Annotated in this window: 187 protein-coding genes and 13 pseudogenes (1 of these 200 cut by a window edge); 79 read left to right on the top strand and 121 right to left on the bottom strand. The window is 72.2% G+C overall.

The window, feature by feature from the left end; genetic code table 11:
- The 3 genes from ACZ8ZB_RS26830 to ngcE all read right to left on the bottom strand — a co-directional run.
- A protein-coding gene (locus ACZ8ZB_RS26830) for a carbohydrate ABC transporter permease (RefSeq protein WP_470740188.1) crosses the window boundary here: on the bottom strand, positions 1 to 668 show its 5' portion. The gene continues 280 nt to the left of window position 1, outside the view; 668 of the gene's 948 nt are visible here — the first part of the coding sequence; the start codon lies at positions 666 to 668; its stop codon lies beyond the left edge, outside the window.
- 15 nt (positions 669 to 683) lie between these two features.
- On the bottom strand, positions 684 to 1616 hold the full coding sequence (locus ACZ8ZB_RS26825; protein ID WP_470740187.1) for a carbohydrate ABC transporter permease: 933 nt from the start codon (positions 1614 to 1616) through the stop codon (positions 684 to 686).
- A 76-nt stretch (positions 1617 to 1692) separates the two neighbouring features.
- Positions 1693 to 3156, bottom strand: a complete 1464-nt coding sequence (ngcE, locus tag ACZ8ZB_RS26820; RefSeq protein WP_470740186.1) for an N-acetylglucosamine/diacetylchitobiose ABC transporter substrate-binding protein — start codon at positions 3154 to 3156, stop codon at positions 1693 to 1695.
- 374 nt (positions 3157 to 3530) lie between these two features.
- Here ngcE and ACZ8ZB_RS26815 point away from each other — a divergent pair, with 374 nt between their 5' ends.
- Both ACZ8ZB_RS26815 and ACZ8ZB_RS26810 read left to right on the top strand, forming a co-directional pair.
- On the top strand, positions 3531 to 7334 hold the full coding sequence (locus ACZ8ZB_RS26815; protein WP_470740185.1) for a GH92 family glycosyl hydrolase: 3804 nt from the start codon (positions 3531 to 3533) through the stop codon (positions 7332 to 7334).
- 154 nt (positions 7335 to 7488) lie between these two features.
- Positions 7489 to 9450 (top strand): alpha-glucuronidase, encoded by a 1962-nt coding sequence (locus tag ACZ8ZB_RS26810; RefSeq protein ID WP_470740184.1) that lies wholly within the window; start codon positions 7489 to 7491, stop codon positions 9448 to 9450.
- A gap of 159 nt (positions 9451 to 9609) precedes the next feature.
- Here ACZ8ZB_RS26810 and ACZ8ZB_RS26805 read toward each other — a convergent pair whose 3' ends face one another.
- From ACZ8ZB_RS26805 to ACZ8ZB_RS26785, 5 genes are read right to left on the bottom strand one after another with little or no spacing between them, the layout of a single operon-like run.
- Positions 9610 to 10293, bottom strand: a complete 684-nt coding sequence (locus ACZ8ZB_RS26805) for a hypothetical protein (protein WP_470740183.1) — start codon at positions 10291 to 10293, stop codon at positions 9610 to 9612.
- Entirely contained in the window at positions 10290 to 11807 is a 1518-nt protein-coding gene (locus ACZ8ZB_RS26800) for a GH39 family glycosyl hydrolase (protein WP_470740182.1), read from the bottom strand. Before ACZ8ZB_RS26800 ends, ACZ8ZB_RS26805 begins: the two co-directional genes overlap by 4 nt.
- On the bottom strand, positions 11804 to 13459 hold the full coding sequence (locus ACZ8ZB_RS26795) for an ABC transporter substrate-binding protein (RefSeq protein WP_470740181.1): 1656 nt from the start codon (positions 13457 to 13459) through the stop codon (positions 11804 to 11806). The genes ACZ8ZB_RS26800 and ACZ8ZB_RS26795 overlap by 4 nt, the downstream gene beginning before the upstream one ends.
- A 51-nt stretch (positions 13460 to 13510) precedes the next feature.
- The gene (locus ACZ8ZB_RS26790) at positions 13511 to 14392 is read right to left on the bottom strand and encodes a carbohydrate ABC transporter permease (protein WP_470740180.1); all 882 of its coding nucleotides are present in this window, start codon (positions 14390 to 14392) and stop codon (positions 13511 to 13513) included.
- On the bottom strand, positions 14386 to 15378 hold the full coding sequence (locus tag ACZ8ZB_RS26785) for an ABC transporter permease (protein WP_470740179.1): 993 nt from the start codon (positions 15376 to 15378) through the stop codon (positions 14386 to 14388). The genes ACZ8ZB_RS26790 and ACZ8ZB_RS26785 overlap by 7 nt, the downstream gene beginning before the upstream one ends.
- A gap of 265 nt (positions 15379 to 15643) precedes the next feature.
- On the opposite strand from ACZ8ZB_RS26785, the gene ACZ8ZB_RS26780 reads away from it, so the two are divergent.
- Positions 15644 to 16660, top strand: coding sequence for an acetylxylan esterase (locus ACZ8ZB_RS26780; RefSeq protein WP_470740178.1), 1017 nt, complete (start codon positions 15644 to 15646; stop codon positions 16658 to 16660).
- A 181-nt stretch (positions 16661 to 16841) separates the two neighbouring features.
- On the opposite strand, the pseudogene ACZ8ZB_RS26775 reads toward ACZ8ZB_RS26780, so the two are convergent.
- Positions 16842 to 17282: pseudogene (locus ACZ8ZB_RS26775) on the bottom strand (lytic polysaccharide monooxygenase); the annotation flags it as partial.
- A 272-nt stretch (positions 17283 to 17554) separates the two neighbouring features.
- Positions 17555 to 20278: an aconitate hydratase AcnA gene (gene acnA / locus ACZ8ZB_RS26770; RefSeq protein ID WP_470740177.1), complete on the bottom strand. Its 2724-nt coding sequence runs from the start codon at positions 20276 to 20278 to the stop codon at positions 17555 to 17557.
- A gap of 299 nt (positions 20279 to 20577) precedes the next feature.
- On the opposite strand from acnA, the gene ACZ8ZB_RS26765 reads away from it, so the two are divergent.
- The 5 genes and pseudogenes from ACZ8ZB_RS26765 (at position 20578) to ACZ8ZB_RS26745 (ending at position 24444) form a co-directional block, all read left to right on the top strand.
- Entirely contained in the window at positions 20578 to 20784 is a 207-nt protein-coding gene (locus tag ACZ8ZB_RS26765; protein ID WP_470740176.1) for a DUF4236 domain-containing protein, read from the top strand.
- A gap of 64 nt (positions 20785 to 20848) precedes the next feature.
- Positions 20849 to 22378 carry a UDP-N-acetylglucosamine 1-carboxyvinyltransferase gene (locus ACZ8ZB_RS26760; protein WP_470740175.1) on the top strand — a complete coding sequence of 510 codons (1530 nt, stop codon included), beginning with the start codon at positions 20849 to 20851 and terminating at the stop codon, positions 22376 to 22378.
- 275 nt (positions 22379 to 22653) lie between these two features.
- The gene (locus tag ACZ8ZB_RS26755) at positions 22654 to 22974 is read left to right on the top strand and encodes a hypothetical protein (RefSeq protein ID WP_470741586.1); all 321 of its coding nucleotides are present in this window, start codon (positions 22654 to 22656) and stop codon (positions 22972 to 22974) included.
- Positions 22971 to 23272: pseudogene (locus ACZ8ZB_RS26750) on the top strand (nucleotidyl transferase AbiEii/AbiGii toxin family protein); the annotation flags it as partial. The gene ACZ8ZB_RS26755 and the pseudogene ACZ8ZB_RS26750, both read left to right, overlap by 4 nt.
- 326 nt (positions 23273 to 23598) lie before the next feature.
- Positions 23599 to 24444 carry a hypothetical protein gene (locus ACZ8ZB_RS26745; RefSeq protein ID WP_470740174.1) on the top strand — a complete coding sequence of 282 codons (846 nt, stop codon included), beginning with the start codon at positions 23599 to 23601 and terminating at the stop codon, positions 24442 to 24444.
- A 1089-nt stretch (positions 24445 to 25533) separates the two neighbouring features.
- Here ACZ8ZB_RS26745 and ACZ8ZB_RS26740 read toward each other — a convergent pair.
- From ACZ8ZB_RS26740 to ACZ8ZB_RS26680, 13 genes are all read right to left on the bottom strand, one after another.
- Entirely contained in the window at positions 25534 to 25923 is a 390-nt protein-coding gene (locus ACZ8ZB_RS26740; RefSeq protein ID WP_470740173.1) for an AQJ64_40280 family protein, read from the bottom strand.
- Positions 25924 to 26496: 573 nt separating this feature from the next.
- On the bottom strand, positions 26497 to 27312 hold the full coding sequence (locus ACZ8ZB_RS26735; RefSeq protein ID WP_470740172.1) for a histidinol-phosphatase: 816 nt from the start codon (positions 27310 to 27312) through the stop codon (positions 26497 to 26499).
- A gap of 4 nt (positions 27313 to 27316) precedes the next feature.
- Positions 27317 to 28105: an SDR family NAD(P)-dependent oxidoreductase gene (locus ACZ8ZB_RS26730; RefSeq protein WP_470740171.1), complete on the bottom strand. Its 789-nt coding sequence runs from the start codon at positions 28103 to 28105 to the stop codon at positions 27317 to 27319.
- Complete coding sequence (locus ACZ8ZB_RS26725) at positions 28102 to 29103, bottom strand: hypothetical protein (RefSeq protein WP_470740170.1); 1002 nt, start codon at positions 29101 to 29103, stop codon at positions 28102 to 28104. Before ACZ8ZB_RS26725 ends, ACZ8ZB_RS26730 begins: the two co-directional genes overlap by 4 nt.
- The gene (locus ACZ8ZB_RS26720; protein WP_470740169.1) at positions 29100 to 30290 is read right to left on the bottom strand and encodes a methionine adenosyltransferase; all 1191 of its coding nucleotides are present in this window, start codon (positions 30288 to 30290) and stop codon (positions 29100 to 29102) included. Before ACZ8ZB_RS26720 ends, ACZ8ZB_RS26725 begins: the two co-directional genes overlap by 4 nt.
- Before the next feature lie 48 nt (positions 30291 to 30338).
- Positions 30339 to 31355, bottom strand: a complete 1017-nt coding sequence (locus tag ACZ8ZB_RS26715; protein WP_470740168.1) for an NAD-dependent epimerase/dehydratase family protein — start codon at positions 31353 to 31355, stop codon at positions 30339 to 30341.
- Complete coding sequence (locus tag ACZ8ZB_RS26710) at positions 31352 to 31798, bottom strand: type II toxin-antitoxin system RatA family toxin (RefSeq protein ID WP_390816150.1); 447 nt, start codon at positions 31796 to 31798, stop codon at positions 31352 to 31354. Before ACZ8ZB_RS26710 ends, ACZ8ZB_RS26715 begins: the two co-directional genes overlap by 4 nt.
- 67 nt (positions 31799 to 31865) lie before the next feature.
- Entirely contained in the window at positions 31866 to 33038 is a 1173-nt protein-coding gene (locus ACZ8ZB_RS26705; RefSeq protein WP_470740167.1) for an acyl-CoA dehydrogenase family protein, read from the bottom strand.
- Positions 33039 to 33227: 189 nt separating this feature from the next.
- Complete coding sequence (locus tag ACZ8ZB_RS26700; RefSeq protein WP_470740166.1) at positions 33228 to 33881, bottom strand: HAD family hydrolase; 654 nt, start codon at positions 33879 to 33881, stop codon at positions 33228 to 33230.
- A gap of 44 nt (positions 33882 to 33925) precedes the next feature.
- The gene (locus ACZ8ZB_RS26695) at positions 33926 to 34711 is read right to left on the bottom strand and encodes an ABC transporter permease (protein WP_470740165.1); all 786 of its coding nucleotides are present in this window, start codon (positions 34709 to 34711) and stop codon (positions 33926 to 33928) included.
- Positions 34704 to 35705 (bottom strand): ABC transporter ATP-binding protein, encoded by a 1002-nt coding sequence (locus tag ACZ8ZB_RS26690; RefSeq protein WP_470740164.1) that lies wholly within the window; start codon positions 35703 to 35705, stop codon positions 34704 to 34706. The genes ACZ8ZB_RS26695 and ACZ8ZB_RS26690 overlap by 8 nt, the downstream gene beginning before the upstream one ends.
- Complete coding sequence (locus tag ACZ8ZB_RS26685) at positions 35695 to 36255, bottom strand: hypothetical protein (protein WP_470740163.1); 561 nt, start codon at positions 36253 to 36255, stop codon at positions 35695 to 35697. The genes ACZ8ZB_RS26690 and ACZ8ZB_RS26685 overlap by 11 nt, the downstream gene beginning before the upstream one ends.
- Positions 36252 to 37292: a hypothetical protein gene (locus tag ACZ8ZB_RS26680; RefSeq protein WP_470740162.1), complete on the bottom strand. Its 1041-nt coding sequence runs from the start codon at positions 37290 to 37292 to the stop codon at positions 36252 to 36254. The genes ACZ8ZB_RS26685 and ACZ8ZB_RS26680 overlap by 4 nt, the downstream gene beginning before the upstream one ends.
- A 239-nt stretch (positions 37293 to 37531) precedes the next feature.
- On the opposite strand from ACZ8ZB_RS26680, the gene ACZ8ZB_RS26675 reads away from it, so the two are divergent.
- Positions 37532 to 38806, top strand: coding sequence for an aspartate aminotransferase family protein (locus ACZ8ZB_RS26675; RefSeq protein WP_470740161.1), 1275 nt, complete (start codon positions 37532 to 37534; stop codon positions 38804 to 38806).
- Positions 38807 to 38871: 65 nt separating this feature from the next.
- Positions 38872 to 39834: a class I SAM-dependent methyltransferase gene (locus ACZ8ZB_RS26670; RefSeq protein ID WP_470740160.1), complete on the top strand. Its 963-nt coding sequence runs from the start codon at positions 38872 to 38874 to the stop codon at positions 39832 to 39834.
- Between the two features lie 29 nt (positions 39835 to 39863).
- On the opposite strand, the gene ACZ8ZB_RS26665 is transcribed toward ACZ8ZB_RS26670, so the two are convergent.
- From ACZ8ZB_RS26665 to ACZ8ZB_RS26575, 19 genes are all read right to left on the bottom strand, one after another.
- Positions 39864 to 40565, bottom strand: a complete 702-nt coding sequence (locus ACZ8ZB_RS26665; protein ID WP_470740159.1) for a helix-turn-helix domain-containing protein — start codon at positions 40563 to 40565, stop codon at positions 39864 to 39866.
- 125 nt (positions 40566 to 40690) lie between these two features.
- Complete coding sequence (locus ACZ8ZB_RS26660) at positions 40691 to 41977, bottom strand: DegT/DnrJ/EryC1/StrS family aminotransferase (protein ID WP_470740158.1); 1287 nt, start codon at positions 41975 to 41977, stop codon at positions 40691 to 40693.
- Positions 41974 to 42501: a P-loop NTPase family protein gene (locus tag ACZ8ZB_RS26655; RefSeq protein WP_470740157.1), complete on the bottom strand. Its 528-nt coding sequence runs from the start codon at positions 42499 to 42501 to the stop codon at positions 41974 to 41976. Before ACZ8ZB_RS26655 ends, ACZ8ZB_RS26660 begins: the two co-directional genes overlap by 4 nt.
- Positions 42485 to 43468, bottom strand: coding sequence for a phosphoenolpyruvate carboxykinase (ATP) (locus ACZ8ZB_RS26650; RefSeq protein ID WP_470740156.1), 984 nt, complete (start codon positions 43466 to 43468; stop codon positions 42485 to 42487). The genes ACZ8ZB_RS26655 and ACZ8ZB_RS26650 overlap by 17 nt, the downstream gene beginning before the upstream one ends.
- The gene (locus ACZ8ZB_RS26645; RefSeq protein WP_470740155.1) at positions 43465 to 44499 is read right to left on the bottom strand and encodes a phosphotransferase enzyme family protein; all 1035 of its coding nucleotides are present in this window, start codon (positions 44497 to 44499) and stop codon (positions 43465 to 43467) included. The genes ACZ8ZB_RS26650 and ACZ8ZB_RS26645 overlap by 4 nt, the downstream gene beginning before the upstream one ends.
- The gene (locus tag ACZ8ZB_RS26640; RefSeq protein ID WP_470740154.1) at positions 44492 to 45604 is read right to left on the bottom strand and encodes an inositol-3-phosphate synthase; all 1113 of its coding nucleotides are present in this window, start codon (positions 45602 to 45604) and stop codon (positions 44492 to 44494) included. Before ACZ8ZB_RS26640 ends, ACZ8ZB_RS26645 begins: the two co-directional genes overlap by 8 nt.
- A 507-nt stretch (positions 45605 to 46111) precedes the next feature.
- Positions 46112 to 46894, bottom strand: coding sequence for an SDR family NAD(P)-dependent oxidoreductase (locus ACZ8ZB_RS26635; RefSeq protein WP_470740153.1), 783 nt, complete (start codon positions 46892 to 46894; stop codon positions 46112 to 46114).
- 24 nt (positions 46895 to 46918) lie between these two features.
- The gene (locus ACZ8ZB_RS26630; protein WP_470740152.1) at positions 46919 to 47401 is read right to left on the bottom strand and encodes an NUDIX hydrolase; all 483 of its coding nucleotides are present in this window, start codon (positions 47399 to 47401) and stop codon (positions 46919 to 46921) included.
- Positions 47398 to 48492 carry a hypothetical protein gene (locus tag ACZ8ZB_RS26625; protein WP_470740151.1) on the bottom strand — a complete coding sequence of 365 codons (1095 nt, stop codon included), beginning with the start codon at positions 48490 to 48492 and terminating at the stop codon, positions 47398 to 47400. Before ACZ8ZB_RS26625 ends, ACZ8ZB_RS26630 begins: the two co-directional genes overlap by 4 nt.
- A gap of 911 nt (positions 48493 to 49403) precedes the next feature.
- On the bottom strand, positions 49404 to 50582 hold the full coding sequence (locus tag ACZ8ZB_RS26620; protein ID WP_470740150.1) for a 3-hydroxybenzoate 6-monooxygenase: 1179 nt from the start codon (positions 50580 to 50582) through the stop codon (positions 49404 to 49406).
- The gene (locus tag ACZ8ZB_RS26615; protein ID WP_470740149.1) at positions 50579 to 50722 is read right to left on the bottom strand and encodes a hypothetical protein; all 144 of its coding nucleotides are present in this window, start codon (positions 50720 to 50722) and stop codon (positions 50579 to 50581) included. The genes ACZ8ZB_RS26620 and ACZ8ZB_RS26615 overlap by 4 nt, the downstream gene beginning before the upstream one ends.
- Before the next feature lie 41 nt (positions 50723 to 50763).
- The gene (locus ACZ8ZB_RS26610) at positions 50764 to 51540 is read right to left on the bottom strand and encodes a 2,3-dihydro-2,3-dihydroxybenzoate dehydrogenase (protein WP_470740148.1); all 777 of its coding nucleotides are present in this window, start codon (positions 51538 to 51540) and stop codon (positions 50764 to 50766) included.
- Between the two features lie 5 nt (positions 51541 to 51545).
- The gene (locus ACZ8ZB_RS26605; RefSeq protein ID WP_470740147.1) at positions 51546 to 52961 is read right to left on the bottom strand and encodes an FAD-dependent oxidoreductase; all 1416 of its coding nucleotides are present in this window, start codon (positions 52959 to 52961) and stop codon (positions 51546 to 51548) included.
- Positions 52961 to 54844 carry a squalene--hopene cyclase gene (gene shc / locus ACZ8ZB_RS26600; RefSeq protein WP_470740146.1) on the bottom strand — a complete coding sequence of 628 codons (1884 nt, stop codon included), beginning with the start codon at positions 54842 to 54844 and terminating at the stop codon, positions 52961 to 52963. The genes ACZ8ZB_RS26605 and shc overlap by 1 nt, the downstream gene beginning before the upstream one ends.
- A complete protein-coding gene (locus ACZ8ZB_RS26595; RefSeq protein WP_470740145.1) occupies positions 54841 to 55269 on the bottom strand; it encodes a DUF2834 domain-containing protein in 429 nt (142 codons plus the stop codon). Before ACZ8ZB_RS26595 ends, shc begins: the two co-directional genes overlap by 4 nt.
- Positions 55256 to 56794, bottom strand: a complete 1539-nt coding sequence (locus tag ACZ8ZB_RS26590) for a flavin-containing monooxygenase (protein WP_470740144.1) — start codon at positions 56792 to 56794, stop codon at positions 55256 to 55258. The genes ACZ8ZB_RS26595 and ACZ8ZB_RS26590 overlap by 14 nt, the downstream gene beginning before the upstream one ends.
- A complete protein-coding gene (locus tag ACZ8ZB_RS26585; RefSeq protein ID WP_470740143.1) occupies positions 56791 to 57684 on the bottom strand; it encodes a 1,4-dihydroxy-2-naphthoate polyprenyltransferase in 894 nt (297 codons plus the stop codon). The genes ACZ8ZB_RS26590 and ACZ8ZB_RS26585 overlap by 4 nt, the downstream gene beginning before the upstream one ends.
- Positions 57678 to 58388, bottom strand: coding sequence for a methyltransferase domain-containing protein (locus tag ACZ8ZB_RS26580; protein ID WP_470740142.1), 711 nt, complete (start codon positions 58386 to 58388; stop codon positions 57678 to 57680). Before ACZ8ZB_RS26580 ends, ACZ8ZB_RS26585 begins: the two co-directional genes overlap by 7 nt.
- A 12-nt stretch (positions 58389 to 58400) precedes the next feature.
- Positions 58401 to 59375, bottom strand: a complete 975-nt coding sequence (locus ACZ8ZB_RS26575) for a polyprenyl synthetase family protein (protein WP_470740141.1) — start codon at positions 59373 to 59375, stop codon at positions 58401 to 58403.
- 464 nt (positions 59376 to 59839) lie between these two features.
- On the opposite strand from ACZ8ZB_RS26575, the gene ACZ8ZB_RS26570 reads away from it, so the two are divergent.
- Complete coding sequence (locus tag ACZ8ZB_RS26570; protein WP_470740140.1) at positions 59840 to 61219, top strand: cytochrome P450; 1380 nt, start codon at positions 59840 to 59842, stop codon at positions 61217 to 61219.
- 39 nt (positions 61220 to 61258) lie between these two features.
- Here ACZ8ZB_RS26570 and ACZ8ZB_RS26565 read toward each other — a convergent pair.
- The 4 genes and pseudogenes from ACZ8ZB_RS26565 to ACZ8ZB_RS26550 all read right to left on the bottom strand — a co-directional run.
- A pseudogene (locus ACZ8ZB_RS26565) lies at positions 61259 to 61474 on the bottom strand (PfkB family carbohydrate kinase); the annotation flags it as partial.
- A 27-nt stretch (positions 61475 to 61501) separates the two neighbouring features.
- Positions 61502 to 61660: pseudogene (locus tag ACZ8ZB_RS26560) on the bottom strand (IS701 family transposase); the annotation flags it as partial.
- Between the two features lie 104 nt (positions 61661 to 61764).
- Positions 61765 to 62322: a transposase gene (locus ACZ8ZB_RS26555; protein WP_470740139.1), complete on the bottom strand. Its 558-nt coding sequence runs from the start codon at positions 62320 to 62322 to the stop codon at positions 61765 to 61767.
- A gap of 103 nt (positions 62323 to 62425) precedes the next feature.
- Positions 62426 to 62683: pseudogene (locus ACZ8ZB_RS26550) on the bottom strand (ATP-binding protein); the annotation flags it as partial.
- A gap of 155 nt (positions 62684 to 62838) precedes the next feature.
- On the opposite strand from ACZ8ZB_RS26550, the pseudogene ACZ8ZB_RS26545 reads away from it, so the two are divergent.
- From ACZ8ZB_RS26545 to ACZ8ZB_RS26535, 3 genes and pseudogenes are all read left to right on the top strand, one after another.
- A pseudogene (locus tag ACZ8ZB_RS26545) lies at positions 62839 to 63048 on the top strand (DUF475 domain-containing protein); the annotation flags it as partial.
- A gap of 137 nt (positions 63049 to 63185) precedes the next feature.
- Positions 63186 to 65108 (top strand): SMI1/KNR4 family protein, encoded by a 1923-nt coding sequence (locus ACZ8ZB_RS26540; RefSeq protein ID WP_470740138.1) that lies wholly within the window; start codon positions 63186 to 63188, stop codon positions 65106 to 65108.
- Between the two features lie 398 nt (positions 65109 to 65506).
- Positions 65507 to 67192 (top strand): PE-PGRS family protein, encoded by a 1686-nt coding sequence (locus tag ACZ8ZB_RS26535; protein WP_470740137.1) that lies wholly within the window; start codon positions 65507 to 65509, stop codon positions 67190 to 67192.
- A 344-nt stretch (positions 67193 to 67536) separates the two neighbouring features.
- On the opposite strand, the gene ACZ8ZB_RS26530 is transcribed toward ACZ8ZB_RS26535, so the two are convergent.
- On the bottom strand, positions 67537 to 68730 hold the full coding sequence (locus ACZ8ZB_RS26530; RefSeq protein WP_470740136.1) for a trypsin-like serine protease: 1194 nt from the start codon (positions 68728 to 68730) through the stop codon (positions 67537 to 67539).
- Between the two features lie 265 nt (positions 68731 to 68995).
- On the opposite strand from ACZ8ZB_RS26530, the gene ACZ8ZB_RS26525 reads away from it, so the two are divergent.
- Positions 68996 to 69208, top strand: coding sequence for an imine reductase family protein (locus ACZ8ZB_RS26525; RefSeq protein WP_470740135.1), 213 nt, complete (start codon positions 68996 to 68998; stop codon positions 69206 to 69208).
- Between the two features lie 348 nt (positions 69209 to 69556).
- Here the strand turns inward: ACZ8ZB_RS26525 and ACZ8ZB_RS26520 are convergent, their stop codons facing one another.
- On the bottom strand, positions 69557 to 69754 hold the full coding sequence (locus tag ACZ8ZB_RS26520; RefSeq protein WP_470740134.1) for a hypothetical protein: 198 nt from the start codon (positions 69752 to 69754) through the stop codon (positions 69557 to 69559).
- 266 nt (positions 69755 to 70020) lie between these two features.
- On the bottom strand, positions 70021 to 71196 hold the full coding sequence (locus ACZ8ZB_RS26515) for an FAD-dependent oxidoreductase (RefSeq protein ID WP_470740133.1): 1176 nt from the start codon (positions 71194 to 71196) through the stop codon (positions 70021 to 70023).
- A 92-nt stretch (positions 71197 to 71288) separates the two neighbouring features.
- Here ACZ8ZB_RS26515 and ACZ8ZB_RS26510 point away from each other — a divergent pair, with 92 nt between their 5' ends.
- From ACZ8ZB_RS26510 to ACZ8ZB_RS26500, 3 genes are all read left to right on the top strand, one after another.
- Entirely contained in the window at positions 71289 to 71927 is a 639-nt protein-coding gene (locus ACZ8ZB_RS26510; RefSeq protein WP_470740132.1) for a TetR/AcrR family transcriptional regulator, read from the top strand.
- 241 nt (positions 71928 to 72168) lie between these two features.
- A complete protein-coding gene (locus tag ACZ8ZB_RS26505) occupies positions 72169 to 72564 on the top strand; it encodes a MerR family transcriptional regulator (RefSeq protein ID WP_470740131.1) in 396 nt (131 codons plus the stop codon).
- Positions 72565 to 72670: 106 nt separating this feature from the next.
- Positions 72671 to 73594 (top strand): NADP-dependent oxidoreductase, encoded by a 924-nt coding sequence (locus ACZ8ZB_RS26500; RefSeq protein WP_470740130.1) that lies wholly within the window; start codon positions 72671 to 72673, stop codon positions 73592 to 73594.
- Positions 73595 to 73714: 120 nt separating this feature from the next.
- Here ACZ8ZB_RS26500 and ACZ8ZB_RS26495 read toward each other — a convergent pair whose 3' ends face one another.
- Together ACZ8ZB_RS26495 and ACZ8ZB_RS26490 are read right to left on the bottom strand one after the other, a co-directional pair.
- Positions 73715 to 74662, bottom strand: coding sequence for an alpha/beta hydrolase family protein (locus tag ACZ8ZB_RS26495; RefSeq protein ID WP_470740129.1), 948 nt, complete (start codon positions 74660 to 74662; stop codon positions 73715 to 73717).
- Positions 74663 to 74737: 75 nt separating this feature from the next.
- A complete protein-coding gene (locus ACZ8ZB_RS26490; RefSeq protein WP_470740128.1) occupies positions 74738 to 75478 on the bottom strand; it encodes a TetR/AcrR family transcriptional regulator in 741 nt (246 codons plus the stop codon).
- Positions 75479 to 76410: 932 nt separating this feature from the next.
- On the opposite strand from ACZ8ZB_RS26490, the gene ACZ8ZB_RS26485 reads away from it, so the two are divergent.
- Positions 76411 to 76971 carry a hypothetical protein gene (locus ACZ8ZB_RS26485; protein ID WP_470740127.1) on the top strand — a complete coding sequence of 187 codons (561 nt, stop codon included), beginning with the start codon at positions 76411 to 76413 and terminating at the stop codon, positions 76969 to 76971.
- Between the two features lie 197 nt (positions 76972 to 77168).
- Positions 77169 to 77624, top strand: coding sequence for a hypothetical protein (locus ACZ8ZB_RS26480; RefSeq protein ID WP_470740126.1), 456 nt, complete (start codon positions 77169 to 77171; stop codon positions 77622 to 77624).
- A 294-nt stretch (positions 77625 to 77918) separates the two neighbouring features.
- Here ACZ8ZB_RS26480 and ACZ8ZB_RS26475 read toward each other — a convergent pair whose 3' ends face one another.
- Complete coding sequence (locus ACZ8ZB_RS26475) at positions 77919 to 78188, bottom strand: hypothetical protein (RefSeq protein WP_470740125.1); 270 nt, start codon at positions 78186 to 78188, stop codon at positions 77919 to 77921.
- 139 nt (positions 78189 to 78327) lie between these two features.
- Between ACZ8ZB_RS26475 and ACZ8ZB_RS26470 the strand changes: the two genes are divergently transcribed.
- On the top strand, positions 78328 to 78894 hold the full coding sequence (locus ACZ8ZB_RS26470; protein WP_470740124.1) for a hypothetical protein: 567 nt from the start codon (positions 78328 to 78330) through the stop codon (positions 78892 to 78894).
- 223 nt (positions 78895 to 79117) lie between these two features.
- A complete protein-coding gene (locus ACZ8ZB_RS26465; protein WP_470740123.1) occupies positions 79118 to 80296 on the top strand; it encodes a Cmx/CmrA family chloramphenicol efflux MFS transporter in 1179 nt (392 codons plus the stop codon).
- A gap of 107 nt (positions 80297 to 80403) precedes the next feature.
- Here ACZ8ZB_RS26465 and ACZ8ZB_RS26460 read toward each other — a convergent pair whose 3' ends face one another.
- Positions 80404 to 81384, bottom strand: coding sequence for a hypothetical protein (locus ACZ8ZB_RS26460; protein WP_470741665.1), 981 nt, complete (start codon positions 81382 to 81384; stop codon positions 80404 to 80406).
- Positions 81381 to 82049 carry a hemerythrin domain-containing protein gene (locus tag ACZ8ZB_RS26455; protein ID WP_470740122.1) on the bottom strand — a complete coding sequence of 223 codons (669 nt, stop codon included), beginning with the start codon at positions 82047 to 82049 and terminating at the stop codon, positions 81381 to 81383. The genes ACZ8ZB_RS26460 and ACZ8ZB_RS26455 overlap by 4 nt, the downstream gene beginning before the upstream one ends.
- Before the next feature lie 128 nt (positions 82050 to 82177).
- Between ACZ8ZB_RS26455 and ACZ8ZB_RS26450 the strand changes: the two genes are divergently transcribed.
- The 3 genes and pseudogenes from ACZ8ZB_RS26450 to ACZ8ZB_RS26440 all read left to right on the top strand — a co-directional run bounded on the left by ACZ8ZB_RS26450 (position 82178) and on the right by ACZ8ZB_RS26440 (position 84173).
- Entirely contained in the window at positions 82178 to 82810 is a 633-nt protein-coding gene (locus ACZ8ZB_RS26450) for a TetR/AcrR family transcriptional regulator (RefSeq protein WP_470740121.1), read from the top strand.
- 56 nt (positions 82811 to 82866) lie between these two features.
- Positions 82867 to 83052: pseudogene (locus ACZ8ZB_RS26445) on the top strand (hypothetical protein); the annotation flags it as partial.
- Positions 83053 to 83177: 125 nt separating this feature from the next.
- A complete protein-coding gene (locus ACZ8ZB_RS26440) occupies positions 83178 to 84173 on the top strand; it encodes an RpnC/YadD family protein (RefSeq protein ID WP_470740120.1) in 996 nt (331 codons plus the stop codon).
- A 153-nt stretch (positions 84174 to 84326) separates the two neighbouring features.
- On the opposite strand, the gene ACZ8ZB_RS26435 is transcribed toward ACZ8ZB_RS26440, so the two are convergent.
- Both ACZ8ZB_RS26435 and ACZ8ZB_RS26430 read right to left on the bottom strand, forming a co-directional pair.
- The gene (locus tag ACZ8ZB_RS26435; RefSeq protein WP_470740119.1) at positions 84327 to 85400 is read right to left on the bottom strand and encodes a hypothetical protein; all 1074 of its coding nucleotides are present in this window, start codon (positions 85398 to 85400) and stop codon (positions 84327 to 84329) included.
- A gap of 285 nt (positions 85401 to 85685) precedes the next feature.
- Entirely contained in the window at positions 85686 to 86996 is a 1311-nt protein-coding gene (locus ACZ8ZB_RS26430) for a hypothetical protein (RefSeq protein WP_470740118.1), read from the bottom strand.
- Between the two features lie 290 nt (positions 86997 to 87286).
- On the opposite strand from ACZ8ZB_RS26430, the gene ACZ8ZB_RS26425 reads away from it, so the two are divergent.
- The 6 genes from ACZ8ZB_RS26425 to ACZ8ZB_RS26400 all read left to right on the top strand — a co-directional run bounded on the left by ACZ8ZB_RS26425 (position 87287) and on the right by ACZ8ZB_RS26400 (position 96519).
- Positions 87287 to 88609: a S1 family peptidase gene (locus ACZ8ZB_RS26425; protein WP_470740117.1), complete on the top strand. Its 1323-nt coding sequence runs from the start codon at positions 87287 to 87289 to the stop codon at positions 88607 to 88609.
- 46 nt (positions 88610 to 88655) lie between these two features.
- The gene (locus ACZ8ZB_RS26420; RefSeq protein WP_470740116.1) at positions 88656 to 90965 is read left to right on the top strand and encodes a tetratricopeptide repeat protein; all 2310 of its coding nucleotides are present in this window, start codon (positions 88656 to 88658) and stop codon (positions 90963 to 90965) included.
- Between the two features lie 64 nt (positions 90966 to 91029).
- Positions 91030 to 92421: a vWA domain-containing protein gene (locus ACZ8ZB_RS26415; protein ID WP_470740115.1), complete on the top strand. Its 1392-nt coding sequence runs from the start codon at positions 91030 to 91032 to the stop codon at positions 92419 to 92421.
- Positions 92418 to 93437: a hypothetical protein gene (locus tag ACZ8ZB_RS26410; RefSeq protein ID WP_470740114.1), complete on the top strand. Its 1020-nt coding sequence runs from the start codon at positions 92418 to 92420 to the stop codon at positions 93435 to 93437. Before ACZ8ZB_RS26415 ends, ACZ8ZB_RS26410 begins: the two co-directional genes overlap by 4 nt.
- A complete protein-coding gene (locus ACZ8ZB_RS26405) occupies positions 93434 to 94702 on the top strand; it encodes an ABC transporter substrate-binding protein (RefSeq protein ID WP_470740113.1) in 1269 nt (422 codons plus the stop codon). Before ACZ8ZB_RS26410 ends, ACZ8ZB_RS26405 begins: the two co-directional genes overlap by 4 nt.
- A gap of 128 nt (positions 94703 to 94830) precedes the next feature.
- The gene (locus ACZ8ZB_RS26400) at positions 94831 to 96519 is read left to right on the top strand and encodes a hypothetical protein (protein WP_470740112.1); all 1689 of its coding nucleotides are present in this window, start codon (positions 94831 to 94833) and stop codon (positions 96517 to 96519) included.
- A gap of 75 nt (positions 96520 to 96594) precedes the next feature.
- On the opposite strand, the gene ACZ8ZB_RS26395 is transcribed toward ACZ8ZB_RS26400, so the two are convergent.
- The 3 genes from ACZ8ZB_RS26395 to ACZ8ZB_RS26385 are packed head-to-tail and all read right to left on the bottom strand — an operon-like array spanning position 96595 to position 99252.
- Positions 96595 to 97851, bottom strand: a complete 1257-nt coding sequence (locus ACZ8ZB_RS26395; protein WP_470740111.1) for an NAD(P)/FAD-dependent oxidoreductase — start codon at positions 97849 to 97851, stop codon at positions 96595 to 96597.
- Entirely contained in the window at positions 97848 to 98261 is a 414-nt protein-coding gene (locus tag ACZ8ZB_RS26390; RefSeq protein ID WP_470740110.1) for a GtrA family protein, read from the bottom strand. Before ACZ8ZB_RS26390 ends, ACZ8ZB_RS26395 begins: the two co-directional genes overlap by 4 nt.
- Complete coding sequence (locus tag ACZ8ZB_RS26385) at positions 98248 to 99252, bottom strand: glycosyltransferase family 2 protein (protein WP_470740109.1); 1005 nt, start codon at positions 99250 to 99252, stop codon at positions 98248 to 98250. The genes ACZ8ZB_RS26390 and ACZ8ZB_RS26385 overlap by 14 nt, the downstream gene beginning before the upstream one ends.
- A 121-nt stretch (positions 99253 to 99373) precedes the next feature.
- On the opposite strand from ACZ8ZB_RS26385, the gene ACZ8ZB_RS26380 reads away from it, so the two are divergent.
- On the top strand, positions 99374 to 100501 hold the full coding sequence (locus tag ACZ8ZB_RS26380; RefSeq protein ID WP_470740108.1) for a hypothetical protein: 1128 nt from the start codon (positions 99374 to 99376) through the stop codon (positions 100499 to 100501).
- A 31-nt stretch (positions 100502 to 100532) separates the two neighbouring features.
- Positions 100533 to 100906 (top strand): annotated as a pseudogene (locus tag ACZ8ZB_RS26375) (SAM-dependent methyltransferase); the annotation flags it as partial.
- A gap of 45 nt (positions 100907 to 100951) precedes the next feature.
- Here ACZ8ZB_RS26375 and ACZ8ZB_RS26370 read toward each other — a convergent pair.
- The 7 genes from ACZ8ZB_RS26370 to ACZ8ZB_RS26340 all read right to left on the bottom strand — a co-directional run bounded on the left by ACZ8ZB_RS26370 (position 100952) and on the right by ACZ8ZB_RS26340 (position 113756).
- Positions 100952 to 101611, bottom strand: a complete 660-nt coding sequence (locus tag ACZ8ZB_RS26370; protein ID WP_470740107.1) for an ABC transporter ATP-binding protein — start codon at positions 101609 to 101611, stop codon at positions 100952 to 100954.
- Positions 101604 to 102581 carry an ABC transporter ATP-binding protein gene (locus ACZ8ZB_RS26365; RefSeq protein ID WP_470740106.1) on the bottom strand — a complete coding sequence of 326 codons (978 nt, stop codon included), beginning with the start codon at positions 102579 to 102581 and terminating at the stop codon, positions 101604 to 101606. The genes ACZ8ZB_RS26370 and ACZ8ZB_RS26365 overlap by 8 nt, the downstream gene beginning before the upstream one ends.
- Positions 102578 to 103510: an ABC transporter permease gene (locus ACZ8ZB_RS26360; RefSeq protein WP_470740105.1), complete on the bottom strand. Its 933-nt coding sequence runs from the start codon at positions 103508 to 103510 to the stop codon at positions 102578 to 102580. The genes ACZ8ZB_RS26365 and ACZ8ZB_RS26360 overlap by 4 nt, the downstream gene beginning before the upstream one ends.
- Before the next feature lie 5 nt (positions 103511 to 103515).
- On the bottom strand, positions 103516 to 104484 hold the full coding sequence (locus tag ACZ8ZB_RS26355) for an ABC transporter permease (RefSeq protein WP_470741585.1): 969 nt from the start codon (positions 104482 to 104484) through the stop codon (positions 103516 to 103518).
- Between the two features lie 20 nt (positions 104485 to 104504).
- On the bottom strand, positions 104505 to 106094 hold the full coding sequence (locus tag ACZ8ZB_RS26350) for an ABC transporter substrate-binding protein (RefSeq protein WP_470740104.1): 1590 nt from the start codon (positions 106092 to 106094) through the stop codon (positions 104505 to 104507).
- Positions 106095 to 106491: 397 nt separating this feature from the next.
- Positions 106492 to 111642, bottom strand: a complete 5151-nt coding sequence (locus ACZ8ZB_RS26345; protein WP_470740103.1) for a DNA repair ATPase — start codon at positions 111640 to 111642, stop codon at positions 106492 to 106494.
- 68 nt (positions 111643 to 111710) lie between these two features.
- A complete protein-coding gene (locus ACZ8ZB_RS26340) occupies positions 111711 to 113756 on the bottom strand; it encodes an SPFH domain-containing protein (protein ID WP_470740102.1) in 2046 nt (681 codons plus the stop codon).
- A 395-nt stretch (positions 113757 to 114151) separates the two neighbouring features.
- Here ACZ8ZB_RS26340 and ACZ8ZB_RS26335 point away from each other — a divergent pair, with 395 nt between their 5' ends.
- Entirely contained in the window at positions 114152 to 115210 is a 1059-nt protein-coding gene (locus ACZ8ZB_RS26335; RefSeq protein WP_470740101.1) for a PucR family transcriptional regulator, read from the top strand.
- Positions 115211 to 115225: 15 nt separating this feature from the next.
- On the opposite strand, the gene ACZ8ZB_RS26330 is transcribed toward ACZ8ZB_RS26335, so the two are convergent.
- A complete protein-coding gene (locus ACZ8ZB_RS26330) occupies positions 115226 to 115669 on the bottom strand; it encodes a DUF6299 family protein (RefSeq protein WP_470740100.1) in 444 nt (147 codons plus the stop codon).
- Positions 115670 to 115912: 243 nt separating this feature from the next.
- Between ACZ8ZB_RS26330 and ACZ8ZB_RS26325 the strand changes: the two are divergent.
- A pseudogene (locus tag ACZ8ZB_RS26325) lies at positions 115913 to 116106 on the top strand (DUF5999 family protein).
- 29 nt (positions 116107 to 116135) lie between these two features.
- On the opposite strand, the gene ACZ8ZB_RS26320 reads toward ACZ8ZB_RS26325, so the two are convergent.
- Positions 116136 to 116534, bottom strand: a complete 399-nt coding sequence (locus ACZ8ZB_RS26320) for a RidA family protein (RefSeq protein ID WP_470740099.1) — start codon at positions 116532 to 116534, stop codon at positions 116136 to 116138.
- Positions 116531 to 117670: an acyl-CoA dehydrogenase family protein gene (locus tag ACZ8ZB_RS26315; RefSeq protein ID WP_470740098.1), complete on the bottom strand. Its 1140-nt coding sequence runs from the start codon at positions 117668 to 117670 to the stop codon at positions 116531 to 116533. Before ACZ8ZB_RS26315 ends, ACZ8ZB_RS26320 begins: the two co-directional genes overlap by 4 nt.
- Before the next feature lie 117 nt (positions 117671 to 117787).
- On the opposite strand from ACZ8ZB_RS26315, the gene ACZ8ZB_RS26310 reads away from it, so the two are divergent.
- Together ACZ8ZB_RS26310 and ACZ8ZB_RS26305 are read left to right on the top strand one after the other, a co-directional pair.
- Complete coding sequence (locus ACZ8ZB_RS26310) at positions 117788 to 119398, top strand: AMP-binding protein (protein WP_470740097.1); 1611 nt, start codon at positions 117788 to 117790, stop codon at positions 119396 to 119398.
- Between the two features lie 35 nt (positions 119399 to 119433).
- Positions 119434 to 120255: a PaaX family transcriptional regulator gene (locus ACZ8ZB_RS26305; RefSeq protein WP_470740096.1), complete on the top strand. Its 822-nt coding sequence runs from the start codon at positions 119434 to 119436 to the stop codon at positions 120253 to 120255.
- 119 nt (positions 120256 to 120374) lie between these two features.
- Here ACZ8ZB_RS26305 and ACZ8ZB_RS26300 read toward each other — a convergent pair whose 3' ends face one another.
- Together ACZ8ZB_RS26300 and ACZ8ZB_RS26295 are read right to left on the bottom strand one after the other, a co-directional pair.
- Complete coding sequence (locus ACZ8ZB_RS26300; RefSeq protein WP_470740095.1) at positions 120375 to 122801, bottom strand: bifunctional salicylyl-CoA 5-hydroxylase/oxidoreductase; 2427 nt, start codon at positions 122799 to 122801, stop codon at positions 120375 to 120377.
- Positions 122802 to 122804: 3 nt separating this feature from the next.
- On the bottom strand, positions 122805 to 123632 hold the full coding sequence (locus tag ACZ8ZB_RS26295; RefSeq protein ID WP_470740094.1) for an enoyl-CoA hydratase family protein: 828 nt from the start codon (positions 123630 to 123632) through the stop codon (positions 122805 to 122807).
- A 268-nt stretch (positions 123633 to 123900) separates the two neighbouring features.
- Between ACZ8ZB_RS26295 and ACZ8ZB_RS26290 the strand changes: the two genes are divergently transcribed.
- Entirely contained in the window at positions 123901 to 124374 is a 474-nt protein-coding gene (locus ACZ8ZB_RS26290) for an ATP-binding protein (RefSeq protein ID WP_470740093.1), read from the top strand.
- Between the two features lie 15 nt (positions 124375 to 124389).
- Here the strand turns inward: ACZ8ZB_RS26290 and argF are convergent, their stop codons facing one another.
- The 9 genes from argF to ACZ8ZB_RS26245 form a co-directional block, all read right to left on the bottom strand.
- The gene (gene argF, locus ACZ8ZB_RS26285; RefSeq protein WP_470740092.1) at positions 124390 to 125397 is read right to left on the bottom strand and encodes an ornithine carbamoyltransferase; all 1008 of its coding nucleotides are present in this window, start codon (positions 125395 to 125397) and stop codon (positions 124390 to 124392) included.
- Between the two features lie 60 nt (positions 125398 to 125457).
- A complete protein-coding gene (locus ACZ8ZB_RS26280) occupies positions 125458 to 126693 on the bottom strand; it encodes an arginine deiminase (protein ID WP_470740091.1) in 1236 nt (411 codons plus the stop codon).
- A gap of 322 nt (positions 126694 to 127015) precedes the next feature.
- Positions 127016 to 129574, bottom strand: a complete 2559-nt coding sequence (locus ACZ8ZB_RS26275) for a polynucleotide kinase-phosphatase (protein ID WP_470740090.1) — start codon at positions 129572 to 129574, stop codon at positions 127016 to 127018.
- Complete coding sequence (locus ACZ8ZB_RS26270; RefSeq protein WP_470740089.1) at positions 129571 to 131034, bottom strand: 3' terminal RNA ribose 2'-O-methyltransferase Hen1; 1464 nt, start codon at positions 131032 to 131034, stop codon at positions 129571 to 129573. The genes ACZ8ZB_RS26275 and ACZ8ZB_RS26270 overlap by 4 nt, the downstream gene beginning before the upstream one ends.
- 163 nt (positions 131035 to 131197) lie before the next feature.
- Positions 131198 to 132121: an LLM class F420-dependent oxidoreductase gene (locus ACZ8ZB_RS26265; protein ID WP_470740088.1), complete on the bottom strand. Its 924-nt coding sequence runs from the start codon at positions 132119 to 132121 to the stop codon at positions 131198 to 131200.
- 224 nt (positions 132122 to 132345) lie between these two features.
- Positions 132346 to 132816 carry a DUF6099 family protein gene (locus tag ACZ8ZB_RS26260; RefSeq protein WP_470740087.1) on the bottom strand — a complete coding sequence of 157 codons (471 nt, stop codon included), beginning with the start codon at positions 132814 to 132816 and terminating at the stop codon, positions 132346 to 132348.
- 149 nt (positions 132817 to 132965) lie between these two features.
- Positions 132966 to 133340 carry a nucleotide pyrophosphohydrolase gene (locus ACZ8ZB_RS26255; protein ID WP_470740086.1) on the bottom strand — a complete coding sequence of 125 codons (375 nt, stop codon included), beginning with the start codon at positions 133338 to 133340 and terminating at the stop codon, positions 132966 to 132968.
- On the bottom strand, positions 133306 to 134523 hold the full coding sequence (locus ACZ8ZB_RS26250) for an ATP-binding protein (RefSeq protein ID WP_470740085.1): 1218 nt from the start codon (positions 134521 to 134523) through the stop codon (positions 133306 to 133308). The genes ACZ8ZB_RS26255 and ACZ8ZB_RS26250 overlap by 35 nt, the downstream gene beginning before the upstream one ends.
- 75 nt (positions 134524 to 134598) lie before the next feature.
- Positions 134599 to 134994, bottom strand: coding sequence for a cell division protein SepF (locus ACZ8ZB_RS26245; protein WP_470740084.1), 396 nt, complete (start codon positions 134992 to 134994; stop codon positions 134599 to 134601).
- Between the two features lie 272 nt (positions 134995 to 135266).
- On the opposite strand from ACZ8ZB_RS26245, the gene ACZ8ZB_RS26240 reads away from it, so the two are divergent.
- Positions 135267 to 135857 carry a YdeI/OmpD-associated family protein gene (locus tag ACZ8ZB_RS26240; RefSeq protein ID WP_470740083.1) on the top strand — a complete coding sequence of 197 codons (591 nt, stop codon included), beginning with the start codon at positions 135267 to 135269 and terminating at the stop codon, positions 135855 to 135857.
- A 21-nt stretch (positions 135858 to 135878) separates the two neighbouring features.
- On the opposite strand, the gene ACZ8ZB_RS26235 is transcribed toward ACZ8ZB_RS26240, so the two are convergent.
- The 4 genes from ACZ8ZB_RS26235 to ACZ8ZB_RS26220 all read right to left on the bottom strand — a co-directional run bounded on the left by ACZ8ZB_RS26235 (position 135879) and on the right by ACZ8ZB_RS26220 (position 140561).
- Positions 135879 to 137369 (bottom strand): glycoside hydrolase family 3 protein, encoded by a 1491-nt coding sequence (locus ACZ8ZB_RS26235; RefSeq protein WP_470740082.1) that lies wholly within the window; start codon positions 137367 to 137369, stop codon positions 135879 to 135881.
- A 9-nt stretch (positions 137370 to 137378) separates the two neighbouring features.
- Positions 137379 to 138212 (bottom strand): carbohydrate ABC transporter permease, encoded by an 834-nt coding sequence (locus tag ACZ8ZB_RS26230; RefSeq protein ID WP_470740081.1) that lies wholly within the window; start codon positions 138210 to 138212, stop codon positions 137379 to 137381.
- The gene (locus ACZ8ZB_RS26225; RefSeq protein ID WP_470740080.1) at positions 138209 to 139195 is read right to left on the bottom strand and encodes a carbohydrate ABC transporter permease; all 987 of its coding nucleotides are present in this window, start codon (positions 139193 to 139195) and stop codon (positions 138209 to 138211) included. Before ACZ8ZB_RS26225 ends, ACZ8ZB_RS26230 begins: the two co-directional genes overlap by 4 nt.
- An 88-nt stretch (positions 139196 to 139283) precedes the next feature.
- The gene (locus ACZ8ZB_RS26220) at positions 139284 to 140561 is read right to left on the bottom strand and encodes an extracellular solute-binding protein (protein WP_470740079.1); all 1278 of its coding nucleotides are present in this window, start codon (positions 140559 to 140561) and stop codon (positions 139284 to 139286) included.
- A gap of 371 nt (positions 140562 to 140932) precedes the next feature.
- Here ACZ8ZB_RS26220 and ACZ8ZB_RS26215 point away from each other — a divergent pair, with 371 nt between their 5' ends.
- The 6 genes and pseudogenes from ACZ8ZB_RS26215 (at position 140933) to ACZ8ZB_RS26190 (ending at position 147269) form a co-directional block, all read left to right on the top strand.
- A complete protein-coding gene (locus ACZ8ZB_RS26215) occupies positions 140933 to 141727 on the top strand; it encodes a GntR family transcriptional regulator (RefSeq protein ID WP_470740078.1) in 795 nt (264 codons plus the stop codon).
- Between the two features lie 286 nt (positions 141728 to 142013).
- The gene (locus tag ACZ8ZB_RS26210) at positions 142014 to 143039 is read left to right on the top strand and encodes a phytanoyl-CoA dioxygenase family protein (protein ID WP_470740077.1); all 1026 of its coding nucleotides are present in this window, start codon (positions 142014 to 142016) and stop codon (positions 143037 to 143039) included.
- Entirely contained in the window at positions 143036 to 144352 is a 1317-nt protein-coding gene (locus ACZ8ZB_RS26205; protein ID WP_470740076.1) for a DUF6271 family protein, read from the top strand. Before ACZ8ZB_RS26210 ends, ACZ8ZB_RS26205 begins: the two co-directional genes overlap by 4 nt.
- Positions 144310 to 145512: pseudogene (locus tag ACZ8ZB_RS26200) on the top strand (type III PLP-dependent enzyme); the annotation flags it as partial. The gene ACZ8ZB_RS26205 and the pseudogene ACZ8ZB_RS26200, both read left to right, overlap by 43 nt.
- Entirely contained in the window at positions 145507 to 146046 is a 540-nt protein-coding gene (locus ACZ8ZB_RS26195) for a GNAT family N-acetyltransferase (protein ID WP_470741584.1), read from the top strand. The pseudogene ACZ8ZB_RS26200 and the gene ACZ8ZB_RS26195, both read left to right, overlap by 6 nt.
- 5 nt (positions 146047 to 146051) lie before the next feature.
- Complete coding sequence (locus ACZ8ZB_RS26190; protein ID WP_470740075.1) at positions 146052 to 147269, top strand: MFS transporter; 1218 nt, start codon at positions 146052 to 146054, stop codon at positions 147267 to 147269.
- A gap of 396 nt (positions 147270 to 147665) precedes the next feature.
- Here the strand turns inward: ACZ8ZB_RS26190 and ACZ8ZB_RS26185 are convergent, their stop codons facing one another.
- Complete coding sequence (locus ACZ8ZB_RS26185; RefSeq protein WP_470740074.1) at positions 147666 to 148340, bottom strand: MerR family transcriptional regulator; 675 nt, start codon at positions 148338 to 148340, stop codon at positions 147666 to 147668.
- Positions 148341 to 148452: 112 nt separating this feature from the next.
- Here ACZ8ZB_RS26185 and ACZ8ZB_RS26180 point away from each other — a divergent pair, with 112 nt between their 5' ends.
- Positions 148453 to 149886, top strand: a complete 1434-nt coding sequence (locus ACZ8ZB_RS26180) for an MFS transporter (protein ID WP_470740073.1) — start codon at positions 148453 to 148455, stop codon at positions 149884 to 149886.
- A 56-nt stretch (positions 149887 to 149942) separates the two neighbouring features.
- Here the strand turns inward: ACZ8ZB_RS26180 and ACZ8ZB_RS26175 are convergent, their stop codons facing one another.
- The 7 genes from ACZ8ZB_RS26175 to ACZ8ZB_RS26145 all read right to left on the bottom strand — a co-directional run bounded on the left by ACZ8ZB_RS26175 (position 149943) and on the right by ACZ8ZB_RS26145 (position 156845).
- Complete coding sequence (locus ACZ8ZB_RS26175; RefSeq protein WP_470741583.1) at positions 149943 to 150257, bottom strand: SDR family oxidoreductase; 315 nt, start codon at positions 150255 to 150257, stop codon at positions 149943 to 149945.
- 65 nt (positions 150258 to 150322) lie between these two features.
- Positions 150323 to 151768 (bottom strand): Cys-Gln thioester bond-forming surface protein, encoded by a 1446-nt coding sequence (locus tag ACZ8ZB_RS26170; protein WP_470740072.1) that lies wholly within the window; start codon positions 151766 to 151768, stop codon positions 150323 to 150325.
- Positions 151769 to 152080: 312 nt separating this feature from the next.
- Positions 152081 to 152911, bottom strand: a complete 831-nt coding sequence (locus ACZ8ZB_RS26165; RefSeq protein WP_470740071.1) for an urease accessory protein UreD — start codon at positions 152909 to 152911, stop codon at positions 152081 to 152083.
- On the bottom strand, positions 152908 to 153603 hold the full coding sequence (ureG, locus tag ACZ8ZB_RS26160) for an urease accessory protein UreG (protein ID WP_470740070.1): 696 nt from the start codon (positions 153601 to 153603) through the stop codon (positions 152908 to 152910). The genes ACZ8ZB_RS26165 and ureG overlap by 4 nt, the downstream gene beginning before the upstream one ends.
- Positions 153604 to 153634: 31 nt before the next feature.
- Positions 153635 to 154309, bottom strand: a complete 675-nt coding sequence (locus ACZ8ZB_RS26155) for an urease accessory protein UreF (protein ID WP_470740069.1) — start codon at positions 154307 to 154309, stop codon at positions 153635 to 153637.
- A 48-nt stretch (positions 154310 to 154357) separates the two neighbouring features.
- Positions 154358 to 156205, bottom strand: a complete 1848-nt coding sequence (locus ACZ8ZB_RS26150) for an urease subunit alpha (protein ID WP_470740068.1) — start codon at positions 156203 to 156205, stop codon at positions 154358 to 154360.
- A complete protein-coding gene (locus ACZ8ZB_RS26145) occupies positions 156198 to 156845 on the bottom strand; it encodes an urease subunit gamma (protein WP_470740067.1) in 648 nt (215 codons plus the stop codon). Before ACZ8ZB_RS26145 ends, ACZ8ZB_RS26150 begins: the two co-directional genes overlap by 8 nt.
- Positions 156846 to 157078: 233 nt before the next feature.
- Here ACZ8ZB_RS26145 and ACZ8ZB_RS26140 point away from each other — a divergent pair, with 233 nt between their 5' ends.
- Positions 157079 to 157303: a DUF4241 domain-containing protein gene (locus ACZ8ZB_RS26140; protein WP_470740066.1), complete on the top strand. Its 225-nt coding sequence runs from the start codon at positions 157079 to 157081 to the stop codon at positions 157301 to 157303.
- Between the two features lie 297 nt (positions 157304 to 157600).
- Here ACZ8ZB_RS26140 and ACZ8ZB_RS26135 read toward each other — a convergent pair whose 3' ends face one another.
- From ACZ8ZB_RS26135 to ACZ8ZB_RS26115, 5 genes are all read right to left on the bottom strand, one after another.
- A complete protein-coding gene (locus ACZ8ZB_RS26135; RefSeq protein ID WP_470740065.1) occupies positions 157601 to 158527 on the bottom strand; it encodes a hypothetical protein in 927 nt (308 codons plus the stop codon).
- Between the two features lie 16 nt (positions 158528 to 158543).
- On the bottom strand, positions 158544 to 159662 hold the full coding sequence (locus ACZ8ZB_RS26130) for an AAA family ATPase (RefSeq protein ID WP_470740064.1): 1119 nt from the start codon (positions 159660 to 159662) through the stop codon (positions 158544 to 158546).
- Positions 159659 to 160825, bottom strand: coding sequence for a GmrSD restriction endonuclease domain-containing protein (locus ACZ8ZB_RS26125; RefSeq protein WP_470740063.1), 1167 nt, complete (start codon positions 160823 to 160825; stop codon positions 159659 to 159661). Before ACZ8ZB_RS26125 ends, ACZ8ZB_RS26130 begins: the two co-directional genes overlap by 4 nt.
- Positions 160826 to 161076: 251 nt before the next feature.
- Positions 161077 to 162288, bottom strand: coding sequence for an MFS transporter (locus ACZ8ZB_RS26120; RefSeq protein ID WP_470740062.1), 1212 nt, complete (start codon positions 162286 to 162288; stop codon positions 161077 to 161079).
- Between the two features lie 379 nt (positions 162289 to 162667).
- Positions 162668 to 163864, bottom strand: a complete 1197-nt coding sequence (locus ACZ8ZB_RS26115; RefSeq protein WP_470740061.1) for an MFS transporter — start codon at positions 163862 to 163864, stop codon at positions 162668 to 162670.
- A gap of 45 nt (positions 163865 to 163909) precedes the next feature.
- Here ACZ8ZB_RS26115 and ACZ8ZB_RS26110 point away from each other — a divergent pair, with 45 nt between their 5' ends.
- The 22 genes from ACZ8ZB_RS26110 (at position 163910) to ACZ8ZB_RS26005 (ending at position 192640) form a co-directional block, all read left to right on the top strand.
- Complete coding sequence (locus ACZ8ZB_RS26110; protein WP_470740060.1) at positions 163910 to 164656, top strand: AraC family transcriptional regulator; 747 nt, start codon at positions 163910 to 163912, stop codon at positions 164654 to 164656.
- A gap of 497 nt (positions 164657 to 165153) precedes the next feature.
- Positions 165154 to 166632, top strand: coding sequence for a sugar transferase (locus tag ACZ8ZB_RS26105; RefSeq protein ID WP_470740059.1), 1479 nt, complete (start codon positions 165154 to 165156; stop codon positions 166630 to 166632).
- Positions 166633 to 166705: 73 nt separating this feature from the next.
- Positions 166706 to 168031, top strand: a complete 1326-nt coding sequence (locus ACZ8ZB_RS26100; RefSeq protein ID WP_470740058.1) for a nucleotide sugar dehydrogenase — start codon at positions 166706 to 166708, stop codon at positions 168029 to 168031.
- A complete protein-coding gene (locus ACZ8ZB_RS26095) occupies positions 168021 to 169301 on the top strand; it encodes a glycosyltransferase family 4 protein (RefSeq protein WP_470740057.1) in 1281 nt (426 codons plus the stop codon). The genes ACZ8ZB_RS26100 and ACZ8ZB_RS26095 overlap by 11 nt, the downstream gene beginning before the upstream one ends.
- Entirely contained in the window at positions 169298 to 170653 is a 1356-nt protein-coding gene (locus ACZ8ZB_RS26090; protein WP_470740056.1) for a YveK family protein, read from the top strand. Before ACZ8ZB_RS26095 ends, ACZ8ZB_RS26090 begins: the two co-directional genes overlap by 4 nt.
- The gene (locus ACZ8ZB_RS26085; RefSeq protein ID WP_470740055.1) at positions 170650 to 172200 is read left to right on the top strand and encodes a Wzz/FepE/Etk N-terminal domain-containing protein; all 1551 of its coding nucleotides are present in this window, start codon (positions 170650 to 170652) and stop codon (positions 172198 to 172200) included. The genes ACZ8ZB_RS26090 and ACZ8ZB_RS26085 overlap by 4 nt, the downstream gene beginning before the upstream one ends.
- A gap of 3 nt (positions 172201 to 172203) precedes the next feature.
- A complete protein-coding gene (gene asnB / locus ACZ8ZB_RS26080) occupies positions 172204 to 174138 on the top strand; it encodes an asparagine synthase (glutamine-hydrolyzing) (RefSeq protein WP_470740054.1) in 1935 nt (644 codons plus the stop codon).
- Positions 174139 to 174156: 18 nt separating this feature from the next.
- On the top strand, positions 174157 to 176334 hold the full coding sequence (locus ACZ8ZB_RS26075) for a bi-domain-containing oxidoreductase (RefSeq protein ID WP_470740053.1): 2178 nt from the start codon (positions 174157 to 174159) through the stop codon (positions 176332 to 176334).
- Positions 176331 to 178304 (top strand): heparinase II/III family protein, encoded by a 1974-nt coding sequence (locus ACZ8ZB_RS26070; RefSeq protein ID WP_470740052.1) that lies wholly within the window; start codon positions 176331 to 176333, stop codon positions 178302 to 178304. The genes ACZ8ZB_RS26075 and ACZ8ZB_RS26070 overlap by 4 nt, the downstream gene beginning before the upstream one ends.
- Before the next feature lie 3 nt (positions 178305 to 178307).
- Positions 178308 to 179834 (top strand): right-handed parallel beta-helix repeat-containing protein, encoded by a 1527-nt coding sequence (locus ACZ8ZB_RS26065; RefSeq protein ID WP_470740051.1) that lies wholly within the window; start codon positions 178308 to 178310, stop codon positions 179832 to 179834.
- A 1-nt stretch (position 179835) separates the two neighbouring features.
- Positions 179836 to 181068, top strand: a complete 1233-nt coding sequence (locus ACZ8ZB_RS26060) for an O-antigen ligase domain-containing protein (RefSeq protein ID WP_470740050.1) — start codon at positions 179836 to 179838, stop codon at positions 181066 to 181068.
- A gap of 2 nt (positions 181069 to 181070) precedes the next feature.
- The gene (locus ACZ8ZB_RS26055) at positions 181071 to 182345 is read left to right on the top strand and encodes a glycosyltransferase (RefSeq protein ID WP_470740049.1); all 1275 of its coding nucleotides are present in this window, start codon (positions 181071 to 181073) and stop codon (positions 182343 to 182345) included.
- Positions 182342 to 183577 carry a methyltransferase domain-containing protein gene (locus ACZ8ZB_RS26050; protein ID WP_470740048.1) on the top strand — a complete coding sequence of 412 codons (1236 nt, stop codon included), beginning with the start codon at positions 182342 to 182344 and terminating at the stop codon, positions 183575 to 183577. Before ACZ8ZB_RS26055 ends, ACZ8ZB_RS26050 begins: the two co-directional genes overlap by 4 nt.
- Positions 183574 to 184374 (top strand): glycosyltransferase family protein, encoded by an 801-nt coding sequence (locus ACZ8ZB_RS26045; RefSeq protein WP_470740047.1) that lies wholly within the window; start codon positions 183574 to 183576, stop codon positions 184372 to 184374. The genes ACZ8ZB_RS26050 and ACZ8ZB_RS26045 overlap by 4 nt, the downstream gene beginning before the upstream one ends.
- The gene (locus ACZ8ZB_RS26040; protein ID WP_470740046.1) at positions 184371 to 185018 is read left to right on the top strand and encodes a PIG-L deacetylase family protein; all 648 of its coding nucleotides are present in this window, start codon (positions 184371 to 184373) and stop codon (positions 185016 to 185018) included. Before ACZ8ZB_RS26045 ends, ACZ8ZB_RS26040 begins: the two co-directional genes overlap by 4 nt.
- Positions 185019 to 185021: 3 nt before the next feature.
- The gene (locus ACZ8ZB_RS26035; RefSeq protein ID WP_470740045.1) at positions 185022 to 186047 is read left to right on the top strand and encodes an NAD-dependent epimerase/dehydratase family protein; all 1026 of its coding nucleotides are present in this window, start codon (positions 185022 to 185024) and stop codon (positions 186045 to 186047) included.
- On the top strand, positions 186035 to 187318 hold the full coding sequence (locus ACZ8ZB_RS26030) for a DUF4910 domain-containing protein (protein ID WP_470740044.1): 1284 nt from the start codon (positions 186035 to 186037) through the stop codon (positions 187316 to 187318). Before ACZ8ZB_RS26035 ends, ACZ8ZB_RS26030 begins: the two co-directional genes overlap by 13 nt.
- Before the next feature lie 5 nt (positions 187319 to 187323).
- Positions 187324 to 188610, top strand: coding sequence for a hypothetical protein (locus ACZ8ZB_RS26025; protein WP_470740043.1), 1287 nt, complete (start codon positions 187324 to 187326; stop codon positions 188608 to 188610).
- Positions 188607 to 189554: a glycosyltransferase family 2 protein gene (locus ACZ8ZB_RS26020; RefSeq protein ID WP_470740042.1), complete on the top strand. Its 948-nt coding sequence runs from the start codon at positions 188607 to 188609 to the stop codon at positions 189552 to 189554. The genes ACZ8ZB_RS26025 and ACZ8ZB_RS26020 overlap by 4 nt, the downstream gene beginning before the upstream one ends.
- A complete protein-coding gene (locus ACZ8ZB_RS26015) occupies positions 189551 to 190759 on the top strand; it encodes a polysaccharide pyruvyl transferase family protein (protein ID WP_470740041.1) in 1209 nt (402 codons plus the stop codon). Before ACZ8ZB_RS26020 ends, ACZ8ZB_RS26015 begins: the two co-directional genes overlap by 4 nt.
- The gene (gene rfbC, locus ACZ8ZB_RS26010) at positions 190756 to 191307 is read left to right on the top strand and encodes a dTDP-4-dehydrorhamnose 3,5-epimerase (protein WP_470740040.1); all 552 of its coding nucleotides are present in this window, start codon (positions 190756 to 190758) and stop codon (positions 191305 to 191307) included. The genes ACZ8ZB_RS26015 and rfbC overlap by 4 nt, the downstream gene beginning before the upstream one ends.
- 7 nt (positions 191308 to 191314) lie before the next feature.
- A complete protein-coding gene (locus tag ACZ8ZB_RS26005; protein ID WP_470740039.1) occupies positions 191315 to 192640 on the top strand; it encodes a glutamate-1-semialdehyde 2,1-aminomutase in 1326 nt (441 codons plus the stop codon).
- A 21-nt stretch (positions 192641 to 192661) separates the two neighbouring features.
- Here the strand turns inward: ACZ8ZB_RS26005 and ACZ8ZB_RS26000 are convergent, their stop codons facing one another.
- Positions 192662 to 193345 (bottom strand): phosphatase PAP2 family protein, encoded by a 684-nt coding sequence (locus ACZ8ZB_RS26000; protein ID WP_470740038.1) that lies wholly within the window; start codon positions 193343 to 193345, stop codon positions 192662 to 192664.
- 368 nt (positions 193346 to 193713) lie between these two features.
- On the opposite strand from ACZ8ZB_RS26000, the gene ACZ8ZB_RS25995 reads away from it, so the two are divergent.
- Positions 193714 to 193836 (top strand): hypothetical protein, encoded by a 123-nt coding sequence (locus tag ACZ8ZB_RS25995; RefSeq protein WP_470740037.1) that lies wholly within the window; start codon positions 193714 to 193716, stop codon positions 193834 to 193836.
- A complete protein-coding gene (locus ACZ8ZB_RS25990) occupies positions 193833 to 194024 on the top strand; it encodes a DUF397 domain-containing protein (protein WP_470740036.1) in 192 nt (63 codons plus the stop codon). The genes ACZ8ZB_RS25995 and ACZ8ZB_RS25990 overlap by 4 nt, the downstream gene beginning before the upstream one ends.
- Before the next feature lie 35 nt (positions 194025 to 194059).
- Here ACZ8ZB_RS25990 and ACZ8ZB_RS25985 read toward each other — a convergent pair whose 3' ends face one another.
- The gene (locus ACZ8ZB_RS25985) at positions 194060 to 194527 is read right to left on the bottom strand and encodes a HEAT repeat domain-containing protein (protein ID WP_470740035.1); all 468 of its coding nucleotides are present in this window, start codon (positions 194525 to 194527) and stop codon (positions 194060 to 194062) included.
- 14 nt (positions 194528 to 194541) lie between these two features.
- Here ACZ8ZB_RS25985 and ACZ8ZB_RS25980 point away from each other — a divergent pair, with 14 nt between their 5' ends.
- Positions 194542 to 195177 (top strand): SUKH-4 family immunity protein, encoded by a 636-nt coding sequence (locus ACZ8ZB_RS25980; RefSeq protein WP_470740034.1) that lies wholly within the window; start codon positions 194542 to 194544, stop codon positions 195175 to 195177.
- Positions 195178 to 195190: 13 nt separating this feature from the next.
- Here ACZ8ZB_RS25980 and ACZ8ZB_RS25975 read toward each other — a convergent pair whose 3' ends face one another.
- From ACZ8ZB_RS25975 to ACZ8ZB_RS25945, 7 genes are all read right to left on the bottom strand, one after another.
- Entirely contained in the window at positions 195191 to 195568 is a 378-nt protein-coding gene (locus ACZ8ZB_RS25975; RefSeq protein ID WP_470740033.1) for a hypothetical protein, read from the bottom strand.
- A 131-nt stretch (positions 195569 to 195699) separates the two neighbouring features.
- The gene (locus ACZ8ZB_RS25970) at positions 195700 to 196458 is read right to left on the bottom strand and encodes a hypothetical protein (RefSeq protein ID WP_470740032.1); all 759 of its coding nucleotides are present in this window, start codon (positions 196456 to 196458) and stop codon (positions 195700 to 195702) included.
- Between the two features lie 43 nt (positions 196459 to 196501).
- Positions 196502 to 196846, bottom strand: a complete 345-nt coding sequence (locus ACZ8ZB_RS25965; protein WP_470741582.1) for a barstar family protein — start codon at positions 196844 to 196846, stop codon at positions 196502 to 196504.
- Positions 196847 to 197076: 230 nt separating this feature from the next.
- Positions 197077 to 197784 carry a colicin immunity domain-containing protein gene (locus ACZ8ZB_RS25960; protein WP_470740031.1) on the bottom strand — a complete coding sequence of 236 codons (708 nt, stop codon included), beginning with the start codon at positions 197782 to 197784 and terminating at the stop codon, positions 197077 to 197079.
- A gap of 98 nt (positions 197785 to 197882) precedes the next feature.
- A complete protein-coding gene (locus ACZ8ZB_RS25955; RefSeq protein WP_470740030.1) occupies positions 197883 to 202559 on the bottom strand; it encodes a putative T7SS-secreted protein in 4677 nt (1558 codons plus the stop codon).
- A 2-nt stretch (positions 202560 to 202561) separates the two neighbouring features.
- Complete coding sequence (locus tag ACZ8ZB_RS25950; protein WP_470740029.1) at positions 202562 to 203236, bottom strand: hypothetical protein; 675 nt, start codon at positions 203234 to 203236, stop codon at positions 202562 to 202564.
- Positions 203226 to 203648: a hypothetical protein gene (locus ACZ8ZB_RS25945; RefSeq protein WP_470740028.1), complete on the bottom strand. Its 423-nt coding sequence runs from the start codon at positions 203646 to 203648 to the stop codon at positions 203226 to 203228. The genes ACZ8ZB_RS25950 and ACZ8ZB_RS25945 overlap by 11 nt, the downstream gene beginning before the upstream one ends.
- Before the next feature lie 232 nt (positions 203649 to 203880).
- Between ACZ8ZB_RS25945 and ACZ8ZB_RS25940 the strand changes: the two genes are divergently transcribed.
- Positions 203881 to 205500, top strand: coding sequence for a glycoside hydrolase family 43 protein (locus tag ACZ8ZB_RS25940; RefSeq protein ID WP_470740027.1), 1620 nt, complete (start codon positions 203881 to 203883; stop codon positions 205498 to 205500).
- Positions 205501 to 205547: 47 nt separating this feature from the next.
- Here ACZ8ZB_RS25940 and ACZ8ZB_RS25935 read toward each other — a convergent pair whose 3' ends face one another.
- Positions 205548 to 206780 carry an MFS transporter gene (locus ACZ8ZB_RS25935; protein WP_470740026.1) on the bottom strand — a complete coding sequence of 411 codons (1233 nt, stop codon included), beginning with the start codon at positions 206778 to 206780 and terminating at the stop codon, positions 205548 to 205550.
- 154 nt (positions 206781 to 206934) lie between these two features.
- Entirely contained in the window at positions 206935 to 208362 is a 1428-nt protein-coding gene (locus ACZ8ZB_RS25930) for a non-reducing end alpha-L-arabinofuranosidase family hydrolase (RefSeq protein WP_470740025.1), read from the bottom strand.
- A 795-nt stretch (positions 208363 to 209157) separates the two neighbouring features.
- Between ACZ8ZB_RS25930 and ACZ8ZB_RS25925 the strand changes: the two genes are divergently transcribed.
- On the top strand, positions 209158 to 211002 hold the full coding sequence (locus ACZ8ZB_RS25925) for a thiamine pyrophosphate-requiring protein (protein WP_470740024.1): 1845 nt from the start codon (positions 209158 to 209160) through the stop codon (positions 211000 to 211002).
- Positions 211003 to 211068: 66 nt separating this feature from the next.
- Here the strand turns inward: ACZ8ZB_RS25925 and ACZ8ZB_RS25920 are convergent, their stop codons facing one another.
- From ACZ8ZB_RS25920 to ACZ8ZB_RS25910, 3 genes are read right to left on the bottom strand one after another with little or no spacing between them, the layout of a single operon-like run.
- A complete protein-coding gene (locus ACZ8ZB_RS25920; protein ID WP_470740023.1) occupies positions 211069 to 211767 on the bottom strand; it encodes a hypothetical protein in 699 nt (232 codons plus the stop codon).
- 29 nt (positions 211768 to 211796) lie between these two features.
- The gene (locus ACZ8ZB_RS25915) at positions 211797 to 214154 is read right to left on the bottom strand and encodes a hypothetical protein (protein ID WP_470740022.1); all 2358 of its coding nucleotides are present in this window, start codon (positions 214152 to 214154) and stop codon (positions 211797 to 211799) included.
- 20 nt (positions 214155 to 214174) lie between these two features.
- Positions 214175 to 214603, bottom strand: coding sequence for a hypothetical protein (locus ACZ8ZB_RS25910; RefSeq protein ID WP_470741581.1), 429 nt, complete (start codon positions 214601 to 214603; stop codon positions 214175 to 214177).
- Positions 214604 to 214942: 339 nt separating this feature from the next.
- Between ACZ8ZB_RS25910 and ACZ8ZB_RS25905 the strand changes: the two genes are divergently transcribed.
- Together ACZ8ZB_RS25905 and ACZ8ZB_RS25900 are read left to right on the top strand one after the other, a co-directional pair.
- Positions 214943 to 215935 (top strand): ISAs1 family transposase, encoded by a 993-nt coding sequence (locus tag ACZ8ZB_RS25905; RefSeq protein WP_470740021.1) that lies wholly within the window; start codon positions 214943 to 214945, stop codon positions 215933 to 215935.
- Positions 215936 to 215974: 39 nt separating this feature from the next.
- Positions 215975 to 216100, top strand: coding sequence for a hypothetical protein (locus tag ACZ8ZB_RS25900; RefSeq protein WP_470740020.1), 126 nt, complete (start codon positions 215975 to 215977; stop codon positions 216098 to 216100).
- A 944-nt stretch (positions 216101 to 217044) separates the two neighbouring features.
- Here the strand turns inward: ACZ8ZB_RS25900 and ACZ8ZB_RS25895 are convergent.
- Both ACZ8ZB_RS25895 and ACZ8ZB_RS25890 read right to left on the bottom strand, forming a co-directional pair.
- A pseudogene (locus ACZ8ZB_RS25895) lies at positions 217045 to 217194 on the bottom strand (IS5/IS1182 family transposase); the annotation flags it as partial.
- Between the two features lie 19 nt (positions 217195 to 217213).
- Positions 217214 to 217657: a hypothetical protein gene (locus ACZ8ZB_RS25890; protein WP_470740019.1), complete on the bottom strand. Its 444-nt coding sequence runs from the start codon at positions 217655 to 217657 to the stop codon at positions 217214 to 217216.
- Between the two features lie 320 nt (positions 217658 to 217977).
- Between ACZ8ZB_RS25890 and ACZ8ZB_RS25885 the strand changes: the two are divergent.
- Positions 217978 to 218400 (top strand): annotated as a pseudogene (locus ACZ8ZB_RS25885) (transposase family protein); the annotation flags it as partial.
- Here ACZ8ZB_RS25885 and ACZ8ZB_RS25880 read toward each other — a convergent pair.
- On the bottom strand, positions 218381 to 218626 hold the full coding sequence (locus ACZ8ZB_RS25880) for a transposase family protein (RefSeq protein WP_470740018.1): 246 nt from the start codon (positions 218624 to 218626) through the stop codon (positions 218381 to 218383). The pseudogene ACZ8ZB_RS25885 and the gene ACZ8ZB_RS25880 overlap by 20 nt on opposite strands.
- 1102 nt (positions 218627 to 219728) lie before the next feature.
- Between ACZ8ZB_RS25880 and ACZ8ZB_RS25875 the strand changes: the two genes are divergently transcribed.
- Complete coding sequence (locus ACZ8ZB_RS25875) at positions 219729 to 221153, top strand: endo-1,4-beta-xylanase (RefSeq protein ID WP_470740017.1); 1425 nt, start codon at positions 219729 to 219731, stop codon at positions 221151 to 221153.
- A 250-nt stretch (positions 221154 to 221403) separates the two neighbouring features.
- Here ACZ8ZB_RS25875 and ACZ8ZB_RS25870 read toward each other — a convergent pair whose 3' ends face one another.
- On the bottom strand, positions 221404 to 223089 hold the full coding sequence (locus ACZ8ZB_RS25870; RefSeq protein WP_470740016.1) for a ribonuclease J: 1686 nt from the start codon (positions 223087 to 223089) through the stop codon (positions 221404 to 221406).
- 189 nt (positions 223090 to 223278) lie between these two features.
- On the opposite strand from ACZ8ZB_RS25870, the pseudogene ACZ8ZB_RS25865 reads away from it, so the two are divergent.
- Positions 223279 to 223465: pseudogene (locus ACZ8ZB_RS25865) on the top strand (hypothetical protein); the annotation flags it as partial.
- 134 nt (positions 223466 to 223599) lie between these two features.
- On the opposite strand, the gene ACZ8ZB_RS25860 reads toward ACZ8ZB_RS25865, so the two are convergent.
- The 6 genes from ACZ8ZB_RS25860 to ACZ8ZB_RS25835 all read right to left on the bottom strand — a co-directional run bounded on the left by ACZ8ZB_RS25860 (position 223600) and on the right by ACZ8ZB_RS25835 (position 229142).
- The gene (locus ACZ8ZB_RS25860) at positions 223600 to 223938 is read right to left on the bottom strand and encodes a helix-turn-helix domain-containing protein (RefSeq protein ID WP_470740015.1); all 339 of its coding nucleotides are present in this window, start codon (positions 223936 to 223938) and stop codon (positions 223600 to 223602) included.
- An 868-nt stretch (positions 223939 to 224806) separates the two neighbouring features.
- Entirely contained in the window at positions 224807 to 225115 is a 309-nt protein-coding gene (locus tag ACZ8ZB_RS25855; RefSeq protein ID WP_470740014.1) for an SCO5918 family protein, read from the bottom strand.
- Between the two features lie 33 nt (positions 225116 to 225148).
- A complete protein-coding gene (locus tag ACZ8ZB_RS25850; protein WP_470740013.1) occupies positions 225149 to 226351 on the bottom strand; it encodes an IS110 family RNA-guided transposase in 1203 nt (400 codons plus the stop codon).
- Between the two features lie 296 nt (positions 226352 to 226647).
- Positions 226648 to 227052: a CBS domain-containing protein gene (locus ACZ8ZB_RS25845; protein ID WP_470740012.1), complete on the bottom strand. Its 405-nt coding sequence runs from the start codon at positions 227050 to 227052 to the stop codon at positions 226648 to 226650.
- A 46-nt stretch (positions 227053 to 227098) separates the two neighbouring features.
- Positions 227099 to 228595, bottom strand: coding sequence for a DEAD/DEAH box helicase (locus ACZ8ZB_RS25840; protein ID WP_470740011.1), 1497 nt, complete (start codon positions 228593 to 228595; stop codon positions 227099 to 227101).
- Positions 228596 to 228938: 343 nt separating this feature from the next.
- A complete protein-coding gene (locus ACZ8ZB_RS25835; protein WP_470740010.1) occupies positions 228939 to 229142 on the bottom strand; it encodes a cold-shock protein in 204 nt (67 codons plus the stop codon).
- Positions 229143 to 229539: the final 397 nt, after the last annotated feature.

Below are 229539 nucleotides of genomic sequence, written 5' to 3'. Positions count from 1 at the left end.
ATGGGGAGCATCACCTGGAAGAAGGTCCGGGTGTGCGAGGCGCCGTCGAGGACCGCCGCCTCGAAGACCGCCGTGGGCAGGGTCCGGAAGAAGGCGTGCAGGAAGAACACCGTGAACGGCAGCGAGTAGGCGACGTACACCAGGGCCAGCCCGTGGTAGGTGTTCAGCATGTCCAGCCGCTTGACCATGAAGAACAGCGGCACCAGGGCCAGGAAGACGGGGAACATCGCGCCGGCGACGAAGAAGTAGTACAGCAGGCGGTTGCCCCGGAACTCGTAGCGGGCCAGCACGTAGGCGGCCATGGACCCGAGCAGCATGGTCAGCGGCACCGAGATCGCCAGCACGATGACCGTGCTGGCGAAGTAGTCGCCGATTCCCTTCTCCCAGGCGCGGGAGAAGACGCCCGGGTCCCAGTTCCGCGGCCAGCCGAAGGCGGAGCCGCCGATCTGCGCGTCGGTCCGGAAGGAGCTGAGCACCAGCCACAGCAGCGGCAGCACGATCAGCACCGCCCACAGGGCGAGGAAGCCGTGCGAGAAGACGTTCAGCACGACGCCTTCGCCGCGCCGGTCGCCGGGGCGGGGGGCGCCCTTGCGCACCGGCCGCGTGGACGGGGCGGGGCCCTGGGTGGGGCCCTGGGTGGGGGCGGTTTCCTCGGGAGGTGCGCTCATCGTCGTTGCTCCGCCTCAGAACTCGATGCGCTCGCGACGGGTGGCGCGCAGCATGACCACGGACACGATCAGGGTGAGGAGCAGCATGACCACGCCCATGGCGCAGGCGTAGCCGCTCCGGCCGTACACGAGGAAGTTCCGCATCATCACGGTCGCCATGACCTCGCTGGCGTGGTCGGGGCCGCCGCCGTAGCCCCGGCCGGAGGTCATGGTGGAGACCAGGATGAACATGTCCATCGCCACGATGCCGAGATAGACCCAGGCGGTCTGCACGGAGTCCCACAGCAGCGGCAGGGTGATGCGGAAGAAGGACTGGGCCCGGCCGGCTCCGTCGATGAGCGCGGCCTCGTAGACGTCCCGCGGAATGGACTGCATGGCGGCGGAGAAGAGCACCAGGTAGAAACCGACGCCGTGCCAGACGACCACCGCGATGAGAGCCCACAGCACGAAGTCCGGCTCGTTGAGCCATTCCACGGGTTTGTTCTCGTCGACGAGTCCCAGTTCGATCAGGACCCCGTTGAGCATGCCGCCGCCGTCACTGCGGTAGACCGCACCGAAGAGGACGGCGAGGATCGCCAGCGACAGGACCTGCGGGAAGAAGTAGACGACCCGGTAGTACGCGGATCCGGCGACTCCGGACACCCCTCCGGAACGTCCGCGTCCGCCCGCGTTCAGCATGAAGGCGAAGAACAGCGAGAGCAGAATGGTGATCACCGGGATGAACACCAGGAACAGGATGTTGTGCCAGATGGCCCCCATGAAGATGTCGTCCCGGAACAACGCCGTGTAGTTGTCCAGGCCGACGAAATCGAAGGTCTGCGACTGCCCCTTCCAGTCGGTCAGCGAATAACCGAAGGTCTGGACGTACGGCCAGATCACGAAGATCAGGTAGAGCGCCACGGGAAGGAAGAGGAATCCCGCGACGAACCGGTGCTGCCCTTTGCGCATGACGGTCCTGCCCCTGGGTGTGGCCGCTGCGGGCCGGGAGTCGTCCCGGCCCGGAACGCGGTCGGTCGAGCGAGAATCAGTCGCGGTGGTTCTTCTTCGCGTCCGGGTCCTTGGCCTGCTTGTCGACCGCGGTCTGGGCCCGCTTGAGCCACTCCCTGGGCTGGATGCGCTTGGTCATCAGCTCGTTGGAGGCGTTCTCGATGGCGGAGTTCATCTCGCTGTACCACTCGGTGTACAGGTAGCGGAAGGTGTTGTCGCCGGCCGCCTTGGAGGCCTCGACGGTGGACTGGGTGCCCGGCCGCAGCCGGACGTCCGGATCGACACCGTCCTTCAGGATGGTCAGCGAGTTCGCCTCCTTGGCGAACAGCGTCGACCACTCCCTGGAGAGCATCATCCGCATGAACTCCTTGGCCGCGGGGAGGTTCCTGGCCTTGGACGGGATGATGAACGGCTCGCCGGAGCCGGCCCGGATCGCCTCGAACGGCAGCGCGCTGTCCGGCAGCAGCGGCATCGGCAGGAACTTCATGTCGAAGTCCGCCGGTGTCGTCTTGAGCTGCTCGTTCTCGAGCCAGGAACCGCTGGTGATGAAGGCGGCCTTGTACTGGTTCCAGCGGGTCTGCGACTCGGTGTGGGTCAGGCCGTTCGTCCCGGGCATCAGACAGCCCTTCTCGACGACCTCGTAGACGGCCTCGACGGCCTCGGTCGCGGCGTCGGAGCCCACGAACGCCTTGGGGTCGAGGTTGTCGATCGCCTTCATGGCGTCCAGGCCGCCCTTCTTGGCGATCAGGTCCATGATGGCGACGTTGATGTAGTACGGGTACTTGCCCTGGTGGGCGAGGCCGCCGATGCCCTGGGCCTTGGCGTCCTCGCAGACGGCGAGGAAGTCGTCCCAGGTCCTGGGCGCCTCCCAGCCCTTCTCCCGGAAGAGCTTGCCGGAGTACCACAGGCCCCACACCGTGTAGATGTAGTTGAGGGCGACGACCTTGCCCTCCTGCATGCCGGCGTCGAGCGTGCCGGGGATCAGGGTGTCGCGGACCTTCGTGCCCGGGTCGTCGACGGACGGGGCGTCCAGCACTTCGGCGAGGTCGAGGAGCTGGCCGTTCTTGTGCAGCACGTCGATCGGGATCTGCTGATTGCCGGAATCGTCGACGATGTCCGGCGGGTTGCCGGCGTTGAAGCGGGGCTGGAGCTTGCCCGTGATCTCCTGGGTGCCGGTGTGGACGGAGGTGACGCCCCACTTCTTCTCGAACGCGGCCTCCCACGCCTTGGCGTAGTCGTCGCCGTAACCGCCCTTGAAGATGACGACGTCGAGTTTGCTGCCCTCCTTGACACCGAACGGGTTGGACTCGGACGCCTTTCCCTCGTTCTCGCCGGAATTGTCGTCTCCGCCCCCGCTGGCGCACGCGGACAGGAAGCTCATCGCCGGTACGGAAACCAGGCCGAGCGCGGCGGACCGCTTGATCAGCGCGCGGCGTCCCACGCCGGTGCCGTGGTTCTCGGTGAAACCGGAGCCGTCGTTCTCGGCGGAAGTGGATCCCATGCTCAAGTCCTCGCCTTCTCCAGGACTCAGGCGGTGAACCGGATCCTCCCCGGCACCGCGTTCGGGTCAAGCTGGGTCGTGCAGGAGGTGCGGCTGGTACTGGTCGGGTGCGGTGAAGACGCCCCGGAGTGCCGACAGGTATAGTCCACTTCACGCCGACGGAGCAAGATCGAAGGCAAAGTTCGCCTCCGGTCTTTTCCGAGTTGAGACCTCGCGGAAATATCGGCCTCCGGCGCGTTCCCCGACGGGGAAATCATCGCCGTCGGACTGGAATGCCACATTCAACACCCTTGACACCAGCGGTCGCTTGACGCCCTACTGGACCTTGCGCATCCGATTGACAACGTTGTCCAGCGCAGGGAGGGTCCGCACGCATGCACAGCAGGGTTCGGCACAGATGGGGGACGGCGGTCGTCGCGGCGACCGCCTTCGCTCTGGCCGCGGGTTCCCAGGGCGTCGCGGTGGCGCTGCCCCAGGCTCCGCCGAAGGCGGACCGTGAGTTCGCGTCGTCGTTCGAGTCCGGGGAGCCCGCCCCGGACTGGCTGAACACCGTCGACACCACGCGGGGCGGCGAGAAGCGCGCCTCGGGCGTGGACGGCGGTTACAGCTCCGGCATTCCGGGCAATGTCACCGACCACGTCACGGAGGTCCGCGCCAGCGCGGAGAACACCGGCGGCGGGGAGGTGAAGGAGAACCTCGTCGACGGCGAGCCGAGCAGCAAGTGGCTGGCCTTCGAGTCCACCGGCTGGGTGGAGTTCGACCTGAACGCCCCCGTGAAGGCGGTCCGTTACGCCCTCACCTCCGCCAACGACGCCGCCGAGCGCGACCCGAGGGACTGGACCCTCAAGGGCTCCACCGACGGCGAGGACTGGAAGACCCTCGACACCCGCTCGGGCGAGACGTTCGCGCAGCGCTTCCAGACCAAGCTCTACGACATCGACGCCTCCGCGGTCGCCGAGTACCGGCACTTCCGGCTGGAGATCACCAGGAACGGCGGCGGCGGCATCGTGCAGCTCGCCGACGTCCAGTTCTCCACCGGCGACGACGAGGCGCCCGTCCCGCAGGACATGCTCTCGCTGGTCGACCGCGGCCCCACCGGCTCGCCGACGGCCAAGGCGGGCGCCGGGTTCACCGGCAAGCGCGCCCTGCGGTACGCCGGCCGGCACACCGCCGACGGGCGGGCGTACTCGTACAACAAGGTGTTCGACGTCCACACGAGGGTCGAGCGGAACACCGAACTGTCGTACCGCGTCTTCCCCTCGATGGCGGACGGAGACCTCGACTACGACTCCACCAACGTCTCCGTCGACCTCGCCTTCACCGACGGCACCTACCTGAGCGACCTGCGCGCCACCGACCAGCACGGGTTCCCGCTCACCCCGCGGGGACAGGGCGCGTCGAAGATCCTCTACGTCAACCAGTGGAACAACGTGGTCTCCCGGATCGGCTCGGTGGCCGCCGGCAAGACCGTCGACCGGATCCTGGTCGCGTACGACTCCCCCAAGGGCGAGACCAAGTTCCGCGGCTGGCTGGACGACGTGGCGCTGAAGCCGGTCAAGCCCGAGCCGCCGAAGGCCCATCTCTCCGACTACGCGGTGACGACCCGGGGCACCAACTCCAGCGGCGGCTTCTCGCGCGGCAACAACTTCCCCGCGACGGCGGTGCCGCACGGGTTCAACTTCTGGACCCCGGTCACCAACGCCGGTTCGCTGAGCTGGCTGTACGACTACGCGCGGGGCAACAACGCGGACAACCTGCCGACGATCCAGGCGTTCAGCGCGAGCCACGAGCCGAGCCCGTGGATGGGCGACCGGCAGACCTTCCAGGTGATGCCGTCGGCCGCCTCCGGCACCCCGGACACCGGCCGTGAGGAGCGCGAGCTGGCGTTCCGGCACGAGAACGAGACCGCGCGGCCGTACTACTACGGCGTGCGGTTCGAGAACGGTCTGAAGGCCGAGCTGGCGCCGACCGACCACGCGGCGGCGATGCGCTTCACCTTCCCCGGCGACGACGCGAGCGTGCTGTTCGACAACGTCACCGACCAGGCCGGCTTGACCCTCGACGAGGAGAACGGCACCTTCACCGGCTACTCGGACGTCAAGTCCGGGCTGTCCACGGGCGCCACCCGGCTGTTCGTGTACGGCGAGTTCGACAAGGAGGTCGTCGAGGGCGACGCCGAGGGCGTCAAGGGATACCTGCGCTTCGACGCCGGCGAGGACCGCACGGTCACGCTGCGCCTGGCCACCTCCCTGATCGGCGTCGACCAGGCGAAGGACAACCTGCGCCAGGAGATCGGCAGGCGCACCTCCTTCGACGAGGTCAAGCGCGACGCCCAAAAGCAGTGGGACGGGATCCTCGGCAAGGTCGAGGTCGAGGGCGCCACGCCGGACCAGCTGACCACGCTGTACTCCAGCCTCTACCGGCTGTACCTGTACCCGAACTCGGGTCACGAGAAGGTGGACGGGAAGTACAGGTACGCCTCTCCCTTCTCCAAGATGGAGTCGGCCGACACCCCGACGCACACCGGCGCGAAGATCGTCGACGGCAAGGTGTACGTCAACAACGGCTTCTGGGACACCTACCGGACCACCTGGCCGGCGTACTCCTTCCTGACCCCGTCCAAGGCCGGTGAGCTGGTCGACGGTTTCGTGCAGCACTACAAGGACGGCGGCTGGACCTCACGCTGGTCCTCCCCCGGCTACGCCGACCTGATGACCGGCACCTCCTCGGACGTCGCGTTCGCCGACGCGTACGTCAAGGGCGTCGACTTCGACGCGGAGGCCGCGTACGACGCGGCGGTGAAGAACGCCACCGTCGTGCCCCCGTCGTCCGGTGTGGGCCGCAAGGGCATGGCGACCTCGCCGTTCCTCGGCTACACCGGCACCGAGACGCACGAGGGCCTGTCGTGGGCGCTGGAGGGCTTCCTCAACGACTACGGCATCGCGAGGATGGGCGAGGCCCTCCACGAGAAGACCGGCGAGAAGCGCTACCAGGAGGAGTCGGCGTACTTCCTCGACCGTGCGCAGGACTACGTCAACCTGTTCGACTCCGAGGCCGACTTCTTCCAGGGCAGGAACGCCGAGGGCGACTGGCGGGTCGAGTCCTCGACGTACGACCCGCGCGTGTGGGGCCACGACTACACCGAGACCAACGGCTGGGGCTACGCCTTCACCGCCCCGCAGGACAGCCGGGGCCTGGCCAACCTCTACGGCGGCCGGGACGGCCTCGCCGACAAGCTCGACGAGTACCTCTCCACCCCCGAGACGGCCTCCCCCGAGTTCAAGGGCTCCTACGGCGGCGTCATCCACGAGATGACCGAGGCGCGGGACGTCCGGATGGGCATGTACGGCCACTCCAACCAGGTCGCCCACCACGCCCTGTACATGTACGACGCGGCCGGGCAGCCCTGGAAGACCCAGGAGAACGTGCGCGAGGTGCTGTCCCGCCTCTACACCGGCAGCGAGATCGGCCAGGGCTACCACGGCGACGAGGACAACGGCGAGCAGTCGGCCTGGTACCTGTTCTCCTCGCTCGGCTTCTACCCGCTGGTGATGGGCAGCGGCGAGTACGCCATCGGCTCCCCGCTGTTCAAGAAGGTCACCGTGCACCTGGAGAACGGCCGCGAGCTGGTCGTCAAGGCGCCGAGGAACAGCGCGAAGAACGTCTACGTGCAGGGCCTGAAGGTCAACGGCAAGCGCTGGAACTCCACTTCGCTGCCGCACTCGGTGGTCTCCAGGGGCGGTGTCCTGGAGTTCGACATGGGCCCGCGTCCGTCGTCGTGGGGCACCGGCGAGAACGCGGCTCCCGTGTCGATCACGAAGGACGACGAGGTGCCCACGCCCCGCGAGGACGCGCTGGAGGGCGCCGGCGCCCTGTTCGACGACACGTCGGCGACCGGCGCCACGGTGACCACCGTGGAGCTGCCCGTCACCGGGGACACCGAGGCGGTGCAGTACACGCTGACCTCCTCGGACCGCGCCGAGGCGCCCACGGGCTGGGTGCTCCAGGGCTCGGCCGACGGGGAGAAGTGGACCGACCTGGACCGGCGGACGGGCGAGACCTTCCGCTGGGACCGGCAGACCCGCGCCTTCTCGGTCGAGAAGCCGAAGTCCTACGGCCACTACCGGCTGGTGCTGACCGGCGAGGCGACGCTGGCGGAGGTGGAACTGCTGGGCTGACAGCAGCCCGCCCGGCGGGTCCGGACCTCGTCCGGGCCCGCCTCTCCCGTGGATTACCCCAGGCCGTCGGGTATCTCTCCGGTCCCCGGCACACCAGAATGAGGGCGGCCCCCGGTGCTCCCCGGGCGGCGCTTCCAGGGCGGGGAGAGCACGGATGACGCACTCGGGCGACTTCGACGCGGCCTGGCTGCCGGCGGACGCGTTCCGGGCGGTCGGCAGCCGGTGTTCGCTGCTCCGCGCCGCCGACGCCGGGCCTCTGGTGGAGACGGTGCACGGCGAACTGGCCGACGCCTGCGAGCGGTTCGGCGGGCGGGTCGTGCGAGGCGGCGGCGAGGACGCCGAACTGGTGCTCGAACTGGCCGACGGGCCGGACGACGAGGGTTTCGCGCTGACGCGCCGGGACGGCGTCACGACCGTCGCCGCGTCCGGCGGACGGGGGCTGCTGTACGGCCTGTTCCACGTCGTACGGCTCGGGGAGGACGCCTTCGCCGGTGAGTGGACCCGCGAGGAGCACCGTCCGGCGCACGCCTCGCGCATGCTGGACCACTGGGACAACGTGGCCGTGCACCCGGTCATGGGCCAGGTCGAACGCGGCTACGCGGGCGGTTCGCTGTTCTGGGCCGACGGCCGGGCGCGCGGTGACCTCGACCGGGTGCGGGCGTACGGCAGGCTGCTCGCGGCCTGCGGGATCAACGCCGTCGCCGTCAACAACGTCAATGTGCACCAGGCCGAGGCGCACCTGCTCACCGACCGGATCGGCGAGGTCGCCGCCCTCGCCGGCGCGTTGCGTCCGTACGGCATCCGCACCCACCTGTCGGTCACCTTCGCCGCGCCGATGGTGCTGGGCGGACTGCCCACCGCCGACCCGCTGGACGGGGCGGTGCGCGCCTGGTGGGCCGGGGCGACCCGGCGGGTGTACGAGGCGATCGGCGACTTCGGCGGGTACGTCGTCAAGGCCGACTCGGAGGGGCAGCCGGGCCCGTTCGCGTACGGCCGCTCGCACGCCGACGGCGCGAACATGCTGGCCGCCGCGCTGGAGCCGTACGGCGGCACGGTGCACTGGCGGGCGTTCGTCTACGACCACCGCCAGGACTGGCGGGACCGGAGCACCGACCGGGCGCGGGCCGCGTACGACCACTTCACCCCGCTGGACGGCCGGTTCGCGGCGAACGCGGTGCTCCAGGTCAAACACGGGCCGATGGACTTCCAGGCGCGCGAGCCGGTCTCCCCGCTGATCGGCGCGATGCCGGGCACCCGGCTCGCGGTGGAACTCCAGGCCACGCAGGAGTACACCGGGCAGCAGCGGCACACCTGCTGGCTGGGGCCGATGTGGAGCGGGGTGCTGCGGTTCCGGCCGGACGGCGAGGTGAGCGCCGGGCGGCTCGCGGACGGTCTGGTGGCCGTGTCGAACGCCGGCGACGACCCGTTCTGGACCGGCCATCCCCTCGCGCAGGCCAACCTGTACACCTTCGGGCGGCTGGCCTGGGACCCGGCGGCGGATCCGCGGGCGGTCCTCGGCGAGTGGATCGCCCTGACCCATCCGGGGGCGGAGCGGCGGCTGGCCGACGGGCTGCACGCGGTGCTCGACGGCTCCTGGTCGACGTACGAGAAGTACACCGCCCCGCTCGGGGTGGGCTTCATGGTGCAGCCGGGCCACCACTACGGCCCGAGCGTCGACGGCTACGAGTACAGCCCGTGGGGCACCTACCACTTCGCCGACCGGGACGGCGTCGGCGTCGACCGGAGCAGGGCGACCGGCACCGGGTACGCCGGTCAGTACGCCGAGCCGTGGTCCACGCTGTACGAGTCGCCGGAGACCTGCCCGGACGAACTGCTGCTGTTCTTCCACCACGTGCCGTACGGCCATGTGCTGCACAGCGGGAGGACGGTGATCCAGCACATCTACGACACGCACTTCGAGGGTGTCGAGGAGGCCGGGGAGGCCCGCCGGGTGTGGGCGGGCCTCGCGGGCCTGATGGACCCGGCGCGCCACGCGCGGGTGGCACAGCGGTACGAGGAGCAGCTCCGCTGTGCCCGGGAGTGGCGCGACCAGGTCAACAGCTACTTCTTCCGCAAGTCGGGGGTGCCGGACGAGCGGGGGCGGACGGTCTTCTGACGTCGCCGCCGTGCGCCCGGCCGCGGGGCGCGCCGGGAAGCGAGCGGGCAACTCCCCTGCTGTGGTGCGCCGGTGTCCTCGGTCGAACGGCTTCGGATCGCCCCCCACTGCTCGGGTCGTGGTCGCCGCCGTAGGGGGTCTTCGGGGTGCGGGGCGGGGTCATGCGGTGAAGTCCTCCTGGGTCTCGGCGATCACCGAGCGGCTGCTGTGCAGCAGGGACAGCAGCAGGGGGGCGGCGAGCAGGGCGGACAGGGCCTCGGTGAGCAGGGCGGTGCCGGCGGCGGTGAGGATCAGCAGCGAGAGGGCGCCGAGGGTGGCACGGGGGTGCCGCGGCAGGAAGTGGGCGGCGAGGCGGGCGGTGTCGCGGGTGCGGAAGGTGAACAGGGTGGTGAGGACCAGGGCGTGCGCGCCCCACAGCAGGGAGCCCGTGCCGGTCAGCGCGAGCAGCAGCGCCCACCAGCCGGGGAGTCCCGTGGCGGGGAAGTGGGTGAGGGTGAAGGCGATCACCGTGAGCCAGGCGAGCAGCGGCGCCCACAGCTTCAGCACGGGTACGGCGTTCAGCCGCCAGCCGCGCAGGAAGGCGCGGGCCGGCTGGAGCGCGGTGAGGTCGCGGCCGCGGCGGTGCAGGGCGTAGAGGGCGGCGGAGGCGGCCGGCCCCAGGGGCAGCAGGCAGAGGGCGGCGAGGGGCAGGTTGGCGGGGTCGGGGGCGAGCAGGAAGAGGCCGGCGAGGCCCGGCGCCGCGGTGAGCAGCAGCAGGGCCTCGACGGTGACGAGCGTGTGGACCAGGGCGGCGGCGCGGGACAGCGGGCCGGCGCCGAAGACGTCGGTCCCCGCGGTGCTCACGGGATCTCCCGGCCGAGCAGCCGCCGCTCGTCCCACCAGGGCGGGGTCTCGTCGTGGACCGGGGTCAGCTCGACGAGGGTGATCTCGTGGCGGGCCAGGGTGAGGACGAGGTCGACGCGGCCGTCCTCGATCGGCAGCCGGCGGTGGGAGCGGGCCGGTTCGGAGGCCTCGTGCAGGACGTCGAGCTGCCCCGGCTTCGGGGAGCGGGGGCTGCCCATGTGCCGCCAGGCGGTGTACGCGTTGCCGCGCTCCTCGTCGACGCCGGAGCGGCGCACGAACGCCTCACCGCGCGGGGCGGTGCCGACCGGCAGGGACAGGCGCAGGGTGTGCCGGTCCGGGCCGGGTGTCTCCCCCGTCGGGTCGACGGGGGCCCAGGCGAGGACGGCGACCCGGCCGTCGGGGTGCCGGGTCACCAGGTGGTCCTCGCCCCGCGCCAGTCGTTCCTCGCCCGTGCGGGCCATGAAGGCGTACAGGTGGTAGGCCGGTTTGCGCACCTGGCGGTGGGTGAGCAGGCCGAAGCCTCCGTGGAAGAGCGCGGTGGGGATGCCGGCCTCCTCGAAGACGTCGCTGAACGTCCAGTAGGAGAAGGAGTCGGCGTGGTCGCCGCCGGCCGCCACCACCGGGGCCAGGTAGGCGGCGTGGAAGGCGGTGTCGTGGACGGGGTTGTCGGGCCGGTAGGAGGAGTTGAACTCGGTGATGTGGACGGGCAGGCCCGCCAGCCGGGTGCCCTCGAGGGTCCGGCGCGGCTCGGCGAACTGGTCGAGGAGGTCGCTCGCCGGGGCGAGCGTCTGGTGGACGCCGAACGGGACGTGCCGGGCGGGTCCGGAGCTGTAGGCGTGGCGGGAGACGAAGTCGACGGGTACGTCCCGGTCTTCGGCGAACTCGGCGAACCGCTCCAGCCAGCCGTCGGCGCCGGGCGAGAGCGCCGGGCCGCCGACCCGCAGCCGGTCGTCCACCTCCTTCACGGCGTGCGCGGTCGTCTCGTACAGCCGGTGGTAGGCCGCCTGGTCGGCGCCCGGCCAGAAGTCGGGCAGGTCGGGCTCGTTCCACACCTCGACGGGCCAGGTGCGCACCTCGTCGGCGCCGTAGCGGTCGACGAGGTGGGCGAGGACGGCGCGGACCAGGTCCGCCCACTCCTTCTCGTCGGCGGGCGGGGTGACGTTGCCCCTCCACCAGAAGACCGTCTGCTCCCCCGAGGCCAGCGCGCCCGGTGTGAAGCCGAGTTCGAGGAAGGGGCGGATGCCGAGGCCGCGGCAGGCGTCGAGCACCTGGTCGAGGTAGGTGAACGAGTGGTGGGTGCGGCGGGCGCCCTGCCACGCGTAGGGGCGGTGGATGCCGAGGCCGTCGCTGAGCAGGCCGTGGCCGCGCAGGTACCGGAAGCCGATGTCGCGCTGGAGCAGGGCGAGGGAGTCCTGGTAGTCGCGGCGCAGGGCGAGGTCGAGGCGGCCGGTGCCGACGCAGCTCCGCCAGGCGCCGGTCAGCCGTCCGGCCGGCTCCTCGGGGACGCGGATCACGCGTTCTCCTTCTCGAACCGCTCGCGGGCCCGGTTGTGCAGGTCGATGAACCGGTCCATGTTCTTGGCCTTCAGCTCCTCGACGTAGTCGTCCCACTCGGACAGCGGGCGCTTGCCGAGGGCGAACCGGAGGGTGTTCTGGGTGACGTGGTCCTTCAGCGGGGTGTCCCAGAGGGTGGCCTGTTCCTGTTCCTCGGCGCGCAGCGGGTGGGGCGGGTCGACGGGCAGCTGTTCGCGGGAGGCCATGGCGTCGGCGAACTCCTTCTCGTCGGGGCCGAAGGAGGAGGAGACCAGGGCCCGGCTGCCGCCGTAGGCGAAGACGCCGTTGTGGAAGCCGAAGTCCTTCTGGAGGTCCTTCGGGGCGTCCGGGTCGGAGCCCATGAGGCTGATGCCCGGCTCGAGTTCGTACCTCCCGGGGCCGGAGCGGGTGAAGGTGGTGTTCTCCACGCCCCACTTGCTGAACTCCTGGCCGGCGTCGGAGTACCAGAGCCAGTCCACGAACTGCATCAGGGCGACGAAGTCGTCGCTCTCCAGCGCCTTGCTGGAGATCATCATGCCGTTCTCCAGGCGGGCGCCGCCCAGCACGACCGGTCCGGCGGGCCCGATCGGCACCGGGATCATCTCGATGGTGGCGCCCTTGACCTGCTTGCCGAGGTTGTAGCGGTAGTTCTGCACCAGCTCCTGCGGGTTGGCGCTGATCGCGAAGGACTTCTCCGAGAGGATCTTCCGGACCGCCTCGTCGTCGGTCTGGGTGAAGCTCTCGGGATCCATCAGCTTCTCCGCGACCAGCTTGTGCAGGTACTCGACGAACCCGCGGTAGGCGTCGGTGGCGCCGGTGAAGACGAACGTCCGCGCCTTCGGGTCCCAGCTGGTGTTCAGGTACGACCAGCCGGCCCGGACGCCGTACGCCTGGCCCAGGTACTGGGACAGCGCGCCGACGGGGAAGGGGGTGTTGGTGCTCCAGCGGTCGGTGAAGGGGTAGCGGTCGGGGTACTCCTCCTTGAGCGCCTTGAAGGTCGTGTACACCTCGTCCCAGGTGGTGGGCAGGCTCAGGCCGTGGCGGTCGAGGACGTCGGTGCGGAGGGCCAGCGAGTAGCTCTGCCTGGCCTTCTCGTGCAGTCCGGGCAGCAGGTAGAAGCGGCCGTCGGACTGGCGCAGCGAGTCGACCTCCGGTTGGAGGTTCCACCTCTTCACCTTGTCCCGGAAGTTGGGCATCAGGTCCAGGTGGTCGCTGACCGGGAGGATCGCGCCCGAGGAGACGAACGCGGTCTCCTGGCCCGGGTAGGTCTTGGGGATGAGGAGGGGGGCGTCGCCCGCGCCGATCAGCAGGCTGCGCTTCTTCTCGTAGTCGCTCAGCGGGACCGGGGTGGCCTTGAGGGTGATGCCGGTGCGCCGGGTGAGCTCCTTCCAGAACAGCCAGTCGCCCTTCAGCGGGTAGACCGGGTTGTTGTTGTGCAGGAGGGAGAAGGCCAGCGGCTCGGTGGCCTTGAACTGCTCGCCGGCGCGGTAGTTCTTCATGGCGCCCTTGCGCTTCTTCGACAGGTCCTCGGCGTCGCCGCCGTCGCCTCCGCCGCAGCCGGTGAGGGCGGCGAGGCCGATGAATCCGGCGGCGCCGAGGATCTGGCGCCGCGACAGCTGTCCGGTGTTCTTCACGGGGACTCCCTTGGTGCGTCGGCGGTTCGGGGGAGGGGGAGGGTTCGGCCGTCAGCCCTTGACCGCGCCGAGCATCACGCCCGAGACGAAGTAGCGCTGCACGAACGGGTAGAGGCAGAGGATCGGCAGCGAGGTGAGCACGATCGTGACCGCCTGGATGTTCGCCGAGACCTGGGTGAGCTGCTCGGTGGCCGCGCCGGCGCCGGCGCCCCCGGTGGCGCCCGCGAGCAGGTTGCGCAAGTAGACCGTGACCGGCATCAGTTCGGTGCGGTCCATGTAGAGGAACGCCGAGAACCAGGAGTTCCAGAAGGACACCGAGTAGAAGAGCACCATGGTCGCGACGACCGCCTTGGACAGTGGCAGCACGATCCGCAGCAGGACGCCGTACGTGCTGAGGCCGTCGAGCTGTGCGGCCTCCTCCAGTTCCGACGGCAGGCTCTCGAAGAAGGCCTTCATCACCAGCAGGTTGAAGACGCTGATCGCGTTCGGCAGGGCGATCGCCCACACGCTGTTCTTCAGGCCGAGGCTGGTGATCAGGACGTAGTGGGGGATGAGGCCGCCGGTGAAGAACATGGTGAAGACGGCGATCCCGACGAGGGCGCCGCGCCCCTTGAGGTTCCTCTTCGACAGGACGTAGGCGTAGCAGGTGGTCAGCACCATGGCGACGGCGGTGGAGACCACCGTGTAGAGGACGGTGTTGCCGTAGTTGCGCCAGAACATCGGGTCGGAGACGACGATCTCGTACGTGGTGAGGTTGAACCCCTTGGGCCACAGGGTCACTTCACCGGCGCGGATCTGCCGCTCCCCGCTGAACGAGCGGGCGATGATGTTGACGAAGGGGTACAGCGTCACCAGGACCACGAGGGTGAGGATCACGCCGTTGACGCCCTGGAAGACGCGGCGGCCGCGGGTCGGCCGGTGGACGCTCACCACAGGCTCGTCCCCGTCGTGCGGCGCGACAGCTGGTTGGCCGAGGTGATCAGCACCAGGCCGATGACCGCCTCGAACAGTCCGATCGCGGCGGCGTAGCTGAAGCTGTTGGACTCCACACCGGTCCGGTAGAGGTACGTGGAGATCACGTCGGCGGTCGGATAGGTCAGCGGGTTGTAGAGCAGCAGGACCTTCTCGAAGCCGACGGCCATGAACGTGCCGATGTTGAGGATCAGCAGCGTGATCATGGTGGGGCGGATGCCGGGCAGGGTGACGTGCCAGGTCTGCCGCCAGCGGCCCGCGCCGTCGATGCGGGCGGCCTCGTACAGGTCCTCGTCGATGGTGGTGAGCGCGGCGAGGTAGAGGATCGTGCCCCAGCCGGCGGTCTGCCAGACCTCCGAGCCGACGTAGACGGTGCGGAACCACTCGGGTTCCTGGATGAACCGGACCGGGTCGTGCCCGAACCAGCCCAGGACGTGGTTGACCGGGCCGTCCGTGGCGAGCATCTGCAGCGTGATGCCGGCGACGATCACGATCGACAGGAAGTGCGGCAGGTACGACACCGACTGCACGAACCGCTTCAGTGACGTCCTGCGGACCTCGTTCAGCAGCAGGGCGAGCACGACGGGGACCGGGAAGCAGAAGACGAGCGTGAGTCCGCCCAGCCACAGGGTGTTCCTGAACACCTGCCAGAAGGTGGGGTCGGACAGGAACATCTCGACGTAGCGCAGCCCCACCCAGTACTCGCCGAAGACCGAACCGCCCGGCTCGAACCGGCGGAACGCGATCACGTTGCCGATCATCGGCAGATAGCGGAACACCAGGAAGAACAGCAGCGGCAGCACGGCCAGGGAGTACAGCTGCCAGTCCCTGCGCAGCGCGCGCCGCCGGCCGGTGCGGGCGGGCGGGCGCGTGCGCCGCGGGAGCGTCTTCGCCGGCGGCGGGTCCTGCGCGCCCGGCGGTGGGGCCGACGTGGTCGGGGTGCTCATTGCTCGGACCTCCCGTGCCTGTGACGCGGAACCGAAACTTTCGAGCGCTTGCCGGTAACTTGCGGCAACCTATGAGGAGCGGTAAGTGGTGTCAATGGGTGGTACGGAAGGGAAAATCCGAGAGGTCGAAGCGGTGGCGGATCCGGTACGCGCGGCTGTGGAAGGGGGAATTGATCTGTTAGCGTCCCCGGAACTTTCCGGTGCGTGACCGCAACGATCGGCCGCGCCGCCCGTCCGACCCCGTTCCGACCCTGCGAGGTGCCCCGTGCCCGCGTTCGACCTGCCCCCGGCTGAACTGGAGCGCCACCTCCCGGACGTCGAGGAGCCCGCCGACTTCGACGCCTTCTGGGAGCGCACGGTGCAGGAGGCGTCGGCCGAGGGGGACCCCCTGGTCTCGGTACGGCCGGTGGAGAACGGGCTGCGGCTCACCGAGTCCTGGGACGTGACGTTCCGCGGCTTCGCCGGCGATCCGGTGCGCGCCTGGTTCAGCCTCCCCGCGGAAGTGGCCGAACCCCTGCCCGCGGTGGTGGAGTTCGCGGGCTACGGGCGTGGACGCGGATTGCCGCACGAGCGGCTGACCTGGGTGAACGCCGGCTACGCACATCTGCTGATGGACAACCGGGGGCAGGGCGACCAGTACGGCTGCGGCGGCGGCACCCCCGATCCGCACGCCGTCGCGCCGGGCGGTCCCGGCCCCGCGGTGCGCGGTCTGCTCGACCCGCGGGACTACCACTACCGCCGGCTGATCACCGACGCGGTGCGCGCGGTGGCCGCCGTACGGGCGCTGCCGGGGGTCGACGCCGGCCGCGTCGCCGCCGTGGGCAACAGCCAGGGGGGCGGGCTCGCGCTGGCCGTGGCGGGCCTGGTGCCGGATCTGGCGGCGGTCCTGGTCACCGCCCCGCTGCTGTGCGGCATCCACCGCGCCCTGGACCTCACCGACCTGCCTCCGTACGGCGAGATCACCGCCTACCTCTCGGTGCACCGGGGCGCCGAGGAGGCCGCCCGCCGCACCCTCTCCTACGTCGAGGGCGTCTCCTTCGCCCGGCGCGCGCACGCCCCGGCCCACTTCGGGGTGGGGCTGCGCGACAGGGTCTGCCCGCCGAGCGGGACGTACGCGGCGTTCAACCGGTACGCGGAGCGCACGGGCGGTAACCCGGCCAAGGTGCTCCACGCCTATCCCTTCAACGGGCACGAGGGCGGGGACGCGGTGCATGTGCGGCGCCAACTGGACTGGCTCGGCGCGCTGTCGGCCGGCTGGAGGGGTGCGCGGGCGGCCCGATGACGGCCGGACACGCCATCGGGGCCGCCCACGGGGGCGGTCAGCCGGCCCGGCAGGGCGGGGACGTCGTACCGTCGCCGCCCGGGCCGGTGACCACATGGCCGAACGTCGTGCTCCTCCCCGGGTCGAGGGAACCGTTGTGGCCGGCGTCGTGGACCGTCACGTCCTGTCCGTCACAGGTGGCGTCGCCGGTCGCGCCCGCGGCGAGGTGGGTGAGCGGTCGGTCGGCGCCGGGCGTGTCGAAGCCGGTGAGGTGGGTGTTCCCGCCGCTGCACAGCTGCCCGTCGGGCACGAAGCCGCGGGCGCGGCCGGCGCCGTCGGAGCGCAGGACGGAGAACCGGTCGTGGAAGGGGGTGGTGCCGCCGGCCTGCGCGGCGGCCTTGCAGGCCGGGTTGACCGGCCCGATCCCGCCGGTGCCGGTCAGCGCGTCCTGCCGGCACAGGAAGGTGCGGCTGCCCGGTTCCACGGGGGTGCCGTGGGTTCCGGTCGCACCGCCCGCCGTCACGACCAGGCCGACGGCCGGAACGGTGGCGAGCAGGGAGACCAGGGCGAGGAAGAGGGCTCGGGCGCGGGCGGGGAGGGCTGATCGGGAGGCCGCTCCGCCCTCCGGTTTTGTTATGGTCATGACACACCTGTCCGCGACGTGGGGTTGGCGGATGCTGCAGGGGTGCGGGGAGGGGGCGAGGCGGGAGCCTCCCGGCGGCGGGTTCCGGTCCGCCACTGATGGGAGCGCTCCCACCTCGTCCGTGAGGGGACCGTAACGCCGGGCGGCGCGGTTGTAAACGGTTGCCGCGCCGCCGCCGTCGCCCGGCGAGGGCGCGGCGCACGACGGCGACGACGGCGAGGGCCGTACCCCCGGCTCCGGGGGTACGGCCCTCGACTGCCCTGCCGGACCGCTTACTTGCGGATCAGGCTGCGCAGCACGTACTGCAGGATGCCGCCGTTGCGGTAGTAGTCGGCCTCACCGGGGGTGTCGATGCGGACGACCGCGTCGAACTCGACGCCGGTGTCGGTGGTGACCTTCACCGTGCGCGGGGTGGTGCCCTCGTTGAGCTCGGTGACGCCGGCGACGGAGAAGGTCTCCTCGCCGGTCAGACCGAGGGACTCGGCGGTGTGGCCCTCGGGGAACTGCAGCGGCAGGACGCCCATGCCGATGAGGTTCGAGCGGTGGATGCGCTCGTAGGACTCGGCGATGACGGCCTTGACGCCGAGCAGCGCGGTGCCCTTGGCGGCCCAGTCGCGGGACGAGCCGGAGCCGTACTCCTTGCCGGCCAGGACGACCAGCGGGATGCCCTGCTCGATGTAGTTGCGGGAGGCGTCGTAGATGAACGACACCGGACCGCCGTCCTGGGTGAAGTCGCGGGTGTAGCCGCCCTCGGTGCCCGGCGCGATCTGGTTGCGCAGGCGGATGTTGGCGAACGTACCGCGGATCATGACCTCGTGGTTGCCGCGGCGGGAACCGTAGCTGTTGAAGTCGCGGCGCTCGATGCCGTGCTCCGTGAGGTACTTGCCGGCCGGGGTGTCGGCCTTGATGGCGCCGGCCGGGGAGATGTGGTCGGTGGTGACCGAGTCCCCCAGCTTGGCGAGCACGCGGGCGCCGGTGATGTCCTCGACCGGGGCCGGCTCCATGCCCATGCCCTCGAAGTACGGGGGCTTGCGCACGTAGGTGGACTCGGCGTCCCACTCGAAGGTGTCGCCGGTCGGGATGGGCAGCGCCTGCCACTGGGCGTCGCCGGCGAAGACGTCGGCGTAGGACTTGGAGAACATGTCCTCGCCGATGGCGTTCGCCACGACGTCGTTGACCTCGGCCTCGGAGGGCCAGATGTCCTTCAGGAAGACCGGGTTGTTGTCCTGGTCGTACCCGAGGGCCTCGCGGGTGATGTCCACCGTCATGGAACCGGCGATCGCGTAGGCGACGACCAGCGGCGGGGACGCCAGGTAGTTCATCTTGACGTCGGGGTTGATCCGGCCCTCGAAGTTGCGGTTGCCGGAGAGCACCGAGGTGACGGCGAGGTCGTGCTCGTTGACCGCCTTGGAGACCTCCTCCGGCAGCGGGCCGGAGTTGCCGATGCAGGTGGTGCAGCCGTAGCCGACGAGGTTGAAGCCGACCTTGTCGAGGTACGGGGTCAGGCCCGCCTTCTCGAAGTAGTCGGTGACGACCTTGGAGCCCGGGGCGAGGGTGGTCTTGACCCACGGCTTGCGGGTCAGGCCCTTCTCCACCGCCTTCTTGGCCACCAGCGCGGCGGCGACCATGACGTACGGGTTGGAGGTGTTGGTGCAGGAGGTGATGGCCGCGACCGTCACCGCACCGTGGTCGAGCGTGTAGGTCGTGCCGTCGGGGGCGGTGACCTCGACCGGGTTCGACGGGGCGCCGTTGGAGATGGCCGGGGCGTCGGAGGCCGGGAAGGACTCCTTGCTCGCCTCGTCGACGTCGCCGCCGTCCTTGACGTAGTTGCGCACGTCCTGGGCGAACTGGGCCTTGGCGTCGGCGAGGACGATGCGGTCCTGCGGGCGCTTCGGGCCGGCGATCGACGGGACGACCGTGGACAGGTCCAGCTCGAGCTTCTCGGAGAAGTCCGGCTCGGCCTTCGGGTCCAGCCAGAGGCCCTGCTCCTTGGCGTACGCCTCGACGAGGGCGACCTGCTGCTCGGAGCGGCCGGTCAGGCGCAGGTAGCTCAGCGTCTCGTCGTCGATCGGGAAGATCGCGGCGGTGGAGCCGAACTCCGGCGACATGTTGCCGATGGTGGCGCGGTTGGCCAGGGAGGTGGCAGCCACGCCCTCGCCGTAGAACTCGACGAACTTGCCGACGACGCCGTGCTTGCGCAGCATCTCGGTGATGGTGAGCACCAGGTCGGTGGCGGTGGTGCCGGGCTTGAGCTCACCGGTCAGCTTGAAGCCGACGACGCGCGGGATCAGCATGGAGACCGGCTGGCCGAGCATGGCGGCCTCGGCCTCGATGCCGCCGACGCCCCAGCCGAGGACGCCGAGGCCGTTGACCATGGTGGTGTGCGAGTCGGTGCCGACCAGGGTGTCCGGGTAGGCCTTGCCGTCGCGGACCATCACCACGCGGGCCAGGTGCTCGATGTTCACCTGGTGGACGATGCCGGTGCCGGGCGGGACGACCTTGAAGTCGTCGAAGGCGGTCTGGCCCCAGCGCAGGAACTGGTAGCGCTCGCGGTTGCGGCCGTACTCCAGGTCGACGTTCTGCTTGAAGGCGTCGTTGGTGCCGAACTTGTCGGCGATGACGGAGTGGTCGATGACCATCTCGGCCGGGGAGAGCGGGTTGATCTTGTTCGGGTCGCCGCCGAGCTCCTTGACGGCCTCGCGCATGGTGGCGAGGTCCACGACACAGGGCACGCCGGTGAAGTCCTGCATGATCACGCGGGCCGGCGTGAACTGGATCTCCTGCGACGGCTGGGCCTGGGAGTCCCAGCCGCCGAGGGCGCGGATGTGGTCGGCGGTGATGTTCGCGCCGTCCTCGGTACGGAGCAGGTTCTCCAACAGCACCTTCAGGCTGTAGGGAAGGCGCGCGGAGCCCTCGACCTTGTCCAGCCGGAAGATCTCGTACGACTCGTCGCCCACCTGCAGCGTGCTGCGGGCGTCGAAGCTGTTCGCCGACACGACAGTCTCCTTCATTGATGTGCGCGTACCACCGCATCCTGCCGCCACGCCGCCCTGGCCGATCCGCTAAGGTAAGGCTAAGTTAGGCATCCCTTACCAGGGTGGCGGCTGCGGTGCGCCTCGGCAGATATCTCGATGTCGAGATAACTCTAGTACACCAGGGCGGAATGGTCATGCCCGGACCCGGCGCGAGGCGCCCCGCCCGCCGCGAGGCGGCCCCCGCATGCCATCACCACGCCCGTCCGGGGTAACCGAGGGGGACGAAGTCGGTTCCGGACGAAAAGAAAAGGGGTACAGGCATGCCGCTCACGTTCCGCAAGAGCTTCCGGATCCTCCCGGGGGTGCGGCTGAACATCAACAAGCGGTCGTGGTCCATCACCACCGGCGGCAAGAACGGCCCCCGGTACACCCGCAGCAGCACGGGGCGCCGTACGACATCGATGGATCTGCCGGGACCTTTCGGATGGCGCCGGACCCGTCAGGCCCGTAGCACCAGGGAACGCTGACGTCGCGTCACCCGAATGGACCCCCCAGGATGTGCCATCTCATATCTGAGATAACCTCATCCTCATGTCAGACGACTACCTCGTACGCATCGGCAAGCTCATCCGTGACGCCCGTCAGCACCGCGGGTGGACACAGGCTCAGCTCGCCGAGGCGCTCAACACCAGCCAGAGCGCCGTCAATCGGATCGAGCGCGGCAACCAGAACATCAGCCTTGAGATGATCGCCCGGATCGGCGAGGCCCTGGACAGCGAGATCGTCTCGCTGGGCTACGCCGGCCCGATGCACCTGCGCGTGGTGGGCGGCCGCCGGCTCTCCGGCGCCATCGACGTGAAGACGAGCAAGAACGCGTGCGTGGCACTGCTGTGCGCCTCGCTGCTCAACAAGGGGCGCACCGTGCTGCGCCGCGTCGCCCGCATCGAGGAGGTCTACCGCCTCCTGGAGGTGCTGAACTCCGTCGGCGTGCGCACCCGCTGGATCAACGACGGCGTCGACCTGGAGATCGTGCCGCCGGCCGAGCTGGACCTGGCGGCCATCGACGCGGACGCCGCCCGCCGCACCCGCTCCATCATCATGTTCCTCGGCCCGCTGCTGCACCGCATGGACCGCTTCATGCTGCCGTACGCCGGCGGCTGCGACCTCGGCACGCGCACCATCGAGCCGCACATGATCGCGCTGCGCCGGTTCGGCCTGGACATCGCCGCGACCGAGGGCCAGTACCACGCGGTGGTCGACCGTTCCGTCGCCCCCGACCGCCCGATCGTGCTGACCGAGCGCGGGGACACCGTCACCGAGAACGCGCTGCTGGCCGCCGCGCGCCACGACGGCACCACCGTCATCCGCAACGCCTCCTCCAACTACATGGTCCAGGACCTGTGCTTCTTCCTGGAGGCCCTCGGCGTCAAGGTCGACGGCATCGGCACCACCACGCTCACCGTGCACGGCGTGCCCACCATCGACGCCGACGTCGACTACTCCCCCTCCGAGGACCCGGTCGAGGCGATGAGCCTGGTGGCCGCGGCCGTGGTGACGGAGTCGGAGCTGACGGTCCGCCGGGTCCCCATCGAGTTCCTGGAGATCGAGCTGGCGGTCCTGGAGGAGATGGGCCTCGACCACGACCGCTCCCCCGAGTACTTCGCCGACAACGGCCGCACGCGCCTGGTGGACCTCACCGTCCGCCCCTCCAAGCTGGAGGCGCCGATCGACAAGATCCACCCGATGCCGTTCCCCGGCCTGAACATCGACAACGTCCCGTTCTTCGCGGCGATCGCGGCGACGGCCCAGGGCAAGACCCTCATCCACGACTGGGTCTACGACAACCGCGCCATCTACCTGACCGACCTCAACCGCCTCGGCGGCCGCCTGCAGTTGCTGGACCCGCACCGCGTCCTGGTCGAGGGCCCGACCCGCTGGCGCGCCGCGGAGATGATGTGCCCGCCGGCGCTGCGCCCGGCCGTGGTCGTCCTGCTGGCGATGATGGCGGCGGAGGGCACCTCGGTCCTGCGCAACGTGTACGTCATCAACCGGGGCTACGAGGACCTGGCGGAGCGGCTGAACTCGATCGGGGCGCAGATCGAGATCTTCCGGGACATCTGAGAGGCTTCGGAAAAAGCGTCGCCACACCCCTGCTGACCTGCGTAAAGGTGAAGCGGGAGAGGAAGTGGCGGCGCCTCCGGGACTTCTCTGGGACTTTCGACCGGTATCGAGGACTTCCGGCCGCCGCGCCCTTGAACTGACGCGTCACTGGGTGCTCAGAGCGCCAAAGGGCGTCACAAGCAACCGTCCCCTCGTCGGACGCAACGGACTGCCGCGGCCGGCTCCCCGCACCCCCACCGAGCGGCCTCTCGGACGCGGCCGCCGAGGACCTCGCGCTGTACCGGGAGAAGTTCCGGCGACGTCTGCCGGAGTCGCTGGACGAGTTGCGCGGTCCGACCCAGGGGGTCGTGGAGCTGCCGCTGCACGTGGCTTGGTCGGGGATGACGTCGTACGACCTGGGCAAGCCGCGTCAGCGCATGGGGCTGTACCGCACCGTCCTGCACGAGGGCCTGCGTGATGACCTGCCCCGCTATCTCGACCGGGACCTGCTCCTCCAACTGTGGCCGGTCTTGCGCACCCTCGTCGGTCGCACCGTGCGCACCGTGTGGGAAGACGCCTTCCCTCAGCTCGCCTCCCGCACCCGAGCTGCCGCGTGACGGACGTGCCGGAGCTGCACACGCGGCTCCTGGCGGATGTGATCGCCCTCGGCTCCCCGTATCCCTGGTCCTCACCGGCGGGTACGCCGTGCGGGCGCACCACCTCGTCAACCGCCCCAGCCAGGACCTCGACGTCGCCACCGAGAACCCGGCAACCATGGCCGACATCGCCGCCACGCTCCGCGCCGGCCTGGAGGCCCGCGGCTGGAAGGTGCACGCGCTGGAGACCGCCCCGCTGTCCGCCCGCTTCACCGTGACCGACCCGGCCACGGGGCAGGAATGCGAAGTCGACGTCCTGTTCCGGTCGAACGGGTCCTTGATCCGGGTGGCCGCATGGACCGGAAGGTGGTTGAACACGCCGGTGGGGCACCACCAGACCCGGGAAGGTAGCGCATTCTCGTCCGCGTGCGGCGCGGCGGGCGTGACCCTCAGCACGGGCTCCGCGACCGTCGTCCACAGCCAGTCCAACAGGTCGGTCAGATACGGGCGCAACTCGATGTTCTGCTCGTCGCCCGCTCCGTCCCCTCCCTTGAGGGGATGCACGAGCCGTGACAGGGCCTGAGCACGGAGCACTGCCTTGCTGTGCCGGAACCCGGGCAGCGGGACGACCGTGAGGGCGTTGTCGTGGAGGACGAGCGCATCCGAGCGGAAGGGGTTGGAGTTGAGGACGATGACTGGTCCGTCCTGCGCGGCCGAGAGGAGGTCGCGGTACGGCAGAGGCTTGAGGAAGTCGGCCAGACCCGGAAGTTGTCGTACCTGCTGGACGAGATGCTCCCAGTGGTGCTGACGCTGCCTTCGATACGTTCCCACGAGCTCGGGTTCGCCGCTGCGGGCTGTGTCCTGGTCGGTGCGGAGCAGCTCCAGCCCAGCCGCCAGCCGGGGGTTCTGGCGACGTACGGCCTCCAGGTCGGCGCGCATGTCCAGGGCATGGGAGAGCAGTTGACCACGGCCGTGTTCGAGGATCTCCAGCGCCCTTTCGGGGGCATCGGCGTGCAGGGCGATGGCGGCCGCGTCGGAGACCATCTGGGAGGTGTCGCTCAGGGCGTGCAGCCGGTCGTCGAAGGCGAGGCCGCCCCAGGCCAGCCACGGCAGGACGGCGATGGCGGCGGTGCAGGCGTCGAGGGCCGCCGTCCAGTCGCCCCGGCCGGCCAGGAGACGCCGGCGGCGACCGCACATCGTCCGCGGCTGTTCCGGCGGCCCCGCCGTCCGCTACGCCATGGACGAGAACCCCGTGAGTTCCTGGTCAACGGACGATGCGCCGCTGACGGTGCGTCGCGTACGAGCCGCACGGCATCCCCTGGTCTCGGATTTTCCCGTGACCATTCGGAAGCGGTGGCCCAGCGCCTGTTCGAAGACGGCTGTGAGGCGCGGGTGAAGGGGCGGCCGGTCGTCGGACCGGAAGCCCGGGCAGGAAAAGGCGAAGCAGTGGCTGGTTCATTCATGAGGCCTTCGGCCGGGTCGACGCGATGAAGGGGCGGCGGCCCAAGGCGTTGGGCGGCGACCCGGATGTGGTTCATGACGCCGATCTCGTCGTCGACCCGGATAAAGGGTCGGCGGCTGGCCCACTCGGCGAGGTGGCGGGTCTTCCGGTGCGGGCAGCGCGGGCCGTCGTCTGAGCAGACGTCTGGCCACTTCACGACGGGCAGCCTTGGCAGTTCGAGGCGTGGGGCGCCGGCCTCATGTGAATGGAAACAGCCGACACGAAAAGAACAGGCCAGCAAGATTGACCGAAAAGCGCACCCTCCACACCCGTCACCGCCACCGCTCTCAAACGGCTCCGACAACGCCGTCGCATTGAACGCGGACCCAGAGGTAAGCTCCCCGCGCACACACTCCCACCGGCGACTCAATCCTTGCGCCACCCTCTGACGCCCCAGCCTGAAATCGACGAAGACATCACCCTGAAGGCATACACATGAGTCCTCGCACGCCACTCGTCTGCACCTACATCTTCGCTGCGTTGACCTGCGCCGCAACACTTTTCACACTCATGAAGTACGGCATACGGATGGCCTTCAACTTCACCATTCCCATGCTCGGATCACTCATTGCAATATCCCTCACCCGTCACGGAACGCGCGTTCACACAAGAAGACCCGGGAACACTGGACCCGCCATCCCCGCCCAGGAATTACCCGTTATTCACGAAGATGGAGCAACTCACCCCGAAGAGACTGATGAATCACATTCGGACTCGCACACCGCCAGGAATCCTCAATAATTGCTTTCCTTTCAATCCGAGCCGGCCGGACGCGAACAGAGGATGACCTGAACGATTTCGTGATGCGGTTTGCCGGGCATCGGGTTTCACGAAGGAATCCTGGATCCTCAAGGTGGCTGGACGGACAGGCCGTCGGGACCCTGGCGTACGGGAAGGACTCCAGGGTTCGAGGGGATCGACAGCGACGCCTCGCCCCGCTTCGCCTTCCGGGACCGGATCACCGGCGCCGCCGGCGCGCCCACCACGGCCTGAAGGCCCGCCCGGGCCCGGGGCCCGACCGCCCCGACGCACCGTCGGGCAGTCACGCACCCGACAACGTGACGGGGCCGTGCGGTGGGCTACCGACGGCCGGCGGCTTCACGAGCTCGTCGGAGGGCCGCGCCTGCTTCCGGGCCGCCTGCCACGTGCACCGACAGCCCCGGCAGGAACGGCAGCGCCGCCCAGTGGGTGACGTGGTCCTCGCTCGGCCCGCCCGGGGGATAGCGGATGACGCCGTCGGAGTCCACGAAACAGTCGTGGTGGTGGCTGTCGTCCTCGGACCGGTGCTGGAAGGTCATGGGGATGTACAGGTCATGGAAAACCATGGGCCTGACCAGCCAGTAGTGTTCACCTGCGACGGAACGGTCATGGAAGTCGTGCGGCCAGGTGCCGAACATCGCCGCCGCGACGGGTTCCCCGGGTCGGGGCAGCCTCTCGTGTGCGTCAACCCATTCCACGTTCACCTGCATGTCCGGTGTTCCTCCGGGTCGCTCGGTTCTTGACTGTCGTGTGTCGCCGTTCCCCTCCGGCGCGCCGGCCGGGGAGGGACCCGATCACGCTCGTCTTCTGGAACGTCCCGGCGTCCGGCAGGGTTGCCTGTCCGCTTCCGACGCGCCGGGAGAGCTCGGCCGTCCCCGGACGAGGCCGGCCGACCGGTCGGCGCACAGCACGCTGGCGTCCCGCCCCCGACAGGTCGACCGGGACCGGAACCGGTCCGTCGCGGTGCCTGCGGGCGAGCAGCCGATGAACGAGTTCACACGCCGGGAGCGTCTTGCCCGAGCCGGGGCCGCCCGCGATGACCAGGCGCTGGGGCCGGAGCGCGTCCGGGTAACGGGCGATGCCGTCGAGGACAAGGACTGGGAGATCGTTCGCGCGGGTCAGCGGCCATCACATGTCCGTCACGGCGGGTCACCGCGTTCCCTGGTTCCTTCCGGGACGTCCGAAGGTCCTCGGAGAGGACGCCGCCGCGCCCCTTCCGGTCTGCGTGAACGCGAGGCGGGAGGGGCCGTGGCGGCGCCTCGGGGCTTCTTCGCCGGCCGGCGTCAGGCCAGGGGGAGCGTGCGGGGCACGCCCCGGCGGAACACCGTCCAGGTGCGGAAGCCGATGTCGTGCAGCACGCGCACCACGTCCGGGTACTGGTCGCAGACGCGCTCGGGGACGTGCGCGTCGGAGGCGAAGGTGAGGGGCACGCCGAAGTGGTGGGCGCGCTCCAGGAGGTCGTGCTCCGGGTACCAGCCGCCGTGCATCTTGGTGCCGCCCGAGGTGTTGACCTCCATCACGGCGCCGGCGTCGCGGATCGCCCGGAGCATCTCGTCGGCCGCGGCCGGCGCGGGGACGGTCCCCAGTTCCGGATGGTTGCCCTTGAGGGCGTCCACGTGCCCCATCACCTGGAAGAGCCCCGAGCGCGCGCACTCCGCCACCGCACGGAAGTACCGTCCCTTGACCGCGGCCAGTCCGTCCTCGCCGTCCTCGACGGTCTCCCAGCGGGTGGTGTCGAAGATGTCCCGGCCCTCGAACATGTGGACGGAGCCGATGACGTAGTCCAGCGGGTATCCGGCCAGCTCCCTGGAGTAGGGGTCCATCCGGCCCCGGAAGAAGTCCGCCTCGGTGGAGACGAGGATCTCGATGTCGCGGGCGAACTCCTCCTTCAGCGCCAGGGCCTCGGCGATGTACGAGGGGAACTCCGACTTGGGCATCGCCACCGGGGGGAGCGCGTGGTCGGCGTCCTCCGCGAACATGGGTGTGTGGTCGGACAGGCCGAGCACCTTGACGCCCCTGTCGAGCGCCGCCGTGACGTAGTCGCGCAGCGAGCCGGTGGCGTGCCCGCACCGCTCGTGGTGCGTGTGAAGGTCGATCACCGGCTCACACCGCCAGGTATCCGCCGTCGACGGGCAGGTCGGTGCCGGTGATGAAGCTCGCCTCGCCGGAGAGCAGGAACGCGATCGGCGCCGCGATCTCCTCGGGATCGGCGAACCGCTTCAGCAGGAACTTCCCGCCGTGTTCGGGCGCCGCCTCGGCCGTCGCCCGGTCCAGGCCCAGGGCCTCGCGGTGGAAGCGCTCGTTGTTGGCGTTCCAGACGGTGCCCGGGCTGACCGAGTTGACGCGGATGCCGCGCGGGGCCAGTTCCTCGGCCGTGCACCGGGTGAAGCCCAGTACGGCGGACTTCCCCGTGTTGTACGTCAGGTAGCCGCTCTGTGAGATGTGCGCCGAGATCGAGGCCATGTTGACGACGGCCGCGTCGGCGTCGCGCTCCGGGAGGCCCGCCACGAACTCACGGGTGACGAGCGAGAGTCCGACGATGGTCGGGTCGAGCGCGGCGTGCCAGTCCTCGGCGGTCGCCTCCAGCCCCTTGAAGACGAACCCGGCGGCCAGGTTGACCAGCAGGGTCGGCCGGTCCCAGTCGTCCGGGAGGTCCGCGAAGGCGGCCTTGACGGCCGCGGTGTCCATGACGTCGCCCACCGCGAGCCGGACCTCGTACCCCTCGGCCGTCCACTTCCCGACCGCGGCCCGGCCGTGCTCCGCGCTCCTGTCGTAGACCAGGACCCGGCAGCCCTCGGAGCACAGGCGCTCGACGACCGCGGCTCCGATGCCCTGCGCGCCGCCGGTCACCACCGCGGTGCGTCCGGCGAGTCCTCGTGTCCGGCCCCTCATCCCGCCAGCTCCTTCGTGGTGGTCCATCGTCCGACGAGGCGGACGGCCTCGTCGCGGTCCAGGTTCTCGGTGGCTCCGTGCGGGGACAGCGTCCGCCCGGCGCCGTCGGTGACGTCCGGGTCGGTGGCGAGCGCGGCCACCGCGCCCAGGTCCACGCCCGCCCGGAGCAGGGCGCGGCCGAAGGAGGTGCCGGCCAGGCCGTCGCCGTCCCCGGCGGTGAAGTACCGCCAGATCTGGAACATGCCCTCCAGGTGTCCCGCGGACAGGTGCACGGCGTTGCGCCCCTCCGAGAGCTCGATGCCGTGCTCGCGGGCGAGGGCCCCGAGGGCGCCCCGCAGCGATCCGGGTGCGGCGTGGAACGGGTGCAGCTCGCCGAGCACCTCGTCGCGCAGCTCCGCCACGGGCCGCTCGCTGTGGCACTCCAGCAGGCCGACCAGGGCGTCCGGGGTGCGGTATCCCTGGTCCAGGGCCGGCAGGAAACCGTTGAGGACCACCGTCGGCCGGCCGCCCGCCTCGGTGACGGAGGCGTACGAGCCGGAGCCGAGCTTGCTGATGCCCGCCTGTCGGCAGCGGTCCTCCAGCGCGCGCGGCGACAGGCCGCCGTGGGCCATCGCCACGTAGGCCGGGAGGACGTCGCGGACGCCCGTTCCCTCCCGCAGGGCGTCGAGTTCGCGACGGGCGCCGGAGGTCAGCGCGGCGACGCCGTCGACGGCCACCCGGTGCAGGCGGGGATAGTGCAGCAGCAGACCGCCGCGGGCGGCGAAGTCCGCGGCCGGGACCACCGCGCAGCGCAGGACGGACACTCCCCGGCGGCCGAGTGCCTCCACCGCCGCCGCCGACATGCCGGCGGCGTGCGGGGCGGCCATGACCTCGGGTTTGACCACGACGGCGACGTGGCTGCCGCCCTCGGGCGCCGGCGCCTGCGGCCGGCCGCTGTCGGCGCGGCGCCGGGTGTCCAGCGCCGCGGCCGACAGGGCGCGTACCTCTTCGGGTGTCACCACAGGGTGACGCCCGTCTCGATCAGTTCCGCCGTCAGGTCGCCGGAGCTCGCGACCGTCTTCTCCACCAGCTCCTTCAGCGCGGTCTCGTCCGCGTCGGGGGAGGTGACGACGACCTCGTCCGGGGCCTCCAGCGGGGCTTCCTTGGAGGTGAAGATGTGCACCTGGGAGGGGCCGCCGAACCGCTCGTGGACCTCGCGGGCCAGGCGCATGGCCATCACGTTGTAGATCTTGCCGGTGTGGTCGAGCGGGTTCTTGCCGGCGGGCGCCTCGATGCTCATCGGGCGCATCGGGGTGATGAGGCCGTTGACGCGGTTGCCGCGGCCGACGACACCGACGTCGCCGGTGTCGGCGACGGAGCCGATCGCGGTGAGGTACGGGCGGCCGTTGCGGTCGGTGGCGTTCATCAGCATCCGCACGTCCTGGATGCCGAGCGAGGCCACGTACGCCTCCAGCTCCTGCTGGACGACGGACTTGCGGGCCCAGTACTGGTCCATCGTCTCGATGTCGGCCGCGAGGAACGGCATGTTGACGACGAGGCTGAACGTGTTGTGGCGGCGGCTGCCGAAGACCTTGACGTCCCAGCCGGTGTCGGGGTGGCGCTTCTTGAAGTCGGCGCCGTTGACGAGGTTCTCCAGACCGAGCACCACCGTCTCCAGGCGCGACAGCGGCGCGTAGCCGTGCAGCAGGTTGGTGTCGTTGGAGACGAGACCGGGGGCCCGCAGCGGCACCAGGTCGGCCGCGGAGGCCGGCTGGTAGCGGGAGGCGCCGCGGCCCGAGCCCTGGTGGTCGACGATGCCGAGCTCGACCACCAGGTGGCGCCCGGGATCGAAACCGGTGGTGACCTCGGAGAGGACGTCGGCGGCGGCACGGAACATGATGTCGTGCACCGGGATCTCGGTGGAGCCCACGCGGTAGGCGCCCTTGCCGAACACCTTGACGCGGTACGGGGCGGTGATCTCGCCCCGCCCGAAGTCGACGTCGGCGCCGCCGCCGTACAGCGTGACCTTGTCGAACCAGTGGTGGGCGACGCCGCCGAACTCCTTCAGGCAGTGCTGGGAGTAGTAGCGGGACATGCGCTCCGCCATGGCGTCGCACATGGTGTCGGGGTGACCGACGCCCTTGCGCTCGACGAGCTCGTAGGGGAGGTCCTCGACGGTGCGGGAGTCTCGTTCGATCGACAGCATGGCCATCTCTTCTCGGGTGATGAGGGGGAGGTGGGAGAACGGGGACGGTCAGGCGCGCCAGGGGCGCGGCACCCGGCGGGCGGAGGCCTCGTGGGTGTCGGCCCAGCGCCGGATCGACCGGTACAGCACGTCCCGCGTGTCCGGGACCCGGACGGTGACGTCGAAGGGGTCGGTCACCGACAGGTAGCCCTGGTAGGCGCGGAACGCGGTCACCTTCAGCAACTGCGCCCGGTCCAGGTACTCCTCGGCGAACGGCAGGTAGAAGCGGTTCCACTGCTGGGGCGTCACGTACGGCAGCCGGTCCAGCGGGGTCACGCCGTGCTCGGCGCGCCAGTCGTTCAGGGCCTCGAGGACGGTGTCGAAGGCGTCGCCGACCCGTTGGGCGCCGTCGCCCCGGCCGAGCACCGACAGCCGGTGCCCCCGCGGTGGACCGGAGTCGAGCAGCCGGGTCACGTGCTCGGCGACGTCGTCGGTGCTGACCATGTCCAGCAGGCCCTTCTCCTCGGCGACGAGCGCCGGCACGGCGCCGCTGCACATCGCGGCGGGCAGCCAGAAGAAGCCGCTGTAGCGGTCGAGCGCGCCGTCCGCCCGGGAACCCAGGACGATCGGGAAGCGCACGATGTCGGCGCCGTCCCGCTCGGCGTGGACGATCCGCTCGGCGTGCGCCTTGGACCACTCGTAGGAGTTGCGGTAGGCGTCGCGCGAGGGTGAGGTGATGTCGCCCTCGAGGCCCGTGACGAAGGACGAGGACAGGTGGACGAAGTGGGCCTCGGGGCCGGCCAGGGAGAGCACCGCGCGCAACGGCACGACGTTGGCGTCCTCGGCGTCCTGGTCGGGGAGGTTCCAGCGGGTGTCGGCGGCGCAGTGGACGACGGCGTCCCAGGGGCCGCGCAGCTCCCGCGGCGGTTCCTCCGTGCCGATGTGCCAGGCGGAGTGGTGCTCCCCCTCGCCGCCGCGGCGGCTGACACCGTGCGGTGTGCGGCCGGCCGCCCGCAGCGCGCGCATGACGGCGCTGCCGACGGCCCCCGTGGCACCGGTGACCAGGATCCTCGCGGGCACGGTCACGAGACCGCCGTGATCCGCCGCTCGATGGCGTGCAGCATGTGCTCGGCGTTCTCCCGCAGTGCCTTGGTGGCGACCGGGTTGAGCATGTCGGCGAGGAGCGGGATGCCTATCTCGAAGTCGACGACGAAGGTGACGACCGAGGTGCCGTCGCCGGTGTCCTCGACGCGCCAGTACCCGTTGAAGACGTCGAGGTCCCCGGAGACCTGGTCGAAGGACATGACCCTCGCCTCGTGGTCGAGCGTGTCGGCCTCGATCCACTCCAGGACCGAACCCTTGAGCAGGACGGACCACTCACTGGTACGGGCCCCGGTGTCGGTCTCGCCGATCACGGTGACCGACTCGACGTTCTCCATGTAGGCGGCGTAGTCCTCGAGGCGGGTGACGGCCGTCCAGGCCTCGGCCGCCGGGGCCTTGATCGGCAGGTTGACCTCGACATGCGGCATGGTGGTGTGTCTCCTTGTGTGGTGCCCGGGGAGGGTTTCCGTGGCGCCCGGCGGCAGGGGCGGGGCGTCAGTCGGCCGGGTCGAAGGTGATCTCACGCCCCGTTCCGAAGCTGCCGACGACCTCGTCGCAGACCAGGAGGGACGGCGGGTGGTGGTGGGCGGCGAGCGAGTCGAGCGCGAACCCGGCCGCCTGCTGTCCGCGCCCGTAGAGGCGGCTGCCGAGGACCGGGGTGAGGAGGGACACCACCCGGTCGCGGGTGTCGCTGAGGGTGGCGCGCAGGCCCACCGCGGCGGCCATGGCCGCCGCTCCGTCCAGGGTGCCGCCGTCGATGTCCGCGGCGAGCTGGCGGCAGGCGCTGCCGAGGGTCAGCAGTTCGCGGGTGGCGCGGCCGAGCAGGGCGGTGCGCGGGCCGAAACGCCGCGAGACGTTCACACCGTGGTACGCCGTGTCCAGCAGGCCGCTGAGGACACCGTGGTAGGTGGCGGTCAGCAGCACCGAGAACCAGGCCATGCCGGAGGTGACGTTCTCGTCGATGACGTCGGCGGGGCCGCGGTGGAAGACGAGCCGGTCGTCGACCTCGACGTCCCGCAGGACCAGCCGGGCGGTGTCGGACTCCCGCATGCCGAGCGAGGGCCACTCCCCCTCGGCGTCCAGTCCGGGCGAACTGCTCGGGATCAGGGCGAGGATGGTCTCGTCGGTGCCGGTGACGCGGGCCGTCAGGCAGACCAGGGTGGCCGTGGTGGCCAGCGAACAGGGGTACTTGACGCCGCTGACGCGGTAGCCCTTCCCGGTCGGGACGGCCTCGGAGCGGCTGGTCATGAAGTTGGGGCTGCCGCCGGGCTCGGCGAACGCGGACGCCACCAGGGCGCCGGAGCGCGCGATGCCCTCCAGCAGCATCCACGTGGTGTCGCGGTGCCGTCCGAAGTAGTCGACCATCAGGCCGACCGTGAAGGCGTGCATGTTCAGGGCGACCGCGGCGGAGGGGTCGAGCCTGCCGAGCGCGCGCTGCGCCGCGGCCGTCCCGGCCAGGTTCGCGCCGGCGCCGCCGAGGTCCTCGGGGATCGGCAGCGCGGCGTATCCGCCCGCGGCGAGGTCCTTGATGCGTTCGGTGCCGGTGGCTCCCTCGCGGAGCCGGGGCGGCGTCCACGCCGTGCTCCAGCCGGCGTCCAGCAGAGCCCGGTGCGGCGGCACGCCGTCGTCGTCGGGGTGTCCTGCCGTGTTCTCGGCAGCCGTGCCCATGGTTCTCCCTTCGCCCGTCACGGACCGGCCGGCCCGGTGGTCCGCGTGCCCGGCTCGCCGTGACGGACCGACTCTAGGCAGCGCGGACGCCGTGGTTCAGCGGGTGTTTCTTTGTGCGGAACGCGAGATCGCGCGGATGCGGCTCCGCCGGTCGTCACCGGTCCGGCAGGGGCCCTGCCCGGCCCGTCGTCACAGACCGAGCAGGGTGAAGAACGCCTCCGGCACGGGAGCGCCGGGCGTCACGCGGACGGTGTCCCAGCCGAGGGCCGCGGCGGGTACGAGGTCGAGTTCGGCCGAGTCGCCCACCATCACCCGGCGCTCGAAGTCGCCCTCGCCGATCCGCTGGAACGCGCGGGCGTCGGGCTTCTTCGGGCCGCCGTCGGCGGTGAACAGTCCCCGGTCGAAGACGTCGGGCGCCCCGGCCCGGCGCAGCAGGTCCCACATCAGGCTGCCGGGCAGGTAGCAGTTGGACAGGAGCCGGAGCGTGTGGCCCGCCCCGTGCGCCCGGCGCGCGGCCTGCGCGACCGGCGCGCACAGGACGTACGCGTCGGGGTCGGCGCAGCCCAGCGCTCGCCACAGGGCCCCCTCCACCGCGGCCCGCTCCCGTACGACGCCCTGGGCGCGCAGCGCGCCCTCCATCAGGTCGAGGGTCGCGGGCTGCGAGGCGCCCGGGTCCGTCATGGCCTCGTACAGGGTGCCGTACACGGTGTGCACGACGGCGCCGGCGGACCCGGTGTCCAGCTCGAGCGCGTCGGCGAGGACGGCGGTGAACCGTTCCGGGCCCGGCAGCGGCCGGGACGTGACCAGGGTGTCGAAACAGTCGAAGACGACGAGCGCGGACATGGGTGTCCCTCTCTGACGGCGTACCGGATCCGGCGGCGCAGGGCTCAGGACCAGGAGAGTTTGCGGTGGTCGGCCCGGAAGAAGACCAGGGTGACGACGGTGAGGCCGGCCGCGAAGGCGCAGAGGACACCCGCCGGCAGCAGGACGTCCGCGACTCCGCCGCCGCGCAGGATGACCTCGTTGAAGCCGCGCATCGCCCAGTAGCTGGGCACGGCGGGAGCGAAGGGCCCTGCCCAGTCCGGCATCGCCGACTGGGGGGTCAGGGCGCCGCCGAGTCCCGCGAAGACCAGGGCCAGGATGTTGGCGATGACGCTGAGCTGGGAGATCGTGCGGCACAGCGCGACCAGCGCCATGCCCACCATGACCACGCAGAGCGCCAGCGGCAGCGCCACCACCGCCAGGGCGAGGCAGGAGCCCGTCACCCGCAGGTCGAACAGCGCTCCCCCGGCCCCGAAGATGACGGCGAGCTGGAGCACCGCGGCGGCCAGCGGCACGACGACGCGCGCGGCCAGCAGTTCGACCGGGCGGGCGGTGCTCGCGCGCAGCCGGTCCCAGGTGTTCCAGCCGTGCTCGCGGAACATGGCGAAGCCGACCACGTTCACCAGGAAGAAGAGGAACATCACCGCCATGCCGGGGACGCCCTGTTCGGCGCCGTTGGCGTCGGCGGCCTCACCTCCGGCCCGCAGGGCGGCGCGGAACAGCGGCTGCATGAAGCCCATGATGAGCAGCGGCATGACCGTGCGGACCACCAGGGGCGCGGGGTCGCGCAGCAGCAGCCGGACGTCCTGCCGGACGAGGGCGGTGATCCGCGTCAGTGCCCCGTCACGCATGCTGCTCCGCCTCGGTCCTGTCCGTGCTCGCGTGGCCTTCCCCGTCGCCGCCGTGCTGCCCTCCGGTGAGCCTCAGGAAGACGTTGTCGAGGCTGGGCCGGACGACGCGCAGGGCGGTCAGCCGGGCGGCGGCGTCGCCCAGGGCGGCCAGCACCCGGGCCGTGACCAGGTGGGGCTGTTCCGCCCGGACGAGGAGCGTGTCCCCCTGCCGGGTCACCGGCCAGGGCAGGTCGAGTCCGGGAGGCGCGCCGGAGAAGACCAGTTCCACGGCGCTGTCGCCGTGCCGCCGGACCAGTTCGTCGACGGAGCCGCGGGCGATGACGCGCCCCCGGTGTAGGACCGCCACGTCCGCGGCGAGGTCCTCGATCTCGGGGAGGTAGTGCGTGGAGTAGCAGACGGCGGTGCCCTGTGCGGCCAGCTCCCGTACGTGGGCGACGAGGCGGGCCCGGGTCTCCACGTCGACACCCGCGGTGGGCTCGTCGAGGAGCACCAGCCGCGGCCGGTGGATCAGTGCCATCGCGGTGTGCACACGGCGCTGCTGGCCGCCGGAGAGCCGGGACGCGGGGCGGTCCATCAGTGCGGTGAGCGCGAGGGGTTCGGCGACCTCCTCGGTGCGCCGCCGGGCCTCCTTGCCGCGCAGACCGGCCAGTTCGGCGAAGAACTGCAGGTTCTGGCGCACCGTCAGGGGCGGGTAGATGCCCAGCTCCTGCGGAGCCAGGCCGAGTTCGCGGCGGGCCCGGCGCGGATGGCGCGTCACGGAGTGTCCCAGCACCTCGATCTCCCCCGCGTCCGGCCGCAGAAGGCCCGCGACCAGGGACATCAGCGTGGTCTTGCCCGCGCCGTTGTGTCCCAGCAGGCCCACGATCCCGCCCTCGGCGATCTCCAGGTCGACGTGGTCGAGGGCGACCGTGCCGCCGTAGCTCTTGCCGGCTCCGCGCACGGAGAGGGCCGGTGGCCGGCTCCGCGCACGGACCGGCCCCGGCTCAGTCGGCACGGCGCGTCCAGGCGTCCGGCAGCAGCGGGGGCAGACCGACGCGGTCCATCGGAGCCTGCCAGGTGCGGGCGAGTCTGAAGCCCTTCATCATGCCGCTGCCGGACCGGACGTCGGGCAGCGGTTCGGAGTACCCGAGCTGCGCCTCGGTCTGCGCGAGGTGGTCGCGCAGCCGCTGGAGCCACGCCTCGCCGCGCTCACCGGCCGCGTCCAGCCCCTCGGCGGCGAGCGCCGTCCCGGCCTCCGCCTCCTCGGCGGGAAGACCGGCGAACGGATCGAAGGCGGCCTCGTCGTGGCCGTACATCAGCTCGCCCTCGGTGCGCAGCCCGCGGATCGACAGCGACAGCTGGATCAGGTCGTACGCCATGAGGACGGCGACCTCGTCCTGTCCGGCGGCGACGGCGCCCTCGACGTCCTCCAGGCGGGCCCGGCAGCCCAGGAGGAGACGGGCGGCGCCGTGGCCGCGGAAGGTGAGCAGCCGCCGGAGGTCGGCGGGTGCTTCGGCGGGACCGGTGGCCGCATCGCCGGTCGCGGTCGTGGGGGAGTGTGTCACGCGGGAACCTCCGGAGCCGGGTGGGCGACACCGAGCCACACCATGTTGTGCGTGAAGAGCGGAAGAAGATCCTCGGGGGGCGAGGCGCCGGCCGGCCCCGACCAGACGACGCCGTCGCTGTCGGCGGCCGGCAGGCCGAGCCGCCGTACTTCCAGGGCCCGCAGCTGCCAGCGGTCCACGACCGTGCGGTCGTCCAGTTCCATGGTCCCGGCGCCGGTGGCCCAGCGCAGCACGGTGTGCAGCGTTCCGGCGGGGCCGACGAGCCGTTCGACGGCGTCGAGGCAGAACGGCACCCGCTCGCGGGGATCGGCGGGCGTCAGGACGGTGCGCAGCAGCCGCAGGTTCTCGTGGTCGCCGAGCGCCTTCAGCTTCTCGCCCGCCCACTTGGCGGCGAAGTACAGCTCCCCGCCTTCGGCCGCGCGGGCGTTCAGCGCGGCGACGACCGCCTCGCGGGCCCGGACCGCGGCCGTCAGCGGCTTGGCGTCGAGCAGCCAGCGGGCGGCCCGGGCGAGCCGGTGCGCCTCGACCACCCACCACTCCCGCAGGACTTCCCCGAGCCACGGCCCGCGCAGCCCCGCATGCCACACGTCCCAGGGCTCGACGACCGCGAGGGGCAGTCCGAGGGCGAGCCGGGAGACGGTGCTGAGGGTACGGCGCCGGTGGTTCCAGGCGTCCTCGGTGACGCTCTCGAAGCGCGGCCACGGCTCGGCGGTCAGCGCGGCGGCGCTGTCCCGGACGGTGCTCGCCCGGCGGATGCCGATGTCGATCAGCGTGCCGTGCTCGTGGGACTGGATGGGGAAGCGCTTGAGGTTCTCGTTCTCGACGAGCACCAGGAGATCGAGGTCGCTGCGCACGTTGCCGAAGCCCGCGAGCACCGACCCGGCGGCCACCGCGAGGGCCGGCGCCCCCATGCCCTGGTCGGCCTCCTTGAGCACGGCCTCTCTGCTCAGTCCCCGCAGGTCGAGGAAGGCGGCGAGGCGCCTTTCCAGGACGTCCGGCTCGGGGTACGCCACAGCGCCCGGGGAAGTGGTCTCCATGCGTCGGTGCACCTTTCGGATACGGACGGCGAGGATGATCACCCTGTCAAGGGCGCCGTCCGGGTTCAACGCGTGTTCCGGCAGCCGGAACACCGCTTCTCAAGGACGCACGCGGGGGGCTAGAACCGTGTCCCGACAGTTGTGGACCGTCCGCCCCGCCGACCGGCTGCGCTCCCGGGAGGGGCACCGCGTCGTGCGGTCCGCGATCCGCCGGACCACGGAAGAGGACGGCCGCGCACATGACCACGAGCACCGGCGACAGGACGGCCCGGGAGGCGCTCACCGCGATCCGGCGGCACCTCTCGCCGCAACTGGCCCTCGTCTACGGCATGAACGGCTCCGGCGCCGTCGAGGCGCGGGGCGAGGGCGCGCGGGTGCACCTGTCCGACGGCCGCACCGCACTCGACTTCGGCAGTTACGCGGTGACGCTGCTGGGCCAGCGCCACCCGGCCGTGGTGACGGCGGTGCGTGAGGAGCTGGACGCGATGCCGGTGTCCAGCCGGGTCCTGGGCAACCGGGCCACCGCGGCGCTCGCCGGGGCACTGGCCGGCTGGGCCGACCCGGGCCGCCTGACGAAGGTGTGGCTGGGGCTGAACGGCGGTGACGCGGTGGAGGCGGCGCTGAAACTGGCCCGCCGGGCCACCGGCCGCCGACGGGTGATCGCGGTCGAGGGCGCCTACCACGGCAAGTCCATGGGCGCGCTGGCCGCGACCTGGAACGCCCGCTACCGCGAGTCCCTGGAACCGCTCCTCGGCGGGGTGACCCACATTCCCGCGGACGTCTGCGCGGTACCCGGCGCCTTCGAGGGCGAGGAGGTCGCCGCCGTCCTGTTCGAGCCCGTGCAGGGCGAGGGCGGCGTACGGCCCCTGGACCCGGCGTTCCTGAAGGCCCTGGCCGGCGCGGCCCGCGCCCACGGCGCGTTCGTCATCGCCGACGAGGTGCAGAGCGGGCTGCGTCGCTGCGGCCCCCGCCTGGTCAGCACCGGCCTCGGGCTCGAGCCCGACGCCGTACTGCTCGGCAAGGCGCTGGGGGGCGGGGTGCAGCCGGTGTCCGCCGTGGTGGCGACGCCGGAGCTGTACGCGCCGCTCGCCGCGGACCCCTTCGTGCACACGACCACGTTCTCCGGGCACCCGCTCGGTGCCGCGGCCGGTGTGGCGGCGTTGCGGGTGGTGGAGGAACTCGCCCCGCGCGGCGCACGCCTGGCGGAGGTCTTCGGCTCCGGCCTGGCCCGGCTGGCGGAGCGCCACGCCGGTCTGGTCACCGCGGTGCGCGGACAGGGCCTCCTGTGGGGCGTCGAGTTCGCGACGCGGGCCGCCGCCGGCGAGGTCCTGATGGAGCTCGGCCGCCGGGGCCTGGTCGTCTCGCCCTGTCTGGGCCGGCCGGAGGTGCTGCGGCTGCTGCCTCCGCTGGTCGCCACGGACGAGGACGCCGAGGAGGCGCTCGCCCTGCTGGACGCCGTCTGTTCGGCGGTGCCCGACGAGTTCCGGACGCCGGCCGCCGCGGCCCGGCCCTGACCGTCCGGCGCCCCGCTCCACGACCGTCCGGGCCGGGTCCCGGCAGCAACGCGAGGAGTCACGAGATGAGCACGGAACCCGGCGCCCCGGCCGGAACCCGGGAAGCACAAGGGACACAGAAGGCTCGGGGGACACAGGAAACACAGGAAACACAGGCGACGCCCGACCAGACCGGCGTCCAGTACCGCTACCACCGCGACCTGTTCCCCGCGCTGCACGACTGGGAGAACACCGAGCGGGCCATCGTGGAGTTCACCGGCGAGCAGGGGCCCGACGGACTCCTGGGCCTGGACCAGATGGGTCACTTCGGCCCGCAGGGGTGCGACGCCGTGGTCGGCGCCGTCGTCGCCCGCCTGGGCTCCGGCCTCGCGGTGGACCTGTGCGAGCTGGGCAGCGGTTTCGGCGGCGCGCTGCGCTACACCGTGGACAGGCTCGCCGCCGCGGGCGTGGAGGTGCGGCGCTCCTACGGTGTCGACCTCGTCGCCGAGCACTGCGAGGTCAGCGCCCGGATCAGCCGCGCACAGGGCCGCACCACGATGACGGAGCTGTGCGCCTCGGCCACCGCCGTGCCCCTCCCCGCCGCCTCGCTCGACCTGGTGCTGGTCACGGGCTCGATGCCGCACTTCCCCGACCCGGGCGCCGTACTGCGCGAGGCGGCGCGGCTGCTGCGGCCCGGCGGGCTGCTGGTGCTCACCGAGGAGGTGAGCCTCACACCGGACGGCGAGGAGCCCTCGGAGGCGTTCCGGGCGGTCCATCCGCCCGGCGTCTTCTTCACCACGTCGCTGACCGGCCGGACGGACCAGCTGGCCAGGGCCGGTTTCGGCGACGTGGAGCGCAAGGACCTGACCGACTGGGCCGTGGCACTGCTCGCCGACCGGCTGAAGGTGGTGCGCATCTTCCGCGGGAGCGTCGCGAACATCTACGGGGGAGCCTCGGCGGACCTCATCCGGGACACCCTGACCGCGGCCCGGGAGGAGTACCTCGCGGGCAGGCTGCTGCCCACGCTGTTCGTGGCCGGGAAGCCGTAGCCGGGAAGGCCCGGGGGTGCCGCACGCCGTCAGGAGGCGGTCAGCAGTTCGGGATTGCGCTGCAGGGCGCGGGAGACGGCGGCGCACGCGGCCTTGAGGTGCGCGGCCGCCAGGCCCACGTGGAACCCGGCCTGCGGCCCCGCGACGGCCAGTGCCCCGGCGGCCGTGCCGGATGCCGTCAGCACCGGGGCGGCGACCCCGACCACGCCGGGCACGCCGCGGACGACCGCGAAGCCCTGGTGCCGCACGCGGGCCGGCTCGACCTCCCGGACGCGCGCGCCCCGGCCGGCCGCGCTGTCGTCCTCGGCGCCGAAGGCGCGGAACACCCTCGTCGCGGCCCGGTCGGAGGCCCGGGTCTCCTCCGCGCCCAGTCCGCGGCCGGGTTCGTGGGTGCGCCGTACGGCGTCCACCAGGGCGGCGTCCGCGCCGGTGGGGTCGGCGATGAAGACGAACGCGCTGCCGTGGGTGAGCCGGTGCAGTTGCTCCGCGTGCGGGAAGGCGATGTCGCGGAGCATGAGCTGGCGGGGCACCCGGGCCCCCAGCACGAACAGGCCCATGCCGAGCCTGAGTCCCTTCTCCCCGCGCTCCAGCATGCCCTCCTTGACGAGCTCGGCGATGATGCGGTGGGCCGTCGCCTTGGGCATGTCGGCCCGGCGGGCGATCTCGGAGAGCGGGAGTTCCGGCTCGCCGGACCGGAAGGCGCGGAGGACGCCGAGACCACGCGCGAGCATGGAGCGGGAGCTGTTATCGACGGACAAAAGGATGACCTCCGTGTCGGGGCGGAACGGTGGTGCGGTGCCGGCCCGGTACGCGACCGGGCGTACCGGGCCGGCGCGGGCTCCGGGAGGGGGAGCCGCTACGCGGCGAGGGCGCCGGCGGCGTGCCGGTCGCGCAGTTCCTCGGCGTGGGTGACGACCTTGCGGATGCCTTCGGCCCAGGCGTCCATCAGGTCGGGGCGCTCGTCGGAGTACGTGGGCAGCCGCAGCACGCGGGCGAGGTAGGCGTCGGCGCCCGGGAACTCGTCGCCCCGGTACACCCGGTAGGCGTTGTCCCCGGGGTGGTAGGTGCCGGGGTGCCAGGACGGGCTCCGGAAGGCGGCCTCGCGGTGCAGCGGAGGCGAGGTGGGGCGGGTCAGCGGGACGCCCTCGGCCCTGACGGCGGCCGTGAAGACGTCGACGGGCAGGCCGCCGAGCTCCTCGGCGACGTAGAGGGGCTGGTAGCTGACGTAGTGGGCGACGCGGTCGACGTGCCGCTGCCGCACCGGCGGGGTGATGCCGGGGATGTCGTCCAGGAGGGCGCCGAGCCGGCCGTAGTTCCGCTCGCGTCCGGTCAGCACGGTGTCGAGCCGGGCGAGGGCGCCCCGGGCGAGGGCCGCGCCGACCGGGTGGATGCGGTAGTTGAGGCCGAAGCCGGTCCGGCCGTAGGCGCCGTACTCGTCGCTGGTGACGTCCTCCTCGCCGCGGTCGATGCAGTGACCGAGCATCACCGCGCGCTCGTAGATCCTGCGGTCGTCGGTGACGAGAACGCCGCCCTCGCCCGCCGTGACCTGCTTCTTGGCCTGGAGGCTGAAGGCGGCGACATCACCGTGGCGGCCGACCGGCCGGCCCGAGCACTCCGCGCCGTGCGCCTGGGAACAGTCCTCGACGACCGCGAGGCCGTGTTCGCGGGCGAAGGCGGTGATGCGCTCCATGTCGGCGGGGAAGCCCATGAGGTGGGTGACCACGACGGCCTTCGTGCGCGGCGTGAGGTGGGCGGCGAGCCCGTCGGGGTCGAGGATCCCGGTGTCGGGATCCACGTCGGCGAGGACGGGGACGCCGTTGCAGGTGAAGACCGGCATGGCGGTGGCGAGGAAGGTGTAGGCCGGGGCGATGACCTCGTCGCCGGGGCGCAGGTCCAGGCCGAAGAAGGCCGAGTGCAGGGCGGAGGTGCCCGAGTTGACGGCGAGGGCGTGGGCGGCGCCGAGGCGCTCCCGGTAGCCGTTCTCCAGGGCCTGGACCTCGCCTTCGCTGCCGTTGTAGGTGATCTCGCCGCGGCGCAGCATCGCGGTGACCGCTCCGATGTCCTCCTCGGTGATGTCCGGCCACTTGGGCCGCTCGGCCGGGGTCAGCAGGGGCTCTCCGCCGAGGAGCGCGAGTCGTGTCATGCCCGTTCCTTACTGAGTAGTTCTCGGATGTCGTGCGGGGTCCGCAACCGCAGGCAGGGCACGGAGCGGGCCTGCATGCGGGCGAACAGGTCGGTGTTGGTGCGCCGGACCGCGGGGAACTCCCGGTGGGCCCAGAGCACGAGCTGCAGGGCGCTGCCGGGGCGTTCGCGGTTGCCGTTCCACAGCTCCTCCCGCGTGCGCAGCCGCCGTACGGTGCGACGCAGCAGCCGGGCCGTGGTGGCGCCGCGGGGCGGGTCGACCCAGACGACGGTGTCGGCGAGTTCCTCGAGGACCGGGTGGGCCGCGCCGTACTGCCCGTCGGCGATCCAGCCGTCGGTGCGGTCCAGGGCGGCGACGTCGGCGAGGAACTCGTCCTCGGGACGCCGCTGCCAGCCCGGCGCCCAGAACATGGCGTCCAGCTCGTAGTGGGGCAGGCCCCGGGCCTCGGCGAGGGCGCGGGCGACGGTGCTCTTGCCCGCGCCCGAGGGGCCGACCACCCACACCCGGTTACCGGTCGTGCTCACGTGCTCCGCCCTTCTTCCCTCGCGGGGGTGGTACGGGGATGTCTCCGTCCAGGAGCCGGGTCAGCGCGGCGGTTCCGTCGTGCAGGGCGGAGAAGTCCTGTCGGAGTTCGACGCCGGGCACCTGTGCCGCCAGGCGGGCGAGGAGGTCCTGCCGGACCGCCGGCGGGACGGGGCCGAAGAACGGCAGCAGGAAGTCGGCGTGCTTGACCGCGGTGGGCAGTTCGTTGGCCGTGAGCCGGGCCAGGGTCTCCTCCGGGCGGAGGGGCACGACACCGGGTTCGGGGTGGAACCGGGGGAAGACCAGGACCCTGACCGGCGCCTCGGCCAGCAGCGGGGGGCCGCCCACGAGGCCGCGCAGTTCCGCCGGGTGGAGCAGGCGGTCGGTGTCGCCGGACAGTCCGACGGCGGCGAAGGTGTCGCCGCGCACGGAGACCCGGCGGGGCCAGCCCCGTCCGGTCCAGCCGCCGGCGTCCGTGCGGACGGAGACGTCGTCGTTGCCGACGAAGTGGAGCCCGTGACGCAGGGCGGACAGGACGGTGGAGGTCTTCCCCGCTCGTTTCGCGCCCACCACGAGCGCGCCGTGCCTGTCGTCCCGGGCGACCAGCCCGGCGTGCAGGAAGACCTCCGGTTCCTCCGTGTGCATCAGCCGCAGCAGGATGCGGGTGAACCGGACCAGGTTGTGCCGCAGGAAGGAGCGCGGCATCGTCGGGTCGAACAGCACCTCGCGGGCCGTCCCGTCGTACCAGAGCCGGGTGGGGGGCTCGGTGGCGCTGGTGATGACCACCTCTTCCCCCGCCGGCCGCTTGCGGTCCGCGGTCCCGATCCGCCAGCGGGCGTCGTCGGGGCCGCCGGGCCCGGTGGCGACCCGGACGTAGGGGCCGAGCAGCTCCCGGACGTACGCGGCCGAGTCGCGGCTCACGTCCAGCGCCACCGCGTGCCCCGGGGTGCGGCACACGTACCGCGTCATCGCGGAGTTCCCCGCGGAGCCGTGGCGATGACGTCGGAGAGGATGCCGCGGACCGCGCCGGCGCCCTCGGCCCGCCAGCCGAGGTACCACTCCAGGATGCCCGGGGCGCGCCGCGCGACCTGCCGGAGGTAGTCGGGCGACGGGACGAAGTTCAGCTCCAGCACCGGGATGAGGGAGCCGAGTTCGTCCGGTGTGAGCGGCTCGTGCGCCGTCGTGGCGGCGAGGACCGCCCGGGCCCGGTCCGGCAGGACCTGGAAGCCGCCGCGGGCCCTGCGGGGCAGGAACAGCAGCGCCCGTGCCACGTCGTAGACGCGGGAGCGCAGCTGCAGCGCGTCCCAGTCGAGGACGCAGGCCAGCTCCCCGCTGTCGGAGTACAGCAGGTTGGAGCCCGCGACCTCGCCGTGGGTGAGGACCTCGGGGAGGTCCTCGTACCCGGCGAGTTCGGTGCGGGCCCGGCGCAGCACCGCCGCGTAGGCGCGCCGGGCGCGGGCGCGCACGTCGGCGCTCACGTACGGGGCGGCTATCTCGTCGACCTCGTCCAGCGCCGCGTGCGGGGGCCGCTCGGTGGTGAGCCAGAACTCCAGGTTGCGGGTGGAGCTCCGGCCGTCCGCGGGCAGCCCGTCGACCGGGACGCGGTGCAGTGCCGCCAGGAAGGCGCCGGCCTGTTCGATGTCGCCCGGCCGGCCCGAGTCGAAGGGCCGGCCCTCCCGCCAGGGCCGCAGTTGCCAGACGGAGCCGTCGTGGACGGCCGAGCTGCCTCCCTGCGCCGTCGGCACGGGAGCCGCGACCGGGACACCGGCGGCGGTCAGCCGGGGCAGGACGGCGTGCTCGAAGGCCAGCCACTGCGGGGCGACGTCCCGCCCGAGCCGCTTGAGCGCGTACTCCCCCCGCGCGGCGGTCACGCGCCAGACGGCGTTGACGCTCTCCCGGTTCAGCGACCACGCCCGGTGGGCGCCGATGCCGTAGCTCCGGTCGAGGACGCGGGCCACGGCGGGGTCGCGATCGGGCAGCCAGGAGGCGGGGTCAGGCATTCCCGTCGACCGCCTGCAGCGCGTGGTGCTCGCCGGCCTTGCGCACGAAGGCCTGGAAATCGTGCAGTGCCTCGGACTCCTTGGCCCCCGTCCTCGGACTCTTGAACAGGAAGGCGCAGACGGGGTCGATGATGCCGACCATGCCCTGGCGGGAGGCGCTGTGCGCGGCGCGGACGGCGTTGGCCAGCACCGCGGCGGCATTGGGGCTGTCCTCGACCTCCAGGCGTAATTCCATGTGCACGGGGGCGCCGATGATGCTTTCGCCCTCGATGCGCAGGAAGCACACCTTGCGGTCGCCGAGGTGCTTGACGAAGCCGTTGGGGCCCGCGGCGACCTCGCGGGAGTCGATGCCGGCGTTGGCGAGGGCCTTGCGCTTGGAGACCTGCTTCGAGCGGGACCTGGCCGGGTCGGAGAGGTTCAGGAAGTCGGTGTTGCCGCCGACGTTGAGCTGGTAGTTGTCCTTGACCTCGACGCCGCGGCTCTGGAAGAGCTCGATCAGGGCGGTGTGCAGGGTGGTGGCACCGAGGTGGCTGCGCAGGTCGTCACCGAGGAGGGGGACGCCACGCTCGGCGAACAGGGCTGCCAGCACGGGGTCGTTGGCGACGGGCTCGGGGGTGGCGTTGACGAAGCCCGCGCCCGCCTCGGCGGCGGCCCTGGCGTACGTCTGGACAGCCTCGGTCGAGCCGGTGGGCAGCAGGCAGACCACGACGTCGGGTCGTGCGGCGGCCAAGGCGGCGGCCAGCGACTCCGGGGTCGCGACGGCGGTGGCGAGATGGGCGTCGACGGCGTCGCCGAGCGCGCCGTCGAGGCCGTCGAGCAGCGGGCCGGCCTGGACGGTGACGCCCAGGTGCGGCACGTCCACGTGGCGGACCGCGGCGGTGCGTCCGGCGTACACGGCCTCCGAGAGGTCCCGGCCCACCTTCAGGGCGTCGACGTCGAAGGCCGCGACGAACTCCACGTCGCCGAGACGGCGACCGCCGATGTACTCGTGCATCACGCCGTTGGAGGGGCCGGGCCGCTCCCGGTCCAGGACCACGGACTGCACGAAACTGGAGGCGCAGGAGCCGACGCCGGCCAGCGCGACCCTGATCACGTTGTTACTCAATGTATTCCTCCGGACGTATACCTGACGATCGACAGGAATCACTCGGCTTCGAGGCATCTCACTCGGGTTCGAGGCATCTCACTCGGCCGAGGATCGGTGCGAACAGTGGATCCGGTCCAGCGATGTCCGCCCGGTTGCGGAAAACGTATATCAGTGGACTCCACTTATCCAGCAGGTGAATCGAAAAAACCGCGAGGACATCTCTCCGTCATGCGCGACGCCGATATCCTCGGGCGCACTTCATCGCATATCGCGCCGAATTCGCGCGTCTTGCGCACGCTCCGGGAAAAGCGCAGGGAAAGGAGCCCAAAATGGGCACCACGGACCGCCCGTAAACCTCGGGTGAAAGACAGGGGAGATGTACGGCGGGTACGGGTTCACCAGATCATCGGCGCCGCATGAGCGGCGCCGGAGAAGAGAACGGGGCGGCGGCTCCTTTCCGGACGGAGCGGCCCCGCGTCACGATGTGCCGTCGTGCCGTGGAGGCCCTCGCACGGCACGACGGCATCACGTCACGGTGAGCCCGGCATCGACCATGAGGTTCTCACCGGTGATGAAACCGGCCTCCGAGGAGAGCAGGAAGGCGACGGCGGAGGCGATCTCCTCCGGGTCGGCGGTGCGGTGCAGCATGTGCCGGCCGCCGATGTCCGGACGGGCGTCCGCCTCCTCGCGCGACACTCCGTACTTCTCCTTGTAGCGGCGCGCGAGGTTGTCGCTCCAGACCGTTCCCGGGCTCACCGCGTTCACCCGGATCCCCGCCCCGGCCAGGTCGGCGGCCATACATCGGGTCATGCCGATGATGGCGGCCTTGGTGGCGCTGTAGGTGACGGACCGGGGTTGCGCGATGTGCGCGGAGATCGAGGAGACGTTGACGACGCTGCCGCCGCCGGCGGCCTCCATCAGGGGCGCGCTGTGCTTGACCATCAGGGCGTGGCCCATGATGTTGACGTCCGTGACGCGCCGCCACTCCTCCACGGTGGCCTCGATCCCGCGCGTGATGAACGCGGCGGCGCAGTTCACGAGGAGTTCGACACCGCCGAACGCGGTCCGTGCCGCCTCCACCGCGGCCACCACGTCGCTCTCGTCGGAGATGTCGCCGTGCGCGAAGCCGACGACGTGCTCACCGCCCGGGCGCCGTGCCAGTTCCACGACCGCGGACTTCCCGAACTCCTCGTCCGTGTCCATGATCATGACGCGGGCGCCCTCCTCGACGAGGCGCTCGGCCACCGCCCTGCCGATGCCCTGGGCGCCGCCGGTCACCAGGGCGGGCCGTCCTCGCAGTCCCTTCACGTGCTGGTCCCTCCGGTTCCGTGCTCAGCTGCCGACGACATCGGGCTCGGCGGGGGCGCCGTCGGTGAGCACGGCGCGCAGCCGGGGCGCCAGATCGGCGGGCACCAGCCGGTCCGTGGCGGCGTCCAGCTCGTCCAGCGTCCACCACCGGTGACCGGAGACCGTGTCGATCTCCCCCTGGCTGAAGCCGCTGGTGTCGACGGAGAAGTGGGAGACGCGGCAGAGGTAGAACCGCTCGCGGCAGTCGTAGGTGTTGCCGCCCCAGGAGGCGATGGCCTCCCGGTACCAGATCTGGGGGCCGATCTCGAACTCCGTGCGTCCGGTCTCCTCCTCGACCTCCCGGCGCAGGGCTTCCTCGGGTGACTCCCCTTCCTTGATGCCGCCGCCCACCGGGTACCAGAAGGTCTCGCCGTCGGCGTCGTCCACGCTGGAGAACAACAGGAGTCTGTCGTCCTCGTCCAGCAGCAGGGCCCGGGCGCTGTAACGGATCTGCGGGGTGGTCGTCATGAGGGGGCTCCTGTCTTCTCGGCACCGGCGCGCGGGGCGAGCCAGGCCGCCAGAACGTCGCTTCTGTAGGTGGCCGGTGTCCACGTGCCGCGCCGGGCGGGCACGGCGGCGGCCAGTTCGCCGAGCCGGCCCTTGATGTCACCGGCCGGTTCGGGGGTCGCGTCCGCGGACAGCCACCGGCCGCGGTACGCCGTGTCGGGTACGAGGACGTGCTCGGCCAGGGCGGTCACGGCCTCCCCCTCGGCGACCGGGCCGGACAGGGGCCGGGGGGCGCCGGTGTTCTCGAGCAGCACCAGCGTGTCGATCCGCGTGGAGGCCAGGAACTCGACACCGGCCAGACGCCGCATCTCCCCGTTGCTGAGCGAGATCTTGCCCTTGGGGTCCGGCCTGCGGACGGCCGCCTCACCGTGTCTGATCAGCTTGTCCTTCTCGCCGGGCTCGATGCCGAGACCGGCCGCCGCTTCCCGGGTGAGGCGGGTGGACAGCGGCAGACCGACCACGGCCCACTCCGGGCCGTCGGCCAGCAGCAGGCACCGGTCGGTGGCGACGCAGTGGCCGCCCGCCCGGGCGAGCTGGACGGAGGCCGAGGTCTTGCCGGCGCCGGAGGGACCGGCGAGGACCACCCCGGTGCCGTCGGACAGGACGGCCGCCGCGCCGTGCAGCATGAGCGCGCCGCGGCCGACGAAGTGCTCGCGCACCAGTTCCCGCATGGTGCGGGTGACGACGAGTCCCAGCTCGTGCTCGTGCGCGGCGACGATCTCCCAGGTGAGGAAGTCGGTGGTGATCAGGGCGTGCGAGAACTCGTGCCCCTCCTGCGAGACGAGGACGAACGCCCCGTCCTCGTCCCGGTGGCAGCCGTACCACCAGCCGGCGTAGGACTCACGCCGCTCGGTCACCGGTCTCGCGGTCAGCTCCGCGAGGCGCGACGGGGAGCTGACGGCTTCGACGTCGATCCGCGTGGCAGCCCGGTCCGGCTCCTCGCGGGCGAGAAGGTGCTGGCTGCTGACGTAGTCGAGGACCTCGGGGTCCTCGGCCCGGACCCGTAGCTCCAGGTCGTGCCAGGTCGTCCGGGTCTCGCGTGGTAATCCCAAGGTGAAACGCCTCCCTGACGCAGAAGAAGTGATCGTGCGGCACCGGCCTGCGGGTGCCCTATCTCCCCCGCGTACCGGAGCCGAAGGCGGTCACGACCGGTCCTCCCGCGGAGGGCGTCTCCGCAGGAGCCGCTTCGGTACAGGAGCGCGTTCTCTTCAGCATTCGGCGTCTTTCCGTTGCGTCTTTTCCGTTGCGTCTTTTTCCGTTGCGACAGACAGCGAACCTCGGCGGATATCCACTGAGATACTTGTCTCCATGCCGTGGCAGACCATCACCGCATAGCCGGATCACCTCCCGAAAGGCAGGGGAGAGGCCGGGCGGCGATTATCGGTTTTCAGTGAATGGACAAAGGTCGAACTGGCCGGTAAGTTACTGACCCGTTGGTCTGCGGGTCCGCTTGCCGACCCCGTGGGGTTTACGGACTGCGGGTGATCCTCTCAAACATCATTGAGAGTTTCAACGCTTCAGTTCCCTTTCGGCGAGGGCGAGCGGGGCGGCTTCTCGCACGAAGGACCACCGGCACACGGAATCGGCACCCTCACCCCTTCCGATAATGTGGCGCGAAATCGGCGCAGACTTGTCCGGTGTGGGCAGATTCCACCTCTTCCGGCCTCGGTCGGACGGTGCCGGGCCGGGTGCCGGAGCCGGCCGGTGGACGCCTGCCGTGGCACGGCTCCCGCCACTGGCCGGTTCTCGGGGGACCGTCGGACCCGTCTCCGTGAGGCGGCCGCCCGTGAGGGGGCTGCGGTACCGGACATGACGAAGGCCGCTTCCTGTGCGCCGCCCGCACGAGGGCCCGCGCGTCGGCCCGCCGATTCGGGAGCCCCGGCGCGCGGGTTCCGCGTGCGGACGGCGGCTCCCGGAGAGCGGAGGCCACGACCGCGCCGAACCGGTCGGGCCGCTCCGGCCCTCACCCGAAGTGCCGGGCCCCGTGCAGCCAGGCGACCTTCTCGTACAGGTCCTCCTCGGTGAGCGAACCCAGCATCACGTCGCGCTCACGGGCCCGCTCCCCCGCCGGGTGGTAGAGCCGCGTGCCCATGGCACGGGACAGGAGCTGGACGCGCGCGGTGCGCTCGCGCCGCGCGGCGTTGTACTCCCGCAGGCGGTGCGGCACCTGGTCGTCGGCCGCGTCCGCCAGGACGTCGCCGAGGACCACGGCGTCCTCCAGGGCCTGGCAGGCGCCCTGGGCCGCGTACTGCAGCATCGGGTGGGCTGCGTCGCCCATGAGCGCGGCCCTGCCGTCGGCCCAGGTCCCGACCGGGTCACGGTCGCACAGCACCCATTGGCGCCACTGGTCACCGAGTTCCAGGAGGCGGCGGGCGTCCCCGCCCGGGCCGGGGAAGCGGTCCAGCACGGCGGGGCGGGAGACGGGGCGGCCGGAGACCGGTTCGCGGGCGCGGTCGTCCAGGGTCGCCGCGAGGTTGAGGTACTCGCCGCCGCCGATGAGGTAGTGGACGACGTGCCAGTCGGGGCCCGCCCACAGGGTCACCGCGTTCTCGCGCAGCGCGGGCGGCACCCGCTCCACCGGGATCACCGAGCGGTAGATGGTGTGACCGCAGACCCGGGGCGCGCCGTCGCCCACGAGTTGGGCGCGGACCGCGGAGCGCAGGCCGTCGGCACCGATCAGGAGGCCGCCGGTGAAGGTGCGTCCGTCCTCGGTGGTCACGGTCACCCGCCCCGGGTCCTGGGTGTATCCGCGCACGGCGGCGCGGGTGACGAGGGCGATCGCCCGGTGCGACCGGCAGGCTGTCAGAAGCGGCGTGTGCAGGTCGCTGCGGTGGACGACCGCGTACGGGTTGCCGAAGCGTTTCCGGTAGCGGGCGGTGACGGACATGCTGATCAGCACCCGGCCCGACAGCCCGTCCATCAGGCGCAGTTCGTCGACGAAGACGGCGCGGCGCCGCACCTGCGGGCCCACGCCCAGGAGGTTCAGGGCGTGGAAGCCGTTGGGCCCGATCTGGATGCCCGCCCCGAGTTCGGCGAAGGTGTCCTCGCGCTCGAGGACGGTGACGCGGTGTCCCGTGCGGGCGAGGGAGAGGGCTGTGGCGAGGCCGCCGATGCCGCCGCCCGCCACCAGTGCGTGGGTCATGACGCCGCCCTGGCGCCCTGCCTCGGGGCAGGGGCGAGCAGCACGGCGCGGCGCGGGTCGGCCCGCCGGTCGGCGGCGGGGGCCGGCAGCTCGTCGGGGAGCGGCAGCGGGTACGGCGCGATGGGCGGGATCCCGGCCATGTCGGGGTCGGTCCTTTCGTACGGCCGCGGTGGGCGGCGGGTCACGTCGCGGCGCCGAGGGTCGCTCCGCCGTCGACGGTGAGCGTCTGCATCGTGACGTGCCCGGCCTCGTCCGAGAGCAGGTAGCCGACCGCGTGGGCGATGTCGCGCGGGTGGGCCACCTTGCCCAGGGGGATCCCCACCTTGTACGTGTCCGGGCTCCCGGCGACGCACACGGCGGCCGCGGTGCCGTCGGGGTGCATGCCGCGCAGCATGGGAGTGTCGGTGGAGCCGGGGGCCACGACGTTGCAGCGGATGTTGTGCCGGGCGACCTCCAGGCCCAGGCACTTGGTGTAGGCGGTGGCCGCGGCCTTGGACGCGGCGTAGGCGGCCATCCCCGTGCGGGCGGTGCCGACCGCGTTGGAGGTGACGGTCACCAGGGCTCCCCGGCCGCGCGGGATCATGCGGTGGACGACCGCGCGGGACATGAGGAAGACGCCCGTGCTGTTGACGGCGAAGGTGGCGTCCCAGTCCCGCTCGTCGACCCGGTGGGCCGCGCCGACGTGCAGCACCCCGGCGGTGTTCACCAGGGCTTCCACCGGGCCGATTTCGCGTTCGGCGTCGTCCACCAGGGCTTCGACGGCGGCGGACGAGGTGATGTCGGCCGGGCGGGCGTGGACGGCGAGTCCGTCGGCGGTCAGCTTCGACACCCGCTCGGTCAGCCGCCGCAGGTCGATGTCCACGGCGACGACCGTGTCCCCCCGTTCGGCCAGCAGCCGGGCGATCGCCACGCCGATGCCCCCGGCCGCCCCGGTCACCAGGACGGTTCTGGACATCATACGGATCACCTCCGCCGGCGGCGCCGGGTCAGGGTACGGACGGCCGCGGCGACCGGCAGGAGGGCCCGGCGCAGCGTGCGGGCGAGGGCCGGGCTGATGTCGCCGATGGGGTCGATCCGTACGGGTGCGAGATCGGGGAGGGCGGCCACGCGTACCGACTCGGCGGCGGTCAGGCCGGAGCGCACGGCGCCCTCCATGCCGGCCACGCCGGGCGGCGCGGCGCAGAAGTCGCCCGCGATGTGCAGGTTCTCCAGGGTGGTGGTGCTCAGGGGCCGGTAGCGGCCGAGACCGGGGCCGGGTGCGAAGAACGGGGCGGCGAAGTGCGGCTGGTAGCAGACGTGCTCGATGTCGTCCCAGGTCAAGTCCGGCAGGTAGGTGGCGAGTTCGTCCACCAGGATCTTGACGGCCTCGTCCTGCGGCAGGCCGGCGAGGCGGGAGACCCGGCCGACGACACAGTTGAGGACGGTGCGGTGATGCCCCTCGAAGGCCTGGCCGATGTCGAGGAGCGTGATGGCGTGCGGCGATCCGACCAGGCGGATGTGCTCGTCGGGCAGCCGCGGCAGGCGGCGGCGCAGGTAGAGGTGGAGCGCGCCGAGCGGACGCGAGGTCAACTCGTCCACGCCGTACGGTGGTCGGAGGGACCCGGTGATGCCGGTGCCGAGGGCGGACAGCCGTCCGTGCGGCACGGCGAGGACGACGTGGCCGGTGACGTCCTCGGTCGCCGTGGCGCCGTCGGCCGTGTTCCGCAGCGTCAGGCTCCCGACCCGGCCGGCGTCCACGGACACGCCGACGAGCTCCCGGCCGGTGCGCACCTCGACGCCGTCCGCCTCCAGACGCCGCCGAAAGGGCTCGATCAGCCACTGGTGGAGGTCGCCCCTGGGCATCAGGACCCGCCCCGGATGGCGGGCGAACGCGGCGATGCTGCCGCGGAATCCCGCCGCCGACACCGCGGGGCTCTCCGCCGCGCTGGAGGCGACGAAGAGGTGCTCGATGTCGGCGATCACCGCGTCGGTCAGGTACCACCTGCTGTGCAGGAAGTCGTGCAGGGATTCGTCGCGCGCCCCGTACTCCTGGGACAGGAGGTCGAGGACGCCGTAGCCGAACAGCAGCCGGTCCGCGGCGGGGGTCACCGCCGTGCGGAAGAGGGGGAACTCGCCCGGCAGCAGCTGGTGGAAGTGCCGGGTCGCCCGTAGATTGCCGCGCAGGCCGAGGTCGTCGAGGAGCCTCAGCGTGTTGCGGTACCAGGCCGGGAAGATGTGCACACCGTGGTCCTCGACCCTGCCGTCGATGACCTTCGAGCCCGCCATGCCGCCCAGTTCCTGGCCGGCCTCCAGCAGCCGTACCGGCAGGCCGAGTCCGCGCAGGGTCCAGGCCGCCGTCATCCCGGCGAGCCCGCCCCCCACCACGGTGACGGCGCCCATCACCGCTCCCGCGCGGCGAGGGCGGCCCGGTACGCCGACAGGGCCATCACCGGGTAGATGAGGCGCAGCAGGCTGTCGCGCCAGTACAGGCCGTCGTGGTGCACCACCCAGGTGTGCCAGGGTTCGGCCCAGTCGCCGTCGGGCTGTTGGGTGCGGGTCAGGAAGTCCACGCCCGCGCGCACCGGAGCGCTGTCGGCGTGGCCGGCCGCGACGAGGGCGAGCAGCGCCCAGGCCGTCTGGGAGGGGGTGCTCGCGCCCCGACCGATCCACTCGGGCCGGTGCAGGGCGCGGATGTCCTCGCCCCAGCCGCCGTCGTCCTGCTGGTGCGCGGTGATCCAGTCGCAGGCACGGGAGATCGCCGGGTCGTCGCCGGGGACGCCGCAGGCGGTCATGCCGGTGACGGCGGCACTGGTGCCGTGCAGGTGGAAGCAGGCCCACCAGCCGGGCCAGGAGCCGTCGGCGTGCTGGTTGCGGCGCAGCCAGTGGATGCCGCGCCGGGCGGCCGGGGTGTCCGCCCAGCCGTCGGCGCCGAGCGCCTCGAGGACGTGCCCGGTGATGTCGGCGGAGGGCGCTTCGAGGAAACCGATGGCCGCGAGCCTGTCGCGTCCGGGCAGTCGCCAGCGCAGCGGTTCGAAGGCCGCCCAGCCGCCGTCGTCGCCCTGCTGGGACAGCAGCCACCGGTGGGCGCGCTCACAGGCGGCGTCCACGGTGCGATCGCTGCCGCGCGGGTGGATCCGGCGCAGCGCGGTCATCGCCCAGGCGGTGTCGTCGGCGTCGGGGTTGGCGTTGTTGGTGAACTCGTACGGCCAGCCGCCCGCGACCGGGTCCGGGGTCAGCACCGCCCAGTCGCCCAGCTCGGTGACCTGGTTGTCGAGCAGCCAGCGCACCGCCGACTCGGTGGCCGCCTTCGCCTCGGGACCGCCGGCCATGACGTTCGCGGACAGCCCGAGGGCGGTGTCCATGACCACGGAGGTCCACATCTCGATGCGGCGCTGCCCGTCCTTGTGGACGACGTACCGGTCGAGGCCCGCCATCGCGGCCCGCAGGACCGGGTGGTCCTGGGGGCAGCCGACGGCGGTCAGACCCATGACGACGTTGGCGGTCTGCGGCCAGTTGCCGCCCCAGCTCCCGTCCGTCTCCTGGGTCTTCATCAGCCAGCGGGACGCCTTGCGGATCGCCCGGCGGCGCAGCGGGCCGACGGGGTGACGGCCGTAGAGGTGGCTGAGGGTGGTCGCGGCGCGCACCGCGAAGGAGCGCGGCAGGCGACGCCGGCCCGGCTCGGCGAACAGCTCCCGGATCCCGAATCCGGCCGGGACCACCGGGCGTTCGGCCATGAACAGGCTGTTGGCGACGACGATGCCGCGGGCCGCGGCCCCGAACTGGTAGATGTTCCCGGGGAACGAACTGGGCAGCAGGACGATCTCCGGCGGGACGAGCGGGATGTCCCGCCACGGCCACAGGCCGATCAGGGCCAGCCACGCCAGCATGATGAGGTTGTCGACGGACTCGATGCCGCCGGCCGCCCGGACGGAGGCGGCCGCGGCCCGCAGTTCGGGCTCGTCCGCCGCGTGTCCGGCCAGGCGCAGGGCCACGTAGCAGAACACGGACAGCAGCAGCTCGTCGGGCCCGCCGTGGTAGGAGGCCCAGCCGCCCGTCGGTGTCTGTCCGGCGAGGATGGTGCGGGCGGCGGCGGCCACATTCTCGTCCGCCGGCAGCCGCAGGTAGTGCCGGAGGACGACCTCGCCCGCCTCGCCGATCAGGCTGGTCTCGAAGTCGCCCTTCCAGTAGCCCGAGGGGTCCTGGCGGGCGCGCAGGGCGTCGGCGGCCAGGGCCAGGGAGCGCTCGGCGCTCGCCGCGGACCCGGTGGCCTCACTGGTCGTCATCGCTGCCTGCCTCTCGTCGGTGTGCGGTGGCCGGGCGCGGCGGCCTCGGTGCCGCGGCCGCGCGCGGCGGCGATCTTCAACTGGCGTACGTACATGAAGGCGCAGAAGCTCGCGACCAGGGCCAGGGCGGGCGCGCCGACGATGTACGCCCACACGTGTGCGATCCCGTGCCGCCGGCCCTCCGCGATCATGAACACGGCCAGCGCGGCCCAGACGAGGACCAGGTCGGCGTAGACGAACACGGTGGCCGCGTTGACCGTGGCGTCCCGCAGGAAGTTCGTGACGATGCCGAGCGGTCCGGCGTCGGATTCCCGCACCACGAAGGCCACGGCCTGGACGCCCATGACGAGGCCCCCGCCGAGCGCGAAGAGCCCGTAGGCCAGGCACAGGGTGCGGTCCTGGCCGCTCAGGTCACTCGGTGGCATGGCGGTGCCCTCCCTCGGGCCGGTCGAAGCGGTAGTCGTCGAGGTCGAAGTGACGGGCCCGCCAGGCTGCCTCGTACGTGGCGGCGGGGCGGACGGCCGGCGCGTCGCCGTACCGGTCGAAGTAGTAGCTGTTCGCGCCGCGGCAGCTGTCGTGCGCGAACACGGTGTTCGGCTGGCGTCGCAGCACCCGGCGGAAGGACCCGTCGTGCTTCTCGGGCCGGACGACGGCCTGGGTGGCGCCCCGGCGACGGGCCTCGGTGATCACCCGGAGGATGTGGGTGACCTGGTAGTCGATCATGCCGAACCAGGACCCGCCGGTGAAGGAGTAGGGCCCGACGATGAACCACAGGTTCGGGAAGCCCTTGACCGAGGTGCCCTCGTAGGTCTGGAAGCGTTCGGTGCGCCAGAACTCCGCCAGGTCGCGGCCGCCCAGTCCGTGCAGGGGGAAGGGCGGCAGGTTGTCCAGCACATGGAATCCGGTGGCGAGGATCAGCACGTCGAGCTTGTGCTCGTCGCCGTCGGCCGTGGTCACGCCGGCCTCGGTGACCCGGGTGACGGGTTCGGTGACGAGGCTGACGTTGTCGCGGGTGAACGCGCGCCAGTAGCCCTTGCCGAACGAGGGGCGCTTGCAGCCCAGGCGGTGGCGCGGGGTGAGCCGGGCCATCAGGTCGCGGTCGCCGCGGACCTGGCTGCGCAGGTACAGCCGGGAGACGGCCTCGCCCGCCTGGACCAGGAAGGGGAAACGCCGGTAGTGGATCATGGCGATGACGAAGCCGAGCTCGGTGACCGTGTCCGTGACCCGGCGGACGGTGCGCTGGGTCCAGGGCGCCGCCGCGAACACCTTGCGCACCGCGCGCGGTATCGGCACGTCGGGCTTCGGGAAGATCCAGTTGGGGGTGCGCTGGAAGACGTGCAGCCGGTCCGCCGACGGGGCGATCTCCGGGAGGAGCTGGATCGCGGAGGCGCCGGTGCCCAGGATGCCGACCCGCCGCCCGGCCAGCTCGACGGACGGGTCCCAGCGGGCGGTGTGCACGCAGTCGCCCGCGAAGCGGTGCAGGCCCTCGATGTCCGGCGTCTTCGGCCGGGTGAGCCATCCGGTGGCGCACACGACGAAGCGGCCGGTGACCGTGGTGCCGTCCGCGAGGTCGACCCGCCACAGGTGCGCCGCCTCGTCGTACACCGCCCGTTCGACCGTGGCCCCGAGCCGGATCCGCGCGCGCAGACCGTACTTGTCGACGCACCGGTCCGCGTACGCCTTGAGCTCCGCGCCCACCGGGAAGGCCCGCGACCACGACGGGTTCGGTTCGAAGGAGTACGAGTACGAGAAGGCGCTGATGTCCACCGCGACGCCCGGATAGCGGTTGGCGTGCCAGGAGCCGCCGACGTCCTCCTGCGCCTCGAGGAGGAGGAAGTCCTCGATCCCGGCGCGCCGCAGCCCGATCGCGGTGCCGATCCCGGAGAACCCGGCGCCGATGACGAGCACCTCGTGCCGCGGTGCGCTGCTCCCCCGCCCGCCCCCGTTCACAGCGCCACTCCGGTCGTGAGCAGCGCACCGAAGACGAGCAGCAGCACACAGGTGTGTTCGAGGACGGGGATCAGGTCACGGCCACGGGCGCCCGCCCGCACCCGGCGCACCGGCAGGACGGCGGCCGGCGCGGCGCCGAGGACGAGCAGGACCCACGGGCGGGCCGGGGCCAGCAGCAGCGCGCAGACGAAGGACGCGGCGATCAGGACCAGATAGTAGTGGCGGGTACGCCGGTCGCCGAGCCGGACCGCGACGGTGATCTTGCCCGCGGCGGTGTCGGTGGGGATGTCCCGCAGGTTGTTCGTGGTCAGCAGGGCGCAGGCGAGCAGCCCGATGGGCACGGACGCGCCGAGCGCGAGCAGCGGTATCCGCTCGAGCTGGATGTACGCGGTGGCGCACACGGCGATGACACCGTGGAAGACGAAGATGCTGATGTCGCCGAGCGACCGGTAGCCGTAGGGGCGTGCGCCTCCCGTGTAGAACCAGCCGCCCAGCGCGCACACCGCCGCGAGGGCGAGCAGCCACCACGAGACGGTGACGGCCAGGACGAGGGCGCTGAGCACGGCGACGCCGTACAGGGCGATTCCCGAGCGCAGCACACGACGGGGTGAGGCCTGTCCCGATCCGACCAGCCGGACGGGCCCCACACGCTGGTCGTCGACGCCGCGCACCCCGTCGCTGTAGTCGTTGAAGAAGTTGGTGCCGAGGACGAAGCCCAGGGCGAACAGCAGGGTGAGTGCGGCCCGCCGTCCGCTGAGGCCGCCGTGCGAGGCGGCGACGGCGCTGCCCACCGCGACCGGCGCGAGGGTGACCGGCAGCGTCTTGAGGCGGGCGCCCACGATCCACGCGCGCAGGGCGCCGACGGCCGGCTCCTGGGAGCGTGTCAGCATTTGCGTCCGACCCCCATGTACAGCACGCCGGTCGACCGGGTGGGAATCATGCGGACCTCCTCGCGTCGTTTGGCCAGGTAGCGCAGTCCGTCCCGGAGGTGGGGGCGCAGGCCGGTGAGTCGTAGGGCCACGCCGTGGGCGTGGGCGGTGACGACGAGCCGCCGCCGGTCGACGAAGAGCCGATGGTCGTGGGTGCCGCGGGGCGGTCTGCCGGGCAGGGGCAGGTTCTCGGCGACGCCGATGGCCAGCACGCGGGCGAGCACGGTGGCCGCGATGGTGTCGACGATCAGTGTCCCGCCGGGCCGCAGCACCCTGCAGGCCTCCTCGACCACGCGGAACGGGTCGGGTACGTGCTCGAGGCACTGCCCGGCCGTGACGACGTCGAACGACGCGTCGGCGAAGGGGAGCCGGCCGATGTCCGCCCGGACGACCGTGTCGAATCCGTGGCCGAGCGCCTCGCGCAGCGAGCGGGCCGACAGGTCGACCCCGACCACCTGGTATCCCTTGCCGGTCAGGTGCGGACCGAACAGCCCTCCCCCGCAGGCCACGTCGAGCAGGCACGCCCCCTCGCGCGCGGCGCGCGGCACGTGGGCGGCGCGCGCGCGGGCGATCCAGCCGAGCGGAGCGAGAGGCCCCCGCGGGTCCCACCAGGCATCGGCGAGTGAGTCGTAGTCGGTGATGAAGTCGTTGCGGATTCCCGGCACGAGCACCCTCCCTCACAGCGCCGTGGGCAGGACGTGAAGTGCCGGGTGCCGGGTCGCGAACACGTCGATGAGATCACGCAGGCATTGCCGTACCACGGGCGCTCTCCGCATGGTCGCCGGATGCGTTTCGACGGCGTGCAGTGCGTCCGCGATATACCGTTGCGCCAATTCGGCGGACCGGCCGATCGCTCCGCATTCCTGCACCGCGGCGACAATCCTGCGGCATTGTTCGTCGGAGATCGGAAGATCGTTCAGAAGCGGCAGCACCAGGTCGGGAACGTCTTTCACCGCATAGATCACCGGAAGGGTGTAGACGCCGTTCACAATGTCCTTGGCCTGCTGTTTTCCGGTTTCCTCGCTGCAGATGTCGAGAATGTCGTCCCAGATCTGGAACGCCATGCCGAGGTGGTGACCGAACCGTTCCAGCGCCGCCCGGGCGTCGTCCGACGCCTCCGACTGGAGTGCGCCCATGACCGCGGCCGTGCGCAGCAGGCACGCGGTCTTGCCCGAGACGGCGGCGAGGTAGTCCTCCTCCGTGCGCTGCGCGTCGTGCAGTTGGCTGGACTCCAGCATCTGCCCGACGCAGACGTCGATCAGCGCGTCGGCCATGGCCTGCACCCGCGTCGTGCCCAGGGAAGCGGCGACCTGCATGCAGCGCGCGAGGAGGTAGTCGCCGGCCAGCAGGGCGAGCGGGTCGCCGTACACGGCGTTCGTGCTGGGCCTGCCGCGCCGCAGCGCCGCGTCGTCGATCAGGTCGTCGTGGCAGAGCGTGGCGATGTGGAGCGTCTCCACGACGGCGGCCGCCTCGATGACGCGCCGTCGCCCGACGGCGTCCTGTTCGTCCTCCGGCAGGTCCTCCAGCAGGTAGGAGGAGAGCAGGACCAGCGTGGGCCTCAGCAGCCGGCCCGGCTTCTCCACGGTGTACCGGATCGGTTCCCTGATTCGGCTCTGCGGGGGAATCACCAATGACCTCAGCGATTCCCGCACCCGGACCAGGTCCTTCTGAAGGCGCTCCTGAACCCGGGATATTTCCTCGCGACTCGGATTCTGGTTCGGGTGCGCCGCCGGAACTGAAGTTCTCTTCATTCGCATGCCTTCCCCCGTGACCAGTCGAAGGTGACCCACAGGCTAGGGTCCGTCAACTCACCGACGCCAGAACGCAATTGATTAATTTCCGAAAGGAAGGGGAGTTTCCACCTCCATTCTCACTCATCGAATAGCGGAACCCGGCATTTCGTGGCGAAATCCCGGCCCGTCCGCACACACCGTGACCCGGCCCACACATGACATGTGATCCAGATCACACGTACGCCTCGGAGAGGCATGCCGAAGAAGCGTCCGCGTCCGGATGCGGCATGGACGGCGCCTCCCGCCTTCCTTACAGTCCACGTTCCGGTCCCGTTCGGCCTCGATCGGCCTCGATCGGCCCAGAAACACAAGGAGTTGGTGGCATGAACAGCGTTTCCGCGGTGCCCCGGGCCCCCGGCGCCCGACCCCTGGTGGGGCATCTGCCGGCCTTCCTGCGCTCACCCCTGGCGTTCCTGCGCGCCCTGCCCGCGCACGGCCCCGTGGTGGAGATCCGGTTCGCCCGCATGCCCGTCGTGGTGGTGTGCGACCCCGAACTGACGCGCTCCGTGCTGGTCCAGGACCGGATCTTCGACAAGGGCGGCCCGCTCTTCGAGCGCCTGCGCGAAGCGGGCGGCCAGGGCCTCGCCACCTGTCCCGCGGCCGAGCACCGCCGGCAGCGCCGCCTGATGCAGCCCGCCTTCCATCAGGCCAGGTTCCCCGACTACGCCCGCATCATCACACAGCGGATCGACACCGTCGTGGGCGGCTGGCACGACGGCCAGGTGCTCGACCTGGGCGTCACCTCGCGCAGTCTGACCGCCGACATCGTGCTGTCCTCGGTCTTCGGCACCCGCCTGGACCCGGCCCTCCACGCACGCCTGGCGTCGGACTTCGACACGCTCATGGCCGGCTTCACCCGGCACACCCTGCTGCCGAAACCGCTGCGCAAGGTGCGCACACCGGGCAACGTCCGCTACCTGCAGGCCACCGAACGCGTCCGCCGGTCGATGGCGCGACTCACCACCGAGCGCCGCCGGCACGCCGACGCCGAAGGTCCCGGAAGCCCTGAAGGCGCGACCCTCCTGTCGATGCTGATGGCCGCCCGCGACCCGGACAGCGACGCTCCCGCCCTCACGGACGACGAACTCGTGGACCAGGCCGTGACCATGTACTCGGCCGGTACGGAGACCACGGCCGGCGCGGTGAACTGGAGCCTGCGCCTCAGCGCCACGCACCCCGACGTGCACCGGCGCCTCACGGACGAGGTCACCTCCGTCCTCGGCGGCCGCACGGCCCGCTGGGAGGATCTGCCCCACCTCACGTACACGCGGCAGGTGTTCACCGAGGCGCTGCGCATGCACCCGCCCGGCTGGTTCCTGACGCGCCGGACCGAGAAGGACACCGAACTGGGCCCGTACGCCCTGCCCCGCGGCACGACCCTCGCGTACAGCCCGTACCTCATCAGCCACCTGCCCGAGCTCTACCCGGACCCGCTGCGCTTCGACCCCGACCGGTGGGACGCCCGGGGCGCCAGGCCCCGGGTCCCGTTCACGGTGTTCGGCGGCGGAGCCCGCAAGTGCATCGGGGACGAGTTCTCGATGATGGAGGGCGTCATGCTGCTGGCGTCCCTGCTCAGCCACTGGGACATCACCCTGCTGGACACGCGCCTCGCCCTGCCCCGCCTTCCCCAGCTCACCCTCAGTCCGGGCAGGCTGAGGGTCGCGCTCACCGCACCCGTGCGATCGGCGGCGGACACGGCGTGAGGTGACCCGCACGTCCCTCCGCGGCCTCAGGACGGTGGTGGCCACGGCGCTGCCCGACTGCGCGGCACGGTGGCGGCCGTATCCCCGGGAGACACCGGCGGGGAACCCGGCCCGGAAGGCGTCGCACGCGCCGGCGGTCTCCACGGGACCCGCGAGGGGCGCGGCCCGCACCGCGGCGGAAGGGCGGCCGGCCCGCCGCACGACGGCGCCCTCCGCCCCTCGCGTCGCCGCCCGGGTGCCCCCGCGCCCCGGGATCGGCCCGTCGAGTCCCGTGCCGCGGGATCAGGCCGCGCGGCTGCCGGTGCCCGTCGCGGCCAGGCACCCGAAGGCGTAGGCCGCCGACATGAGCGTCATGTGGTGGTGCCAGCCGGGGTAGGAGTGGCCCTCGAAGTCCGCGAGGCCGAAGTGGTCCCGCAGCCGGCGCACCGTGGCGCGGGTCCGGTCGGCGGTGTCCGCGAGGGCGAGGAAGTCCACGGGCCGGCGGTGCGTGAGATCGGTGAGGAAGTACCTCGGGGCGCGATGCTCCCTGGCCGGGTGCTCGACGATCACCCTGCAGGGGCGCCGCCGTCCGGCCGGCGTTCCGGCGGCCAGCCGGGCGGCACAGGTCCGCACCCGCGAGGGTCCGTGCCCGGGCGAACCGCCACGACGCCCGCACCGCTCCCGGGCGGCTCGGGGGCGCCGCGCAGAAGGTGGCGCACGAGGACCGGTCCTCGGTTGCCGGCCGGCGGATGCAGGACGGTGTCGCCGGGGACCTGCGCGACGAATCCCGTCCCGAGCGCGGCGACCTCGGGCAGGAACGCGGTGTCGTGCGGGACCCGGGTGAGGTCGACGACGACCGGGACTCCCCCGCGGCGGGTGGCGCGCGTCCAAGCCCGCACGAGATCGAGAGCGCAGGCTCCCTCCGCGGGCGTGACCTCGTCCTCGGCGATGCGGGCCGCGGCGCGCCAGGACCCGTCGCTCTGCCACCGCCCCGGCAGCACCAGGCGCCAGTCGACCGGGACGCAGAGGTCGGCCGATGCCAGGAACAGGCCGATCCCCACCTGGCAGTTGACCTCGCCGTCGGTGCCGGCGGCGGCCGCTCCCGGCCCGGTCGGCGCGGGCACGGGGGCGGCGCGGCAGGGCCCGCCCGTCCTGCTTCATCCGCCGGGTCCGACCAGTCCCGCCTCATAGGCGAGCACGACGGCCCGGGCCCGGCCGCGTCCGGTGTCACGGTCGGTCCAGGGGAATGCGGGCCCGGGCGCGGTAACCACCGCCGAGGCGGCGCCGGGCGTCCAGGTCTCCTCCGTACACCGCGACCCGTGCCCGCAGGCCCAGCAGTCCGCGGCCGGTGCCCTGCCGTCGCAGGGAGGCCGTGCGTACCGGTGCCGACGGTGCGGGCGGCACGCCGGTCAGCACGCCGGGGCCGGTGTTCAGCACATCCACGCGCAGGGCGTGATCGGCGTAGCGCACGGTCACCTCGGCCCTCGCGCCGTCGCCGTGCCAGTGGGGAACCGCAGCCCTTCGGTGGGCGGCTGGTTCGTGAGCGCCGTGGCCCCTCGGGCACCCTACGCAAGCACTTCCAGCTCTTCGCCGACATCCGCCCCGCCAGGAGCTTCCCCGGCGCGAAGGCCGTCTGCTGCCTGGAGCACGGCGCCCACTACGCCATCGGCGCCCTGGCGATGATCCTGCTCGTCACCATCCGCTACGAGATCGACGAGATCATCACCGGTCTCATCGGCGCCGTCCTGATCGGCGCCTCCTTCCGGTCCTCCGTCCGCCGCGACAAGCGGCTCGCCGCGGCCGAGGGGAACGCCGGCGACCGCGACACGACGGAGGTGACCTCCGCGGTCCGACCGGGCCGGGCAGCCGTCGGCGTCCGCACGCGCACGCGGGCGGTGCTCCCGGCTCCGGTCGTCCGGCGACCGGGCCACGGCCACCGGGACCTGGGGCCCGCGTCGTTGTCGGTGGCGGCTGCCACACTCGGCCCGTGACCGAGAAAAGCGAGCACCCTTTCGACTGGCAGCGGTTCCTGCGGCGTTGGCAGGAGGAATGGGTCCCGGGCGAGGACGACCTGGAGGATCTGACGGAGGGCGGCACGACCCTCGCCGACCTGGCGCTCGCCGCCCCGCCCGCGGCCGAGGAGGAAATAGCCGCCGCCGAGGAGCGGCTGGGGGTCCGGCTCCCCCCGTCCTACCGGGGGTTCCTCGGGGCCAGCAACGGCTGGCGGCTCGACGGGGGCTCCGTCTACCGGCTGGGCGCGGCCCACGAGATCGAGTGGTTCGGGGATCCGTTCGACATGACCCCGGCCTACCGGCAGGGGCTGACCGAGCGCTCGACCGAACAGGAGGTGCTGCTGGCCGGGATGTGGCGGCGGGCGCTGCGGCTGGAGACCGACTCGGACATGTCCTACGCCCTGCTGGACCCGGGTGACACCGACGAGGACGGCGAGTGGGCCCTGTACGTCTACAAGGGGTGGAGCGGCGAGTTCCCGGACCGGTATCCGTCGTTCCGCGCTTATATGCAGCGGATGTACCAGGTCTTCCACTCCGACCGGGCCGGCCTCCCCGGCTTCGCGAACGCCACCACCCGCGCCCTGGACGCCGACGTGGAGCGGGCGCGGGAGGAGGCCCTGAGCGGAAGGTGGGAGACCGCCCGGGACCTGCTCACCGAGGCCCGCCACTACGGGCGGCCCCGCGCCTGGGGCATGCTGCGCCAGCTGGACGCGCTGGCGCACGGCGTCGGGTACGGGGGCCACGGCTTCGGTGCGCTCGTCGCCGATCCGCGCTGCACGGACGAGCTGGTGCCCGTGATGGCCGCCGCGCACCTGCGGGAGGAACGTCCCGGCGCCTCCCCCGGCGGGTTCCCGCTGGGCGCCGAGACCGACGACGGCGTCACAAAGGCCGCGGACGCGATCCTCGCCCGGGTGCGCGACGGCTCCTACCGCTACGCGCCGGACGGCGCCTTCGGTGAAGCGGTGGCCGAGGCGTGGGAGTCGGCGCGGTGGGGGGACACGGACACGGCGTGGCGGCTGATCCGTGCCGCGCTGCCGTCGTGGTCGCCGCCGGGGCCGGACCTGCTGGCGCCGGTCGGTCTGCTGGGGGACCCCGTCCTGGGGCCGGTGGTGACGCGGGAGCGCGGCCTGGAGCTGCTGGCCACGCCCCGGGCGGGCCGGGAGGGCCCGGTGCCCGATCCGGTGCCGGACCTGGATCCGCCGGGACTGTGCTGGCTGGCACAGACCCAGCGGTGGAACGCCCCGTACGGCTCCTACCGATGCCTGTGGGTGGAGGGCGTGGAGCCTGAGGCACTGCCCGGCCTGGTCGGGGAGGAGGGGGGTGCGGGCCTGACCGCTTCGCCCAGCCGTCCCGCCGGATGGTTCCCCTACGACGTCAGACAGCACGCTGCCGGACAGCGGGACGACTCGGCGCCGTGGGAGGACCGGGCCGTGGTGGCGGTGGGCCGGACGGGTTCCGGGTGGGCGTTCGGCTTCGACACGGCCCCGCTGCCGTCGGAGCCCGGGAACTTCTTCGTCTCCCCGGCCGCCGCCGCCTCGCGCGGCGGACGCGCGGTGGTGCTGTGGGCGCGCCGCGGTCGCGACGAAGCCCCGGCGGTGTTCCACCTCTCGGTCGCCGAGCGGGGCGAGGAGCTGTACGCGTACACCCTGCGCGGCACGGACGTCGAGCGCACGGGTCCGGTGCCCGCGGCCCTCGACCCGGACCATGTCCTGCGCGGCGTCGGCGAGGCGGACCACGAGCGGTTCCTGCTGGCCGCCGTACAGGACGAGTTCGGCCTCTGTCTGCCCCGGCACGCCCTGGCCGAGGGCATCCTGCCGCACCTGACCACCCGGTCCTGGAACCGCGCACCGCGCGAGGGCGAGGGCTACGCGTACGTCACGGTCCGTCTGGGGCGGTGACGAGGCCGCGTGCCCCGGCGCGGGCGACCGCGCCGGGGCCACGGAATCCGGTGCGGCGCAGGACCGGGAAGAGCCCCGGACCACCCTGGCCGTGGTGACGTGCTCACCGAACCGGCCCGCCCGTGCGCATGGTCGGGGACGGGGTCTTCCCGCACCGCGCGGGGCGTCGGCTTCGGCGGGCGAGTCGAGCCGGGCCGGGCCCGGGGCGCCCCGGCCGCTCCGGCGGGGACGGACTCCATGCCGGCGTCGTCGAGGGGCGGAGGGTCCTGATCGCTCATGCGCCCGGCCGCATCGATCGGTCGGCGAGAGCGTCAGGGCCGTCAGTCCGTGATACCCCGGCGGCAGCCCGCGAAGATCATGGCCTTGCACACGGACCTGGGGACAGGTCAGTCTGAGGGATGCACATACGGCAGCAGCAGCGGCAGGAACGGCAGCAGGACCGGGACGCGCGGCAGAGACGACCGGGCTTCCCCTCGCGGACGGTGGACGACCCCACCGGCCTGCTGGCGCTCCAGCGCACCGCCGGGAACCGGGCCGTGACCGCAGCGGTCCAGCGGGTGCAGCAGGAGGAGACCGAGGCGGGCCATCCTCCCGACGAGGCGTCCCTGGAGACCTCCACCGACCCGGACGCGGCGATCGTGCGGCTGGCCCGGTCGATCGAGGAGCACGCGCGCCAGAAGAAGCGGAAGTTCAACATCTGGGAGCCGCACAAGAAGTGGCCGGAGGACTGGCTGCTTCCCGACGCCAGGATGCGGTGGGTCCTGGAACGGCGGTTGGTCCTCGGAGAGGTCTTCCAGGAAAAAGAGCTCAAGGACATCGAGTTACTGTCGGAGAAGCGGCCGGCGTGGCTGAACCGTGTAGGCATCGGCACCATGGCGGACGGCCTCAGGATCGCCGAGGGTCGGAGGTCCGCCGCGGCGAAGACAAGCGCATCCGGGGACAAGGGCAAGACCACGGAGGAGAAGCCCGACTACTCGGACTGGCTGAAGCTCACCCCGGGCCGGCGCATCCTCGCCGCGACGCTCGCCTTCCGGACCCAGCGACCCGCCCCCGGCGCCCCCATCCCGATCAACCCCGCCTACACCCTGGGCCGTTTCATGCAGACCCAAGGGCTCCCCGAGGACAGTGAGGAGCGCCGGGAGTTGGAGGCGGAGCGGGACGCGCAGATCCGGGAGACGGCCCTCGACACCCTGGTCCCGGAGAGCGTGCCGGAGGACCGGAAGCACCCCGGAGCGAAAGAACTCGCGCCGGAACACGAGTCGCAGGACGCCTTCGCCCGGAAGATCCTCACCAACGTCCTGCTGATCCTGCAGCACGGCCTGCAGTACACCAAGGACAAGAAACACGTCGACTACCGGGAGGGTGACGTCATCCGGGCCCTCGCGCACGGCGGACGCGTGAACATCCGCATCCCCGCCCTCCAGGACGGCGACGACCCCCATCAGCTGCTCGAATTCCTCGGTGTCACCGAGGACGGCAAGCAGGACGAGCACGTCAAGGAACGAGGCTTCGCCACGCACCGCTCCTCCATCGGCCAGAACAAGGGCGGGACGCCCGGCCGTTTCGTGGAGAAGGGCGGCATCGGGGCGTCACTGACGAATGTGACGTCGAAGGCCCTCCCGGGCGTGACCACCCCGAAGCTGCTGGGGATCGACCAGGCGATCGGCGGCATCGGCACCAAGGACTGGAACGGCGACGTCATCCTCCCCAACGGCTCCTACGGCCACATGCTCCTGGTGTTCACCGCGCCGACCACGTCCACGGACGGCTCCCTGCTCGTCGGCATCGAGACGATCGCGCCGGGCGCCTCCAGCCCGGTCGGCTACCACCACGGCGTCAAGTCCACGGAGACGACCGCCAACCCCGAGTCCGCGTTGCACGGCCACAAGCCGGACAAGATCGGCGACGGCAAGATGAAGAACAACCAGCGGCTGGTGGAGCTGGCGAAGATGGGCGGCGACGGCAAGAGCTGGCACGCCTTCCTCGACGAGATCAAGAGCGACTGGGCGGACCGGGTCCGGGCGGCCAAGACCCCGGAGGAGAAGCGGGAGCTCTACAAGACGCTGGTCGGCCGACGGAAGTGACGGAAGCAGGAGGAAGCCGTCGAGGACCGTGGTGGATCCGGGCCGGCCCTTCGGCCCCCGGCGTTCGGGCCGCATGAAGGGGCGCACTTCGATGAGCCCCCTCCGACCGGAGATCCGGACCCGAGCCGACACGGGTGGCTCCACCGGGAAGCACCAGCCACCGCTACGGCCCCACGGACGGGACCGAGCGCCCCCGAACGCGGTGCGGGCGTGCCGTCCGCCACTCCGGCGGACGGCACGCCCTCAAGTCGCTCAGCGCTCCGACGCGAACCGTACGAACCGCCCCCGGCCTTCACGGCCGGGAGGACGCCGGGCGGGCCGTGGCACGGGCCGCGAGGACGGATCTACCTGTTGATCCAGATGCCGAAGTCCCGCGTGGCCGTGTAGAAGTCCTGGAAGCCCAGGCGCGCCCCCGCACTACGGGTCACCGTGCCCTTGGCGATCGCGCCGCCGCCGGCCGAGGCGGTGTAGACCGGGCCGCCGCTGTCGCCGCTACGGGCCACGTCCCGGCCGTCCATCTGCTCGGCCTCCACCAGGTCTTCGGAGTCGTTGTAGAAGAAGAGGACCTTGATGTTGCAGACCGGGCCGCCCGTGGCCCGTGCGCTGGTGATTCCGGACTGGCACAGGTACTCGCCCGGGAAGACGTGGTCCCAGCCGTCGACCCGCACGCCCGCGTCGCTGTCGGGCCCCCCGGTGTACATGAAGTTGTCGGAGTTCGTGGGGATGAGCATCACGTCGTGGGCGTCACTGGACTTGGTGGAGGTACCGATGTAGGCGCCCTGCGGGTTGGTGAACCGATTGCCGCTGCGACCGCAGTGCTCGGCGGTGAGCAGGTAGGTCGTGCTTGCGTCGCGCACGCCGAACCCGGCCGTGCACGCACCGCCGTTGAAGTTTATCTGTGCTCCGCCCGACCACGGCGCGCCGTCGTTCACACGGGAGCGTTCCTGGAGGGGCTCCTCGCTGACCGTCTTCACGGGTACGCCGGCGATCCGGCCGACCGTGCTGTGGTCCTGCGCGGCGGAGGCGGTGCGTGCTGCGCGGGTGGTGTCCCGTGCCAGTACCAGTCCGCTGCCGTCAGTGGGGATCTTGACGCTGTGGCCGAGCGAGGGGTCCTTCTCCAGTCGGGCCTGTAACAGCTCGGAAGCGTCCTTGAGTTCGGCCAGCGAGTGGTCCGCGGCGACGATCTGCACGGGAGCGGTCCTGCGGGCCCGCTCCGCGGCCCGCTGTACGGGCTCGGGCAGGTCGCCCTTCCACCACAGGGTGACGTGGTCCTCCTGAAGGCCGATGCCCGTGTAGCCCTCGTAGTGGCCCCGCTCCTGGGCCTTGGCCAGGATGCTCGCGGCGGCGACGAGGGGACGCTGCTCGTTCATCTTCCGCAGGTTGTCGGCGCCGACGGCCTGTGAGATCGGGACGCTCTTCTCACCGTCACCGTCGCGCTGCTGCTCGGCGCTGGCGCCCGAGGCGAGGGCGCCGACGAGCGCCATCGCCGCGGTCAGGGCCGAACCCACGGCCCACAGGCTGGTTCTGCCGTGCCTCATGAGGATGCCTTTCTCTAGTCGTAGCCGTCCGTGAACAGACGGCTACGCCATCCTCATGAGTCCCGGTTTACATTCGATCTACAAATGATTAATACCGATCAGACCTTCGGCGGGTTGGAAGTGAAACACGGAGTCGTACGCGCAGCCGGGAGGACCACCTTCTCGACGGACTCCGGGAAGACGCACCGCTCGACGTTCACGCACGGCCCGGCGCCGACCGGACCGTCGAACAGAACGCCCCATCGGCCGGACCGACGCGTGGGCCATGGCCCACTTGATCGAGGAGAGCGAGGCTGCGGGCGTCAGCGCCGAACCGCCGAAGCCGATCAAGGCGATGGCCGGCCGTTCGATCGCCGCCGGACACGGCGGGGAGCAGTGTCCCGCGCCGATCGAAGAGTTCGGCAGACCCCGCGACGACCGACCGTCACTCCGACGCGCGGTGGCGGTAGTTGAGCCGCGCGGCCAGCGCGCTCGGTGAGACCTCGAAGGTGACGACGAGTCCGGCGGGTTCGGCGGGTTCGGCGGGTTCGGCGGGTTCGGCGGGTTCGGCGTCATGGCGTCATGGCGTCATGGCGTCATGGCGTCATGGCGTCATGGCGTCGAGCATCGTCAGCGCCGTGTCCGGGGCCACGGCGCCGTGGGCGGACCGGCCGCCCCACGAGACGGGCCGCACCCCGCTCCGGGTGCGGCCCGTCCGGTTCACGGTCCTGTCCCCGGCCCCCTTGGGAATCCCCGTTCCGGAAGCACGCCCCGCACCTGCCCGGCCCACTGACGAGGTGATGCCGTTGCGGCGCCGGTGACCACAGGGCCGGCGCCCGGACGCCGGTCACGGTGCCGAACGCCTCCGCTGCAGCAGCCAGGTGCCCCCTGTCACCGCCCCCGTCACCGAGAAGCCTATGATCAGCGACTTCCTGAGCTCCTCCATCCTGCTGCCGTCGTCCGCGATGACCACCGACAACGACGCGATGACGGCCGTGATCACCAGCCCGATGGCCAGGTTCTTCCTCACCGGCGATTTCAGCAACTGCTTCTCCTTCTCGATGGATGTGGCGCCGCATCGTCCTCGATGTGGAGCCACACCGGGTTGTCATTCGTTCGGGTCGGTCGGTACGGTCCTGTGCCGTGTCCGTCACGGACGTCGCACGCCACCACCGGACGGGCGTGAGGATCCGATCCCGCACGCGCACGCCCGGCATGCACCGGCGCCTCTTGTGAACGAGGCCCTGCCGACACCCGTCGCCGGCCGCCCGGGTCCCTCTTCACGAGCGAGGCGTCGGGCCGGCGGGCCGTCTAGCGCGTGGGGGACTGTGATCCGCCCACGGCGGACAGGGAGGGCGGCTCGTAGTCGTACAGGTATCCCTGCGCCCGTTCGAAGAACGGGAGGAGCATGCGCATCTTCGCCGCGTTGACCTGCCGCTTCACGGCACCGGGCCGCTTGCTCTCACGGGCGTTGTGCCCGTGCTTGAGCAGCTTGTCGATGCGCGGGCGGCGTGTCGCGTCGTAGGCCTCGAGTGCCGCCGGGACGGTCGGGGCACTGCTCAGCGCCGCCGCGAGTTCCAAGGCGTCCTCGACGCACATCGAGGCGCCGTGTCCGACGCCGACAGGGTGGGCGGCGTCGCCGACCAGGACCATGCGCCCGCTGTGCCACGTCCGGACCGGATCGCAGACGTTCAGGCAGCCGGACGCGACTATCGATGTCGCGGCTCCGACAACGGCCCTCGGCATCGCCTCCGGAAACAGCTCGGTGACGCGCCGCAGCCATTGCGCGTCGTCGACGCCTCGCAGGTCGGGCTTGACCGGATCCCCGATCTGAGCCGTCCACCACTGGGTCCTCTCGTCGATGCTGGTGTACACGAAGGCGCCGTTGCGCGTGTAGACGAGGTTCCAGACGCCGGGCTCCAGACCCGTCATGGTGGCGATCCCGGCGACCCCGTAGAGCCCCGCGTACTCCGCGCGCGGCGCGGACGGGTCGATCAGTCCGCGCACGGTCGACCAGACGCCGTCGGCGCCCACGAGCAGTTCCGCGGTGTCGCGCCGGCCGGAGGCGAATTCGGCCACCACGCCGTCCGCCGACTCCGTCCCGCCCACCAGGCGTTCGCCGGTGACGATCCGCGCGCCCGCGTCGAGCGCCGCGCGCCGCAGGATCGCCACGAGCCGTCCGCGCTGGAGCGAGACGCTGCGCATCGAGTCGGCTTCGCGCCGAAGGCGTGGCACGTCGCCCAGGAGGCGGCCGCCCTCCGTGTAGAACCGCATCCGTTCGACGGGGTGTCCGGCCGCCTGCACGTCGCGCAGGCAGCCCAGCTTCTCCAGCGCGCGCAGGCCGTTGACCGCCAGGCTGAAGTGGGCGCCGACGTCCTCGGGCGGGACATCGTACGCCTCGTAGACGGTCACGTCGTGACCGATCCGCTGCAGTGCAAGGGCGATGGCGGGCCCGGCTATCCCGCCACCGATCACGATCGTTCGCACGACGACTCCCTGAATTTGGTTTCACTGAATATTGATTCAGCGTAAGTCTGTTCAGATACGCTGGCGTCTGTCAACAGCCGTTGGAGGACGACATGCCGCAGGCGAGCACCGCCAGTCGAAAGGTCCGGGCGGCCCAGACGCGTGCCGCGCTGCTGGACGCGGCGCGGGGGCTGTTCAGCGATCGCGGCTACCTCAATACGAAGATCACCGACATCACCGCCGCGGCCGGACGCTCGACCGGCTCGTTCTACGAACACTTCGCCGGCAAGGAGGAGCTGCTCCAGGCGCTCCTCGCCGAGATGGAGAACGCGATAGACGAGCGCATGGTCGGCCTGGAGCACCCCCGCGACCACGACCTGACCGACCGCGACCAGCTGCGCGACCACCTCGGTGTCGCGTGGACGGTGATGCGGCAGAACCGCCCGGTCACGCTCGCCCTGTTCCAGGCGATGGTGGCCGACGACCCCGGCACGGGCCGGGCCTGGCGCGACCTGCGCGAGCAGACGGAAACCATTCGGGAGCATCTGGAGTACCTGGTCGAGCGCGGACACCAGCTGCCCGGCGACCCCGAGTTCCTCGCGGTGGCGATGGGCGCGATGCTCGTCACCCTCAACTACGCCGTGCTCACGCCCCCCGGCGGCGAAGACGACCGGCGCGTCATCGACACCCTCACGGATCTGCTGTTGCACGGGCTGGCCGGACCGGCGTCACATGCGGCGGACGAAGCCTGAGAAGTCGTCTCGTGCGGCACCGTCCGACTGAGCACCGTCGGTCCGGGCCCGGGGCGTCGAGACCCCCGCCGTCTTCCGCCCCTCGCGCAGCGTGGCGGAGGGTCCGGCGTACCCGCCCGCCTTTCGCGTCCGTACGCCTGCTCCCCGTGCGGGGCGTTGCTCCCGTCCGCACCCGCGTCCGACGGCCACTCCGTTTCGACGGCGGTCCGCACCTGGAGCACGCGGGCGTAGGCTCTCGGGGATGCGGATAGGCGAGTTGTCCAAGCGCACGGGCGTGAGTCCGCGCTCACTGCGGTACTACGAGGAGCAGGGCCTGCTGACCAGCTCACGCTCCGGCGCGGGGCAGCGGCACTACTCCGATGCCGCGGTCCAGCGCGTGTCACTCATCCGACAGCTGTTCGACGCGGGTATGTCCAGCAGGGTGATCGCGACTGTGCTGCCCTGTGTGGACGTCCCGGGTGACCTGGACGTCGCCGAGGAGACGTTCACGGCGATGATGCGCGAGCGCGACCGGATCGACGCCGACATCGCGCACCTGATCGAGACCCGGGACGCGCTCGACGTGCTGATCGGGGCCAACAGCCGGCACCGGGCGGAGCTGTCCACGGCCCCGGAACCGGTGGCGCGGTCGACCTGATGCTGTGATCCGCGTCTCAGCCGGTTGCCCCTCACACCCATGTCAGAGGTGAGGATGGCGACAACGCCCGGAATCACCGGGTCGGCCGTACGAGAGGCGGCGGAAGATGGGGCAGGCGTGGGGTTTCGGCAGGTATGGCGGGCCCGAGGTGCAGGAGTTCTTCGATCGTCCCGACCCCGTCCCCGGTCGCGGCGAGGTACTGGTCCGGGTCGACGTCGCCGGCGTGAACCCCCTCGACCACCTCCTTCGCTCGGGTCTGGTCGACGGGCTCGACGGCGGGCGTCCGTTTCCCCGCGTGCTGGGCATGGAAGCGGCCGGAACCGTTCTCGCCCGGGGCGAGGACGTCGACGGGCTGGAGGTGGGCGACGCGGTCTTCGGCTTCGCGCTCACCGGTGGCGGCGCCTACGCCGAGACGACGGTGCTGTCCGCGCCGAACACCGCGCGCATCCCGGAGGGGCTGTCCGCGACCGTGGCGGCAACGCTGCCCGTGGCCGGGACGACCGCGGTGGACGCGCTCGACCAGCTCGGTCTCCCGGCCGGTGCCACGGTCCTGGTCAACGGAGTCGGGGGCGGGGTCGGCCTCGCCGTCGCCCGGCTGGCCATCGGACGCGAGCTGCGTGTGATCGGCACCGGGAGTACCGCCAAACGCGAGCACGCCGAGGCCATCGGGGTGCGGTTCGTCGACTACACCGCCGAGGACGTCGCCGCCGCGGCACGCGAGCTGGTTCCGGACGGCTTCGACGGGATCGTCGACCTGGCCGGAGGCACCTCGCTGCGGACGGTCGCTCCGCTGGCCCGGGATCCCCGCAACGTCATCGCCGTGGGCGATATGTCCGTGCCCGATCTCGGCGGGCGTTTCGTCGAGCGTCGCGTCGACCGCGAGAACCTGGAGCGGTCGGCCCGGCTGGCCCTCGACGGACTCCTCGCACCCGTGATCACCGCGGTCCATCCGCTCTCCGACGCCCCGGCCGCCCTCGCCACCGTCGAGAACGGTCACGCCTCGGGCAAGGTCGTCATCAAGGTGGCCTGAGAAGGGCCCGGCCGTCCGACGCCGTCGACCGTCCGGGCGGCGCCGGCGGCACCGGCCGACGGGTGACGCGCACGGCTTCACCCCGGCCTCCTTCGTGGTGCGGCTGTCACGGGCCGGAAGTTACTTCATGTGGGTGGCGAACCAGTCCAACATCTCCTCGGGCTCGCGCTGGAAGTGCAGGTAGCCGTCCCAGCGGGCGGTGGTTCCGTGGACCCAGACGAGTTTCTTGTCCTCGGTCGGGATGTTGTCGAACATCGCCTGGACGTCGTCGGGGCGAGTCAACAGGTCGTCGTGGACCTGGTAGAGGAAGGTGGGGACGGTGACGCTCCTGGCGGCCTCGACCGGCGACATCTCGGAGAAGGGGAAGCCGACGATCAAGCGGACCTTCTCCTCCAGCTCGGCGATGCGCTCGGGCAGCCCCAACCTCTCCAGGGTGCGCTGCATGGTGACGCCGACCGACAGTGGCTGCGGGGAAACGACGCAGCGCACGCCTTCGAAGTGCTCGGGGTACATCTGCAGGGCGAACATGGTCGCGTTCGCGCCCTGGCAGCGGCTGAACAGGCCGATGGTCATGTCCTCGAGGTCTTCGCGGGCGCGTACGTACTGCAGGGAGCCGACGACGTCGCGAGCCTCGAAGCGGCCGCCGCTGCCGATGCCGCCGTTGCCGGTTCCGCTGTGGCCGAGGTTGCGCATGTCGTACGTGAGGACGTTGTATCCGGCCTCGTGCAGGATGCGGTAGTCGGGCACGAAGTCGACCTCGAAGTCGTTGCCGGTGCTCGCCCCGATCGACTTCCAGGGCTCCAGGTGGGCGGGGAGGCCGTAGCGGTTGAACCACAGGGGATGGTTGGCGATGATCAGCTTGTCCGATCCCTCGCGGGGGATGTACCAGGCTTCCAGCGGCACACCGTCCATGGAGGGAAAGAACACCTCCTGGTAGGCCAGGCCGTAGTCGCCCGGGGTCTTGAGGATCGGCGAGCGCATGGGGTGGCCGAAGCCTTGCGCGATGCCGTCCAGGATGCCCTGGATCTCCCCTTCGGCAAGGGTCTGTTCCTGGTGGACGGTGCTCATGTGCTCCTCCTTCGTGTCGAGTCCGCAGGCCGGGGAACCCGCCGGTCGTGTGGTCGGTCGCTCCGGAGAGCCCCGTCAGGACGGGTCGCCGCCCGCCGCGCGGCCGAGCACGGACAGTTGGGCCAGCCATTCGCGCAGCAGTGCGGTTTCCGAGGCGCGTAGCGTGCCGACGGGGCCATGGGGCATCTCCGCTTCCAGTTGCGCGGCGGCCCGCACGAGCCGCGGCGTCACCGGAGGCGCTCCGGGGACAGCCGGCGGGCTGATGACGGCCGCGGTGACGGCGTCACGCACGAGGGCCGACAGGTGGTCGTCGGCCGCCGCGCGGGTGCGGATCAGATGCAGGGTGACCCCCACCGCGGCCGAGGCCACCATGTCCGCGGCCGTCCCGGCCGGCATGCGCAGCCGTCCGGCCCTCTCCAGGTCGCGCATCATCGTCACGAGAACGGCGTGGGCGTGATCCGCCGGGGCCGTACGGCCGTCCATCGGGCGGCCGTACATGATGGTGTAGAGCGCGGGGTTGGTCACCCCGAACTCCACGTGCATGTCCCAGCCGCGAAGAAAGTCCTCGACCGGATCCCCGGTCGTCTCCAGGGCCTGCTTGCGGGCCAGGTAGCGGCTGAACCTGTCCGCCGCCACCTCTCGCAGCAGTCCGTCCTTGTCGCCGAAGTGGTGGTACAGGGTCGGCGCCGTGACGCCGGCCGCGTCGCACACCTCGCGGGTCGAGAACTCCCCGCCGGCCGAAGCCGCCAGAAGGTCGGCGGCTGCGTCGATGATCAGCGCGCGGGTTCGCCGGGCCGATGAAGCTTCCTTCGCCATGTAGCGATGATACATAGAATTGCCCAGGAAGCTCAAATGGTTCTTATCAACGCTATACGAGGTCGAGGCCGCAGGCCGAACGCCTCTCCTGCATGCCCGTTGACAACGTCGATGTGACTTCTCCGCGGAGTTCTCCCAGGCATCACGCTCTCCCCGGGCGGCGCGAAGGCGCGCGGGCACCTGCTCACCGAGTTCGGCGGGAACGGGACGTACGAGTTCGCGCCGCGCGAGGGGTCGGTCGTGACCGCCGGGGGAACGCCTCGGTCAGCGTGCCGCTCTCGACGGCCTCGCCGTCGGGCAGCTTGTCGAGGGCGCTCCGCCACCGGGCGAGGCGGCGGTCGCACCGGCGACGATGGTGCCCTTCGCGTTCACGAGCGGGCCGCGCACGCCACCGGCCACCGCCTTCGCCGCCGTCGGACGGCGGGACCCGACCGGCGACTCACTCGGAACGGGCTTCCAGGAACGGCCTAGCGGCGGGTGAGGCGGGTGAGGGTGACCCCGTTCGGGAAGGCGGTGCGTTCGGCGACGTCGAAGACGGTGGGGGCGAAGGCGCCGTCGACCAGCGGGACTCCGGCACCGGCAACGACCGGATAGGACTTGATCAGCAGCTCGTCGATCTCGGGCGGCAGGGTGCCCGCGAGCCGGCCGCCCCCGCAGAGCCGGATGTCCAGGCCGGCGCCCGCCTCGCCCTTGATCTCGCGACTACTGCGCCGAGGGCGATGTCGTGCACGCGCTCGGCGGCGACCCGACGAAGGTGCGCTTCACTGTCGCGTGCCCCGTGAGCAGCGAAGACGGTGTTCGTGCAGCCGAGGTGAAGCCTGTGTGCGGGCAGTGCCGAGTGGACTGCGTTTCTCCGTTCCGATTCGCATCGGACGTCGTGCCGCAAGAGGGCGGTAGCCGGTGGCACCGGTTCTTCTGATGAGGTGGAAGTCATGAACGTCATGGAGCTGGAGCTGGGCCTCTACGACTGGTCCACGCTGCCGTGCCGCGGATGCGGATCCGCGGAACATGTCCCGGAGGAACTGCTGCGGATGGCCCGTGCCCGGACGCCGGAGGAAGCCGAGCCCAGGGATATCGAGTTCCACCTCCTCCAGGAAAGCTGGGCGACGGAGACCGTGGTGCCGGTGGCTCGGGTCCTGATGGCCGGCCTGACGGATGGGAGCGTCTCCCCGTTCGCTCGTCGCCACTTCCTGGAACTGCTTTGGTCGTTCGTCGTCGTGGACGACGAGGACCTCGCCGAGGCATGCCTGGAAGCTGTTCGGGCCGGAGTCTGGTCCTTGTACGAGGAGGTGCTCTCCGGCCGGTCCTTGGACGGCGCCCTCTTCGCCTACTGGCTCCTGAAGGAGGCGGAGACCGCGCCGCACCGGGTGGAGCGGCTGCTCCGCATCGCACGCCACCTATTGCCGGAGAACCTCCACGAGGACGGCCGGGTCGGTGAAAGCGGCATTCGCAGCCACTCGTTGAGGACTGCGGCCGGCACTTTCGCCTCGTGACGGACGGCGAGGCGACCGCAGGGCACTGACGGGCCCGGCAGAAGGTGAGGGCGGCGTTCACCTCAAGGGCGACGACCACACCGTCGCCGTGGCGAAGGAAGCAGGCCGGCGCAGCACGTTCCGGCCGACCGTCGTGCACAGCGCACGACAGTCCCCGAGCCCCTGAACACGACCGACGCACACCTACCGAGGAAGAGATGAGCGACATCCCTGCCGACCGGAACCCGGACGAGGAGATCCCGAAAGAGGAAATCCCCCCGCTGCTGTTGCGTATGATCCCCGAATCCGCCGACCCCATCGCCGAGATGTTCCACCGGCCCGCGGAAGCGGCCGTCCTGACCGAGGACGCGGCCGTGATGCTGTACGAACTGCTGGCCGGATGCTTCACCACGCCGGTGCTGATGCCGCAGCTGAGGAGCGACAGCCCGGATACACAACTGCTCACCCGGTGCTGGGACTTCGTGGAACGCATCGTGGACCACTCCACTGAGCACGTCGGCGGTGCCGTCTACTTCGAGGTGCTGGACCAGCTCTTCCTCGACAGCGGTCTGGTGGAGGCCGCCTGGCCCTACATGAAGGAGCGGACCCGGGCGCGTACCCTGCTGATGCTCGACGACGCCGGCGTTCGCCTGCCCGGGATCAACCGACGGTAGCCGGGGCGTTCACTGATTCAGGCGCGCGAAACAGCGGCCCCGTTTCACGGGAGTCGTGGCTCCTGCGTGGAGCACACCAGCGTCTGGCAGGCCCCGAGCGGGAACTCCGGTGCCGCATCGGTCCCGGCGGCGGAACATGATCCGGTGCGCCCGTGGCTCTGCCGCCGTACCACCCACCCGGTCCTGGAACCGCGCACCGCGGGAGGGCGAGAGCTACGCGTACATCACGGTCCACTCGGGACGGCGCTGAAAACGCGCGGCCCCGGCGCGGGCGGTGGGCCCTTCGACGGGGACTCACCCTCCACAAGGGGCGGCGGCGCTCCCCGGCTCTTCGGCACGGGTCCCGACGCCGCCCCCGAGGGCCTCGAGGAAGCGCTCCACGGCATGCCCCGAAGCCTGGGTCGGATCGCCGGTCAGCAGGACGTGCAGGGCCCACACGAGGGCGGCGCGGCGGGTCTCCGTGCGCTTTCGCCACTCCTTGCCCATGCGGTGTCCCTCACGCTCGGTCAGCGCGTCGATCCGCAGGACCTCACGGCCGATGGCCTCGAGCCCTCGCCCGGTCATCGTTCCCCCCGGCCGGCGCACCGGCATGCCGATTCCCCGCTCCATCTCACACTCATGGGCACTCACACTAGCTGCAACACGTTGACAGCGCCAACGTGAACATCTTCGCCCCTGCCAAGCGGGAGAGTGTACGCTCCCTGTGCCGGACGGCACGATGCCGGTTGTCATGGGATACGGCCGCGAGGACGTCGTCGACGGTTTCTCGCACCGGTACGGGACCCCGCGGCTCGTCGAGCGTCTCAACGAGGACTGGTACGACCTGGCGGTCTCGGCAGGTCGCTTCGACCGCCGGCGCGAGTTCCTGGTCATGCTTCCCCAGGGCACCCCCACGCACGGAGTGGCGTTGCGGGAGATGCACCGGGGCCGCCGTGCCGCACCGACGGCCTGGACCAGGGTCCGGCTCCTGGACCGCTGGGACATCGTGGGCCGGGGTGCGGCATCGGCGTTCCTCGGCATCCGCGCAGGCCATCCTGGCTTCGGCATGATGGCCCTCGACAGCAGCGTGTACATCGGATGCTCGACGGGTGAGATCGGTGTCGATGTCGTCGCGGTGCGGCACCCCGACCGCTCGGAGAACATCCTTCGGCAGATGGAATGGTTCGCGACCTGGAGCGATCGTGGCGCCTACCGCGACTTGCAGAAGCGGATCGTTGGCTGGCTGGATGTTGCGGGACATGACGTTGGTGACACAGGCCAGCACCGATGAAACCAAGGTGCCCCGACGGACAGGGGTCGGGTAGCGTGCAGGCCATGTCGAGTCCTGAGTCAGACAAGGTGGGGGCTTTCGGTCACGCCGTCAGCCCCCTGAACCACTGAGCTCCTAGACCTGCCGCCGCGCCGCGTTCTGCGGTGCGACGAGGGCGCCCTCGAGGGCTGGCCGCGGTGACGAGATGACCTTGTCGTGCTTCTCCTCGCCCCGGAGCCACTCGATGTCTCTTCCGCTGTATCTGCTCGCCGTGGCCGTCTTCGCCATGGGCACCTCGGAGTTCATGCTCGCCGGCCTTTTGCCGGACATCGCCTCCGATCTCAACGTCACTGTCGGGACAGCAGGCGTGCTCACCTCGGCCTTCGCCATCGGCATGATCGTCGGCGCCCCCCTGGTGGCCGCCCTTGCCCGTAACTGGTCCAGGCGCTCCAGCCTGCTCGGGTTCGTCCTCGCTTTCGCGGCGGCTCACGCCGTAGGCGCCATCACCACCAGCTTCCCGGTCCTGTTCGCCACCCGCGTCGTCGCCGCGCTCGCAAACGCGGGGTTCCTCGCCGTCGCCCTGGCGGCTGCCACCACCCTGGTCCCGCCCGACAAGAAGGGACGTGCGCTGGCAGTGCTGCTGTCAGGGACGACGACCGCCACGATTGCCGGTGTCCCCGGTGGCTCGGTGCTCGGCACGCTGCTCGGCTGGCGGGCCACATTCTGGGCTGTCGCCGCTCTCTGCCTGCCCGCAGCTCTCGGCATCCTGAAGGGAATCCCAGCGGGACGGGCGAAGGAGCAGGCGCCTGGCGGACCAGCCCTGCGAGCGGAACTCGCCCAGCTGGCACGGCGGAGGCTGCTCCTGGTGATGCTGCTGGGCGCGCTGGTGAACGCGGCCACCTTCGCCGGCTTCACTTTCCTCGCCCCCGTCGTGACCGGCACCGCCGGGCTCAGTGAACTGTGGATCCCCGTGGCACTGGTGCTCTTCGGTATCGGTTCCTTCGCCGGAGTCACGGTCGCCGGTCGGCTGTCCGACCGGCATCCCGGCCCGGTCATCGCGGTCGGCGGTCCGCTGCTGCTCGTCGGCTGGCCGGCCCTGGCCGTCCTGGCCGACGAGCCGGCCGCCCTGCTCGCCCTCGTGTTCATCCAGGGAGCCCTGTCGTTCGCACTGGGCAGCACCCTGATCACGCGGGTCCTCTACGAAGCCGCAGGAGCCCCGACCATGGCGGGCTCGTACGCGACCGCGGCGCTCAACGCGGGCGCCGCGGTCGGCCCCCTCATCGCCGCGACCACCCTCAGCACCGCGGCCGGGAACCTCGGGCCTCTGTGGTCGAGCGGATTCCTGGTCGCCGTTGCGCTGCTCCTCGCGTTCCCCCTCCGCACCGTGATCGCGGCCGGCCGAAGCACCGAGGTGCTCCAGTGACGCATGCGAACGCCCCTTTGGACGTCGAGGGACGCCGAAGGCTCATCGAACGGTGCCGGACCCGTCCTGTCGCCCACGCCGCCGCCGAGGTCACTCCGGAATCCGGGCTACGCGCCGGGGCGGACGCCGGCTGCGAGGGCGTGCAGGTGCGCGGTGGTGCCGTTGCGTCGTGCGCGGCGCAGTCCCTGTTTGGCCAGCAGGCCGTTGGCCACGGTCATGACCGTCCTGCTGGGCGGCGCTGTCATGCCCACCGATGTGTGGGGGGCGTACAACGCCTCTCCGTCGTCGACGGTCAGCCAGCCGGTGACGGTGCGCATGCTCACACCGACGCACTGCGGTCGGAACGCGTGGGCGAGGAATCCCGCTCGGCGTCCGCCTGGTGGCAGGAGTTCGGGCGGTGCGCTCAGGCGCAGCCCGGTCTCGTCGTGTCCGGTGACCGTCACCGGGAGGATGACGGGACTGCCGTCGGCCCCCTCGTACGCCAGCAGACGATGCGGGAGGGCGGCGATCCGCCGGGCGAGCTGGGAGACGGGTATCCGGGGTGTTGTGCCGTTCTTCGGGGGGCGCTGTTCGGCGGGATGTTGTGGCCAGGACGGGCCGGTCACGGTTGCCGGTCCGTGTGCCGAGAGGCGGGGCCAGGTGCTGATGCGTTCCAGGCCGACGTCGACGAAGACGCGCTCCTGGTGGTACTCGCGCAGCAGCCAGTCCCACACTCTTCCGCGCTTGATCTTCCCGAAGAACGACTCCGTGGCGTCCATCAGCTCTGCCAGCCGCTGCGCCGAGGGCTGAAGGTCCACCGATGCCCTGCCCTGGGCGAGGACGTAGTGACTGTGGGCGGCGAATCCGTGCATGCGCGTGTGATAGGCGAGGGCGACGCGGGGGCTGTTCAGGATACGTTCCAGTTTCTTCGGGAAGCCCAGCGAGGTGGTGAAGCTGACCTGGTTGGCTGCCCGGTTCGCGAGCCCTACCGGTGAGACGCTGGTGACCACCGCGCCTCCGGCGGGGGTGAGGTAGGCGACCGCGACGGTCAGGTCGCCCGTGATCGCCTCGTACGCCGTGTCCGGCCAGGGGAGGTGTGCGTCCGTCACGAGCCGAGACCTCGCAGCACCCGCAGGTCGGCGGCGGCCTGGTCGCGCAGGGCGGGCAGCAGCGACTTCACCGGCGGCGGCATGTTCACGAATATCGATTCCACCTCGGCCGGTGTGCCCACCTCGTCGAGGAGGCCGATCATCAGATGCCCGGCCACCGGGGGCGTGGTGGCGATGACTCGTTGGGCGAACTCCGCCCACTGCGCGGGCGTGATGTGCGCCCGCAGGGCGGGGAACAGAACCGGTTCCTCGTGGTCCAGGTGGTCGCGCACGCTGTCGCGCACCGCGACGGCCGCCTCGCGCAGTGCGTGCCGGTCTTCTTCGTTCAGGTTTTCGCCGTCACGGTCTTCCGCGCCGGTGAGGCCGATGCCGGCGAGGCGGTCGAGCGCGACGTCCAGACGTTCGTGTTCTTCGCTCAGGTCGTCGAGTGCGCGCTTCACATCGGGCGCCGCGGTCAGGATGAGCGGCCACAGCCATTCGTCTTCGGTCTCGTGGTGGTGACGCAGGTTCACCACGAGGAAGTCCCGTAACCGGGCGAGCGCTTGGCCAGGCACGGAGGGGCGGCCGGCGGCGTCCACGAGCAGCCCGGTGGCCAGTCTGTGTGTCTCATGGGTGAGCCGCGTTTCCACGACGGCTTGTGAGTCACGCCCGGCATTCATGTCCATGGGGTGCGAAACCTTCAGGTTGAGGGGTGCATGATGCATGGCCTTCCCGTCCGGAAGGGAAGTCCCATTTTGAAGTTACAGCATCTGCAATGAATACGCTTACCCTTACCTCGGGGTAAGGTGGGGACATGTCCGCACCGACCCGGAGTTATCGATCGCCACGGCGCGAGCGGGGCGCGGCTCAGACCCGGCAGGACATCCTGGCGGCCGCGCGTGAGCTTTTCATCGCGCAGGGCTATGCACAGGTGACGATGGGGCACATCGCTCGCGCGGCCGGCGTCGCGACCAAGACGCTGTACGCGAGCGTGGGGACCAAGACGGAGCTCTTGCACGCCCTCCTGGCCACGGACGTGGCGGACTCGCGGACCACCGGGATCCATGAGGAGGTGTTCCGGAGCGAGGACCTCGCCTCGGCGGTCGCATGCCTGGCGCACGGTGTCCGCGACAACACCGAACGCTTCGCTCCGTCCATCGACCTGCTCTACTCCTCCATGGCGAGCGACGCCAAGGCGCGGGAGGTGTGGGACTACGTCGTCACGCAGTACCGCCAGGCGCTTCGCGAAGCCGCGGAGCACCTGGTCTCCGTCGGCGCAGTGGCTCCGCATCTCGACGTGGACGGTGCGGCGGACCGTCTGTGGCTGTGCTTCGGGCTGTCGGCATGGCGATCGCTCGTCGTCGACTGCGGCTGGAGCTACGACGCCGCGGAGCGCTTGCTCTCCCGCCAGGCCCTGAACATGCTCGAGGACCCCGTCCCGGCATAGGCGAGGCGGGCGTTTCCTTCTCGCGCCGCCACCACGCGGCGTGGACGGCAGTCCGGACGGCGGAGGCCGACCGGGACGCCGCCCGCCTGGCCCGGCTGGTGGACGCCGCCGCCGAACGCCTGCGCGCGGGCGCCGACGCGTCGTACGGCCACTACCTCGAACGCCCCTCGTACCTCACCCTGGCCGTGGTCACGTGCTCCCCGAACCGCGCGCTCCCCGAACTGGCCCGCCCCTGCGCGTAGAACAGGCCAGCACTCGCCCCCGCCCCGACCGCGCGCCTCGGCGTCAACCTCAGAGGGTTCCGTCAAACGGGTGATCACACCTCAAAAGCCAACGAATGTTCTTGCTTCACGCATAGTTTCACCTCATGCCCAACGTCAGTCACGACACCCTGCACGGCTTCCTGCCGGGACGTCCGAAAGCGCTGAACCGTGCGCTGGACCTCCTGGACCTCGGAATCCCGCCCGGTGTCACCACCGAGACCCTCCCGACGGACGCGTCCGGCGCCCCGAAGATGTTCACCCGGCAGATGGACTCCGTGCTGCGGGTGGTCCGTCCCGACGGGCGTGATCCGTTCATCCTGCTGGTCGAGGCGCAGACCCGCATCGAGGCGAAGAAGGAGACCTCCTGGCCGTACTACGTCGCGTACTTGCGCGACCGGTACAGACTCGAGGTCGTCCTGCTGGTCCTGTGCGTGGACACGGCGACGGCGGCGTGGGCGGCCAGACCCCTGCACACCGGTCTGGGGCGTCCCACCCAGGTGACGGTGCCCCACGTGCTGGGCCCGGCGAACGTTCCGCGGGTGAGCCGGGTCCAGGACGCCTCGGCCGACCTGGACTTCGCCGCGTTCTGCCTGTGGATCCACAGCAACGCCCCGGACATCGAGGGCATACTGACGGTCATGGGCGAGGCCTTGGCCCAGGACACGGACCGCGAAGCGCGGGACGACCTGGCGGGACTGATCGAGGACGGCTTGGGCAGCGAACACGCCCGGAAGATCTGGAGGAACCTGATGGAAACCCTCTTCACCCCCAGGCGAGGCACCATCGTGGGCGACGCCCGCCTCGCAGGACAGGAGGAAGGACGCGAGGAAGGACGCGTGGCCGGAAAGGCCGAGCAGCTGCTGCGCCTGATGGAGCGCCGCGGCTTCTCGCTGACGGAAGAGACCCGACAGCGCGTCACCACCTGCACGGACATGCCGCTCCTGGATCTCTGGTTCGACCGCGCCATCGACGCCACCACCCTCGACGAGGTCTTCGCCGTCCCCTCCTCCACGGACCGCGTCCCCGCCCCCGCCCAGAGCCCGGAGCACACCGCAGTCCCCAGCCAAGGGCCGACGGACCCCAGGTCCTCGGCCGACTGACACCAAGGGCGCACACCCGGCCGCACCCCACTCCGGGGTGCGGCCCGCTCGGTTCACGGCCCGGCCCCCAGCGCCTCGTGCATGCCCGCTCCGAAAGCGCACCGACTCCTCTCCGTCTCCGTGGAGGAGCCCGCCCGCCCCGGAGCCGACGGTTCATTGGATCAGGTCGGTGTGCGGGTGCTCGGGGGAGGCCGGGCAGACGTAGAGCTGCATGTTGTCGGCGCTGCCCACTTCCACCCTCGTCGGCTGCGCGGGGGACAGGCCGGCGGGGTGACCGTCGGCGCGGGCGGCGGCCCGGTCCTCGTACGGCGCCCAGCCGTGCCTATTGCTGTCCCATTCGAAGGAGGCGATGGTCAGCAGCGGGACCATCTGCGCGTCGCAGACGGTGCAGTACCGGCGGTACGGGTCGGTGCGGCCCCACGGCGGCCAGCCGCCGACCTTCCAGCCGGGAGCGTTGGCCAGATTGCAGTGGTAGAACCCCGCCGGGTATTCCGCGTACGAGCCGTCCACGTCCGCACCGGCCGCCTGCCATCTGCTCCAGTCCCCCACCACTTTCCTCAACTTCGGGCTCAGATCGAGGCTGTTGGGGTACTCGGTGATCGCTTCCGGCGCCAGCAGACACGGCTCCGGCACGTAGCCCGGGTAGTTGGCCTCGTACGGTTCCGGAGGCGTGGCGAGGACGTCGACGACCGAGGCGGCGGACCGCCAGAACACCGCGGTCGCCGGCTTCCAGTCCGGCTCGTGGTCGTAGGGACACCACAGGACCTGGAGCAGATCGGCCCCTGCGGGCGGCCGCAGCAGGGGCACGTCGCGCACATACAGCTGAGCCACGGGCAACAGGGGGACCGGGCGCTCCGCGGGCCAGGGAGGGCCGGCGTCGAGCAGCTCCGCGTACCTCTCGGCCTTCTGTTCCATGGCCGCCTGCTCCTCGGGCGTGAACGAGGGGCCATAGGGGTCCTCGTACCGCCGGGCCCGGCTGTGCCTGTCGAGCCGCACCTCCGCCGGCGACTGGCGGAACCCGCTGTCGCCGTGCAGGTGCGCGTCCTCGCAGTGCGGCCAGGGTTCGTCGGCCGGCCACAGCAACGGCCCCCCGACCGAGCTGTCCCGGACCGAAGGCGATCCCGGGCGGGGATGCAGCCGGATCGCGGGACGCGCCAGCGGAGCCAGCTCGGGAAAGACCGCGGTCACCTCGACGGGCCGCGGTGGAGTCGTCCGTACGAAAACCATGCCGGTGATCCTGCCACCGGCCACCGACAGTCCCCCGCCACCTCGATCGGCGTCCACGCCCAACCGGCCGCGACGCCCGCGGAGACCTCCGCCCGCTCCCCCGCCCCACGGCCACCGCGTTCGACCCGCTCGCCACCGGCGGACGCGGCCTGACCCTCGTCGCCGCCCTCGCCGACCACTGGGACTGCGTCCCCTGCCCACCCAGCGGCAAGACCGTCCGGGCGGTGCTGACGACACCGGTCGACGGGTGACGGCGCCGTCCGGGGAGAGCCGGAGCCCGCGCGCCTACGCCTGCGCGGGCAGCGCGGGGAACACGACCACCGAGCCGTCCTTGTCGCGGGCGATCTCGATCGCCACGTCCGTCGAGCGACCGTCGACCGTGACGCCGTCGCCCAGTCGGTGAAGCCGGTGTGCCGTGCGCATCAGGCGATCGACCTCACCGGTCGTGAAGACGGGTCGCAGACCGTTCGGGCGTGCCAGCTCCAGCGTCGACAGGCGTACCAGGACCCTGGCGATGCCCGACTCCAGCTCGTCGAGGCGCTGCTGGTCGCGCTTGAGTGCACGGGTGAAGTTCTCGAACAAGTTGTCAGGGTCGCCCTGCGCGTGCTCGACGGCCTGGAGGACGTTGCCCCGCCGCTTCAACGCGATCGCCAGGGAGGCGAGTTCGAGGTGGGCGCGGAACATGCCGCCCTGGTCGTCCACGCCGGGGAACGCCTCGGTCAGCGTGCCGATCTCGACGGCCTCGCCGTCGGGCAGCTTGTCGAGGGCGCTCCGCCACCGGGCGAGGCGGCGGTCGACGCGGCCCAGCGCCGTGTTGATGGCGTGCACGGCCGAGTCCAGTCCCAGCGAGAGACCGAGCTTGCCCTGGTCGAGCAGAATGGCGGTGGCCTTGTCGATGGCGTCGCGGCAGCCGTCGAGTTCGCTGCGCTCGTCCTCGAGCTTCTGCTCGTGCAGTTGCTCCAGCAGTTCCGTGATGCGCTCGATGGCCTCCTGGCGCTTGGCGTCGGCGTTCGCGCTCACCCCGACCGCCACGGCCATGAGCACGAGCGGCGCGGCCACGGTGAGCGCCGCGCTGCCGGCGACCGCGACGCCGGCGGTCGCACCGGCTCCACCGGCCGCGCCCGCCGTTGCCGCTTTGCCGACCGGCACGAACGTCGCACCGGCGACGATGGTGCCCTTCGCGTTCACGAGCGGGCCTCGGACGCCACCGGCCACCGCCTTCGACCCCATCGAGCAGACGATGCCCTGACCGAACTGCGCGGCGACCTTCGCCGGGACCACCATGCGGTACAGGCCTTCGCCGGCAGCGGCCGCCGTGGAGGAACTCCGCGCCGACTGCGTGACGAGCTGCGACAGGTGCTGTGCCAGGGGACTCACGGCATCGAGCGGGATGCCTCGGCCGCGGTCGAGCTTGTCGGGCAGCGGGTGCGCCTCGAGCGTGGCGATCGGCTGGTCCGCCAGCGCGGCCAGCACGCCGCGCAGTTCGACCAGCCGCTCGGCCGTCATGGGGCCGCTCCCGATCACCGCCGGCACCTGGACGTCACGTGTCGCCAGCGTCCAGACCGGAACGTTCGGCGTCTTGCGATAGTCGATCATCGTCCCCCCAACTCATCCGCACGTCAGCCTGCGTCTGACGTCCCAGCAGAACGGTATAGCCGAATCACGGCGCCGTGTGTCACTCGATCCGCATCGACCACCTCGCGGCACAGCGGGCCGGCGCAGGCGACGCGAGCACGACGCACGGCGCCCCCTCAATGACGGGAACCGTGATGACCGTGCCGACGGCCTCCGCCACGCCAGCACACCGCCGTTTCCGGCTGATTGAACGATGCACCCTGCTCACGAGTCTAGGGAGGTCCCGTGCTTTGCACGTAGTGTGAGACGGCATGGGGGAACTGCGTGCGGACTGGAGACTCAGGCTGCGGCGCGAGGACGCGTACGGCCCCGTCTGTGGCGCCGGCGTGCTCGTCGACCAGTACACGGCGCTGACCTGCGCGCACGTGGTGCGCCGGCCGGACGCCGTGATGTGGCTGGAGTTCGCGGAGAACGGCGGGCTGGAGCCGGTCTCGGCGCGGGTCATGCCCGGCGGCTGGCTGGCGAAGGGCGCCGGCGGCGAGGACGTCGCCGTGCTGCGCCTGGACAGCCCCCGCCCGCAGGCGCGCCGCGCTCCGCTGGACACCCGGCTGTGGGGCGGCATGGAGGTGTACGCGACCGGTTACGCGGAGGGTTTCGACGACGGCATGAGCCTGTGGGGGCGGATCGGCGGCGCCAGCGGTGAACGGGTGCAGCTCGACGCCGTCACCAGGTCGGAGGTGGTGCGCGCCGGGTTCAGCGGCGCCGGCGTGTGCACTCGTCCCGAGGAGGGCCGTCCCTCCCGGGTGGTGGGCCTCGTCGTCAGCTGGCGCGGGGACCTGGGCGCGGCCCTGCCCGAGGACAACCGGCTCTCCTTCTCGTATCTGATCCCCGTCGACCGCATCGCCGAGCTTTCGCCCCTCGTGAAGGAGCTGAGCGGTCCGGGCGCGTGGGACCACGGCTTCGAGGAGCGGCTCGGCCGGTGGTTCGACGATCCGGACGAGGACCCGGTGAAGATCACCGTGGTGCCTCCGGGCGGCGGCAAGGACCGTTCCCTGCGTCATCTGCTGCACCGCGCCCACGTCGTCCACCGCGGCGGCGCCAGCAGACCCGATCTCATCGACCACGCCCTGGACCAGGTCACGTTTCCGCCCGGTGAGTACCTGGCGTACTGGGACTGGCTGCGCGGCGCCAAGGCCCGGCCCGGGCGGGCCGCCGACCGTGCGCCCGTCCGGCCGGTCACGGTCCTCGTCGACGGGCTCGACGAGGAGCCGCAGCCGGCTCCCCTCATCGACGTCCTCGCCCGATTACGGGTGTTCGGCTTCCGGCTGCTGCTCGTCTTCCGTCACGAGGGCGGCCCCGGCTGGACCGCGGCCCGCGACCTCCTCCTGCGGCCCGCGCTCCTGGACCACGCGGACACGCTGCTCGACCGCCTGCAGCGCGCGGAGTTCAGCCGGGCGATCCGCCGCGACATCGTCGACAGCGCCTCCCTCGGCTCCGTGACCGAGACCGCCGACCGGCACCGCGCCACGCGCCGCCTGCTCGACGACGTACGGGACCCGCAGCAGCAACTCGCCCGGCTGCGCGCGCTGATCAGGGCCGTGCGCGCCGACCTGAGCCGCTGCGGGGACCGGTGACGCGGCGCACCGTCCGGACCGGGCGGGGAAGGAGGACCACGAGAGGATGACGACCTGCCCGCACCGGCGGTTCACCGGAGCCCCCTGCGGCGGCGCCGTACTGCCCACCGGCTACTGCGCCGCCTGCGGCCGCGCGGAGAGCGGCCCCGGGCTGCCCGAACTGCCCGGGGACCCCCGGGAACTCGGCCCCCGCGCACTCCTGGCCCTCCCCGAGCGCGAGCCGCGCCCCGCCGAGGAGCGCCTCATCCGTCCCGAGGCGCTGCCGCGCATCCACATGCGGTGCTCCGCCACGGACTGCGGCATCACCTTCGCCCCGCCCTACACCGAGGGCCCGGTGCCCATCGAGGGGTTCTGCCCGGCCTGCGGCGAGCGCTACTCGTACCGGCCCGAGCTCGCCGAGGGCGGCCTGCTGCGCGACCAGTACCGGGTCATGGGACCCATCGCGCACGGCGGCCAGGGCTGGGTCTACCTCGCCGAGGACACCCACCTCGGTGACGTCGTCGCCGTCAAGGGACTGCTCAACCGGTACGAGCACGACGGCGCCCGCCTCGCCGACGTCGAGCGCCGCAACCTCGTCGCCATCCGCCACCCCCGCATCGTCCAGATCCGCGACTTCGTCGCCCGCAGGGACGACGGCGGGCGGGTCACCGGCGGCTACATCGTCATGGACGACGTCGGCGACGGCACCCTCGCGAAGGTCACCGAGGAGGTCCGGCGCGGGGAGTTCGTCCTCGACATCGAACACGTCGCGGCGTACGGCTGCCAGATCCTCGAAGCCTTCGTCCATCTGCACGCCGACGGCGAACGGGTCTTCGTGTACGGGGACATGAAGCCCTCCAACGTGGTGCACCACCGGGACGGCATCAAGGTCATCGACCTCGGCGGCATGCGCGAGCAGGGCCAGAGCCTGCCGCCCGCCCATGTCACGCCCGACTACATGGCGCCCGAGACCGGCACGTCGGGCGTGCCCACCGTCGCCCACGACCTGCACACCGTCGGCGTCACCCTGCGGGAGCTCGCCCGCTGGGCCGTCACCGAGGTGCCCGGCCTGGGCACCGCCTCCTTCGACCGGGTCGTCGACCGTGCCGTGCGGACCGACCCGTACCGCCGCTTCACCGACGCCCGTGAGATGATCGGCCAACTGCGCGGCGCCCTGCGGGAGATCCGCGCGCTGCGCGGCAAGAGCGATCCGCCGGAGCCCTCCGACCACTTCCGGCCGTCCAACCGGCTGCCGGGCGCCCGGCTCGGCACGGTGCCGGACATCGGGCACTGGCTGGACCGGCCCCGCCGCGACCGGTACCAGCCGCCCGTGGCGCCGGTCCTCGACCTCGGCACGCCCGCTCCCGCCGAGATCGCCGCCTGTCTGCCGGTGCCCCGGCCCTATCCGGGCGATCCCCAGGCCACGCGGTTCGAGGTGAGCAGCGGCTACGCCCCGGACCGGCTCCTCGACCAGGAGGACGAGAAACCGCGCTCGGTGGAGATCCACCTGCACAACGTGCGCGTCCTGCTGGACCGGAACACCCCGGGCGACCTGCGGCGGGCCGAGGAGGAGCTCGACACGGCCGACTCCGTCCCCGGGCCGCCCGCCGTACGCCGGTGGCGGCTGGAGTGGCACCGCGCCCTGTTCGCGCTGCGCAGCGCCGACCTCGACGGCGACCCGCGGCAGGTCGCCGAGGCCCGGAACCACTTCACCCTGGTCCACCTCGAACTGCCCGGCGAGTACGCGCCCAAGCTGGCCCTCGCGCACTGCGCGGAGCTGCTCGGCGACGACACCGCCGAGCCCACGGCCAAGGAACTGTACGAGGCCGTGTTCGCCCGCAATCCCGCGCACGGCGGCGCCGCCCTCGGCCTGGCCAGGCTCGCCCTGCGGGCGCACGACCGCCGGGCGGCCATCGACGTGCTCGGCCGGGTCCGGCAGGGCACGCTGGACCACACCGTCGCCCGGATCGCGTCCCTGCGCATCCGCGCGGCCCGGCTGCCCGGAGACGGTGATCCGCTTCCTTCGCCCGCCGAGATCGACGCGGCGCTGGCCGAACTGAGCGGTCTGGCGGGCCGGCGTCCGGGCGACGGGGAGCCGGGCCTGTCCGAGGACGAGGCGCTGCGGCTGAGGACCGAACTCCACGAGTGGAAACTGGACGCGGTGCACAGTCTCGGCGACCGCCCCGGCCCCCCGGGGAGCGGCGCCGGACGGCTCACCGCCCGCGCCCTGCGCCGGCTGAGCGCGCCGGAGCGCGCGTTGCGCGAGCAACTGGAGTCGCACTACCGGCGGCTGGCGGCCCACCACCAGGAACCGGCCGACGCCCACGAGCACCTCGTGGACCTCATGCACGCGGTACGGCCGCAGACCCCGTTCTGACCGCACGGCCCGGCGCACCGGGACGACGTCCGGCGACGAAGGCGAAGGAGCGATGACGTACGACATGAGCAGCCCCACCCGGCCGCCGCAGCCGGGCATCCGACTGCACGTCGACCTCGGCGGCGATCCGCGCCCGCACCGCAGCGCGAAGATCGAGGCCCATCTGCGGGTCGACGTGGCCGCCGACGGCGCCCCCACCGACCTGCCCGCCGTCCAGCTCGCGGTGATCATCGCGGTGGACGTCGCCGAAGCCAACCGGGCGGCCGTCCGGCACGCCCTCCAGGCGGCGCTGCGCGCCCTGCCCGACCGGATCTCCTTCACCGTGCTCGGCAGTGGTCCCGAGCCGGTCCGCTGCTATCCCCGGGGGGACGACGAGTGGGCCGTCGCCGACCGGGGCGAAAGACGCCGGGCCGCCTTCGTCGCGGGCTCGCTCCCGCTGCACCGGGAGGGGCCGCGTCCCGCCGGGTACGCCGCCTGGGTGGCCGCGGCGCGCGCCCTGCTCGCCGGCCGGCCGGTCTCCGTACGCCATCTGGTGCTGATCACCGACGGCAGCAGCGCCTTCGCCGCCGAGGACCGCCTGGAGGAGGAACTGGACGCCTGCGCGGGGCGGTTCACCTGTGACGTGTTCGCCGTGGGCGCGGACTGGGCGCCCGATCCGCTCCTGGCCCTCGCCGAACGGCTGCACGGCACGGCCGAGTTCGTGGACGACGGGCTCGGCCGCGCGATCACCGCCGCCATCCAGCGGCTGCGCCGGGTGCACACCCCCCGGCTGCCCGTCGAGGTGACCGTACGGCCCTCCGTGCGCCAGGTCTCGCTCAGCGAGAAGGCGCCCCGGCCGCACCGGCTCGGCGGCCTGCCCGCACCCGGCCGGCCGCACTGCTGGAGCTTCCCGACCTACCAGTGGGAGCAGGGCCGGCGCGACTACCTGCTCACCCTGGTCGCCGACTCCGACGCCGACCCGCTGGAGACCGAGCTGCAGTTCGCCATGGTCTCCGTCGGCGGCGTCCACGCGCCCGTCACCGCCCGCTGGCACCTCCCCGGGCAGTCCCCGCCGCACGCCCCGGCGGGCGCCGACAGCGTGCGCACCATCAACGCCACCGCCAGGATGTACCTGGCGCTGCGCCAGGGGCTCACCGCCCTCCAGGAAGGCCGCCACACCGCCGCGAAGGACCTGCTGGGGCAGGCCGCCCGGCTGGCGGTGCGGTTCGGCACGGACTGGGTGCTGGACGAGATCCGCGTGGTCGCCCACATCGAGGACGCGGCCGAGGGACGGGTCCGGCCGCGCACCGTCGACGCCGGCACCCTCGGCCCGATGATCCTGCGCGCCGGCTCCCGTCCCGGCGGGCCCCTGGCCGACCCCGTCCCCACCCGGCCGGGTCCGCGCTGCACCGGCTGCGGCACCCCGGCGGGGAGCGAGGCCCGTTACTGCATCGCGTGCGGGGAGAAGCTGCTGTGACGGCCGGACGCACCGCCTCCTGGCGCCGGTACTCCCCCGCCGCGTTCTGGCGCGGGCGCCTGAGCGCCTGGCGGACCCGCAGGCTGCTGGAGGCACACCTGGTGGCGCTGTTGCTGCTCACGGCCGTCGCGTCGACCGCCCTGTTCCTCTCCAGCCGTCAGGTCCAGCACGGCGCCGAAGCGCTCGCGTCCCGCGAGGCGCCGGCCGTGCAGGGGCTCGCCGCCGGCCGGCTCGCGGCCCTGCGCGCCGACGAGGAGGTCGACCGCCTGGTGAGGCTGAACCTCATCGGCGTCGCGGGCTCGGGCGAGGCCTACCGTTCCCAGCTCTCGGCCGCCGACCAGGGCCTGTCCCGGATCGCCGACCGCACGGACCAGGACCTCGGCACGGTCAAGGGCCTGCTCGCCACCTACAGCGACTCCCTCGCCCGCGGCACCTCCCTCTACGGTGACCAGCCCCTCATGCGGGAGCTGAGGCTCCGGGAGGCCGAATCGCTGCTCACCCGCGACACGGTGGGCGTCGCACCGCGTCTGAAGGTCCTGCAGGAGACCCAGTTGGAGCACGCCGAGGTCACGGTCGCCATGGGGGGGTGGCAGCGCGCCGGGTGGTGGGCCGCCGAACTCGCCCTGGTCGCGGTGGCGCTGACCCTGCTCTCGGCGCTGTTCGTGCTGCGCGACCGCTGCGGCCGTGACTGGAACCCGTACCTGCTCGCGGCCCTCGTCCTGACCGTGCTGCTCGCGGTGGTCCCGCTGATGACGGCGTACTCCACCCAGGACGATCTCGCCGGGGTGCTCGCGGATCTGCGGAGGATCACCGAGGAGTCCTGGCAGAGCGGTCCGCCGACCGTGACGCAGCAGAAGGTCACGAAGATGTCGGAGGGCGTCCGGCAGCGGCTGGCCGAGGGGACGTGGACCGAACCGGTGCACCGGGGCGCTCTCGTCGGCAGCCTGCTGGCCGTCGTCCTGCCCGCGCTGGGGCTCGGTCTGCGGCTCGACCACGACTACTGGAGGCGACGGTGACCCGGCGGTTCAGGATGCTGGTGTTCGGTGTGGTCATGCTGCTGGTCGCGGCCGGCGGCATGGTGGTGGCCTGGGTGCAGCACGACGACGAGGAGCCGGTGACCATCCTCGGGACGTGGACCGCCGGGCAGGCGGAGCAGTTCGAGGAGGTGCTGCGGGGCTTCGGCATCCCCTTCCGCTACCAGGGCACCGCGGCCCAGCGGGAGGTGCTGCTCTCCAAGGTGCAGTCGGGCGATCCCCCGGACATCGTGATCATGCCGGGCCTCGGTGAACTCGCCGAGTACGCCGAGAGCAAGCTCCTGAAGCCGTTGGACGACCTCTACGAGCCGCGGGAGTACGGCGCCCCCTGGATGCCGGCCGCCTCGTCCCCCGGGCACGTGTACTGGGTGCCGGTCAAGGCGGACCTGAAGAGCATCGTCTGGTACCGCGAGGGCGAGGAGCCGGGTACGTCGCCGCCTCCGCTGGAGCGTTGGTGCGTCGGCATGGGGGACGACGGCGCCTCCGGCTGGCCCGGCACCGACTGGATCGAGGACCTCGTGCTGCAACGGGAGGGCCCGGACGTCTACGAGAAGTGGGCGCTGGGCACCGGCGGGACGAAGTGGTGGCGAAGCGATCCGGTGCGCACCGCCTGGGAGGCCTGGGCCGGTCTGCTCCGGCAGGACGAAGGCGCGGCCGAGTCGGCCCTGCTCACCGACCACCGCGGCGCCCCGGACGGCAACGGGCTGCTGTTCGGCGACCCGGACGAGTGCGCCCTGGAGCACCAGGGCTCCTTCGCGCTCTCCTTCTACCGGGACGACGCGGGGCGTGCGCGCCTGACGGACTCCGCTCCGCTGCTGCCCGGGAGCGACGGCCGGGTCCGGGGGCGCGAGGTGACCGGCGACTTCGCGGCACTGTTCAGCGACCGCCCCGAGGCCGGCGAGCTGATCGAACGGCTGGCTTCGAAGAAGGGCCAGCAGGAGTGGGCCGAACAGGCGGGCGTCTTCTCGGCGAACCGTCGGGTGACGCCGCCGGGCGACGCGGTCAAGGGCGAGATCGCCCGGCGGCTCCGCGAGGGGCCGCGCTGCCTGGACGCCTCGGACGTCATGGCGCCCGCCGTGCGGGACGCCTTCTACGAGGCCGTACTGCTGACCATCGCGAGGGCCGCCGCCGGCCAGGACCCCGACGTCCCGGACCTCCTCCAGGACGTGCAGCGGGTGCAGGACGCACAGAACACGCGGGGCGCCGGCGGCGCAACGGCTCCGAGGACGGTGTGCAGTACGCGGTGACCGGAGAAATTCCTCTCGGCGATCAACCGGCGAACCGATGAACAACCGGAGACGTCCGGGAAAAGAACAGACCGGTGCACCGAATTCTTTTCGAAGGAGTGCGCGGAATACTGTTAATGTCCCGCGTCGTGACCAACTCGCTGATATCGCAGCCCCGTACGCAGCCGCCGGCCGGACGACGAACGCGCGTGGCGCGGCTGGTCGTCGGGCTCGCGGCGGGGGCCGCGCTGGTGTACTCCGTGGTGACGGCCCAATTGCACGGGGACATTCGATATGTGCTGGCGTGCCTGCGCAGTGGTGAGACGGTCGGTATTTCACCCTCGGAGACCTTCACCCACCGGCCGTATTTCTACCGGTGGTTCCTGTACGGCCTGGATCAGCTGACCGCCGGGCCCACCGCGGTCCGGGAGGCGGTCCTGCGCGCCGCCGGTGTGCTGCTGTGCCTCGCCGCCGGGCTCGCCCTGCGCGCGGCGCTGCGGCGGCGGCTGCCGGACCGGGAGGCGGACCTGGTCGGCGCCGCGGTGGCCCTGGTGCTCGCGCTGGCGCCGCGCACCGACTTCCTGCAGCCGGAGTGGACGGCCGCGCTGCTGTCGGTGCTCGCGGTGGCCGCCGCGCTCGCCGGCGCGCGGCCCCTGCCCGCCGCGGCGCTCGCGGCCGTGCCGCTGGGGCTCGCGGTGATGATGAAGTACTCCACCGCCGCGACCGCGCTGATCGCGCTGCTGGCCGTCCTCGCCGCCGACCGGGTGCGCGCGCTGCTCCTCGCCGCCGCGACGGCCGTCTCGAGCGCGCTGCTGCTGGGCCTCAGCCTCTGGTCGGGGTCGCGGGAGTGGCAGTGGATCCGGGACATGCCGCAGATCAACCAGGGTTCCCTGTCCCGGCAGGGCGTGCGGCCGGGTGAGCTCTTCGTCCGGTCGGCCGACTTCCTCGCGGACCGGGCCGTCCTGAGCCCCGTGCTGCTCCTGCTGCCCGCGGCGCTGCTCCTGCTGCTGGCCTGCCGGGGCGACCGGCGCCGGCGTACCGAGTGGGCGGTGCTCGCCGTGGCGGGGGCCGCCGTGGGGCTGGGCGCGGTCGTGGTGCAGGGCAACTGGTTCGCCTACCACGCCGCCGCGCTGCCGGTGGGAGCCGCCGCGTTGTGGGGGCTCGCGGTGGCGCGGTGGTACGGGACGCGGGGGCGGGTGCCGCTGGGTTTCCTCGCGGTCAGCGGCGTGATCGCCGTCCTGGCTCCGTGGTACTCCGCCGCCCCGCAGGGGCTGCAGCGGTCGGCGGTCGTGTGGGGGGCGGGGGCCGTCGCGCTCGGCGCCGCGTTCCTCGACGTGCGGCGCCCGGCCGGGGGCGGCTCCGGGTTCCGGGTGCCGGCCGCCGTGGTGGGGGTCGGGCTGGTCGCGGTGGCCGTCTGGCCGTCCTCCCCCAACCTCATGAACCGCGGCGAGGTGCGCGAGACCAACGCCGCGTACCTGCGGGAGTCGGAGCAGCGGGCCGACGCGGCGGCCGAGGTGCGGCGGCGGCTGCCGGACGGGGCGTTCGTGCAGTACCTGGCCTTCGGCCACGAGGCGTACTTCATCGGGCACGCCTCGCCCTGCACCTACCCGATCCCGACGTTCCTGCAGCGCACCCGCTACCTGCCGGACGTCCGCTCCCTCGACTCGTACGCCGAGAACGCCCGCTGCCTGGACGAGGACCCGCCGCGGTACGCGGTGCTGAACCGCGCCTGGTTCCCGCCGTCGAGGATCGACCCGGCGCTGGCGCGGCGGATCGAGGCGCGCTACGACTGCCCGCCGGCGCCCGCGAAGCAGTTCGTGGTGTGCCGGCTGCGGTGACCGCGCACCGGCGCGCCCGCACGGCGACGGCCGCCGCCCCCGGACGGGGGGCGGCGGCCGTCGCCGTGCCGCGGCTCACCGGGCGCCGATCAGCTCCGTGACCCGGTGCGCCATCGCCACGGCGTAGTTCTGTCCCCGGTCCTGCGGATAGACCTGCGCCATCGTGGCCAGCGTGACCCGGCTCATCGCCGTCTCGTGCGGCGGGATGAGCTCCCGGTACTCCGGGGTGACGACGGGCTGCGCGAAGGGGGCGCGGGAGAAGTGCCGCCGGGAGATCCAGGAGCGGTCGAAGTCCGGGTTCAAGCGCTGCAGCCAGGGCGTGTACGCCTCCAGCAGGTCCTCCGGGTCGGAGGTGAAGCGCCAGTCGTCGCGCGGCACGTAGTTCCCGACGTACACGACGTGCTTGCCGCCGTACTCCGCCGGGTCCACCATCCGGGTGTGCTCGACGACGGCCAGGAACGGGAAGTCGGTGTCGTTGACGTTGAGCCAGTAGTACGGGATGAGGCTGCGGTCCAGCTCCAGCACGAGGCAGGTGGCGCCGAGGTACTGGTTGCGCCACGTCACGTCGTCGGACGGCAGTCCCGCGGCCCGGGCGAAGGCGGGCTGCGGGGTGGTGACGACGACGTGGTCGAAGTCGTACGACGCCCCGTCCCCGGTCTCCACCGTCACCGTGTCGCCGTCCTGCCGGATGCGCGTCAGCCGCTTGCCGAACTCGATCTTCCCGCCGCGCGAGGCGACCGCGTCCGCCAGCGCCGCGTACACCTTCTCGAAGCCGCCGTGCACATAGCCCAGTTCGAAGGTGCGGCAGTGCACCCGGGCCCACAGCCAGGCCATGGACACCTCCTCGGCGCGCTCCCCGAACTTGCCGCGCAGCAGCGGCTCCCAGATCTCCTCCGTGGCGCGCCGCCCGGCCCAGCGGCGCAGCCAGCTCAGCGCCGTGCGGTCGTTGAAGCGCTCGCCCCTGCGTACGGCCTTCAGCGCGGCGGAGGAGAACCCGAAGCGCAGCGCCGGGACCGGCGGGAGGAAGCGCAGCATCTGCAGCGGGGTGCTGAAGGGGCGCAGGCGTCCGGCGCGGTAGATGCCGGTGGTGGGCCTGTGGAAGCGCAGGGACGCGCCCAGGCCCAGCTCCTCGATCAGTTCGATCATGGCGTGGTCGGAGCGGAAGATGTGGTGGTAGTAGCGCTCCAGCGGCGTGCCCTGCACGGTCAGTGAAGCGGCCAGGCCGCCCAGTTCGTCGGCCGCTTCCAGCACCGTGACCGTGTGTCCGGCCTTGACCGCGTCGTAGGCGGCGGTCAGTCCGGTGGCGCCGGCGCCGATGATGCCCAGGTTCACGCGAAGCTCCACTTCCGGTTGAGCAGGAATTGCACCGCCAGGACCAGCGGCAGGGAGGCGGCCTTGACCAGGTTCGGGTCGGTCCCGAGCCGGCCGGCGAAGAGCCACAGCAGCCCGAAGGTGAGTGCGATGCCGACCAGCCCCACGGCGTAGAAGCGCACGAAGCGCAGCGCCGGCCGGTCGCGTTTGCCGAAGGTGAACACCGCGTTGAGGACGAAGTTGTTGGTGATGCCGAGGGTGGTGCTGACACCGTTGGCGACTTGCTCGTGCCATCCGAGGACGTTGTGGAGCAGCGCGAACGCGGCCAGGTCCAGGGCGACGCCGCTGCCGCCGACGAGCGTGTAGCTGATGAGCTGCCGGAGCTTTCGGGGAGGCCGCTCGGCACGGGCGGGCGCGTCAGTCGCCGTCATGCCGGACCACCTGCCGGACGATGTACAGCGGCCGTCCCTGCGCCTCGCTGTACGTCCGCCCGATGTACGAACCGAGCACCCCGAGCGAGAGCATCTGCACCCCGCCCAGGAACAGCACGACGACCATGAGCATGGTCCAGCCGGACACCGTGATGTCGGGCCGGAACGCCTTCATCGCCAGCGCGTAGAGGATGCCCGCGAAGGACAGCGTCAGCACCACGAACCCGAGGCGGGTGATCAGTTTCAGCGGCACCGTGGAGAAGCCGGTCACCCCGTCGACCGCCAGCCGCGCCATCTTCCGCAGCGGGTACTTGGTCTCGCCGGCGAACCGCTCGTCGCGGTCGAAGCGCACCTCGGTCTGGACGAAGCCCATCGAGGCGATGATGCCCCGCACGAAGCGGCTGCGCTCCCGGTAACGCCGCAGTTCGTCGGCGACCCGCCGGTCCAGCAGCCGGAAGTCCCCGGTGTCCAGGGGGATGTCGACCTCCGTGCAGGCCCGCAGCACCCGGTAGTACGCGGCGGCCGTCGCCCTCTTGAACAACCCGTCCCGCCGGGACCGGCGCCGCGCGTGCACGATCTCCGCACCGTCCCGCCAGGCGTCGATGAGTTCGAGGCTCACCCGCGGCGGGTCCTGCAGATCGGTGTCCATCACGATCACCGCGTCGCCGCGGGCCTCGTCCAGCCCGGCCGTGATCGCCATCTGGTGCCCGAAGTTGCGCGCGAAGTCGACCACGCGCACCCGCCGGTCGTTCTTCGCCAGGTCACGGAGGATCGCCAGGGAGGCGTCGGACGAACCGTCGTTGACGTACACCAATTCGAAGGAGAACTCCGGGCGGGTACGGATCGCCTCCACGAGTTCGTCGTGGAAGCGCCGGATGCCGTCCTGCTCGTTGAACACCGGCAGCACGTAGCTGACCAGCGGGGTCTCCCCGGGTCTCTCCCGTGGGCGCGGCACAGCCGACGGTGCCGCGACAGTGGATGCTTCTGACATTGCGGCGACGCTAAGGAGCATTGCTGAACGGCGGGCGAACGGCCGATGGTGTTCCGCACTCGAACAGCTGGCGAGCCGTCGTCCCCGGAAACCCGGATGCGGCGGGCAACCGTTCGGGGTGATGATCGGTCTTCACATCGACCACTCCGGTCGCGTTCACGAGGAGACCGTCATTCCCGCCCTGCGCAAGACCCTGACCGCCACCGCCGTCGCCACCGTGGTCCTGGCCGGACCGGCCGCCTGCGGCACCGTGGAGAACCTGTCCGCCGGGCAGAAGCTCGACCAGGCCGTCGAGAAGCTCGGCAAGGAGCGTTCGCTCTCCTTCGAGCTGGCCCTGGACACCGACGCCGCGTCGCTGAAGGCGCTGGACTCCGGGTCGGCGCCCGGCGAGGAGATGCCCGAAGAGGTCGCCGAGCTGCTCAGCGGCGCGCGGATCTCCGTCTCCGCGCAGTACGAGAAGCCGATCGAGGAGGTCGGCGAGGAGGACCTCACCGCCCTGGCGCTGAAGTTCGGCGGCCCGGACGGTGACCTGCTCGAGTACCGGCTGGTCGGCGACTACACCTACGTCCGTGCCGACCTGGACGCGCTCGGGCGGATGAGCGGCGCCCCCATGCCGTCGGCCGACGAACTGCCCGACAGCGCGGGGGCGTTCAAGAAGCTCCTCGCCGGTGAGTGGATCAGGATCTCGACGAAGGAGATCGAGGAGGTCCGCGGACGGACACCGGAGGCGGAGGGCGCCGAGGCCGGGGAGCCCCCGGCGGAGCCCACGCTCGACGCCAGGGCGCAGAAGAAGCTCACCGAGGCGCTGCGCCGGGTCGTCGCCCGGCAGGTCGACTTCAAGACCTCCGAGGGGCCGGACGGCACCGAGCACATCAAGGCCACGGCGCCCTTCCGCACGCTGATGACCGAACTGTTCGACGAGCTCGGCCCGCTGACGGAGCAGCTGCCGGCGGGCACCGGGATGCCGACGGCCAAGGACTTCAAGGACGCGCCGAACGAGAAGGTCACGGCCGACTTCACGCTGAGGAACGGCGAGCTGACCGAGGTCTCCGTGGACCTGGCCGAGCTGGCGGAGAAGGCGGAGGTCGAGAAGTTCACGCTGGTGCTGCGCCTGGGCGGGGGCGAGAAGGCCACGGCCCCGGCGAACGCCACCGAGGTGCGCGTCGACGAGATCATGGAGGGCGTCTTCGGCGGCCTCGGGGCGGGGGCGTTCGGCGAGGAGGAGTTCATGGAGGGCGCCGAGGGCTGACCCGCCCGGCGCGGGCGGTTCCGGCCGTCCGCACCGGCCGCCCGGCGGACGCGTCCTGGTCGGTGACGGGTTCCGGGCGCGCAGGCCCTCCTCCGAGGCCGTCGAGATGCTCGGCGACCTCAGTGATCTGCCGACCACGACGGACCGCGTCGTCGCCGACGGATGGACCCCCGTCCACGGACACATCAGCACACGTCGGGAGCTCGACGACCACGAACGGGCGCGGACGGGACCGCCGGCCTCATGGGCCCTGGACCACCCGGAGGACCCGGGCAGCGCCCAGGCCCTGGCGGCGGCCACCGCCACCGCGGCGAACGGCTGCGCGTCTGCCGGGACGTCCTCGGCTTCGTCTGCCTGGTACTGCGCCCGACATCCGGCCGGACCGGGCCGCGCACGATGTCATGAGCCGGCGTGGAACCCGACGGCCTGCCCCCTCCCGCGGCTGCGGCCTCACCCTCCGGTGACCGTCTCCCAGTCGGCCGTGCGGTCGCACCAGCGGTTCAGGAGGGTCCGGTCGTGGCCCACGGCCAGCAGGCCCGCGCCGGTCGAGGCGCGGTAGTCCTCGACGACCCCGACCAGCGCGGCCGTGGTCGACGCGTCCAGCATCGCGGTCATCTCGTCGCAGATCAGCCAGCGCGGGCGGAGCACCAGCGCACGGGCCAGGCACGCACGCTGGAGCTGGCCGTCGCTGACCTCGTGGGGGCGGCGGGTGAGCAGGTCGGTGGTCAGGCCGACGGTGTCGGCGAGTTCGGCCACCCGGCCGGGGACGGCCGCGCGGCGGCCCGTGGCGCGCAGGGGCTCCGCGATCAGGTCGGCGAGGCGCAGGCGGGGGTCGGCGGAGAGCCGCGGCTGCTGGAAGACCACGCCGACGGCGGTGCGCAGCTCGCGCGGGGCGCGGTGGCGCCAGCGGTGCACGGGGGCTCCGTCGAGGAGCAGCGTGCCGGCGTCGGGGCGGTGGAGCAGGGCGGCGACCCGCGCCAGGGTGGACTTGCCGCAGCCGCTGGGGCCGAGCAGGCCGACGGACTCGCCCGGGGCGACGGTGAGGGTCGCGTCCCGGACGACGGGGGCGCGGCGGTCGTATCCGGCGGTGATGGCGCGCAGTTCAAGCACGGATGTCCTCCGGGGCGGGTGCCGGGACCGGGTGGTGGCAGGCGATCGCCCCCGTGAAGGGCGGGAGGGCCGTGCAGGCGTCCGTGGCGCGGTCGCAGCGGGCGGCGAAGGCACAGCCGTCGGGGAGGGCGCCGAGTTCGGGGGGCATGCCGGGGATGGGGGTGAAGGCCCGGTCGGGGAGGGCGTCCAGGAGGCCCCGGCTGTAGGGGTGCCGGGGGCCGGGGGCGCCGAAGAAGGCTTTCGCGTCGGCGAGTTCGACGATGCGGCCCGCGTACATGACCGCCACCCGGTCGGCGACGCGTTCCGCCGCCGCGAGGTCGTGGGTGATCATCAGCAGGGCCCGGTCGCCGTCGGCGTCGACGTGGCGGCGCAGTTCGTCGACGGTGCGGTCCACCAGGTCGCGGTCCAGCCCGGTGGTGGGTTCGTCGGCGAGCAGCAGGGGTGCGTCGCCGATCAGGGCGAGGGCGGTGGCGGCGCGCTGGGCGAGGCCGCCGGAGAGTTCGTGGGGGTGCCGGTCGAGGTGGTCCGGCGGGAACCCGGCGCGCCTCGCGGCCCGTTCGGCCGCCGCGCGCAGGGCCGTGCGGCCCCGGACGCCGGTGAGCTGGGCGACCGTCTCCTCCATCTGGGAGCGGATGGTGCGCACCGGGGTGAGGTGCGCGGCCGGGCTCTGCGGGATGAGGCCGATGCGGCGGCCCCGTACCGTGCGGGCGAGGGTGCGTTCGCCGGCGGTCAGCAGGTCCAGGTCGCCGAGGAGCGCGCCGCCCGCGGTCTGCGCGTTGGCGGGGAGCAGGCCGAGCAGGGCGGAGGCGAGGACGGACTTGCCGCAGCCGCTCTCGCCGATCAGGGCGAGGCACTCGCCGGGCGCCACGTCGAAGCGGGCGTCGGTGACGGCGGCGATCCGGCGGCCGCCCGGCAGCAGGAAGCGCACGGACAGGCCCCGCACCGACAGCACGGGGGGTCGCTCGGTCACAGGGTCAGCTCCGATCGGCGGCGGGGGTTGATCCGCTCCCGCCAGACCCCGGCGAGGCCGGCGACGGCGAGGGTGGGGATGATCAGGAACAGGCCGGGGAAGAGGGTCGGCCACCACTGTCCGGCGAGCAGGGAGCCGCGGGCGCCCTGGATGAGGGTGCCGAGGCTGGCCGTGTGGGTGGGCAGGCCGAGGCCGAGGAAGGACAGGGCCGACTCGTGCCACATGGCGTGCGGCACCATCAGGACGGCGGCGAGGCCCGCCTGGGGCAGCACGCCGGGCAGCAGGTGCCGTACGACGACCCGCCACCGGGAGGCGCCGCCGGAGACGGCCGCGTCGATGTGGGGGCGGGAGCGCAGCGAGAGGACCTCGGCGCGCACGATGCGGGCGGTGGACAGCCAGTGGGTGAGGCCGACGGAGACCACCACCGGCCAGACGCCCGGCCGGAACATGGCGACGATGAAGACGCCGAGCAGCAGGTGCGGCACGGAGGAGAAGGTGTCGACCAGGCGCATGACCGCGCGGTCGACCCAGCCGCCGAGCGCGCCGGCGGTGGCGCCGACGGCGGTGCCGATCACCGTGGCGGCGAGGGCGGCCACCACGCCCACGAGCAGGGAGACCCTGAGCCCGTACACGCAGCGCAGCAGCAGGTCACGGCCCACGTCGTCGGTGCCGAAGGGGTGGTCCCAGCTGGGCGGCAGGAGCTTGGCGGCGAGGTCGACGGCCTGCTGGTCGAGTCGGACCAGCGGCGGTACGAGGAGCACCGCGAGGACCGTCACGGCGACCAGGGTCGCGGAGACGCGCAGGCGCAGGGTGTGGGTGGAGCGGCGGGCGGCGCCGTGCGCGCGCCATGCCGTGCCCGTGCCCGTGCCCGTCCCTGTATCCGCCCCCGGCTTCGTCTTCGTCTTCGTCACGGCGGTGGTGTCAGCCATGGTGGTCACATCTCATTCAGCTTCACCCTCGGGTCGATCAGTCCGTAGAGCAGGTCGGCGAGGAGGTTTCCGGCGAGGACGGCGGCGGTGGCGAGGGTGGTCAGCGCGGCCAGCAGCGGGAAGTCGACGGAGGTGGCCGCCTCCACGGTGGCCGCGGCGATGCCCGGCCAGCTGAACACGGTCTCCACCAGCAGGGCTCCGGTGATGAGTTCGGGGACGCGGGAGCCGATCAGGGTGAGCACGGGCAGCAGTCCGGAGCGCAGGGCGTGGCCGAGCAGGACGGTGCGTTCGCTCAGGCCGCGGGCCCTGGCGCCGCGCACGGGGTCCTCCGCGAGGGCGTCGCCGACGCCCTGACGGACGTAGAGCGTGAACCAGGGCAGCTGGGAGACGGCGAGGACGCCGGCGGGCAGGATCAGGTGGCCGGTGACCTGGCCGAAGGTGACCCGTTCGCTGCCGGTGTCGGTGAGGCCGCCGGCCGGCAGGACGTCCAGCTCGAGGGCGAACAGCCAGACGGCGAGCAGGGCGATCCAGAAGACCGGGGCGGCCTCCAGGGCGTACGCGAGGGAGGTGACCGTACGGTCGAGGAGCGAGCCGGGGCGGCGGGCGGCGAGGACGCCGAGCACGGTGCCGAGCAGGACGGCGACGGCGAACGCGACGGCGCACAGCAGGGCCGACCAGACCAGGCGCTCGCCGATCACCTCGGCCACGGGCTGGCGCATGACGGTGGACTGGCCGAGGTCGCCGCCGAGCGCGGAGGTCAGCCAGTCCCACCAGCGGGCGGTGAAGGGCCGGTCCACGCCGAGGTTCTCCCGCAGCCGGTCCAGGGTCTCCTGGTCGGCGCCGAGCGCGGCGGTGCCGGCGTACGCCTTGACGGGGTCGAAGGGGGAGGCGGCGGCGACGGCGAACACGCCGAAGGTGACGACGAGCAGCACGGGCACGGCGGACAGGGCCCGCCGTGCCGTGAGCCGGGTCATCTCTCCCCAGGGAAGGGAGGTCATGCGTCGGGCTGCCAGTCCTCGACGTTCCACCAGGGGCCGCTGGCGAAGCCGTGCTCGTGCGGTTCGACCTGGGTGGTCAGGTCCTTCCAGCGGTCGGCGAGGACGTACATGTGGTCGATGTGGGTGAGGAAGGTGTAGCCGGGGTCCTTCACCAGTGCGCGCTGGAGGGTGTCGTAGGCGGCCTTGCGGTCCTCGGGGTCCTGGCTGCGGCGGCCGGTGTCGAGGGCCTCGTCGACGGCCGGGTTGTCGTAGCTGGCCATGTTGTTGAAGCCGTCGCCCGCGAGGGAGGAGTGCAGGAGCGTGTAGAGGCCGAAGTCGGGGTCGCCGGTGCTGCCGAAGCCGGCGAGGACGGCGTCGTGCTTCATCCGGGGTTCGATGACCTCCCAGGTGGCACTCTCCACCTGGACGTCGATGCCGGCCTTCTTGGCGTCGGAGGCGTAGGCGAGGGCGTGGTCCTGGCGGACCTTGTCGCCGGAGGGGTAGTAGAGGGTGAAGCGGGCGGGGCGGCCGTCCTTGGCGCGGACGCCGTCCTTGCCCTGCTTCCAGCCGGCCCCGTCGAGGATGCTCTTGGCCTCGTCGAGGTCCTGGGAGCGTTCGACGTCCTTGGCGAACCAGGGGTCGTCGACGGGCAGCGGGCCGTAGGCGGGGCGGCCGGCGCCGTCGAGGATCTTGTCGACCATGGTCCCGCGGTCCACGGCGAGGTCCAGGGCGCGGCGGATCGCGGTGTCGCCGGCGACCGGGTTGCCGGTGGGGAGGGTGACGGCGCGGAAGTCGTACGACGTCGCCCGGTAGGTCTTCCTGCCGTCGTCGTCCTCGAAGGTGGCGGCGAGGTTCGGCGGGAGGGTCGCGCCGTCGAGGTCGCCCGAGCGCAGCCGGGTGGCGCGGACGTCGTCGTCGGCGATGATCGCCATGGTGAGCTTTTTCACCTTCGGAGCACCGCCCCAGTAGTCCGGATTGGCCTTGAAGGTGAGCTTCTCGCCCTTGCTCCAGCCGGTGAGGACGTACGGCCCGGTGCCGACCGGCTTGGTGTTGAAGGAGCCGGTGTTGGGGTCCTGTCCGCCCGCGACGTGCTCGGGGACGATGGGCAGCACCGTGCGGGCGGCGAAGGCCGCGTAGGGGTAGTCGAGGGTGAAGACGACCTTGTCGTCGCCGTCCGCCTTGACCTCCTTGATCGCGTCCAGTTCGCTCTTGGCGGTGTTGTTGGTCTTCTCGTCCAGCACGGTGTCGTACGTGAAGACCACGTCGTCGGCGGTCAGCGGCTCTCCGTCGCTGAACTTCACGCCGTCGCGCAGGGTGTACGTGTAGGTCCGGCCGCCGTCGGTGACCTCGGGGAGGTCCTTGGCCAGGGCGGGCTTCAGTCCCGTGTCCGCGTCGCGGGCGAGGAGCCCGTCGAAGATCTTGGAGTTTCCGTCCTTGCCGTAGCCGAGCAGGGGGCTGAGGGTGTCCGGTTCGGACGGGACCCCGATCACGACGGAGTCGGCGGACGCCCCGCCCTCCGCGCCGCCGTCGCCCGGAGCCGAGCAGGCGGCGACCGCACCGGCCATCGCGACCGCGGCGGCGGCCCCCCGTATTCGTCGGGTCGTCATCGAACCTCACTCCATGCTGCCCGGAAACCGTTGTTGCATATTAATTGCAGCAAGGTACTGCCCAGGACGGCGGCCCCCCACTCCCCGCGCCCGGCGGTGGCCGCTTGCCGCCGGACCTGGACGGGCACTGCTGTCGCCACGCCTCGGTGACGGGACATCGGTGCGGTACCGGTGCGGCCCTCGCCACCGCGGGGGGGAGGCGCTGCCGCGCACGTCGGCGGCCCCGCCGGGCGTGCTGCCGTTCGCCTTCGCCGCACCGATGTCCGACTGAGGGAGCGGGGACGGTGCCGGTCAGGTCGCGTGACCGGTCTCCACCATCCCGCCGTCGCCCGGGCCCGGCGCACGACGGTCACGGTGTCGGGCGCGTCCTCGGGGAGCGGTGCCGGGCGGGGTGTCGTCAGTCGCTCTCCGGGGACGGGTGGACGCGCAGCCGGCGGGGGTCCGCCGCGCGGGTGATGGCCGATTCGACGGCGGCGATGCGGTCGCCGAGGAGGGCGAGGGCGGCGACCGCGCGGGCCAGGGCGTCCTCGTCGGGGCCGACCGGGGACGGGGCGCGGACATGGGCCGCCTTCAGCTCGCTCCAGCGGGCCGCCCGGTCGGGGGTGAGGGTGCCGCGCAGTTCGGCGAGTTTGAGCAGGCTCGCCTCGGCGCCGGTGGTGAGGGTCTGGGCCTCGGCCGTGTAGTGGTCGTCGATGACGGCGGCCAGCTCGGCGGCGTTCATGACGGGCTGGATCCGCTGGGCGATCTTGTTCATGTTGCGGTAGGAGCCCTGGAGCCGGAACGGCGGCTCGGTACGGGCGTCGTCGGACTGGGCGGCGGAGGCGATGTAGGCGGCGTTGACGGCGAGGACCGTGCGGCGGGCGGTGAGCAGGTGGCGCAGCACCGCGAGGACGCGGTCCAGTTCGGTGGGGGCGTAGGGGTGGGTGAGGCGGTCGGCGCGGGCGGTGGGGTCGTTCCCGGCGAGGCGGATCAGCAGCTCCAGGTCGGCGCGGTCGCGGCCGGCGAGCGGGGCGAGCACCGGGTTGGCGGTGAGGGCGTTCTCCACGAAGCTGAGCGCGAAGACGTCCTCCTTGCCGGTGAGGACGTCGCCGAGGTTCCACACGTCGGCGCGGTTGGCCAGCATGTCGGGGATCCGGAAGGCCTCGCCGGACTCGGTGTAGGGGTTGCCGGCCATGCAGACGGCGAACCGCTTCCCGCGCAGGTCGTAGGTGCGCGGCTCGCCCTCCCACACGCCCTCCATCCGGCGCGTGGCGTCGCACAGCGGGATGAACCTCTGCAGCAGCTCGGGCGAGGTGTGCTGGATGTCGTCGAGGTACAGGAGGGTGTTGTTGCCGGCGGCCAGCGCGAAGTTGATCTTCTCGATCTCCTGGCGGGCGGTGGCGTTCGGCGCCTCGGCCGGGTCGAGCGAGGTGACCGTGTGGCCGAGCGCGGGGCCGCTGATCTTCACCAGGACCAGGCCCAGGCGGTCGGCGACGTACTCCATGAGGGTCGTCTTGCCGTAGCCGGGCGGGGAGACGAGCAGCAGCAGGCCGCCGGTGCCGGTGCGGCCGGACTCCCCCGTGGTGCCGAGCTGCTTGGCGAGGCTGTCGCCGACCAGCGGGAGGTAGACCTCGTCGACCAGCCGGTTGCGGACGAACGACGACATCACGCGCGGCCGGTGGTCGTCCAGCCGCAGCCGGGTGCGCTCGGCGGTCACCAGGGCGGTGCGGCGGCGCTGGAAGGCGCGGAAGGCGGGTACGTCGCGCTCCCTGAACTCCTCGGTGCGGGCGAGGAACTCGTCCAGGCGCAGGGTGAGGCGGCGGTCGGTGATCCGGGGGTGGGCGCCGATCAGGCCCTCCACCGTGACGGTCAGGGGCGCGTCGGACGTGTGGCGGGGGACGTCCGGGCAGAGTTCGGCGGCCACGGCCTCCGCGAGGTCGCCGGCGGTCGGCCGTTCCCCGGTGGTCGCGGCGTACGCGGTCAGCCAGGCCTCGACCAGCTGGCGGCGGGCGGCGAGGCCGGCGAGGGCGGGGAGGTCGTCGTCGTAGGCCTCGGCGGCGGCCTCGCGGCGGAAGGCGTCGAGGAGCGCGCGGGTGCGGGCGGCGATGACGAAGCCGTCGGGGCCGGTGGTCAGTTCGTCGAAGAGGTACGCGGCGCAGGCCTCCGGGCGGACGGGGGCGGCGGCGTCCCAGTCGCGTACGGCCCCGGCGATTTCCGTCCGCAGCGCGTCGAGGGCGGGCGGGGGCCCGAAGGCGTCGCGCACGCGGGCCAGGGAGCGGGCGCGGCGGGTGAGGTCGGCGCGTTCCTGGGCCGTGGTGCCGTGCGTCCAGTACAGCAGGGCATGGGCGCGGGCGGCGGGTTCGTGGCGCAGCAGGCCCGCGCCGTCGTACAGGGGCAGGACGGCGGTGAGGATCGCGGTGGCGTCGTGGTCGTGGACGCCCCGCTCGTACCCCTCGTCGTACGCCTCCTCGGCGGCCCGGCGAACCAGGGCGGCGAGGTCGCCGGCGCCGGTCAGGGCGGCGGAGCCGGGCTCGTGCAGCAGACGGGCGGCGAGGTGCTCGGCGCGGTAGACCCCGGGCGACTCGGACGGCAGGTGCCGGTTCCACAGCGGTCGGTCCGCGAGGAGGGCGGGGTCGGTGACGGGGGCGCGGTAGTCGGTGCCGGTGAGGGCGAGCGCGAGGCCGTCGCCGTGCGGGACGACGGTGAGGTCCAGGGGCTGGGTGGAGACGGCGAACCGGTGGCCGCCCAGGCGGATGGCGCGTCCGCCGTCCGCGTAGAGGTCGGTGCGGTCGCGCAGGGCGCGGTCGGCCTCCTGCCGGGCGGAGCGCAGCCGGCCGTCGAGCTCCTCCGCCCGGACCCGGTCGCCGAGTTCGCGCAGTTCACCGGCGGTGCGGCGGACCTTGGCGACGAGCGGGTCGGAGGCGAAGTAGGTGCTGACCGCGTCCGCGTCGGGGAGGACGGCACCGCGCCGGGCGACCGTCTCCAGGACGCGGTCGGCGGCGGACGCGAGCTGTTCGGCGCGGCGGGCGCGGGCGTCGGAGAGGCTCTGCTTGCGGGCGGAGAACGCCTCGTGGATCTCGGTGCGCCGGTCGGCGAGTTCGCCGAGGACGTCGTCGAACTCGGCGAACCGGGACTCCAGGGACTCCAGTTGCGCCAGCACCCGGGTCAGTTGCTCGTCGCAGGTCTCCGGGGTGCCCGCCGCCGCGAGGGCGCCGGTGACCGTCTGGCCGAGCAGGGCGAGCTCGGCGGTGAAACCGGCGCGCGCCTCCCGGTCGAGGAGGGACCGGCGGCGGGCGTCGAGGGTGGCGCGGGCGCGGTTGACGCCGCCCATCGCCTCGGCGATCCGCTCCAGGACGGCCGTGCGGACGGTGGCGTCGGCGATGTCGAGCCCGGCGACCACCTCGGTCACCGTGCCCAGCCCGTCGGCGAGTTCGGCCAGGCGGGCGGCGACCGGGGCGGCCTCGGCGGTGGTGGCGGCCGACTCGGCGTCGGCGACCAGTCGTTCGACGTCCGCGTGGTGGGCGGCGAAGGCGTCCTCGCGGGCCAGGAAGGCGATCGCGCGCTGCCCGAAGGAGGCGAGGTCGGCCTCGGCCCCCTCGGCGAGTGCGTCGATGCGGGCGCGGTCGGCGTACCGCATCTCCTTCAGGGTCAGCAGATGGCCCTGGGCGTGGCGGAGTTCGGTCAGCCCGGTGACCCAGGCGGCGGCCTCGCGGGGCTGCTCGCCGCGCAGCCGGCGCACCACCGAGGCGATCCGGTCCGCCGCCTCGTCGAGCGCGTCGGCGGCCCGTCCGGTGAGGTCGCGTACGGTCTCGAACTCGGCCAGCACCTGGTCGGCGGTGGCCCGCATCTGCTCCAACGGCGTGCGCAGGTCGCCCAGTTCGGTGTCGCCCAGCCAGTGGTGGGTGTCCAGGGCGCGCACGCAGGCGGCCACCAGGGCCGTGTACACCTCGGTGGTGGGGGTGGTCTCGGCCACGGAGCGGGCCAGGGACAGGCAGTCGGAGACGCCGCGCACCAGGTCGGCGTTGCCGACGCGGGCCAGCGGACCCTCGCCGACGGGCTGCGCGGCGGCGTGGGTGTCGGAGACGTAGGGCGAGTGCCAGAGCTGTACGGGGTGGACGCGGGCGGGTTCGTCGCCGTCGGGGCGCAGCAGGGCGAGGAGCCCGTCGTCGAACAGCGCCCAGCCGTGGCAGGCCATCGGGGTGGCGACCGCCTCGCGGATGAGGTTGTACGACAGCAGCAGCGCGCGTCCGCGTCCGGGCGCGTGGAAGACGTACAGCACGTCCTCGCCGTGGGGGGAGCGCACCTCGCGTGCGAACTCCATGCCCTCCGTGTCGAGTTCGTACGTCTTGTGGGGGCCGGTGGCCAGGCAGTAGCCGCCGGGGAAGACGATGCCCTGGTCGTCGGGGAGGCGGCGGCAGCCCTGTCCGATGCCGTCGAGGCGGACGACGGACCGGGTGAGGGTGTTGAAGACCAGGTGGCGGGGGTCGGTCTCCTTGTAGGGGAGGATCCGCAGCAGGATCAGGGGGCCGACGCGGGCGTGGGCGATCTCGGCGTCGGCGAGGGACTGCAGGGGCTCGTCGACCGGTTCGCCGTGGATGCCGTCGGGGGTGTCGGTGTCGTTCTCGGTCTTGACGGTGAGGGTGCCGCCGAGGGTGTCGACGAACACCTCGCCCTGGACGGAGACGTGCGGGTGGCGGCCGAGGACGTGGTCCTCGCGGGTGGCGGGCGTCCAGGTGATGTCGGCGGGCGGGGTGCGGGCGTGGTCGCGGTCGCCGCGCGCGTCCAGGAAGACCGCCGAGCGGCCGTCCTCCGGGATCGTCCAGCGCAGGACGCGGATGTCGCCGGCCTTCTCGCCGGTCTGGAAGACGGCGAGCAGCCTGCCGTCGACCCGGCGCAGCCGCAGCAGGCGCGCCTGGCGGTAGTAGCGGTGCAGGGCGGCGAACTCGCGGACGAAGCCGGGGTCGTCGAGGAGTCCGGGGACGGCGTCGCCGGGGAGGGGGTTCAGGTCGCGGTCGTGCGGGGCGAGGACGTCGCCGACCGCGGTGTCGGCCTCCGGGCGGGGCCGGGTGTCGTAGCCGAAGAGCAGCACGTCGCCGATGGCGACGATGTCACGGGGCACGGCGGTGCGGTCGGTGCGCAGTCGCTCGGTGCCGGTCAGGCGCAGTTCGGGGGCGCCGAACTCATCGGCCCGGCGGTGGTTCAACGCCTCGGCGCGACGAGCGAGTTCGGCCGCCTGGGCGGTGAGGCGGTCGCGCAGCACCTGGTAGGCGCCGCCGTCGGCCGCCGCCTCGGGGCCGCCCGGCGCGGGCGTACCGGGCGCCCCACGGGGTCCGCCCGGGCCGGACGCCGCCCGGGAGCGGTCCCCGTCGGGCGCGCCTTGCGTCCGGTCCGGGCCGAGGGCCCCCCGGGAGCGGTCCGGGCCGGGTGTCCCCTCGGGGCCGCCCGCTCCGGGCGTGCCGTGGCGGGCGCCGGTCCCGAAGCGGCCGGAAGCGGTGCTGGTCCCGTGGGCGTCCGGGCCCGGCGTCTCGCGCGGGGCCGGGTGCACGGGCTCGTGGGTGCCGGTGGTCATGGCTGCCTCTCGGAAGGTGCGGCCGGGAGCCGCCGTCCCCTGTGCGGCGGCTCCCGGCCGGAGGGTGGTCAGGCCCTGGCGCGACCGTTCAACACGGCCAGCGGTGTGTCCGAGAGGCCCAGCTCACCGGCTTTCTCGATCAGTTCCTCGAACCGTCCGGTGTTCTCACCGCCCTGCTGCATCAGGCGCATCAGCAGCGCGGAGACCGTGAGGTTCTGCACGTCGGCGGTGGAGACGGAGCCCAGGACGCGGCTCAGGTCGTCGGTGAAGCTCACGGAGCCGTCCAGCCAGGGCCCGGCGAGGGCCTGCGCGGTCTCGGAGCTCCGGACGAAGCCGTCCACGCCCTTGCCGAGCGCGATCGAGGAGACGAGACGGTCGAGGAACACCGACTCCCCGCCGACGATGTTGATGTCCGCGTTCTCCAGTCCGGTGGCGAGGACCGTGGCCTGTGCCTCGGCGACCTGCCGCTGCACGTCCAGTCCGGCGAGCCGGATGTCCTTCTCGGCCTCCAGCCGCAGCCGGTACTCCTCGTGGCCGCGGGACGCCTCGTCGAGGGCGGCCATCGCCGCCGCCTTCTCGGTCAGGCCGGCCGCCTCCGCGCGGAGCCTGCCGCTGATGGCCTCCGCGTCGGCGAGGGCCTTGGCCCGCGCCCCCTCGGCCTCCGCGCGCAGCCGGGCCTGGGTGGCCTCGGCCTCGGCGCGGCCCGCCTTCTCGATGACCTCGGCCTCCTTGTCGCGGACCTGGACGAGGGCCAGCCCCTCGGCCGCGGACTCCGCCTGGACGCCTTCGGCCAGCCGCAGCTTGGCCCGCGCGTCGAGGTCGGCGGTCTTCAACCGGGCCTCGGCGAGGGTGAGTTCCTCGGCGGCGCGGTGGGTGGCGGCCTGCTCGGCGGCCTCGGCGGCCTTGATGTCCTTGACCAGCTGCTCCTGCGCCTCGGCCTCCGCGGCGATGATCACGGCCTGCCGCTGCCGCTCGGCCTCCTCGACGGCCCGCAGCTTCTTGATGGACTCCTCCTGCTCGGCGACCGTACGGTCCACCGCGACCCGCTCCCGGATGACCTCGGCGATCTCCCGCTTCTCCGCCTCGACCTCCTTGTCGGCGGCGATCCTGGTCAGCTGGGTCTCCCGCTCGCGGGCGATGACCTCGAGCAGGCGGTCCTTCTCGATGCGCTCGCTCTCCACGGCGATGACCCGCTCGCGGTTCTTGGCGGCGACGGCGACCTCGCGGGCCTGGTTCTCGCGCTGCACGCCGAGCTGCTCCTCGGTGCGCAGGAAGGCGCTCTGCGCGCGCAGCCGCTCCTCCTCCACCACCCGCGCGGTCTCGGCCTCCTCGCGGGCCCGTACGGTCTCGATCTCGCGCTTCTGCTTGATCTCGGCGTCGGCCTGCCGGCGCTCCAGCTCCAGGATCGCCTCGCGCGCGTCGACGTCCTGCCGGGTGATCTCCTTCTGCTCGTTGCGCTGGGCCTCGTTGGTGCGGACGTGCTCCACGGCCGTCAGCTCGGTGATCTTGCGGATGCCCTGCGCGTCGAGGACGTTGCCCGGGTCGAGCTGGGTCAGCGGCGTCTGCTCCAGGTAGTCGATCGCGGCGTCCTCCAGGTGGTAGCCGCTGAGGTCGACCCCGATGACCTCGATGATGCGGTACCGCAGCTCCTCGCGCTTGGTGTAGAGGTCGGTGAAGTCCATCTGCTTGCCGACGGTCTTCAGCGCCTCGGAGAACTTGGCGTGGAACAGCTCCTGGAGCGTGTTGCGGTCGCTGGCCCGCGCGGTGCCGACGGCCTGGGCGACCTTGATGACGTCCTCGACGGTCTTGTTGACCTTGACGAAGAAGGTGATGCGGATGTCCGCCCGGATGTTGTCCCGGCAGATCAGGCCTTCCTTGCCGGCCCGGGTGATCTCGATGGTCTTCACCGAGATGTCCATCACCTCGGCCTTGTGCAGCACCGGCAGCACGACCGACCCGGTGAAGGTCACGTCGACCCTGCGGACCTTGGAGACGATCAGCGCCTTGCCCTGCTCCACCTTGCGGAACAGTTTCGAGACGACGAGCAGAGCGATGAGCACGAACAGCAGGGCGACGCCGACGAGTACGGCGATGCCCACGGTGGCGGCATCCATGGGACACGTCCTCCTGGGCTGGAACACGGGCAGAAGTCGGGTGGAGCGGAGCCTCGTCGGCGAGGCGGACGAGGATCCGGTGGAGGAGGAGACGGCACAGCCGACGCCGCGGTTCTGCGCCGGGTGCGGACGGTGTCCGTCCGCACCCGGCGCGCCCCCTTCGCCCACCGTTCGCCGTTCACGTCAAGGGGGGTGACACCGCTCCCCTCCGGGTACCGGCGCCGGGCGCCTGCCGGTGCCCGGCACCGGAACCATCCGCGGTGCTCCCCGCGGACCATGCTGCCCGCTCCGGGCACACTCGCGCATTGCCGGAATCCGGCAACATTCATTAGGGTCTTGATGCCGGTGTGACACAACCGACACGTTAGGGAAGCGTCAAGAATCGGGGGGAATACGTGACCGAACGGGAGATCCCGGAGCAGTATCTGGAAGGATATGCCCGCATTCTGGCCGAGGTCGCGGCCACCGGCAGGCGCCTCACCCGGGACGAGATCGCCTCCCGGCGGGCCCTGGGGGAACAGGCCGCGGAGGCGGGCTTCGGTCTGCGGTCCCTCGTCAGCGCGCACCTGTCCGGCGCCCGCGAGGCGTGGCCGCGCGGGGCGAACTCGGCCGACGGGGCGCTCGCGGCCGTGCAGCAGGTCGTGGACGCGTTCGCCGAGGGGTACGAGCGGTCGCAGCGGTTGGCGGTGCGTCAGGAGGAGGCGGCGCGGCGGGAGTTCATCGACGACCTGCTCTACGGCCGCAGCGACCTGGGAAGGCTGGCGGAGCGTGCCGAGCGCTTCGGGCTGCGGCTGTCCCACGAGCACGCGGTCGCGGTCGCCCGGGGTGCGGTCGCCTACGACGAGGGCGACCCGGTGCCGCGGCAGGTGGAACGCGCCCTGATCTCCCGGTTCGGCGACCGCAGCATCCTGCTCACCACCAAGGACGGACGGCTGCTGTGCGTCGCGCCCGGGCACCAGCGGGAGGTGCTCACCTACTTCGCCAAGCAGGCGCACGCCGCCACCGACGGCGGCCAGGTCGCCGTCGGCCGCCCGCAGTCGGGTCCCGGCGGTGTCGTCCAGTCCTACGAGGAGGCCCTCAGCTCACTGGAGATAGCCGAGCGGCTGGGGCTCGACGATCCGGTGCTGCACGCCTCCGACCTGCTCGTCTACCCCGTGCTGGCGCGCGACCGCCAGGCCATGGCCGACCTGGTGCACAACACCCTGGGGCCGCTGACCACGGCCCGCGGCGGCGCCGTGCCCCTCCTGGACACGCTCACCGCGTACTTCGACTCCGGCTGTGTCGCCGCGGAGGCGGCCCGACGGCTCTCGCTGAGCGTGCGCGCGCTGACGTACCGCCTGGAGCGCATCCACAAGCTCACCGGCGCCAACCCGTCGGACCCCTCCCACCGCTACGTGCTCCAGACGGCGGTCATCGGCGCCCGCCTGCTGGACTGGCCCGCCGGCGAGTCGTGAGCGGGGATCCGCGGGTCAGCCCTGGACCAGGGTGACGTCCCGGTGCCCGACGGCGTGGAGGACGGGCAGCAGGAGGAGTCCGCCGGGGCGCAGCTCGAAGAGGGTGGCCTCGACGTGGGCCCGGCCCGCCTCGAGGGCGCCGGCGGGCACGGTCCCGGTGTTCTCCCAGCGGTGCTCCTTGCCGTCGCACACCGCGCGGGTGCCGCCGACGGAGTACCGGACGTCGGACGAGGGCCGGCCGACCGAGGAGCTGACGAAGACCGGTCCGTCGCCGCCGAGGCAGCGATAGGTACCGGAGAGGGTGACGGAGCCGTCGGCCATCCGGCCCTCCTCGTCCACCGTCACGGACTCCGCGGGGGCGACGGGGGCGGCCGACGCCGGCGCGGGGGCCGCCGCGGCGAAACCGAGCAGCAGCAGCGCGGCACCGGCCGCGACACCGAGGACGGGACGTACGGACATGGGGAACCTCCCGAAATGAGCGAAATGAGGGGTTCCACCAGTACCCGGCGCGGGGGCCCCGGGCCAGTCATCGTCACCCCTTCGGTGGCGAGTCGGCCCCGGCCGTCGGGGAACCGTCCCGGGAACGTCCGGGGGCTGTCACGTTTCCCGGCGGGCGGTTCCGCGGCAGGCGCGGCCCGGGCACGGTCGGTGCATACGGCCGTTCGGGCCCTTCGGATCGTTCCACCTGTGCGGAGGTGCGCCGTGTGTGCCCACCGGTCTTCCTGCCCCGTGCCCATGACGCCGCCGCACATGTGGTGGCCGCCCGCCCCGAGCAGGGCTGGAGCCTGCTGTGCGACGGTGCGATCGTCTTCGACGACACCGGCGAGCCGCTCCCCGACGGCCGGGTGATCGCCCCGCACCGGGTCCCCGCCGACCGGCTCGCGGTCGCCGCCTGAGCCGCTCCGCCGGTCCGCCGGTCCGCCGGTCAGGGCAGCAGGGCGAAGCCGTCGAGTTCGACCAGGGCCCGTTCGTCCCACAGCCGGACCACCCCGACGACCGCCATCGCCGGGTAGTCGCGGCCGGCCAGCTCCCGCCAGACGCGGCCGAGTTCGCGGGCGTGGGCGCGGTACGCGGCCACGTCGGTGGCGTAGACGGTGACGCGGGCCAGGTCGGCGGGGGCGCCGCCGGCCGCGCGCAGGGCGGTCAGGAGGTTGGCGAGGGCCCGTGCGAACTGCTCGGGCAGGGTGTCGCCGACCACCTCGCCGCCGGCGTCGAGGGCGGTCTGGCCGGCCAGGAACACCAGCCGGGATCCGGTGGCGACGACGGCGTGCGAGAAGCCGGCCGGCGGGGAGAGCGCGGGCGGGTTGACGCGCTCGGCGGTCACCGGTCCTCCAGGTTCCCGTAGAGCTCCCTGGCGATGATGCCCCGCTGGACCTCGCTCGCCCCCTCGTAGACGCGGGGAGCGCGGACCTCGCGGTAGAGGTGCTCGAGCAGGTGCCCGCGTTGCAGGGCGCGGGCGCCGTGCAGCTGGACGGCCCTGTCGACGACGTACTGCGCGGTCTCGGTGGCCAGCAGTTTCGCCATCGCGGAGCGCCCGGGGACGTCGGCGGCGCCCTCGTCGTACGCCGTCGCCGCCGCGTACACCATGAGCCGGGCCGCCTCCGTGCGCAGCGCCATCTCGGCGACCTGGTGGGCGACGGACTGGAGGTCCTTCAGCTTGCCGCCGAAGGCGTCCCGCCGGGCGGTGTGGGCGAGGGTCGCGTCCAGGGCGGCCTGTGCCATGCCGACCGCGAAGGCGCCGACGCTGGGGCGGAACAGGTTGAGAGTGTCCATGGCGACCCGGAACCCCCGGTCGGTCTCGCCGAGCACGTCGTCGGCGGTGACCGGTACGGCGTCGAAGGCGAGGGCGCCGACGGGGTGCGGGGAGAGCATGTCGAGGCGGCTGCCGGTGAGGCCGGGTCGGTCGGCGGGCACCAGGAAGGCGGTCACGCCGCGCGCGCCGGCGCCGGGGGTGGTGCGGGCGAAGACGGTGTAGAAGTCGGCGTCGGGGGCGTTGGAGATCCAGCGCTTCTCCCCGGTGAGCCGCCAGCCCCGCCCCGGGGCGGCGCCGGCGGCCGGCTCCGCCGTCAGCGACAGTGCCGCCGCGTCCGAGCCCGCGCCCGGCTCGCTGAGCGCGAAGGCCGCGACGACGCTGCCGTCCCTCACCCCGGGCAGCCAGCGGGCCCGCTGGGCGGGGGTGCCGTGGGTGTGGACGGGGTGGGCGCCGAGGCCCTGGAGGGCCAGGGCGGTCTCCGCCTCGGTGCAGGCGTGGGCCAGGGACTCCCGCATCAGGCACAGGTCGAGCGCGCCCGAGTCGAAGAGGCGGGACAGCAGGCCGAGGGCGCCCAGTTCGGCGACCAGGGCGCGGTCGACCCGGCCGGGTTCGCCCTTCCCGGCCAGGGGCCGCAGGCGGTCCGCGGCCAGTGCGCGCAGCTCGGCGCACCAGGCGAGCCGCGCCGGTTCGAGCGAGAATGCGGTCATCGCCGGTCCCTTCCCTCGCCGCTGGGCCACTCCCGAGGTTATCGCGGACCGTTGACTGCCGTCACCAACGCGCTACGCTCCGGATGCGAGCCCACCACGCCAAGGGGGCGGACCGTCATGAATCCACGGGTCACCGCGCACGTCGACACCTTCGCCCGCGACCACCTCCCGCCACCCGACCAGTGGCCCGAGCTCCGCTTCGACCTGCCGGAACTGCGCTACCCCGACCGGCTGAACTGCGCCGCCGAACTGCTGCACGGCCCGCCCGACGGCCGCCCGGCGTTCCGCACCCCCGCCGGCACGACCTGGACCTACGGCGAGCTGCGCGCCCGCGTGGACCGGCTCGCGCACCTGCTCACCGGTGACCTCGGGGTCGTCCCCGGCAACCGGGTGCTGCTGCGCGGCCCCACCACCCCGTGGCTGGCCGCCTGCTGGCTGGCGGTGCTGAAGGCGGGCGCGATCGCCGTCACCGTGCTGGCCCAGCAGCGCCCGCACGAGCTGAGCACCGTCTGCGAGATCGCCGAGGTCCGCCACGCCCTGTGCGACGTCCGGTCCGTCGACGACCTCGCCAAGGCCGGCGTGCCGGGCCTCTCCCTCACCACCTACGGCGGCGACTCCCCCGGCGACCTGCTGAACCGCCCGGCGCCCACGACACCGTACGAGGCCGTGCCGACCGCGGCCGACGACGTGGCGCTGATCGCCTTCACCTCCGGCACCACCGGGCGCCCCAAGGGCTGCATGCACCTCCACCGGGACGTGCTGGCGATCGCGGACACCTTCTCCCGGCACGTGCTGAAGCCGGTGCCGGACGACGTGTTCGCCGGCAGTCCCCCGCTGGGCTTCACCTTCGGACTCGGCGGCCTGGTGGTGTTCCCGCTGCGGGCCGGGGCGAGCGCACTGCTCCTCGAACAGGCGCACCCCGCCCAGTTGTTGCCCGCGATCGCCGCGCACCGGGTGTCGGTGCTGTTCACCGCGCCCACCGCCTACCGCGCGATGCTCGCCGCCCTCGACGGCCACGACCTCGCGTCGCTGCGCCGCTGCGTCTCGGCGGGCGAGAACCTGCCCGCCGCCACCTGGCGGGCCTGGCACGAGCGCACCGGGCTGCGGATCATCAACGGCATCGGCGCCACCGAACTGCTGCACATCTTCGTCTCCGCCGCCGACGAGGCGATCCGCCCCGGCACGACGGGGGTCCCGGTCCCCGGCTGGCAGGCGCGCGTGCAGGACGCCGACGGCACGCCCGTGCCCGACGGGGAACCGGGACTGCTCGCGGTGCGCGGCCCCGTCGGCTGCCGCTACCTCGCCGACCCGCGCCAGCGGGAGTACGTGCGCGGCGGCTGGAACATCACCGGCGACACCTACGTCCGCGACCCCGACGGCTACTTCCGGTACGTCGCCCGCGCCGACGACATGATCATCTCGGCCGGGTACAACATCGCGGGCCCCGAGGTCGAGGACGCCCTGCTGCGCCACCCGGACGTCGTCGAGGCGGCGGTGGTGGGGCGGCCGGACGAGGCGCGCGGTCAGGTGGTGGTGGCGTACGCGGTCCTGGAGGAGGGCGCGGAACGCGACGCCGAGGCGCTGCGCGCCTTCGTGAGGTCCGAGCTCGCGCCGTACAAGTGCCCGCGGGAGATCGTGTTCGTGGACGCCCTGCCCCGCACGGCCACCGGCAAGCTCCAGCGGTTCCGGCTGCGCGCTCCCGCCGGGGGCGGGAAAGACCCTGCGTGACGCCGGGGAATCCCGCCGTCCGTATACGACCTAAGATGATCAACGTGTCCGACCAGCAAGCCCCCCACGCTCCGAGATCTCTCATCGTCACGCTCTACGGCGCGTACGGCCGCCACGTACCGGGCCCGGTATCCGTCGCCGAGCTGATCCGGCTGCTGGCCGCGGTCGGCGTGGACGCCCCGTCCGTCCGCTCCTCGGTGTCCCGGCTCAAGCGGCGCGGCCTGCTGGTCCCCGCGCGCACCGAGCAGGGTGCGGCCGGGTACGAACTGTCGCCCGAGGCACGTCAGTTGCTCGACGACGGCGACCGGCGCGTGTACGCCACCGATCCGCCCGCGGACGAGGGCTGGGTGCTCGCCGTGTTCTCCGTCCCGGAGTCCGAACGGCAGAAGCGGCACGTCCTGCGCTCCCGGCTGTCCGGCCTCGGCTTCGGCACGGCGGCCCCCGGCGTGTGGATCGCCCCCGCGCGGCTGTACGAGGAGACCAGGCACACCCTGGAGCGCCTGGGCCTGGACGCCTACGTCGACCTCTTCCGCGGCGAGCACCTGGGCTTCGCGCCCACCGCCGAGGCGGTCGCCCGCTGGTGGGACCTGGCCAGGATCGCCGAGCAGCACGAGGCGTTCCTGGACCGGCACGCACCGGTGCTGCGCGCCTGGGAGCGGCGCGCGGACACCCCGCCCGAGGACGCCTACCGCGACTACCTCCTCGCCCTGGACTCCTGGCGCCACCTCCCCTACGCCGACCCCGGCCTGCCCGCCGCCCTGCTCCCCGCCGACTGGCCGGGCACCCGCTCGGCGGCCGTCTTCCGCTCCCTGCACGAGCGGCTGCGGGAGGCGGGGGCGGTGTTCGCCGGCCTGTAGCGGCCCGGCGCCGGTCCTGCGCACGGAGCCGCGGATCCCGTGGGAGCCGGCCGGCGCGGCCCGCGCGGTGCCGGCGGGGCACGGGACGGTCCGGCGGCCGGGGTCCGTGACGTCCGGGGTCAGCCCCCGAGGCCGAGACGGGGCCTGGGCGCGTCCGTGCGGCCGGTCCGGGGTCGTCTGCTGCCCGCCAGGTACGGCGCGGGCCAGACCGCGCCCGGACCCTCGTAGCCCTGCTCGGCCGCCGCGTGGAGCGTCCAGTGGGGGTCGTAGAGGTGCGGGCGGGCCAGTGCGCACAGGTCCGTGCGCCCGGCCAGAATCAGGGAGTTGACGTCGTCCCAGGAGGAGATCGCGCCGACCGCGATCACCGGGACGCCTGCCTCGTGCCGGATCCGGTCGGCGAACGGGGTCTGGTACGAGCGCCCGAACTCCGGTGTCTCGTCGGCCACGACCTGCCCGGTCGACACGTCGATCGCGTCGGCGCCGTGCGCGGCGAAGGCACGGGCGATCACGACCGCGTCCTCGGCCGTGGTGCCGCCCTCCGCCCAGTCGGTGGCGGAGATCCGCACGGTCATCGGCCGGTCGCCTGGCCACACCGCGCGCACCGCGTCGAACACCTCCAGCGGGAAGCGGAGCCGCTTCTCCGGGGAGCCGCCGTAGGCGTCGGTGCGGTGGTTGGTGAGCGGGGAGAGGAAGCCGGAGAGCAGGTAGCCGTGGGCGCAGTGCAGTTCCAGCAGGTCGAAGCCGGCCCGTGCGGCCCGCACGGCGGCGGCCGCGAACTGTTCCCTCAGATCGGTGAGCTGGGCCCGGGACAGCTGGCGCGGCACCTGACCGCCCGGCCGGTACGGCAGGGGCGAGGCGGCGACGAGGGGCCAGTTGCCGTCGTCGAGCGGCTCGTCCATGCCCTCCCACATCGGCTTGGTCGAGCCCTTGCGGCCGCTGTGGCCGAGCTGCACGCCGATCGCGGTGCCGGGCGCCCGCGTGTGCACGAAGTCGGTGATCCGCCGCCACGCCTCGGCCTGCCGGCCGGTGTAGAGGCCCGCACAGCCGGGCGTGATGCGCCCCTCGGGACTGACGCACACCATCTCGGTCATCACCAGCCCGGCGCCGCCCAGCGCGCGGGCGCCGAGGTGCACCAGGTGGAAGTCGCCGGGGACGCCGTCGGTCGCCGAGTACATGTCCATGGGCGAGACGACGACCCGGTTGCGCAGGGTCAGTCCGCGCATCCGGAAGGGGGTGAACATCGGGGGCGTACCGGGCGGGCAGCCGAACTCGCGCTCCACGGACCGGGTGAAGCGGGCGTCGCGCAGCCGCAGGTTGTCGTGGGTGACGCGGCGGCTGCGGGTGAGCAGGTTGAAGGCGAACCGGCGGGGCGGCTGGGCGAGGTACAGGGGCAGGTTCTCGAACCACTCCAGGCTGGCGCGGGCGGCCCGCTGGGTGGAGGCGACGACCGGCCGGCGCTCCGCCTCGTACGCGGTCAACGCGGCCTCCGTCGACGGCTGTTCGTCCAGGCACGCGGCGAGCGCCAGCGCGTCCTCGACGGCGAGCTTGGTGCCGGAGCCGATGGAGAAGTGCGCGGTGTGGGCGGCGTCGCCGAGGAGCACGACGTTGCCGTGCGACCAGCGCTCGTTGACGACCGTGCGGAAGGTGGTCCACGCCGAGTCGCCGGACCTCAGCGGGCGTCCGCCGAGCGCGTCGGAGAAGATCTTGGCGCAGCGCCCGACCGACTCGCCCGTGTCGGTCCCGTCGAATCCGGCGGCGCGCCACACCTCCTCGCGCATCTCGACGATCACGGTGGAGGCGCCTTGGTCCTGCGGCCCGGAGGGCCTCGTCGAGGAGTGGTGGCCGGGCGACGGGCGGGAGTAGGGGTAGCCGTGCAGCTGCATCACGCCGTGCTCGGTCTCGGCGATCTCGAAGCGGAAGGCGTCGAAGGCGAAGTCCGCGGCCAGCCAGATGTAGCGGCAGCGGTGCGTGGTGATCCGGGGCCGGAACACGTGGGCGAACGCCTCGCGCGTACCGCTGTGCACTCCGTCGGCGGCCACCACCAGGTCGTACGCCCGCGTCAGCCGGGCCGGGTCGGGCGCCTCGGCGCCGAAGCGCAGGTCGACCCCGAGGGAGCGGCAGCGCTCGTGCAGGATCGCCAGCAGGCGGTGCCTGCCGAGGGCGGCGAAACGGTGTCCCGTGGAGGTGTGGCGGGTGTTCCGGTGGACGATGTCGATGTCGTCCCAGTGGACGAGGGCCCGCTGGAGGGCTCCGTGGACCTCCGGGTCGGCGTGCTCGATCCCTCCCAGGGTCTCGTCGGAGAGGACGACGCCGAAGCCGAAGGTGTCTTCGGGAGCATTGCGTTCCCACACGGTGACCTGGCGGTCGGGCGCCAGGCGTTTGAGCAGGGCGGCGGTGTAGAGGCCGCCGGGGCCTCCGCCGACGACCGCCACGCGGAGGGGCGGGCGCGGCGCCCCCGTGGCTCGTCGCGCCCGCGCGGCGGCAGCCGCGGATTCGCGACGGTCCCGCGTCCCTGGGGGGACCGCGGGACCCCGGGTCGAGAACATCCCCTACCTCCCTCGCCACTTCGGGGGGCGCTTCTCCGTGAAGGCCGCGTGGAACTCCGCGTAGTCCTCGCCGTTCATGAGCAGGGCCTGGGTCGAGGCGTCGAGTTCGATCGCCGCCGACAGGGGCATGTCCAGTTCGGCGGTGAGGAGGGCCTTGGTCTGGGCGTGGGCCAGGGCGGGGCCGTCGGCCAGGCGGCGGGCCAGGGTGCGGGCGGCCTCGTCCGCGCCGCCCTCGTCGGCGAGCGCGCTGATCAGGCCGATGCGCTCGGCCTCCGGTGCGCGCACCGTCTCGCCCAGCATCAGCAGCCGGGTGGCGTGGCCGAGGCCGACCACGCGGGGCAGGAGGTACGCCGCGCCCATGTCGCCGCCCGACAGGCCGACCCGGGTGAAGAGGAAGGCGAAGCGGGCGCCGGGGTCGGCGACCCGGAAGTCGGCGGCCAGGGCGAGGACCGCGCCGGCGCCCGCCGCCACTCCGTGCACCGCGGCGATCACCGGGAACGGGCACTCCCGTACCGCCCGCACCACCTGCCCGGTCATCCGGTTGAAGTCCAGGAGCTGCGCGGTGTCCATGGCGAGGGTGGCGCCGATGATCTCGTCGACGTCGCCGCCGGAGCAGAAGCCGCGTCCCTCGCCGGCCAGCACCAGGGCCCGCACGGCGCGCTCCCGGGACAGCTCGGCGAGCAGGTCGCGCAGGTCGGCGTAGGCGCCGAAGGTGAGCGCGTTGAGCTTGTCGGGGCGGGCGAGGGTGACGGTGGCGACGCCGTCGGCGAGGCCGACGCGCAGATGCTCCCAGCGCGCGGTGCGGGCGGCGGAGCCGGTGAAGGGACTCATGAGGGCGGCCTCCTGGGGCGGGCACTGCGCTGCTCAGTGAGTTCTGCCCCATGAATTTATCACTCATCGGTGACTGCCGTCACGGGTGCGCGATACGCCGTTCGGGCGCCGTCACGTCCGTCACGGCTCGTCGGCACGCGGGTGACGGCGGGAGCGGGCGCGCGCGGCGGGGCGTCGGCCCGGGTGGGCCGTCCGCCGCCGGGGCCGGACGCCCCGGCCGGGCCCCGGGGCCCGCCCCCTCGAAGGGCCGCGCCGGGTGCGCCGTACCATGGGCAGCCGAAAAAACAGGAGCACCCGCTCCACGAACGGACCCGCCGTGTACGAATCCCCCGCCTCCACCTCCTGGCGCGTAGCGCTGCCGCACACCACCGCGGCGGTGCCCGTGGCCCGTGCGCTGGTCCGTACGGCACTGGCCGAGCGGGAGCACGCCGCCGACTGCGACACGGCGGAGCTGCTGACGGCGGAGCTGGTGGCCAACGCCGTGGAGCACACCTCCGGGAGCACCCCGATAGAGCTGGTGGTGCGGCTGCTGCCGGCCGGCTGCCAGGTCGAGGTGCACGACGCCGACCCGGCGCCGCCCGGCGACCTCACCCGCCCGGCCCTCGGTGTGCCCGACCCCTGGCAGGAGCACGGGCGGGGGCTGCTGCTGATCCGCACCCTGAGCTCGTCCTGCGGTCACCGCCCCACCGAGTCCGGCAAGGCGGTGTGGTTCCGGCTGCCGGGCCGGCGGGGCCCTCTCTGAGCGGGACGCGAGGACTCAGGCGAGGGTCGCCACCAGGACCGCCTTGATCGTGTGCATACGGTTCTCCGCCTCGTCGAAGACCACCGAGTGCGCCGACTCGAAGACCTCGTCGGTCACCTCCAGGGAGGTGAGGCCGTGGGCCTCGAAGACGTCCCGGCCGACCTCGGTGCCGAGGTCGTGGAAGGCGGGCAGGCAGTGCAGGAACTTGACGTCCGGATTGCCGGTGGCGCGCAGGACGTCCATGGTCACCGCGTACGGGGCGAGGGCCTCGATCCGCTCGCCCCAGACCTCCTTGGGCTCCCCCATGGAGACCCAGACGTCCGTGGCGACGAAATCGGCGCCCGCGACGCCCTCGGCCACGTCCTCGGTGAGCGTGACGCGCGCCCCGCTCGACGCGGCCAGCTCCTGCGCCCGGTCGACGATCTCCTGGGCGGGCCAGTAGGCCTTGGGGGCGACGATCCTGACGTCCATGCCCAGCAGGGCCGCGGTCACGAGGTAGGAGTTGCCCATGTTGAAGCGGGCGTCGCCGAGGTAGGCGAAGGAGACTTCCGGGAGCGGCTTGGCGCTGTGCTCGGTCATCGTGAGCACGTCGGCGAGCATCTGGGTGGGGTGCCAGTCGTCGGTGAGCCCGTTGAAGACCGGCACCCCCGCGTACGCCGCGAGCTCCTCCACCTTGGCCTGGCTGTCCCCCCGGTACTCGATCCCGTCGTACATCCGGCCCAGCACCCGCGCGGTGTCCCTCACGGACTCCTTGTGGCCGATCTGCGAGCCGGACGGATCGAGGTACGTCGTCGAGGCGCCCTGGTCGGCGGCCGCCACCTCGAACGCGCAGCGCGTGCGCGTCGAGGTCTTCTCGAAGATCAGCGCGATGTTCCTGCCCCGCAGGTACCGGTGCTCGGTCCCGGCCCGCTTGGCGGCCTTCAGCTCGGCGGCCAGCTCCAGCAGGCCGAGGAACTCCTGCGCGGTGAAGTCCAGCTCCTTGAGGAAGTGGCGGCCGGCGAGGGCGGTCGGAACAGTCGCCATGGGGGTGCTCCAGGGATGGGGGACACGAACCCTTGGAAGTATATACGAAGTTTTGTATTTCTATACGGCACCCTGTACCGCGTCCCGCTGGACGGGACAGCTCATGCAGCGCGGCCCGCCCCTGCCCCGGCCCAGCTCGCTGCCGGGGATCTCTATCACCTCGATGCCCTGCTTGCGCAGGTGCGTGTTGGTGGTGGCGTTCCGCTCGTAGGCGACGACGACGCCCGGCTCGACGGCCAGGACGTTGCAGCCGTCGTCCCACTGCTCGCGCTCGGCGGCGTGGACGTCCTGGGTGGCGGTCAGCACCCGGATCTCGCTGAGCCCCAGCGCGGCGGCGATCGCGCGGTGCATGTGCTCCGGCGGGTGGTCGGTGACCTTCAGCTCCCTGTCCCCCGCGCCCGGTTCGATGGTGTACGAGCGGAGCATGCCGAGGCCCGCGTACTGGGTGAAGGTGTCGCCGTCGACCATCGTCATCACGGTGTCGAGATGCATGAAGGCGCGGCGCTTCGGCATGTCGAGGGCGACGATGGTCTCGGCGGAGCCGGCCGCGAACAGCTTGTGCGCGAGCATCTCCACCGCCTGCGGGGTGGTCCGCTCGCTCATCCCGATCAGCACCGCGCCGTTGCCGATGACCAGCACGTCCCCGCCCTCGATGGTCGACGGGTAGTCGGCCTGTCCCTCGGACCAGACGTGGAAGGGCTCCGCGCTGAACAGCGGATGGTGCCGGTAGATCGCCTCGAAGTGCACGGTCTCGCGCTGCCGGGCCGGCCAGCGCATCGCGTTGACGGCGACACCGTCGTAGATCCAGGCGGAGGTGTCGCGGGTGAAGAGGTGGTTGGGCAGCGGGCCGAGCAGGAAGTCGTCGAGCTCCATGGCGTGGAAGCGCACGGAGACGGGTTCCGGGTGGGCGTCCAGGAACTCCCGCTTGGTCATCCCGCCGATCAGCGCCTCGGCGAGCTCGGGCGCCGGGAGCGTCTCGAACGCGGCGCGGAGGTGATCGGTGGCCAGCGGGCCGTACTCCTTCTCGTCGAAGACGCGGTCCAGGACGAGCGCGCGGGCCTCGGGGAGGTCCAGCGTCTCGGCGAGCAGGTCGCCGAAGAGGTGGACGACGACGCCGCGGTCGCGCAGGACGTCGGCGAACCCGTCGTGCTCGGCGCGCGCCCGGCGCACCCAGAGCACGTCGTCGAAGAGCAGGGCGTCCTTGTTGCTGGGGGTGAGCCTTTTGAGCTCGAGGTCGGGCCGGTGCAGGATGACGCGGCGGAGCCGGCCGGCCTCGGAGTCGACGTGGTAGGTCATGCCTTTCATCCTGACCGCCCGGACCCGGGTTCACCCCTGTCCCCGGGCTCCCGGGGCCCGAAGATCCGCTTCCGCCGGCCGCGCGGCGCCCCGGCCGGACCCCGAGGACGGCACCGCGACGGGCACGACGCCGCCGCCCGGAGCCGGCGGGGCGTTCCGGGCCCCCGGGAGCACGGAGAGGCCGGGGACGGCCCGGCGGGGGACACGGGGGGGGACCGCCGTCGCCCCGGAGGGTCCGCGCATGGGCGCCGCACGCACCGGCCCGGTCCGGGCGGAGCGTGCGGCGCCCCGGCAGGACCGGACCGCGGTGCGCGTCCGTCCGTCACAGCCGCGGGTCCACCGGCTCCGACTCCAGGGCCAGCACGGCGAAGACCGGCTCGTGGACCCGCCACAGCGGCTCGCCCCCGGCGAGGCGGTCCAGGGCCTCCAGACCGAGGGCGTACTCGCGCAGGGCGAGGGAGCGCTTGTGGTCGAGGAAGCGGTTGCGCAGGCGGGCCAGGTTCTCCGGTCGGGTGTACTCGGGGCCGTAGACGATCCGCAGGTACTCGCGGCCCCGGCACTTGATCCCGGGCTGCACCGGGCGTCCCTTCTCTCCGTGCACCAGGGCGCCGACCGGCTTGACGACCATGCCCTCGCCACCGCGCCCGGTCATCTCCAGCCACCAGTCGACTCCGGCGCGCACGGACTCGGGGTCGGCCGTGTCGACGTAGAGGCGGCGGGTGGTCCGGAGCAGCCCGGTGGTGTCGTGCTCGACCGTGCGGTCGATGAGGGCGAGCTGCTCGTCGTGGGGCAGGGCGGCGAGGCTGCGGCCCTGGACGGCGAGGATCTGGAACGGGGCCAGGTGGACGCCGTCCAGGCCGTCGGTGGTCCAGCAGTAGCGGCGGTACGCGTCGGTGAACGCCGAGGCGGCGTCGGCCCGTTCGCGCTGACGGCCGAGCAGGTCCCCGACGTCCGCGCCGCGGGCCGCGGCGCCCTCCAGGGCGGCCAGGGCGGCCGGGAAGACCGCGCCGGCGGCGGCGCCGACCGCCGCGTACTGGGAGCGCAGCAGGCCCGAGGCCTTCAGCGACCACGGCATCAGTTCGGCGTCCAGCAGCAGCCAGTCGGTGGCGAGTTCGTCCCACAGGCCGGCCTCGGTGACCGCCGTGCGCAGCCGGCCGAGGACCTCCTCCGTGACGGAGGCGTCGTCGAAGAAGGGGCGGCCGGTGCGGGTGTACAGCGAACCGGTCTCCCCTCCGCCGGCGCCGAAGCGCCGGGCGGCCACGCCGGCGTCGCGGCAGACCAGGGCGACCGCGCGGGAGCCCATGTGCTTCTCCTCGCACACGACCCGGGCCACGCCGTCCCGCGCGTACTGGGCGAACGCCTCGACCGGGTGCTCCAGGTAGCCGTCGAGGCGCGAGGTGGCGGTGGGCGCCATCGTCGGCGGGAGGTACGGCAGCAGGCGCGGGTCGATCGCGAAGCGGCTCATGACCTCCAGGGCCGCGGCGGCGTTCTCCTCGCGGACCGATATCCGGCCGTGGTGCCGGGTCTCGACGAAGCGGCGCCCGTGCACGTCCGCCAGGTCCAGCGGGCGGCCCTCGTGGCCGCCGGGGGCCTCGGTGCGCAGCGGGCGGGTGGGCTCGTACCAGACCCGCTCGGCCGGTACGTCGACCAGTTCCCGCTCCGGCCAGCGCAGCGCGGTGAGCTTGCCGCCGAAGACGGCGCCGGTGTCCAGGCAGATGGTGTTGTTGAGCCAGGTCGCCTCCGGGACGGGGGTGTGGCCGTAGACGACGGCGGCCCGGCCGCGGTAGTCCTCCGCCCACGGGTAGCGCACGGGCAGGCCGAACTCGTCGGTCTCACCGGTGGTGTCGCCGTAGAGGGCGTGGCTGCGGACCCGGCCGGAGGTGCGGCCGTGGTACTTCTCCGGCAGTCCTGCGTGGCAGACCACCAGCCTGCCGCCGTCGAGGACGTAGTGGCTGACCAGTCCGTCGATGAACTCCCGCACCTCGGCGCGGAACTCCTCGCTCTCGCCCGCCATCTGCTCGATGGTCTCGGCGAGTCCGTGGGTGTGCTGCACCTTGCGGCCCCTGAGGTGGCGGCCGAACTTGTTCTCGTGGTTGCCGGGCACGCAGAGGGCGCTGCCCGATCTCACCATGGCCATCACACGGCGCAGCACTGCGGGGCTGTCCGGGCCGCGGTCGACGAGGTCGCCGACGAAGACGGCCGTGCGGCCCTCGGGGTGCGCGCCGTCGACGTAGCCCAGCTTGCCGAGCAGCGCCTCCAGCTCGGCCGCGCAGCCGTGGACGTCGCCGATGATGTCGAAGGGGCCGGTGAGGTGGGTGAGGTCGTTGAACCGCTTCTCGGTGACGACGGTGGCGTGCTCGACCTCCTCCACGCCGCGCAGCACGTGCACCTTGCGGAAGCCCTCGCGCTCCAGGTGGCGCAGGGAGCGGCGGAGTTCGCGGGTGTGGCGCTGGATCACCCGGCGGGGCATGTCGGCGCGGTCGGTGCGGGCCGCGTTGCGCTCGGCGCACACCGCCTCGGGCACGTCGAGCACGATGGCGATCGGCAGGACGTCGTGCTTCCTGGCCAGCTCGATCAGCTGCCGCCGGCCGTCCTGCTGCACGTTGGTCGCGTCGACGACGGTGCGGCGGCCGGCGGCCAGCCGCTTGCCGGCGATGTAGTGCAGGACGTCGAAGGCGTCGCGCGACGCGCTCTGGTCGTTCTCGTCGTCGGCGACCAGGCCGCGGCAGAAGTCGGAGGAGACGACCTCGGTGGGCTTGAAGTGACGGCGGGCGAAGGTGGACTTGCCCGACCCGGAGGCGCCGACGAGCACCACGAGGGAGAGGTCGGTGACGGGCAGAGCGCGGCCCTGCGGTCGCGGGGTCACGGCGGTGGCGGTCATGCGGCCTTCGCCTCCTTCACGGTGCCGGCCGTGAACACGGCCATCTGGGTGGGCGGCCCGACCTCGGGGTCGTCCGGTCCGACGGGCATGAACTCGACGGCGTAGCCGTACCGTCCGGCCACCCCGGCCGCCCAGGCGCGGAACTCCCCGCGGGTCCACTCGAAGCGGTGGTCGCCGTGCCGGACGTGGCCGGCCGGGAGGGTCTCCCAGCGCACGTTGTACTCCACGTTGGGGGTGGTCACGAGGACCGTGCGGGGGCGGGCCGCGCCGAACACCGCGTACTCCAGGCCGGGCAGCCGGGGCGGGTCGAGGTGCTCGATCACCTCGCTGAGCACGGCGGCGTCGTAGCCCTTCAGCCGCCTGTCGGTGTAGGACAGTGATCCCTGAAAGAGCTGGACGCGCGCCGCCTGCCGCTCTCCCATGCGGTCCAGTTTCAGCCGCCGGGAGGCGATGGTGAGCGCCCGCACCGACACGTCGACGCCGACGATCTCGGTGAAGGACGGGTCCTTGAGCAGTGCCTGGACGAGCTGTCCCTGGCCGCAGCCGAGGTCGAGCACCCGGGCGGCGCCGGACGCGCGGAGCGCGGCGAGGATCGCCTCCCGCCGCTGCACGGCGAGCGGGGCCGGCCTCTCCTCCGTCTCCGTCTCCGCCGCCACGGCGTTGTCGATCTCCTCGACGTCGCTGTCGTCGGCCTCGGCCAGCCGGACCAGCTCAAGGCGTTCCGTGGCCTGGCGGGTCAGCGACCAGCGGCGGGAGAGGTAGCGGCTGGTGATCAGCTTCTGCTCCGGGTGCCCGGGCAGCCAGCCCTCACCGGCGCGCAGCAGCTTGTCGACCTCGTCGGGGGAGACCCAGTAGTGCTTGGCGTCGTCGAGGACGGGGAGCAGGACGTACAGGTGGCGCAGGGCCTCGGCGAGGGTGAGCGTCTCCGCCTCCAGGACCAGGCGCACGTACCGCGAGTCGCCCCACTCGGGGAACTCGGCGTCCAGGGCCACGGGCTCGGCGGTGACCGCCCAGCCGAGCGGCTCGAAGAGCCGGCGGACGAGTCCGGGGCCGCCGCGGGCGGGCAGCGAGGGCACCTCGACGCGCAGCGGGCGCGGCTGCGCGGGGAGTTCCGGGCGGGCGGCGCACACACCGCGCATCGCGCTGGAGAAGACACCGCTCAGCGCGACGGCGAGCAGGGAGGACGCCGCGTACGGGCGGTCGTTGACGTACTGCGCGAGGGCGGCGTCGGGGGCGCCGCCGCGGCCCTTGCCCTTGCCGCGCCGGACCAGTGCCACCGCGTCCACCTCCAGCAGCAGCGCCGCCGTGCAGCGCTCGGCGTCCGCCTCGGGGTAGAGGACGTGCGCCGTGCCGTAGGACGTGGAGAACGCCTGCGCCTTCCCGGGATGCTTGTGCAGCAGGAAACCGAGGTCGGTCGCGGGGCGCTGTGGGGAGCCGGTGGTACTGATCGTCAGGAACACGGTGGTTACACCTCGAAACCCTTCTGAACTGCGGGTACACGCCGGATTCGGGCGTGCGGTGCCAACGTACCGGGAACGGCCCGGCAAGCCCCGGGAATTTCCGGGCGCGTGCGGCGGGGCCGCCCGTGCGTACGGACGGCCCCGTGGGGTGCGGTGCTCGTGGTTACGACAGCTGGGACTGGACCCGGGTGGAGATCAGCTCCAGGTGGTCGAGGTCGTGCAGGTCGAGGACCTGGAGGTAGACGCGGCTGCAGCCGGTCTCGGCGTAGCGGCCGATCTTGTCGACGACCTCGGCCGGGGAGCCCGCCAGGCCGTTGGCCCTGAGCTCGTCGACCTCGCGGCCGATCGCGGCGGCGCGGCGGGCGACCTCCTGGTCGTCCTTGCCGACGCAGACGACCAGGGCGTTGGAGTAGACGAGGTCGCCCGGGTCGCGGCCGGCCTCCCGGGCGGCGTCGCGGACCCGGCCGAACTGCGTCGCGGTGTCCTCGACGGAGGCGAAGGGCATGTTGAACTCGTCCGCGAACCTGGCCGCGAGCCGCGGGGTGCGGGTCGCGCCGTGGCCGCCGATGAGGACCGGCACCTTGGCCTGGGCCGGCTTGGGGAGCGCGGGCGACTTGGTGAGGTCGTAGTGGGCGCCGTGGTAGTCGAAGGTCTTGCCGGTCTCGGTGGCCCACAGGCCGGTGACGATCTCCAGCTGCTCCTCGAGGCGGGCGAACTTCTCCTTGGGGAAGGGGATGCCGTACGCCTTGTGCTCCTCCTCGAACCAGCCCGCGCCCAGGCCCAGCTCGACCCGGCCGCCGGACATCTGGTCCACCTGGGCGACCTGGATGGCGAGCACGCCGGGGAGGCGGAAGGTGCCGGCGGTCATCAGGGTGCCGAGCCGGATGCGCTTGGTCTCGCGGGCGAGGCCGGCGAGGGTGATCCAGGCGTCGGTGGGGCCGGGCAGGCCGTCGGAGGAGCCCATGCTGAGGTAGTGGTCGGAGCGGAAGAAGGCGTCGAAGCCGAGGTCCTCGGTGGCCTTGGCGACGGTGAGGAGGGTGTCGTAGGTGGCGCCCTGCTGGGGTTCGGTGAAGATGCGAAGATCCATGGCTCCATCCTGCACGGTCCGGGGCGGGTTCGCGCAGCTCGGCCCCACGGGGGTGCGCCGCGTCGGCGCCGGGGGCGTTTGCGAGGTGCCCGGTGCGGGCCGGGGGCGGGGGCGCGGCCCGGCGTTCGCGGGGTGCCGGCGCGCACGCCCTCCCCCGCTCCCGGCTCCGCTCGAGCGGGGGACCCCCGTCGCCCTGCGGCACGACCGCCCGCGGAGGGCGGGGGTCAGCCGGCTTCCCGTTCCGGCAGGGGCTCGTCGTGGGAGGTCAGTTTGCGGAGCATCTCCAGGACGCGGTCGCGGGACTCGTCCGCCGCGTCGATGGCCTCCATGCACTGCCAGTACGTCGCCTCGTCGTCCGCGGAGGAGGCGATGCCCACCAGGGCGATGCCGACCTCGCCGAGCAGACCGCCGAGGTGCATCAGGACCGGGCGGGGCTCGCCCAGCTCGGCGAGCCGGGCCGCGCGCAGTTCGTCCGGGCCGAGCTCCGGGGCGTCGAGGACTCCGCAGCCACGGCCCGCCAGCTCGGTCAACCCCAGCGCCTCGCCCCGCAGTTCGGGCGGGCCGGCGACGGCGAGGCGGCTCCCTATCGCCTGCGCCAGGGCCTGCGCCTGCCACACCTCGGTCAGCAGCTCTCCTGCGCCGCCGCCCGCGGCCAGGGCACGCCTGCTCGTCACGATGAGCCGCACAGCGTCCATGCGCTGCCCCCGTCTGTCCGACGCGCTGCCCACGCGTCCGCATCCGTTGAACTCCCCTGTCCACTACCCAGAGTGAGGGAACGTGAGACAAAAAGCCAGAGGAAGACCGAAATCTGCGGACAACGATGCGAACACGACCCGCCTTTCCCTCACGGAGAGTGACGATTCGACTCCTCCGCCGGGAACCTGTGCTCGTTGCGGTCGATCTTCGCGGCCAGCGCGGCCAGCGGGTCGACGCCGAGCACCTCGCAGAACTGGAGCAGATACGCGAGGACGTCGGCGACCTCGTCGCGTACGCGGTGCGCGGTGTCCGGGTCGTCCATGACGCGGGCGGACTCCTCGGGGGTCGACCACTGGAAGATCTCGAGGAGTTCGGAGGCCTCCACGCTGAGCGCGGCGGCGAGGTTCTTCGGGGTGTGGTACGGCTGCCAGTTCCGCGCGGCGGCGAACTCGGCGAGCCGGTGCCGGAGCCCCGCGAGGTCGAGGGGTTCACGGGGACGTCCGGTGTCGTGGGGATCGGTCACGGTCCAGGTGTACCACCGTCACCCCGCTCGTCCCCGCCGCCCAGGAGGCGTCGCTGACCGCCCCCACCAGCCGGATGTGCCCGCGCTCGCACATCCGCGCCGCCAGGCGCAGCAGTTCGCCCCGCTGTCCCGGATCGAGTGCCCGGTCCAGCCCGTCGGCGAGGACCGTGAGGGTCTGGAGCGCGGCGGGGACCTCGCCGGGCGCGTCGACCTCCAGCACGCCGGGGCCGGTGAGCAGCACCAGGGCGAGCGCGGCGTAGCGCAGCTCGCCGTCGCCGAGGCGCCGCAGCTCGGTGCGGGTGCCGTCGCCCCGGTCGAGGAGGGCGCGGACCAGGCGGCCGGCGTCGTACGGCTCGGCGAGCAGGTCGGTGACCGGGCCGGCGCACCCGGCGCGCACCGCGTCCACGAGGAGGGCGTGCCGGCGTCCGCACTCGGCGCGGGTGCGCCACAGCACGTCGGCGAGGTTGTCGCAGCCGCCGAGCAGCCGTCCGGTGCCGGCCGGGACGGGGCCGCGCATCCGCTCGGGGCGGGGGTCGCAGGGGAAGACGGACCGCAGGGCGACCACCATCTGCTCGGCGGCGGCGAGCACCCTGCGCTGGCCGGGGGTCTTGCCGGCGACGCGCAGCGGCAGCAGGGCGGTGCCGAGCCGGTCGTCCGGCAGCGGGGCACGGGTCACCGGGGCCGCCCCGGCCGTGTGCCAGGCGGCCTGCACGGTACGCCGGCCGGGGTCGCGCAGGGCGGTCTCCAGCAGGACCGTCCCGTCGGCCGTCAGCCGCTCCCCCGCGATCCGCAGCGCCGGCTCGGCCTGTACGGCGACCTCCAGCCGGACCGGCCCCTCGGGACCGTCGGCCGTGCAGCCGATGCGGAAGCCCCGGCGGCGCTGGGCGTCGGGGCGGGCCCGCTCCGGCACACAGGCGCCGGGTTCCGGGAACGCCTCCCCCAGTTCGGCCCCGCCGCCGAGCCGGGCGAGCGCCTCGTACGCCCGCAGGGCGGTGGTCTTTCCGCTGCCGCTGGGTCCGGCGAGCAGGGTGAGCGCTCCCAGGGGCAGGCCGACACCGCGATGGCCGGCGAAGGCGGACAACCGCAGCTCGGTGATCCGCGACAGCCGGGGGCGCCCGCCGGGGGCCGGGGGCGCGGGCGACGGGGCGGTGGCCGGGCGGGGCGGGGAGGCAGGGGTGGTCATGGGCGAGACGCTAAGGGGTCCGGTGCGGGGCGAACCGTTCCGCTCGGCGGGCCTTCCCACGATCGGGCGACGGGCTCAGACGCCCGGGACCCCCACTCCCTCCATCAGCCCCGTGACCTCCGTGCCGGCCGGGGTCAGCAGGAAGACGTTGCGGTCGACCCGGTGCATTCCGCTGGCCAGACCGAAGACGACGCCCGTGCTGAAGTCCAGGACCCGTTTGGCGACCTCGGTCTCCGCGCTGGTCAGGTCCAGCAGGACCGGTATGCCGGACATGATCGTCTCGGCGACGTCGCGGGCGTCCGCGAACACGTTCACGCGCAGGACGACGAACCGGCGGCGCGCCTCCGTCGCGGCCTCGGGGAGGGCGCGGTGGCCCACCGCGGACGGCCATGCGTCGCGGCCCCGCAGCGGAACGACCTGGGCGAGCCCCTCCCACTGTTCGTCGGTGACGTCGTGGCTGTTCACCGGCATGCTCCGTCCCCTGTCGCGCTGACTGTCTGCATCGGGCAATTCTTACTCATGGTCACCCGTTCGGCCCAATAACGACACGGTCCGCCATCGCGGTGCTCGCACAACGTGACGTCTGCCCCGGTGTCCCCCGGATATCCGGCGCGCCGCCGGGGACCGCGCCGTTCACGGAGGGAGCCCTCGTGAGGGGGCCGGATCCGCCCGGCCGCGTCGCCCGACCGCCGTGCCGCACGCCCGCGTCGACCCGGACCCGCCCGGGCCGGTTGCATGGGCGCATGTCCGGTGAAGCAGACGGTGTGGTGGAGCCCGTGGTCGCCTTCGAGACGCAGGAGGACTGGGAGGCGTGGCTGGAGGAGCATCAGGACGACGCCGACGGGGTGTGGCTGAGGATCCCGAGGAAGGGGTCCGGGATCACCGGGGTCGACTACGCCACCGCCCTGGAGTCGGCGCTGTGCCACGGCTGGATCGACGGGCACAGGAAGGGACTGGACGACACCCACTGGCTGCAGCGCTTCACTCCGCGCCGGCCGCGCAGCCGGTGGTCGGTGGTCAACCGGAAGAAGGCCCTCGGCCTCATCGCGCAGGGGCGGATGCGGCCGTCCGGGCTGCGCGAGGTGGAGCGGGCGCGGGCGGACGGCCGCCGGCAGGCCGCGTACGCGAGCCGGAGCACGGCGACCGTCCCCGACGACCTGCGGGCGGCGCTGGACGCGGCGCCCGCGGCCGGTGACTTCTTCGGCGCCCTCGACAGCCGCAACCGCTGTGCGATCCTGCACCGGATCGAGGAGGCCGAGCGGCCGCGGACGCGGGCGGCCCGGATCGAGAAGTTCGTCGCCATGCTCGCCGAGGGGAAGAAGATCCACCCGTGACGGAGTGGAGGGCGTCGGGGATCAGCCCGCGACGACCGCCTCCGCCGCCGCCACACCGCAGACGCGGGCCGCGCCGTGCGTGGCGATGTGCGGGGCGCCGCGCGGCGGGGACTGCGGCACGCCCATCTCCACGACCACGGTGGACGGGGCGGCGGTGAGCAGGGTGTCCAGGGCCGTGCGCATCCACGGGTGCCGGTGCTCGTCGCGGACCACGGCGACGACGCGCCGGCCGGCCGCCGCCTTCAGCGCCTCCTGCCCGGCGTCGGGGCCGGTGAAGTGACCGGTGGCCGTGCCGGGCAGCAGCCGTTCCAGCTCCGCGCCGACGCCCCACGGGGTCTCGTCGCCCACGGCGATGTTCGGGGCCGGGTTGAAGGTGGCCACGTACACCGGTCCGGTGACCGGCGCGGAGCCGGCGGGGCGGGTGACGGTCACCGCGCGGCGGGCCGCGGTGAGGCCGATCTCCGGCTCGGGTCCGACGGCCGCGTCCGGGGAGCGTCGTACGGCGGCGGTCCAGTCGGCCAGGGCGCGCACCCGGGCGGCTGCGTCAGCGAGCCGCTCCTCCGGGAGTTCGCCGGAGCGCACGGCGGCGACCAGCGCCTCCTGGAGGCTCTGCACGGTGCCCTCGTCGCACAGCCCGCCGCCCACGCAGATCGCGTCGGCGCCGGCGGCGATGGCGAGGACGACCCCGTGCTCCAGTCCGTAGGTGCCGGAGATGGCGCGCATCTCCATGCCGTCGGTGACGATCAGCCCCTGGTAGCCGAGTTCGCCGCGCAGCAGGTCGGTGAGGATGCGGCGGGAGAGCGTGGCCGGGCGCTCGGGGTCGAGGACCGGCACCCGGATGTGCGCGCTCATGACGGCACGGGTGCCGGCCGCGATCGCCGCCCGGAACGGCTGGAGTTCGCGCTCGTGGAGCGTGGTGGCGTCGAGGTCGATGTGCGGGATCGCGTGGTGGGAGTCGACGCTGGTGTCGCCGTGGCCGGGGAAGTGCTTGGTGCAGGCGGCGACGCCGGTGGACTGCAGGCCCTCGACGTAGGCGGCGGTGTGCCGGGCGACCAGGGCGGTGTCCCCGCCGAAGGAGCGCACGCCGATCACCGGGTTGTCGGGGTCGGCGTTGACGTCGGCGGACGGCGCCCAGTTGAGGTTGACCCCGCACGCGGCGAGCCGGCGGCCCAGTTCGCGGGCGACGCCCCGGGTCAGGCCGGTGTCGTCGACGGCGCCGAGGGCGTGGTTGCCGGGGAAGGAGGAGCCGGTGCGGACCTCCAGGCGGGTGACGTCGCCGCTCTCCTCGTCGATGGCGACCAGCAGGTCGTCCCGTTCGGCCCGCAACTGCGCGGTGAGGGCGGTGACCTGCTCGGCGGTGGTGACGTTGCGGCCGAAGAGGGCGACGGAGGCGAGGCCCTCGGCCAGCCGGCGGCGGATCCAGTCGGGCGCGGTGGTGCCGGCGAAGCCCGGCTGCAGTACGGCGAGCGCGTCCCGGGTGAGGGTGTCGGCGCCGGTGGTGAATGTCGTCATCGGGTGGCGTTATCCCTTCACGGCGCCCGCGGTGAGCCCGCTGACGGCCCTGCGCTGCAGGAGGACGAAGAGGATCAGGATCGGGACGGCGAACAGGGAGGAGGCGGCCATGGTGGCGCCCCAGTCGTCGCCGAACTGGCTCTGGAAGCTGGACAGCCACAGCGGCAGGGTCTGCGCGCCCCCGGCTTCCTTGCTGAGCACCAGGACGAGGGGGAACTCGTTCCACGCGGTGATGAAGCCGAACATGGAGGTGGACATCAGACCCGGCGCGAGCAGCGGCAGGATGACCCGGCGGAACGCCTGGGCGCGGGTGCAGCCGTCGACCATCGCCGACTCCTCCAGCTCCTTCGGCACGGCGGCGACGAAGCCGCGCAGCGTCAGGACGGTGAAGGGGAGGATCATCATCATGTAGAAGGCCGTGAGCGGCACCAGGCTGTTCAGCATGGAGGCGTCCCGCACGATCATGTAGATCGCGATGACCATGACCTCCCAGGGCGCCATCTGGGCGAGCATGAAGCCGATGACGAAGCCGCGCCGCCCCCGGAACCGCATGCGCGCCAGGGCGAAGGAGCCGGCCAGCGCGATGACCAGCGAGAAGAGGACGGCCAGGCAGGTGACGGTCAGCGAGTTGCGGACGTACGTCCAGAAGTGGTCGGCGTCGATCGCGGTCCTGAAGTGCTCGAACGTGACGTCGGCCGGGAACCAGACGGGGGTCTCCGAGATGATGTCGCCGGTCGGCTTGAACGCCGTGGAGAACATCCAGTACACGGGGAAGACGCAGACGACGAACAGGACGACGGCCGTGACGTTGGGCCACAGGCGGCCGAAGAGCGAGCGCTTCACAGCTCGTCCTCCTCTTGCTTGAGCACGATCCTGAGGTAGTGGGCGGTCAGGCCGAGCATGATCAGGATGGTCAGCACCGCGATCGCCGCGCCCATGCCGTAGTGCTGGTTGCCGACGCCCTCGACGTAGGCGTAGACGGGCAGGATCTCGGTGAGCCGGTCGGGGCCGCCGCCGTTGAAGGTGAAGACCTGGACGAACGCCTTGAAGATCCAGATGATCTCCAGGAACGTCGTGGCGTAGAGGAACGGCCGCAGGAACGGCAGGGTGACCGTGGTGAAGCTGCGCCAGGCGCCGGCGCCGTCGAGGGCGGCGGCCTCGTACAGTTCGCCGGGGATGGTGGTGGTCGCCGCGTAGAGGTTGATCGCGACGAACGGGACGGACATCCAGACGATCAGCAGCGTGACGACGAAGAACGTCGACATCTGGCTGCTGGTCCAGCTGTAGTCGGCCATGGAGTGCCAGCCGAGCTTGTCCAGGACCCAGTTGACGACGCCGAAGCGCTGGGCGAACAGCCACTGGTAGACGGTGGTGGCGGCCACCACGGGCATGGCCCAGGCCAGCACCAGGCCGATCATCAGGGTGAACCGCATCCGCTTGCCGAGGCGGGCGAGCAGGAGCCCGGCCAGCGCGCCCAGGACCATGGTCAGGGCGACGTTGACCGCCGTGAACAGGATCGAGCGGACGGTGACCCGCCAGAAGTCCTCGCCGGTGAGGACCTCTTCGTAGTTGTCGATGCCGTTCCACTCGGTGACGTGCTGGATCAGCTGCGCCATGTTGAGGTTCTGGAAGGACAGCAGCAGGTCCTTCAGCAGCGGCCAGCCGAGCAGCAGCACGGTGGCCGCGACGGCGGGCAGCAGCAACAGGTACGGGGCGAGCGCGCCGGCGCTCGACGCGGCTCGCGGTGTGGGCCTGCCGGGTCCCCCGTCGTCCGCCTTGCGGACGTCCGCCGGGCCGGAGGGCGGCCGTTCGGTCTGCACGGTCATGCTCGCGATCTCTCTTCTCGGCGTGCTCGACGCGGGGCGGGGGCCGTCGCGTCGGTCGGCCCCCGCCCCGGTCGGAGCGCGTGCGCTACTACTGCCGCTGCGCCAGGCGCTTGTTGAACTCGCCCTCGACCTGCTCGGCGGCGTCGGCCGGGGACTTGCCGTTCAGCACGGCGGTCAGGTACGTCTTGATCGGGTTGGGGTCGTTCTCGACGGCGGCCCACTCGGGGATCAGCGGCGTGGTGCCGCCGACGGCGGCGGCCGGCGCGGCGGCCTCGGCGGGGGCGTTGCCCTTGAGGTTGCTCTGCAGCGACTCCTTGTTGGGGATGACGCCGTTGGTCTTGGCGAGCCGGCCCTCGAACTCGTCGGAGAGGGCGATCTTCAGGAACTCCCTGGCGAGTTCCTGCTTCTTGCTGCCCGCGGCGACGGCGAGGTTGGAGCCGCCGAGGAAGACGCCCTCGGGCTTGTCGGCCGTGGGACCGGGGATGGTGAAGTAGCCGATCTCCTTCTCGATGTCCGGGTTGGCCTTGATCGCGATGCCGGCTTCCCAGCCCATGCCGATGAACGCGCCGGTCCTGCCCTTGGCGAAGACCTCGCCCTGCTGCGGGGTGGCCTCGTCCTTGTCCTTGGGCGCCTTGGAGAGGGCCTGGAACTTCTTGTACGTCTCCGTGGCGGCGGCGACCTTGGGGTCGTCGAGGTTGGAGACGTAGGTGTCGCCGTCCTTCCTGACCAGCTCGCCGCCCTCGCCGATCACCAGGCCGACGAAGTGGTACCAGTTCTGGCCGGGCAGGTAGATCGGCTCGGCGTCGGTCTTCTCACCGATGGTCTTGAGGGCGTCGTAGAACTCGTCGCGGGTCTTGGGGGTCTCCTTCAGCCCCGCGTCCGCCCAGACCTTCTTGTTGTAGAGGACGACGCGGTTGGCGAAGAACCAGGGCGCCGCGTACTGCTTGCCCTCGAAGACGGAGGACTCGTTGAGGGCCTCGGTCCACTCGCCGCCGATCTCCGCCTTGAGGTCGGCGAGGTCGGCGAGGCCTCCGGTCTTGGCGTAGGCCGGGGTCTGGGTGTTGCCGACCTCGAAGACGTCCGGCGGGTTCTCCTCGGACAGGGCGGTGGTCAGCTTCTGCTGGATGCCGTTCCACTGCTGGACCTCGAACTCGACCTTCGCCTTGGTCTTCTTCTCGAACGCGGCGGCGAGGTCCTGCTGCCACTGGTCCGGCGAGGAGCCGTCCATCACCCACACGGTGAGCGTCTCGCCGGCGTAGCCGTCCGCGCCGGCCTTCTTGTCGCCGTCACCGTCGTCGCCGCCGCACGCCGCGACGGAGAACAGCATGCCCGCGACCCCGATCGCGGCTATCAGCTTGCGCTTCACGCGCCACCCCTCCTCAGGAATGCCTTGCACACCCACGCCCTCGGCGGCGACCCCCACAGCGGCGCAACAGCTCGGTGGGCTGGGACCCGGCTTCCTCTAAATGGTTTAGACCAGCAAGGGGAGCTTGGCCTAGACCTATGGCCCTGTCAAGGGTCGTGAACTCACGCCTGGATAACGGCCCCGACGCCCCTCGTGGAGCACAGAACTCCGCCCAAAGGGGGGCGGCTTGACGCTTGGACTAGACCAAAGTGAGAACGCACGGTTATAACGGGGTCGCCGAGCGTGCGGCGCCGAACCCGGCCGTCCGCCGACGTGCACCGCGGTCGGCACCTGCCGTCCGCGCGCCGGACACCGCAGCCGGGAGGCAGGTCATGAGCACGGACGTCAGCAGCGCCCAGGCCGACACGGGGGCGCCGGGCCGCACCGGGCGCGTACCGAAGTACTACCGCATCAAGCAGCGGTTACTGCAGATGACCGACGAGCGCGCCCCGGGCGCCCCGATGCCGGCCGAACGCCTGCTCGCCGTCGAGTTCCGCACCTCCCGCACCACGGTCCGCAAGGCCCTGCAGGAGCTGGTCGGCGAGGGCCGGCTCGACCGCATCCAGGGCAAGGGCACCTTCGTCGCCCGCCCGAAGGTCTACCGGACGCTCCAGCTGACCTCGTACACCGAGGACATGCGGGCGCAGGGGCTCCACCCCACCTCGCAGGTGCTGGACATCGGGTACATCACCGCCGGCGCGGAGCTGGCGGCCCTGCTGGAGGTGGAGCCGGGGGACAGGGTGCTGCGCATCGAACGGCTGCGGCTGGCCGGCGGGGAGCCCATGGCGATCGAGGCGACCCACCTGTCCGACCGGCGCTTCCCCCGGCTGCGCCGCAACCTGAGCCGTCACACCTCCCTCTACACCGCGCTCGCCGAGGTGTACGGCGTACGGCCGGCGGAGGCCGACGAGACCATCGAGACCTGCCCGGCGACGCCCCGGGAGGCGGGGCTGCTCGCCACGGACGTGGGCCTGCCGATGCTGCTGCTGTCCCGCCACTCGCGGGACGAGACGGGAACGCCGGTCGAGTGGGTCCGCTCGGTGTACCGGGGCTCGCGCTACAAGTTCACCGCGACGTTGACGCGTCCGGGGCCCCGACCGGGGGATTCCCGCTCAACAAGGCTTTGAAAAAAGGGAGTTGAGGTGCCACGCCGAAAGGAAGCACCTTGACACGTCGCATTGGTCCAGTCCACTATCCCATTGGTCTGAACCAGTTGACGGCGCATCCGGCGCCCAGGGCGACATCGATGTCACACGGGTGGCCGCGGCGCGCGCGCCGCGGCCGGCCGACGCGCCCGCGGACACCGCCGCCGCGAGGTTCCCCGAGGCGCGCCGGGCCGTCGCGGCACCGGCTCTCCGCCGCCCCCTCCCTCCGCCCGCACGCCGTGAGTGATCCCGATCTCCGGAGTACCGCATGACGACGCACCACCGTTTCTTACACCGCGCCGCCTCCGAGCGCCCCTACTTCAGCGCCGACGGTGAGACCTACCTCGCCGGGACGCAGCTGCGGCATCTGTCCAAGGACCTGCCGCTGCGGGTGCTCTCCGAGGAGCAGTTCGCGTCCTGGCAGAACCACGGCTACGTCGTGGTGCCGGAGGCGATCTCCCCCGACGCGGCCAAGCTGCTGCTGGAGTTCGCCTGGGAGTTCCAGGGCCTGGACCCGCAGCGCCCCGAGACCTGGTACGAGGAGCGCGCCTTCCGCTCGGACCTGGACCGGGACCTGTTCGTCTACGGCTTCGTCGAGGCGTACCAGCACCAGCTGATCTGGGACAGCCGGCAGACCCGGCGGGTGTACGACGCCTTCGTGGACGTCTGGGACTGCGAGGAGCTGTGGGTCACCCTGGACCGGCTCAACCTCAACCCGCCCAATGTGGGGAACCGTTCGCGTTCCCTCATCGACCCCACCGACGAGGGTTTCGACATCGAGCTGCACTGGGACGTGGACACCACGGCGAGCGTGCCGCCGCAGCGGGTGCAGGGCATCGTCGCGCTCACCGACACGGAACCCGGCCACGGCGGCTTCCAGTGCTCCCCGGAGCTCTTCCGCCGGTTCGAGGAGTGGAAGGTCGCACAGCCCGCCGGCCGGGACCCGATCCGTCCGGGTGCCGACCGCACCGAGTTCCCGGTCGTCCGGCCCTCGCTCAGCGCCGGTGACCTGCTGATCTTCAACGGGATGCTGGCGCACGGCGTGGCTCCCAACACCTCGGCCGACGGGGTGCGCGCGGTGCAGTACCTGTCGATGATGCCCGCCCTCGAGGAGCACGAGGAGCTGCGCCGCTCCCGGGTGGAGTCCTGGCGCACGCTCAGCACCCCGGAGTGGAACGCGACCCTGCTGGGCGACGCCGTGAAGCACGAGTCACTGCGCTACGGCCCCGCCGAACTCGACGGCCTGGGCCGGAAGCTGCTGGGACTGGACTCCTGGCACGGGCGGACCCGATGAGCGGGGGAGCCGACGTGCACCGGATATGCCTGAGCCTCCCCACCGACCGGGAGTGCTCCGCGACCATCGCCGCCATCGGCGGGGAGGCCTCGTACGCCGCCCGGCACTTCGACGTCGAGGTGCACCTGCTGATCCTCGACTCCTCCGACGAGCGGACCCGCGAGGTCCACGCCCGGGCGGTCGCCGCGCTTCCCGGGACCGCGGGCGTCGTCGTGCACCACCTCGACGAGTCCGCCCAGCGGGACTTCCTGCGGGGCGCCGTCGACCGGGCCGCGCTCCCGGAGCCGGAGCGGATCCTCGACCTCATGCTCCCGGACGCGCTCTCCTACGGCGCCTGCACCAACCGGGCGTTCCTCGTCGCGGCGGCGCTGGGCTGCCGTTCGCTGCACCGGCGGGACTCCGACTGCGGCTATCAGGTCTTCGGCGGCGAGCCCGTCCACCCGATCCACCACGAGCTGACCTCCCTGGGCAAGCGCGCCGCCGAGGCCACCGGCGGGGTGACGGAGGTGGTGCTCGACCCCGCGCTCGCCCATCGGCCCGTGTCGATGGTGGGCGCCTCCTTCATCGGGGAGCTCTCCGTCGACATCGGCGGCATCCGGGAGCTCGACAAGGACGTGTACGACGAGGTCGTCGCCCTGTGGGCACCCGGTCACTGGTCCGCCGAGCAGAAGCGGGAGCTGGTCGAGGAGTCCTTCAAGGGCGCCGGGACGCTGCCCTTCACGGGCGACCGCTCGACGCTCACGCTGGTCGACCCGATGCGCGTCGACATGTCGAACATCGCCTTCGACCGGGACGTGTACGAGCGGCTGCCGCTGCCGCCCGCCACCGCGACCATCGGCAGCGACTACTTCCTCATCCACGCCGTGCACGACGCCGCGCTGCCCGGCGTCGTGCACAACCGGCACATCGAGAACTTCTACACCGGGGAGCGCCGCACCCACGCCGGCTTCCTGGCGTACCAGACGCGGTTCGTGAAGTTCCTGCTGTCGATGCTGTACCTGCACTACGTCTACGAGCGGATGGCCGACGCGGGCTCCGCGCTGCTGGACGAGAGCGGGCGGCTGGACCCCGCGCCGTTCGCCGCGTTCCTCGCCGAGAGCGTGCGGCTGGACCGTACGGAGAACGAGCGGCGGCTGGACACGGTCGCGGCGGCGTACGGCCGGCTGGGCGGGAAGTACGCCGAGTTCGCGCGCGGCCTGACGGCGGACCGGGAGCGGCTGCTGGACGAGGCCGCGCTGGACACCGAGGACTTCGTGCTGCTGATCGGCGCCTGGGAGGCCCTGGTGCACGCGAGCCGGGGCGCGCTCCGGTGACCGCGGCCCTGCGCGCCGCCCTCGCGGCCGCCACCGGGGACGCGCTCGTCTACGACCTGGACGGGATCGCCGCCCGGTACGACGCGCTGACCGCGGAACTGCCCGGAGTGGACGTGCGGTTCGCGATGAAGGCGTGCCCCGTGGAGGAGGTCCTGGCCCGGCTGGCCGGCCGGGGCGCCGGTTTCGACGCGGCGAGCCCCGGGGAGATCGCCCGGGCGCTGGCCACGGGCGTGCCCGCGCACCGGGTCCACTACGGCAACACCGTGAAGTCGGACCGGGACATCGCGCGGGCGTACCGGCTCGGCGTCCGGGACTTCGCCACGGACAGCGTGGAGGACGTGACGGCGCTGGCCGGACACGCCCCGGGCGCCCGGGTGTTCTGCCGGCTGGCCACCAGCGGCGAGGGCGCGCTGTGGGGGCTGAGCCGGAAGTTCGGGTGCTCGGCGGACGACGCCTTACGGGTGCTGGAGAGCGCGCGGGACGCGGGGCTGGTCCCCGCCGGCCTCTCGGTGCACGTCGGATCGCAGCAGATGACCGCCGAGGCGTGGCGGCAGGCGTTCGCGGCCCTCGCCGAGGTGCTCACGGCGCTGCACGGCCGCGGGATCGTGCCGGACCACGTCAACCTCGGCGGCGGTCTGCCGGCGCTCGGTTACGCCGACCGCCGGGGCGAACGGCTCGACCCGCCGCTGGACAAGATCTTCGCCGTGCTCCGCGAGGGCATGGAGCGGCTGGCGTCCCTCTCCCCCCGTCCCCTGGACTTCGTCGTCGAACCGGGCCGCCATCTGGTGGCCGACCACGGCGCGGTCCGGGCGCACGTCTCCCGGCTGACGTCCCGCCGCCGGCCGGACGGGGAGCGGGAGCACTGGCTGTACCTGAGCTGCGGCAAGTTCAACGGGCTGTACGAGATGGACGAGGTGCGGTACCCGCTGGTCTTCCCGTCCCATCCGGACGCGGCCGGCGCGGACCTGGTGCCGGCCGTCGTCGCGGGCCCCACCTGCGACAGCGACGACGCCTACGCCCACGAGCACCGCCGGGTGCGGGTGCCCGGGGCGGTCGCGTCGGGCGACCCCGTCTGGGTGCTGTCGGCGGGCGCGTACGCCGCCAGTTACACGACCGAGGGCTTCAACGGTTTCGACCCGCTCCCCCGCGTCTGCGTGGGCGGTGACGGCCCGGACGTCCGCGTGCGCCCGGTCGCCGAGGACGACTGGCCGCGGATCGCCGCGCTGGAGGCCGGGGCGTACGCGCCGGCCTCGCTGTCCGAGGGGATCGAGGCGCTCCGTTCCCGGGGCCGGGCCTCCCCCGCGACCTGCTTCGTCCTGGAGACCGGCGACCGTGTCGCCGGCTATGTGCTCGCCCTGCCCTACCCGCGGCTGCGCTGCCCGGACCTGACCCGGCCGGAGGAGCGGGCGTACGACTCCCGCAACCTGCACCTGCACGACCTCGTGATCGCGGACGACCTGCGCGGCAGAGGGCTGGGCAGCAGACTGCTGCGTCACCTCACGGCGGTCGCGAGGCGGTCGTCGTACGAGCGGATCTCCCTGGTCGCCGTCGGCGGGACGGCGGGCTTCTGGGCCGGTCACGGCTACCGGCCCGAGCCGGGGGCCGAGCTCGGCGGGGGGTACGGCGAGGGCGCCGTCTACCTGTCCCGCCCTGTCCGTCACGACCGCTCCGGCGGTCCGGAAGAGGGGATCTGACGTCCATGCCGCCCACCCTCGGCGACTTCCGCCGTGACCAACTGGCGGTCGCCGCCCTGTTCTCCTTCCTCGGCTTCCAGTACGCCACCTGGGCCTCCCGGCTGCCCGCCCTCAAGGACCGCTTCGACCTGGGCGGGACGGAGGTGGGGCTGCTGCTGATGGCCGCCGGTGTCGGGGCGGCGGTGTCCTTCCCCCTGGTCGCCCCGCTGATGCGGCGGCTGGGCGCCCGGCGGCTGGCGCTCTGGTCCGCGCTGGGCCTGGTGGCGGTGCTGCCCGTGCTGGCCGCGGCCGGCAGTTATCCGCTCGCCCTGCTGGTGATCTTCGTCGACGGGGTGGCCGTCGGCTGTCTGAACGTCGCCATGAACGCGCAGGGCGCCGCCCTGGAGTCCCATTACGGGCGGGCCGCGATGGCCCAGCTGCACGCGACGTTCAGCGGGGGCTCGCTCGGGGGCGCGCTGCTGGCCTCCGGGGTGAACACCGTGACGCACTCGGTGACCGCGCACTTCGCCGTGGCGGCGGTGCTGGGGGTGCTGCTGCTGGCCGGTTCCCGGCCCCGGGTGCTCACCGACGCCCCCGCGCCTCCCGCCGGGGAGCGGCCGGCGAAGGACGGGCGGAAGGGGCTGAAGGGCCTGACGGGCGCCTCGCGCACGGCGCTCTGGCTGGGCTGCGCGATGGTGTTCGGCACGGTCGTCGAGGGCGCCATGAACGACTGGTCGGCGCTCTACCTGACGGAGGAGACCGGTGCGTCGGGGCGGCTGGCGCCGCTGGGCATCGCCGTCGTCTCGGTGATGATGGTGCTGGCCCGGCTGCTGGGCGACGGCTGGCGCGGCCGGTGGGGCGACGCGCGCATGGTGCGGGTGGGCAGCACGGCGGCCGGCGCCGGTCTCGCCCTCGCCCTGCTGACCGGCGGCACCTGGCCCGCGCTGATCGGCTTCGCCTGCGTCGGCCTGGGCATGGCGACGGTGACCCCGTGTCTCTACGTCGCCGCCGCCACGGAGGGCCCGGGCGCCCTCGCCCTGGTCGCCGCCATGGGCACCACCGGTCTCCTGGCGGGCCCGGCGGTGATCGGTCTCGTCGCCGGCCGCACGGACCTGACCACCGGCATGGCGGTGGTCGCGGCGTCCGCCGTGCTGGTGGCGGTGTGCTCGTGGCGGGTCCGCTTCGAGGAGCGGGAGGCTCCCGGTGAGGCGGCGCCGACGGCCGCGGTGGGCGGTCCCGAGTGACCGCGGCCCGCTGCCGCCGGAGGGGCTTCCGCACGAACATCCCGTGCGGAAGCCCCTCCGGCGGTGTCACGGGACGAGCGGCGGACCGCCGCCGCGCTCCCGGTCCGGGCACGAGGCGGGGAGGGTTCCCGCCGGTGGGCGGCCCCCGTCGACGGCGGCTGCGCGGGCACGGCTCCCCGTGTCCTCAGGACGCCGTGCACGCCGACGCACAGCAGCGCGACGCCGCTGGGGACGAGGGCCGCGGTGAGCCAGGGGGTGGAGCGGAAGCGCTTCGGGACTCCGGTGCGACGCGGACGTCCGATCCTCCCTCCGCAGGCCGGAGGCGCCCCACCCGGTCCGAAGACCGGGGCGGACCGCCGGAACCGGTCCGACGGCAGGCGGTACGCCCGGCCTCCGTCACCCCTCCCCCCCTTCCTCCGGGCCGGTCCTGAACAGGCGGGCCGACTTGTCCTCCTGGGCGAGGCGGCGCATGGCCAGCAGCGCCGGTTCCAGGAGGACCGAGACCAGGACCGCGCGTTCGGCCAGCTCCAGCACGTCGGAGACGCCGTCCATCTGCTGGACGTCCAGCTCCGAGATGCGGTCCGCCAGCCGCGCGTAGGGCAGCAGGGACCGCCAGTCGATGCCCGCGTCCATGTCCGACAGGGCGTCCAGGACCTCACCGAGGCTCCGGACGGCGGCGGTGCCGGGGTGCACGTCCCAGCCCATCGCGGCGACCAGCTCGCGCGCGTCGGCGACACCGCCCGTCTCCTCGTCCGCCTCCTGCCTCTCCCGCTCCCGCGCCTGCTTCTGCTGCTGGGTGGCGGGGCGGGCGTCGGTCACGATGCCGAAGATCTGGTGCAGGTCGCCGCCCTGCTCCGTGATGGCGCCCAGGATCTCCTTCACCGTCCCCACCGGCAGCCGCCGTACGCCGACCAGGGTGCGGACGAGACGCAGGCGGCGCAGGTGTTCCTCGCCGTAGTCGGCCTGGTTGGCGGCCGTCGCCCGTCCCGGGGGCAGCAGACCGTCCCGCAGGTAGTACTTGATCGTGGGGATGGAGACGCCGCTGCGGCGGCTGAGTTCCGAGATCTTCACCGAGCCTCACTTACTCACTGGCACTCACTAGCTAACGGATAACGGATCGCACTACTATCCATTACGGGTCGAGCCGGCCGGCTCACCCTTCCCATGCGACGGGGGTATTGTCATGAGCACTCTCAAAAGGCCGTTATGGTCGGTCATCCTCGCATGCAGTCTGCCGATGTTCATGGTCGCGCTCGACAACCTGGTGGTGACGACCGCGCTGCGGGCCATGGCCGTCGACCTCGACGCGTCCACCGAGGACCTGCAGTGGTTCGTCAACGCCTACGTCCTCAGCTTCGCCTGTCTGCTGCTGACCGGGGCGGCACTGGGTGACCGGTTCGGCCGGCGCCGGGTCTTCGTGGCCGGCATCGCGCTGTTCACCCTGGCCTCGGTCGGCTGCGGCCTCGCCGACAGCAGCGGACAGCTCATCCTCATGCGGGCGCTGCAGGGGATCGGCGCGGCGGCCGTGATGCCGCTGTCGCTGACGCTGCTCGCGGAGGAGGTGCCGGAGGAGAAGCGCAACCTCGCCCTCGGACTGTGGTCCGCGGTCAGCGGTACGGCCGTGGCGTTCGGGCCCGTGGTGGGCGGTGCGGTGGTCGACGGCCTGGACTGGCAGTGGATCTTCTGGATCAACGTCCCGGTGTGCCTGGTGGCGGTCCCGCTGGTGCTGTCCGTGCTCCGGGAGAGCTCCCTGGCCGGCACCCGGCTCGACCTGCCCGGCATGCTCCTCGCCACGGCGGGACTCCTCGCGGTCGTCTGGGCGATCGTGAACGGCGAGCAGGAGGGCTGGGGTTCGGGCCCCGTCCTGTCCGCGTTCACCGGCGGAGCCGTCCTGCTGACCCTGTTCGTGCTGTGGGAGCGCCGGGCGGCCCAGCCGCTGCTCCCGCTCTCCTTCTACCGCGAGCGGACCTTCGTCCTCTCCAACCTGGTCTCCGCGAGCATGTACTTCGGCGTCTTCGGGTCGATCTTCCTGCTGGCGCAGTTCTTCCAGGTCGCGCCGGTCCGGACCCCGCTGGAGGCCGGTGTGCTCACGCTGGCCTGGACCCTGATGCCGATGTTCGTCGCGCCGGCCGCCGGGGCCCTGACCGACCGGGTGGGCGGCGGACGGCTGATGGCGCTCGGCCTCTTCCTCCAGGCGGCCGGACTGGCCTGGATCAACCTGGTGGCCACGTCGGACACCCCGTACGCGCGCATGGTCGGCGCCATGGTCGTCGCCGGCATCGGCATGGGGCTGGTCTTCGCACCGACGGCGGCGGTGGTGCTGGGCGCGGTCGGGCCGCGGCACCGCGGGAAGGCGTCCGGCGCCAACAGCACCGTCCGCGAGATCGGCGGCGCCCTCGGCACGGCCGTCCTGAGCAGCGTCTTCATGCGCTACGGCGACGACCGCACCGCGCAGGGGTTCGTCGACGGCATGAAGCCGGGCATCTGGATCGGCGTCGCCGTGGTCCTCGCGGGCGCCCTGTGCGCCCTCGCGATCCCCCGTCCCGCCGCCACCGCGTCCGCCCCCGCGCCCGAGGACCGCGAACCCGACCGGACCCCCAGCCCGGCGCCCCGCTGAACCCGGCCGCCGGTCATCCCTCCGGGGCAGCGCGCGCCCGGTTCCGGGCGGCGGCGTCAGACGGCCTGTTCCGTGGGGAGGACGGTGATCTCCGTCAGGTTCACGTGACGGGGGACCGAGGCGATGAACGCCACCGTCTCGGCGATGTCCTCCGACTGGAGGCAGTCGATCTGCCGCAGCAGGTCGGCCATGAGCCGGGAGGCGTCCGGGTCGGTGACGTGGTCGGGCAGTTCGGTGTCGACCATGCCGGGCTCGACGGTGGACACGCGCACCTTCTTGCGGCCGAGTTCCGTCCGCAGGAGCCGGGTGAGGTGGCTCAGGTAGGCCTTGGTGCCGGAGTAGTCCGACGGGAGCGGATCTCCCGGCACCATCACGACGGGACGGGCCCGGCACGCGCGTCGCGCGTGCCGGGCCCGTCCACGGGGTCAGCGGCCGGTCACTGCCCGGTGGCCGCCTTCTTCCTGCGCAGGAAGAACATCGCCGCACCGCCCGCGGCCACGAGGGCCACCGCGATGCCCGCGATCACCGGCGTGGCGCTGGAGCTGCCGGTGTTCGCGAGGTCGCCCTCGCCGCCGGCCGTGCCTTCGGAGGAGCCGCCGGTCGTGTCCTCGGAGGAGCCGCCGGCCGGGCTGGGGGCCGAGGACGGGGTGTCACCGTCGGTGCCCGGCGTCTCGGTTCCCGGGGCCGGGGTGCCCTGGGTCTTGCAGTCCAGGACGCCCTGGAAACGCTCCGAGAAGCCGTTCGGACCGGTGATGGTGAAGTCGTACGCCGCGTCCTCGTCGACCGGGACGGTCACCGTCTTGGTCCCGCCCGGCTCGACCGTGTGCTGGGCGCCCGCGAGTTCGAAGGTGAACGGGGCGTCGCCCTCGTTGCCCGCGGTGACGTCGACGCCGCCCTCGACGCAGTTCTTCTCCGCCGTGACCGAGGGGATGGCGCCCTTGGCGGCCCAGTTCGCGGTCGCGTCGGCCGTGACCGCGGACTCGCTGGAGCCGGCGAGGATCTGCGTCTGGCTCTTGCTGGGGCTCGCGAACGCGCGGCCGACCGGGATCTCGGTGGTCGCCCGCACCGTCAGCGCGGCCGACCCGTCGGCCGTCCCCTCGGGAACGTCGAAGTACAGCTCGGTGCCGTCGCCGGCGGAGGTGAGGGCCTTGCCGTCCTTGTCGGTCACCTTGACCCCGGCCCCGGCGGCGTCGGCGGACGCGGCGACGGAGACCTGACCGGCGTCGGTGCGCACCGTCACCGGGCCGAGCTTGCCTCCGGCCTTGCCGGAGACCGCGTTGGGCTCCAGGGTGAGGGAGGTCTTCGGCTCCTGGAGGTTCTGGGCCTGGGCCTCGAGCCAGTCGGCGAGCTTCTCGGCCTGCGCGTCGCGGGCCTCGACCTTCGCCCCGTCCGAGAAGCGCCAGATGGCCACCTGGGTGCCGGCCGCCGCGGTCTTGGCGGTCAGTCCGTCGGCACCCGACTTCTGGGAGAGCGACGTCAGGTCGCCGACCTGCGGGTACGAGTTCTGCAGGATCCAGAGGATCTTGCCCGCGTTCTCGTTGGCGCCGAGCGAGGTCTGGGCCCAGGGGGTCTCCAGGTACTTCGCCTTGTTCTGGGTCGGGTTGTGGATGTCGATGCAGTACGACTGCAGACGGCCGCTGCCCTCGACGCTCATCTCGAACAGGCCGGCGGCGATGTTCTTGGTCTTGCCGTCGCCGAGGTCCAGACGGGCCGAGTCGTACGTCTTCAGGCCGTCGAGCGTGGCGACCGCACCCCCCTGGTGGTGGACGTCGCCCTCGTCGGCGACGGCGTTGCCCGCACCGGCGAGCAGGCCCATGGTCAGCAGGCCGGCCGTGGCCGCCCCTGCGGCGGCGCGTCGTGCGGTGGTGCGTCGCCCGGTCATGGCGGACGCGGAATGAAGAGCAAACACAGATTTCCCCTCCGGCGGGACCCGCAACGGGACACGCGAGATGTGTTCACACGTGATGCGTGCTGGAAGAGTCACGCCAGTCGTCTCAAGTGCTGAACGAGCACACGGAGATCCTATGGACGTGAGCGTTTCGGATCCCCGTTTCCGACGCCGCACGATCATTCCGAATCGGAACCGTTACTTCCCGCGACCGGAGTGTCCCCATCCATCCAACCTTCACAACTCGACTGTGGAGTCTGCACACTTACTGTCCGGTAGGCGGCGGCCGCCGATCGTGCCCCGTTCTCACGGCGACGCGGCCGCGCCGGACACGCGGGCGAGCGCGGCGTCGAGGAGACCGCGGAGCCGGGAGGGGTCCGGGGCGACGGCGGTGGCGAGGAGGACCGCGCCGTCGGCGAGCGGCGCCAGTACGCAGTGTCCGCGTTCCGGGTCGCCGAGGAGGACGGGCTCCGGCAGCGGCGCCGGCTCGGGGCCGACGAGGAGGAGCTGACCGGCCGCCCGGTGACCGCCCAGCACGGCGGGTCCGTCCCACGCCGGGGCCGGGGCCCCGTAGACGGTGTGCTGGTCGAGGACGGGCCGGCCGTCTCGTCGTACGGTCAGGCGGGCGGACAGCCGGCCCGGCGGCTCGGCGCTCCGTCCGAGGAGCTGTTCCTCGCGCAGCAGGAGCCGGGAGGTCGCGGCGAGTTCCACCCGGCAGGTCTGGTGCAGGGCACTGCCCCGCGCGCTGATCAGCGGCCGGGGAAGCCAGTGCAGCGACGCGTGCTCGCCGACGGCGAGCCGTACGTCGTAGGTGGCCGGGTCCGTGGTGGAGCCGCGCAGGGCGATGGTGGCGGCGGACGTGGTCACCTCCAGCCGGGCGCGCGCCCCCACGGTGACGTCGAGCGCGAGTCTGTCCCCGCCGAGCGGTGCGCTCATCGCGCCGAGCACGCAGACCCGTGCCCGCTCCCCGCGGGGCCGCAGCCGGCGCAGGTGGAAGGGGCCGTCGCTGTGCAGCAGGGGGAGGGTCGTGGCGCGGCCGTTGTGGGCGGCCCTCAGCCGGGCGGTGGCGCGGACGCCGGCGGGGTGGGCACGGGGCGCCGGAGGGTCCCCGGCCCGCGCCTGGGCGGGGGCCGTCACCCGGTGACCCCGGCGCGCCAGGCGGCGAGGCGCCCGGTGACCCACTCGGCGACCGGGCGGATGCCGTCGGCCGCGGTCAGGCTGGTGAAGGCGTACGGCAGGTCCCCCCGCTGTCTGCGGGTGTCGGCCCTCATGGCGTCCAGGTCGGCCCCCACGTACGGCGCCAGGTCGGTCTTGTTGACCACGAGGAGGTCGGCGGTGGTGATGCCGGGGCCGCCCTTGCGCGGGATGTCGTCGCCGCTGGCCACGTCGATGACGAAGACCTGGCTGTCGGCGAGTCCGCGGGAGAAGGTCGCGGTGAGGTTGTCTCCCCCGGACTCGATGAGGATCAGGTCGAGCGGGCCCAGGTCCTGTTCGAGCTGCTCGACGGCTTCGAGGTTGGCGGAGATGTCGTCGCGGATGGCGGTGTGCGGGCAGGCGCCGGTCTCCACGGCGGTGATGCGCTCCGGCGGCAGCACGGCCTCCCGGCGCAGGAAGGCCGCGTCCTCCTGGGTGTAGATGTCGTTGGTGACCACGGCGAGGGACAGCCGGTCCCGCAGGGTGCGGCACAGCGCGGCCACGGTCGCGGTCTTGCCCGAGCCGACCGGCCCGCCGAAGCCGATCCGCAGGGCGCGGCGGCTGCCGTCCGGGCGCCGGGGATCGGCGCTGTGGGTGTGGCGGTGCGGCAGGGTCACGGGATGGTCCAGATGCACGGGGGCTCCAGGTCGGTGCGGTGGAGGCGGGTCAGGAGGCGAAGAGGCGGACGGGCCGGGCGGCGTGCTGCTCGCCGGTGATGTCCAGCAGCGGGGCGGACGCGGCGGGCAGGACGGCGACGCCCTCGGCGGCGACGCGCCGCGCCGCGCCGGCCGCGGCGCCGGCGACGGTGTCGCACTCGTCGGCGAGCCGTGCCAGGACCGCGGTGGCCTCGAACGGGTCGAGGCTCAGCAGGCGGACCGCCGCGGTCGCCGGGCCGCCGACGCTCTCGTAGGCGGCGGCGTGGGCGGCGTCGAGCGGGGTGAGTCCGGCGGCGCGGGCCGTGACGCCGAGGACGACCGGCTGGTGGGCGCCCTGGGGCCGGTGACCGGCGAGGTGGTCGAGTTCGGCGCTGGGCCAGGTGGCGCGGGCGGCGCGCATCAACTGTCGGCCGAGACGGCGGGCGACGCCGCGCAGGGCCGGTACGGGGGTGCGGGTGTCTGCGGCCTCGTCCAGGGCGAGGGCGTCGTGTCCGGTGGCGGCCGCGGCGGCGAGACCGGCCGCGGTCAGTCCGGCGGTGTGCAGCCGCCCACGGCAGAACGCCTCCAGTCCGGTCGTGTCGTGCACGCGTCCGGAGGCGACGGCGGCCTCCATCCCGCCGGAGTGGGCGTGCCCGCCGGCGGGGAAGCGGCCGTCGGCCAGGAGGAGCAGGGCGGTGCGGCTCATGGCCCGCCTTTCGCATGAGGGCCGGGGCCGGCCGGCCCCGGCCGGGGGTCAGAACAGGAAGTACCGCTGGGCCATGGGCAGTTCCGTGGCGTAGTTCCGTCCGACCTCCTGCCCGTCGACGGTGGTGCGGACGTCGGAGGTGGTGGCGCCGCCGATGGTGACGTCGAAGGTGTCGGGGTCGATGTCAATCTCCGGGAGGCCGTTGTTGTGCACCATGTCGGCCTTGGTGACGCCCCGGGTGGAGCGGATCGCGCGCAGCGGCTTGAGCAGTCCTCTCGGGGAGAGTTCGCCGTCGAGGGCGGCCTCGGCGACGAAGTTGAAGGAGTTCGCCGCCGGGGAGCGGCCCTGGAAGCCCCAGACCGGGCGCGGCAGATAGGGCTGCGGGGTGGGGATGGAGGCGTTGGCGTCGCCGATCTGCGCGTAGGCGATCTGGCCGCCCTTGATGACCATGTGGGGTTTCACGCCGAAGAACTTCGGCTCCCACAGGACCAGGTCGGCGAGTTTGCCGTTCTCGACCGAGCCGACCTCGTGGTCGATGCCGTGGGTGATGGCCGGATTGATGGTGTACTTGGCGACGTAGCGCCGGGCCCGGAAGTTGTCCGCGTCGGCGTCGTCCTCGCGCAGGTGGCCGTAGCGGGACTTCATGACGTGCGCGGTCTGCCAGGTCCGCAGGATCATCTCGCCGATGCGGCCCATGGCCTGGGCGTCGGAGGACATCATCGAGATGGCGCCCATGTCGTGCAGCAGGTCCTCGGCGGCCATGGTGGAGGGCCGGATCCGGGAGTCGGCGAACGCCATGTCCGCCTCGACCTCCGGATTGAGGTGGTGGCAGACGATCATCATGTCGACGTGTTCCTTCACGGTGTTGACCGTGAAGGGCCGGGTGGGGTTGGTCGACGCGGGCAGCACGTTCGGCTTGCCCGCCAGGCTGATCATGTCGGGGGCGTGACCGCCGCCGGCGCCCTCGATGTGGAAGACGTGCAGGCCGCGGTAGTCGGCGGTGTCCTTGGTCCGGCGGTTCTTCTTGGTCGCGGCGAAGGTGTGGTGCACGAAGCCCGACTCGTTCAGGGAGTCGGCGTGCAGGGCGACCTGGACCCCGGTCTCCTCGCACACGTTCAGGGCCGCGTCGATCACGGCCGGGGTCGCGCCCCAGTCCTCGTGGATCTTGAAGCCGAGGGCGCCGGCCGCGACCTGGTCGCGCAGCGCCTCCTCGGAGACGGTGCTGCCCTTGGCGAGCAGGCCGATGTTGACCGGGAAGGCGTCGAGCGCCTCGAACATCCGCTGGATGTGCCACTTTCCGGGCGTCACGGTGGTGGCCGTACTGCCCTCGGCGGGCCCGGTGCCGCCGCCGATCAGGGTGGTCACGCCCGACGCGAGGGCCTCGTGGATCTGGCCGGGGCACAGGAAGTGCACGTGTGTGTCGACGCCGCCGGCGGTCAGGATGCGCCCCTGGCCGGCGATCACCTCCGTCTCGGGCCCCACGACGAAGGCCGACGCGCGCGGGTCGGTGTTGCCGGGCGGCGTCATGGTCTCCGGGTTGTACGCCTTGCCGATCGCCTGGATCCGGCCGTCGCGCAGTCCGACGTCGGCCTTGACCACACCCCAGTGGTCCAGGATCAGCGCCCCGGTGATCACCGTGTCCACCGGCTTGCGCCCGTCCCTGCGCGGGATGTGCGACTGCCCCATGGACTCGCGGATCACCTTGCCGCCGCCGAAGACCATCTCGTCGCCGCTGCGGCCCGGCCCGCCGCTCCAGTCCGCGTCGATCCTCAGCCGGAGGTTGGTGTCGGCGAGCCGGATTCGGTCGCCTTTCGTCGGGCCGTACAGGTCGGCGTAGCGGGAGCGCGTCAGCGGGTCCCAGGGCTTCGCGTTCCCGTCGTCGATCGCGTCAGGCATCGAGGTCCTCCTCGCTCTTGTCGGCCTGGAGTCCCTTGACGGTCCGCTCCCCGGCGATGGGCACCAGCATCACGGTGCGCGCGTCGCCGGGCTCGAACCGTTCGGAGGTGCCGGCGGCGATGTGCAGCCGCATCCCGTGGGCGTCCTCGCGGGTGAAGCACAGCTCCTCGTTGGCCTCGGCGAAGTGGAAGTGGGAGCCCACCTGGATCGGACGGTCCGCGGGGTTGGACACCTCCAACGGCACGGGCCTCGCGCCTTTGTTGAACGCGATCCGGTACTTGTCCTCGTCCGGCAGCAGCTCCCGCTTCCCCGGGTGGACGTCCACCTCGGTGTCCGCCTCGTCGAACGGGTCGTGGATGGTCACCAGCTTCGTCCCGTCCGGGAACGTCGCCTCCACCTGGACGTTGGTGATCATCTCCGGTACGCCGTCCATGACCTCGTCGCGCCGCAGCACGTGGCGCCCGGACTCCATCACCGAGTCGACCGTCGCCCCGGCCCGCGCCTCCTCGTAGACGTGCGCCGTCAGCAGCGCCATGACCTCCGGGTAGTTCAGCGGCAGCCCGCGCTCCCGGCGCCGCGCGGCGACGTCCGCCGCCACGTGGACCAGCAGGCGCTCCTGCTCGTGCGGGGTCAGATGCATGCCGTTCCCCTCTCCTGTTCCGTCGCTCCAGCCGGACCGCGCGGCGCACCGGAACGACTGCGTCCGCCGCATGTCGATCCTGGGAGAAGAGGGGTCCCCGGCACAGGGAAAACGGCCCGTACTGCCTGATGGAATGAACCGGGAGCAGGGGTGGTACGGGGGCGCGGCGGCGGACACGCCGACCGCCCTCGGTCGCCTCACCGGCGCCCGCGTCGCCGCTCCCGCCGGAGCCGTTGTCACAGGCGGGGATCACGCTGCCCGGGAAGGTGGGGCGCTCCTGCGAGGAACCGGACGACGACACGTGCGTGTCCCTCGGCGCCGGTCACCCCCACGCCGTCGACGAGACGACGGGAAGCGACCTGGTGTCGTTCCACACCGGGGGCGACGGGACGTGGCCGGTGTGGCTCGGCCGCTCCGCCGCCGGCGACGTCGTCTCGGTCCTGGTGGTCACGTCGTAACCTCTGGCGTCGGGCCGAGCGGCGCCGTGCCGGGTCACGGAGCCGGGTCACGGAGCCGGGTCACGGTGCGGCATCGGCGAGCGCCAGGGCGGCGAGTTCGGTGCGCGCGGTGACGCCGCGGCGCCGAACCTGGTGATCCACTGCATCACGGAGCACCGCTACTGCCCGCCCGAGGAGTCCTACCGCGCGGCGGTACGGACGGCGGGCATCGAAACGGCCGACGAACTGACGCCGGCCGATCAGGGACCCTGCACCTGTGGCTTGCTGTTCCCGGTCACCACGTTCCTGATCGGCCGGTCACTCGAGATCGAGATGAGCAGTGAAGATACCGATGAGGATGCGGCCGCCGAGCCGTTGGTCGGGCAGGCTGAAGTGGATCCTGTTGCGGTCGGGCTTCTCCTTGCCGTGCCATTCGCAACGGTAGGTCTCGTTCTCGTGCTTGACGTCACGCTGCTTCATGATCTTCGGCTTGGACCGGGTGTTGGGGCTCTCGGGTGACAGATCGAGTCCGTGGTTGCCGAGCGCGGCTTGCACGGCCCGGGTGTTGCCCGGGTTGGCCGCGTAGGCGTCGGCGAAGTGGTCGTGCACCACGCAGAGGACATCGACGACCCAGTCCCGCATGACGAGGTAGGAGCCGTCGAATTTGTTGAAGGTCAGGGACTCCGCGAAGACCAGTTCGGGGAAGGCCTCGCGGGCGCGCGCGAAGAAGTCGTGCTCCGCCACGTTCTCCCGGCGGAACAGCTCTCTCCAGAAGCCGGGAAGCGCGGACGGATCACCGAAGAAGTACACGGATGCCTCGGCCGTGGCCGTCGACACCTTCCGCCAGCCTCTCGGGGCGTCGCCGCGGGGGAACACCAGGCATCCGACGGTACTGCCTTCGCCGGTCCGCACCAGCGCGTAGCCGAGCGACCAGGCCATCTCTCTGGCCGTACCGTCCAGCTCCACCTCGTCGGGCAGTCCTGGAAGATCCGTGTCCCAGATCGGGCAGCGGTCCATGAGACTCTGCATCCGCAGCCGGGCGTCCCGGCCGGCCTTCGGCGGTGCGCCCTCGTAGAGCACCTGGTACAGCTGTTGTCCGTCCGCGCACTCGGCCTCGGCCCACCAGGGCGACACCGCGACCGGACGGCTCTCGCCTAACTCGGCGAGAGAGTCACTGAAATCGTCGAGCGCGTCGGTCAGCTGCTCCTCCGTGAGCCCCCGGAAGTCGAAGGACGACTCGTCCACGACGAACCGGTACGGCTCACCTCCCCCTGCGCCTGGCACGGGCCAGCCTCCCGAGGTCGTGCTCGATCTGGTCGAAGAAACCCTTGGGCCACTCGGTCAGCTCACCGCTCGCCTGGAAGTCGATCGGGACGGTGCCGACCTCTTCGTCGCCGAAGTAGTGGATGACTCCCGCCCCGGGGTCGAGCACCCGGTCGTCCGCGACCGCGAGGCGCGCCCCGTTGAGGACGTGGTCGCTGTGGGTCTCCACGACGACCTGGGCGCCGCTGCCCGCGACACGGGCCAGGAAGCGCCCGAGCTTGGACTGCCCGCCGGGGTGCAGGTGGGCTTCCGGGTTCTCGACGATCAGCAGATCGCCGGGACGGGTCAGCAGCCCCGCGACGATGACCGGAAGGGCGTACGAGAAACCGAAGCCCATGTTGGCCGGCCGGATCGCCTCGCTGAGCAGGCCCGGCTCCTGGAACCGGATGGTGCTCGCGGTGATGCCCGGCGGCCATTGGGCGTTGATCTTTATCGGGCGGATGATGTCGGACGCCCAGGTCTCCACCTGGGTCCGCAACGTGGTGACGCCGTGGGTGGCTTCCGTGCTCGGGTGCTGAAGCTCCTCGCGCACGTGCCGGGTCTCGTTGAGAGCCAGCACCTGAGCCGTGTACTCACCCTGAACACCTACGCCGATGAGGTCGGGGTGTTCGGCGGAGACGCCGAGCTGGTCGCGCGGCCCGAGGCGCTCGGCGCACAGGTAGGTGAATCCGCAGCCGCGCAGGGACAGCTCGGGCGGACCGTCGGGCGTGCCCTCCGGGACCCGCAGGTACAGGGCCTGTTCGTCCGGCACGTGAAGGCGGTGGGTGACCGCCCGGCCGGCCGTGTCGCTGTCGAGCCCGATCTCGATGCACGAGTCGGGGGCGTCGGGGTGCAGAACCTCGGACGCCTCGCCGAGCGCGAGTCCGTAGGGCCCGTTGAGCTGGACGACACCGCCGCCCCCGCCGGGCGCCTCGGCGAGCTGACGGGCGAGCAGCAACGCCTGGATGGTGGTGCTCTTGCCGGTTCCGTTGAGACCGGTGAGGACCGTCAGGGGACGCAGCGCGAACGAGGCGTCGGTGAAGCGCTTGAAGTTGCGGACACGTAATGAGGTGATCACTTGCCTGCCTCTGCGGCCTTGGCCGCTTCCTCGAACCGGTATTTCACGCGGCGCAGCCCGCCGGTGGACGCGGTGATGGCTTCCAGGTAGGTGTAGTCACTGGTCATGAGCCTGCGGGCGGCCTCGACGATCGCGTCGCGCCGCTGCTCCAGGTCCTCCGGCGCGTAGCGCGCGAGAACGATCGACCACGTCTCGAACAGCGCGCGGTTGATCGGGTTCTTGCCGTTGACGCCCAGCGGCCACTTACGGAACGCGTACTCGTCGAACAGCAGCCGGGCGTTCTTCATCGCACGGTCGAAGTCGGCCATCAGCTGTTCCGCACGCTCGGTGGGGACGGCCCGCTCGTCGTCCAGCAGGGTCGTCGTGTGCTGGAGAAAGGGGTCCATGGCGGAGTACTTGGCGTACCCGTCGACACCGAGCAGCCAGAAACCGGCGAACCGCAGCGCCATCTCCCGGTCGTTCATCCGGATGTGGTTGCGCCAGTTCGTCGCCCGGTTGAACTCGTCTGTCGACGTCATGCGCTTGAGGATGTCCCGGCTGCGGTCCTTGCTCATGCAGTGGCGGATCTCCTGCGCGTTCAGCGGCGTGCCGCCGGTGTTGATGCGCTTAAAGATGTCGTACATGACGTCCGGCGGCGTGGTCGGGTCGATGACGTGCGCCATGATCTGGGCGTTGTTGATCCGCCGCTTCCACGGGGCGGGCAGGTCCTCGAAGCGGGCACCCTCGACCACCGTCTTGAGATACTCCACGCCCTTGAGGGCGAAGCCGGACTTCTCACCGCCACGCACGAAGTCGTGGATGGTCGACAACCGTTGGAGCCCGTCGACGACGCGCATGGCGCCGTCCGTGTCCTCGGCGAAGTAGAAGGCGGGCAGCGGGATCTGGAGCAGCACCGACTCGATCAGGCGTGACTTCTGCCCCAGTTTCCACACCCGGCCACGCTGGAAATCGGGGGCGAGTTCCAGGGTCCCGTCGTCGATCATGTCGAGGGCGTTGCGCAGTGAGAACTGCTTGCTGTTGACCCTGATCTGCTCCGGTTTCCAGGGCCGGTCGATCTCGGGCGGCGAGGTGTCGCTCTCGCTCTCCTCCTCGACGTCCAGGCCGCCTTCGACGGAGTACTCCTCCTTGATCTGCGACAGGTCTGTGGTCTCCGGGCTCGTCATGGAAATGATCGTAACCGGCGGGACGCGCCCGTGTGGGGCTCCCGCTCGGAGGCGGAAGCCGAAAGGTCCCGCGAGGTGGCGCCTGCGGTTGCGGACGGACGAGATGCGTACACGCGCTCGTGTCGTGGACGGCATGGTGTCCCGGTGACCGGCGGGAACGGAGCCCGGACCGGCGTCGGGCACCGGCCGCGGACCGACCGGATGCGACGCGACCGCACCAGCGGGCCGGCCCCACGCGGCCGGCCCGGCGCTCAGCTCCGCCGGGACCGCAGCACCCCGGCGAGCAGGATGACCAGGAGGCCGGCGAGGGGGACCACGAGCAGGCCCGTGCGCAGGCCGGCCGCGTCGGCGACGAGTCCGACGAGGGGCGGGGAGCACAGGAAGCCCAGGCGCATGAGCCAGGAGACGAGGGTGAGTCCCGACCCGGGCTTGAGGCCGGGCAGTTCGTCGGCCTCGTGCATCGCCGCGGGGACGAGGGTCGCCACGCCGAATCCCGCGGCGGCGAAGCCGAGGATCGTCCCCGGGACCGTGGGGACGGCCAGCGCCAGCCCCATGCCGGCCGCGGCGACGAACCCGCCGGCGCGGGCCACCCGCCGCTGGCCGAACCGGTCCACGAGCCGGTCGCCGATCAGGCGGCCGACGAACTGCGCGCCGACCAGGGCGATGAATCCCCAGGCGGCCAGGGTCACCGACGCGTCCAGGGAGTCGGCGAGGTACAGCGCGGCCCAGGAGTTGCCCGCGTCCTCGACGAGCGTGCCGGCGGTGGCGATGAGGACGAGGGCGGCCAGCACGTACACCGTGCGCCTGGAGCCCGTCGTGTTCCGCTCCCGGCGCGGGTCGCCGCCCGCGGCGCCCTCCGCCTCCCCGGCCGGCTCGGTGTCGGGCCCGGGCAGGCAGTGGCGCAGGGCGACGCAGGCGGCGATCCCGAACAGCAGGCCCGAGACGAGCAGGTGCTGCCCCCGGGAGAGGTCCAGTGCGATCGCACCGGCCGCCATGGCCCCTCCGGTGACGGCGCCGATGGACCAGACGGCGTGGAAGGAGTTGATGATGGACCGTCCGTAGCGGCGCTGCACGCGCAGGCCGTGGGCGTTCTGCGCGACGTCCGTGATCGCGTCCATGGCGCCGGCCAGGAACAGCCCCGCCGCGAACACGGCCACCGAGCCGGCCAGGCCCGCGGTGAGGACTCCCGCGCCGGTCAGCAGGGTGCCGATCACCGCGACCCGCGCCGAGCCGAGCCGGCGGACGAGCACCCCCGCCGCCAGGCCGGCGACCATGGCGCCCGCCGGGAACGCCGCGACGGCCAGCCCGTAGGCGGCGTTCCCGATGCCGAGATCGTCCTTGATCTGCGGATACCGCGGCAGCAGATTGGCGAACAGGGCCCCGTTGGTGAGGAACAGCACGGCCACGGCCGCCCGGGCCCGCCGGTCGGCCCCGGTGGGCTGCTGCAGTACGTCGACAGTCATGCGGGGAGCCTACAGAGGGAAGCGTACGTTCGTACACTCACCCTCCCCCGGACCGGCGCACCGCCGTCACCAGGCGCGGTGCGGCGCCGAGCCCGGTGCGAGCCGTCTCCGGCGCGGCCGGAGGGCGTCCGGCCGGCCGCGGACTCGATCAGGTCCGGGTGGAAACCGTGCGGGGAGAACAGGGCCGGGGTGGCGCCCGTGGTGTCGTGGCCCTGGTCGGCGGGCAGGGTGCGGATGCGCCCCGGTCGTCGCAGGGCGCCGGTGCCGCGGCGGGCGGCGGTGGCCTTGGCCTCACCGAGGAGGGTGATACGGCCACGGCGCCGCGGAAGCCCGCCGCCGAGGGGGCCGGCACCGCGTCGGGCGACGGGGGCGGAGCGGTTCAGGCCGTGGACGTCCGCGTGCCGGCGTCGTCGTGTCGCCGTACGGCCCGGTGCACGGCGGGCTCGGGCAGGCGGCGGAGGAGCAGCCAGCTCAGCAGCGGCATCAGGACGAGCGGGACGAGGGCGGTTCTCAGGGAGGTGGCGTCGGCGGCGGCGCCGAGCAGGGGGGCGGCCAGTCCGCCGATGCCGACCGCCAGGCCGAGGGTGATGCCGGAGGCCGTGCCGACACGGGAGGGAAGGTAGTCCTGGCCGAGGGTGACCTGGAGGGAGAAGGGTACGTAGAGGCCGGCCGAGGTGAGTGCCACGAACAGGAAGAGGGCGGGGCCGGGGACGAGGACGACGCCCGCGACGGCGACGGTGGAGACGAGGTAGGACCAGCGGCACACGCGGACGCGGTCCCACCGGTCGGCCAGTCTCCCGCCGAGGACCGAGCCGACGGCGCCCCCGAGGTAGAGCACGAAGAGCGCCGCGGTGCCGGCGACGGGGCCGCCGTCCAGGCGCTGCTGCGTGTGGAGCGCGATGAACGTGCCCAGGCCGACGAACACGACCGAGCGGAAGACCACGGCCAGGGAGAGCTTCACGAAGGACTTCACGTCGTCGTGCCCGGCCGCGGTCCCGCCGCCGGTGTCCGCGGCCTGCCGTCGGCCGAGCATGTGCAGGACCGGTGCGCACAGGGCCGTGCCGGCCAGGGCGGGGAGGACGAGCAGCGGGGTGGCCCGCAGTCCCCAGGGGCTGATCACGGCGGAGACCATGAGGGGGGCGAGGGCGAAACCGATGTTGCCGCCCAGGGAGAACCAGGCCATGCCGGCGTGGCCGCCCCGGCCGGCGAGCCGGGCGACCCGGGCGGATTCGGGATGGTAGGCGGCGACTCCGATCCCCGACAGGGCCACGAAGGCCAGGGTGATCCCGTACGAGCCGCTCAGCCCGCTCAGGGCGATGCCCGCGCCGCTCAGCAGGGTGCTGAGCGGCAGGAGCCAGGGCATCGCCCATCGGTCGGTCAGTACGCCGAAGACCGGCTGTGCGACGGACGACAGCAGGGACGCGGCCAGGACGATGCCGGAGGCGACGGCGTAGTCGTAGGCGCGCTCGGCCACGAAGAACGGCACCAGGGACGCCACGGCGCCCTGGTAGACGTCCACGCAGGCGTGGCCGACGGACAGGAGGGTGAGGGACGTCGTGGTTCGCACGCACCCCATGCTGACGACGGGCCGGCTGTCGCGCTTTCGATAAGGTGCCTGCTCGTGAAGGAAATCCGCCACACGCCTGTGGCGCCGACACGCACCCGGCACCTGGCCCCCGGCGCCTCCATCGACGCGCACCGGCACGACGACCACCAGATCGTCTACGCCGGCCGGGGCACCATCGCGGTCACCACGTCCGCGGGGACGTGGGTGACGCCCGCGACACGCGCGATCTGGGTGCCCGCGGGCACGGTGCACGCCCATCAGGCCCATGGGTGGCTGGAGTTGCACCTGGTGGGCGTCGCCCCCGGTGAGAATCCCCTGGGTCTCGACGCCCCCGCCGTGCTGGGGGTGAGCCCGCTGCTGCGGGAGTTGATCATCGCCCACACCGGCGCCCCGGAGCACGGGAGCGCGGAGCAGCTCCGGCTGCGGGCGGTCATGCTCGACCAGCTGCGCCCGGCTCCCCAACGGCCACTGCACCTGCCGACGCCCTCGACGCGGATCCTGGCCGAGGTGTGCGACATCCTGCGCTCGGACCCGGCGGACGGCCGCTCACTGGCCGAGCTGGGCCGGCAGGTCGGCGCCGGCGACCGCACCCTGTCACGGATGTTCCGCCGCGATCTGGGCATGACCTTCACCCAGTGGCGCACGCAGATGCGGTTGCACCACGCGCTGGTCCTCCTCGCCGACGGGACGTCCGTCACCTCCGTGGCCCACCGGTGCGGCTGGTCGTCGGCCAGCACTTTCATCGACGTCTTCCGTCGCGTCTTCGGGCACACACCGGGCAGTCATCACGCCGCCGACTGAAAGGACTTCGCGCGTGGCGGTCGCGGCCGCCCACCCGGGTGAGCCGCTGGAGCGGCGGTGGCGTCAGGGCGCCCGCAGGCGGTGCGGTCGCCGGCCGGCCGATCCCGTCTCAAAGCTTGTGCACGAATCACACACATCCCCTCTACATACCGGCCCCGATGGTCTAGATTGACCTTGCTTCAGCCGTTCGGACACGGGGCGACCATTAATGATCTTTAGGTCCGGCACGACGGAAAGCCAGCATTCGCTTCTCCCGCGCAAAACACGGGAGTGATCAATTCCGAATCCCGAGAGGGGCCTTGGGTGCGGGGAGCACCCCGGGTTCCGCTGCTGTCGGGGCGGGTTCTTCAACCATTTCCGGCATAGCCGGGACGGCGTGTGCGGGGGGCGGGGGCCTCCCGTGGGGAGGAACAGTACGGCGCGGGGGGCGGGGGCCTCCCGGGTGGAGAAACGGTGTCAGGGGAACACGTCGAACCACTGGGGACCTGGGGGGTTCTGTGCGGCAAGGGGGATTACTCAGCCCGTTTCCGTCGGCGCGCGGGCGCCTGGCGAACGGGGCGATCAGCAGGCCCGCGATCGACTGGGAGCACCGGTACCGCCGTACGGTGATCACCGGCGATGCCGTGACCACGGCTTGTGTGGTGGCGGCGATCGGCAATTTCTTCGGGGCCCGGGACGCGGCCAACTGGCATGAGAAGTGGGGGATTCTCGCATTCGGCACCTGGGTGCTGGTGCTGGGGGCGCTCGCGGTGAGCCGGTCGTGGGCTCCGGCGGTTCTCGGCCAGGGGGCCGAGGAATTCCGCCGGCTCGGGCGCTCCTTGTTCGCGGCGACCGTCGTCCTGGCGCTCGGCGGAATCGCCCTGACCTCGCGCAACATCAAACTCTGGATCTTCGTCGCGATTCCCGCGATCGCGCTCGTCACCATGACCACGCGGTATCTGCTCCGCCTCCGGCTGCACAGGCAGCGCAAGGACGGATGGTGTCTGAGACCGGTGCTCGCCGCCGGGAGTCCGGAGACGGTGCGCGACCTGATCACCCGGACCCGCAAGTTCCCGCACCTCGGCTGGCGGGTGGACGCGGTGTGCACGCCGGACGGTCTCGGGCCCGACGGTGACCAGCTGGAGGGGGTGCCGGTCGTCGGCCGGCTGACGGACGTCGCGAGCCACGTCCGCCGCGACGGCTACCGCGTCGTCGCGATCACCCCGGACCCGCACTGGTCGCCGGAGCGGCTGCAGCGGCTGGCCTGGAACCTCGAGGGCAGCGAAGCCGACATGGTCGTGGCCCCCGTGCTGATGGAGGTGGCCGGCCCTCGGCTGCACATCGACGCGGTGCTCGGCATCCCGCTGCTGCGGGTCAGCATGCCGGCCTTCACCGGGGGCCGCCGGGTGGTCAAAGGGGTCGTCGACCGGCTGGGCGCGGCGCTCCTGCTGGTGCTGTTCGCGCCGCTGATGGTGTGCGTCGGGCTGCTCGTGCTGGCGACCAGCCGGGGCGGGGCGTTCTACCGCCAGCGCAGGGTCGGCAAGGACGGCCGCGAGTTCACCATCCTCAAGTTCCGCACCATGGTCGCCGACGCCGACCGGATCCGTGCCGAGCTGGCCGACCGCAACGAGGGCGCCGGCCTGCTGTTCAAGCTCCGCCGGGACCCGCGGGTGACCCGGGTGGGAGCGGTGCTGCGCCGGTACTCGATCGACGAGCTCCCGCAGCTCTTCAACGTGCTCACCGGATCGATGTCGCTCGTCGGGCCGCGGCCTCCGTTACCGGAGGAGTGCGCCGCGTACGGCCCGGACATCCGGCGGCGGCTGCTGGTCAAGCCCGGGCTCACCGGCCTGTGGCAGATCAGCGGACGCAGCGACCTGTCGTGGGAGGAGGCGGTCCGGCTGGACCTGCGGTACGTGGAGGACTGGTCGCTCGCCCTCGACACAGTGATCCTGTGGAAGACGCTGCGCGCGGTGCTCTACGGCCAGGGGGCCTACTGATGCGCCGGGCCCGTCGTCCGGCCGGCGCACGGAACGCAGGCCGTGGGGGCCTGCCTGGGGGGAGGAACGGGACATGAGAGTCAGCGTTTTCGGGCTCGGCTACGTGGGCTGCGTGTCGGCCGCGTGCCTGGCCAGCATGGGGCACGAGGTCGTCGGGGTGGACGTCAGCCAGGTGAAGGTCGACCTGGTCAACGACGGCAGGGCCCCGGTGGTCGAGGAGCGGATCGGCGAGCTCGTCGCCGAGGTCGTGGGGAGCGGGGCGTTACGCGCCACCCGTGACGTCCGCGAGGCGATCATGGACAGCGAGGTGTCACTGGTCTGCGTGGGCACGCCCTCGGAGCCCAACGGCAGTCTGTGCACCACGTACCTGGAGCGGGTCACCGAACAGATCGGCGCCGCGCTGGCGGACCGTCGTGGGAGCGGCGGGCGGCACACCGTGGTGTTCCGCAGCACCATGCTCCCGGGCACCTGCCTGGACCTGCTGGTGCCGATCCTGGAGAAGTCCGTCGGCGGCACGGCCGGGGTGGACGTCGGAGTCGCGGTCAACCCGGAGTTCCTGCGCGAGGGCACCAGTGTGCGGGACTTCTTCGACCCGCCCAAGACCGTCGTCGGCGAATTCGACCCGGCGAGCGGCGACGTGGTGGCGGCGCTGTACGAGGGCCTGCCCGGCGAGGTGTTCCGGGTGCCGATCCCGACGGCCGAGGCGGTCAAGTACGCGGACAACGCGTTCCACGGTCTCAAGATCGGCTTCGCGAACGAGCTGGGCGCGGTGTGCCAGGCGCTCGGGGTGGACTCGCACCAGGTGATGGACGTGTTCCTGGCCGACCGCAAGCTGAACATCAGCCCCGCCTACCTGCGGCCCGGCTTCGCCTTCGGCGGCTCCTGCCTGCCCAAGGACCTGCGCAGCCTGGTGTACGCCGCGCGGCGGGCCGACGTCTCGGTGCCCATCCTCGCCCATGTGCTGCCCTCCAACTCCGACCACCTGCAGCGCGCGGTGGAGCTGGTGGAGCGCACCGGCAAGCGCCGGGTGGGGCTGTTCGGGCTGTCCTTCAAACCCGGCACCGACGACCTGCGCGAGAGCCCGCTCGTCGAGCTGGCGGAGCGGCTCTTCGGCAAGGGGTACGACCTGAGGATCCACGACGCCAACGTGAGCCTGTCCCGGCTGCTCGGCGCGAACCGCGAGTACATCGAGAGCCGGCTGCCGCACCTCGCGCACCTGCTCGCGGACTCCGTCGACGAGGTGCTCGAGCACGCCGAGGTGTGCCTGGTCGGGACCAGGGACCCGGCCGTGCTGGCGGCGCTGCCGCACGGCGGCGGCCCGCTGATCGTCGATCTCGTCCGCCTTCCCGACGCCGAGGCGCGCCGGACCGAACCGGGGTACATGGGCCTTGCTTGGTGACACGTCGTTCGACGACACGACCGGGGACGGCCGACGCGGTGGGCGCGCGCTGGTCCTGGTGGAGAACCTGTCGGTGCCGTTCGACCGGCGGGTGTGGCAGGAGTGCACGACCCTGCGCGACGCGGGCTGGACGGTGGACGTCATCTGCCCCCAGGGGAGCAAACGGGACACGGAACCCGAGGCGGTGATCGACGGGGTGCGGATCCACCGCTACCCGTTGCGCGCGGCCACCGGCGGACCGGCCGGCTACCTGCGGGAGTACGGAGCGGCGCTGTGGCACACGCTCCGGCTGGCCCGCAAGGTCGGCCCGGTCCACGTGGTCCACGCCTGCAACCCGCCCGACCTGCTGTTCCTGCCGGCCCTGTGGCTGAAGCGGCGCGGCGCGCGGTTCGTCTTCGACCAGCACGACCTGGTGCCCGAGCTGTACCTCTCCCGGTTCGGCCGCGGCGAGGACCTGCTCCACCGCGCCGTGTGCGCGCTGGAGCGGATGACCTACCGGACCGCGGACGTCGTGCTCGCCACGAACGAGAGCTACCGGGACGTCGCGGTGCGCCGGGGCGGCCGGCGGCCGGAGGACGTCTTCGTGGTGCGCAGCGCGCCCGACACCGAGCGGTTCCACCCCGTGCCGCCCGAGCCGGAGTTGAAGCGCGGCAAGCCCCATCTGCTGTGCTACCTCGGCGTCATGGGCCCGCAGGACGGCGTCGACTACGCCTTGCGGGCCCTGGCGAAGCTGCGCGACGAGGTCGGACGGACCGACTGGTACGCGGTGTTCGTCGGCGCCGGCGACACCTTCGACGCGATGGTGGAGCTGTCCCGGCGGCTCGGGCTCGACGAACAGGTGCAGTTCACCGGGCGCGTCCCGGACGCCGACCTGGTGCGGTACCTGTCCACCGCGGACGTGTGCCTCTCCCCCGACCCGCGCAACCCGCTCAACGACGTGTCGACCATGAACAAGGTCCTGGAGTACATGGTGATGGGCCGGCCGATCGTCTCGTTCGACCTGAAGGAGGCGCGGGTCTCCGCCGGTGACGCCGCCGTCTACGCGCCCGCGAACGACGAATCCGAGTTCGCGAAGTCCATCGCGCTGCTGCTGGACGACCCGGAACTGCGGGCCCGGATGGGCAAGACCGGCCAGGAGCGGATCGGCGGAAAACTCTCCTGGCGGAACTCGCAGGCGTCGCTGCTCGCCGCCTACACCGCCGCCTGCCGTGGCCGGGTCCCGGTGCCGGCGAACGCCCGGGGGCGCGCGGGGAAGAGGCCGCGTCGTTGAGCGATGACACGATACGCCTGGCCACGGTCGGGCGGATGATCCATCGGCGGTGGCGGCTGCTCGCCGTCCTCGCCGCGTTGGGCGCGCTCGTCGGCTACGGCGCCTCCCTGCTGTTCCCGCCGCGCTACACGACGTCGGCTTCGGTCCTGCTGCTGGGGGCGTGGGAGGAGCGCGAGCTGCTGACCCAGACGGAGATCGCGACCAGTTCGGTGGTGGTCGACCGGGTGGCCGCCACGCTCGACTGGGCCGGGGTCGACGGCGGCGAGCTGCGGGAGCGGGTGCGCGCCGAGGCCGCCGACGGGAACATCATCAAGGTCTCGGGCACGGCCGACACCCCGGAGCGCGCGCAGCGGCTCTCCGACCAGGCGGCCCAGGAGTTCGTCGCCTTCGCCGCGGGGATCACGGGCGACGGCGCCGGCTCCGAGGCGGCGGCGCGGCCCGAGGAGCTGCGGAAGCTGGTGGTGCGGACCAGCCGCCGCATCACCGAGCTGGCCGACGCGGCCGATGCCGGCCGGACCGTGGAGGGCGTGCAGACCCGCACCGAGCTCGCGAAGCTGCGCACCGCGCTGCAGGAGGCCGTCACCGAGCTGGAGCGGGCCGACCCGGCCACCGACGAGGCCGGCATGGTCGTCATGGGGCCGGCGGCCCGGCCGGACGGCGAGACACCGCCGACGCGGATCCAGCTCGTCGGCGGCGGGGCGCTGCTGTTCCTCCTGCTCGCGGTCGTCGGCCATCTCGCCGCCGCGCGGACGAACCGTCGGCTGCGCACCGAACCGGAGATCGTCGCGGCGCTGGGCGCGGTGCCGCTCGGCACCGTCGACGTGCCCGCCGAACGGCCCGCGCACCCGCCGGAAGGCCGTGACCCACGGGCCCGGATCCGCCGGTTCCTCGGTGTCGACGTCCGGTGGGACGTACCGGTCGCGCGGACGTCCGGCGACGAGGCCGGCCGGCGGATCCGCTACCGGCGGGTGTGCGCCCGTCTGAGGGGCCGGCCGCCGCTGGCCGGGCGGCGGTTGCTGGTCGTGGTCCCGGGCGGCGACGAGGTCGCCCACCGGGCCGCCGAGCGGCTCGTCACCGAGGCCGAGGGTGATCCGCTGCTGCGGGTGACGAAGGTTCCGGTGTCCCGGCCGGTGGTGCCGGACCGCGGCGACGAGTCCGGCGCCCTGGTCGTGCTCAGCGCGGGCAACTGGACCGCGGGGGAGCTCACCGGCATCGCCGAGGCGTGCGCGGAGGCGGGGCACGAGATCGTCGGCGTCGTCGTCGCCGGCCCGGTCCGGGCCCGTGCGAAGCGGTCCGCCGACGCCGCGCCGGCGCTCGTGGCCGCCGACGACGCGACGGGAGGTCCAGGGTGACGACGCCTACGGGTGCGGAGTCGTCGGCCGCTCCGCTGCTGGACCTCCAGTCGCTGGTGGTCGCGGTGCGCAGGCGCCGCCGCCTGTGGTGCTCCATGGCGCTGCTGGGGCTGCTGGCCGGCATGGCGGTGGCGGTCCTGCTGCCGGCGCCGCCGACCGCGGTGACCACGGTGCTGGTCGCGCACGAGGCGGACCAGCCGAACGACCCCGGAACGCTGATCCGCACCGATGCCGCGCTGCTGGGGACCACGCGGATCGCCGGCCAGGCCCTGCGGTCCCTCGGTTCCCCGGAACGTCCGGAGGACTTCATGCGGGACTACCGGGGCACCGGCCTGACCAACAACCTGCTGCAGATCACCGTGACGGGTGACAGCGACGCGGAAGCGGTGGCCCGCGCCGAGGCACTGGCCGAGGCGTTCGTCGCGGACCACGTGAAGCGGATCAAGGAAGCCGCGAACGCCGAGGCCAAGGCCCTGCTCGGCCGGCGCGACGACATGCGGGACGAACTCGCGCGGGTCAACGAGGAGATCGGGAAGGAATCGCCGCAGAGCGACCCCGAGGCGTCGGCGAACCTCGAGTCGCTCTTCGCCCGCCGGGCCGAACTCACCTCGCGGATCACCGACTTCGACCAGCGCGCCGAGGAGGCGCGCCTGGGCGCGCCCCGGCTCGTCACGGGCACGCAGATCGTGGACGCCGCGCGCGTGGTGGAGCACTCCCTGGCCAGGACCGCCGCCACCGACGCCGGGCTCGGGCTCGTCCTCGGGCTCGCGCTCGGCCTCGCGCTGGCCGCCGTCGGCGCGGTGGTGGCGGACCGCCCCGTGCTGCGCCGGGAGATCGCGGCGAACCTGGGCGCCTCCGTCATCGCGGAGCTGCCCGGCCGGCCGGGCGGGCCGTGGCGGCGCCGGCGGGTCCGGACGGCACGGGAACGGCTCACGGTGTCCCTGGCCCGTACCGTACGGGACTCCGCGGAACCGGTGTCGCTGCTGGAACTCGGCTGTGCGCGCGGTGCGGGCACGATCGCCCTGGACCTCGCCGGGGCGCTGGCGCCGGAAGGGCCGGTGACCGTCGTCGACGGTCTGCCCGGCCCGCAGCTCGCCGAGCGCCGCCCGCGGCCGGGGGACCCCACCGTGGTCGGCGGCGCGGACGCCGCGGCCGTGACGCCCGGGGAGCGCCGGATCGGCGTCGGCTCGGTGGCGCCCGGCACCGCGTGGACCGACCTCCGGTACCTCGGCACCCGGACCGTGCTCGTCGTGCGGGCCGGACACGGCAGCGCCGCGTGGCTGCACACCGTGGCGCGGCAGCTCGCGGACCAGCGCATCACGGTGATCGGCGTGGTGCTGATCGACCCCGATCCGTGTGACCGGACCGACGGCACGCTGTGGGACGGGCCGCGGACCGCGCCGCGCGACCGCGGCGAGCGGCCTGCCCGGCAAAGCGGCGGGGGTCCCTCCCCCGCCGTCCGGGCGGTGGGGGAAGGCCGGCGGGAAACGGAGCGGCTGCCGATGTCGGCGGCACGGGTCCCGGACAGCGACCAGGAGGCGCGGTAGGACATGTGTGGCATCGCAGGCACGTACCGGTGGCCGGACGGGAAGGCCGTGACCGACCGGCTCACCGATGTCCTCGCCCACCGGGGTCCGGACGGGGCGGGCCGCTACAGCCGTCCCGTCGGCGACGGCGAGGTGCACCTCGGGCACCGTCGGCTGGCCGTCATCGACCCCTCCGAGACGGGCGCCCAGCCGATGGCCTCGGACGGCCTCGTCCTGACGTACAACGGCGAGCTGTACAACGCGCCCGAGCTGCGGGCCGAGCTGGCGGCCGCCGGGGTGCGCTTCCGCGGCACCTCCGACACCGAGGTGCTCCTCGAGTCATGGCGGCGCTGGGGCACGGACTGTCTGCCCCGGCTGCGCGGCATGTTCGCGTTCGGGATCTTCGACGAGCGGACCGGTGAACTGGTGCTGGCCCGCGACCAGTTGGGCATCAAGCCGCTGTTCCTGCTGCGGCGCGGCGCGGGTCTGGTGTTCGCCTCCGAGCTCAAGGCGCTCGCCGCGGTGGCCGGCGGGTCGCTGGAGGTGGACCACGCGGCCCTCGTGGCCTCGCTGCTGTACTACTGGGTGCCGGACTCGCGGTGCGCGTTCCGCGAGGCGGAGAAGCTGCCGCCGGGGAGCTGGCTGAGGTGCCGGCCCGACGGCCGGGTGGAGCGCGGCCGGTTCTGGAGCCTGAAGGACGTCGCCGCCGAGGGCCAGGAGCGGGCCCTGGCCGGCGAGCGGCCGGACCTGGCCGCCGTCGTCGAGGAGTCGACCCGGCGGCACCTGCTCTCCGACGTGCCCGTGGCGACCTTCCTCTCCGGCGGTCTCGACTCCAGCTACCTGACCGCGCTGGCCGCCCGCCACCGGCCCGGGATCTCCGCCTACACGATCGGGTTCCGCGCCGAGGACGCGAGGTTCGAGGCGATGCCGGACGACCTGCGGTACGCCCGGCGGGTGGCCGGGCGGTTCGGCGTCGACCTGCACGAGATCGAGATCGCCCCGGACGTGCTCGACCTGCTGCCGCGGATGACGTACCACCTGGACGAGCCGATCGGCGACCCCGCGGCGATCAACACGTTCCTGATCTGTTCGGCCGCCCGGGAGGCCGGGGTCAAGGTGATGCTCTCGGGGATGGGGGCCGACGAGCTGTTCGCCGGGTACCGCAAGCACCTGGCCAACCTGATCGCGCTGCGCTACCAGCGCGTCCCGCGGCCGCTGCGGCGCGGGGTGTCCGCGGCGGTGGACCGGCTGCCGGTCGCGACGAGTCGCCGGGGGTACCGGTCGGTGCGCTTCGCGAAGCGGTTCCTCTCCTTCGCCGACCTGCCGGAGGAGACCGCGTTCCGGCGCAGCTACACCCTGTACGACCAAGGCGAGCTGCTCGCCCTGATCGACCCGGACCTGGCCCCGGCGGTCGAGGACGTGCTGACCGAACACGCCGACACCTACCGGGACAACGACCTCGACGACTTCGTCAACCGCATGTGCCTGGGCGACGCCCGGATGTTCCTGCCGGGCCTGAACCTCGCCTACACGGACCGCTCCAGCATGGCCGCGTCGACCGAGGTGCGGGTGCCGTACGTGGACGTCGAGGTGGTGAAGGCGGCGTTCGCCGTGCCCGGCGACCGCAAGATCGTCGGACGGCAGGGCAAGGCCGTCCTCAAGGAGGCGGCCACCTCGATCCTGCCCCGGGAGATCGTGTACCGGCCCAAGGGCCTGTTCAGCGCTCCGCTGCGGGCCTGGATGAGCCGGGACCTGGCGCCGCTGGTGCGCGAGGTGGTCAACGACGGCGAGCTCGTGCGTTCCGGGATCCTGCGCCGCGACGCGCTCCGGCGGCTCGTCGCCGAGGACGCCGCCGGGCAGCGGGACTTCTCCAAGCACCTGTGGCACGTGCTGACCCTCGAGTACTGGTACCGCGGCGCGACCTCCAAGGCCGGCCAGACCCCTTCCCCGACGGCGTAGAGAGCAAGAGGACTTCTGGTGAAACAGGTTGTGCAGAACTACAGGAGCGGCGAGCTGGCGCTGCTCGACGTGCCGGTGCCGGGCTGCAAGCCGGGCGGTGTCCTGGTGCGGAGCGCGTACTCGCTGATCTCCACCGGGACCGAGCTGATGAAGGTCTCCGAGGCCGGCATGTCGATGGTGGGCAAGGCCCGTTCCCGGCCGGACCAGGTGGCCAAGGTCGTGCAGAGCGTGGCCGCCAACGGGGTGCCCGCCACCTACCGCAAGGTCATGGGCAAGCTGGACTCCTACACACCGCTGGGCTACTCGCTGTGCGGGGTGGTCGAGCAGGTCGGCGCCGGGGTCGACGACGTGAAGGTCGGCGACCTGGTGGCCTGCGCCGGCAACGAGCACGCGCTGCACGCCGAGCTGAACTGGGTGCCGAAGAACCTCTACGCCCGGGTGCCGGACGGCCTCGCGCCGCGGCACGCGGCCTTCGGGACCGTCGGGTCGATCGCGTTGCAGGGCGTGCGCCAGGGCGAGTCGCGGCTCGGCGAGGTGGCGCTGGTCATCGGCCTCGGGCTGATCGGGCAGCTGGTGGTGCAGCTCCTCGCCGCCTCGGGGGTACGGGTCGTCGGGGCCGACCCCGACCCGGCGCGCTGCGAGCTCGCCGAGCGCCTGGGCGCGGCGGCCTGCGGCGATCCCGCGTCCGCGGCCGTGGAGAGCGCCGTCGCCGAACTCACCGACGGCCACGGCGTGGACCAGGTGTACCTGGCCGCCGGCGGCGGCAGCAACCAGCCCGTGGAGCTGGCCGCCCGGCTCTGCCGGGACCGGGGCCGGGTCGTCGACATCGGCAAGTGCCGTCTGGACCTGCCGTGGAACGCGTACTACGAGAAGGAGCTCGACGTCCGGTTCTCCCGTTCGTACGGTCCCGGGCGCTACGACCCGGAGTACGAACTGGAGGGGCGGGACTACCCGATCGGCTACGTGCGCTGGACCGAGCGCCGCAACCTGGCGTGCTTCCTCGACCTCGTCGCCCGCGGCAGCGTCGACGTGGAGCCCCTGGTCTCCCACGTCGCCGACTTCGACGACGCCGTCGAGACGTACCGGAGCCTGAAGGACGGCGAACTGAAGGCCGTGGCCGTGCTGTTCCGGTACCCCGGGCAGGAGGCCGAAGCAAAGGCCCCGGTGGTGGCCGTGCCCACCGTGAACGTGAAGCGGAGCCCGGTGCGGGCCGCCGGGACGCCGGTGCGCCTCGCGTTCGTCGGCGCGGGCAACTACGCGTCGTCGATGCTGCTGCCGCACCTGGCGCAGCGCGACGGCGTCGAGTTGTCGACGGTCGTCACCACGACGGCGCTGTCCGGGGCCAACGCGCAGCGCAAGTTCGGCTTCGGCGGGGCGACCACCGACCTCGACGCCGTGCTCGGCGACGAGTCCGTCGACGCGGTGTTCGTGGTCACCCGGCACAGCTCGCACGCCGAACTGACCCGGAAGGCGCTGCTGGCCGGCAAGGCGGTGTTCGTGGAGAAGCCGCTGGCGCTCACCGAGGACGAACTGGCCGGTGTGCTCGCCGCGGTGGAGGAGTCCGGCAACGACCGGATCCAGGTGGGCTTCAACCGCCGGTTCGCGCCGCTGCTGCAGGAGGCCAGGAAGCGGTTCGGCACCCGGACCGGCCCGGCGAGCCTGCGCTACCTGGTCAACGCGGGCCGCCTCGACCACGGGAGCTGGTACCTCCGGCAGGACACCGAGGGCTCGCGGTTCGCCGGTGAGGGCGGGCACTTCATCGACACGGCGAGCTGGCTGCTGGAGGCCGACCCGGTCTCGGTGTACGCGGTCGCCCCGTCCGGCAACGAGGACCTCCAGGTCGTCCTGCGCTACCCGGACGGGTCCACCGCCACGATCAGCTACGTCACCACCGGTTCGTCCGGGTTCCCCAAGGAGACGCTGGACCTCATCGCGGACGGCAAGGTGCTGCGGCTCGACGACTTCGTCCGCGCCGCTGTTTACGGTGGCCGCCGTAAGCGGTGGGTCAGTTCGCGGCTGCCCAGGGCCCGGGACAAGGGCCAGAACGCCGAACTGGCCGCGTTCGTCAAGGCCGTGCGGACCGGCGGGCCGATGCCGGTGCCGCTCGAGTCGCTGGTCGCCACCACGGCGGCCACCCTCGCCGTGCGGGCCGGCCTGGCCGGGGGCGCGCCGGTGACGCTCACGGGGGCGCGATGACTGCGAGCTCGGGGAGTCCGGGGTGGTACCTGCGGCGGCTGTCCCGGATGGGGCCGCGGGAGATCGGCGGCCGGGTGGGCGACACGGTGCGCAGACGACGGTGGCGGTCGGCGCCGCCGGACTGCCCGGACGTGGCCGGCGCCCGGTTCACCGCGGTCCTGCCCGCGGGGGCGGTCGCCGCGGTGCCGCCGGACGCCGCGAAACGTCTCGTCGCCGAGGCGGACCGGCTGATGGCCGGGCACGCCGAGTACTTCGGGGTGGCCCGCGACGACCTGGTCGACCCGGACTGGTGGTACGACCCGAAGACCGGACGCCGGGCCCCGTCGGGTTACGCCTTCGACGTGCCGTACCGCGACGAGGACGCGGTCGGGGACGTCAAGCAGATCTGGGAGCTGTCCCGGCACCAGCACCTCACCCGGCTCGCCGCCGCCTACGCGGTCACCGGGGACGAGCGGTACGCCGAGCGGGTGGCCGAGCACCTGCGGTCGTGGTGGGCGGCCAACGCGCCGCTGCGCGGGGTGCACTGGGTCAGCGGCATCGAGCTGGGGATCCGGCTGCTGTCCTGGGTGTGGGTTCGCCGGCTGCTCGACGGCTGGCCGGGCGCGGCCGCCCTGTTCGAGGGCGATCCGGTGGCCCTGAACCAGATCTGGCACCACCAGCGCTGGCTGGCCGCCTTCCCCAGCCGGGGCTCCTCGGCGAACAACCACGTCGTCGCCGAGGCCGCCGGGCAGTTCGCCGCGGCCTGCGCGTTCGGGTGGTTCCCCGAGTCGGCGCGCTGGCGGACCGACTCGCTGCGGTCGCTGGACCGGCACCTGCGGGGCAACACGTTCCTCTCCGGCCTCAACCGCGAGCTGGCCACCGAGTACCACGGGCTCGTGCTGGAGCTCGGCCTGGCCGCGGTGGCGGAGGCGGACGCGGCCGGTGTGCCGGTGCCCGCGACGGTCCGGCTGGTGCTGCTGCGGATGACCGACGCGCTCGCGGCCGTCGTGGACAACCGGCTGCGGCCGCCGCGCCAGGGGGACGCGGACGACGGACACGGCCTGGTCGTGGACGGCGCGGGCACCGACCGCTGGGGCTCGCTGCTGGCCACCGGGGACGCCGTGTTCGGGTCTCTCGACTGGTGGCCGGAGGTGACCGGCACCGATGTGCGCACCCCGCTGCTGGCCGCGCTCGTCCGGCCCCGCGCGGAGAAGGGAACCGCGCGCCCGGCGAGCCGGCCGGCCCACTTCGCCGACGCGGGGATGACCGTCCTGCGCGGTCCGGAGGAGATCTGGTGCCGTTGCGACGGCGGCCCGCACGGGTTCCTGTCCATCGCCGCGCACGCCCACGCGGACGCGCTGTCCGTGGAGGTCCGGCACGACGGGGTCGACGTGCTCGCCGACCCGGGGACGTACTGCTACCACGGGCAGCCCGAGTGGCGGCGGTACTTCCGGTCGACCCTCGGCCACAACACCCTGCAACTGGGCGACGGGGACCAGTCCGTCTCCGGCGGCCCGTTCCTGTGGACCCGGCACGCCCGCAGCCGCGTCCTGGCCGTGGACACGTCCGGCGCCCTCGACGGGGGGACGGCCCACTGGTGCGCCGAGCACGACGGCTACCGGCCTTCCGTGCACCGCCGCCGGGTGGAACTGACGTCCACCACGCGGGAGGTGAGGGTGGTCGACGAGGTGCGCGGCCCGCGCCGGACCGTGCGCCTGGCGTTCCACCTCGGCCCGGAGATCACCGCGGACCTGGTGGGGAACCGGGCCGTGCTCACCTGGACCCGGGACGGCGAGGAGCGCTCCGCGGTGCTCGACCTGCCCGGGCGGCTTTCCTGGCGGGCGCACCGCGGCGAGACCGAGCCGCCGCTGGGCTGGTACTCCGCCGGCTTCGGACGCAGGGAACCCACGACCACGCTGGTCGGCACCGGCACCGCCGACGGCACGGAGGAGTACACCACCGTCCTCGGCTTCCGCGGTCAGGGGGCCTGATCCGTGGGGACGAAGTGGCGGCACCGGGCGTTACCGGCGGCACCGCTGACGCTGGTCCTGCTGGCGGCGGCGACCGGCTGTGACGGCGGCACGCCGGACGCGCGGCCGGAGCCGACCGCCGCGCCGGCCGCGCCCGTGGCCCGGGTGTGCGACGCGCCCGCCGCGGGGCCGGCGAAGGCGCCGGCGGGCGCGGTGACGGTCGACCCCGCGGTCGCCGGCGACCTGGCCGCGAAGACCAGGAACAGCCCCCCGAACACCACGTTCTGGCTCCGGCCGGGCACGCACAGGCTCGAGCCGGACCGCTACGCCCAGGTCGTCCCCAAGGAGGGGAACACCTACCTCGGCGCGCCGGGCGCGGTGCTCGACGGCCGGAAGACCAACCAGTACGCGTTCGGCGGCACCGCCCGCGACGTCACCATCCGCCACCTGACCGTGCGGGGGTTCGTCGCGCCGCACGACGAGGGCGTGGTCAACCACGACTCGGCCGACGGGTGGGTGATCGAGCACTCGACGATCCGGGACAACTCCGGCGCCGGGCTGATGGCCGGCGCCCGCCAGCAGGTGCGCGCCAACTGCCTGCGCGACAACGGCCAGTACGGCATGAACGCGTACAAGGCCGGCGGCCCCCTCCGGGACCTGGTCGTCGAGGGCAACGAGATCACGGGCAACAACACCGGCGACTGGGAGCGGCGGCGGCCGGGCTGCGGCTGCACCGGGGGCGTCAAGTTCTGGGCCGTGGACGGCGCCGACGTGCGCGGCAACTGGGTGCACGACAACCGCGGGACCGGGTTGTGGGCGGACACCAACAACAACGACTTCCGCATCGAGGGCAACGTGCTGGAGGAGAACGACGGTGCCGCGCTGATCTACGAGACCAGCTACAACGCGGTCGTCCGGGACAACACGATCCGGCGGAACAACTGGGTCGAGGGCCGCAGGTACGCCGACCGCGGCGACACCTTCCCGTTCGCGGCCGTCTACATCTCCGAGTCCGGCGGCGAGCCACGGGTGCGGGCCCGCACGGACAGGATCGAGATCCACCGGAACGTGCTGGAGGACAACTGGTCCGGGATCACCCTGTGGGAGAACGCCGACCGGTTCTGCAACAGCCCCGCCAACACCTCCTCCGGCGACTGCACGCTGCTGGTGGAGGACAAGGACCGCTGCGCGCAGCCGGCCATCGCCACCGCGCCGCTCTACGCCGACTGCCGGTGGAGGACCCAGCGGGTGGACATCCACGACAACCGCTTCGTGCTGGACAAGTCCGTCGTCGACTGCGCGGCGATGTGCGACCGGATGGCGGTGCTGGCCAACTACGGCACCTACCCGGACTGGTCGCCGTACCAGGGCGAGCGGGTGTCCGAGGCGATCACCCGCGAGCAGCACAACCGCTGGCACGACAACACCTACGTCGGACCGTGGAGGTTCACCGCCCACGACCCGAGCCGGGTGCTCGACGCCGTGCAGTGGCAGGGACCTCCGTACCGGCAGGACGCGGGCAGCACCTTCCGCGCACGGGGCGGTGGCTGAGATGGGCACGGACCACACGCCGAAGCTCGTCGGGACGGCCTGGGGGCTGCTGGTCCTCAACACGCTCGGCTCCGCCGGGGCGAGGACCGTCGTCCCGCTGCCCCGTTCCCTCATCCAGATGGTCACCATGGGCGCGCTGGCCGTCGCGTTCACGCTGGCGCTCGCGGTCAACCTCCGGCTGCGCGTGCGGCCGAGCGCCTACCTGTTCCTGCTCACCCTGCTGCTGGTGCCGAGCGTGATCTCCAGCGCGGACCCGGAGTCCGGGTTCGGCGCGCTGTTCCGCTGCGCCCGGCTGGCCCTCTTCGTCGCCACGCTGTGGCTGCTCAGCCGCTGGTGGGACGGCGGCACGACGTTCGTACGGCACCACATCCGGATGTACTTCCTGGTCCTCGGGTCGGTGGCCGCCGGCCTGGCGATCTCACCGGGCGCCGCCCTGCCCGACCTCTACGGCGGACGGCTGGTCGGCGCGCTGTGGCCGCTCACCCCGCCGCAGATCGGACAGTACGCCGCGGTGATCATCGGGCTCACCGTGCTGCTCCTGCTGGGCCGCCGGACCGACCGGCGCAGCGCGGCGCTGGTCGTCGTGCCGTCGCTGGTGCTGCTGGCGCTGACCCACACCCGGACGGCCACGCTCGGTCTGATCGCCGGGCTGGTCCTCGCGATCGGCTCGCTCGTGCTGACCAGCGCCGGCGCCCGCCGGTTCTTCGCCTGGACGGTGCTGTGCGCCGCCGTGGCCGCGGTGGGGTTCGGCTCCGCGCTGCAGGCGTGGTTCCTGCGCGGTCAGAGCCAGGAGAACTTCACCAGCCTCACCGGCCGGGCCAAGGTCTGGGACGCCCTGCTGGCGGCGGACCGGACGACCTCGGAGTTCCTGCTCGGCACGGGCCTGGGCGACAAGTCGTTCGGCGGGCTGCCGATCGACAACAGCTGGCTGGCCGTCTACCACGAGCAGGGCGTGACCGGTGTCGTCCTGGTGGCGGCGTTCGTCGTCGTGCTGGGCGGCGTCGCGCTGCTGCGGCCGCCGTCGCTGTCGCGGGCCTGCGCGATCTTCCTGATCAGCTACTGCGCGATCGCGTCGTACACCGAGGCCGGGCTGGGCGACGCCTCGCCGTACCTGCTGCACCTGGCCGTGGCCGCCTCGCTGCTCGCGGCGCCCGCCCCGGCCGCTCCCCCGCCGGCGGCCGACGTCCCCCGACGACGCGTTCCGCGCTGGGCCCGGACCTCGGAGGTGACCTGAGCATGCACGTCCTCGTGGTGCACAACCGCTACGCCTCGGCGCAGCCGAGCGGGGAGAACAAGGTGGTCGACCAGGAGGTGGCGCTGCTGCGCGGCGCCGGCCACCGGGTCGGGGTGTTCGAGCGGCGCAGCGACGACATCGCCGCCCGCTCCCTGCCGGCCAAGGCCGCGCTGCCGTTCCTCGTGCCGTGGAACCCGAAGGTCCGCGCGGAGCTCACCGCCCGGCTGCGCGCCGAGCGGCCGGACGTGGTGCACGTCCACAACGTCTTCCCGCTGCTGTCGCCCGCGGTGCTGGCCGCCTGCGCCGACGCCGGCGTGCCCGTCGTCGCCACGCTGCACAACTACACCCAGGTCTGCCCGCCCGGCACGCTCCAGCGGGACGGCCGGCCGTGCACCGAGTGCGTCGGGGCCACGCCGCTGCCCGCCGTCCGGCACGGCTGCTACCGCGGTTCCCGGCTGGCGACGGTGCCGCTCGCGGTCAGTCTGTCGGTCAACCGGCGGCGGTGGTGGACCGGCGTGGAGCGGTTCTTCTGCATCTCCGCGGCGCAGCGCGACGTCCTGGTGCGGGCCGGCCTGCCGGCCGGACGGCTGGCGGTGAAGCACAACTTCGTGCCCGACCCGGACGCCCGCCGGACGGGCGCCGGCGAGCACCTGCTCTACCTCGGCCGGCTCGCGGAGGCCAAGGGCGTACGGCTGCTCATGGCCGCGTGGGACGAGATCGCCGCCGGCGGCGGTGCGGGCGTGCCGCTCGTGATCGCCGGCACGGGGCCGCTGGAGCCGGAGGTGACCGCCTGGGCGGCGGGCCGGGACGACGTGCGGTACGTCGGCCTGTACGACGCCGAGGAGTGCCGGCGGGCCGTCGCCCGGTCGGTCGCCGTGCTGGCCCCCTCGACGTGGCTGGAGGCGTTCGGCCTGGTGGCCGTGGAGGCGATGGCGGCGGGGGTCCCGGTCGTCGCCGCCGGTCACGGCGCCTTCGTCGAACTCGTCGAGGACGGCGGGACCGGGCTGCTGCACCGGCCGGGTGACGCCGCCTCGCTCGCGTCCTGCGTGCGGCGGATCACGGCCGACCCGGCCCTGGGCCGGGAGATGGGCGAGGCGGCCCGGCGCCGCTACGAGCGGGGCTTCAGCCCGGCCGTCGGCCTGGAGCGCCTGGTGGAGGGGTACCGCACCGCGATCGCGGGTCGGTCCGGCGGCGGGGAGGGCCCGCCGCCGACAGGGAACGGACACACTGGCCCGCGGCGGGGACACCCGCGCGGGCGGGATGGGGGCAGTAGATGACACGATGCCGACTCTGCGGCTCGGCGGCGCTGGAGAGCGTCGTCGACCTCGGCGCGACCCCGCCGTGCGAGAGCTTCCTCGCCGCGGACCAACTGGACCGGCCGGAGCCCACGTACCCGCTGCACCTGCGGGTCTGCACCGACTGCTGGCTGGCGCAGATCCCGCCGCTGATCACGCCGGAGGAGACGTTCAGCGAGTACGCGTACTTCTCCTCCTACTCGACCTCCTGGGTGGAGCACGCGCGCACGTTCGTCGACGGCGCCGCGGCGCGGGTGGGTCTCGGCCCCGGCTCCTTCGTGGTCGAGGTCGCGAGCAACGACGGGTACCTGCTGCGGCACGTGGTGGACCGGGGGATCCGCTGCCTCGGCATCGAGCCCTCGGTGAACGTCGGCGCCGCGGCGCGGGAGGCGGGGGTGCCCACGCTCACGGAGTTCCTGACCCCGGACACCGGCGCCGGCGTCCGCGCCGAGCACGGCCCGGCGGACCTGGTCGTGGCCAACAACGTGTACGCGCACATCCCCGACGTCGTCGGGTTCACCCGGGGCCTGCGCGCCCTGGTCGCCGACGACGGCTGGGTCTCCGTCGAGGTGCAGCACCTGCTGACCCTGATCGAGGAGAACCAGTACGACACGATCTACCACGAGCACTTCCAGTACTACACGGTCGCGTCCGCGGCCCGGGCGCTGGCGAGCGGCGGACTCACGCTCGTGGACGTCGAACTGCTGCCCACGCACGGCGGCTCCATCCGGCTGTGGGCCCGGCCGGACGGGGTGGCCGGCGCGCCGGCCCGCCGGGTGGCCGACGTACTGGACCGGGAGAAGGCCGCCGGGCTGCAGGAGCTGTCCGGGTACGCCGAGTTCTCCGCCCGGGTGGCCAAGGTGCGCCGGGACCTCCTCAGGTTCCTCGTCGAGGCGGCCGAGCGCGGCGAGACCGTCGTCGGCTACGGCGCCCCGGGCAAGGGCAACACCCTGCTCAACCACTGCGGCATCCGGCCCGACCTGCTCCCGTACACGGTCGACCGCAACCCCTACAAGCACGGCAGGTTCACCCCGGGCACCCGCGTCCCGGTCCTGCCGCCCGAGCGGATAGCCGCCGACCGGCCGGACTACGTACTCGTCCTGCCGTGGAACCTGCGGGAGGAGCTGACCGAGCAGCTGTCGTTCGTGCACGAGTGGGGCGGCCGGCTGGTCTTCCCCATCCCGGAACTGAGCATTGTCGAGGTCGAGCGATGAAGGTCGTACTGTTCTGCGGCGGTTACGGGATGCGGATGCGCAGCGGCGCCGCGGACGACGTGCCCAAGCCGATGGCGATGGTCGGGCCCAGGCCGCTGATCTGGCACGTCATGCGCTACTACGCGCACTTCGGGCACAAGGAGTTCATCCTGTGCCTCGGGTACGGGGCGCACCACATCAAGGACTTCTTCCTCCACTACGAGGAGACGACGTCCAACGACTTCGTGCTGCGGGGCGGGCGGACCGAGCTGCTGTCCACCGACATCGCGGACTGGACGATCACGTTCGCGCAGACCGGCATCGAGTCGCCGATCGGGGAGCGGCTGCGCCGGGTGCGGCACCACCTGGACGGCGACGAGATGTTCCTCGCCAACTACGCCGACGTGCTCACCGACGCCCCGCTGCCGGAGATGATCGACCGGTTCGCCCGGAGCGACGCCGGCGCGTCGATGATGGTGGTGCCGCCGCAGTCGTCGTTCCACTGCGTGGAGCTGGGCGAGGACGGCCTGGTGGACGGCATCACCGCGGTGAGCGAACTGCCGCTGTGGGAGAACGGCGGCTACTTCGTGCTCCGCCAGGAGGTCTTCGACCACATCCCCAAGGACGGGGACCTGGTCGCCGACGGATGCGCGGGCCTGGCCAAGCAGGGGCGGGCGATGGCCTACCGGCACCGCGGCTTCTGGAAGCCGACCGACACCGTGAAGGAACGGGCCGCGCTCGACGCCGCCTACGCCCGGGGCGAGCGCCCGTGGGCCGTGTGGGAGCGGGACGGCGCGGGCGCCGGGGTGCGGGCGTGATCCGGCTCGGGGCCGGGCGCCTGGACCGGATCGTCGCGGTGGGCGCGCACTGCGACGACATCGCCATCGGCGCCGGCGGCACCCTGCTGACGCTGTGCCTCGCGCGGCCGGGCGTCCGCGTCGACGCGCTGGTGCTCTCCGGCGGCGGCGGTGAGCGGGAGCAGGAGGAGCGGGCCGCGCTCGCCGCCTTCTGCCCGGACGCCGACCTGCGGCTGACCGTGCTCAAGCTGCCGGACGGCCGGATGCCGGCGCACTGGGAGGAGGCCAAGACCGCGGTCGAGGAGCTGCGCGGGCGGACCGAGCCGGACCTCGTGCTCGCCCCGCGCACCGAGGACGCGCACCAGGACCACCGCGGCCTGGCGCGGCTGATGTCCACCGCGTTCCGCGACCACCTCGTGCTCGGCTACGAGATCGTCAAGTGGGACGGCGACCTCGGCCGCATGGCGGCGTACCAGCCGCTGACACCGGAGATCGCCGAACGGAAGGTGCGGCTGCTGCAGGAGCACTACCCCTCGCAGCGGCACCGGCCCTGGTACGACCGGGAGGCCTTCCTGGGCCTGGCCCGGATCCGCGGCATCGAAAGCCACGCGCGCTACGCCGAGGCGTTCGCCGTCACCAAACTCACTCTCGACCTGGGGGAATGAACCGTGCGCGTACTGCTGACAGGACACCAGGGCTACCTGGGCACCGTGATGGCGCCCGTCCTCGCGGCCGCGGGCCACGAGGTCGTCGGCCTGGACTCCGGCCTGTTCGCCGACTGCGTCCTCGGTCCGGCGCCCGCGGACCCGCCGGGGCACCGGGTGGACCTGCGCGACGTCACCGCCGAGCACGTGGCCGGGGTGGACGCCGTGATCCACCTGGCCGCGCTCTCCAACGACCCGCTGGGATCGCTGGCTCCGGAGCTCACCTACGACATCAACCACCACGCCTCCGTGCGGCTCGCCAGGCTGGCCCGCGACGCCGGAGTCCAGCGCTTCCTGTACGCGTCGACCTGCTCGGTCTACGGTGCCGCCGGCGGCGACGAGCTGGTGGGCGAGGACGCCCCGCTGCGCCCGGTGACCCCGTACGCGGAGTCCAAGGTGCGGGTGGAGGACGACCTGCACGCGCTGGCCGACGGCGACTTCAGCCCGGTGTACCTGCGCAACGCCACCGCCTTCGGCTTCTCGCCCCGGCTGCGCGCCGACATCGTGCTGAACAACCTGGTGGGCCACGCGCTGCTGACCGGCGAGGTGCTCGTGCTCTCCGACGGCACCCCCTGGCGCCCGCTGGTGCACGCCGCCGACATCGCACGGGCCTTCACCGCCGCGCTGACCGCGCCGCGGGAGGCGGTGCACGACCGGGCGTTCAACATCGGCGGCGAGACCAACAACGTCACGGTCGCCGAGATCGCCGGGCAGGTCGCCGAGGCCGTGTCCGGCTCCGAGGTGGTGATCACCGGGGAGACCGGCGCCGATCCGCGGTCGTACCGGGTGGACTTCTCCCGGTTCCGCGCCGCGGTGCCCGGCTTCGACTGCGAGTGGACGGTGAAGCGGGGCGCGCTCGAACTCGCCGACGCCTACCGGGAGCACGGGCTGACCCGGGGGGACTTCGAGCGGCGCTTCACCCGCCTCGCCGTGCTGCGCGCGCAGTCCGACGCGGGGGCCGTCGACGACACCCTGCGGTGGCGCCGGTGACCGAGGTCGGCGAGGAGATGCACGCGCTGGTGGAGCGGTTGTACCCGCTGTGCCGGAGCATCACCGGCGACGGCGTGCGCGCCACCCTGGACATCGTCGGCGAGTACGTACCGCTCGAGGTGCACGAGGTGCCGACCGGGACCCAGGTGCTCGACTGGACGGTGCCGCAGGAGTGGAACATCCGGGACGCGTACGTCGCCGACGCCTCCGGCCGGCGGGTCGTCGACTTCGCCGCGTCCAGCCTGCACGTGCTCGGCTACAGCGTGCCGGTGTCGGCGACCATGCCGCTGGCCGAGCTGCGCCCGCACCTGCACACCCTGCCGGACCATCCGACCTGGGTGCCGTACCGCACCAGTTACTACACGCCGGAGTGGGGGTTCTGCCTGGCGCAGGAGACCCTGGACGCGCTGCCGGACGGCGAGTACGAGGTGCGGATCGACTCCACGCTCGCCGACGGTCACCTCACCTACGCCGAGCACGTGGTCCCCGGACGGGTGCCCGACGAGGTGATCGTCTCCTGCCACGTCTGCCACCCGTCGCTGGCCAACGACAACCTGGCCGGCGTCGCGGTGGCGGTCTTCCTGGCCCGGGAGCTCGCAGAGCGGCGGCCCCACTACACCTACCGGTTCGTCTTCGCACCCGGCACCATCGGGGCGATCACCTGGCTGGCCCGCAACAGGGAGCGGGTGGAACGGGTCAGGCACGGCCTGGTGCTGGCCTGCGCCGGCGACCCGGGCGACCTGACGTACAAGCGGAGCAGGCGCGGCGACGCGGAGATCGACCGGGTGCTGCGGCACGTGCTGGCCGCCTCCGGACGCCCGCACCGCATCACCGAGTTCACCCCGTACGGCTACGACGAGCGGCAGTACTGCTCACCCGGGTTCGACCTCGGCGTGGGCTCGCTCAGCCGGACCCCCTACGCCGGGTACCCCGAGTACCACACCTCGGCGGACAACCCGGACTTCGTCTCCCCCGAGGCGATGGCGGACACCCTCGCCGTCTGCCGCGAGGCCTTCGCCGTCCTGGACCGCAACCGGCGGTACGTCAACCTCAGCCCCCACGGCGAGCCGCAGCTCGGCCGGCGCGGACTGTACGACTCGCTCGGGGGCCGCAGCGACGCCAAGCAGGCCCAGATGGCCATGCTCTGGGTGCTCAGCCTCTCCGACGGGGAGCACAGTCTGCTGGACGTCGCCGAGCGGTCCGGGCTGCCGTTCGACACCGTCGCGGCCGCGGCCGACGCCCTGCACGGCGCCGGGCTGCTCAAGGCGTGACGCCCGTGACCACCGAGGGGGAGACGACGACAGCGGCCGGGCCCGCCCGGCGGGGCGTCCTCGGCCGGCTGTCCTGGGGACTGGCCGACCAGGCGGCCTCCAGCATGAGCAACTTCGCGGTGGGCGTCTACGTGGCCCGCTCGCTGGGGGTGACCGCGTTCGGCGTGTTCAGCCTCGTCTGGGTGACCTACGGCGTGGTGCTCAACGTCTCCCGCGGCGTGGCCACCGACCCCCTCATGGTGCGCTTCAGCGGCGTGCCGGAGGCGTCCTGGCGCGGGGCGGTGGCCCGGGCGTCGGGGGCCGCGCTCGGGGCCGGCGCCGCCCTCGGCGCGGCGTCCGTGGTGGCCGGTCTCGCCCTGGGCGGCCGGGTGGGGACCGCGTTCGCCTGCCTCGGCGTCGTCCTGCCGGGGCTGCTGCTGCAGGACGCCTGGCGGTTCGCGTTCTTCGCCGCCGGCGCCGGGCGCAAGGCGTTCGTCAACGACGTCGTGTGGGGCGTCGCGCTCGTCCCGGCCCTGGTGGTCGCGGCCCGCGTGGGCGGCGTGTCCGCCTTCGTGCTCGCCTGGGGCGGCTCCGCCGCGGTGGCCGCGGCGTACGGCTGCCTCCAGTCCGGCATCCGGCCCCGCCCGTCCGGAGCGCGCGCGTGGGTGCGCGAGCACCGCGACCTCGGCTACCGGTACCTGGTCGAGAACGTCAGCAACAGCGGCGCGAGCCAGCTGCGGGCGTACGGGCTCGGCGTGATCGTCGGGGTCGGCGCGGTGGGCGTGATCCGGGGGGCCGAGCTGCTGCTCGGCCCGTTCCTCGCGCTGCTGATGGGGCTGTCGCTGGTCACCGTCGCGGAGGCGGCGCGGGTGCTGCGGCGGGCCCCGCACCGGCTCGGCGGGTTCTGCCTCCTGCTCGGCGGCGGGCAGGCCGTCGCCGCCCTGCTGTGGGGCGGGGCCCTGCTGCTGGTGCCGGACCGGCTCGGCGAAGCCGTGCTCGGCGGCGTCTGGAGCGCCGCCGCGGAGCTCGTCGTGCCGGTCACGCTCGGTGTCGCGGGCGCCGGCCTCGGCACCGGCGCGGCGGCCGGGCTGCGCGCGCTCGGCGCGGCCCGGCACAGCCTGCGCAGCCAGCTGATCGCCTCCGCCTGTTACGTCACCGGCGGGCTCGGCGGGGCGGCCGCGGCCGGCACGGCCGGCTCGGCCTGGGGGGTCGCCGCCGCGACCGTCTGCGGCTCGGCCGTGTGGTGGCTGCAGCTGCGGTCCGCCCTGCGCGGGCACCACCGAGATTCCATCCGTGAAGTGAGGACGTTATGACCGCGCAACCCCGGCTGAGCATCGGCCTGCCCGTGTACAACGGCGAGGAGTACCTGGCCGAGTCGTTCGACGCCCTGCTGGGCCAGACCTACGAGGACTTCGAGCTGGTCGTCTCCGACAACGCCTCCACGGACGGCACCCGGGACATCTGCCGGAAGTACGCCGCGCGGGACTCCCGCATCCGGTACATCCGGCTGCCCCGGAACATCGGCGCCGCGCCGAACCACAACCACGTGTTCACCGAGTGCCGCGGCGAACTGTTCAAGTGGGCCTCGCACGACGACCTGTACGCCCGGGACCTGCTGCGGCGCTGCGTGGAGGCGCTGGACGAGCGGCCCGACGTGATCCTCGCCCACGCCGACCAGGCGGTCATCGACGCCGACGGCCGGGTGAAGGTCCCCTACCCCTACGGGCTCGCCACCGCCTCGCCGCACGCGCCGGAGCGCTTCCGCAGCCTGCTGTTCGAGCCCGGCGGCGACGACTTCTACGGGGTGATGCGGGCCGATGTGCTGCGCCGGGTGAAGCCGCACGACAGCTACCACCACGCGGACCGCACGTTCGTCGCCGAGATCACCCTGCACGGGCCCTTCCACCAGGTGCCGGAGCTGCTGTACTTCCGCCGCGACCACCCCACCCGCGCCGAGCGGGCGAACCCCTCCAAGCGCTCCCGGTGCGTCAACCTGGACCCGCGCCGGGCCGGCCCGCTGCACCCGACGCCCCGGCTGCTCGCCGAGTACGTCTGGGGCTTCGTCTCGGCGATCCGGCGGGCGCCGCTGTCCCCGGCCGACCGGCGCGCGTGCTACCGCCACCTGGCCGCGTGGATGACCAGCCGGGTCCGGCCGGGCGCCGGCGAGCGGGTCGAGGACCGCGCCCCGGTCGACCCGGACCGGCTCACCGTCTCCGTCGACGCCCTGGTCGCCGGCCGTGAGGGGAGGCGGGCGTGACCGCCGTCCGCGTCGGGTTGTTCGGCCTGCTCGGCTCCGGCAACCTCGGCAACGACGGGTCGCTGGAGGCGGTGCTCGGGTACCTGCGCGACGCGCACCCGGAGGCGGTCGTGGACGCGCTGTGCGGCGGACCGGAGGTCGTGACGGCCCGGTACGGGATCCCCGCGACGCGGCTGCACTGGTACCGCGGGGAGTACCGGACCGCGTCGCGGGCGGGCGCGGTCGCGGGGAAGGGGCTGGGCAAACTCGTCGACGCCGTCCGCACCGCCGCCTGGGTGCGCCGGCACGACGTGGTGATCGTGCCGGGCATGGGCGTCCTGGAGGCCACGCTGCCGCTGCGGCCGTGGGGCTTCCCGTACGCGCTGTTCCTGCTCTGCGCGAGCGGCAGGCTGCTCGGCACCAAGGTGGCGCTGGTCGGCGTCGGCGCCGCCCCGATCGGCAGCCGGCCGACCCGGGCCCTGGTGCGCTGGTCGGCGCGGCTGGCGGCCCACCGGTCGTACCGGGACGCCCTGTCCCGCGACGCGATGCGGGCGATGGGCGTGGACACCGCGCGCGACGAGGTCCATCCGGACCTGGCGTTCGCCCTGCCGGTCCCGCCCGCGCACCCCTCCCCCGGTCTGGTCTGCGTCGGCGTCATGGACTTCCACGGCGGCGACGACGACCGCGCCCGGGCCGACGAGATCCACCGGCGCTACCTCGACGGGGTGACCCGCTTCGTGCGCGCGCTGGCCGAGGAGGGCAGGCCGGTCCGGCTGCTCACCGGCGACGCCTGCGACACGGCGGTGGTCGGGGCGATCCTCGACGCGGTGAACTCGCCGCTGGTCACCGCCGCCGAAGCCACCTCGCTGGCCGACCTGATGAAGGAGACGGCGGCGGCCGACACCGTGGTGGCGACCCGCTACCACAACCTGGTCTGCGCGCTGAAGGCCGGCACCCCGACGCTGGCGCTCAGCTACGCGGCGAAGAGCGACGCGCTGATGGCCCGGATGGGCCTGGACGCGTACTGCCACCCGGCCCGCGAGGTCGACGCCGGCCGGCTCCTCGAACAGTTCAGGGCGCTGGAGGAGCGGTCCGCCGGACTGCGGCGGACCCTGGCCGAGCGCAACCGCGTCACCACCGAGCAACTCGACCGCCAGTTCACCGCGTTGACGGCGGTCCTGTTCCCGACGACCGACCGCACCCACACCGTACGGGAGACACCTTGAAGGCGACCGAAGTCCCGGCGATCGCCGGCGCGTACCTGTTCGAGCCGACGCCGCACACCGACGAACGCGGCTTCTTCTGCCGCACCTTCGACGCCGACGTGGTCCGCTCGGTGGGCCTCGACCCGGACGCCTTCGTCCAGGACAGCCTGTCCCGCTCGGTCCGCGGCGTGCTGCGCGGCCTGCACCTGCGCTCCGGCGCCGGCGAGGCGAAGCTGGTGCGGTGCTCGTACGGGAGGATCTTCGACGTCGTCGTGGACCTGCGGCCGGGCTCGCCGACCTACCTGGGGTGGGCCTCCTTCGAGCTGTCCGGCGACACGCAGGCGACCCTCTACGTCCCGGCGGGGTGCGCGCACGGCTTCCAGGCGCTGACGGAGACCGCCGACACCTCGTACCGGATCGACCGCCCGCACGACCCGGCCGAGGACGTGACGATTCGCTTCGACGACCCGGACCTCGCCATCGACTGGCCGCTGCCGGTCACGTCGACGTCCCCGCGGGACCGGGGGGCGCCGAGCCTCGCCGAGGTCCTGAAGCAACTGGAGAAGTGAGGCCGCAGTGACCACCGAAGAGTTCGAACTGCCCCGCTCGCGGGAGGCGAACGAGCGCCTGCACGCCCTGGTCCCCGGCGGCGCGCACACCTACGCCAAGGGCGACGACCAGTACCCCGAGCACCTGGCCCCGGTCATCAGCCACGGCCGCGGCGCCCACGTGTGGGACGTCGACGGCAACCGCTACGTCGAGTACGGCTCCGGCCTGCGCTCGGTCAGCCTCGGCCACGCCCACCCGCGCGTGACCGAGGCGGTGCGGCGGGAACTGGACCGCGGCGGCAACTTCGTCCGGCCGTCCGTCGTGGAGGTCGAGGCCGCGGAACGCTTCCTGGCCACGGTGCCGACCGCCGAGATGGTGAAGTTCGCGAAGAACGGCTCCGACGCCACCACCGCCGCGGTGCGCCTCGCCCGCGCCGCCACCGGGCGCCCGCGGGTGGCCCTCTGCGCCGACCACCCCTTCTTCTCCGTCGACGACTGGTTCATCGGCACCACGCCGATGTCCGCCGGCGTCCCGGCGGCGACCACCGACCTCACCGTGGCGTTCCCCTACGGCGACCTGGCCGCCACGGAGGATCTGCTGAACCGGTACGAGGGCGAGGTCGCCTGCCTGATCCTGGAGCCCGCCACCCACACCGAGCCGCCGCCCGGCTACCTCGAGGGCCTGCGCGCGCTGGCCGACCGGCACGGCTGCGTCCTGGTCTTCGACGAGATGATCACCGGCTTCCGCTGGTCCGAGGCGGGCGCCCAGGGCCTGTACGGCGTCGTCCCCGACCTCTCCACGTTCGGCAAGGCGCTGGGCAACGGGTTCGCCGTCTCCGCGCTGGCCGGTCGCCGCGAGCTGATGGAGCGGGGCGGGCTGCGCCACTCCGGCGAGCGGGTCTTCCTGCTGTCCACCACGCACGGCGCGGAGACCCACTCCCTGGCCGCCGCGATGGCCGTGCAGGCCACCTACGTCGAGGAGGGCGTCACCGCGCGGCTGCACGCCCTCGGCGAGAAGCTGGCCGCCGGTGTCCGCGAGGCCGCGGCCGGCATGGGCGTCGGTGACCACGTCGTCGTCCGGGGCCGGGCCAGCAACCTGGTCTTCGCCACCCTCGACGGGGACGGGCGGCCGTCGCAGGAGTACCGCACCCTGTTCCTGCGCCGGCTCCTCGCGGGCGGGGTGCTGGCCCCGTCGTTCGTGGTGAGCGGCGCGCTCAGCGACGCCGACATCGAGCACACCGTCGACGTGGTGGCCCAGGCGTGCGCGGTGTACCGCAAGGCGCTGGACGCCGGCGACCCCACCCCCTGGCTGGGCGGCCGCCCGGTGAAGCCGGTCTTCCGCCGCCTGGCGTGAGCTGGCGTGACGTCAGGGCCGTCACTCCCGACCGGCGTCGGCCACCCGGTCGGCCAGCCACGCGGCCGCCGGTGTCACCGCCAGCGCGGTGCACCAGCCGCCGAGGACGTCGGTCGGGTAGTGGGCGCCCAGGGCGACCTGCGCCCAGCCCATCGCGGCGCCCGCGACCAGCGCCGCGCCGAGCACGAGCGACAGGCCGGCCGTCCTGCCGAGGCCGAGCCGGCCTGCCGCGAGCAGCGCCACCACGAGGACGAACGCGGTGAGGAAGGCGGTGTGCCCGCTCGGGTAGGACAGGTTGGCGTCGCCGTGGATGGTCCGCCCCACCAGCGGCTTGAGCAGCTTCGTCGCCACCACGGCCAGACCGACCCCGGCCACGACCAGCACCGCCGCACGAAGCCACCGGAGCAGCAGACAGCCCGTCACGGCCGCCCCGACCAGCACCGCCGCCCCCACGGGCTCCCCCAGGAAGTCCGTGGCCAGGGCGGTCCGCCGCCACGGCGCCCCCACCCCGTCCACCGCGATCCGCGCGTCCAGCCCGCCGGGTCCGCCGTCGCCGGCGTACACGGCCCCGAGCGCGGCGACCACCAGCGCGGCGAGGGCCGCGACCGGTCCGAGCCACGCGCGCAGCGGCGGGGGCAGCACCTCGGGCGTCGGCCGGCCGGTCGTACGCCCACCGCGGGTGGGCCGGATCAGATCTTCCGCCATCGGTCCATCATCGCCGCCCCGCCCGGCGGACGCCCCGCTCTCCGGACAACTCCCCGCGACGACCGCGCCGGCCGGGCAGGTCACGGCCCGGCCGGCGCGCCACCGGCTGTCCGACCGCGGGCCGGCGGTCGCCTTCGGCTTCGTCGTCGAGCAGGCACTGCTGGAGCGCGGCACCGGGGCCCGGACGTGACGCGGGAGTTGGTCGACAGCCTCCTGGAGCGGTCGTCGCGGTTCAACGTCGAGTCGCAGATCATGCCGCGCCACCAGCCGGACCACGCCGGTTTCGACGGGCCGTCGATGCTCCTGGAGTCCCCGGACCACAACCGGACCACAAGTGGTTCGGCTACGCGGAGGGACAGCGTGGCGGGATGCTGGTCCTGGACCCGAAGGAGGTCAGCATCGTGCTCCAGCGGTATGCGGGACTGCGCCCGCAGGCTCTCACCTCCGACGACTCCAGGAGCCTGCTGGAGCGACTGCGAGGAGCGCTGTGAACAGCACCGACGAACGGGTCCGGTTCAAGAGCAGCCGCAGCGGTTCCGACGGCGATGCCTGCGTCGAGGTGGCGCGGGGCAGGCGGGCGGTCCACGTCCGGGTCTCCAAGGACCGGCACAGCCCCGGACTCGCCCCCTCCCCCGCCGTGTGGACCGACTTCGTCACCCACGCCGCCACCCGGCACTGACCTGCGCACTCCGCCCCGCGCCGGACCCGTCCGGGTCAGGAGTCGTGGACGCGGCTCTCCCGGACCGATGCGGTGATCTCGGCCGCCGCCATGCGGGCTTCCCCGCGGACGGCCGGGTCGGGGTGGCGGAGGAAGGGCTCGATCAGCGGGCCGGCCCGCGGGTCGTGCGTCGCCCCGAGGATGTAGAGGGCGTACTCGAGGAGTTCGCGTTCCATCCCCGGCATGGCCGGGGCCAGCGGCTCGACAACGTCCAGAGGCAGTCTGTGGCGGTTGAACGCCTCGCCGATCGAGTGCAGGGCGGACTCACGGACCTCGGTCACGGGGTCGTCGACGACCAGGCCGACCAGGCGTCCGACGACCGGACGAGCGGTCTCCGCGTCGAGCGCGGCGGACCGCAGGAGGTCCCCGAGCACCGCGGCGGCGACGTCCCGTCGGCCCGGATCACGGTCGGTCAGCGCTTCGAGCGCCACGGACACGTCGTTCATGCGGCTCGCTTCCGGCATGCGACCAAGGTGCCATGAACGACGACGAAGGGCTGAGGCCCGTGGTGGGGACGCCCCTGGCAGGAGACACGGAATCGTTGACCAGCATCACAACACGGCAGGTGGTCGACGGCTTCGGCCTTACCCGCGTCACTTACTTTCCTCGTTCCGCCGACAGCCACATGCAGAGCGAGGCGGCGCGCTTCCTGTCGGATGTCGGCTTGCCGGAGAGCTCGTTCTTCTCGAGCCGCTTCGACCTCGAGGACGAGTCCTTGGAGAGGACCGACGACAGGCCCACCCTGAAGACCGCGTTCGAGGAAGACGGCGCCGAATGCCCGCCCGAGTCCGAAGGGTGGGAGATCCTGGGGGTCTTCGACTACGCGACGATCGCCATCGACCCGAGCGACGGGAGAATCCATTCCTTCCCCGAAGGGGAAGAGAACTGTACCGCCATGAACGCGGATCTTTCCTCATTCGTCCACTCCCTCATCGTCCTGGAGCGGGGAAGGAGCGAATGCCAAGGGCTTCCGGCGGACGAAGAAAGTGAACGCGCTCGCGTCGTGGAACGCATGAGAAAGCAGATTTCCGAGGCCGACGAAACCCCTTTCGCCGACGAAGGAAGCGAGTGGAGCAGGATCCTCGAGGAAATCAGCTTCGGAATGTGGGGCTGACGCGGAGCCGGGGTCAGAACGCGTGCGTCACCACCCAGTGGTCGTCGTCCTCGACCGAGACGGCGCACAAGCGACGGCCGTCCGGCGAGACGGCCACGAACTCGGGTGCCCCCGTCACCGCGGCGATACGGGACGGAAGGTTCCTGCCGACCGGGTCCTTCACGCGCACCCAGCCGACCCTGCTCCCGCCCGGCACCGGCGGCAGGATGAGGAACTCGCCCTTCCCTCCGTACAGCGGAGCCTGTGAGGCGCGACGGTGCCACGCCTCGTCCAGTTCACCGGCGGCACCGGGAGTGGAGGCGGGGACCGTCACGTCCGGTTCGACCTCGATTCCGGCGACCGCGTAGAGGGCGGAGTCCACGGGCGGCCCGCCCCGGTCCGCTTTTCCCATGACCTCGAGGCCGCAACGCTCGAGGACGTTCAGCCAATCCGGTGCCTGCCGGTCTTCCGTCATCCCCGACCTTTCGTCGATCCCCGTCATCGCTCTTCACCCCGGTCGCTCGCCCGGTGGCCGCTCCGGCGTCACGGGTTTCCGTAGTCCTCCACCAGGTCGCCGACGAGTGCGAGCAGGGCGTCGACGCGGTGCCGGTCCTCGCGTCGGGCGCGCAGCCTGCGGTCCAGCTCCCGCAGGCCGGCCACCGCGTCCGGGTCACGGCGCCGCACCGCGTCCAGCCACGGTGTGGTGGCGAGGTCCATGCAGGCCGTGAACAGGATCCGGGTGGCCGGGGCCGGGGGAGCCGGGTCGGGAGCGGCGAACCCGGTGGTGACGTACCGGACCGGGTCGGTCAGGCTCCAGCCGACGACGGCGCCGCCCTGGGCCAGGAGCGCCACGTCGGGGGCGATGCCGATGCGGGCGTCCAGCGGCTCGTCGAGGACGTCGAGGTCGCGCAGACAGGTCAGCACGGCGTCTTCGGGAGCACGGCAGAGCTCGGTTGTCACCGGCAGACGGAAGTCCCGGGTTTCGTCGGCGCGCAGCCCGCCGGGGCGGACGGGGGGTACGGCGGGAACGCGGGCGCAGTCCTCGGGGTCGGCCGCTTCGTGGGGCAGGCGGAACGCGGCGCCGGCCAACTCCCGGCCGGCCGGGTCGAACCGGAGCTCGTCCGGGTCGTCCCACAGCCGTTCCCGGCTGCCGAACGTGTCGACGAGGAACTGCTGCCACTCCCCCACGTCGGCGTACTCCGCGACACGCACCCGCTGGTCCCGGAAGTCGAAGCGCGGCAGGACGCGAAGGGCACCGCCCGTCACCGTCGCGCTCCGGTCGCCGTCGAACGTCACTCTCATGGTCACCGATGCCTCAGGGACCACCGGCGTCCTGATGGGCCTCTCATGTCCGCAGTTCACGGAGCGTCTCTTCCTGGACTTCGGGCGGACACAGCAGCACGGCCTGAAAAGTCGTCTTCTCCTGTCCCGGAAGCTCGGCTTTCCCCGCCCAGAACTTCGTTGCGTCGTTCAGGGAACGGAAAAGGATTTCACGTTCCTCGGGGCTCTCGGAGAGCACGGCGTGGACATCATCGATGGTGACGAGGAAATGCTCGGCATTGAGCCAGCGGAGATCACTCAGGCAGTCCCGCAGCGCATCCCGGTTCCAGCCGGAACAGTCCGGGAGGCGCAGCGCCTCGTAGAACCGGGTGAACACTCCGTCCAAATCGCGCATTTCCCGTCCTCGCATCCGGGCCGAGTGGATCAGCCCGGTGGGAGGCGGGGCGCACACAGCGGGGGGCGTGGAGTCGGCCGGGAGGACGTGGACTCCCCTCTCGTTCCGTGTCCACCAGGTGGCGTCGCCCATCCGCCGGTCTCCATGCCAGTGGGAGTCGGACGGGAGACGCACCGCGACCCGGCACAATCCCGGACCGTCCAGGACACCGGAACACTGCCGGGCGGCCTCACGCATCGCGACGGTCACCGCCTCCGGTCGGTTCCGCAGCGACGGAACGCGTCCCAGGCCGCGCGTACCGCGGTCCGGAGTTCGGCATCGTCGAGATCTCCGGGTTCTGCGAGTTCGGGATCGACCGAGTAGTCCTCGAGGATCATGAACAACTGGTCGAAGAGGTCGCCGAGTGCCCCCTGGATCCGCTCCCCGTTCGCCTGGGACGCGCGACGGGCCTCCCACCAGCCGTGAGCGAAGTCCGATGCATCGCAGGTCCCGTCGGTGAACGCTTCCAGCAACGCCAGTTGCCGTGCCGCCGCGCTGGTCGGGTCGACGTCGTCGGGGCGGGACCAGGCCCTGCGGCCGGGTGGGTGGGCGGCCGCCACGGCCGACAAGGAAGGGTGACGTTCCCGGAGGGCGCGCGCATAACGGCCGAAACGTGAGCGTGCCGCGTCGACTCCCTCGCTGACGGCCGCGGCCATGAAGGCATCGGTCCCCGCGATCAGCGTGTAGCCCGCCTCCGGAAAGAGGACGGCCCCTCGCAGGTCGGGGGTGCGGAGCAGGAAGGGCGGGCGGATGACCGTGAGATCCCCGTGGAGGGGAAACCGGGATGTCGTACCGGTCACCACCCCATGGGCGCCGGCGAGACCCGTGCCAAGGAGATACGAAACCCCGACAGCACGGCAGCCGGCCGTGATCCGACGAGCCAAAGCCGCGTCGATCCGCGCACCCGCGGGCATGGGGACCACCGATTTTCCGCGGAGCCAGGACGAGGCGAGGCCTCCGTCCACACCGAGCACAGCCCTCGGATCGTTCGACTCTTCGCGCTCTGAACCAGTCACCACAGAAACCCTTTGTCGATAATTCCCTGAAACTGCTTGTCGCCCAGTTTCCAGGCCGACCAAAATCTACCATCGGCGTGCAGCATGACCATTTTCTGGGAAATCGGATCAATGAACCCGACTGCTGGCCCCTGATTCCTGTAGTCGAAACGGTATATTTTCGTTCCGGATGCGGTCATGTGCTCACGCATGGCTTCTTCGAAGCGCTGGAGGTTGGCCTTGTTGAGGTTTCCGGGACTGTCGAGGAAGTCTTCTGCGTGAGCATGAAACTTCTTGCTCATCACTTTTTGACTGGAGAAGTCCGCCTTGTCCGCCCAACCGCCTCGGGCGCACGGCGCGAGTCCCAGCGGGTCCGTCCAGGAATAGGGATTGTCGACGTAGGCGACGGGGTTGGGCGCGGGTCCGAGCCCGAGCGGGTCCGGAGAGGTGTAGCGGCCGGTCTCGGGATCGTAGTGGCGGAAGCAGTTGTAGTGGAGGGCGGTCTCGGGATCGTAGTACTGGCCGGGAAAACGGAGTGGGGTGTAGGCACTGCTGTCGCGGGCCCAGGCGGTGGTGCCCCACAGGGTGGCCCGTGAGCGCCATGCGATCTCGCCGGTATCGTCGATCAGTTCAGTGGGTGCGCCGATGAGGTCGGTGGCGATGGCGAAGAACCGGCGGTCGATCTCCTCCTGGCGGGCGTCGGCCGTGAGGATGCGCTCGGTCTGGGTCAGGGGGACGTCGTCCCGGTGGTCCCAGGTAAGGGCTACCGTGTGCGGGAGATCCTTTCGGTGACTGGTCTGTTCGCACAGGGTGGCGCCGTCCCAGGTGAAGCGGACCTCCTCGACGACCGTCTCGCCGTCGGAAGCGAGGCGCTGCTTGGCGGTGCGGCGGCCCAAGGGGTCGTACAGGTAGCGCCACCGCGTTCCATCGGGGGTGGTGACGGAGGTGAGGCGGTCCTCCGCATCCCATGTGTAACGCCAGGTGTCGGGTTTACGGGAAAGACGGGCTTTCTGGCGCAGGGTGACCCGGCCGAGGGCGTCGTGCTCGAAACGGACGCTTCCGGCACGGGTGACAGTGGTGCCGATGTAGGCGCGCGGTCCGATGGCCTCGCCACCGGGGTGACGGGACGGCCAGGAGGCTGACGTCTGGTTGCCCGCGGCGTCGTAGGCATAACGCTCCGTCCAGCCTTGCGCGTGGACGGCGGTGACCCGGCCTGCACGGTCGAGATCGAAGGTGCGGGTGCCCGACAGTCCGTCCGCGACGGAGGTCAGGTGGCCGTCGGCCCGGTAGCCGTAGGTACGGGTGTTGACGACCCGCGCTCCGGCGGTGATGCGCTGTTCGGCCAGCCGTCCTGCTTCGTCCCAGGCCGACACCATACTGATGGCACCCTCATAGGCGCGGACCGTTTCACGGCCGGCGGCATCGTGGGTGAAGTCGACCCGCCGGCCGCTCGTGGTCAGCCGCAGGGGAAGTCCGTCGGTTCCGTAGGAGTAGGACGTGACGTGGCCGGTGGGCGTGGTCCGGCGGACGCGCCGCCCCAGTCCGTCGTAGGAGTGCACGAGCGGGCGGCCGTCCACCAGTTCCGTCTTGACCTGCCCGCGACGGTCGTACTGGTACCGCAGTTCGCCTTCCGGGCCGACCGCCTCCAGGAGGCGCCCGGCCGGGTCGTAGGCGTAGGTCGTCACTCGCCCGTCGACGACCTTGCGGACCACCTGGCCGAGTTGGTCGTGCTCAAAGGAGATGGTCCCGCCGAGGGCGTCGGTCCGCTCGGTGAGCCGGCCCGCGGCGTCCGTGCGGTAGTTCAGAGTGCGTCCGTCGAAGTCGGTCTCGGACACGATGTTGCCGACCGCGTCGTACTCGTAGGTCCAGGTCAGACCCTGTGGGTTGGTGACCCTGGTGAGGCGCAGATCGGTGTCGTGCTCGAACGCGTAGCGGGCGCCGTCCGGGTGGACGCGGGCGGCGAGGAGGTCGAAGTGGGTGTACTCGAACCGGGTCACTGCCCCGGTCTGGTCGGTGTGGGTCAGGCAGTTGCCCTCGCCGTCGTAGGTCCATGACTCGGTGGCGCCGTCCGGGGCGGTGCGGCGGGCGAGCTGCCCGTCCGCGGTCCACTCCAGCCGGGTGACACCGCCCGTCGGGTCGGTGACGCGGACCGGGCGGCCGAGTCCGTCCCGCTCGGTGCGGGTGGTGGCGCCGGACGGGCCCGTCACCGCCACGACCAGCCCCGCCGTGTCGCACACCACCCGGGTGGTGTCCCCGAGGGCGTCGGTGACCGAGGTGAGCCGGCCGGCGTCGTCGTAGGAGGTGCGGGTGGTACGGCCGGCCGGGTCGGTGACCGTGGTCCGGTTGCCGCGTTCGTCGTACGTGTACGACGTGCGGGCGCCGTCCGGCCCCGTGACCTCCGTCGGCAGTCCGAACGGGCCGCGCTCGACGCGTACTTGGGAGCCGTCCGGACGGACGGCCGAGACCAGCCGCCCCTCCTCGTCGTACGTGAAGCCGGTGGTGGCGCCGAGCGGGTCGGTGCGGGTGAGCAGGTTGCCGCGGGTGTCGTAGGTGAACCGGGTGGTGTGGCCGAGCGCGTCGGTCGTGGCGATGACGCGGCAGCGGTGGTCGACGCGGTGGCGGGTGGTGCGGCCGTCGGCGGTGGTGAGCGTGGTGGTGCGGTGGCCGGTGGCGGGGTCGGGGTCGGTGTAGGCGAGGGTGATCTGGACGTGGCCGGCCTCGCCGCCCTCGGCGACGACGCGGTCCCGGTCGTCGTAGACGTAGTCGTAGCGGCGGCCGTTGGAGTCGATCCAGGCGGTGACGCGGCGGCGGTCGTCGTAGACGAAGGCGGTGGTGGCGCCGGAGGGCTTGGTGACGGTGGTGAGGTCGCCGTCCCGGTAGCCGTAGGCCATCAGCGGCAGGTCGGTGCCGTCCTCGCCCGCGCCGGCCAGAAAGAGGGCGGTGATCCGGCCGTCGGCGCAGGTCAGCCTCACCTGGTGCCCGGCCGAGTGGACCAGGGCCAGCGGCAGGCCGTCGTCGGCGCGGTCGACGGTGACGGTGTGGCCGTTGCGGTCGGTGAGGGACGTCAGCCAGGCGGTCCCGTCGCCGCCGGGTTCGGCGCCGGGCGGGGCGGCGAAGTGGCGGACCAGGCCGGTGTCGGGGTCGGTGAGCGTGTAGTCGCCGTCCCCGTCACGGGCCAGCAGGGTGCGGACCGGGCCGGAGTCGGGGCGGGTGGGGGCGCCGGGGACCGGGTGCGGATAGGTGATCAGGAGGCCGTCGGCGCCGGCGTGGACGACGCCGACCGGGTCGATCTCCAGGCGCTCGTCGACGGTGGAGGTCCAGGACGGGCCCAGGAAGCGGCCGGCCGTGCAGCCGGACTCGGTGCGCCGGGTGAAGACCAGCGGCAGGATGCCGGGTATCTCCACGTCGGTCTGGGGCAGGAACATGCGGCCCGAGGCGAGGTCGACGGGGTCGGTGCCGTCGGTGGTGCGGGCGTGGTCGGGGCGGTCGTGGGTGCCGTCGGGGGCGTCGTCGACCAGGTTGCGGAGCCGGGCGGCGTCGGCGGCGTCCGCGGCGATGCGCACCCCCTTGACCGCGGCGCCGCCCCCGCCGGTGGCCGCGGTCAGCGCGAGGTCGGGGACGAGCCGGCCGAAGCCCTCGTAGGGGTCCTTCATGAAGTCGCCGACCATCTGCTTGCCGGTGCCCACCGGGTCGTTGACGGCCAGCACCAGGCCGGCGGCCAGGTTGTTGAGGTTCGTGGCGTACTCGGCGGGGTGGGTGATGTTGTACGGGTCCAGCGGGTTGATCCCCCGGACGAAGTTCACCAGCCCCGCGCTGCCCTTGATGATCCCGCCGCCGACGTGGTCCCCCATGATCTGCAGTTCCTGCAGACCCTGCCCCGCCTGCTGCGCGTACGACGGCTTCTCGGGGGCCAGGTCCCGCGCCGCGCGGACGGCGCTGCGGGCGGTCTCCGCGGCCGTGTTCCGCTGCTTGCGGGCGTCGGCGAGGATCTCCTGCGCCTCCTGCATCAGCTTCTTGCCCGGGTCGTCGAAGGTCGGCGCCGGGCAGGGCGGCAGCGTGGACGGGTCGCGCTGCTCCGGGGGCTGGGCGTTGTAGCGGTCGACGGCCTTGTTGTAGGTGTCGACCTTCTTGCGGTGGGCGTCGGCGGCGTCCTCGGAGGCCTTGACCCCGTCCTTCCACTTCTCGATCGCCGTCTGCGCCCGCCCCTGCGCCCAGGTCACGGTGGAGGCGAACGACTCCAGCGCGGCGGCCGCCTTCTCGCAGGCGTCGGCGCCCTCGAACCACTTGGGCGGCTGGGTGCTCACCGCCTTGCGCAGCGCTTCGGCCGCCTTGCCCTTGAGCTGCGAGGAGTCCAGGCCCTTCAGGCCCTCGCCAGCGTCGTCGAACGCCTTCTGGAAGGAGCGGAGTCTCTCGGCGGTGGAACGGATCTTCTCCGGACTGCCGTAGACGAGCTTGGTCTTGTCCTCGGTCTGCCCGAGGTCCATCTCGTCGACCTCGGCGCCCATCCGGTTCGCGACCGAGCGCGACTGCTCGCGCACCCAGTCCGCGCCGGACTCCCAGCCGACGTCGTCCAGCCGGTCCGCGGTCCAGTTCCCCGCGCCCTCGACCCGGTCGCCGAGCCACTCGACGCCGTCCTCGACCGCGTCCTCGACCGAGTCCGGCGTGATGTCCTTGATGAAGTCGCCGATTCCCACGCTCAGTCACCCCCGCCTTCGCCCGGCCCGTCCGGTCCGCCCTGCTGCTGCGCCTGCCGGGCGCGTTCCTCGGGCGAGGGGCCGAACGTCTCGTCCAGCGCCCGGTTCCACTCCCGCTCGTCGATGCCCAGCGCCTCGTTGAGCATCTCCGACTGCCGGCCGCCCTGCCCCTCCGTGAGCAGCGTCCGGCCGGTGTCCTTCCAGGTCTGCTCCATCTCCTGGCCCGCCCGGTCCCACGACTCGGCGCTCCAGTCCGGGTCCAGGGCGTCCGGCGTGAACACCTCGCCCCAGCCCTGCCGGGTGATCTCCTCCTCGGAGGCGTGCGGATTGCCGCCCGCCACGGAGTTGACCCCCACCTTCAGCGCCCCCTCGACGTACTGGTCGTGCTCCCACTGCGTGCCGGCCGCCAGACCGAGACGGTTCGCGAGCTGGCTGGCGTCGTGCACCAGGGCGCGCACGCCCCACTCCCAGCGCTCGCAGAAGTCCTCGAAGTCGACCGACAGGCCGTGGTGCCCGGCCTCCATCCCGGTCATCGACAGCTGGGAGAAGCCCTTGCCCATCACCGAGCCGGTCGCGCCGCCCAGGTCGCCCAGCCCGTCGATGGTGGCGCCCACGCCCTTGGTGAACTTCGCGACCGACGCCCGGTCGAAGCTCAGGTCCAGCCCGTCACCGCCCATGACCGCGCTCCTCCCCGGCCGCCCCGGTGTCGACGGCGGCCCCGTCCGGAACGATCCCGGTGACCGGCGGGAAGAACATCGACCCGTCCTCGGTGGCGATGTCCACGGCGAGGCCGGCGGGCTCGCCCAGGCCCGGCACGATCTCGTCCACGATGCGCGCGCCCAGCAGCGCGGCGTACTCCACCGGCCGCTCCCCGGGCCCGTGGTGAAGCGCGAACCGGGCCAGCGCCGCCTCGTCCGTGAAGGCGCACACCCACCGCACCCCGCCCGAACGCGCGCTCCACAGGCGCCCGTCGACGGACGGGACCAGCAGGACCGTCCTGCGCATCTCGCCGACCAGCGTCCGGGGGTCCCCGACCCCCGCCCGCCGCTCGGCGATCCGCTCGGCCAACGCCGTCCTGGGCTGCTCCACGAACCCTCCCCCGTCCTGGAAGATGACTGATGAGACCGTAGGCCATGACGCACGGGACCGGGGAGACGGTTCTCCCGTGCCGTGCGGACCCGGCGCACGCGCGAACGGGCGGCCGGCACGGCGGACCTGGTCGCGACCGGTCGCCTCCACCGCTTGAACGCAAGCGCGTTCGACATTACGGTCCTTGCTCCTACCGTGCGGTCGTCCAGGGTTCGAGAGGCACACGAGGCACATGCGGCAACCGACTTCCCGGATCATCCGTAATCCGGTCCTCCCGGGTTCGCACCCGGATCCGTCCGCGCTGCGCGTGGGGGACGACTTCTACCTGGCGACCTCGACGTTCGAGTGGCACCCCGGCGTGCGGCTGCACCACTCCCGCGACCTGGTGAACTGGCGGCCGCTGGGCGGCGCCCTGGACACCACGCGTCTGCTCGACCTCACCGGCTGCCCGGACTCCGGCGGGGTGTGGGCGCCGAACCTCTCCTACGCGGACGGGCTGTTCCACCTGGTCTACAGCAACGTCTCCACCTACGCGGGAGGCTTCACCGACTGCCCCAACCACCTCACCACCGCCCCGTCGGTCCAGGGCCCCTGGTCCGATCCGGTCCTGCTGCACGCGCGGGGCTTCGACGCGTCCCTCTTCCACGACGGCCCCGACAGCTGGCTGCTGAACCTGGTCCACGACTGGCGGCCGGGGCACGGCGGCTCGGCCGGCCTGGAGGCGACCCGTTACGACCGGTCCGCGCGCCGGCTGGTCGGGGACCCGGTGCGGATCGTACTGCCGCCGCAGGCCGGCTGGATCGAGGGCCCCAACCTCTACCGGCGCGGCGACTGGTACTACCTGCTGACCGCGGACGGCGGCACGGGCTACGACCACCAGGTCACCGTCGCCCGCTCCCGCACCCTGACCGGCCCCTACGCACGCGACCCGCACGGCCCGCTGATCACCGCCCGGCACCGCCCGGACCTGCCGCTGCAGAAGGCGGGACACGGCAGCCTGATCGAGGCGGGCGGGGGCCGGTGGTACCTGGCGTACCTCGTCGCGCGGCCCCACGGCCGCCGGGGCCCGTGCGTGCTCGGCCGTGAGACCGCGCTGGCGCCCGTCACCTGGACCGACGACGGATGGCCGCGCGTCCCCACCGGCCTGCCCGCCCTGGAGGTCCCCGCTCCCGAACGGCCCGCCGGCGACGACGGGGGGACGCCCGCCGGGGCCGACGGGAGGGACGGCTTCGACGAGCCGGTGCTCGGGCCGCAGTGGTCCACACTGCGTCGCCCCGCGGCCCCCGACTGGGTCTCCCTCACGGCCCGCCCGTCCCACCTTCGGCTGCACGGCGGCCGCTCGCCGCAGAGCCTGACCGGTCCCAGCCTGGTGGGCCGCCGGGTGACGTCCGCGGACGGCGCCTTCGAGGCGACGCTGGAGTACCGGCCGCGGTCCTTCCAGCACCTGGCCGGGATCACCGCGTACTACAACACGCGCAACTGGTACTTCCTGCACGTCACGGCGGACGACGAGGGGCGGGCGGTGCTGCGGGCGGCGAGCTGCGACCGCGGCGTGCTGAGCGTGGACGAAGCCGGCGGAGTACCCCTCGGCGACATCCGCCGGCTGCGTCTCGGCTTCGACCTGCGGGGGTCCGACCTGCGTTTCCGCTACGCCACCGGAGACGACTGGCACCCCGTCGGACCGCCCCTGGACGGCACCGTCCTGTCCGACGAGCACGCCGAGGAGTTCGAGGACGGCCGGATCCGGGCCCTCGGCTTCACCGGCGCGTTCGCCGGCCTGTGGGCCTGGGACCTCACCGGGGGCGGTCTGCCCGCCGACTTCGACGAGGCGACCTGGCGCGCGCTCGGCTGACGCCGGGGGAAGGCCCTCGGGCCGACCGGCCGGGCGGCGCGGGCGCCTCAGGGCGCGTCCGCCGGCGCCTGCCGCTGTTCGGGGAGGCGGTGTGCCGGCGTCGCGGGGCGGGTGCCGACGGCCGGGGCGAGGAAGATCGCCACGGCGACGAGGACGAGGACGACGGTCATCGCGGCGCGCAGGCCGTAGTGGTCGCCGAGGAAGCCCAGACCGGGGGGACCCACGAGGAACGCGACGTAGCCGATCGTCGCGACCAGGCTCACGCGGGCCGCCGAGTCGGGTCCGGAGTCGCCGGCCGCCGAGAGGGCGAGGGGGAAGCCGAGCGAGGCGCCGAGCCCCCAGAAGAACACGGCCGCTCCGGCGACGAGTGGCACGTCGACGAAGACGACGACGGCGAGGCCGAGGGCGGCGGAGAGGGCGCTGGCGCGGACGACGGGGGCACGGCCGAAGCGGTCGATAAAGAATCCGCCGCCGAAACGGCCGATCGCCATGGCGGCGGCGAAGCCCGCGTACACGGCGGAGCCGAGGGCGGGGTCCATGCCGTGTCCGTCGACCATGAGCAGCGGCAGCCAGTCGTTGGCGGCTCCCTCGGCCAGGGCCATGGTCAGGACGATGCCGCCGATCAGCAGCAGGCGCCGGTCCTTCCACACGGCCGGCCGCCGCCCCCTCTCCCCGCTCCCGGTGTGCTCCGCGGTCTCCTGCGCTCCGCCGGTCCCGGCGGGGACGGCCCGGTAGGCGTGGGCGAAGAGGGCGGCGCAGGTGAGCGCAACGGCGGCCAGGTGCCAGGACACCGGCACGGAGGCGGCGGTGCACGCGATGCCCACGCCGGCGCCGATGACGGTGCCGAGGCTGAAGAAGCCGTGCAGCGTGGGCAGCACGGTGCGCCGGGTGAGGCGTTCGACCTCGGCGCCGTCGACGTTGACGGCGACCTCGCCGCCGCCCATGCCGGCGCCGAAGAGGAACAGGCCGGCGGTGACGGCGGGGGCCGAGGAGGTGGTGGTGCCGAGGCCGATCAGGAGCACGCTCAGCACGATCAGGGTGGTGCCGGCGCCGATGACGGACCGTGGTCCGAAGCGGGAGACCAGGGGGCCGGAACCGAGGATGCCGAGCATGGAGCCGACGGACAGCCCGAAGAGGACGAGGCCCATCTCGCCGGTGGAGGCGTCGAGCCGGTCCCGCACGTCCGGGGTGCGGGTGACCCACGAGGACATCGACAGGCCGGGTATCAGGAAGAAGACGAAGAGCGCTCTACGGCGTCGACGCACGGCGGAATCGATCATTCAGGAAGCCTCTTCCCGTGCGGAGCCGTTGTCCAGCGAGCCGGTCCGACCCGCGGTGGCCGGAGGCGGACGAGGTGGCCGGGCCCACGGCACCGGAAGCAAGAGGAACCCCGGCCACCGCGCGGCCGGGGTTCCTCGGAGCGGTGAGCGCCGGTCAGCGCCGCAGGGTGAGGACGCCCGGCCGCCACGGCAGCCGGTTGTACTCGCCGCCCGCGTTGGGGTCCTTGCCCTGGTAGAGGAGCTGGAGGTTGCAGGGGTCGATGGTCATGGTCTGGTCGGGGTTGGTGCGGATCAGGTCACCGTGGCTGATGTCGTTGGTCCAGGTGGCGCCGCTGTTGGCCTTGCCCGCGAAGGGGTTGCTCTCGGTGGCGGCCTGGGGGGTCCACGACCCGTTCAGGCTGGAGGCCGTGAAGGAGCGGAAGTAGCGCTGCTCGCTCGCGCCCCGGGCCTCGACGATCATGAGGTACTGGTTCCGGCCCTGGACCTTGTAGACCTGCGGCCCCTCGAACAGGTTCTTCACCGTGTCGCTCATGACCGTCGTGTACGACGAGCCGAAGTTGCCCGGGAAGTTCCCGATCGGCATGCTCGCGCGGTAGATCTTGCCGTTGTCACCGGCGAAGAACAGGTACATGTTCTGGCCGTCGGCGATCAGGGTCTGGTCGATCGGGCCGGTGCCGGAGTCGGGGATGCTGCCGGTGAAGAGCGGCTGCGGGGCGGACCAGCCGTTGGGGTTGGTGGGATCGCTCGACGTGCGGTAGATGAAGGGCCAGGAGCCCCACTGGTACGCCAGCACCCAGATGTTCTTGGGCGCGAAGTAGAACAGCGTGGGCGCCACCGCGGCCTGGTTCATCCCGGTCTGGCGGGCCGACGCCATGTCCGACCAGTTCGTGAAGGGGCTGAACATCATCGAGCCGTACGACGATCCTGTCACGTTCGACGCGTAGACCAGGTGCTTGCCGTTGTGCCTCGCGGTGGTGAAGTCCTTCACCGCGGCCCACCCGTTCGCCGGCTGCGCCAGCACGCCCGTGGACGTCCAGCGGTACGTCGACGGAAGGGAGCACGTGCCGTCCCCCGGCGTCCCGGTCAGACCGGTCCACTTCTGGTTGCTGCCGCCGTTGCACGTCCAGAGCTGCACCGCCGTGCCGTTGGCCGTGCCGGCGCCCGCGGCCTCCAGGCACAGCCCGGACTCCACGCCGACGACCGTGCCGTCGGAGTTCACCCGCCACTGCTGGTTGGCACCGCCGGAGCAGCCCCAGATCTGCACCCGGGTGCCGGCGGTGGTGGCGTGGCCCGGAACGTCCAGGCACTTGTTGCCGTACACGGTCAGCTGGTTGGCGTCCGTCAGCGTCCACTGCTGGTTGGTCCCGCCCCAGCAGTCGTAGAGCTGCAGGGACGTGCCGTCGGTCTGGACGCCGCCCGCCACGTCGAGACACCGGTTCGAACCGACACCGCGCAAGGCGCCGCTGCTGGCCGCCTGGGCCGGGGTGGTGGCGACGAGCATCGCCGCCAGCGCGGCCAGGGCCGCGACCACGGCGGCGAGCACCGCGGACGGATGCCTGCGGGTGGAACTTCCTCTGCGCATGGGGATTTCCTCAACCTCGGGTGAGCGGCTCCGGCCGACCTGGTCAGAGGTCGTCCGGACGGTCGGTTTCGGCTTTCGGGCTCCTCGCGGTCTTCCGGGGAGGGCCGGTGGCGACCGGCGGAGCGCGACGACGGGAGATGATTGTTGCGTTCATGACATATACGTGTGCGACACCGCCTTTGCGTCGTGGCGTTCCGGTGGGTGCGACCGGAGGCGCCTTGCCGTGCGAGTGGAGCCGCTCGAGCACGTTCGTGATGTCGAACAAGGGTCGAAGTGTCGAGCATCCTGAATGATAGGGACCCGGTGAACGGCGTCAATACTTCTCGCACGAATCGCGGAGGAGAGCGAAAAATTCGCAGAGCCTCCAGGCGGAGCCACGCAGTCCACCCATCGGACGACGAGGACGGATGACCATGCGCGTGGGAGCGGATGCGGTTTCACGGACGGTGGCGACACGGTCGGCCACGTTCTCGGCATCCATGACACTCCGACTTTCCGAACGACGCCCGAAACTTCGAACCCGCTTCAGGCGATCCCGGGCCGGCCTCACCGGGGAGCGGCGTTCCGCTCTTTCCGTACGAGGTGTCCTCGGTCGGACAGCCGCGGGAGCCGAGGAGGGAGAAGTCCCTCCCGTCGAGGACCCACTCGGTCGGACACCGTGGCGCGTGGCCTCGCGGGCGTTGCCGGGGGGCGACGTTTCCCGCATGCCCGCACGGTTACCCATGGAGTGTCGTGCCCCACGCGTCCCGACGCCGGGGACAGCCGTTCACCAGCGGGATCGGAAGGGGAGCCTGCATGGCCAGCACGAAGGTGTCCGACTACGTCCTCCGACGGCTGCGCGAGTGGGACGTCGACCATGTCTTCGCCTACGCGGGTGACGGCATCAACGGGCTGCTGGCCGCCTGGGGGCGCGCGGACAACAAGCCGAAGTTCGTCCAGGCCCGGCACGAGGAGATGTCCGCCTTCCAGGCCGTCGGCTACGCCAAGTTCTCCGGCAAGGCGGGCGTGTGCGCGGCCACCTCAGGACCGGGCGCCATCCACCTGCTGAACGGGCTCTACGACGCCAAGCTCGACCACGTTCCGGTCGTGGCGCTGGTCGGACAGACCGACCGCAGCGCCATGGGCGGCTCCTACCAGCAGGAAGTGGACCTGGCCGGCCTGTACAAGGACGTCGCCTCGGACTTCTGCGAGACGGTCATGGTGCCCGAGCAGCTGCCGAACCTGATCGACCGGGCCTTCCGCACCGCCTACGCCAGGCGGACCGTCACCGCGATCATCCTCCCCGCCGACGTGCAGGAGCTGGACTACAGCCCGCCCACCCACGCCTTCAAGATGGTGCCCTCCAGCCTCGGACTGGGACGGTACGCGCCGGTCCCGGCCGACGAGGACGTCCAGCGGGCCGCCGACGTGCTGAACGCCGGCGAGAAGGTGGCCGTGCTGATCGGGCAGGGAGCCCGCGGCGCCCGCGAGGAGGTCGAACGGCTGGCGGACGTGCTCGGCGCCGGCGTGGCCAAGGCCCTGCTCGGCAAGGACGCCCTGCCCGACGACCTGCCCTACGTCACCGGCTCCATCGGACTGCTGGGCACCCGCCCCTCCTACGAGCTGATGCGGGAGTGCGACACCCTGCTGATGATCGGCTCCAGTTTCCCCTACACGCAGTTCATGCCGGAGCTGGACCAGGCGCGGGCCGTGCAGATCGACATCGACCCGCACATGATCGGCCTGCGGTACCCCAACGAGGTCAACCTCGTCGGCGACGCCCGCGAGACGCTGCGGCGGCTGCTGCCGCGCCTGCACCGCAAGACGGACCGGACCTGGCGGGAGAAGGTCGAGAAGGACGTCGCCCGCTGGTGGGAGGTCATGCAGCGGCGCGCCGCCGTCAGCGCCGATCCCGTCAACCCCGAGTACGTCGTCCACGCCCTGGACGGCAAGCTGCCCGACGACGCGATCCTCGCCGCCGACTCCGGCTCGGCCGCCAACTGGTACGCCCGCCACCTGCGGCTGCGCGGCCGGATGCGCGGCTCCCTGTCCGGCACCCTGGCGACGATGGGCCCCGGCGTGCCGTACGCCATCGGGGCGAAGTTCGCCCACCCCGAGCGGCCCGCCATCGCCCTCGTCGGGGACGGCGCCATGCAGATGAACGGCATGATGGAGCTGGTCACCGCCGCGAAGTACTACCGCGAGTGGTCCGACCCGCGGCTGATCGTGGCCGTGCTGAACAACGGCGACCTCAACCAGGTCACCTGGGAGATGCGGGCCATGTCCGGCGCCCCGCAGTTCGAGGAGTCGCAAGCCGTCCCCGACCTGCCGTACGCGGACATCGCGCAGCGCATCGGCCTGGACGGCGTCCGGGTGGAGAAGCCCGAGCACGTCGAGTCCGCCTGGGACCGGGCCCTCGCCGCCGACCGGCCCTTCGTCATCGACTTCCGCACCGACCCGGCCGTCCCTCCCATCCCGCCGCACGCCTCGCTGGACCAGATCGAGGCCGCGGCCACCGCGATCCTCAAGGGGGACAGCGACCGCGGCTCCATGGTGAAGCAGGGGCTCAAGGCCAAGGTCCAGGAGATGCTGCCGGGCGGCCGGCACCGCGACGACCGCCCCGGCGCCGGGCCGCACGACAGCACCGGAGGGAACAAGTGACCCGGGCGGCGCCTTCTCCGGAAGGAAGCGCCGCCCGGTCGTGGTCGTCCCCGCGTACGCCGACGGCTACGCGGGATCCAGCACGGGCTTCGCGGGGAGCCCGCCGTTCCCCTCACAGCGCAGTTCCTTGGCCATGGCCAGCGAGACGGAGTGTGCCACGGTCGCATAGGCGTCCTTCAACGCCTCGACGTCGCCCTCGGGCTCCGTCGGCGTCATCCAGCGCTCCACGCCGATGACGATGTGGGCCGCTTCCGACGAGCCGGCCAACTTGTCGCTCATGCATGCGAAGAAGACGTACGCCTTGTCCGCCGCCGCCACGGCCAGCTCCCCCATCTTCAGCACGGTGAACTCCGGGGCCGAGGGGCCCGTCGGGGCGCTGTCCTCCAGATCCCAGGTGATTCTGAGATCGAAACCCGGCGTGCCGATGGGCGTGTAAACACGGCAGACGTCCCCGCCATACACATTGGGGGCCAAAAACCCGTTGGCAAGGTTCGTCGCGGCCTGCGCGACGGTGTACCTCTCTGCCGACGCCTCGAACCGCGACGCCCCCGTGATCACCTTCAGTGCCCTGGACGCGTCGGCGGACATGGCCTTGCCACCGCAGAGTTGTGTCCCCGCAACGACCTTGTAGTCCTTCGGAGTCTTCGGAGTTTCGTCTACCTCTCCGTCCCCTCCACAACTGGTGGCCCCGAGGAGCAACGAGCCGGCCATGACTGCGGCGAGAAGTCCTCCGCGTATCGACCTGGGATTGACCACTGTCCGCATCCTTATGTGTCCTTGGTCGTCCACCGGCCTCAGCCGGTCTCTGGGCCGTTGCCCTGCTGTCTCGCCCGGTCGTTGCCGACCCCGTAACCGATCAACATCGATTCTCGTAGGTCCTGCTTGAACAGGTGGTTCCCACTTGCACCGTGATGCTCCAGGAACTCCTTCATCGGGGCCTCGGCCATGCTCTCACCGGCGGAGTAGATCTCCCTCTTCTGCACGTTGGTGAGGTCCTCCATCTTCTCCTTGTGCTCGTCCACCGACTTGTCCGAGATGTCGCCGACCACCTGGCCGATGAGCTGCTCCGCAAGGCCACTGGCGGTGTCGGTCGCCAGCGGGACGAGCACCGCGGCCGTGCCCACGGCCGCGGTCGCGGGCAGGAAGGCGACGCCCGCCGCGATGCCCGCCGTGGCCCCGAACTCGATCCAGCCCGCCCGCTTGGCGACCGCCTTCGCGTAATCCTCGTGGGTCTTGAGGTTCGTCGCCTCCACCTGATCGGCCCGGGACTGGTCGAGCATGCCCTGCACCTCGGCGCCCACGCGCACGGTCGCCCTGGCCCTGGCCTCGACCTCCTCGGTGATCCTTCCGTCCGGGCCCACCGACCCTTCCAGCACGCTGCGGGTGTAGACCTGCTCCGCGGCCGAGACCGTCGCGTAGGCGTCCGGATGCTGGCCGAGGGTGCTGAGGAAGCCCCGGACGACGCTCCGCCCGTTCCCGTCCACGGTGTCCGCGAAGTCGATGTGCCCGTCCGGGTTCCTGCCCGGCGCGAACACGCTGTCCGGGTCGTTCTTGGCCAGCGCCCAGTTGATGTCGTCGATGTAGCCGGCGCCCATGACGCCCAGGCTGTCCGCCATCGCCTCGTGGCGCTCCTTGAGCAGGCCCGGGTCCGCGGCGTACTTCTCCATGACCTGCTGCATGACCGCGGCGTTGTCCGCGTCCCGCACCACATGGGCGTCCGGGTGCCCGGCGGGGTAGCCGAGGGTCGCCGCCTCCAGGGCGCGGCCGAGGGCGTCGGGCATGTGGTCGAGCGCCCCCTTGAGCTCCTTCGGGTCGGTCGAGTTGACGTCACCGAAGGACTCCCACTTCTCGTTGGTGAAGAAGTCGAGGTAGTTGTCGATCGCCTCGCCGTCCTTGTCCTCGCCGAGGTCGGCCGTGACGCCGTGGTCGACCGTACCGTCCTCGTTGTACGCGGTCGGGGGGTCGGCGAAGAACTTCTTCGCCGCTTCCGGGCTGTTGCCGAGCGCCTCCAGCATGGCGACGGCCGGGTCGTAGCCGGCGCCGTTCACCCCGGAGGGGTTGTAGGGGTTCTTGACCCAGCCGTTCACCATCTTGGTCTCGGCGAACAGGCCCGGTTTCCTCGCGTGCAGTTGCGCCACGTGCTCGGCGATCGGGTTGAGGAACTTCGCGTCGTAGTTCCCGTACCGCATGATTCCGCCGAGCAGCTGGTACCCGAACGGCCCGCCGGGACTGTGCGGGGACAGCGCGATGTGCTCCGTACCCAACTTGCGCAGCTCCGGGCCCCACTTGTCGGTGAACTGCTTGTCGTGGGAGGCGGTGGCCAGGTTGAGGCCGAGGTTCTTCTGAAGGTCCTGGACGTCCTTCAGGCGCTCCGCGTCGACCTTGCCGTACTCCTGCGTGTCCGTGGCGAGCTGGCCGAAGAACGCGAGCGACTTCTCGGGGCCGAGCTTCTCGTAGAAGTTCCTGGCGAACTCCGTCGACGAACTGTTGTCCTTGAGCAGCTCGTTGAGCCGCTGAAGGTCCTTGTGCGTGAGGTCCTGCCCCTTGGCCGCCAGGGCGGCGGCACGGGCGGCCTCCTCCTGGTCCAGCTTCGTGTACGTCGGAGCGCTGAAGTCCTTGCGGCCGGTGACGTTGGCCTCGAGGGTGTTCTTGAGGGCGAGGTCGGTGTCGTTGCAGTTGTCGACGATGAGGTCGATCCTCTTCTGCCACGACTCGATGTTCTTCTTCTCCTCCTGGAGGAACTCGGTGTAGTCGGGGGCGTGCCGCGCCGCCTGGTTCCGGGACAACGGGTTCCGCGCCGTGACCTTGCCCCTGCCGTCCACGCGGATGCCGGCCGCGGGCCCCTCGTGGTCCCGGATGTCGACCAGGTCGTCCTTGGCCTTCTTGATGGCCGCGTAGCCCTCTTCCAGGATCCGCTTCACTCCCCTGGCCTCGGCCGCGGCGTCCGCGAACTCCTTGGCCGTCTTGCCGATGAACGCCTTGGTGACCCCTGCGTTCACGCCCTCCCAGGCCGCTTTGTCCGCCTTGGTCTTCATCCCGTCGGCGGCGTCGGTGGCGAGTCTGTCCAGCTTCCCCGCCATCTCCGACCAGTCGTCGACGGCGTCCTTCAGCTTCGCCAACGGGGCGTCGATGATGTCCTCGTACTTCAGCATGCCGCGCGCTCCCCCGAGCCCTATTTCATGTACTCCGTGAGCACGGATAACCGCGTCAGATCTCCCTCGACCTTCGCCTCGTCCTGGGCGTGCCGGGCCTTGCTGTAATCGAGGTGATTCGAAATCTGCGCGCAGGCGTCCAGCAGCGTCCTCAGGTGGGTCTGCCAGAAGTCGTGCACCTTCAGCACGGCCGAACCGCTCACGAAGTTCCCGTTGGTCAGCGCCGTCGCCGCGTCGAACGTGGAGGAACGGGCGATGTCGCCCTCCTTCGTCAGCCGACCCAGCAGGTCGTACGCGTCATTGCCGATGGCGCCGAGGTCGTCCCTATGGACCACCAGGTCTTTTCCGCCACCACCTCCGCCACTTTCGGCCGGAATGCCGTTGATCCGCATGGCAGCCCGTTCGGCCGCCGCCGCGTGCAGTTCGGCCCATTCTTGCTCGAACGTCACGAATTCCCCCCAGTCCGTCCGGGCGGGCCACTCCACCGCACCCGCGCGGCCACCGGCCCGATCACCTGCCTCTTGTATCACCATCCGCTTTTGAGTATCCGGTAGTTGGCTCTCCGAGGCTTGAATGACAACGATCGAATTCCAGCAGGGTCACACCCGGGGTCATCGAGAAGTGCCGAGGTGGGTGGTTCGCCCGCTGAATACCGGAAGTGACGTCTTGTTGGCTTCTGCCCGGTGGGCGACCCTGGACGCAGAACAGACATGGCCGCTGGTGATCATGTGGGTGTCGAGTCCGTATGAGCACCGAGCGGGTCCATGCCTGCGCACCCGTCTTCCCGCATGCCCTCATGTCTCCGGCAACTGGGGGACGCCTCCGGCCAAGCCCTGCTGGAGACAGCCGCCGACCTGCGGAGTCATCTGGCCGTAGTGCCCGACCCGCGGGCCCGTCGCGGCATCCGTCACCCATGGACGGCCCTGCTCACCGCCGCGGCCGCCGCCGTTGTGGCCGGCGCCGCCTCGATCACGGCGATCGGCGAGTGGATCGCCGACGCACCGCAGAGCGTCCTGGGCTTGCTCGGCTTCCGCCCCGACCCGCTGACGGGCCGGATCCGCCCGCCCCATGCCACGACCATCCGACTCGTCCTGGCCGCCGCGGACGGCGACGCCCCTGATCGCGCCATCGGCGACTTCCTCTGCGAACGCAAGGCCCCCGCACCGGGACGGAAGGTCATCGCCGTCGACGGCAAGACACTCCGTGGCTCCCGCCCCGCCGGCCGGACGGCCACCGCCGTGATCGCCGCCATGACACACAGCGGACAGGTCCTCGCGCAACGACAGGCCGACAGCAAGAACAACGAGATCCCGGCCTTCGCCCCGCTCCTGGACGACATCGACCTGACCGACGCCGTCATCACCACCGACGCCCTGCACACCCAGCACGACCACGCCACCTACCTGCACAAACGCGGGGCTCGCTATCTGGCCGTCGTCAAGCGCAACCATCCCCAGCTCCATGAGCGGGTCCGCCGCCTGCCCTGGCGGGACATCCGCCTGGACCACATCGAGCGCACCCGGGCCCATCACCGCGACGAGATCCGCCGATTGAATACCGCCGCGTTCGCCCACATCGACCACCCGCACGCCCGCCAGGCCCTCCAAGTCGTGCGCTGGAGACGGGACCTGGGAACCGGCAAGCTGACCATCGAGCGGATCTATCTGGTCACGAGCCTGCCGCCCGGCACGGCCACCGGCAGCGAACTCGCCGCCTGGATCCGCGGCCACTGGCACATCGAGAACCAGCTCCACCACGTCCGCGACCGCATCTTCCACTAGGACGCCTCCAAGATCCGCACCCGTCACCTGCCCCGTGTCATGGCCGGCCTGCGCAGCCTCGCCATCGGCGTCCACCGCCAGGACGGCCACACCAACATCGCCGCCGCCCTCCGCCACACCGCCCGAAACCACCTGCGGCCCCTCACCGCCCTCGGCCTGGCCTGACGAACCCAGACACAAGACCACTACTCAAAGACCCTGACGCTCCATCCCGGCGAGAACGCCCCCGGCCCTCAACGCCTGGCGGGCTCCGCCGCATATTCTGCACTCGGCCGATGAAGACGGAGTACTTTGGCCGGAAATCCTGTGTTACGTATCGCCAGAGCTAATTAAAATGCTTTCACATTGGCGCCGCAAGCCAAAGTAGCCCGGTTTACCTATCAAGGAGGGAATTTGAGATCTCTTGCGATCCGTAGCAGCATCGTGGCCGCCGCAGCTGTGGTGGGGGTTGCCATCGCGGCCAGCCCTGCGACGGCAGCTGGATCAAGTGCTACATGCATCCAGAATTACTGTACGACCGTAGCAACTGGATTCCCCGGCGGCACCATATCTGTCGATGCGGACGTTCACGGCAGCGGAAATTCTCGCTGGCAGCTTTGGGGGCCCAACGGCTACTACTGCTCGAATATTTTCGAGGCGTCGGCTCCTCCCCAGTCATGGGTCTGTTTCAATGCACCTGCTGGCACCTATAGCGCCGGGGTCACAGGGCCGAATGGACCCTCGAATATCGGCATACGTTGGTGAATGCCGATTCGCGCGCTGATGGCAGAGGTTTGCCGCTGACGCTGCGCGGAGTGGGCGTCACCTTCGAAGGCGTGCCCTCCCCTGCTGCGCGCCTGTGAGTTAGAGCGGGCTCCAGCTGGAAGAGCCGCCGTGATCACCGAGGGTGACAGATAGTCGCGGTCGAGTGTCACGTAACCGGCAATCCTAGCGTCACGCTGGTCTGCGAGGCTTCGAAACAGGGGAGCGAGGACCGTTCTCGGAGTACCCGCCGATCAACGCGACACGGGATCCCGTACGACTACGCTCTGCGAGGCGAGAATCGGTGCCATTGAATCCCGACTGGTGTCGGTCAGCCAGCCCGGAGGATGGATTCGTTTGACGGGCCCCCTCCAAGGCAAGCCAGTACGGTATTCCAATGCGATGTCTACCAGGGCGCGACGGTGATTGGCCCACCGGCGACTGCGGACCGGATCGGCCCACATTAGCGGCTTGATCCGGTCCCGCATCGTATCGACGTTCACTAATCGGAGGGATATATGAAGAACTACTAGGTGTTTACCACCAGTCTGTGCACAGCGGGGGCCCAGAGGGTGCCAGTGCCGCACAGGCGCGGAACTTCCAGGAGGACGAGCTGCTCGTGTTCTTGGCGGCGCTGGTTTTCGGGGTGTCTTGAGCTCCGACCACGAAGGGGCCGCACTGCAGCCAGCTGGAACCACCGTTGGTGGTCCAGTCCATCCACACCTTGTCGCCGGGGAGAGTCCAGCCGTCGATCTTGGCCCAGCCTCGCTGTACACCACCGATCGTGGCGTACTGGACGCTGATCCTGGTGCCGCCGCCTATCGTGCGTGCGATCCCAACCGCACCGCTGAGGTTGTCGGGGATGTCGACGAAGCCGTTCGCGCCGCGTTCACAGTCGGCGGGACTTGCCTGCGCGGATCCGGTGGCACCAACAACCATCATGCCCGCCGCGATCAACACCCCGGCGACCGTTGTGGACATGGTCCGTGCGATTCTGCGCATCAGTTCCCCTACTGCTATGTGTGTCTGTTTTCGGCACGCAACAGTCTGCGCGTGACAACGGTGAGACAGCAGTGCACTTTTGGACGATTCATGGGAGTGACCGATTCCGATGCATCTGCTCATGCGGACACTGGGCGAACAGGACGTGGTCAAGCCAAGACCTGGAACTGCTGCGCAAGCTGTAGAGAGGCGCACCACCTGCAGCACCAGCCCGGTTCAGGCCAATCTCGCCATCCATCCGGCCTGCTCAGCCTAAGGGGTGTCCCGTAACTGCTGGTCACAGGTGAGATGATCTTGCCGTGCCTGGTGTGATCACGGCGTCGGAGCCCTCCTGGATAGCCCCGTTCACCGGGCTGAGCCCGCGCCAGTTCAGCAGGCTGATCACCGCGCTCCGGCGCGAGGGTGCGGATCCGGTGCGCAAGGGCCGGCCCTGGAGCCTGCCGCTGGAGGACCGGGTCCTGCTGGTCGCCGCGTACTGGCGCACGAACCTCACCCTGCGCCAACTGGCCCCGCTGTTCGGGGTGTCCAAGTCGACGGCCGACCGCATCATCGACCACCTCGGACCCGCGCTCGCGCTCCAGCAGCGCAAGCGGTTCCGCAAGGACACCGTGCTCATCGTGGACGGAACCCTGGTCCCCACCCGCGACCACACCGTCGCCGAGCAGTCCAAGAACTACCGGTACTCCACCAACCACCAGGTCGTCATCGACGCCGACCCCCGGGGACGCTCTGCGGTGCGTCGGCGATCCACTCGCCGATCGCCGTGATCGAGGCGGCGCCGGCCACAACGGCGGCGGCCGCGGCGGTGAGCAGGGCCGTCCATGGGTGACGGATGCCGCGACGGGCCCGCGGGTCGGGCACTACGGCCAGATGACTCCGCAGGTCGGCGGCTGTCTCCAGCAGGGCTTGGCCGGAGGCGTCCCCCAGTTGCCGGAGACATGAGGGCATGCGGGAAGACGGGTGCGCAGGCATGGACCCGCTCGGTGCTCATACGGACTCGACACCCACATGATCACCAGCGGCCATGTCTGTTCTGCGTCCAGGGTCGCCCACCGGGCAGAAGCCAACAAGACGTCACTTCCGGTATTCAGCGGGCGAACCACCCACCTCGGCACTTCTCAATGACCCCGGGGTCACACCCCGTGGAGCCGGCCTCCCGCCCTCCCGAAGGTGGTGGACGCCGCCCCGGAGACGACCACTCACGATCCGTCGACCTCCTCACACGATCCGCCGGACGGCCCCCGGTCCGGCGGGATCACACAGGGAGTCGGCGACCGGCTCCAGTACCCTCGCACGCGTCGCCAGTGAAATCGAAACATTCGCCTTGACCTATGCGCGAAATGTCGCATACCGCACCGACAAATGCCCCAGTCGCACCATACTCGGCACGGAGCCGGGACGGTTCAGCGCAACCCGAACACCAAAGGCGTTCACGTCGGCACCGCAGCGCCGCGGCGGCCGATCCGCCCACAAACCGTCCCCTTCCCTTCGCACTTGACAGGCTGCCGCGTCGCACGTCCACCCCGGCCCCACGGCATCCGCCGACGACGGCACCGGAGACTCGCCCCCGGCCCATCAAGGCTTCGAAAGTTTCGGAACGGAAACAGAAACTTTTTCCGCAGGAAGTATTGACGATGCATCGTCAACGCCTCAATCATTCCTGTCTGAGAAACCGTTCGCGGATCGACATCTCGAACCGCATCGGCCCTGGGCGCCCGTGCCGCACGGCAGGCCCCCGCACGACCGCACCACAGATCCACGTACCGAAGCACCCGCGCCACCCCGTTCCGTCCCGGTGAGGTCCGCACCAGCGCGTCCTGGCTCTTCACGCAGTGGGAGAGGTACGCGACGCCGCGTGAGGACCCCCGGCTGAGCCGCGATGGAGTACCCCGTGCCCGTGTCGAAGATCGTCCCACCCCCCTGACCGCGGTGTCCGGTGATCCTGTACCGCCCGGGCTCCGGCCCGCCCCGTCCGTCTGCCGCTGGGAAGCGGACGACTCGATCCCCCGCCCCTCAGTCCTTCCGTGATGTCCACCTTGGAGGCACATCCATGGGCTCTCATGCCCTTCCCGGAGCCGCCGTCCGGCACAAGCTCCGCGTTCTGCTGCCGACGCTGCTCGTCGGCGCCCTCGGTACGGTCGGCGCACTGGCCGCGCCGCCCGCCCAGGCCGCCGAGAGCACGCTCGGCGCCGCGGCGGCCCAGAGCGGCCGCTACTTCGGCGTCGCCATCGCCTCGGGCAAGCTGGGCGACTCGACCTACACGTCGATCGCGAACCGCGAGTTCAACTCGGTGACGGCCGAGAACGAGATGAAGATCGACGCCACCGAACCGCAGCGGGGCCAGTTCAACTTCAGCGCCGCCGACCGCGTCTACAACTGGGCGGTGCAGAACGGCAAGCAGGTGCGCGGCCACACCCTGGCCTGGCACTCCCAGCAGCCCGGCTGGATGCAGAACCTCAGCGGCAGCCAGCTGCGCCAGGCCATGATCGGCCACATCAACGGCGTGATGGCCCACTACAAGGGCAAGATCGCCCAGTGGGACGTCGTGAACGAGGCCTTCGCCGACGGCAGTTCGGGGGCGCGGCGGGACTCCAACCTGCAGCGCACCGGCAACGACTGGATCGAGGTCGCCTTCCGCACCGCGCGCGCCGCCGACCCGTCCGCCAAGCTCTGCTACAACGACTACAACGTCGAGAACTGGACCTGGGCCAAGACCCAGGCCATGTACAACATGGTGCGGGACTTCAAGCAGCGCGGCGTGCCGATCGACTGCGTCGGCTTCCAGGCGCACTTCAACAGCGGCAGCCCCTACCACAGCAACTTCCGCACCACCCTGCAGAACTTCGCCGCCCTCGGCGTCGACGTGGCCGTCACCGAACTCGACATCCAGGGCGCCTCGCCCACGACCTACGCCAACGTGGTCAACGACTGCCTGGCCGTCTCCCGCTGCCTCGGCGTCACCGTCTGGGGCGTGCGCGACATGGACTCCTGGCGATCGGGGGACACGCCGCTGCTGTTCAACAACGACGGCAGCAAGAAGCCCGCGTACACCGCCGTCCTCAACGCGCTCAACGGCGGCGACACCTCGGAGCCCCCCACGGACGGCACCAGGCTCAAGGGCGTCGCCTCGGGCCGCTGCCTGGACGTGCCCAACGCCAGTACGAGCGACGGCACCCAGCTCCAGCTGTGGGACTGCCACAGCAACAGCAACCAGCAGTGGACGCACACCGACGCCGGTGAGCTCAGGGTCTACGGCAACAAGTGCCTGGACGCCGCCGGCACCGGCAACGGCGCCAAGGTCCAGATCTACAGCTGCTGGGGCGGCGACAACCAGAAGTGGCGCCTCAACTCCGACGGAACCGTCGTCGGCGTCCAGTCCGGCCTCTGCCTCGACGCCGCCGGGTCCGCCAACGGCGCCCCGATCCAGCTCTACTCCTGCTCGAACGGCGGCAACCAGCGCTGGACCCGCGCCTGACAAGGCCCGCCACGCAGAGACCGCCGATGCCCGCGAGGGCCGCCGCCGTCACGGTGGCGGCCCTCGCCGTCGGCATGCTCGCCGCGGTGCGTCCGGCGCCCGCCGAGGCGGCGACGGCGGACACCCGTGTCCGGTGCGTCCTGGGCGACCGCGTGGGCCGGCGCGTCGGCCCGGGGTTCCGGCCGCGGGGCCCGCACGTACGATTCCGGCACCGTCGGGGAGCGGGTGCGGACATCCGCCGGGCCGTGGCTCAGGCGTCGATGATGACGGGGATGATGAGGGGCTTGCGGCGATGGGTGCGGAACGCCCAGTTCGCCACGGCACGGGCGATGAGCTGTTCGAGCTGGCGCGCGTCACCGACGCCTTCCTCGGCCGCGGTGGCCAGGGTCTTCTCGATGACGGGGATGACCGGTTCGAAGGTGGTCTCGTCGTGGACGAAGCCGCGGGCCAGGAAGTCGGGGGCCTCGGCGAGGGCGCCGGTGTCCGCGTCGACGATCGCCACCACCGTGACGACGCCCTCCTCCGCGAGGGTGAGGCGGTCCTTGAGGGACGCCTCGGTGGCGCCACCCACCTCCATGCCGTCCACGTAGACGTTGCCGGCGGGGACCTTGCCGGTGATGGACGCGCGCCCGTCGACGAGGTCGACGACGACGCCGTCCTCGGCGATGACGACCCGGTCGGGGTCGACGCCGGTACGGATGGCGAGATCGCCGTTGGCCCGCAGGTGGCGCCACTCGCCGTGCACCGGCATGACGTTGCGGGGTTTGACGATGTTGTAGCAGTAGACCAGTTCGCCGGCACTGGCGTGCCCGGAGACGTGCACCTTGGCGTTGCCCTTGTGGACCACGTTGGCGCCCCACCGGGTGAGTCCGTTGATCACCCGGTAGATGGCGTTCTCGTTGCCGGGGATGAGGGAGCTGGCGAGCAGCACGGTGTCGCCCTTGCCGATGCGGATCATGTGGTCGCGGTTGGCCATCCGCGACAGCGCGGCCATCGGTTCGCCCTGGGAGCCGGTGCACACCAGAGTGACCTTGTGGTCCGGGAGCTTCTCCAGCTCCTTCGTGCTCACCACCAGACCGGACGGAACCTTCAGATAGCCGAGGTCACGGGCGATGCCCATGTTGCGGACCATCGACCGGCCGACGAAGGCGACCTTGCGGCCGTACTGGTGGGCGGCGTCCAGGACCTGCTGGATGCGGTGCACGTGGCTGGCGAAACTGGAGACGATGACCCGGCGCGGCGCGGTGCGCATCACCTGCTCGATCGCCGGGTTCAGCTCACGCTCGGAGGTGGTGAAGCCGGGCACCTCGGCGTTGGTGGAGTCGGTGAGGAACAGGTCCACGCCCTCCTCGCCGAGGCGTGCGAAGGCGCGCAGGTCGGTGATGCGGTCGTCGAGGGGGAACTGGTCCATCTTGAAATCGCCGGTGTGCAGCACCATCCCGGCCCCGGTGCGGATCGCGACCGCGAGGCTGTCCGGGATGGAGTGGTTGACCGCCACGAACTCGCAGTCGAACGGGCCGAAGCCGCGCCGGTCGCCCTCCCGCACCCGGACCGTGCGCGGCCGGATGCCGTGCTCCTTGAGCTTGGCCTCCAGGAACGCCAGCGTCAGCTTCGAGCCGACGACGGGGATGTCGCGCCGCTCGCGCAGCAGGTACGGCACACCGCCGATGTGGTCCTCGTGGCCGTGGGTGAGCACCACGGCCACGACATCGTCCAGCCGGTCCCGGATCGAGGTGAAGTCCGGCAGGATCACATCCACACCGGGCTGGGTCTCCTCGGGGAACAGGACGCCGCAGTCGACGATGAGCAGCTTGCCGGCGTGCTCGAAGACGGTCATGTTGCGGCCGATCTCACCCAAGCCGCCCAGGGCGACGATCCGCAGTCCTCCCTCGGGGAGGGGCGGGGCGGTTTTCAGCTCGGGGTGCGGATGACTCATGCCTTCACGGTACCCGGAGAGTGGGACGGCATGATCCACCGCCTGTGCGATCTCCTCCTCCCGGCGGTCCTTGGGCGCAGGTGAGCGGGGACGCACACTCGGAAGCCCCGGCCTTTCCCACGGCCGGTCGACTCACCCGGCTCCTGCGGGCCCGACTGGTGGCGGGTCGCCGGTCCCTGCGCTCACCCGATGGCCGAGCAGGCCCGTGCGGTGAGGTGCCGGCTCGACGCTGTCCGCCCGGCCCGGACCCGGCAGGCGGCCCTGGCCTGCGCTGTGCGCTCCGTCACCGCTTGGCTGCTGTCCGGGACGAGCGCCGTCCGCCACCTGGGGTCCGCTGGGCGAAGCCGTCCTGCGTCGCCTCGACCACGCCCGCATCCGTACGGGGATGCCTTTGAGGAGAGGCGGCGCCCGGGCTCGGGGCCTGCCGGCCGCCCCACCCTCCATGAGGGCGCCACAGCCCGGCCGTGCGCGGTCGTGAGGGCCCGCCGGTGCCGGCGGGCCCGCTCGGCCTCAGGCCGCGACCGATGAGCTGGCCGCCCCAGCGGCGCGGCGGTACTCGGCGTTGATGCGCCGGGCTTCTTCGAGCTGGTCCTCGAGGATGACGATCCGGCATGCGGCCTCGATCGGCATGCCCTGGTCGACGAGCTCACGCGCCCGGGCGGCGATGCGCAGTTGGTAGCGGGAGAAGCGGCGGTGTCCGCCCTCGGAACGCAGTGGCGTGATCAGTCGCGCTTCGCCGATGGCGCGGAGGAAGCCGGGAGTGGTGCCGAGCAGCTCGGCGGCCCGGCCCATGGTGTAGGCGGGGTAATCGTCGTCGTCGAGACGGCTCAGCGACTCGTCTGCTGTCATCTCACCTCTCTGTGGAACGCGTGGAGGGGCCTTGGTGCCGTACGGCACCAAGGCCCCGAAGGAACTGCAACACCATCTGCCAGCCCTAGTGCTGCGCCGGCCTTCTGTTTCCGCCCGGCCGTCTGATGTTCCGACGGGGGTGCGGGGATCGTGGATGCGTGACCGGAGACCACCTGCCTATCGATGTCCTGCGGTTCCCGGGCTCGTGTCTTCCGCCCGGGCGATCCTGATGGTGCTCGCCTCCTCCGTTCTTCCCTCGGAATCCATCACTTGCAAACAGGTACTGCGTACTGCCGGTGACCTTGTACAGCGCCACCCCCCGGCGCGCGCGTCCGCAGCCCGACGCCTTCACCGGGGCACCACTCGATACAGCACTGCTGGTACTGCGACCGCATCGACTGCGGTCCTGCTCACGGCGGCCCCTCACCACTTCGGGCCACCCGGTCCGGTCGTCAGTCCCGTCACCGTCATACGACAGCCTGGCTCCGGAACTCCACCACCGCACCGCCGTACGGATACTGCTGCCCGGCAGTTCGCGTCTGCCGGGCTCTGCTGGATCTCGGCTACGAGAGAAACCATAACTGCGAGGATTCCGAATGTCTACTCTCGCAAGGACAGATTTACTGTCGCTGGACGGTGAGTACTTCCGATGGGCCGATCTGCGCGACCGAGGGCCGTCCGCAACACGGCCCCACCGCGCGGGTGAGAGACCGAGGACGTCGGCGCCTGGACCGTGGGGGACTACAGCTGCTCCGATCACTGACCCGCCGCCGCGCCGGGAGCGGCGGCACGTCACGCGCTGAGGGCCCCGCCGGCATGCGCCGGCGGGGCCCTCAGTTCCGTGTTCGTCTCCCGTGTGTCCCGTCGGTCAGCCGGACAGGGGGGTGCCGGGCATCGCGGAAGCCCGCCGCGACGGGCTCTCCACGCGCGCGGGCGCGGCCTCGGGAAGGGCGCGACAGGTGAAGCCGAGCCGGGACATGGCCCGGAGGACCTCACCGGCACTGAAATCCCGGCGGTCCTGGCGGGTGACGACCTCGCCGACCTGCTTGGCGGAGTAGCGGCGTCGTCCGATGATCACGGACTCGCCGGTGACCGGTTCGGGCGTGATGCCCTTCATCGATTCCAGTACGCCGCTCTTGGTCAGGTCGAACGGGAAGCGGGCGATGACACAGCGCATGGTGCCTCACGGGGGGTGCCTCTATGTCCTTCGTCAAGCGAGTCGGGGGCTCCTCGGCTCGTAGAAGGTTCCGTCGCGGAGCATGGCGAACAGGACGCTGATGCGGTGGCGGGCGAGGCGGAGGAGGGCCTGGGTGTGGGTTTTGCCGCGGGCTCGGCAGCGGTCGTAGTAGGTCCGGGAGGCGGGATCGTGGAGGGCTGCGAACGCGGAGAGGAACATCGCTCGTTTTAGCTGCCGGTTGCCGCCTCTGGGGGCGTGCTCGCCGTGGATCGACGTGCCGGACTGCCGGGTCGCCGGGGCGAGACCGGCGTAGGAGGCCAGGTGGGCGGCGGTGGGAAAGCTGCTGCCGTCGCCGACGGTGGCCAGGAGGACTGCGGCGGTCCTGACGCCGATGCCGGGCATCGAGGTCAGGACCTGGGAAAGAGGGTGGGCCTCCAGCAGTGCCTCGATCCGGGTTTCCAGGGCCCGGCGTTGTTCGTGAACGGCGGCCAGCGACTTCGCCAGCGACGGGACGATCACGTCGAGGGTGCCGGTGCCCGGGACGACGACGGTCTGCTCGTCGAGTGCGGTGAAGATGTCCTCGACCAGCCGCTTGGCCATGCGCGGCGCTCGGGGCCGGACGACCTCGACCAGCTTGCGGCGGCCCGCTTTGCGGAGTGTTTGCGGGGATCCGTAGCGCTCGAGGAGCCAGGTCACTGCCGGATGGTCCAGACGCGGGCCCAGGACGCGCTCCAGGCTGGGGTGGAACTGGGTGAGCAGGCCGCGGATGCGGTTGGAGGTGCGGTTGGCCTCGCCTGCGAGGTCCTGGTCAAAGCCGACCAGCATGGTCAGCTCCGCGGTGACCTCATCGGCAAGGTCGAGGGTGCGCAGGGTGTGGGGCATGGTGCGGGCAGCGTCCGCGATGACCACGGCGTCCTTCGCGTCGGTCTTGGCCTCGCCGGGGTAGAGGTCGGCGATCCGGCGCATTGCCAGTCCGGGCAGGTAGGCGACCTGGCAGCCGGCGTCCCGGGCGACGGTCAGCGGGAGGGCGCCGATGGAGGCGGGCTGGTCCACGACCACCAGGACGGTGCCGAACTTGGCGGTGAGCTTGTCGAAGACAGCCCGCAGCTTCGGTTCGCTGTTCGGCAGCTGCTTGTCGAACACCCTCTTCCCGGCCGGGGTCAGGCCGTGGCCGTGATGCGTCTGCTTACCGACGTCCAGGCCCAGGAAGACGCCCACCCCGTCGATGCTGATCACCGTGCCCCCACATGCGTCGATGCGTGCCGACCTCGGCGGTCGGGGCCGTTCTCGCGCATCCACGTTATGCAGACCTGCCGCCCGCGGGCGGCCGGGCATTGCGCCCGGCCGGGCGGTGGTCGGACCTCTGATCAGCGTCTCCGACGGCACCCCTCGGGCCCGGTGACACCACCCCCCAGGTCATCCCGTCGACAGGGGGACACAGTCATGCCGGGCCCGGAGGCCAGCGGCCCTCTTGCAGGACCGCGAAAAAGATAACGGGGGAGGAGGGACGGGGCCGACCGCCGTGAAGCGGTTCAGCGGGAGAGGGCGAGGACGCCCAGAGCGTTGCCCTGTTCGTCGACCACGGGCAGGGCCCCGAGCCGTCGGTGCCGCATCGCACGCTCGGCCTCGGCCCTCGTGGTCAGCGGCGAGGCGAAGGGAGCGATGACGTCGGCGATGTCACGCAGACAGATCCGGTCCGTGTACCCGGAGCCGTCGCGAACGGCCGTGAGCCGGGTTCGGGTGACCAGACCGGTGCACAGACCGTCGTCGTCGCAGACGACCAGATGACCCGTACGGGCGGCGGCCATCACGGACAGTGCCACCTCCACGGTCATGTCCTCCCAGACCTGCGGGCCGGCCGCTTCCATGGTGTCGGCCACCGTGCCGTGCGCGCGGTGAGCGCTCTCCGGGCGGAACTGCGTCTGGACCAGCGTCAAAGGGTGCCTCCTGCGGAGATGGGCCGACTTTCTGATCACGAAGGTTCTATGCCGCCGTACCGACGGCCGACTGCCGTACGGACGCGCGACGGGCCGCCGAAGCGGGGCGGCGCCGGCCGCGTGAGGCCGCGCCGCGCTTCTTGGGGCGCTCGGCCACCGGTGCGGTGATGACGACCGGGACGCCGGAGGGTGCCTGGGCGCCGGTGATGCGGTGCAGGGCTTCCCCGCCGACGCGGACCTGGGTGGTCTGCGGGACGATGCCGGCCGCTGCCATGAGGCGGGTCATGGCGCGGCGCTGGCTCGGGGTGACCAGGGTGACGACGCTGCCGGACTCGCCGGCGCGGGCCGTGCGGCCGCCGCGGTGCAGGTAGTCCTTGTGGTCGGTGGGCGGATCGACGTTGACGACGAGGTCGAGGCTGTCGACGTGGATGCCGCGCGCCGCGACGTTGGTCGCCACCAGCACGTTGACGTGCCCGGTCTTGAACTGCGTCAGCGTGCGGGTGCGCTGCGGCTGGGACTTCCCGCCGTGCAGGGCGGCGGCCCGTACCCCGCTGTTCAGGAGGTGCTCGGTGAGGCGGTCGACCGCGTGCTTGGTGTCGAGGAACATGATCACGCGACCGTCGCGCGCGGCGATCTCGGTGGTGGCCGTGTGCTTGTCGGCGCCGTGGACGTGCAGCACGTGGTGCTCCATCGTCGTGACCGCGCCGGCCGAGGGGTCGACGGAGTGCACGACGGGGTCGCTGAGGTAGCGGCGCACGAGCAGGTCGACGTTGCGGTCGAGGGTGGCGGAGAACAGCATGCGCTGGCCTTCGGGGCGGACCTGGTCGAGAAGGGCGGTGACCTGCGGCATGAAGCCCATGTCGGCCATCTGGTCGGCCTCGTCGAGGACGGTGACGAAGACCTGGTCCAGCCGGCAGTCGCCGCGGTCGATGAGGTCCTTGAGGCGTCCCGGCGTGGCGACGACGATCTCGGCGCCACCGCGCAGCGCGCTCGCCTGCCTGCCGATCGGCATCCCGCCCACCACGGTGGCCAGCCGCAGCCTCACGGAGCGGGCGTACGGGGTGAGCGCGTCGGTGACCTGCTGCGCCAGCTCACGCGTCGGTACGAGGACCAGTCCCAACGGCTGCCGGGCCTCGGCGCGCTGCCCGGCCGTACGGGCCAGCAACGCCAGACCGAAGGCGAGGGTCTTGCCGGAGCCGGTACGGCCACGGCCCAGGACGTCCCGCCCGGCGAGGGAGTTCGGCAGGGTCGCGGCCTGGATCGGGAACGGCACGGTCACGCCCTGCGAACCCAGCGCGGCCAGCAGGGCCCCGGGCATGTCGAGACCGGCGAAGTCCTCCACCGCGGGAAGCGCGGGAGTGACCGTCTCGGGGAGGGCGAACTCTCCCTGGACCGCGGCGGGCCGGCGGCCGTGACCGCCGGAGCGGCTCGAGCCGCCCGACCGGTTCGGGGCCGACGAACCGGACCGGCCGCCACCCCTTCCGAAGTCGGCACCGCCCTTGCGGGTACGGGCGAAACGGTCGTTCGTGCGTGTGCGGTTCATGCGGAACCTTCCTCGATGCGGCACATATCAAGGAATTCCCGCAGCGGTGAGCAGCACGGAGAATTGCAAGAACGGGCCGGTGGAACACGACAGCGCATCTGGCCGACGGAAATCCGTACGCGCACAGGCGCTGAAATGAGTGACGCGAAGTGGACGCGATGTCCGGGCGTCCATCGCGATGAAGCCATGACGGGTTGCGCGCACCCCTGAAGGGTGCTTCGCGTGCGGCGAGCCCGCGGATTTCCTGGTTGTCGTCCACAGGAGAAACCGCTGCGGGAAAGGCAAGCAGCTGGGACCCGCACCCCAAAGGATGCGGGTCCCAGCTACGAAATGCGCGTCAGCGTCAGGCGGGAACGATGTTCTCGGCCATCGGGCCCTTCTGACCCTGCGCGATGTCGAAGGCCACCTTCTGGCCCTCGAGCAGCTCACGGAAGCCCTGGGAGGCGATGTTCGAGTAGTGGGCGAACACGTCGGCGCCGCCACCGTCCTGCTCGATGAAGCCGAAACCCTTTTCCGCGTTGAACCACTTCACAGTACCAGTAGCCATGTCATTTCTCCTTCGGGGCAGTGCCTCGGGGTCCGCACTGCGCGGACACCGTGTCGCCGCGATGATCACCCCGCCCGGAAAAAGACCGGATATACAAAAGCGCTTCCAGCGGCACAGGAGCCGAGCCGGAGGCACGTGAAGTTTTCGGGAACCACAACTGCAACTGGGATCGACAGTAGCACGCCGCAGCGGCCTGCGTGCGAGAAAAAATCCGAGTTCACTTATTGCGGCAGAGAACCTGTCTGCGTGTTCCGTCGAAATCTCAGCCCGCCGGCACAGATATCGATCCAGCCGGAGCGCAACGTTCCGGGAAGCATGGACAGATCCTCGGGGAGCAGTCGGGAGTGGGAACCACGTTCACGGCACCGGCCGGATCGAGGTCGCGGTGGTCGAGGCC

Source organism: Streptomyces sp. 12E, from assembly GCF_055633275.1.
This window is presented reverse-complemented; position numbering and strand designations above follow the sequence as displayed.

Coding starts and splice junctions, on each gene's coding strand:
- ACZ8ZB_RS26340 (WP_470740102.1), bottom strand. CDS start 113,756: ATGGATGCCGCCACCGTGGGCATCGCCGTACTCGTCGGCGTCGCCCTG.
- ACZ8ZB_RS25870 (WP_470740016.1), bottom strand. CDS start 223,089: ATGAGTCATCCGCACCCCGAGCTGAAAACCGCCCCGCCCCTCCCCGAG.
- ACZ8ZB_RS26585 (WP_470740143.1), bottom strand. CDS start 57,684: ATGCTGACACGCTCCCAGGAGCCGGCCGTCGGCGCCCTGCGCGCGTGG.
- ACZ8ZB_RS26615 (WP_470740149.1), bottom strand. CDS start 50,722: ATGGCCGGGATCCCGCCCATCGCGCCGTACCCGCTGCCGCTCCCCGAC.
- ACZ8ZB_RS26440 (WP_470740120.1), top strand. CDS start 83,178: ATGCCCAACGTCAGTCACGACACCCTGCACGGCTTCCTGCCGGGACGT.
- ACZ8ZB_RS26420 (WP_470740116.1), top strand. CDS start 88,656: ATGACGACCTGCCCGCACCGGCGGTTCACCGGAGCCCCCTGCGGCGGC.
- ACZ8ZB_RS26180 (WP_470740073.1), top strand. CDS start 148,453: ATGAGCACTCTCAAAAGGCCGTTATGGTCGGTCATCCTCGCATGCAGT.
- ACZ8ZB_RS26500 (WP_470740130.1), top strand. CDS start 72,671: ATGGGGCAGGCGTGGGGTTTCGGCAGGTATGGCGGGCCCGAGGTGCAG.
- ACZ8ZB_RS26295 (WP_470740094.1), bottom strand. CDS start 123,632: ATGAGTCCCTTCACCGGCTCCGCCGCCCGCACCGCGCGCTGGGAGCAT.
- ACZ8ZB_RS26155 (WP_470740069.1), bottom strand. CDS start 154,309: ATGAGCCGCACCGCCCTGCTCCTCCTGGCCGACGGCCGCTTCCCCGCC.
- ACZ8ZB_RS26595 (WP_470740145.1), bottom strand. CDS start 55,269: ATGCCACCGAGTGACCTGAGCGGCCAGGACCGCACCCTGTGCCTGGCC.
- ACZ8ZB_RS26700 (WP_470740166.1), bottom strand. CDS start 33,881: ATGTCCGCGCTCGTCGTCTTCGACTGTTTCGACACCCTGGTCACGTCC.
- ACZ8ZB_RS26705 (WP_470740167.1), bottom strand. CDS start 33,038: ATGGGCACGGCTGCCGAGAACACGGCAGGACACCCCGACGACGACGGC.
- ACZ8ZB_RS26525 (WP_470740135.1), top strand. CDS start 68,996: ATGGCCCACTTGATCGAGGAGAGCGAGGCTGCGGGCGTCAGCGCCGAA.
- ACZ8ZB_RS26815 (WP_470740185.1), top strand. CDS start 3,531: ATGCACAGCAGGGTTCGGCACAGATGGGGGACGGCGGTCGTCGCGGCG.
- ACZ8ZB_RS26225 (WP_470740080.1), bottom strand. CDS start 139,195: ATGACCGTGCAGACCGAACGGCCGCCCTCCGGCCCGGCGGACGTCCGC.
- ACZ8ZB_RS26670 (WP_470740160.1), top strand. CDS start 38,872: ATGAGCACGGAACCCGGCGCCCCGGCCGGAACCCGGGAAGCACAAGGG.
- ACZ8ZB_RS26280 (WP_470740091.1), bottom strand. CDS start 126,693: ATGACCTACCACGTCGACTCCGAGGCCGGCCGGCTCCGCCGCGTCATC.
- ACZ8ZB_RS26530 (WP_470740136.1), bottom strand. CDS start 68,730: ATGAGGCACGGCAGAACCAGCCTGTGGGCCGTGGGTTCGGCCCTGACC.
- ACZ8ZB_RS26450 (WP_470740121.1), top strand. CDS start 82,178: ATGTCCGCACCGACCCGGAGTTATCGATCGCCACGGCGCGAGCGGGGC.
- ACZ8ZB_RS25980 (WP_470740034.1), top strand. CDS start 194,542: ATGAACGACGACGAAGGGCTGAGGCCCGTGGTGGGGACGCCCCTGGCA.
- ACZ8ZB_RS26305 (WP_470740096.1), top strand. CDS start 119,434: ATGATCAACGTGTCCGACCAGCAAGCCCCCCACGCTCCGAGATCTCTC.
- ACZ8ZB_RS26570 (WP_470740140.1), top strand. CDS start 59,840: ATGAACAGCGTTTCCGCGGTGCCCCGGGCCCCCGGCGCCCGACCCCTG.
- ACZ8ZB_RS25835 (WP_470740010.1), bottom strand. CDS start 229,142: ATGGCTACTGGTACTGTGAAGTGGTTCAACGCGGAAAAGGGTTTCGGC.
- ACZ8ZB_RS26330 (WP_470740100.1), bottom strand. CDS start 115,669: ATGTCCGTACGTCCCGTCCTCGGTGTCGCGGCCGGTGCCGCGCTGCTG.
- ACZ8ZB_RS26435 (WP_470740119.1), bottom strand. CDS start 85,400: ATGGTTTTCGTACGGACGACTCCACCGCGGCCCGTCGAGGTGACCGCG.
- ACZ8ZB_RS26145 (WP_470740067.1), bottom strand. CDS start 156,845: ATGCATCTGACCCCGCACGAGCAGGAGCGCCTGCTGGTCCACGTGGCG.
- ACZ8ZB_RS26765 (WP_470740176.1), top strand. CDS start 20,578: ATGCCGCTCACGTTCCGCAAGAGCTTCCGGATCCTCCCGGGGGTGCGG.
- ACZ8ZB_RS26610 (WP_470740148.1), bottom strand. CDS start 51,540: ATGATGTCCAGAACCGTCCTGGTGACCGGGGCGGCCGGGGGCATCGGC.
- ACZ8ZB_RS26060 (WP_470740050.1), top strand. CDS start 179,836: ATGGGCACGGACCACACGCCGAAGCTCGTCGGGACGGCCTGGGGGCTG.
- ACZ8ZB_RS26350 (WP_470740104.1), bottom strand. CDS start 106,094: ATGACGACCCGACGAATACGGGGGGCCGCCGCCGCGGTCGCGATGGCC.
- ACZ8ZB_RS26020 (WP_470740042.1), top strand. CDS start 188,607: ATGACCGCGCAACCCCGGCTGAGCATCGGCCTGCCCGTGTACAACGGC.
- ACZ8ZB_RS26120 (WP_470740062.1), bottom strand. CDS start 162,288: ATGACTGTCGACGTACTGCAGCAGCCCACCGGGGCCGACCGGCGGGCC.
- ACZ8ZB_RS26300 (WP_470740095.1), bottom strand. CDS start 122,801: ATGTTCTCGACCCGGGGTCCCGCGGTCCCCCCAGGGACGCGGGACCGT.
- ACZ8ZB_RS26660 (WP_470740158.1), bottom strand. CDS start 41,977: ATGACACGACTCGCGCTCCTCGGCGGAGAGCCCCTGCTGACCCCGGCC.
- ACZ8ZB_RS26730 (WP_470740171.1), bottom strand. CDS start 28,105: ATGAGGGGCCGGACACGAGGACTCGCCGGACGCACCGCGGTGGTGACC.
- ACZ8ZB_RS26680 (WP_470740162.1), bottom strand. CDS start 37,292: ATGGAGACCACTTCCCCGGGCGCTGTGGCGTACCCCGAGCCGGACGTC.
- ACZ8ZB_RS26825 (WP_470740187.1), bottom strand. CDS start 1,616: ATGCGCAAAGGGCAGCACCGGTTCGTCGCGGGATTCCTCTTCCTTCCC.
- ACZ8ZB_RS26475 (WP_470740125.1), bottom strand. CDS start 78,188: ATGACCGGGCGAGGGCTCGAGGCCATCGGCCGTGAGGTCCTGCGGATC.
- ACZ8ZB_RS26380 (WP_470740108.1), top strand. CDS start 99,374: ATGATCGGTCTTCACATCGACCACTCCGGTCGCGTTCACGAGGAGACC.
- shc (WP_470740146.1), bottom strand. CDS start 54,844: ATGACGACCAGTGAGGCCACCGGGTCCGCGGCGAGCGCCGAGCGCTCC.
- ACZ8ZB_RS26240 (WP_470740083.1), top strand. CDS start 135,267: ATGTCCGGTGAAGCAGACGGTGTGGTGGAGCCCGTGGTCGCCTTCGAG.
- ACZ8ZB_RS26675 (WP_470740161.1), top strand. CDS start 37,532: ATGACCACGAGCACCGGCGACAGGACGGCCCGGGAGGCGCTCACCGCG.
- ACZ8ZB_RS26345 (WP_470740103.1), bottom strand. CDS start 111,642: ATGACCACCGGCACCCACGAGCCCGTGCACCCGGCCCCGCGCGAGACG.
- ACZ8ZB_RS26535 (WP_470740137.1), top strand. CDS start 65,507: ATGCACATACGGCAGCAGCAGCGGCAGGAACGGCAGCAGGACCGGGAC.
- ACZ8ZB_RS25930 (WP_470740025.1), bottom strand. CDS start 208,362: ATGCGCAGAGGAAGTTCCACCCGCAGGCATCCGTCCGCGGTGCTCGCC.
- ACZ8ZB_RS25985 (WP_470740035.1), bottom strand. CDS start 194,527: ATGCCGGAAGCGAGCCGCATGAACGACGTGTCCGTGGCGCTCGAAGCG.
- ACZ8ZB_RS26710 (WP_390816150.1), bottom strand. CDS start 31,798: ATGCCGCATGTCGAGGTCAACCTGCCGATCAAGGCCCCGGCGGCCGAG.
- ACZ8ZB_RS26490 (WP_470740128.1), bottom strand. CDS start 75,478: ATGGCGAAGGAAGCTTCATCGGCCCGGCGAACCCGCGCGCTGATCATC.
- ACZ8ZB_RS26485 (WP_470740127.1), top strand. CDS start 76,411: ATGAACGTCATGGAGCTGGAGCTGGGCCTCTACGACTGGTCCACGCTG.
- ACZ8ZB_RS26390 (WP_470740110.1), bottom strand. CDS start 98,261: ATGACGGCGACTGACGCGCCCGCCCGTGCCGAGCGGCCTCCCCGAAAG.
- ACZ8ZB_RS25905 (WP_470740021.1), top strand. CDS start 214,943: ATGCCCTCATGTCTCCGGCAACTGGGGGACGCCTCCGGCCAAGCCCTG.
- ACZ8ZB_RS25855 (WP_470740014.1), bottom strand. CDS start 225,115: ATGCGCTGTGTCATCGCCCGCTTCCCGTTCGACCTGACCAAGAGCGGC.
- ACZ8ZB_RS26760 (WP_470740175.1), top strand. CDS start 20,849: ATGTCAGACGACTACCTCGTACGCATCGGCAAGCTCATCCGTGACGCC.
- ACZ8ZB_RS25960 (WP_470740031.1), bottom strand. CDS start 197,784: ATGCCCGCGGGTGCGCGGATCGACGCGGCTTTGGCTCGTCGGATCACG.
- ACZ8ZB_RS26175 (WP_470741583.1), bottom strand. CDS start 150,257: ATGGTGCCGGGAGATCCGCTCCCGTCGGACTACTCCGGCACCAAGGCC.
- ACZ8ZB_RS26100 (WP_470740058.1), top strand. CDS start 166,706: ATGAGAGTCAGCGTTTTCGGGCTCGGCTACGTGGGCTGCGTGTCGGCC.
- ACZ8ZB_RS26360 (WP_470740105.1), bottom strand. CDS start 103,510: ATGGCTGACACCACCGCCGTGACGAAGACGAAGACGAAGCCGGGGGCG.
- ACZ8ZB_RS26630 (WP_470740152.1), bottom strand. CDS start 47,401: ATGACGACCACCCCGCAGATCCGTTACAGCGCCCGGGCCCTGCTGCTG.
- ACZ8ZB_RS25900 (WP_470740020.1), top strand. CDS start 215,975: ATGGCCGGCCTGCGCAGCCTCGCCATCGGCGTCCACCGCCAGGACGGC.
- ACZ8ZB_RS25920 (WP_470740023.1), bottom strand. CDS start 211,767: ATGCGGACAGTGGTCAATCCCAGGTCGATACGCGGAGGACTTCTCGCC.
- ACZ8ZB_RS25950 (WP_470740029.1), bottom strand. CDS start 203,236: ATGGGCGGTGACGGGCTGGACCTGAGCTTCGACCGGGCGTCGGTCGCG.
- ACZ8ZB_RS26510 (WP_470740132.1), top strand. CDS start 71,289: ATGCCGCAGGCGAGCACCGCCAGTCGAAAGGTCCGGGCGGCCCAGACG.
- ACZ8ZB_RS26260 (WP_470740087.1), bottom strand. CDS start 132,816: ATGGACGCTGTGCGGCTCATCGTGACGAGCAGGCGTGCCCTGGCCGCG.
- ACZ8ZB_RS26170 (WP_470740072.1), bottom strand. CDS start 151,768: ATGACCGGGCGACGCACCACCGCACGACGCGCCGCCGCAGGGGCGGCC.
- argF (WP_470740092.1), bottom strand. CDS start 125,397: ATGGCGACTGTTCCGACCGCCCTCGCCGGCCGCCACTTCCTCAAGGAG.
- ACZ8ZB_RS25875 (WP_470740017.1), top strand. CDS start 219,729: ATGGGCTCTCATGCCCTTCCCGGAGCCGCCGTCCGGCACAAGCTCCGC.
- ACZ8ZB_RS25840 (WP_470740011.1), bottom strand. CDS start 228,595: ATGAACCGCACACGCACGAACGACCGTTTCGCCCGTACCCGCAAGGGC.
- ACZ8ZB_RS25975 (WP_470740033.1), bottom strand. CDS start 195,568: ATGGGAAAAGCGGACCGGGGCGGGCCGCCCGTGGACTCCGCCCTCTAC.
- ACZ8ZB_RS25965 (WP_470741582.1), bottom strand. CDS start 196,846: ATGCGAGGACGGGAAATGCGCGATTTGGACGGAGTGTTCACCCGGTTC.
- ACZ8ZB_RS26315 (WP_470740098.1), bottom strand. CDS start 117,670: ATGACCGCATTCTCGCTCGAACCGGCGCGGCTCGCCTGGTGCGCCGAG.
- ACZ8ZB_RS26190 (WP_470740075.1), top strand. CDS start 146,052: ATGCCGCCCACCCTCGGCGACTTCCGCCGTGACCAACTGGCGGTCGCC.
- ACZ8ZB_RS26505 (WP_470740131.1), top strand. CDS start 72,169: ATGCGGATAGGCGAGTTGTCCAAGCGCACGGGCGTGAGTCCGCGCTCA.
- ACZ8ZB_RS25925 (WP_470740024.1), top strand. CDS start 209,158: ATGGCCAGCACGAAGGTGTCCGACTACGTCCTCCGACGGCTGCGCGAG.
- ACZ8ZB_RS26415 (WP_470740115.1), top strand. CDS start 91,030: ATGAGCAGCCCCACCCGGCCGCCGCAGCCGGGCATCCGACTGCACGTC.
- ACZ8ZB_RS26785 (WP_470740179.1), bottom strand. CDS start 15,378: ATGAGCACCCCGACCACGTCGGCCCCACCGCCGGGCGCGCAGGACCCG.
- ACZ8ZB_RS26245 (WP_470740084.1), bottom strand. CDS start 134,994: ATGCCGGTGAACAGCCACGACGTCACCGACGAACAGTGGGAGGGGCTC.
- ACZ8ZB_RS26205 (WP_470740076.1), top strand. CDS start 143,036: ATGAGCGGGGGAGCCGACGTGCACCGGATATGCCTGAGCCTCCCCACC.
- ACZ8ZB_RS26290 (WP_470740093.1), top strand. CDS start 123,901: ATGGGCAGCCGAAAAAACAGGAGCACCCGCTCCACGAACGGACCCGCC.
- ACZ8ZB_RS26055 (WP_470740049.1), top strand. CDS start 181,071: ATGCACGTCCTCGTGGTGCACAACCGCTACGCCTCGGCGCAGCCGAGC.
- ACZ8ZB_RS26740 (WP_470740173.1), bottom strand. CDS start 25,923: ATGCAGGTGAACGTGGAATGGGTTGACGCACACGAGAGGCTGCCCCGA.
- ACZ8ZB_RS26000 (WP_470740038.1), bottom strand. CDS start 193,345: ATGGCGGAAGATCTGATCCGGCCCACCCGCGGTGGGCGTACGACCGGC.
- ACZ8ZB_RS26050 (WP_470740048.1), top strand. CDS start 182,342: ATGACACGATGCCGACTCTGCGGCTCGGCGGCGCTGGAGAGCGTCGTC.
- ACZ8ZB_RS26235 (WP_470740082.1), bottom strand. CDS start 137,369: ATGACGACATTCACCACCGGCGCCGACACCCTCACCCGGGACGCGCTC.
- ACZ8ZB_RS25915 (WP_470740022.1), bottom strand. CDS start 214,154: ATGCTGAAGTACGAGGACATCATCGACGCCCCGTTGGCGAAGCTGAAG.
- ACZ8ZB_RS26650 (WP_470740156.1), bottom strand. CDS start 43,468: ATGACGCGGTACGTGTGCCGCACCCCGGGGCACGCGGTGGCGCTGGAC.
- ACZ8ZB_RS26430 (WP_470740118.1), bottom strand. CDS start 86,996: ATGATCGACTATCGCAAGACGCCGAACGTTCCGGTCTGGACGCTGGCG.
- ACZ8ZB_RS26620 (WP_470740150.1), bottom strand. CDS start 50,582: ATGACCCACGCACTGGTGGCGGGCGGCGGCATCGGCGGCCTCGCCACA.
- ACZ8ZB_RS26465 (WP_470740123.1), top strand. CDS start 79,118: ATGTCTCTTCCGCTGTATCTGCTCGCCGTGGCCGTCTTCGCCATGGGC.
- ACZ8ZB_RS26720 (WP_470740169.1), bottom strand. CDS start 30,290: ATGCTGTCGATCGAACGAGACTCCCGCACCGTCGAGGACCTCCCCTAC.
- ACZ8ZB_RS26265 (WP_470740088.1), bottom strand. CDS start 132,121: ATGGATCTTCGCATCTTCACCGAACCCCAGCAGGGCGCCACCTACGAC.
- ACZ8ZB_RS26150 (WP_470740068.1), bottom strand. CDS start 156,205: ATGCCTGACGCGATCGACGACGGGAACGCGAAGCCCTGGGACCCGCTG.
- ACZ8ZB_RS26495 (WP_470740129.1), bottom strand. CDS start 74,662: ATGAGCACCGTCCACCAGGAACAGACCCTTGCCGAAGGGGAGATCCAG.
- ACZ8ZB_RS26275 (WP_470740090.1), bottom strand. CDS start 129,574: ATGACCGCCACCGCCGTGACCCCGCGACCGCAGGGCCGCGCTCTGCCC.
- asnB (WP_470740054.1), top strand. CDS start 172,204: ATGTGTGGCATCGCAGGCACGTACCGGTGGCCGGACGGGAAGGCCGTG.
- ACZ8ZB_RS26115 (WP_470740061.1), bottom strand. CDS start 163,864: ATGGGGTGCGTGCGAACCACGACGTCCCTCACCCTCCTGTCCGTCGGC.
- ACZ8ZB_RS26250 (WP_470740085.1), bottom strand. CDS start 134,523: ATGACCACCCCTGCCTCCCCGCCCCGCCCGGCCACCGCCCCGTCGCCC.
- ACZ8ZB_RS26645 (WP_470740155.1), bottom strand. CDS start 44,499: ATGCCTGACCCCGCCTCCTGGCTGCCCGATCGCGACCCCGCCGTGGCC.
- ACZ8ZB_RS26665 (WP_470740159.1), bottom strand. CDS start 40,565: ATGCTCGCGCGTGGTCTCGGCGTCCTCCGCGCCTTCCGGTCCGGCGAG.
- ACZ8ZB_RS26385 (WP_470740109.1), bottom strand. CDS start 99,252: ATGTCAGAAGCATCCACTGTCGCGGCACCGTCGGCTGTGCCGCGCCCA.
- ACZ8ZB_RS25940 (WP_470740027.1), top strand. CDS start 203,881: ATGCGGCAACCGACTTCCCGGATCATCCGTAATCCGGTCCTCCCGGGT.
- ACZ8ZB_RS26605 (WP_470740147.1), bottom strand. CDS start 52,961: ATGGGCGCCGTCACCGTGGTGGGGGGCGGGCTCGCCGGGATGACGGCG.
- ACZ8ZB_RS25880 (WP_470740018.1), bottom strand. CDS start 218,626: ATGCCCTCATGTCTCCGGCAACTGGGGGACGCCTCCGGCCAAGCCCTG.
- ACZ8ZB_RS26215 (WP_470740078.1), top strand. CDS start 140,933: ATGAGCACGGACGTCAGCAGCGCCCAGGCCGACACGGGGGCGCCGGGC.
- ACZ8ZB_RS25935 (WP_470740026.1), bottom strand. CDS start 206,780: ATGATCGATTCCGCCGTGCGTCGACGCCGTAGAGCGCTCTTCGTCTTC.
- ACZ8ZB_RS26810 (WP_470740184.1), top strand. CDS start 7,489: ATGACGCACTCGGGCGACTTCGACGCGGCCTGGCTGCCGGCGGACGCG.
- ACZ8ZB_RS25970 (WP_470740032.1), bottom strand. CDS start 196,458: ATGAGAGTGACGTTCGACGGCGACCGGAGCGCGACGGTGACGGGCGGT.
- ngcE (WP_470740186.1), bottom strand. CDS start 3,156: ATGGGATCCACTTCCGCCGAGAACGACGGCTCCGGTTTCACCGAGAAC.
- ACZ8ZB_RS26210 (WP_470740077.1), top strand. CDS start 142,014: ATGACGACGCACCACCGTTTCTTACACCGCGCCGCCTCCGAGCGCCCC.
- ACZ8ZB_RS26425 (WP_470740117.1), top strand. CDS start 87,287: ATGGGGGAACTGCGTGCGGACTGGAGACTCAGGCTGCGGCGCGAGGAC.
- ACZ8ZB_RS26695 (WP_470740165.1), bottom strand. CDS start 34,711: ATGCGTGACGGGGCACTGACGCGGATCACCGCCCTCGTCCGGCAGGAC.
- ACZ8ZB_RS25995 (WP_470740037.1), top strand. CDS start 193,714: ATGCTGGTCCTGGACCCGAAGGAGGTCAGCATCGTGCTCCAGCGGTAT.
- ACZ8ZB_RS26310 (WP_470740097.1), top strand. CDS start 117,788: ATGAATCCACGGGTCACCGCGCACGTCGACACCTTCGCCCGCGACCAC.
- ACZ8ZB_RS26455 (WP_470740122.1), bottom strand. CDS start 82,049: ATGGACATGAATGCCGGGCGTGACTCACAAGCCGTCGTGGAAACGCGG.
- ACZ8ZB_RS26355 (WP_470741585.1), bottom strand. CDS start 104,484: ATGACCCGGCTCACGGCACGGCGGGCCCTGTCCGCCGTGCCCGTGCTG.
- ACZ8ZB_RS26125 (WP_470740063.1), bottom strand. CDS start 160,825: ATGACGAGCCCGGAGACCACAGACCTGTCGCAGATCAAGGAGGAGTAC.
- ACZ8ZB_RS26070 (WP_470740052.1), top strand. CDS start 176,331: ATGACTGCGAGCTCGGGGAGTCCGGGGTGGTACCTGCGGCGGCTGTCC.
- ACZ8ZB_RS26045 (WP_470740047.1), top strand. CDS start 183,574: ATGAAGGTCGTACTGTTCTGCGGCGGTTACGGGATGCGGATGCGCAGC.
- ACZ8ZB_RS26480 (WP_470740126.1), top strand. CDS start 77,169: ATGAGCGACATCCCTGCCGACCGGAACCCGGACGAGGAGATCCCGAAA.
- ACZ8ZB_RS25860 (WP_470740015.1), bottom strand. CDS start 223,938: ATGACAGCAGACGAGTCGCTGAGCCGTCTCGACGACGACGATTACCCC.
- ACZ8ZB_RS25890 (WP_470740019.1), bottom strand. CDS start 217,657: ATGTCCACAACGGTCGCCGGGGTGTTGATCGCGGCGGGCATGATGGTT.